Genomic DNA, 228,901 nt, shown 5'->3' with positions numbered 1-228,901 from the left:
TTGCGCAAGGCGATGCGGTTCAGCGCGCCGAGCGGATCACCCGCCGCGAGCGCACGCGCTGCTGCGGTGATCAGCGAATCCATGTGAACTGCGTCACGTGTGACCCCCACCGTCCGATGTTCGCTGATCAGTCTATCTCACGACTGCTCAGCCGCACGCCGATCTGCCAGGGGTACCGCTCACTCTCTGTAGCAGCTGCCGAGCCTGCGAGGCTGCGTTCGGCGGCGAAGCCGTCGCAAACCCTGTATACAAGGTTTTCCTGACACACCGCGATATCTGATTTCACGACTGCTGCGCAGCCGAACGCAGCCTCGCAGGCTCGGCAGCTGCTACTGAGAGTGCGTCCGTTACTCAGTAATCGACCCACACCCCACCCAGGTCCGCGGAATGGACGCAGCGCTCGACCCAACGCACGCCTTCGACACCGGCATTGATGTCTGGATAACGCAGCGTTGCCAGTTGTTCATGATCACCACGGTTGGCGGCGTCCATGGCCAAGGCGAAACGGTAATAGAGGTTGGCCCAGGCATCGAACAGCCCTTCCGGGTGCCCGGCACCGATCCGGTCATCAAGCAACGCATGGGGATGCAGATAACCCAACCCGCGCTCCAGCACCTGGGCTGGTTTACCCTGGACTTCGAATGACAGCTGGTTCGGCCGCTCATCCCACCATTCAAGGCTGGCCCTGGAGCCGATCACCCGAATTTTCTGGCCATGCATGGATCCGGCGTTCACCGCGCTCGACCACACACTGCCCATGGCCCCGCCTTCGTATTCCATCAGTGTGTAGGCGTTGTCCTCGAGTGGTGCGCGGCTTTTGACAAAGCTCTGGCGTGTGCACAACAGCCGTTTGATCTTGAGCTCGGGCAGCATGACTTCCGACAGGTACAGCGGATGAGTGCCAACGTCTCCCAACACATAACTGGGGCCGGCGAGGCGCGGATCGACCCGCCATTTGGTCGCCTCGCTCTGCGCCTCGACTGCCTCACAGTGGAAGCCATGGGCAAACTGCATGTGCACCATGCGCACCTCACCCAACTCACCCTGGGCGATCATTTCCCGCGCCTGCTCGATCAACTGGTGCCCGGCATAGCCGTAGGTCACCCCCACCACCCGGTTTCGCGACAACGCGATTTCGCGCAGGGTTTGCGCCTCCTCAAGGGTGAAGCACAGCGGCTTTTCACAGACCACATGCAGCCCCGCTTCCAGAGCGGCCTTGGTGATTTCAAAGTGAGTGCCATTGGGCGTCGCCACGGAAATGGCCTGGATACCATCCGCCCGCCCGGCTTCGCCCTCAATCAGGCTGCGATAGTCGCCGTAGCAACGCTCGGGGTCGACCCCCAGTTGCACACCGAAGTCGCGACCGCGTTGCGGGTCCAGGTCGAAGGCACCGGCCACCAGTGCAAACGACTGGTCACGCAGGGCCGCCGAACGATGGATGTAGCCGATCTGACTGTCACGCCCGCCGCCCACCATCGCCCAGCGGATTGGTTGAGGAATTCGCTTGCTGCCATTGATCATCGAAAAGTCCTTCGCATGAGAGAAATCAGAAACCCGCCCGGGACAGGTAGTCACGGCTGGCAGCCACGTCGCGCAGGCTGCCATGGGCGTTACGTGGATCACGTTCTTGCTCGACCGTGATGTAACCCTGGTAACCGATCTCGGTGATCAGCTCGCGCAAGGCGCCGTAGTCGATGACACCCTGGCCGATCGGGCACATCACGCCTCTTGCGCACGCGGCGAAGAAGGTGATGTGTTCGCCCAGCACTTGATCGAACACGGCCTGATCGATGTCTTTGAAGTGCAGGTAATCCACGCGGTCCGCGTACTGGCGCAGGGTCTGCACCGGGTCCATACCGGCGTAGTACAGATGGCCGGTGTCCAGGCACAGGCCGGCCACTTCGTAGGGGATGTCTTCGACCAGTCGGGCCAGCTCATCAGCGAACTCGATGTAGCCCCCGGCGTGCGGATGAATCACCGTACGCACACCGAATTCCGTCCACGCCAACTCGGCGATGGCGCGGATGTGGGCCATCATGCCCCGCCAGGCATCGGGCGCCAGGCGCGGCGCGCGGTCAGAGTGGCCAGCGGCGTAGTCACGCTCCTCATGCCCCCAATCGATGACCACCAGACACGGCATGGCGAAACGTTGCCCCGGCTCCAGGGGAATTGCCGGCAACTGCTTGAGCAATCCGCAGATATTGCGGGTTTGATGCAGCAGGCTGGGCAGGTTGGCGGGGTCGACCAGATTGTCGAATATCGTACCGGCCACCACGTGCAGGCCGTGTTTGACCAGCACCGAGCCCACCGCATCGGCGTCCAGTGGCAGGTAACCGTATGGCCCCAATTCGATGCCGCGATACCCCGCTTGCGCCGCTTCGCCAAGAACCTGTTGCCACGCCGGCAGATGAGGATTGTTGACGTCGTCGACGCCCCAGCAACAAGGCGCGGTGGAGATGTGGAGGGTCATGTCAGGCTCCGGTGATTATTGTTATGGGTAGCGATGTTTCGCTGGGAGAAATCCTAAGGCGGGCAGGTCCATGGCTGCTATAGTCGGTCGGCGATACCTGTCAAAACCCGTCAAAAGTTTCAGATAGGCTTTCATTTCATGTCAGAGCATTCTCTTTCAGAGCACTCTTCGCCAGAGCATCCCTCGTCAGAAGCCGGCAACCCGCTCGGTCGTCGTGCAACCATGGAAGACGTGGCCTTGGCCGCCGGGGTGAGCCTGTCCACTGTGGACCGGGTGATGAACCTGCGGGCCAACGTGCGCGCCGATACCGCGCAACGCATTGCCGAGGCCGCCGCCCGACTGGGCTTCTACGGGCGTAATGTGATCGAACAACGAGTGCTGCAGCAGCGCCCGACCGTGCGCTTGGGGTTTCTGCTGCAAAAGCGTGGAGTGGCGTTTTATCAAGGGCTGGCCAAGGCCCTGGCCGAGGCGGCGACGGCCAGCGTGCGGGCCCAGGTTCGGGTGCTGATCCACTACATCGACGACCTGGCCCCGGCCGCCACCGCAGAACGCATTCTCAAGTTGCAGGGCGAAGTCGATGCCCTGGGCGTGGTGGCCGCCGACCATCCGGCTGTGCGCGAGGCCATGGCGCAATTGCGAGCGGCCGGCATTCCTGTGGTCGCCCTGGTGTCCGAGCTGAGCGCCTCGGCCGGCGCCGGTTATGTCGGCGTCGACAACCGTGCCATGGGCCGCACCGCCGGCTGGTTCATCAAGCACCTGGCAGCGCAACCGGGGCCAGTGGCCGTGATGGTCGGCACCCAGCGCTTTCAGTGCCAGGAACTGTGTGAAATGAGTTTTCGCTCCTTCCTGTCGGAACAACCCCAGGACTGGGAATTGCTGGCTACGCGCCTGACTCTGGAGGACGAGGAATTCGCCTATGCCGGCACGCTCGACCTGCTCACCAGCCAACCCGACCTGGTCGGCCTGTATGTGGCGGGTGGCGGTATCGAGGGGGTCATCAACGCCTTGCGCGAACTGAAAGCCCAGCACATCGCGCTACCCGTCGTGGTGTGCCACGACCTGACCCCCATCACCGGGACCGCCCTGCGTGACGGCATCGTTCAAGCCGTGCTGTCACACCCTGTCGAGGCGCTGGCGCAAACGGCGGTCAGGGCCATGGTGAATGCCGCGATAGATCCAGCGTCGGACAGCGCAGCGAAGTTCATGCTTTCGTTGCAGATTGATGTGGCTGAAAGTGTTTAGTGGTCGGCAGCAGGCCTAGAACATTCCGAGGTGCTTTGTCAGGAGAAAAACAAAAAATGAGCATGACAAAAAACAGCATTATTTCGGCAATAAAAATTATTGTCATATTCACTACCCTGATAAGCGGATCGTATGCAGTTGTCATCCCGGCATTTGCACCCACCTATAAGACCTACTACATTCTAGTCATCGGAATCGCCACCTCTGCATTGCTTGGAGGTTTTATCGGCTATAAAGCCCTGACAGATGAAATACGCCTCATCAAAATCGGCTTTGGTCTTTGCTATGCCACAGTCACAGCTATTTTTGTATTAGCACTTTCACTATTTATAATTTTAAACACTCGTGGAGCATGACTTGGAGCCATGCGCTACTTATCAGTCGACCGTGTTTATTGAAGCAATAAGATGAGCGTGCATCATGAGCGATCCAGATGAAATCGTTCGTACATTTGCCTTACAGAGAATTGCGAACCTCTTCAACATTTCCGTGGACCTTCTTAATGAAGAAGACGTATTTGGGGAAGACTTGAAAGCCACCCGTTCTTCCGGTCTATTCACAAGAAATGAATATGATGCAATTGAAGGCGACATTCTTGATGTATGCGACAGAGAGACGTACAAGACCATAAGCTCTGGCAACCTGACCATTTACACCGTCGGCGATTATTGTGACCACATGGTTCGTTGTTATAAACGCAAGCCAAAAGACGTTATTGCGACATTGAAAATAACCTCGCTCAGCTGACTACGTTGGGCGGCTGCCATGCCGCGGGGAGCACCCGCCTGCTTGCCTTCCGAGTTTTCGAGCTGATTCACGAACGGTCCGACGACGAGGCTGTAAACTGGCCGCGCAAAAAAAGGCGCTGCATCATTGAATACCCCGGCGCCCCTTCACCCCCACAAACAAGAGATCCCCATGGCAAACCACGACATCACGTTCCTCCCCGATCCCGACGCGGAATCCATCTCCTCCGACGTCGCCGGTTTCGGCGGCCTGCTGGTCTCCACTCAAATTCCTACCCGCGCCGACGGCAGCCTGGAGCTGGGCGACATCACCCTGCAAAGCGAGTGCACTCTGCAGGCGCTCAAGGTAGCGCTGGAGAACGCCGGCAGTTCCATGGACCGGGTGCTGCATCTGACCATCTACCTCACCGACATGGCCGACCGCGCCGCGTTCAACGAGGTCTACCAGCGCTTCTTTGCCAAGCCCTGGCCGGTTCGCGCCGCCGTGGGCGTGGCCGCGTTGGCGGTCGAAGGCATGCGCGTGGAAGTCACCGCGATGGCGGCCAAGGGCTAAATCCGCGAACGTGCCCGGAGGGAGTGGCCATCGCCGGGCACGTTGGCGAGTGGATATCTGCGCGAAGCCGATTATGCTTCAAGAAACCATGCAGCAATGCGAGGCCGTCAGCCTGTTCCTCTGCTTCGCGCAATTGGTAATCCGACGACATCAGCCCTAGGGCCTGGGTGCGGCAAAATTGATGAGGTACTCCGGCCTTCAACAAGAGCAAGACGGAGAAGACTCATGGCCGCGATTGACACTACAGCCACGGGCAGCACGCCCAACCGAGGGATCACCAAGGAGGAACGCAAGGTTATTTTCGCCTCGTCCCTGGGCACCGTGTTCGAGTGGTATGACTTCTATCTTTACGGCTCCCTCGCGGCGATCATCGCCAAGCACTTCTTCGCGGGCGTCAATGAAACAACCTCCTTCATCTTTGCGCTGCTCGCGTTCGCCGCAGGCTTCGCCGTGCGCCCCTTCGGCGCCATCGTGTTCGGCCGACTGGGCGACATGATCGGGCGCAAGCACACCTTTCTCATCACCATTGTGATCATGGGTGTCTCCACCGCTGTCGTGGGTTTTCTACCCGGTTACGCGACCATCGGGGTGGCGGCACCGGTCATCCTGATCACCCTGCGTCTGCTGCAAGGTCTGGCCCTGGGCGGTGAATACGGCGGCGCGGCGACCTACGTGGCCGAGCATGCGCCGAAAGGCAAGCGCGGCTACTTCACTTCGTGGATTCAGACCACCGCGACCCTCGGTCTGTTTCTTTCGCTGCTGGTGATCCTCGCCTGCCGCACCCTCCTCGGCACCGAAGCCTTCGAGACCTGGGGCTGGCGGATTCCCTTCCTGGTGTCGATCCTGTTGCTGATTGTCTCGGTGTACATCCGCTTGCAACTCAGCGAGTCACCGGTGTTCTTGAAGATGAAGGAAGAAGGCAAGTCCTCCAAGGCGCCGCTGACCGAATCCTTCGCCCGCTGGGAAAACCTCAAGATAGTGATCATGGCTTTGCTCGGCGGCACCGCCGGCCAGGCCGTGGTCTGGTACACCGGGCAGTTCTATGCGCTGTTCTTCCTGCTGCAGACGCTGAAGATCGACCCGCAGACCGCCAACTTTTTGATTGCCGGCTCGCTGCTGATCGGCACGCCGTTTTTCGTCGTGTTCGGCAGCCTGTCCGACCGCATCGGCCGCAAGGGCATCATCATGGCCGGGTGCATCCTCGCCGCCGTGACCTACTTCCCGATCTTCCATGCGTTGACCGAGTTCGGTAACCCCGACGTGTTCGCCGCGCAGGCGAAGAATCCGGTCACGGTGGTCGCCGATCCCACCCAGTGTTCGTTCCAGTTCGACCCGGTGGGCAAGGCCAAATTCACCAGTTCCTGTGACCTCGCCAAGACTGTGCTGGCGAAGAAGGCCATCCCCTACAAAAACGAGAAAGCCGCGCCTGGCGCCGTCGCGCAGGTGCGCATCGGTGACAAGGTCATCCCGAGTTTCGAAGGCACCGGCATGCCGGCCGCTGACTTCAAGACCCGCAACGACGCCTTCGTCGCCACCCTCGGCACCGCCCTCAAGGACGCCGGCTACCCCGAGAAGGCCGACCCGGCCAAGACCAACTACCCGATGGTGCTGCTGCTCCTGACCATCCTGGTGATCTACGTGACCATGGTCTACGGCCCGATCGCCGCCTGGCTGGTGGAGCTCTTCCCGGCGCGCATCCGCTACACCTCGATGTCGCTGCCCTACCACATTGGCAATGGCTGGTTCGGGGGCTTCCTGCCCACGGTGGCGTTCGCCATGGTCGCGGCCACGGGTGATATCTACTACGGGCTGTGGTACCCGATCGTGATCGCGGTGATGACGGCCATCCTTGGTACTTTCTTCCTACCGGAAACCAAGGATCGGGAGATTCATCACACGTAAGCGTTCAGGGCATACACCAACGGTGTTTAAGCCGGGTGTTTAAAGACACCCGGTGTTACTTCATCAAGGCTACAGCGCCTTGCGTCGTTGCCTACGACTGCGCCAGAATCCGCCGGCTTGTGCGCTTTGGGCTCGGGTTTTATCGTTTCCCGGTCACTGAAAAACAGTGATCGGGTTTGGTAGCCCGGTGTTTCCAGGCGCATAGCGCCACCTTTTACAGAGGTTGTTTTTCATCTCTGTTTTTATGGTGGCCATGCGTAGGGCTCCTTCGGGCGCGCCGGGTTCCTGGACCGGTCTACCAACCTGTGCATGGCCGCCACCCTTCGTTTGGTAGCAAAGGGTGATGGCTCCTCAAATAGTTTTTCCAGGAGTTTCATCCATGTTCAAACCTACACCCAATCCGCCTGCCACGGACCCGACATCCCCCTACGAATCCCTCGATTCAAAAAAACTCCACGAAGCCGCCGAGCGCGCCCTCGACCACTACCTCAACCCCGCCGCCCAAATCATGGCCACCACCCACGAACCCGAGCCCATGTACTTCGCCAACCCGAAGTACAACACCGAAGCCCTGCTGGCCAACGCCAGCGAAACACTCGGCTCGGCCACCCTCATGCTCAACAATTTCGCAGCGTTGCTGGAGACCTCACATCGCAAGACCCTGCTGGGCATTGCGCAAGTGGTCATGCTCGGTGAACTGGCGGTGAACCAGGCACTGGATCACGTGGAACCGAAGGAATAATCGACAGGTTCTTTGGCGAGGCGGTAGCGCCTCGCCACATTCAACACCACCCCCGCCAAGACGTCAGCAACAGACAAACCTCACCAGCCTCCGCTCACCGAAACTTGCGCACAGCAACAGTAGGCTAAGCTTTCAGCAGCTTATTGCTCACGATGCTCGCGTCTGCAGGTTTGGATTTTTTCTGGAGAGCGTCTGCAACAGCTATTTCAGACAGGTCCAGATCATTCACGCAGGACTGACGCGATGACCGAGCCCCTCCTCAGCTTCGAAGCACTCAAACGCGCCGCTGCCGCCGGCGAGATCGATACCGTGCTGGTGTGCATGGTCGATATGCAGGGGCGACTGGTCGGCAAGCGCTTCCAGGTCGAATTTTTCATCGACAGCGGCCACGAAGAAACCCACTGCTGCAATTACCTGCTGGCCGACGACATCGACATGGAACCGGTGCCGGGTTACGCCGCTGCCAGTTGGAGCAAAGGCTATGGCGACTTTGTGCTCAAACCCGACATGTCCACGTTGCGGCGTGTGCCGTGGCTGGAATGCACGGCGCTGGTGCTCTGCGATGTGCTCGATCATCACCACAGAAAAGACCTGCCCCACAGCCCGCGAGCGATCCTGAAAAAACAGGTCGAGCGCCTGCGCGAGCGCGGCTATACCGGCATGTTCGCCTCTGAGCTGGAGTTCTATCTGTTCGACGAAAGTTACCAGGCGATCCACGAGCGCAATTACCACCAGCCGAAGACCGCCGGCCATTACATCGAGGATTACAACATCCTGCAGACCACCCGCGAGGAGCCAGTGCTGCGGGCGATTCGCAAGCACCTGCAGGCCTGCGGCATTCCCGTGGAAAACTCCAAGGGCGAATGGGGGCCGGGCCAGGAAGAAATCAACATCCGTTATGCCGATGCCATGACCATGGCCGACCACCACGTCATCATCAAGCACGCCTGCAAAGAGATCGCGCAACTGCAAGGCAAGGCGATTACGTTCATGGCCAAGTGGCGCTATGACGCGGCCGGTTCCAGCAGCCACATCCACAATTCGCTGTGGGACAAGAACGGCAAAAAGTCACTGTTCTTCGACTCCAAGGCCGAGTTCGGCATGTCGAAGCTGATGCGCTCGTGGGTCGCCGGGCAGCTCAAATACGCTAACGACATCACCTGTTTTCTGGCGCCCTACATCAACTCGTACAAGCGCTTTCAGGCCGGCACCTTCGCGCCGACGCGGGCGGTCTGGAGCCGGGACAATCGCACCGCCGGCTTTCGTTTGTGCGCCGAAGGCAGTAAAGCCATCCGCATCGAATGCCGCATCGGCGGGGCCGACCTCAACCCCTATCTGGCCTTCGCCGCGTTGATCGCCGCAGGCCTGGCCGGGATCGACGAAAAGCTCGAACTCGCGGCGCCGTTCGAGGGCGATGCCTATGTCGATGAGCATTTGCCTGAAGTGTCGAAAACCCTGCGCGAGGCCTGCGCCGCCCTCAAGGCGTCGAGCATGTTGCGCGAGGCGTTCGGTGATGAAGTGATCGACCACTACGTGCACACCGCCGACTGGGAACAGAAAGAGTACGACCGACGGATAACCGACTGGGAACTGCAGCGCGGCTTCGAGCGCTATTGAGCACGCCATGACTGAGACCGTTCAACTTATCTCCCCGGTCGATGGCCGGGTCTATGCCGAACGCCGCCGTGCCGATGCGGTACAGATCGAGCAAGCCCTGACGGCGGCCGAAACCGCCCAGGCGCAATGGAAACGCCGACCTCTGAGCGAGCGTGCCGCGTTTTGCAGCGCTGCCGTGGACGCGATGCTGGCGATGAAGGATGAGATCGTGCCGGAATTGGCCTGGCAGATGGGCCGCCCGATACGCTTCGGCGCTGGCGAACTGCGCGGTTTCGAAGAACGTGCCCGGCATATGATCGCCATTGCGCCTGAAGCGTTGGCAGCGATAGAGCCCACGCCTGTCGCGGGTTTTCGGCGCTATATCAAACGCGAGCCGCTGGGTACGGTGCTGGTCGTCGCGCCGTGGAATTATCCGTATTTGACGGCGGTGAATACGATCATCCCGGCGCTGATGGCGGGCAACAGCGTGATCCTCAAACACGCCACGCAAACGCTGCTGGTCGGGGAGCGTTTCGCCGAAGCCTTTCGCCGCGCCCATCTGCCCGAAGGGCTGTTCCATAACCTGTTGCTCAGTCATGTCTATGCCGCGGCGATCATTACCTCCGGACGGGTGCAGCAGGTGAACTTCACCGGTTCTGTCAGCGGCGGCGAGGCCATGGAACACGCGGCCGTCGGAGGTTTCCTCAGCGTGGGGTTGGAGCTTGGCGGCAAAGACCCGGCCTACGTCCGGGCAGATGCCAACCTTGAGCATGCGGTGGAAAACCTGGTGGACGGCAGCTTCTTCAACTCCGGGCAGAGCTGCTGTGCCGTCGAACGGATTTATGTCGATGAAAAAATCTACCCGGCCTTTGTCGAGCGCTTCGCTGCCCTGACCCGTCAATACGTGCTGGGCAACCCGCTGGACGAAGCCACCACCCTCGGGCCAATGGTCACACCGGGCGCCGCTGAGTTCGTTCGCAAGCAGATCGCCGATGCCCTGGCACAAGGGGCCAGGGCGCTGATCGATCCAAAGGACTTCGCCGCCGGCCCGCCGGGCAGCGCCTACCTCGCGCCGCAGGTGTTGGTGGACGTCACCCATCACATGTCGGTGATGCGCGAAGAAAGCTTCGGCCCGGTGGTGGGCATCATGCCGGTGGCCAGCGACGACGAAGCCATCGCCTTGATGAACGACAGCGAGTTTGGGCTCAGCGCCTCGATCTGGACGCAAGACCTGGCCGCCGCCGAACGCATCGGCAACGAGATTGCCACAGGCACCGTGTTCATGAACCGCTGCGATTACCTGGACCCGGCCCTGGCCTGGACCGGGGTGAAGAACAGCGGGCGCGGCGTAACGCTGTCGCGCCTGGGCTATGAACACCTGACCCGAGCCAAATCCTTCCACTTGCGCCACGAGATCTGAGCCATGAGCCTGACCGCGAACTGGAACTACCCCACGAGCATCCGCTTCGGTGTCGGCCGCATCGCCGAACTGGTGGAAGTCTGCCGCAGCCAAGGGATCCAGCGACCGTTGCTGGTCACCGACAGTGGCCTGGCGCGTGCGCCGATCACCACGGCGGCGCTGGAGTCCTTGCGCGCCGCCGGCCTCGGTGTCGCACTGTTCTGCGACCTCAAGCCCAACCCCGTTGAAGCCAACCTGGCCGGTGGGCTCGACGCCTGGCGCGCCGGCAACCATGACGGCGTGGTGGCGTTCGGCGGTGGCAGTGGCCTGGACATGGGCAAGCTCATCGCCTTCATGAGCGGCCAGACCCGACCGGTGTGGGATTTCGAAGACATCGGCGACTACTGGACACGCGCCGACGAAAGCCGCATCGCCCCGATCATCGCGGTGCCGACCACGGCGGGCACCGGTTCCGAGGTCGGTCGTGCGGCGGTGATCATCGACGAGCGCACGCACACCAAACGCATCATTTTCCATCCGAAGATGATGCCGAAGGTGGTCATCAGCGACCCGGCCCTCACCGTCGGTATGCCGGCCAAGGTCACCGCCGGCACCGGCATGGACGCGTTTTCCCATTGCCTGGAATCCTACTGCGCTCCCGGTTTTCATCCCATGGCCGAAGGCATCGCGGTGGAAGGCATGCGCCTGGTGGCCAATGCCCTGGTGCGGGCAGTGCACACCCCTTCCGACCTCGACGCGCGCGCACAAATGCTGGCGGCGGCGGCGATGGGCGCCACTGCGTTCCAGAAAGGCCTGGGAGGAATGCACGCGCTCTCGCATCCGGTGGGCGCCCTGTATGACACCCACCACGGCATGACCAATGCCACGTTCATGCCGTATGTGCTGAAGTTCAATCGCCCGGCCATCGAGGAACGCATCACCCGTCTGGCGGCGTATCTGCGCCTGCCCTCCCCGGGCTTCGACAGTTTTATGGCCTTCGTCCTCAAACTGCGCAAGGACATCGGCGTGCCGCATACGCTGGTGGAGCTGGGGGTGGATGATCAGCAGGCCGACCTGATCGCCGACATGGCGATTGTCGATCCCTGCGCCGGCGGCAATCCGCTGCCATTGACACGAAATGGCGCGGCAGAAATTTTCGAAGCGGCTTATCACGGCCGTCTTTAGAGCTCCGCCGTCAGTCAAACCGCGAAACCTGTGGGCTGGCATGTCGAAAAAATCTCGAACTCAGACCCTATCGCTGAATCCAATGTGTAGGCCAACGGAGGTAAGCGAAATGAACAACGATAACAGTGTTAACGACGTCGAATCAGAACCAACCTCGAACACCCCGCCCACCGCTACATCTGATAAACCCGCCGATGTGGTCAAAAGAGAGCTTGAGGACAGCGACAGTGACCTCGACGGTGAAGATCAGGCCACGACTAAAACCCAGGAGCAGGAGGCTGAAGAGCTCCGTCGAAAAATAGCCGAGATAGAACGCAAGGTGGCGGATGGCAACTAGGCAAATACCCTTCACGCAGCCTCATCGGTTTCAGAGCGCAGAGGTGTTCGGCGAATGACAGAGGGCCATGAGTTCTCCGATACTGTCGCGTAATGCAGTGCAACGAGAACCGATATGAACCCCCATTTTGAGAGAAATGATGTCTCTGAGCCCAAAATCCAGCGCGATGGAAAGATTCACAGCGCCCCCCATCAACAGCCGGTGGTAACAGCATGATCGAGGTCACCGAGGTTTCCATTGCCGAGCTGCGTGCTGCGCTCGAGTCCGGCCGGACCACGGCGGTTGAGCTTGTGCAGGCCTATCTGGCCCGGATCGACGCCTACGACGGCGCCAACACGCCCACCGCCCTCAACGCGGTGGTGGTTCGCAACCCCGATGCGCTCAAGGAAGCACAGGCGTCCGATGCCCGTCGGGCCAAAGGCGAGACGCTGGGGCCGCTCGATGGCATCCCCTATACAGCCAAGGACAGTTATCTGGTGAAGGGGCTGACCGCCGCCTCTGGAAGTCCCGCCTTCGCCAACCTGATTGCTTATCGCGATGCGTTCACCATCGAACGGCTTCGCGGTGCCGGGGCGATCTGCCTGGGCAAGACCAATATGCCACCCATGGCCAACGGCGGCATGCAGCGCGGCGTGTATGGCCGGGCCGAGAGTCCTTACAACGCCGACTACCTCACCGCCCCTTTTGCCTCGGGTTCATCGAACGGCGCAGGCACCGCAACCGCCGCCAGTTTCGCGGCCTTCGGTCTGGCGGAAGAAACCTGGTCGAGCGGACGTGGCCCTGCCTCGAACAACGGTTTGTGCGCCTATACGCCTTCGCGTGGGGTGATCTCGGTGCGGGGCAACTGGCCGTTGACGCCGACGATGGACGTGGTCGTGCCGTTTGCCCGGACGATGGCGGACCTGCTCGAAGTGCTCGATGTGGTGGTGGCCGATGATCCCGACACACGCGGCGATCTGTGGCGGATGCAACCCTGGGTGCCGATTCCGAGCGTCGCTTCGGTGCGCCCCGTTTCCTACGGATCGCTGGCCGCGAAAAGCGATGCGCTGAAAGGAAAGCGCTTCGGCGTGCCTCGCATGTACATCAACGCCGATCCCGACGCGGGCACCAGCGATGCGCCTGGTATCGGTGGGCCGACGGGCCAGCGCATCAACACCCGCCCCTCCGTGATCGGGCTCTGGGAGCAGGCGCGCAAGACACTCGAAGCGGCCGGCGCTGAAGTGCTCGAGGTCGATTTCCCGCTGGTTTCCAATTGCGAGGGCGATCGTCCTGGGGCACCGACGGTGTTTAACCGGGGCCTGGTGTCCAAAGAGTTCCTACACCATGAGTTGTGGGATCTGACGGCCTGGGCGTTCGATGATTTTCTGCGAGCCAACGGCGATCCAAAACTCAATCGCCTGATCGACGTGAACGGGCCGCTGATTTTCCCCCACGACCCGGGGACGCTGCCCAACCGCGAGGGCGACCTTGCCGCCGGCATGGACGAGTATGTGCGGATGGCCGAACGCGGCATTACGCCGTGGAACCAGATCGACACGCTGCCGGATGGACTGCGCGGGCTGGAACTGACCCGTCGAATCGATCTGGAGGAATGGATGGATCGGCTGGGGCTCGACGCGGTGATTTTCCCTACGGTAGCCGACGTTGGGCCGGCGAATGCCGATGTCGATCCGAAGTCTGCGGACATCGCGTGGAGTAACGGGGTATGGGTTGCCAACGGCAATCTCGCCATCCGCCACCTGGGCGTTCCCACGGTCACGGTGCCGATGGGCGTCATGCCGGACATCGGCATGCCCGTCGGGCTGACATTTGCCGGCCGCGCCTATGACGACTCGACGCTGCTTCGCCTGGCTTCGGCGTTCGAGTCGACGGGGACGAAACGCTTGATCCCGCCGCGCACCCCGCCCTTGTCGGGTAGCCCAAAATAGAAAAATCGCAGGTTCCTGCAGAGGTTGAGTACACCCGTACCCATACCCTGTAGGAGCCTGCGATCTTTGGGCTATTCATGCGAAATCCGGCAACAGTGTTTGTCCAGTCGGCCGCTATTTGAAAGAAGTTCAAACACCTAACATCGTCTCTACCCAGTGAGCCAATAGCGTCAGTATCCATTAGCTCACGAGGTAGTCACTCGAAAATCCGAGATGAGCTTTACGATCATCCCGGCCCCCGAGTAAACCTTGGACGATACGGTGAAGATAATGAAAACTTTAAAAATTGCGGTTCTTCTGGCACTTGCCGGTATAGGCGTACACGCCTTTGCAGACGATGGCCATTCAACTAACGCGACCAGCAAGACACCTGTTGAGATCTACACGTACGAAACGAAGCTCGACATTAAGAAAGTCATTAGCCTCACAGAGATTCCGGACGAGTGCAAACCGGTCCCGGTACAAATGACCTATGAAGACTCCCACGATCAACGGCATATCATGCAATATCAAGTGATGGGCACTGGATGTTCAAACGGTTGAGTACCGTGCGGACGATGGAGGGTCGACACTCCACGCCTGCGGCGCAACTCACTCAAAAACTGATGTTTTTCCTGAGCCTACGATTTTTTCATCGGAGGCCAACATGCCCGGGATGTGATGTTTAAGAAACTCCACCCAAGTCTTTGTCTTCGCATCCACGAATTTTCGTGATGGGTATATCGCAAATAGATTCAACTCTTCAAGCCGATACTCCGGCAACACGCGCACTAACGTGCCGGCCCTGAGGCCATTGACCGCAGAAGCAATCGGCTGAATACCGATGCCCATCCCGTTTGTTATAGCGACGGTCATTCCATCAGCGGTGTTGATGTGAAAGGGAGACAAGGGGACATTGATTGACTCCGCGCCTTCAGGCCCCTCAAATGTCCAGTTTTCAACCGGCATTACCGTATTAACAATCCTCAGACAATCATGTGAACAAAGAGAACCCGGAGAGTCCGGGATTCCGCGTTTCTTCAGATAGGCAGGCGAGGCGCAGAGAATGCTGTAAGTGATGCCGAGCCGCTGAGCAACAAACCCCGAATCGGGCAGATCCCGCGCTAAAACAATCGACATGTCATACCCTTCCTCGAGCAAGTCGGGTAGCCGATTGGTCAGTGTCAAATCAAACATGACCGAGGGATGGGTCTCTCTGTATTTGGCAATGGCATCGATCACATAATGATTGCCGATGGCTGACATGGCATGAATTTTCAGCCTGCCCACCGGCATGGTATGAGCGGTCCCGGCTTCCTCATCGGCTTCACGTACCTCGTCAAGAATCCTCTCGCATCGTTGCAAATAGCGCGCACCGGCTTCGGTGAGCGCCAGGCGTCGGGTAGTGCGGTTAATCAGACGGGTTTGAAGCCTGGTCTCGAGGCTGGAAACGGCTTTGGAGACGTTGGTTGTCGTGGTGTCCAATAGCTCGGCGGCCGCCGTAAAACTGCCGCTCTGAGCAACAGCCATGAAAAACCGCATGGTCTGGAAAACGTCCATCGTTTTCACCTCAAGGGCGTGTATTACAGAGGGCCGGCCTTACAGAAGACCGCCCTCCTCGTTATGTGTCACTTCTTCCGTGGAATAAATCCAGGCACACCGGTTTCCACGACCGAGTTGAATCGTACCCTGGTCGTAATATCTTCCTTGATCTCAAGCATCGCCCTATGCGGCAGGGTGGAAATATCCAGGTTTTCCTTGATATGACTTGGTGTAGCGGACGTGGTCAAAAAAGCAACGCCCCGTTGTACAGACCAGGCCAATGCCACTTGAGCCGGAGTCTTCTGCAAGCGCTTGGCGATCCCTGTAATCACCGAATCTTCCAACACTTTCGGCTCCATGCCATGGCCCAGTGGCGCGAACGCCAGGAGGACGATTCCATGCTGTTTGCAGAACTCAAGCAGTTCCCATTCCGGCAGATAAGGGTGGGACTCAACCTGCACCACGGCAGGTTTGATCCGGGCCACTGCCACAATCTCTTTTAACGTTTCCAACGTGATATCAGACAAGCCGATTGCCTTGCAGCGGCCTTCATCCACCAGGCGTTCAAGAGCCCTCCAGGTCTCGATCAGTGTTACGCCGGAATCGTAGATGACGCGACCCTGTTCGTCTCTCGGGTCCTGATTCTCACCGGGTTGAAAGGCAAACGGCGTATGGATCAGGTAGCAGTCGATAGAGTCCACTTGGAGGCGGCGGCAGCTGGCCTCGAAGGTAGGTTTGACTCGCTCGGGACGATGGTTGGTGTTCCACAGTTTAGTGGTAATGAACACGTCCTCCCGGCGGATCTTGCCCGCCTCCAGCACCTCTTTTATCGCAGCGCCGACACTCTCCTCATTGCGATAGCGCTCTGCACAATCGAAATGGCGAAAGCCCGCTTCCAAGGCGTCCTTGACCGCTTGTGTGGTGACGCTGAGATCACTGAACAGCGTGCCAAACCCAACGGCCGGCATTTCACCTGAGCCGTGGTTCAGCGCAAACCGGGTATCGCGAAGTGCATCGTGAAAAGCTTCGTAAGACATCTCTTGACTCCAATGTTCGGGGCCGTAGCCGTTATTGATACGAAGGGTTATGTGCTTCGCGACTGGCAATCCGTTGCTCAAACGCGCCGACGGAATTACCACCGAGGGCTACATACAGCTGCACCGTGTCGAGATACTGCGCGGTCTTCACCCGGATTTGCCCCAGCAACGCTTGCTCGTAGGCTCGTTCCGTTTCCAGTACCTGGAGAATGCTGTTCTCGCCTTGCGCATAGGCTTGCTGGTTCAACCGAAAACTGGTTTCTGCAGCGCGTAACGCGTCTTCCTGCGCCAGGTTTTGCTCGGTGTCATGGTTGATCGCCTGCAACGAGTCCGCGACCTGGCCGAACGACTGAATGACCGTCTGCTGATAACCGGCGAGCGTCGCCTTGTAGCCGTCGACGGCAGCCTGACGTTCAGCCTTGAGCGTTCCGCCGTCGAAGATCGGCCCCGCCAACCCTGCAGCCAAACCCCAGAGCGCGGCACCGCCATTGCCGGAAGCGGCCTGTACCAGCGAGGCGGACAGCGTTACATGGGGATAGAGGTTCGCAGTCGCGACACCGACTGCCGCGCTGGCCATGTGCAGTTCCGCCTCCGCTTGCAGGACGTCCGGTCGGCCGTGGGCCATTTCCGAAGGCACACTCACCGGCACGTTGGCCGGCAATACGAACTCGGCAAAATCGAAGTCCGGCGCGATCCAGTCGCCAGGGCCTTTGCCCGTGAGAATCGACAGCGCATGGCGCGCGGCATCACGCTGCTGAGCGAGGGGCGGCAGCAGTGTGCGGTCCTGAGCCAGCCGGGTCTCGGCCAGCGAAACGTCGATCTGCGTGGTGACGCCACTGGCGTGTGCCCTGCGCACCAGGTCGAGGTTCTTGGCGTCATTGGCGAGCAACTTTTCGACGGCTGCCATCTGCGCGTTGGCAGACGCCACCAACAATGCCTGGCTGGCGACATTCCCCGTCAGGGTCAGGTACGCCGCTTCGTATCGATGCTTCTGAAGATCGGCAAACGCTTGCTGCTGCTCGATCCGCCGCTTGTTACCGCCGAACGCATCAAGGTCAAAACCGACCCGCGGCCCGATCGCGTAGAAATTGGAGATCGAAGGTTCTTTCGCATTGTGTACCCGCTGACGACCCGCCTGAGCGCCAAAGTCGACCTGCGGATAAAGCGCCCCCTCCGCCGCCGCGACGGACGACGCCGCTTGCCGGATCGTTGCATCCGCCGCCACGAGCTCAAGATTGCCCTCGATGGCGCGACGCACAACCTGGTCGAGCTTCTGCGAATGGAAGGCCGTCCACCAGTCACCGCTGACCTTTTGGCCAAGGTTGATGTGTTGCCCGCCAGGCTGGTTGCCGCCCTGGCCGAGACGCTGCTCGGCCTGTTGGTCGTAGTGCTGCGACAGGCTCGGCGGCTGCATTTGATAGTCGGGGCCGACGGTGCAGGCCGTCAGGAACGCAAGAACCGACACCGCACCGAACGTGGTTTTGAACGTCTGTCTGTTGATGAAGCGCGCATTGGATTTCATTGGGCAAACTCCACGAAAACTAGTTGGTCGGAACGGGCTTGCGAAGAAAGACAACCAGTGGACTGACCACCAGCATCGCCACCATCAACAGCTTGAATTGGTCGATCACCGCGATAAAAGCCGCCTGGCCGGTGATCATTTCGTTGAGCCCCGCCAGTGCTTGCAGGGACATTGGCACGGCATGCGCAGCGGCGCGATAAGGCGTCAGATGGCTGACCAGTGCCAGGTGCATCGCTTGCGTATTGTTGAAGAAGAAAATCTGCACGATCGCAACGCCGAGGGTGCTCCCGTAAACACGCGACAGATTGAAAAAACCGGTGCCTTCAGGGCGTAACTTGGGATCGAGCGTGCTGAACGCGATCTTGGTGAGCGACGGCATCAAGATGCCGATGCCAATCCCCTGGATCGCCCCGGCAATCGCCACCGGCGACCAGTCCATCAACGGCGAATAACCGAGCATCAGCCAGTTGGCGTAAATCACCACGGCCACGCCAATCGCCACGAACCACCGACGGTCGAAACGCTCGGGAACACGACCCATCAGCAGGAAAGCCCCTACCAGCCCCACACCACGCGGTATCGTCAGCGAACCTGTCGTATCAGGCGGATAGCCGAGGATCTCGTCCAGCATCGGCGACGTCAGTGCCATGGTCGACAACAGCACGAAACCCACGGCGAAAAAGATAATCGTCGACAGTACGAAGTTGCGGTCCTTGAACAGACGCTTGTTGAGGAAATGCACCTTCTCGCTCAACAGATGCACGGCGAACAGATACAGCCCCAACGCGCAGCCCGCCGCTTCCAGCCAGATTTCGGTCGAGGCAAACCAGTCAAGGCGTTCGCCGCGGTCGAGCAACATTTGCAGGCTGATCAACGCCAGCGTGAAGCTGCCGAAGCCGAAGAAATCGAACGACGGACGTTGCTCGGCCTTCTTCTCGGCAAGCAAAAGCGCCATCACCAGGAAGATGAATGCCGACAACGGAAGGCTGATGTAGAAGATCGGGCGCCAGCCGAAATGCTCGCTGACCCAACCACCAATGCTCGGGCCGCTGACGATGCCCAAGAGCACGATTGCCGTCCACGTCGCGCCAAATTTCGCGCGCTTCTCCAGTGGTAACGTCTCCATTGAGATCGCCATCGACAGCGGCGCCAGCACGCCACTCGCCAGGCCCTGGATAATCCGCGCACCGACGAACTCCAGCGGAGTCGTCGCAACTGTGGCGAGCAGCAATCCAAGGACGAAGAAGGCCAGCGCGGCTTGATAAACCCGCTTCAAGCCAAAACGCCCGGCGAGCCACTGCGCAACCGGCATGGTGATGGCGCTCGCCGCGAGGTACGAGGTGAATACCCAGCCTGCCTGGTCGTCAGTCATCGACAGACTGCCTTGGATAAACCTGAGTACCGCATTCGGCAACGGCAGGTTCGCCGACTGCATATAGGTCGCGAGCAGCGCGGCGAACCTTAATGCTCCCGCACCTTGAGGTCCGACAGGGTTGGCGTTCATCAGAAGTTACCTGCAGTCAACAGCGCCTTGAGCGGATGCCACCACGGCGTGTGATACCCGGTATCGACCTTGACCGTGGCGCTGGTACCCGAATAAAGCGGAAACGCAGGGTCGGCCTCGTCGAGTTCAAGGCGCACCGGTACCCGCTGGACAACCTTGACCCAGTTGCCGGTGGCATTTTCAGGCGGCAGCAAGGCGAAGTCCGATCCGGCACCGGGGCTCATGCTGGTCACGTGGGCTTTGAAAACGTGATCGGGATAGGTGTCGATGCTGATGGTTGCTTCCTGGCCGGGGCGCATGTGGGTCACCTGCGTTTCGCGGAAGTTGGCCTCGACCCAAATCTGCCGATCGGACAGCAGCGCAAAAGCCGGTGCACCGTTGCTGACATAGTTGCCAACCTGCAAATCGTCGACCTTGGCCACGATGCCATCGTCTGGCGCATACACCGTCGTGTACGAGAGGTAGAGTTGCGCCTCGTCCAACTGCGCTTTGGCCTCGCGAACTGTCGGGTGGTTATCGGCTTCGATATCTGGATTACCGTTCAACGCGACAACCGTGCTGGCGATCTGTTGCTCGATCGACGCGATGCGTTGCCGGGCCACTTTAAGGTCGGTGTCGGCGCGCTCGTAAATCGCCCGCGAGACGAACTCGGTAGCGACCAGCGCTTTCTTGCGGGCGAACTCGCGTTGATCGAAATCGGCCGACTCTTTGGCCGATTGCAGTTCAGCCTGCTGCTGGCGATAACCGGCCTTGAGCCCATCGATGCGCAGCCGAGCCACGCTCAGCTGTGCTTGCGCACGGTCAACTGCGATCTGAAACGGTTTCGGGTCGATCCGAAACAGCATCTGGCCTTTGTGAACCGGTTGGTTGTCCTCGACGGCGATTTCGACGACTTGTCCGGAAATGCGCGCGTTGATCGACGCCTTCGCCACTCGGGCATAAGCGTTATCGGTCGAAATGAACGCCTCGCCTGCTTGATAGCGGGCATAGCCCAGCGCTGCGAAGAGCACCGGCAAACCGACAATCAACAAGGACCGAAATTTCTGCTTGAACGGTTTTTTGATGGGCGCGTCAGGCCTTGCTTGTTCGAAGGTCTGCGTAGCCGGGATGTCGAACTGTTTAGTCATGATCGAATACACCTTTAACCGGGAAATCGGGCCAGCACCTGCGAGAATCGCCTGCGGCCCTGATGGCAAAAATTGCTGTGAGAAAGCAAACCCGTGCACGGTCAGGGAGGATCGCTCCACCGCACCGGTTTCGTCGCCGCAACACCCAGTTCGAGCTCCGCTACAACAAACCTGAATTCAGGAACTTCTGGTTCCTTAATTTTGTGCGATGATGTAAGAATATAGGGCAGCCCATCCTCACACAAGGATTTTGTACGACATGGCACAAAAAAAGATTACAGAGGGCAAAGGCCGAGGCCGCCCCCGCGCATATGACCCGCAGACAGCGCTGCAACAGGCGCTTGGGGTTTTCTGGAACACCGGATATTCCGGCGCTTCCCTGGATAGCATCGCCACCGCGGCCGGCATGAATCGCCCCAGCCTCTATGCGGCATTCGGTGACAAGCACGCGCTCTACATCAAGGCGCTCGAGCAGTATTGGGAATCTGCCTCCGCGGCCATGCAGGAAGCGCTTATGGACAAAAACCTGACATTGAAGCAGGCGCTGATGGGCTTCTATGAGGGGCAGTTGTCGATCTACTTCTCGGGTGAGGGGCAACCGCGTGGCTGCTTTGCGATCGGCACGGCGACGACCGAAGCCGTCGAGGATTCTGCAATACGAGAGGTTCTTGCGGACCGGCTCAGCCGGCTCGATGCCGATCTCGAAACGCGTCTGCGCGCGGCAGTCAGCGCCGGTGAGTTGAAAGACGATGTCGACCCAGCCGCCCTCGCCGTACTTGCATCATCCCTGTTGCATAGCATTTCGATACGGGCGCGGGCGGGCACATCCCGCACGGAATTGACGGAGCTTGTGCGCAATGCGGTCAACGTAATGTGCGGTGTATGAGGTGCAGGGTGGCTGAAGGACTCGAAGACATTCTCACCGAACGACTTGCGGTGATTTTTTGTGGCATTAATCCGGGCGTGACTGCCGCCGCCCAAGGCCATCATTTTGCGGGTCGAGGCAATCGCTTCTGGCGCACACTCCATCTCGCCGGTTTTACGCCTACAGAGGTGCGCCCGGAAAACGACCGGACGATCTTGCAGTATCAATGTGGATTAACCGCAGTGGTTGAACGGCCGACAGCGCGAGCGGATCAGCTGTCCGTGCATGAATTCACCGCTGCCGCCGCGGATTTTGAACAAAAGATCGCGCGCTATGCGCCACGCTTTGTGGCGTTTCTCGGCAAAGCTGCGTACAGCGCGTTATCCGGTCAACGGGAAATTGCGTGGGGGCTTCAGTCCAAGGCCTTCGGCTATGCCTCGGTCTGGGTCCTGCCCAATCCCAGCGGGCGAAATCGCGCATTCACGCAAGCTCAATTGGTGGATGCGTATCGCCAACTCCATTTAGCGGCCCAGCAACCGGGCCAGGTCGAACAAAACACTGTTCGATAACCGTTGCGCCCCACTGCTGGCCCTCCTGCTCCTGTTCCAACTTGAAGCCAAAGTCTTCATACAGTTTGCGAGCCACATCCAGGCCTTTGAACGTCCACAACCGCGTCGCGCAAAAGCCCTGTTCGTCACAGAATTTCATGGCTTCAGCCAGCAAGCGTTTGCCTGCGCCCTTGCCTCGCGCCGAGTCATCCAGAATGAAACAGCGCAGAAACGCTTCGCCGCCCTCGCCTTCACCGTCGATCGCGATGGAACCGACAATTCGCTGGCCATCCAACACCACCCAAACCTCGTTGCGTGGATTGTGCAAACGCCCCATCAACTCCGCCATGTCCGATGCAACCAGGCTTTCGAACGGCTGGCCGAAATTCGAATGCCGTGCGTAGTAGTCGGCATGCATTTGCACCATGCGGCCGATGATTCCGGGCCGGTAGCCCCGAGCGATCTCCAGCTGCGCGGGGGGCTGCGGCGCTGTACCGAGTCGATGGGCTTGCAGGGCGCCGGCATAGTTGGCGATGCCCTCACTCACCGCTTGTTGTTGTTCATTCGTCAGATAAACCATGGCAGCGTCCACCTGTTGCCTGGCGAACGAATCAATGGCTCGCAGGGTTTTCTTGCCCTGTTCCGTGAGTCGCAGCTTCTTGGAGCGCGCATCCTCCTCGTGTGGAATTTCTTCGATCTCGCCGGCCTCAATGAGCTTGCGCACCATCCGGCTCACGGTGGATTTTTCCAGGCCGAGAAGCTCCACAAGCTCCCCTGCTGTCAGCGCCCCCCGATCCCCAATCTCCACGATCGTGTGAACAAACGAAGGCGAATAGTCCGTCGCCGCCAGCGTGGTTTGCATGAACCCCAACTCGCGCACCATGAGGCGCGACGCCGAACGGACTTGGTTGATCAGGTCTGACTGGGCACGGGTCACGGCAAGCACCTCGAACAGAATGTGTATTTAGTTGTATAGCACAACCAAATACCCGTCAAATCAAGGGTGCTCCATCAAGACATGAAACCAGGCAACTGCCCTACCCGTTCGGCCAGATACTGCATCAGTAAACGCGTGCGCAGCGGGCGATAGCGGCGCTCGGGATAGATCAGAAAAGCGTCGTTCGTTGGGCCGCTCCAGTCGGGCAGCACCCGGACCAACTGCCCGCTTTCAAGCAGGTCGCTGACCAGCCAGGCCGGCGTGATACACAGCCCCGCGCCCTGCAGAAGACCGTCGCGAATGGCCAATGAGCTGTTGGTTCGATAGCGCCCCTGAGTCGTGACACTGACCTGCTCACCATGAGGGCCGTTGAGCTCCAGACGGTCGCCCGCGGTCAACCACGCAAAACGCAGGAAATTGTGTTCGCTCAAGTCCGCCGGGCTTTTCAATGGGGAATGGTTGCGCAGGTATTCAGGTGCGGCCACCAGATAGCGCGGTGAAGTCGCTATGCGTCGGGCAACGGCGTTCGGCGGCAGGCTGCCCCCCAGGCGCAGGGCCAGGTCGACGTTTTCCTCAGTGAGATCGACGAAACGATCATTGAGGATCAGTTCAACTTCAATGGCCGGATACTGCTCCATGAACGACAACAGCAACGCATTCAACCGCAACACACCGAGGCTGACCGGAACGTTGACGCGCAGAAAACCTTCGGGGCGTTCGGTCAGACCACGCACATCCGCAACGGCCTCGCCGTACTCTTCCAGCACGCCTTTGGCACGCTCGTAGAAACGCTTTCCCTGTTCGGTAGGCGTCAACCCGGTGGTGCCACGAATCAACAAACGGGCTCCCAATTGCTTTTCCAGCGCCGCGACCAGTTTGCTGACGGTGGGCTGAGTGCTGCCCAACTCACGCGCGGCAGATGACAGGCTTCCGAGCTCAATGGCACGGACAAAACAGTGCATCGCTTTAAGACTGTCCATGGGCATTCGATTCTGGAATGGGCTGTATGCAGCTTCCCCTTCTACCACACGTATTTTGAATAGACCAATCTGGCCTTCTTGAATCATTACCGCCCAAGGAGATACCTGGATGAAAGCCTTTCACTCGAGAATACCGTTACCTCTTGCCTTGACTGCCCTGCTTGCCGCAAGCCCTGTCATGGCGGCGGAAAACTGGGTCACCACTTGGATGGCCAGCCCTCAACCCACCTGGGGCAACGAACTGCCACTGCCCACGCGAATTCCGGAAGCGCTGACCGACAGCACCCTTCACCAGAGGGTGCGCATCAGCAGCGGCGGAAGCCGGTTACGGGTGGTGGTTTCCAACGAATATGGCAAGCAACCGCTGGTCATCGGTGCCGCGCGTATCGCCTTCGTTGAGGGCGTCGATCAGATTCGCGCAGGCTCCGGGCACAGCCTGAAGTTCAACGATCAGGAACAGGTCACCCTCGCCGTGGGTGAGACGCGGGTCAGTGACCCGATAGAACTGGCAGTGCCGGCGCTCAGTGAGCTTGCGATCTCTCTTTATCTGCCGCAGCACACGCCGTTGACGACCTTCCACTGGGATGGCAAACAAACCGCATTTATCGCCCCTGGCAAACACGTCGATGCTCAGCGGCTGGAAGGCAGCGAGCAGGTGGAGGCGCGGCTGTTTCTCAGCGACATTCTGGTGGATGCACCGCTCGACACCCGTGCCCTGGTGGTGCTCGGCGACTCGATTACCGATGGCAATGGCTCGACCCTGGACAGCAATCGACGCTGGCCGGACTTCCTCGCTCAACGCTTGGCCACGCAGAAGCTCGCGGTGCTCAACGCTGGGATATCCGGGGCTCGTCTGCTCGAAGATGGCATGGGTGTCAGCGCACTGGCGCGTTTCAAGCGCGATGTACTGGACAAGCCCGGAGTAAAAACGGTGATTGTGATGCTCGGCATCAATGACATCAGTTGGCCGGGCTCCTCCTTCGCGCCGAACGAACGCCTGCCAGTCAAGGAACAGTTGATTGCGGGCTATCGGCAACTGATCGATCAAGCGCGCCTGAACAACATTCGCATCATTGGAACAACCCTGATGCCGGTCGAAGGCGCCCTGGAGGGAACGATCGTGAAGAATTATCACAGCGCCGAGAAAGAACAACTGCGCCAGGCCATTAATGACTGGATACGTAGCAGCCACGCATTCGATGCCGTGATCGACTTCGATCTAATGACCCGCGACCCAGAACACCCAAGTCGCTTACTGCCGCCTATCGACTCCGGCGACCACTTGCATCCCGGCGATACCGGCAACAAGGCGATGGCCGAGGATATCGACCTGAAAACGCTTATGCTGCGCCGGCGACCTCAACCCGGCGGATGATCCGCAAAATATAGTGCCCCTGATATGCCGCTGCCTCAATCAGAGGCCATCGCGAGGTCGCCCCCGGCAGTCACTCCAAACCTGACGCATCAATTCCTTAAGCATCAACGCCTCGGCCCAGCGATCAGTGATGTCGCGTCCGTCGGCCCCGGTGATGGCATAGGGTGGCGGGCCGAGTTCACAGGTGAAGGACAGGCTGGTGGGCGTGTCCGGTCGAGCCAGCCAGTCCTCGATCCCATAGCGCCACCAGCCCAGGAAACGTTCCAGCCAGGGTCGATGCTGGGCGAAACTCAAGGGCACCTGAACCTGTTCGCTGTTGGCGACACGGCCGTGAAAACCCCAACTGTGGCGCAGGATGGTCTGGATCTGTTCGTCGTCTTCGGCCTCGACCGGCTCCGGCAGTTCGCGGCCCACGACATAGTGGGACAAGTCGGCCAACAGTTTGAGATCGGGCATTTCAGCGAGAATGTCGAGGGTGAACAACAGGTCACTGGTGAGGCGATAACGATGGGTTTCCAGCAGGATCGGAAAGTCCACCTGCTCGGCCAGTCGCTGCCACCCCTCGATCAACTGGATGGCTTGCGCCAGCGTGCGCGGCCGGACATCGGCTTGCAGGGTGAGATGGTGGCAGCCGTAGCGGGACGCGACGTCGATCGCTGCCGCCAGATCATCCACGGTGCGGGGGAACACCTGACCTTCGATTTGCAGGCCCTGTGCCTTGGCGCCGGCATGCAAGCGTGCGGCATGGTTCGCCATCCAGAAATGGTCAGTGATTCCGTCGAAACCGGCGGCAGCGATTTTCTCCAGTTGCGCTTCCAACGCAAGTTCGCATTGGCCATGGTGATCTTGCATGGCCCAAAGGGACTGGAAGACCAGGAATTCACGCATGTCAGTTCCTCAGCAGTTGTTTGAGCGATACCTCGGCGTCGGCCAGAGCCTCTACCGAGAGGGGGTTATGCGAAGCGATCAGCCGTTCGCACAACTTGATGTCCTTGGCGACGCTATTGCCCTGGCCCCAGCCGCAAGCGCCTTGCAGACGTTGTTCGTCATCGAGGTAGAACAACAGGAAACCGCCACTGGGGGTTGTCCGGCTCGCCGTGGGTTCTGTGTTTGCGATCACACCCACGGTCTGCAATCCCCAGTCGTACTGGTCGGACCAGAAACCGGGAATGACCTCGAAAGGCAGCTCGCCGCCCAGCAGATTCAGGGCGGCGTGGCGGCCCTGGGTTTCGGCGTTGCGCCAGGTTTCCTGACGCTGGAAAACCCCTTGCGGGTGCAGCCGAAATTCACAGACATCCCCCGCCGCAAAGATGTCCGGCGCGCTGGTGCGCAGTTGCGCATCGACACGGATGCCCTGGCCGACCTCAAGCCCGGCGGCCATGGCCAACTCGGTGTTGGGTTGCATGCCGATGCCCACCACCACCAGATCACAGGGCAGTAGTTGGCCGTCGACCAGTTGCACGGATTCAACATGAGTAGTGCCCTGCACTGCTTCAATGGCCACGTTCAGTCGGACATCCACGCCCTGGCTGCGATGCAATTCCAACAGAACGCTGGACAACCGTTCCGGCAACACCCGTCCCGCCAGGCGCGGCCCGGCTTCGAGCAAGGTCACCGCGCAGCCCAAGGCTCGGGCGCTGGCTGCGACTTCGAGGCCGATGAAGCCGCCGCCGATGATCACCAGTCGGGTGTCGGGCCGCAACGAAGCGCGCAGTGCCAGCGCCTCGTCATGGCTACGCAGATAAAGCACATTGCGCAGATGCTCGGGCACACAGGCAAGCTTGCGCGAGCACCCTCCCGTCGCCAGTAACAGCCGGGCGTAACGCAGCCAGCTGCCGTCGGCCAATTGCAGACGATGCCGTTGCGGGTCCAGGCCTTTTACCGGGTTACCGGCCAGGTGTTCGATGCCCAGTTCAGCGAGCCGAGCGCTATTGCACAGGCTGTAGCCCGCCAGATCGACCGTGCCCTGCAGCAACCCTTTGGACAGCGGCGGACGTTCATAAGGCGGGTGAAACTCGTCGCCTATCAGGATCAGGCGACCGCTATAACCTTCGTCGCGCAGGGTCAGGGCCGCGCGGCCACCGGCATGCCCGGCGCCAACAATGACCAGTGGAGCATTGGCAGGACTCATGGCACAGACTCCGTGCAGTTAAACCGTGATGGCGAGCAACACACGCCCCGCCTCGACCCGGACTTCATAGGTCTTGAGGTTGACGCACACCGGTGCGCCGAGGGCTTTGCCGGAGCGGTAGTCGAAACGCCCGTTGTGCTTGGGGCACTCGATAACGTGCTCCATCACCAGGCCATCGGCCAGGTGGATGGACTCATGGGTGCACAGGCCCGCGGTGGCGAAAAACTCGCTGTCGGCGGAGCGGTACACGGCATAGGTGTGCTGGCCATGGTCGAAACGAATGACGTCTTCTTCGTTGATATCGCCCACGGCACATACATCGATCCATTGATCGGTCATGGCGTTTTCTCTGGTAGTGGTACAGACAGGAAGGTGTCAGGCCGGCGTTACTTCAGGCTCTGCCTGGACGGTGGCGGCCGATGCTGCGCGTTGTGGCAAAGGACGACAGACGAAATGGCTCGGGTCTTTGCGCTGCCTCCAGATAGTCGGGATGATTTCCTTGAAGGCCTCGGACAGGCTGCCGTAAGGCGGCGGGCAGTCGTGACGGATCTCTTCGTGAAGCTGCGCCAGTGCATGAAAAGGCACCATCGGATACATGTGATGTTCCAGGTGATAGTTCATATCGAGGTACAGGAAACGCAGCAGTCGGTTCATGTAAATCGTGCGGCAGTTGCTGCGGTGATCGAGTACGTCTTCCGCCAGGCCGACATGCTGCGAAAGGCCGAACAGGTAAGACAACCAACCGCCATAGAGAGTCGGAAGACCGATCAACATCAGCGGCAACCAGCTCTGCAGATACAGCGCAGTGCCCACGGTAAGCCCATAGATGACCAGCCAGACGCGTGCGTCTCGCGCCACTTTGGGCCATTCGGATTCGGGGATGAAGGTCTGCTCTTCTTCACCCATCCGCCCTACCGCATGCCGGCAAACTGACCCCATCGTCTTCAACGCGTAAGGCATTCTGAACAGGCTCAGCACCATCATGATCAGACTCGGTGGACGCGGCTCGACGATTTCCGGATCGCGACCGACGATGATGGTGTCGGTGTGATGCCGCGCATGGCTCCAGCGCCAGACCTGGGGTTCAAACATGAACATGAAGCTCGACAGCTGATAGACCGCATCATTCATCCAGCGGGTCTTGAACGCCGTACCGTGACCCGTTTCGTGCCAACGGGCATTGGACGCGGTGCCATAGAGCAGCCCATAGACGAAGAAGAACGGAACGCAGGCCCAGGAGCCCCAGAACCAGTAGCCACCGAAGCCGGTCACAGCCATCGCCGACAGCCAGATGGCGGTATCACGCAGGGCCGGGCCATCGCGACGCTGCATCAATTCTTTCATGCGTTTGCGGGAGATGGGCGATTGGTACCACGTTGCCGATACCAAACCTTTTTGCGCCGCTCGGGCGGCTTCGGGACCGGTCAATCGATAATCCCTTGGCACGGGTTTATCGGTTTTTTCAAAGGCTGCGTTGTGTTCGGGCATTTTATTGTTCTCCGCAAGCTTGATGGTTTAAGCACTTGCTTTCGATGCGGGATGGCATCGCTGGAGAAAATATAGAGAGCGCACAAACCACCCTCAATCCCTTGAATACATTCCCTATCAAGCTATCATCCAGGCCCATTGCAGCTTGATAGTTTTCTATCAAAGCGACTCAAGGGCCCACCATGAACAACAAAAAACGCCCCACTATCGCCACCGTTGCCGAGCACGCTCGCTTGAGTGTCGCCACCGTGGACCGGGTGCTCAACGCCCGGGCTCCGGTCAGCCCAGCCACCGCCGAGCAGGTGTTCCAGGCCGCCGAAGCCGTCGGTTATTTCGCCGCCCGGCTGATCGGCCAACGCATTCGCGAACGTCGTCCCAGCTATCGATTCGGCATCCTGTTACTCGGTACCGCCCAGGCGTTCTATGCCAACGTTGCCTCCGCCATCACCGAGGCAGCGCAGCGTCAGGCCGGCGCCAATCTGAGCTGCCAGTTCGAATACGTCTTCGATCGCACACCCAGCGCGATCATTGCCCAGATCGAACAACTGGCCGTGCAGTGTGATGGCCTGGCGGTGGTCAGCTTCGCTCACCCGCTGATCAATGCCGCCATCGCGCAGATCAGAGCCGCAGGCGTGCCGGTGATCGCCCTGCTGTCGGACATCCATGAGGCGGCAGAAGAACCTTACATCGGTCAGGATAATCATGAGGTCGGGCGCACCATGGGTTGGCTGCTGGCTCACACCTGCGGCGCACGCAAGGGCAGCGTCGGCGTATTGCTCGGCGGCCATCGTTTTCTCGGTCATCAGGCTCGGGTCGAGGGGCTGCGCAGTTACCTGGCGGAGCGCGCACCGGGGTTGCGGCTACTCGAAGCGGTGATCAACCTGGACAACTGCGATGTCACCGAAGAGGCGACGCTGGAACTCATCGCGCGCCATGCCGATTTGCGGGGGCTGTGCGTGGTCGGCGGTGGCGGCGACGGCATCATCCGGGCCCTGTCACAGCTGCCGAAACGGCCGTCGCTGTGTTGCATCCTGCAGGAGTCGACCGAGCTGTCGCGACAAGCCCTGGATCAAGGGTTGATCGATTTGGTCATCGACTCCCAGCCGCGATTGCTGGCGGCCGCGCTGGTCGACTTGCTGGTCGAGTTACAGACCACGCCGGACTTCGATCCGCTCCGGCATCGGGTGCATATTCCGTTGCAGATCATTACCTCAGAGAACGCTCGAGGCTGCGTTCGCTGGTAGCAGCTGTCGAGCCTGCGAGGCTGCGTTCGGCTGCGCAGCAGTCGTGAATCCAGCTGACGCGGTATGCCTGACACACCGCGAGTTCTGGTTTTACGACTGCTACGCAGCCGAACGCAGCCTCGCAAGCTCGGCAGCTGCTACAGATCGCATTACGGCTTAAGTGAACAGCATTACCCATCAGAGGTCGGTGCTCGCACGAAAAGCATCGGCGCTCAGCCCGAACCGATTCATCTTGTTGTACAAGCCGCCACGAGAAACGTTCAGTTGCCGGGCGGCCAGGCGGATGTTGCCTCGGGCATCCCTGAGGGCGGCGATGATCGCGTTCATTTCATGGGTGCCAAGGTCCAGCGCAGCCCGGGGTTCGGGCACACTTCCCGGCACCGATGGCCGCAGCCTTTGCTTGATTTCAAGTGGCAGATCACCCGGCTGAATCATCTCGGTCATCGCCAGATTCGTTGCGCGCTCGATGGTGTTTTCAAGTTCGCGAACATTACCCGGCCAGCTGTAGGCCGAAAGAATATCCAGCGCCTCTGGCGAGATGCCCTGCACCGATTTGCGCAATGACCGCGCGCAACGACCGAGAAAATGTCGCGCCAGCAAGGGCACATCTTCCCGGCGCATCCGCAGCGGCGGAACCGTCAGATTCAGGACGTTGAGCCGGTAGTAAAGATCCTCACGGAAAGCGCCATCGGCCACCGCCTGGCTCAGGTTGCGGTGGGTGGCGGCGATGATGCGCACATCCACCTGCTGCGATTTTTTCGCCCCCACGCGCGTCACCTCGCCTTCCTGCAAGACCCGTAGCAGACTGACCTGAGCATCGAAAGACATGTCACCGATTTCGTCGAGGAAGATCGTTCCGCCATCGGCCAACTCAAACTTCCCGGCAGATCCGCCACGGGCCGATCCGGTGAAGGCACCCTCGACATGACCAAACAGTTCGCTTTGCACCAGATCGCGCGGAATGGCTCCGCAATTGACCGCCACGAAAGGACCGTCGCAACGCTCGCTGGCGTTATGGATCGCCTGGGCGAACAGCTCCTTGCCGGTACCGCTCTCACCCAGAATCAGCGTGGTCGATTCACTGCGACTGGCGATCCGTCCCAGGCGCAAGGCGTCTTGTATCGCTCGCGAATTACCTTGAATGGTCTCGAAGGTGTAGCTGGCTTGAGTGCCGATGACCCGGCGCGTAATTTCGCGGATGCGCCGGTTCTCACGCAACGAAACAATCCGCCCACCCTGCTCCAGCGGGCACACCGACACCAGACACGCCAAATGGCTGCGATCATGCAGTTCAAACGTGCAATCCAGATCCCGTAGCCCTTCCCCGCCATGCAGCAGAATCTTATCGGTCAGTTCGCTTTGCCCCAGACGACGGAACGGGCTGCCGAGCAGATCCTGGCCCACGCGGAACAATTGCCGGGCATAACGGTTGAGCGCCTTGATGCAGCCCTGCTCATCCAGCACCACAAGCCCTTCGTTGAGCACTTCAAGCACGGTTTGTTGCTCTTCCAGCAGGGCTTGCAGCGCCATCTGCCGCGAGACCGCTTCGGCCGCGGCCTGGACGGTGCCCAGCGTATGGAAATGAAACCAGCCCGGCTCAGCGGTCAGGGTCAGCATGGCGAGCGTCCTGCCCTGCGCATCCCTGATCGGCGCGGCGGCGCAGTGCATGCGCCGTCGACGCAAGCCGCTGGCGAAGTTTTCCTCGGCCAGCACATACACCAAGCGATCTTCGGCAAGCGCCAGCCCCGTGCAGTTGGTGCCCTGCACCGACTCCAGCAATCGGCTGCCCACCGGTGTGAGGTCCAGACCACAGAAATACAGGGTCGTGCCTTGAGCATCGGTCAGGTTGATATGGCCCCTGGGGTTGTAGGCCAGCAATCCCCCCATGACCTGCGCCGCCGCTGCAATCAACGTGCGATTGGCCGCCAGCGTCGCGGCCAGAACGGCAGGAGCAACAAATCGATATTCGCCATCCTCAGGATCGAGGCCGGTGCCGACGCTGCGCCGCCAGGAATCCCAAATCACCTGCCTGACCCCTGCAGGTCGATCGGTGCGCCCGTTCAGACACGCCAGCCAGGCCTGTTCCAGCGCGGCGATCGAGCCTTCGTTCAACGACGCGGGGCCGAGAGCGGTGATGTAATCGAGGTCTTGCGCGCTGAAGGCTGTTACCTGTGGGTTGACCATCATCGACATCCGCTTCCATGTTCATGTTTTAGACATGTCAGTGTAGACATGTCCTGCGAATGAACACTTCTTTCAAAAAATATTGATTAACCCTTTGAATATCAATGACTTAAATACTGGCACAGCGCTTGCTCAAAGGCTTATGCCAGCCGAGGACATTCCTGCGGCCAAGTCATTGAACAACAATAAAAGGGAGTCAATTCATGAGTACGTCCAAGATCATCCGCCTGGGCCTCATCGGCGCCGGCCGCATGGGCAGTTTTCACGGCCAGACGGCCGCCCGGCACATCCCCGGCGCCTGCCTGGCCGCCATCGCCGACCCTACCCCCGGCCAGGCCGCTCGGTTGGCGGCAGAGTTGGGGGTGCAGAAGGTCTATACCGATCCACAGCAACTGCTCGATGACCCGGAAATTGACGGCGTCCTGATCGCCGCCCCCGCCCGCAGCCATGCCGAACTGGTGATCAGTGCGGCCCGGTCCGGCAAAGGTGTGTTTTGTGAAAAACCCATGGCCATTACCCTCGACGAGGCCGACCGCGCCATCGCCGCAGCCGCCGATTCCCGCGTGCCGCTGCAGGTTGGCTTCAATCGTCGTTTTGCCAAAAGCTTCCGCACCGCCCATCTGGACGTGGTCGCCGGCCGTATCGGCACGCCGCAACTGCTGCGCTCACTGACCCGCGATCCGGCGCTGAACAATCCGGCCGCTTCGCCGCAGTGGGTGATTTTTCTCGAAACCCTGATCCATGACTTCGATACCCTGCGCTACCTCAATCCCGGTGCCGAAGCGGTCGAAGTTTATGTCATGGCCGATGCGCTGATTGCACCGGACTACAAGAGCAAAGGGTTTCTGGACACCGCCGTGGTGACGATCCGCTTCGACAACGGCGCCATCGCCACCGCCGAGGCCAATTTCCAGGCCGTTTATGGCTACGATGTTCGGGGGGAAGTGTTCGGCAGCGCCGGCATGCTGACCATGGGCAGCGTCAATGACTCAGACCTGGTGCGCTACTTGGCTAATGGCATCCAGGCCGACACCCAACGCATGGACACCGACCTGTTGCGGGATGCCTATGTGGCCGAGCTCAATCACTTTGTCGACTGCCTGCGCACCGGTGAAAAACCACTGGCCAGCGGTGAAGATGCCCGAGCGGCACTGGCCATTGCCCGCGCGTGTATCGAGTCCGTCCAACAGGGCCAAGCAGTGCGCGTGCAAGGAGCCCGTTCATGAGTTTTATCCCGTTCAAACTGGCGATCAGTGCCGAGATGGTGTTCCTCGACCTGCCGTTCACCGAGCGCGTCAAACGGATTCACGCGCTGGGTTTCAGCGCCGAAATTTGGGACTGGACCAAAAAAGACATTGCGGCCCTGGTCGCCACCGGCGCTGACTTCACCTCCATGACCGGCTACATCTCGGGCAACCTGACCGACCCCGAAGGCATCCAGCACCTGCTCGACAGCGCACGGGAATCGCTGGCCGTCGCCGCACAACTGAATTGCCCGAGCCTCAACCTGCATGGCACTGGCTTGGGCGATAAAGGCTTGCCGGTCAAACCCGTGGCCCACACCACCGGACGCATGTGGTTGAGTGCCTGCAAGACCCTGGAAAAGATCGCCCGCCTGGGTGAAGACGCCGGCCGGGTATTCCTGCTGGAAAACCTCAATACCGAGGTGGACCACCCCGGCACGCCCTTCGCCCGCGCCGACGATACTCTGGCGCTGATCGAGGCCGTGGGCAGCCCGCATTTGAAGATGAACCTGGACCTTTATCACGCCCAGATCGGCGAAGGAAACCTGATCGAACTGATCCAGCGCGCCGGCAGCGCCATCGGCGAAATCCAGGTGGCCGATGTGCCCGGCCGCATGGAGCCCGGCACCGGTGAAATCCATTATCCGGCCATTGCCAAGGCCTTGTTCGGCATGGGATACACCGGGGTCGTCGGGCTCGAGGGCTGGGCCAGCGGTGACAGCGAAGTGGCACTTGAGCGTTTTCGGCAAGCCTTCACGCTTGATTGAAATGTCGCTCTCTTTGTAGCCGCTGCCGAGCCTGCGAGGCTGCGTTCGACGGCGAAGCCGTCGTGAATCCGGCTGACGCGGTCTGCCTGACGCACCGCGACTTCTGGTTTGACGACTGCTGCGCAGCCGAACGCAGCCTCGCTGGGGCTCGACAGCTGCTACAGCGTAACCAGCCCCTACGTTTTGGATCTCTCATAACAACAAAAGGAAAACCATCATGCGTCGCTGCACACTTCTATTCGCCACGCTGTTATTACTCGTCAGCCAATGGGCCGCCGCCGACTATCGCATCGGCGTCAGCATTGCCAGGGTTGACGACAACTTCATGACCTATGTGCGCAACGGCCTGGAAAATGCCGCCAGGAAGGAGAACGTCCAGATCCAGTTCGAGGATGCCCAGGGTGATGTGGTTCGCCAGCTCAATCAGATTCAGGGCTTTCTTGGTCAGAAGGTGGATGCCGTCATCGTCCTGCCCGTGGATACCGCCGCCACCGCCAACATGACCCGCGCAGCCGTCGAGGCGAAGATTCCTCTGGTCTACGTCAACCGCCACCCGGACGAACGCGTGCTGCCCAAAGGCGTGGTCACGGTGGCGTCCAATGACATCGAGGCCGGGCAACTGCAAATGCGCTACCTGGCCGACAAGCTGGGGGGCAAAGGCAACATCGCGATCATCATGGGCGACCTGGCACAGAACTCCACGCACGACCGCACCGAAGGGGTCAAACAGGTGCTCAAGGACTACCCCGGGATCAAAATCATCGAACAGCAAAGTGCCGAGTGGCAGCGCAACAAAGGGATGGACTTGACCAGCAATTGGCTGCTGGCTGGCACTGGCTTCGATGCCATCGTCGCCAACAACGACGAGATGGCCATCGGCGCGGCCATGGCACTGCAGCAAGCCGGCAAAGCCAAGGGCGAGATTGCGATTGTCGGCATTGATGGCCTGCCCGACGGCCTGGCGGCGATCAAGCGCGGGATGCTGGTCGCCTCCGTCTTTCAAGACCCCAAGGCCCAGGCGATCAGCGCGGTACAAGCGGCCATCAAGATGATCAAGGGCGAGCCGGTCGAAGCGGATGTCTGGGTACCCTTTCAGCTGATCAAGCCGGATCAGGTGGCGATGTTTGAGCAGCATTACAAATAGCGTCAAAAGCCGATCGATGGCTGCCCTGCGGGACGGGGCAGCAATCGGGCCGGAAGTCAGGTACGCAGAGGTGAAGGAAAGCCTTTATTTAACGAGCCGCTTTTCCTTGGAAGGTCTGTACCCGAAGTACGAGCTATAGCACTTGCTGAAATGGCTTGGCGACACGAAGCCACAAGCCACCAACACGTCGACCTGGGACAGTTCTGTGTGCTGGAGCAGTCGCCGCGCTTCAGTGATGCGCAGCTCCATGTAATACCGCTGCGGCGTTGTACCGAGTTGCTCCTTGAACAAGCGTTCCAGTTGCCGCCGGGAACGGCCGGCATAGGCCGCCAGTTGCTCCAGTTCCAGAGGCTCTTCGAGGTTGGCGTCCATCAGCTTGACCACCTCGCGCAAGGGCGCGCTCACACAGATATTTTCAGCCGGTTTGATGCGCCGATAGCGAGACTCCTCGAACGCCAGAATGTCCTCGATCCCCTCGACGAGGGCTTTATCGTGCAGGCCCTTGATCCAGTCCAGCGCCATATGAAATGCCCCCGAGGGGCTGGACGCGGTGAGGCGGTCGCGATCAATGACGTAGGGTTCACTGGTGACTTGCGTCGCCTTGGAGATTTCCGCGAGTGCGGGGCGATGTTCGGGGTGAATGGCGCAACGATACCCATCGAGCAAACCTGCGCTGCCCAGAAACCATGCGCCATTCCACAACCCGGCCAGGCAGACACCCTGGTTCGCCGCCATTCGCAACAGGCTGATGAACTCATCATCAGCCTTGAGCTCTGTCCTGTAGCCACCACAAATCACCAGCAGATCCAGGTCGTGAATGGCTGAAGCATCCAGACGTGCATCCGGCCGAATGACCAGGCCCAGATCGCTGATGACCTCGCCGTCGTTCAAACCGAACGTTCGCGAAGAGAACAGCCTGGGTCGTAGAAGATTCGCGGTGACAATGGTGTCCAGTGCCTGGGTGAACGCGGGCAGCGAAAAATGCTCGAGCAACACAAAGCCTGCCCGGGTCATACGAGCAGGCTCATCAGGGTTTTCATTCAGATAGCGGAGATTTTTCCCCTTCATGCCTCCGCTGAATTGGCGTCGTTCGATCAATGTTCGACCCACTCGGTTACTGCGTAGATAAAGCCTAATGCTAACTGTAGAAGCGCAGAAAGCCCTAGCACCATTATGCGACCGATCAAACCCGTTGAAAGCCGTGACGAAGCGGGTCTTTGTCATCGACAAAAATGGTGTTGTGGCCCGATCCGGCCGTCGGCATCGGTGCTGGCAACGGTTGTGACGCTCAAGTATTGGTGTGGCAGGACATGGCGGGATTGCGCACCGGACCTCTGCCCAGGTTCGTCAAGCAATATGCCGACCTGCGAGGCGTGCTGCTCGGGGCAGCGCGCGACTTCACCGGCGATGTGCAAGCAGGCGACTTTCCAGGGACCGAGCATTCTTTTTAGTCGAAGGAGAAGGCCCTTCAATGAAAAGCTTCAGACAGCGTGCAGCCGAAGGGATCCAGACAGGCGATAGCTTCACCCTCTCCCGCTGCTTCCCGCAGGAAGACATCCAGCGCTTTGCGCAGATCTCCGCGACTACAATCCGGTGCATTTCGATGCATCGACCAGTTGAATCCACAGTCGAAACCAGCCCTTCGCACCACACAACAATCGACCAATTGCACCCAGCATCGCTATCTCGCGCCCTGCTGGTATTCACGGGGCGTACATCCAAACTCGCGACGGAACACCGTGTGTAGATATTGTGCGGATTTGAAACCGCAATTACGGGCAACGTCCGCAATCGCTGTGTTGGTATTTTCCAGCCCGCTGGTGGCCGCCGCCAGTTTGAAGCGCAGAATCTCGTCGTGCACGCTGCAGCCTCGCGCAGTGCGAAAGTGCGACTCCAGCGATGAACGCGACACGCCAACATAAGCCGCTACCTGCGCTGTCTTGATGCCCTGGCAGGCATATTGGCGGATAAACAGCAGCGCTTGCATGACGTAGGGGTTGCCCAAAGGTTGGTGCAAACTCGACACCTGCACGTTGATCGCATCAGGCGGGATCAGGATGTGCGTGCCCGTGGACGGCTTGCCGTGCAGCATCTGGTGCAGCAGTTGTGCGGCGGTGCAGCCCATGGTTTCGGTGCCCTGGATGACCGAGCTCAGGGGGACCCGGGTCAGGCTGCGTGTCAGGGGGTCGTTGTCGATGCCGATCAACGCCACCTGCTCCGGTACGGCGATTCCGGCGGTCAGGCAGGCTTGCAGCAACTGCCGGGCGCGGGCGTCACTGACGGCGATGATGCCAATGGGCTTGGGCAGGCTCTGGAGCCAGGCGATCAGTTGTTCGACGGCGCTGTCCCAGAGCGGTGCGCTGGTACCCATGCCGCGATAGACCTCGGCGTGCAAGCCGTCACGTTGCATCAGTCGTCGAAAGGATTTTTCCCGCTCCTGAGCCCAACGATTTGCCTGCGCTTCAGGCAGGCTGAAGCAGGCAAAACGCTGCAGCCCTGCCTCGATCAAGTGCGCGTAAGCCAGTGTGATCAGTGCGTTATTGTCGGTAGCGACGTACGGGATCCCTTTGGGATAGGCCCGTTCATCCTGATAAGAACCACCCACCGCCACCACGGGCAGCTTGATGTCGGCCAACGCCTCGCCAATCAGCGGATCGTCGAAGTCGGCAATGATTCCGTCACCTTGCCAGCGCTCGATTCCTTTCAAGCGGCAGAGAAAGTCCTCCTCCAGGAACAGGTCCCAGGACGCGCGGGTGCTGCTCAGGTAGTTGCCGATGCCGCTGATGATGCCGCGGTCATAGATCTTGCTCCCGTTGAACAACAGTGCGATGCGGTGAACAGGCGGTACGGTTTTCATTGTTTTCAGGCTTGTTCCGGGCCCCTTGCCATAGAGGCGGTTTGCACAGACTAGGCGTGCAGAGGGCGAATCTCAATACGCAAAATCGCACCCGCTGTTGGTGATTTTCATAATCAGCAGGCTCGGGGCCGTTGTTAGTATCGAGACACGCCCAAGAACAACAAGGACATTGCCAATGCCGTACTTCCCCGATGTCGACCGGATCCGCTACGAAGGCCCTGCCAGTGATTCTCCCCTCGCCTTCCGTCACTACGACGCCGACAAAATCATCCTCGGCAAACCCATGCGCGAACACCTGCGCATGGCCGCCTGTTATTGGCACACTTTCGTCTGGCCGGGTTCGGATGTGTTCGGTGCAGGTACTTTCAAGCGCCCGTGGCTACACGCCGGCGACCCGATGGAGCTGGCCATTGGCAAGGCGGCAGCCGCGTTCGAGTTCTTCTCCAAATTGGGTATCGACTATTACTGCTTCCACGACACGGATGTCGCCCCGGAAGGCAATTCGCTGAAGGAGTACCGCAACCACTTCGCGCAAATGATTGATCACCTGGAGCGACACCAGGAAGAAAGCGGGATCAAGCTGCTGTGGGGAACCGCCAACTGCTTCAGCAACCCGCGCTTTGCCGCAGGCGCCGCCAGCAACCCTGACCCCGAAGTGTTCGCCTGCGCTGCCGCCCAGGTATTCAGTGCCATGAACGCGACCCAACGCCTGAATGGGTCCAACTACGTGTTGTGGGGCGGTCGCGAAGGCTACGAAACCCTGCTCAACACCGACTTGAAACGTGAACGCGAACAACTGGGCCGCTTCATGCGCATGGTGGTCGAGCACAAGCACAAGATCGGTTTCAAAGGCGACCTGCTGATCGAACCCAAGCCGCAGGAGCCGACCAAGCACCAATACGATTACGACAGCGCCACCGTGTTTGGCTTTCTCCAGCAGTTCGGCCTGGAAAAGGAAATCAAGGTCAACATCGAGGCCAACCACGCGACCCTGGCCGGTCATAGCTTTCATCACGAGATTGCGACGGCCGTCTCGCTGGGGATTTTCGGCAGCATCGACGCCAACCGCGGTGATCCGCAAAACGGCTGGGACACCGATCAATTCCCCAACAGCATCGAAGAAATGACCCTGGTCACCTATGAAATTCTCAAGGCCGGCGGGTTCAAGAATGGCGGGTTCAACTTCGACTCCAAGGTTCGCCGCCAGAGCCTCGATGAGATCGATCTGTTCCATGGTCACGTCGGCGCAATGGACGTCCTCGCCCAATCCCTGGAGCGGGCAGCCGCCATGGTGCAGAACGACCAGCTTCAGCTGTTCAAGGATCAACGCTACGCCGGCTGGCAGCAGCCGTTCGGGCAGGCGGTGCTGGCGGGTGAGTTCAACCTCCAGTCGTTAGCCGAACACGCATTCGCCAACGAGCTGAATCCGCAGGCCGTCAGCGGCAGGCAGGAGATGCTCGAAAACGTCGTCAACCGGTTTATCTATCGCTGATCGCCAACGGGGTCTGCGGGCGCAACAACGCTGTGACATTCGCACGACAAATCTGTGTCCGCTGCGTCTGCAGATTCTCTACAGTTCTACCAGCCCGATACTCATCGTCAGGCCGTGTCTTTCAAACAAAAATAAAAGGACGCACCACCATGAAGAACGTAAAACGCGCGCTATTTGCCAGCGCCCTGGCTCTGCTGTCGCTGCCGGTGATGGCCGATGCTGCCCATCCGAAAATCGGTTTCTCCATTGATGATCTGCGGTTGGAACGCTGGTCACGTGACCGCGATTACTTCGTTGCGGCGGCGGAGAAAATGGACGCCAAGGTCTTCGTACAGTCAGCCGATGCCAACGAGCAAAAGCAGATTTCGCAAATCGAAAACCTCATTTCCCGTGGCGTCGATGTCATCGTCATCGTGCCGTTCAACGCCACGGTCCTGACCAATGCAGTGGCCGAAGCGAAGAAAGCCGGAATCAAGGTCGTGTCCTATGACCGTCTGATACTCAACGCGGATATCGACGCCTACATTTCGTTCGATAACGAAAAGGTCGGCGAGATGCAGGCCAGCGGCGTGCTGCACGCAGCGCCCAAGGGCAATTACTTCCTGCTTGGTGGTGCGCCCACCGACAACAACGCAAAAGTCCTGCGCGAAGGGCAGATGAAAGTGCTGCAACCGGCCATCGACAAAGGTGATATCAAGATCGTCGGCCAACAATGGGTGAAGGAGTGGAACCCTACCGAAGCACTGAGCATTGTTGAAAACGCCTTGACCCGCAACGCCAACAAAATCGACGGCATCGTCGCCTCCAACGACGCCACGGCAGGCGGCGCCATCCAGGCCCTGGCCGCTCAGCAACTGGCCGGCAAGGTGCCGATTTCGGGGCAGGACGCGGACCTCGCAGCGGTCAAGCGAGTGATCGCCGGCACTCAAACCATGACCGTGTACAAGCCGCTGAAACTCATCGCCTCCGAAGCCGCCAAGCTCTCGGTGCAACTGGCGCGTAACGAGAAACCCGCCTACAGCTCGCAGTACGACAACGGCAGCAAAAAAGTCGACACCATCCTGCTCACCCCGACTCCGTTGACCAAGGACAACATCGACCTGCTGGAACAGGACGGGTTCTACACCAAGGCGCAGATTGCCGGAAAGTGATCATCACCCCGTAATCCCCCCCTGCAGGAGCTCGCTCCTGCGGGACCAGCCTCGTACCTGCCGCTTATGAGTCTCTGCCATGTCCGACTATCTGCTGCAAATGAACGGTATCGTCAAAACCTTCGGCGGTGTCAAAGCGCTCAACGGCATCGACATCAAGGTCAAGCCGGGTGAGTGCGTCGGGCTGTGCGGCGAGAATGGCGCCGGCAAGTCCACGCTGATGAAGATCCTTTCCGCGGTGTACCCCCATGGCACCTGGGACGGTGAAATCCTCTGGGACGGTCAACCGCTCAAGGCGCAATCGATCAGCGAAACGGAAGCCGCAGGTATCGTCATCATTCACCAGGAACTGACGCTGGTTCCCGACCTGTCGGTGGCCGAGAACATTTTCATGGGCCATGAACTGACGCTGCCGGGTGGGCGGATGAATTACCCGGCGATGATCCACCGCGCCGAAGCCCTGATGCGTGAGCTGAAAGTGCCGGACATGAACGTATCGCTGCCGGTTTCGCAGTACGGCGGCGGCTATCAGCAACTGGTGGAAATCGCCAAGGCACTGAACAAGCAGGCGCGCCTGCTGATCCTCGACGAGCCTTCATCGGCCCTGACCCGTTCGGAAATCGAGGTGTTGCTGGACATCATCCGCGACCTCAAGGCCAAGGGTGTTGCCTGTGTCTACATCTCCCACAAGCTCGATGAAGTGGCCGCCGTGTGCGACACCATTTCGGTAATCCGAGACGGCAAACACATCGCCACGACCGCCATGGCGGACATGGATATTCCACAGATCATCACCCAGATGGTCGGACGGGAAATGAGCAACCTCTACCCCACCGAGCCACACGACATTGGCGAGGTGATTTTCGAGGCCCGTCACATCACCTGCTACGACGTCGACAACCCCAGGCGCAAACGGGTCGACGATATTTCGTTCACCCTCAAGCGTGGGGAAATCCTCGGCATCGCCGGGCTGGTCGGTGCAGGCCGCACCGAATTGGTGACCGCGCTGTTCGGCGCCTACCCCGGCCGTCACGAAGGCGAAGTCTGGCTGGACGGCCAACTCATCGACACCCGCACGCCGCTCAAGTCAATCCGTGCCGGCCTGTGCCTGGTGCCCGAGGACCGCAAGCGCCAGGGCATCATTCCAGACTTGGGAGTCGGCCAGAACATCACCCTGGCCGTGCTGGACAGTTACTCGAAACTGACCCGCATCGATGCCGAAGCCGAACTGGGCAGCATCGATCGAGAAATTTCGCGCCTGCACCTCAAGACCGCGAGCCCGTTCCTGCCGATCACCAGTCTGTCCGGCGGCAATCAACAAAAAGCCGTATTGGCGAAGATGCTGCTGACCAAACCCCGGGTCCTGATTCTCGATGAGCCCACCCGAGGTGTCGATGTCGGCGCCAAGTACGAGATCTACAAGTTGATGGGGGCGCTGGCGGCCGAAGGCGTGTCGATCATCATGGTGTCTTCGGAGCTGGCCGAAGTGCTCGGCGTTTCCGACCGCGTACTGGTGATCGGCGAAGGCCGGTTGCAGGGCGACTTCATCAACCATGAACTCACTCAGGAACAGGTGCTCGCCGCCGCACTCAGCCAGCCTGACAGCCATAACAATAAAGATCGGAAATCCGCGTAAATGAATCAGGTCAAACAACTCTTCACCCGCTACAAGATGCTCGCGCTGGTGTTTGCCGTGGCGTTTATCTGGCTGTTCTTCAGCTGGCAGACCGAGGGCGGATTCCTGACACCGCGCAACCTCTCCAATCTGCTGCGCCAGATGTCCATTACCGGGATTCTCGCCTGCGGCATGGTGCTGGTCATCATCAGCGGCGAGATCGATTTGTCGGTCGGCTCATTGCTGGGCCTGCTCGGTGGCGTCGCGGCTATTCTCGACGTTATCTACCACATACCGCTGCTGGCGAACCTGAGCCTTGTCGCCCTGTGCGGACTGTTGATCGGCCTCGCCAACGGCTACATGGCCGCTTACCTGCGCATTCCGTCTTTCATCGTGGGGCTGGGGGGCATGCTGGCTTTCCGGGGCATTTTGCTGGGGATTACCGGCGGCACGACCATCGCCCCGGTGTCACCGGAGCTCGTCTACATTGGCCAGGGTTATTTGCCACACACGATCGGCACGGGCCTGGGCGTTCTGCTGTTCGCACTGACGCTGTTCCTGACCTGGAAACAACGGCGCAATCGCGCCCTTCACGGCCTGGCGGCGCATTCACTGGTGCGTGACGTCGTACGCGTGCTGTTGATCGGCGCGGTACTGGCCGGTTTCGTCCAGACCCTCAACAGTTATGACGGCATTCCCGTGCCGGTCCTGCTTCTGCTGATCCTGCTGGGCGGGTTCAGCTACGTGACCAGTCAGACCGTCTTCGGCCGACGCGTCTATTCCGTGGGCAGCAACATGGAAGCGACGCGCCTGTCCGGTATCAATGTACAGGCCGTGAAGCTCTGGATTTTCGGGATCATGGGCGTGATGTGCGCCCTCGCCGGCGTGGTCAACACCGCGCGCCTGGCTGCTGGTTCGCCGTCGGCCGGCAGCATGGGCGAACTCGACGCCATCGCCGCCTGCTTCATCGGCGGCACCTCCATGCGCGGTGGCTCCGGTACTGTCTACGGCGCCCTCCTCGGCGCGCTGGTCATCACCAGCCTGGACAACGGCATGTCCATGCTCGACGTCGACAGTTATTGGCAGATGATCGTCAAGGGCAGCATTCTGGTGTTGGCCGTGTGGGTAGATGTGAGCACCCGGACCGGACGACGCTGATCCGCTGCGGATGATGCCATAGGCGTTTGGGCTATTTGTCCGACATCCATGGGATCTGACCGGCAGCATTGGGTCGGTGCTGCTCTTCGTGACAGGCAGAAATTGGCCAAAATCAGTCGATGGACAGACTAGTGGCAAACAGGGGGGGCCCTGCTACCCTCTTTACCATAGTCGGGCTTGCCGTCGCCCCAGTCGCGTTTCCCCTCGATAGGTCTCGCACTTACCGCGACAAGAGACGCGACATGGCATGTCACCTAATAAGAGAGTCTCAGGATAGCGCCATGAAAGTTCGATGCCCTGACTGTGGTTATATCGCAGACAAACTTCCGCCAACCCATAAGTGCCCCAAATGCGACGATTTTTCCCACGACTGGTTGATTTATGATTGGGAAAGTTTTGCCTTAATCAATCGCCAACACATTAAATACAACTTTATAATCATTGGTATAGTTCTAATAAATTTACTTGCGGCGGTCACCTTGAAATCAACAGATGCATTTCAATGGCTATTCAACTTGTTATTTATCCCAGCAATGATCAGCTTGCTTTATTGTCGAAGGCAGCTTGGAAGAAAGTCGGAGTATAAAGGACATAAAGGCGGGGCTATGCTCCCCTGGTTTATCGGTTTCGGGGGACTCTAAAGCGGCTAAAAAATCATATATGGGCTTTCCCCACAAGTGATGAGTAATGCTTTTCCAATCCTGTCGTCAGGCGCCTTTTTCATTAGCCGTATCGGGCACTGTCCGATACTGAAAATCGGTAAGAAAATACTTGTCCTGCTGCGCCCACAACCATCCTCAGACATAACCCCACCTCATATATGCCGCTCGGTTCTGCCCTGTAGCGTAGATCAGGAATATGCGATCGCCTGCACTGCTAAAATCCACGTACCTGTCCCAACCCTGGAGAACCAAGATGATCAGCAAGAACACGATTTGTCTCTGGTATGACGGCACTGCGCTGGACGCTGCGACGTTCTACGCCGAGACGTTTCCGGACAGCGCCGTGGGAGCTGTCCTTCGTGCGCCTGGCGACTACCCGGCGGGTAAACAGGGCGATGTCTTGACGGTGGAGTTCACCGTGATGGGCATCCCTTGTCTTGGGCTGAACGGTGGGCCGGGGGTCAAGCACAACGAGGCTTTTTCGTTCCAGGTTGCGACTGACGACCAGACCGAAACCGACCGCTTGTGGAACGCGATTGTCGGCAACGGTGGTCAGGAAAATGTATGCGGCTGGTGCCAGGATAAGTGGGGACTGTCGTGGCAGATCACGCCACGCGTCCTCAGCGCCGCGATAGCCAATCCTGATCGAGCGGCGGCCAAGCGCGCGTTCGACGCCATGATGGGGATGGGCAAGATCGACATCGCTGCGATCGAAGCGGCTCTGGAGCGTTAACCAGCGTTGGGCGTTTGGATATGTCGATTCTGGCTGCTCCAGACGCCTCTCCCCGCGCAGTGAACAGCCGGCGCCCCTTATTCTGGCAGTCCCGCTTTGCGTAGACCGTCCACCAGCGTGGCGAGATTCTCCGGCCGGTGGATCGGTAGCCAATCAGAGATATTGCTCAGACGCAACGTAGGATCGAGCTTGCGCAAATGGTCCATCGCACGCTGCGCTTCGGCCATCCGTCCGGCAAGCGCATGGCTCGCTGCAAGGATGGCGACAGCCAATAGAAAACCTGGCAACTCCCGAAGTGCTTTCTCTGCCCATGACGACGCCGTATCGAAGCGCCCCACGAAGAGATTCGCAACCGCCATTCCGGCTTGCATTCTATACAGCTCCGGGTCGAGGGGGCTGAACAGCATGGCGTGCGTAAAGTACTCGATGGCTGCATCGGTTTCGCCGTGCCAGAGCCTGAGGAACGCGCCGAGGAACCACGCGGCGGCGAGGTTCGGATTAAGCACGAGTGCCTTGTCCAGCAATGCAATGCCACCCCGCAGGTCGCCGGCAAGATAGCCAAGCGTATGGCCGCTTCTGGTGAGAGCGACTGCATCGCCCTTGTCCAACTCCACTGCCCGGCGAGCGAGTCGGATACCCTCCGCGACCTCCCGTGGGTGATCAGTCATCCAGCGATTGGCTTTGCGCCAACTATGACACCAGGCCGCCATCGCATAGGCCGACGCAAAATCCGGGTCGAACTCTATGGCCCTATGGAAGAGCGGCAGCGCCTGGTCGATGGCCTCCCTGGTGCCATGATGAAGCTTGGCCATTGCGCGCAGATAGTAATCGTAGGCGTCGAGGCTTTCGGTGGGCGTGTGCCTCGCACGTTCGATCTCCGCCCGCTCAAGCTGTGGTGCGATAGCGCCGACCACGCTTTCGGTAATCTGGTCCTGCAGTTCGAAAATGTCTCCCAGCACACCTTCGAAACGACCCGCCCAATGGTGAGCCCCGGTTGTCGCGTCGATCAGTTGGGCCGTGATGCGCACGCGATTGTTGGCTTTGCGCCAACTGCCCTCCAGCACATAGCGAACGCCCAGTTCGCGACCGACTTGTTTCACGTCCACTGCACGGGTCTTGTAGGTAAAGCTCGAGTTGCGCGCGACGACAAACAGCCAGCGATACTGCGACAGCGCCGCGATGATGTCCCCTACCACGCCGTCGGCCAGGTAGTCCTGCTCTTCGTCCCCGCTCAAGTTCACGAACGGCAAGACGGCGATGGACGGTTTGGCCGGCAGCGCCGGCTCGGATGCAGAGGCTTGAACCGAGGGGGCGGATTCGGTGCCTGGAAGGCCAACGCAATCCAGCGACTTGACGTCGGCGACGAAGCGGAATCCCTTGCGGGCTACCGTTCGAATCACACGCTGCTGCTGACCGTTGTCACCGACTGCCTTGCGCACCGCATTGATGTGGCTGGCCAGGGTCGACTCGGAGACGATTCGGCCGGTCCATATCGCATTGATCAGGTCGTCCCGGCTAACGACGTGCTCGCGGTTCTGCGCCAGGTAAACCAGCAGGTCGAAAACCTGGGGCGCAGTGGCAACGACCTGGGAGGCCCGAAGGAGTTCTCGCCGGTCCAGGTCGAGCACGCAGTCATCAAACACCAATAGCATTCAGGGCTCCTGTCCCGTACTCACGCGCCGGGCACATGCCCGTGGTTACCGGCCGACGATTGGCGGCCAGGCGACGTGATTTATAACACGGGTTCCTGGACAAATAGCCAAGCCAAATTCAATGGAAACCCAAGGCTTCGACAAAGTATCGCGCCCGGCTGGCGAGCATGCTCCCTACATCGATCACTGCAACGAATTTGATCGACACCCAACCGAGGAGCGGGACATGAAAATTGTCGTTATTGGCGGTAGCGGACTGATCGGGTCGAACATTGTCAGCAGGCTACGTCTCTATGGACACGAGACGGTGGCGGCCTCGCCACGCACAGGCGTGAACACCCTCACTGGCGAGGGGCTGGCCGAAGCGCTTGCCGGTGCTCAGGTCGTCGTCGATGTGGCGAATTCTCCCTCATTTGAAGACCGGGCCGTCATGGAGTTCTTTCAAACGTCCGGTCGAAACCTGCTTGCAGCCGAAGCGGCCGCTGGCGTGGAGCACCATGTCGCGCTCTCTGTCGTAGGCCCCGATCGTCTTCCGCAAAGCGGTTACTTCCGGGCAAAAGTCGCCCAGGAAGAGCTGATCAAGGCGTCGAAGATCCCCTACACCATCCTGCGTTCGACGCAGTTCTTCGAGTTCATCGAAGGCATTGTCAATTCGGGTGCCGACGGCGACACGATTCACCTTTCGCCCGCCCTCATCCAGCCCATCGCCTCGGATGACGTCTCGGCGGTGCTGGCCGATCTCGCGGTCGGGGCACCGGTCAATGGCATGGTCGAGGTGGGCGGACCGGATCGTTTCCCTCTCGACGAACTGGCGCGCAAGTTTCTTGCCGCGCACCACGACAAGCGGCAGGTCATCGCCGACGTGCGTGCACGCTACTTCGGCGATGAGTTGAATGATCGATCCCTGGTCGCGGGCGACGACGCGCACATCGGTCCGACACGCTTCCTGAACTGGCTCAGCCGCACATCGGCTTAAGGATCGCGCCAGTCAGCTAGCCAGGCAGGCAGGCAGGACGCCATCGAGTCTCCACCTACGTATTTCTCACACAGAGGATTCACCATGACTCAGCGCATCGATTACCAGAAGCAATCCCCCGAGCTGTTCAAGAAGTTCGTCGAGTTCAGCCTTGCCTTCAAGCAATGCGCCATCGAGGAGTCGCTGCGCGATCTCGTGGATATCAGGGCATCGCAACTCAACGGCTGCGCCTTCTGCGTGGACATGCACGTGAAGGAAGCCACGATCCATGGCGAGCGGCCGCTCAGGATCCACCATGTCGCCATCTGGCGTGAGTCAACGCTGTTCAGCCCACGCGAACGCGCGGCCTTGGCATGGACCGAAATCCTCACCCAGATTCCCGCCCATGGCGTGCCTGATGAGCTCTATGAGCGTGTTCGTGCACAACTGTCCGAGAAAGAGCTATCGGACCTGACCTTCCTGATCATGTCGATCAATGCCTGGAATCGCATCAACGTGGGCTTCCAGGTCGTGCCCGGCTCGTACGATAAGGCATTCGGCGTAGACAAGTCCGGCCTGTCCTGACCGCGCACAGTGTGGGAGTGACCTGTGGCGAGGGGGCTTGCCCCCGTTGGGCTGCGAAGCAGACCCAAAATCTCTGACACACCAAAGATCTTGTGAGTGCTACGCACTCAAACGGGGCGATGCGGCGATCCGACAAGCCCCCTCGCCACAGTGACTGACCGACATTAACCCCTGACAGATCGACAACGAGGAACACGCCATGTCCATTTTCAGAACGTTCGCCATAGGGCTGCTGTTGACCACCGGCACCGCCGGCGCACAGGAGGCATTGCCACCGGCGCAGGTAACACCGCTGATGACCAAAGCACTGGCGGACTATCCCGGCAAGGAAGCAGTGATGATTACGGTGGAGTTTCCACCGGGTGGAGGCGATCCCGTGCATCGGCACAATGCACACGGATTCATCTATGTGCTGGAGGGTTCGATTGTGATGGGCGTGCGCGGCGGCGAATCCGTCACGCTGACACCGGGCCAGACCTTCTACGAAGGCCCGGACGACGTCCACACGGTCGGGCGCAACGCCAGTCTCACCAAACCCGCCAAGTTTCTGGTCGTCCTGTTGAAGGACAAGAGCAAGCCCATTTTTACTCCGGTGCACTGACAGCACCGCCCGCACACGCGGCCAGCTGCGTGCTCGGTGACGCCCTACTCGGCCGACATCATCCGTTCAACGATATCGGCCTGGGGCGATCCCTTCCTCGACAGGACGCTGCAATGACCTCACAACGGCTGCTTTCACAATTACGGCAGTGCGCAATCGCAACCCTAGGCGCAGTTTCGCTGGCCGGCTGCATGGTCGGCCCCGACTTCGTGAAGCCTGAGAACGAGCTTGGCGAAATGGTGCTGACGCCCAGACAGGACCACCCAAGCGCCCCCCTGACTTCCGACGCTGCAGTGCCCTCCCAGTGGTGGTTGTTGTTCAACGACGCCGTGCTCGCCGAGCTGCAATCACGTGCACAGGCTGATAACCTTGATCTGCTCATAGCCTCCGAACGCATTGAACAAAGCCGGGCGCAACTGGGCATCGCCTCCTCGCAGTTGCTGCCCAGCGTGGCGGCCAATGCCAGCTACACGCGTGAGGGGCTTAGCGAACATGGCAAGTTCGCCGCCCTGGGAGCGCCTACTGCCCCTGATAACTTCTGGCAGCTTGGATTCGATGCCAGTTGGGAGCTCGACCTGTGGGGCCGTGCCCAGCGCACGCGCGAAGGTGCTGCAGCGACCCTGGAAGCTACGGTGTATGACCGCGAAGCGGCACGGGTAGCTTTGTCCGCCGAAGTGGCGCGCACCTATTTGCAGTTGCGCGGAACGCAGGCACAACTGGACATTGCGCAGCAAAATCTGAGGATTGCCGAACGCACCCTCGGCCTGGCCGAAAGCCGCGAGCGTAACGGCGTCGCGACGCGCTTCGAAACCTCGTCCGCTCGCGCGCAATTGGCGACGATCAAAGCCTTGGTTCCCGAACTGACCCAGCGCCGCAACGCCCTGATGAATGCTCTGGCGTTGTTAATGGGAGAACAGCCACGCACACTCGATGCGCAACTGCGTCAAGCCATGCCCTTGCCTTCGCTGCCGACCCGCGTACCGGTCGGCGTCCCTTCGGAATTGGCTCACCGGCGACCCGACATCCTGCGCGCCGAAGCCCAGCTGCATGCCGCGACAGCCGCCATCGGTGTGGCCAAGGCTGATTTCTACCCGCGTATCGGCTTGAAAGGAAAAGTCGGCGTGGAAGCTTTTGAAAGCAGCGATCTCGCGAGTTGGGACTCGCGCTTCTTTTCCGTCGGCCCGACGGTTTACCTTCCGATCTTCCAAGGGGGACGGTTGACGCAGCGCCTGGCCCTGAACGAATCACGGCAAAAAACCGCCGCGCTGGCTTATCGGCAAACGGTATTGCGAGCCTGGCATGAAGTGGACAACGCCCTGGATGCCTGGGCGGCCCAACAACGCCGGCACGCTGAATTGCTGGATTCGTATGAACAGAACAAGCAGGCACTGCAGTCTGCCGAACGTGGCTATCAGCAAGGCGCTACGGACTATCTGAGCGTACTGACGGCGCAGCTCAATGTGCTTGCCAGCCAAACCAGTCTCAACGACAGCGCGACCAACGCCACGCTCACCGTGGTCAACCTCTACAAGTCGCTGGGTGGCGGTTGGGACCCGCAGGCTGGTATCGATCATTCAACGGCACCTCCATCGGTTGCCCTCGCGTCTCCGGTCGCTGCACCCTCGAAGGCCGACCAATGAACGGGATCGCATTGTCGCCAGCGGACGTCCCTGCTACCGCAACGCCCGGGGCCAAACCCTCGATACGCCCAATGGCAGGTCTCGTCGGGATTTTCATCGCAGCCATGATGGCGGGTTTGAACACCCGCGTCGGCGCATTGGCGTTGGCCGATGTACGCGGTGCACTCGGTTTTGGCCTCGACGATGCCTCCTGGCTGACCACCGCGTACAGCGCCGGGGAATTGATTGCCATGCCCTTTGCGGCGTGGTTTGCCATTACCCTTTCGCTGCGGCGCTTCGAGCTGTGGATGCTCGGCAGTTGTGCGCTGCTGGCGGTGATCCTGCCCTTCATCCACGATCTGAACCTGCTGCTGACCTTGCGCTTTGTGCAAGGCATTGCCTGCGGCACGACGATCCCGCTGCTGATGATGGCGGCGCTGAAATTCCTGCCAGCGCCCATCCGGCTGTATGGGCTGGCGCTGTATGCGATGACCGCGACCTTCGCGCCCAATCTCTCGATCTGGCTGGCCGGGTACTGGACGGATGGGCTGTTCGACTGGCGCTGGGTGTACTGGCAGATCATTCCCCTGACCCTCATCGCCGGATTGTTGGTCGGATGGGGATTGCCACGAGAGCCCATCCAGATCCCACGCTTTGGGCAGGCCAATTGGTCCGGCATGGCCTGCGGTGTGCCCGCGCTCGCCTTGATCACCGTCGCACTGGATCAAGGCGTGCGGCTGGACTGGTTTCATTCGCCCTTGATCACCTTATCCCTGGTGGCCGGGCTGGCCCTGCTGGCCGTCTACCTGCTGACCGAGTGGTATCACCCCTCACCGTTCATCAAATTGCAGATTCTCGGCCGCCGCAACCTGGGGCTGGGCTGCATTCTGTTCGTCTGCCTGCTGGTGGTGCTGATGTCCAGCTCACTCTTGCCGGCCAGTTATCTCGGCCCTTTGCAGAACTACCGGCCCCTGCAAATGGCATCGATCGGTTTGATCGTCGCCTTGCCGCAACTGGTCCTGGGGCCTGTCGTGGCGCTGCTGCTGTATCAGAAGCGGGTCGATGCGCGCATCGTGTTCACGTTGGGGTTGTTGTTGATCGCACTGGCATGCTTTTGCGGCGCGCAATTGACCTCCGACTGGAACCGCGAGCAGTTCGTCGTGGTGCAAACGCTGCAAGCGTTCGGCCAGCCAATGGCGGTGGTATCGATGCTGTTTCTGGTCACCAGCGTTGTGCAGCCCCCCGAAGGACCTTATGTGTCCGGCACCATCAACACCCTGCGCGCCTTCGGTTCACTGGCCGGTGCGGCAGTGGTCGGACAGCTGATGACCGTGCGCGGTCGTTTTCATGGGGAGATGCTGCTGAACCATGCGGCCCTGACAGATAACGCCCTGGCGTTTGAGCCGTCCCAACTGATGAGCATCATTGGCCAGCAGTCGCAGGTGCTGTCGATCGCCGACGCCTATCGCGTGCTGGGCATTCTGGCGCTGGTATTGATTCCTCTGGTGCTGCGGCTGACCTACATCCCCGCACCCGACGTGCGCGCGGCCTCACCCTCTACCTCTCCTTCATCTTCCTCACACGGATAACTCATCATGGCCTTGCCAAAGAAAGCCAGGATCGTCAGTGCGGTGCTACTGCTTGCAGTGGCGATCGGCGGTGTTCTCTATCTCAATCGCCTCGAATCCAGCTCATCGACCCAGTCCACGGACGATGCCTACGTCCTTGCCGACTTCACCACGGTTGCACCGCAGGTGTCGGGAACGGTCGACTCAGTGATGGTCGAAGACAACCAGCTGGTCAAGAAAGGCGATCTGCTTGCGATCATTGACGACCGTGATTTCGTTGCGGCCCTGAACGCAGCGAAGGCCGAGGTCGCCAGTGCCCGGGCCGGCATCGCCAGCCTGCAAGCTCACCTGATTCAGCAGGAAACCGCCATACGCCAGGCCCAAGCGGCCGTTGCCGCAGACGACGCTGCGCTCAAGCTGGCCAGCCTCAATCAGACCCGTTATCGCAACCTGGCCACCGACGGCTCGGGAACGGTGCAAGCGCGGCAACAGGCCGAAGCGCAACTGAGCATTCAACAGGCCCGTGGGGAAACGAGCCAGGCGGGTTTACAGGCCGCTCGGCAGCAAGTGGATATCCTGAAAGCTGATCTGGAGAAAGCCAGGGCGGCTCTTGCCCACGCGCAAGCCGCACAAGCCACCGCAGAGCTGAAACTTTCCTATACCCGCATCACTGCGCCGATCGGCGGCACGATCGGGCAGAAATCGGTACGTATCGGTGCCTTCGTCAATGCAGGGAAACCCTTGCTGGCGATTGTTCCGCTCGATGCCGTCTATGTCACGGCCAACTACAGGGAGACGCAACTGGCGCGCGTACAAAAGGGTCAAGCCGTGGATATCGAGGTGGATGCCTTGCCGGGCGAGACGCTGCAAGGAACGGTGGACAGCCTGGGACCGGCCAGCGGAGTCACCTACTCCGCCGTTGCGCCACACAACGCCACCGGCAACTTCACGAAGATCGTCCAGCGCTTGCCTGTACGCATTCGCATCGATCCCGATCAGCCCGCGGCGGCGAAGCTGCGAGTCGGCATGTCCGTGACGCCGAAAATCCTTATCCGGTAAATGACGTGCGGGACATGATGGGTAGTAGCGCAACCTGTGGGGGCAAGCCCCCTCACCACCCTACTCCTCAAGCGTCCCGTGGCATCACGATCACGCTCGTAGCGTCTGGTGAACGGAAACGGCAAAGAGGTCATCGAGAGTCATGGTGTTCACATCCGTAAGGTTTGATCCGAGTGTAGCGACGCCCCGTCCACCTGCGAGGGGCAAGTTGGACTATTGGCCGTAACGTACTGGATCACCTCTTCAAGCGTGTCTATGTCTGGAGCATTGCTCACTAACGCCTCCGGGCAGCACCATGGGTAATCCAGATGCGATAGCCACTCCATGATGCAGTGCAGATCAGTCGCTGGCAGGGTTTTCATGTGCTCGATGGTGATAGTGAGCCTCTGGACAAGTCCCGACTCGGGGCTGAACTGCCATTCATACAGACCGCAACCGACTCGGGCTTCACCGGAGTGCTTGTCGGACATGCCGACCAGCCATTTGCACTGGAATGTTTTGGCCTGCGGTTCAGGTGGGTGTCCCAGGCAGAAGGTATAGACGTTTTCGAAGGTCTGGCCGAATCGCCTGACCAGCACATCACCGATAGGTCCAAGGCCTTCGACGTGGGGTGGAAACGAGATGGATCCGGTGTGCACGACCATGTCCAGGATCGCGTCCGGCGCAAAGGCCTGGTCTAACAAATGTGGACGGTTGCCGTCCTTGGCTTTGATGTACTGTCGAATTGATAGTTGAGCAGTGTTCATTGTTTGTCCGTCGCATCCATTCTTGGTTGAAAGCCGCCTCATGCGCGGCTCACATGACTATTACACAGACCTCGTACGCCTTTATAAAGCGCTATTCCATAAATCCGTCACCAGCATGCAACCGGGCGCATGGGTGATGCACAGCGGCGGACGTGAAGCTTGCACCACTGATTGCGGGGTCACGCCGCAGGCCCAGAACACCGGGATTTCGTCGGCCTCGACCGGTACGGCATCGCCGTAGTCCGGGTTGCTTAGCGAATGGATGCCGATCAGCGCCGGATCACCGATGTGTACGGGCGCCCCATGGACATTGGGCATGCGTGCGGTGATCTGAATCGCCTGGATCGCTGCGGCGGCTTTCATCGGGCGCATGCTCACCACCATTTTGCCAGACAGGCGAGCGGTGGAGCGTGTGTCGATGTTGGTCCGGAACATCGCGACATTGCGCCCCAGATCTATGTGCCTGAGGCGGATACCAGCCTCAAGCAGGGGTTGTTCAAAAGAGAACGAGCAGCCGAGGGCAAAGGCAACCATATCGTCCTGCCACAAATGCTCGATATCCGACGGTTCTTCGCTCAACTCGCCATGGCGATAGACCCTGTATCGGGGCACGTCATGGCGGATATCAATGGCCGTCCCGAGATTACGAAAATGCGGATCACCCGGCTCGGTAACGTCGAGCACCGGACACGCCTGCCGATTGAGCGTGCAATACCGGAGAAATTCGTTAGCCCAATCATTGGGCAGAATCACGATATTGGCTTGCACCCGACCTTGGGCCAGACCGCTGGTGTGGTCCCGATATTGCCCGGCGGCGATGCTTTGGCGCAGGGCCAGAGGGGAACGCTGCTGCAATTGCTCAAAGGACAGGACTGACTGATTCATCACGGCATCTCTTCAGGTTCGATGACTCTTTTTAGAAAACCATGACGACGCCGTCCAACTAGGAATGTTGTTACCCCCGAACAACTAATAGTTATTCAAGGGGCTGTCGACTGTTGAGACCGGGCGTTGGAACCATTCGAAGCGGGCCGACATCCTCAGCGTATTGGCAAACCACTTGGCGGCTCATGTTTACGATGCTCTCGATCAATTCCAGGCCGACCCCGGCGCGCCACGAAGCCACGACATCCAATTGCGGCAAGCTTGTGCCCGGTTCCAGCTGAATCAGCTCGCCACTGGCCAAGGCCTTAGCCACTAATGCGGCCGGTAATGCGCCAATACCGAAGCCGTCTCGAATCAACCGGGTCATGGCCGAAACAGAGTTGACGCAACTGACTCGCGGCGTACTGATGCCATGGGCGTGCAGAAGGTTGAGTACATCCTGATGAGGTCGTGAGTTTTTAACGAAGGTGATGATGCGCTCACTGGCCAACTCGGCAAGGGAGGCAAAGGGTCGGGCATAGATCGAGTTGCTGGCGGCGATCCAGTGCATGGGATAGTGCGCCAGTTCGAGATTACGTACGCTTTCGTGGCGGATCAGGTCAGTCTGGAAAACGATGTCCAGATAGCCCTTTTGCAACTGGTCGCACAGGTTGCGCGCGGCGTCGGCGTTGATCTCGATTTCCACGGTGGGGAAAGTCTGCATCAAGGTCGACATGAACGGGCTGAGCCAGGTGTGGATCACCGTATCCATCACGCCGATACGCACCAGGCCCTGCTGCTGGCTGGTGTTGTCCAGCGAGTGCTTCAACGCTCGCTGAACCTCAAGCATCTGCTCGGCATAGTCGAGCACTTTCACACCTTCGGGTGTTAGCGACACCCCACGCGAATCACGCACGAACAAGCGCAGCCCCAACTCCTCTTCCAGCGAGGCAATGCGACTGGAGATAGCGGCCTGAGTGCTGAACATTTTCTCCGCGGTCAGGCTGAAGCTTTGCAGTCGGGCAACCCAGACGAAGGTTTCGAGAAATTTGAGGTTCATGGCGACTCTCGTGGCTTTCGCAGCTTTTGTATGTGGGAGTGCGGACACTGCTCTCCCACAGGGAAACATGTTCGGCACCCGGTAATTGTTACTCCAGAAGCCGTCGCGCAGGTATCAAATTTTCTTATGTGCAACCTCGCTTTTTTCCCGTTTGACGCCATTCTGCCGCGGCGCAAAGAATCCACGCCATGACGCAGCCACTGCGTCTGCCTCCCCACGACACCGCCTTCACAAAAAAATAACGAGGCGTGTCCGTCATCTTCGCTTGCTGCCGCAGGAACCCCTATGGAAAAGACCATAATTGACAGCGTGCCTTCAGGCACGGGCCGCGCCGGCCCGTTCAGTTGGTACGGCCCTCTGTCAAAAAATGAAAAACGCACATTCTGGAGCTGCAAAATCGGCTATGCCCTGGACGGCATGGACACTCAGATGCTGAGTTTCGTTATTCCTACGCTGATCGCCACCTGGGGCATCTCCAAGGGGGATGCCGGAATGATCGGCACCTGTACGCTGCTGGCCTCGGCGGCAGGCGGGTGGGTTGCCGGGATTTTGTCCGACCGCATCGGCCGGGTACGAACCCTGCAACTGACGGTCCTGTGGTTCGCGTTCTTCACCTTTTTGTGTGGGCTGGCGCAGAACTACGAGCAATTGCTGGTGGCCCGGACGTTGATGGGCTTTGGCTTCGGTGGTGAATGGACGGCGGGCGCGGTGCTGATCGGCGAAGTGATTCGCTCACAGGATAGGGGCAAAGCGGTAGGCATGGTGCAGGCCGGGTGGGCTCTGGGTTGGGGGCTGACGGCGTTGCTCTATGCCGGGTTGTTCAGCTTTCTACCGCCGGAAGAAGCCTGGCGGGCACTGTTCATGATCGGGTTGGTGCCGGCGTTGTTTGTGCTGGTGATTCGCCGGCTGGTCAAGGAATCGGACACCTTTGAGCACACCCGGCGTGAGCGCAAGGCCAAACCCGAGCAGGATTCGCCGTGGGCGTTCTTCGAAATCTTCGCACCACGGATGCTCAGCACCACCTTGCGTGCGTCGTTGCTGACCACCGGCGCGCTGGGCGGCTACTACGCGATCACCACCTGGTTGCCGACCTACCTGAAAACCGAACGGGGCCTGAGCGTGCTCGGCACCGGGGGATATCTGGCGATGGTTATCGTCGGTTCGTACATTGGTTATGTGACCAGTGCACTGCTGACCGATGCCATCGGTCGCAAGAAGAACTTCATCCTGTTCGCTGTCGGCTCCATGGCGATTGTCCTGGCCTACACCCAGCTGCCCATCGATAACAGCTTGATGCTCTGGCTCGGGTTCCCGCTGGGCTTTTTCGCCTCGGGCATCTTCGCCGGCATGGGGGCTTTTCTCACTGAGTTGTTTCCGACTCGCATGCGTGGTTCGGGCCAGGGCTTCTGCTACAACGCCGGACGCTCCATCGCCGCGCTGTTCCCGTTGTTCATCGGTGCGCTGAGCGACAAGCTGCCAATTGGTACGGGTATCGGAGTCTTCGCAGCAGGTGCTTATGGCGTGGTGATTCTGGCGGCGCTGAGTCTGCCGGAAACCCGCGGTCGACAACTCGAGTCCTGAGCCTCGACACGTCTGAGCAAGACGGCTCAGACGTCGCTGATCCACTTCTTATCGACAACATCGGTCGCGAGCGGCAACGCCCCCGAGAGGGTTCGCTCGCGCCTGCAAAAGGAGCATGGCATGAACGATTTCATTTCCACCCAGCGCGTGTACGTCCCGGTTGGCACATTGCTCGGCTTGAGCCTGTTCTGTGCACCGGCTGCCCAGGCGGATTTCATTGCCGACAGTAAAGGCAGCCTGGAAGCGCGCAACTTCTATTTCAATCGCGATTTCCGCCAGGCGGGTTCGCGGGACAAGGCCGAGGAATGGGCGCAGGGTTTCCTGTTGCGGATGGAGTCCGGTTACACCGCCGGCACTCTGGGCTTCGGCCTGGATGCCTTGGGCATGGCCGGTTTCAAACTGGACTCCGGTGGGGGGACAGCGGGCACCAATCTGTTGCCGGCGGATTTGTCCGGTGGCTCCCAGAATAGCTACAGCAAATTGGGCATGACCGCCAAAGTGCGCTTGTCCAACAGCACCCTGAAGCTTGGGACTTTGCAAATCAAGGACCCGGTAGTGAACTCCAATGACACTCGTTTGTTGCCGTCAACCTTCAAGGGCGGCATGGTCAATGTGCAGGAAATCGACCGTTTGAAGCTCACGGCCGGTCAACTCACACAGATCAATGTTGTTGACTCCACCAATTATCAGAACATGACCGCCAACCGCATCGGCGGACAAAGCGACAAGTTCCAGTTTGCCGGGGCTGACTATCAGTTCATGCCAAACCTGACTGCGCAGTACCGCTATGGCACGCTGGAGAATATCTACCAGCAGAACTACCTCGGGCTGGTGCACTTGCTGGACCTGGGCAAGGGCCAGTCGCTCAAGAGCGACGTGCGCTATGCGCGCAGTACCGAAGACGGCAGCTTCCGTGAGCTCGACAACAAGGCCTTTGGTGCACTGTTTACCTACAGCCTTGGTGGCCATGCTCTGGGCTTCGGCTACCAACGCATGAGCGGCGACGATCCGTTTCCGTATATTGGGCGCAGCGATCCATTCCTGGTCAACTTCGTGCAGATCGGCGACTTCGCCAACATCGACGAGCATTCCTGGCAAGCACGCTACGACTACAACTTTGCCGCACTCGGTGTGCCGGGGCTGAGTTTTATGACCCGCTACATCTCTGGCGACAATGTGCAACGCGCAGCGCCAGGTGAAGGCAAGGAATGGGAGCGCAACACCGATATCGCTTACGTGGTGCAGGACGGTACGCTGAAAGGGCTGGGCCTCAAATGGCGCAACGCGTCGGTGCGTTCGAACTTCGGTAATGATCTGGATGAGAACCGCTTGATCCTCAGCTACACCCTGGCGCTTTGGTAAATGCCAGTCAGTTAAGGCGCAGCTTCTTTTGCCGGCTAGCTTCAGGTCATGCCTATGAACCCTCGCTACCGCGGAATACACAAGGCCGAGATCAATCACAAGCCAATGCGGCTGAGACAACTCAAAAGCTTGCTCAAGGAGCACCAAAGCGGACGAGCGCAGCCTCGATAAATCGTCGGAGTTTGGCTGTTCTCTGACGATTAGCCGTGTAGAGCAAATGCATTTGTCGACTCGGTGCTTCGTAATCAGCTAACAGTCGAACCAACTCACCGCTGCGCAACGCGGGCTCAAGAAAGTCTTCGGGACCAAGGACAATCCCGAACCCGTCCAGCGCTGCCGACAGCAGTGCTTTGCTCTCATTGACCTGCAATCGACTGACGACTTGTACCCGTTCAACTGCGGGGCCTTTGCAGAATACCCATTCGCGGTCGGCCGGCCGGGACCAATAGGCATACCCCAGACACTCATGGTTCTTCAGATCATCCGGTATTTGTGGCACTCCGCGGTCGGCCAGGTAGCTCGGTGCTGCACAGGCTACCAACCGATAAGGTGCCAACGGCCTGGCGGTCAAACTGGACGCGGTCAACGGGCCAATTCTGAAAGTCACTTCATAACCCTCCTCCACCAGATCGACGAAGCGATCGGTCAAATGCAGATCGATTTCGACTTCCGGGTGTTGACGCAAAAACTCCGTCACAAAAGGCATGAGGCTATAGGAGCCGAACGTGACGGGAGCACTGATTTTCAGTTTGCCGCGCGGGGTGTCGTTCATGATCTGCGCAAGGGAGTCGGCAGCCTGAGCCTCGCTCAAAATGTGCTTACAGCGTTCGTAGTAAGCGCTGCCCAACTCAGTCAGGCTCTGGCGTCGGGTGGTACGGTTCAGTAGCCGCGCACCTAGCCGCTGCTCAAGCGCGGCAACATGCTTGGCCACCATCTGCGCCGACAGGCCCAATCGCTCGGCAGCACTGGCATAGGAGCCGGATTCCGCCGCCATCACAAACGCTCCCATGCTCGTCAGACGGTCCATCATTCAACACTCCTGGTAACGAGACTAAGTAGCCGATGATTATTTATCTGCCATTGGTTGGCAATCATCATGGTTTCTTCTTAGTTAACCAGCGGAGCAAGGACATGCGTATCGGCATTATTGGGGCAGGCTTCATCGGACGTGCAGTGGCGCAATTGGTCATCGCCGCGGGACACGAGGTGATGCTCAGCAATTCACGTGGGCCACAGACCATGAGCAGCGTGCGCAGTGGCATTCCTGGCAGTCAGGTCGGCACTATCGAGGACGCAGCACAATTTGGCGAAGTTGTACTCGTGGCAATTCCTTTTGAGCATTACCGAAGCGTGCCAGCCAAGTGGCTAGAGGGCAAAACCGTGCTGGATGCCAATAACTACTACCCGGAACGTGACGGTCACATTGCCGCTCTCGACCGATTCGAAACCACCACCAGCCGCTTGCTCGCCGAGCATTTGCCCCACTCCAGCGTGGTCAAGGTGTTCAATGCAATCCTCGCCCAAGACCTGGTGCAAGACGCGCGCCCGAAAGCAGCGCCCGACCGACGCGCACTGCCGATCGCGGCGGATGATCCGGCGGCGAAAGCGCTGGTGATCAAGTTACTGGACGAGATTGGATTCGACGCGGTAGATGCGGGCAGTCTTGATGAAAGCTGGCGATTCGAACGGGCTAAACCCGCCTACTGCATACCGCTGGATAAAGAGGGGTTGAAGGTTGCCTTGGCTGCGGCCCATCGGCAGGTCGAATTGCCCGAGGGATCGTGGCGCCGCTGAATAGCCCACAACCTGCTGGATCGAGAGGAGGCTTGGAGCTGACTGCGGATAGGGTCAGCTTTGGGTTGTGGATTCAACCGTTTGACGTAACAGGCAGCATTCGGCCAAAAACGGTCTGTGGGGCGCGCCTCGTAAATCCAGGGCCACTCACAATTTTGACTCGATACGACTGACTCACTCGGGCCGGTAGCGGTAACGACTTTCCGGCGCAGAATCATCATTCCCGCAGGTACAAGGCGAGTTGCACTGCGGCTCGCGGATGGCCGCCGGCCACCCGCGAGCCAGTGCCATCAAGCCAGCAGCTTAAGCTCGTCTTTACCGTACTTGAGCGATTTCTCGTCTGGAATCATCAGGCCAGTGTGCTCGTTGCGCCCCTGCAGGATGAAGCGGGCGTTCGGGGTGCCCAACTGGGTAGCGGCCTGCTGGCTGTCGGCGCCGATCTCACCCTTCTTCATGCGGTTGACGATCACCCCCACCGCCGTATCGTTGAAGTCGCGCAGCATCCAGGCATCGCCATCGCTGTCGCCAGCCACCAACACCGGGCCATAGCCCTTCTGTTTAACCAGCACGTTCTTGATGCCGACGGTCTTGCCCGGCCCGTAGTTGAAGTGCCAGTCCGGCTGATAGCGAGTGGTGTACTTGCCGCCTTCCATCGCCATGCGCAGGCCGATCACGTTCTCAGGCGGCACGTCGTATCCGTAATGAGGATTGCCCGCAAACACGCGTACCACATCGTCGATCGAGGCGGTGCTGACATAGACGTCGATGCCGTTGGCGCGCAGCGTGTGCATCAGGCCGCGGATTTCCTCATGGATGCGGATGCCATGAAAGTGCGTATCCGCCACCACCCCGGCCTTGCCCGGCAACGTGCGTGAGCTCTCGTACTTGACCTTGCGCAGTGCGTCGCCGATGGCGTAGTTGTTGGAAGCCTCGGCCATCGCCTGCAACTCAGCCGTGGTCATGTTCTTGTAGAAATACAGAATCCACTTATAGCCGATCTCCACCGGGTAACTGTCGCAGATCGCGTCGTACATGAAATAGAGCTTGGCGAGAAAATCCTTGTACTGCTCGCTGGCCTGAATCTCTTCCAGGCTCTTGTCGCCGGCGAGCCCCTTGTAGTTGGCGTGCAACCAGCGGTAATCCGCTTCTACGTCGCTGGCGATGTCTTCCATCTTGACCGGCTTGCCGTCCACCGTGGTGTAGTCCTTCATGAACGCGCCGTTCGGCACGTCCTGACGCACCACCTCAGCGAACTCATCGGGCGTCAGCTTGTACTGCAGATGATTGATCTGGTAGACCAGCAGCGCTTCTTCACAGTCGTTCATGATGCAGGTGTTGTCCCAGTCGAACACCGCGTACGGGCGCTGGTCAGGGCGGTAGGACGCGCTCTTGACGCCGTGCTCATCGATCACCGCCTGCAGACGCTTTTGGTTGAGCGGCGACCAGCGCGCCGGGTCCAGCGCACTTGGTGTGGCCGGGGGCGTGGCGGCTTGCGTTATGCGGGATGACAACAACAGCGGACTGACAACGGAAACGGTGGCGAGGGTGTTCAGAAACTGGCGACGCTGCATGGCATAGCTCCTACTTCTAAATGAGAGGTTACAACCGAGGCGATGGCGAAAGCGTGTTTCGAAATGCGGACGTGGGGAAGAAACCGTCCGGCCACGAGGCTAGCTCCAAATACACAAAAAAACAATAATGCCTCAATATCACACAAATATGACGCGCAGGCTGCGCAAGCCCAATGATCATGAGGCCGCGCCAAACTTGACAGCGACTGACGCCTCTCCACAATGCGTGCTCGGACAGCGACTCGAACAGCAGGGACACCCGGTATGTGGCAAGAAGAGCGTTACCAGCGGATCCGCGCACTACTATCGACTTTGCAGCGCGTCACCACCGACCGCATCGTCACGGAGCTGAACGTTTCACGCGAGACGGTGCGACGCGACTTGGTCGCTCTGGAAGAACAGGGGGAGTTGAAGCGGATACACGGCGGCGCCATCCGCGTTGAGGACGAAGCGCCCATCGCCGAGCGGGCGAACATCAACGTCAAATTCAAGCGTGACCTCGCGCGCGCAGCGGTCAGTCTGCTGTCGCACGGACAGACTGTGTTTATCGACGCGGGCACCACCACCGTCATCCTCGCCGAAGAGCTGGCCAAGCTGGGAGGGCTGACCGTGATCACCAACTCGTTCAACGTGGCGTTGCAATTGCGTAATCCCGCTGTGCCAGGCGGCCAGTACAACGAGGTGATCGTACTGGGCGGTTCGCTCGGCGACCGTGCTCCCGCTACGGTTGGCGGCACCACGGTGGCGGAAATTGGCCGCTATCGGGCCGACCTCGCGCTGTTATCGCCCGTCGGCATCGACGCCCAGCGCGGTGCCAGCAACTACGACCACCGCGAAGCCGAAGTGGCGCGCGCCATGGCCGACAATGCCGAAGGCGTGGTCATCCTCGCCGACTACAGCAAGATCGGCGTGGAGAGCCGCGTCGCTTTCTGCCCGCCAGAACGCATCGACGTGCTTATCACCAACCACAAGGCCAGTACCGAAGCGGCGTTCGCCGCACTGAACGCCAAGCTCAAACGTATTGTCCTGGTGTAGCAGTGGCTCGGCGGTTGCAACAGGCATTGACGCAGCGTGATGCTCTAGTGCGTCGACCGGTTGAATCCACAGCCGATTCGGGATCCTGCCAACGTCCGCATTGGGCTGTGGATTCAACCGGTCGATGCAACAGATTGGCTAAATCGTTCAGCGGGCGTTTCGTAGTTTAGTGTTTTCCGAGGACGGCTGTTCAGCTGCCTTGCCACTTCATTGAGCGTGGCTTGCGAGTGCTCCGACAGGTCGGTGCCTTTCGGGAAGTACTGCCTTAACAACCCGTTGGTGTTCTCATTCGATCCCCGTTGCCAGGGACGATGAGGGTCGCAGAAGTAGACCTTGATGTCGGTAGCCACCGTAAAACGCTTATGGTCGGCCATCTCTTTGCCGCGATCCCACGTCAGCGATTGGTAGAGTTCCTCGGGGAGTTCGCGGGCGTTTTCGATCAGGGCGCTGATGACCGTCTCGGTGTCCTTACCGGCCAACTTCACCAGCATTACGTAACGGGTATGACGCTCCACAAGAGTGGCAATTTGGCTGTTCCTGCTACCGCACAGCAGGTCACCCTCCCAGTGACCTGGCACCGCCCGATCCTCAGCCGTGGCCGGGCGTTCGCGGATCGATACCGCGTCTGTGATTCGACCGTGATTTTCTTTCTTCTGCGTGTGATGGCGCGAGCGACGCATGGCTCGCGTTCGCCGTAAATGCTCAAGCAACTCCTTCTTCAGAGCCCCGCGAGCCTGTATGAAGAGGGTGCGATAGATCGTCTCGTGTGACACCTGATAGCTCGTATCGTCCGGGTAGGTGCGCTTCAGCCAGCCGGCAATTTGTTCCGGTGACCACTGCAATTGAAGCTTGTCTGCAACAATTTGCGCCACCGCTCGGTTCTCAACAAGCTTGCAGACCTTGGGTCGATGGGCGCGATCCCAGGCAGCCTGATCCGCACGATTAGCCCGGTAGCCTCCTTGGCCACCGTTGCGTCTGATCTCACGACTGATCGTAGAGGCTGCTCGCCCTAGCAGCGCGGCTATGGAACGGATCGAGTTACCTGCCACCACTGCACGCGAAATCTCTTCGCGTTCAGCCAACGTCAGCGCCAATCTGGACCTGCGGCGTAGAGCGGGTCTGATCCCCCCGGTCTCCGCCAGAATGCGCTGTATCGATGAGTGGTTTCGATCAAATAGTTGGGCGATGTGCTGGAGAGAGTCGCCTTTCTGCCAGTGATCCCACATCAGTTTTTTCTGGCTTTCGGTGTAATAGATCCGAGGTCTCTGCTTCATCTGCAACACTCCTTCTGCTTACACAGAATTTAGTTGTGTTGCATCGACCGGTTGAATCCACAGGCGATTTCAGTCAGTCGTGACAGGCAATAAACGACCCATAGCAGACATTTCAGCTTCTTAATCATCAGGCAGCCCTCCGCAAATCCTAAAATCGAGACGGTGGCTCATTTCCGGCTTGGATGTGTGAAAAGACATGGTCTGGATCTGCCTGGCACCAATATCTGAACAGAAGGTGAGGCTCGGTATCCCTAAAATATTGACTGACGATGCTCTCAGCGGGGATGACCAATTTAGGTTCTGGCCATTGCTGCGCTAAAACACCTATTTGTTTGCCTGACGAACAAATAATCCACGTAGCCTTAGCTCCACTGATGCCTGGCAGGTAGCCCATACCTTGTATCGCGTCGAACAAGATGCGCAGCGTTACTGCTGGATCGAGCCTGATCGATGTCTTATGGCTTTCCAGATCATCCCCCGCATGCACGCTATCTCGATCAATTCCAATGACTAACATGAATGCTCCTTGTTAGCGTTGTGCAATTACTAGATTGACCAGCGTAGGGATATCAGCGGCTACCCGTCTACACTCCGCTTCTGGCCGATTGTGTCCGTTGCAAATACCTGCAGTAAGGCAGTTGAATTACCTTTAGAACGTCGCCGCATCGTTGATAGCTGCCTCATATGCATGCTTTTCAAATGTGAAGGGGCCAACTCCATCTATGATTTGAGGCTCTTCATAGCCGTTCTCGTAAGCAAAGGAATCCCACGTGAAACAATCATCGTTTTGGCGAACATACACTGAGTAGGCGCCACAACCGATGTCGCCGCACTCGGGGCAGATGTAAAGCAGGATACGACCACTTTCCGTTTCGGCGTGTTCGCGTAAAAGCAGACGAGAGTTAGATAGGCTGTTTGGCTCCGGGAAGCCCTTGACGAAACAGCCCATGAAATCTGAATGACCACCAGCTGCCATGGCGAGAGCATTGAGCAACGAACGTTCGTTTATCAGAAAGTCGATGGAGAGTCGTTCGGCCACGGTGTAGCCATTTGAGGAGCTTCCCGGACGAAACAACTGTTGAAATGTGAGGGAGCTGGTGTCCATTCCTGCGAACCATTTTATGCGCTGAATGTGCGTGGGATTACATACAACATCGAAAAGGGGTTACAAGGCAAATTTCATCGGTTGATTGACCGCTTTTGGCCGTTCTCTGCCGGTAACGAAGGGCCACAATCTGCCATTTTTGGATATTTAACTCTGCCTACTAAACACGTGAGTTACAGGCACGCGGTTAACCCCAGCATCCAAAAGAATCACTACTCGGCGGCCCCCAAAAAGTAATCTTCGCCCCTTCAGCAACATCCAACCATCTCTGTTGAGTCTAGGCTTCGAAGCTCCCATTATGTTGGTGGCGCCTCCCGAACAACTGGAAGTACGGCCACACGGCTCTAAGCTCTACCGAAAAGCAAATGAAAACAGCCAGATCCGATTGCGACTACCGCAATAGACAGGACATTGACAGTCGCCAAGTAGAGGATCTGCCTGCATCTCCAGCAACCTTCAACACCCCTCACACCGTCGACCTTGGCTGCAGAAAAGCCATCCTGACCGTCGCTTTCCAGACTCCCATTGGCGCGCTTTCAAACCCTGTACTACTGTCATCTCGTGCTGGATGCTCGGGATCGTGGACGTTCGATCTCCCCCAAGGTCATGGAATGAAGACCCCATCGTGAACACGCAAGTGTTCCAACCGCTGTGCATACGACGTGTACGACGAGCCCAATGTGGCTCCGGTTCACAGGGAGGTGCTTATGGTGGCTTCAGGTCTAAAGTCTCGGCAGCAAATGCTGAGCATTCGCCATTGTATTGATACGAAACACTCTGCTTCCCTCCCCTGGCATCCCGGCTCCCGATTTCAGCCCGCTAAGTACCAGTAACTGAACATGCGCAGCATGCATTGCCTGAGCATGTGCCTGGCGCTGTTGCCTGCCGGCACGGTTATGGCTGACTCTCTGCCCGGATTGTCGGCGACTTGTACAGAGCAAGCCGTAAATAACCTGCTGGGACTTCCGCCTGTACCAGATGCCTCGTCACCTGAGCATCTGGTGGAAAAAATCCAGCTTGGCAAAACGCTGTTCTTTGACAAGCGTCTGAGTGCTGACGGCTCGATCAGTTGTGCCTCTTGCCATAATCCCGAACGAGGCTTCATTGACGGTTTGCCGCGCGCCCAGGGTATCCATCGCCAGCTTGGAACACGCAACACCCCTACCCTCGTCAATGCGGCTTTTGCCGAGACTCAGTTCTGGGACGGGCGCCGTGACAGCCTCGAGTCGCAAGCTACGGATCCCCTCTTTAACCCGATCGAACACGCCGTGAATGATGAGGCGCAGCTACTCCATACCATTGGGCAGGACAGCCAGTATGTTGCGGCTTTCAAGAAGGTGTTTGCGGCCTCCCCCGAGACGTTAACAGCCACGCGAGTCGCACAAGCCATCGCTGCCTACGAACGCACCCTTGTGGCTGGTAACTCTGCATTTGATCGTTACCGCTATGGACACGACAAAACGGCTCTGGCGGCAGAGGCTTTGCGCGGCCTGGAGTTATTTCGTGGTCGTGCCCAGTGCGGGCAATGTCATGTCATCGGCGAGACCAGTGCGTTGTTCACCGATCAGCAGTTTCACACCTTGGGTGTTGGATTCAGGTATCTGGCGGATCGCTTGGCCCCAGAAGCGATTCGCTTTGCAAAACTGACTGCAACCGAACGGCAGACACTCGTGCAATCGGATCCTGCCTTAGCCGAACTGGGCCGTTTCAGCGTCACTCTCAATCCAGCTGATCTCGGTCGTTTTCGCACCCCAAGCCTACGTAATGTGGCCGAGACGGCGCCCTATATGCACGACGGCAGCGTCGCAACCCTCGAAGAAGCCGTAGATCTGGAAGTGTATTACCGCGGCATCCAAGCCAGTCGCCCTTTGGTTCTGACGCCCACGGAAAAAACCGATTTGGTGGCGTTTCTCAAAACCCTGACGAGCGCTCATTTCCAGCAAAAGGCTGCATGTGAATCAGCCCACACACAACAGAACCGAGGATAGGGATATGTCGCAGCAAGCGTCAGGCTGGTATCGGCTCGTTGTGATGACATGGTGGATGCTGAGCATGGCGTTTGCCGCCCAAGTCTCTGCCGCACCGACAGTGACGTTAACGGCACCGGCAAGTGGCGCATCATTTATCGTACCGGCAACAGTCAGCTTGGCTGCAACCGCCGCGACAAGCGTTGGGAACATTGCCAAAGTAGAGTTCTATCAGGGCAGCACACTGCTGAGCACGGTCACCATCCCGCCATTTGCTTTCAAGTGGGCCAACGTTCCACCTGGCACCTACAGCCTCACGGCCAAAGCCACAGACTCCCAGAACGTCGCCACGACCTCGTCCGCAGTCAGTATCACCATAGGCACTGGCTCCATTGGTTACAGCTACGACCTGGCCGGTCACCTCGCTGGCGTCACCAATAGCACGGCATCGGCCGAATACAATTACGATGTGGTAGGTAATATCACCGCCATCAAGGGCTATGCCACGGGTACTCCCAGCATCCTGGCCTTTTCACCCGCGCAAGGTCCGGCCGGCACGACGGTCACCATTGACGGTAATAACTTCAGCAGCACGGCGAATCAGAATACCGTTCAGTTCAATGGCGTAACCGCCAGCTCGGTGACCATCGACCCCAGTTATCCCAACCGCCTCACGGCGTTGGTACCGAGTGCCGCCACTACCGGACCGATCAGTGTGACCACGCCGGCGGGCAGTGCCACCTCAACGACAAACTTCACCATCGCAGCGAACCAAGCCCCCACCATTACCAGCTTTACGCCAACTATTGGGACAGCTGGCACCGCGGTGACCATTTCGGGAAGCAATTTCCAAACGGATAAAACGAAAGAAAAAATAGTTTTGAGTCTCCGCTCGCCCATCGTCACTTCAACGACCACGAGCAGCATCGCCACAAGTGTTCCCGCCAATACCATGGGCGGTAAGGTCAGCGTCACGACCCCCTATGGCACGGCAATCAGCACACAAGATTTGTTTATTCCACCTTCTCCCTTGTTGGCCACTGACATCCAGTACATGGATCGTCTTGCCTTCGCTGCAAGCAAGACGGTCAGCATTACAACCGGGGGTAAAAAGGCGCTGCTTCTGTTCGATGGCACACAGAACCAGCGCATCTATTTGAATATGGCAGGTGGGACTTTTTCAGCTTGCTATGCCCTGGTCTTCTACAACCCCAATGGCAGCGTCCTAACCAACTCTACCGAGTGTTCTTCCACCGGCTATGTCGATCCCATTACATTGCCTACGACCGGGACCTATACAATCCTGATCAACCCCGGCAGCAATGCCACCGGCAACGTTACCTTTACCCTGTATGACGTGCCACCTGACCCAGTCGGCCTCATCAGTATTGATGGTCCGGATGCCAGGGTGGCAACACCGTCCATTGGCCAGAACGGCAGCCTCACGTTCAGCGGCACCGCCGGCCAACGCATCTACCTCAGTGCGCCCAACTCCACATACTCCCAAACTGAATGGGTGTACATCTACAAGCCGGATGCCAACGGCAATGCCAGCACCAGCAGTGGCAACATTTATAGCAATGTTTGGTCGACCGGGTCCTATAGCGACACCCTGACACTCCCGACCACGGGCACCTACACCATCTACATCAATCCGAATCGCAGCGACACCGGCAGCATGACCTTTCACCTGATCAGCGTGCCGGCAGATGTCACGGGTACGATCAGCATCGACGGTGCCGATGCCACCCTGACCACCACCGCCATCGGCCAGAACGGCAGCCTCACGTTCAGCGGCACCGCCGGCCAACGTATCTACCTCAGTGCGCCCAATTCCACGTACCCCCAAACCGAATGGGTGTACATCTACAAGCCGGATGCCAGCGGCAATGCCAGTACCACCAGCGGCAACATTTATAGCAACGTCTGGTCGACCGGATCCTACAGCGACACCCTGACACTCCCGACCACGGGCACCTACACCATCTTTCTCAACCCGTTCCGCAGCGACACCGGCAGCATGACCTTTCACCTGATCAGCGTACCCGCGGATGTCACGGGTACGATCAGTATCGACGGTGCCGATGCCACCCTGACCACCACCATAGGCCAGAATGGCAGCCTCACGTTCAGCGGCACTGCCGGCCAACGTATCTACCTCAGTGCGCCCAATTCCACGTACCCCCAAACCGAATGGGTGTACATCTATAAGCCGGATGCCAGCGGCAATGCCAGTACCACCAGCGGCAACATTTATAGCAACGTCTGGTCGACCGGATCCTACAGCGACACCCTGACACTCCCGACCACGGGCACCTACACCATCTTTCTCAACCCGTTCCGCAGCGACACCGGCAGCATGACCTTTCACCTGATCAGCGTACCCGCGGATGTCACGGGTATGATCAGTATCGACGGTGCCGATGCCACCCTGACCACGACCGCCATCGGCCAGAACGGCAGCCTCACGTTCAGCGGCACTGCCGGCCAGCGCATCTACCTCAGTGCACCCGACTCTACGTATAGCCACAGCGAATTGGTCTACGTCTACAAGCCGGATGCCAATGGCAATGCCAGCACCAGTAACGGTTACATCTATTTCAACTCGTGGTCGACCGGGTCCTTCACGGATACCCTGACACTCCCGATCACGGGCACCTACACCATCTATCTCAACCCGGGCAGCGCTGACACGGGCAGCATGACCTTTCACCTGATCAGCGTGCCTGCAGATGTCACGGGTACGATCAGTATCAATGGTGCCGATGCCACCCTGACCACGACCGCCATCGGCCAGAACGGCAGCCTCACGTTCAGCGGCACCGGCGGCCAACGCATCTACCTCAGCGCACCCAACTCTACGTTTAGCCACGGCGAATTGGTCTACATCTACAAGCCAGATGCCAATGGCAATGCCAGCACCAGTAACGGTTATATCTATCTCAACTGGTGGTCGACAGGAGCCTACACGGACACCCTGACGCTCCCGGCCACGGGCACTTACACCATCTATCTCAACCCGGGAAGCTCTGACATCGGCAGCATGACCTTTCACCTGACCAGCGTGCCGGCAGATGTGACCGGCTCTGTCACGATCAATGGCTCCGCCTTGACCGTCACCACAACGGCTGCGGGTCAAAATGCGAGCATAACGTTCAGTGGAACTTCGGGTCAGTCAGCAACAGTTCATCTGACAAACAACAGCATGGGCTATGTGGCGGTTACTTTGAAAAAGCCCGACAACACGTCCCTTACATCGACCGCATCCAATAGCGCCAGCTTTAACCTGTCACCCCAGACGCTTCCCACCACCGGCACCTATACGATCTATGTCGATCCGTCAGCTGCCAATGTGGGCTCCATTAATGTCAGCGTGACCAATCCTTGAGGTAATGCGCCATGAAAGGGAATTATTCCGGTTGCGTTGCATCCTCTAACACTGAAGTCTGGTTACAGCGAGTGACGTATTGCTTGTTGCTGCTTATCGCCTGGCTTGCGCTATCCATGCTGAGCTCCCAGGCGATCGCCGCTTCAGCAATTGGCGGCGCTGCTGGTAGCGTGCCCATGCGTCACGCAGGTGAAGCTGCCACGTTGTTGCCTGATGGCCGCTGGTTGCTAAGCGGAGGTACAGAAAACGGCGTGACACTCGCGACACTGACCGTGGTTGATCCAGTGACAAACACTGATACGCACTTCGCGAGCAGCCTAAACATGCCACGCCAAGGCCATACGGCCACCTTGTTGCCGGATGGTACGGTGCTTATCGTTGGCGGCATTGGCGCGGACAGCCCCCCCCTCAACCAGGCAGAGCGTCTGAATATTCAGACACAGCAGTCCCATCTGGTTACTGATGCTGCGTTTATTGCACGCACTCAGCATACAGCCACCCTATTACTGGATGGTCGTGTTCTGTTGGTGGGTGGCTTATCGACGCAACACGTCGCGCTATCCAGTGCAGAGCTGTGGGATTCCCGGACCGGAACGGTAACTCAATTGCCCGCCGGCTTATTGAGTGCTCGTTATGGGCATACTGCGCAAACCTTGCCTGCGGATTCCGTCCTGATCCAGGGAGGCAAAGACCAAAGTGATCAACCGGTGACGCTTGGCGAACTTTATGACCCATCCCGGCAAATTTTCTCACTGCAGGGGGAGAACCAATCCGGCTTGCTAGCGACGTCAGCCTCTCTGCAAAGTCCACCGCAAGTGCAAGCCAGTCTGCCTGCTACAAATGCCAACACAGTTGCTGTCAGCAGTTGGATCAGCCTGCGCTTCTCCAAGCCGATGGCAGTGAAGTCACTGAACAGCAACACCGTGACGGTGATCGGCCCGACCGGTCAAATTACCGGCAGAGTAACTCCCGTGGAGAACGGGCAAGCGGTGTTCTTTGTCCCGACGCAGGAGTTATTGCCGGATACGCATTACAGCGTCTTTGTCAGCGGCGCCACGGACGCGAGTGGCACTCAACTCCCACTTACAGGGTACAACTTTACGACGCAGGCCCTGACCGCCAACACCGTATCAACCGGCACCAATTCCTCTGGCGCCCTCGATGATCAAACCAAGCCTCCGGCTACTCCTCCTAGCCCCGAAATGGCCAACACTGGCCCTGAAGACTGGATCCCGGGCCCAGAGCATCTCACCGGGGACTGGCGCGCCAATCGCCCGCCTTCCCCCTTACAAGCTTTACCACCCTTGCAAGCCCCCTCGGGGGTTACGGCCCTGGCGGGTCAGGTGCTGTTGATGAATGGAAAGGCAGCCGTAGGCGTGAAATTAAAAATGGGCGAAAAAATCGCCACTACGGACGCGACTGGTCGCTTTCTACTGAGTGGTATCAATACCGGAAATCAAACGCTGAGAATCGATGGTTCTGGTGCCAACAAGCCAGGTCGTCAATATGGATTTTTCGATGATCTGGTCGTCATTTTTCAGGATGGCAAAACGCAGTCCCTGCAATACACCATTTGGTTGCCCCGTACCGATACACAACATGCGGTGAGTCTGTCGTCGCCTACGACAAGTGAGGTGACGGTCACTACGCCTCATATTCCTGGTCTGGAATTGCACATCCCCAAAGGAACGGTAATTCGTGACATCGACGGCAAGGTTGTCACCTCAGTCAGTATCACGCCTATCCCTGTTGATCGGACGCCATTTCCACTGCCCACGCACGGCATCCCTGTTTACTTCACCATCCAGCCAGGCAGCGCGAATCTACAAGCCATCGACCCCAAAAGCTTTCAGGCAGCACAAATCATTTATCCCAATTACAACAGCCATCCGCCTGGCTCGACGATGGACTTCTGGACCTACGATCCCGTCTACAAAGGTTGGTATGTCTATGGTGAGGGATTAGTTTCCGCGAACGGCAAACAGGTCATTCCAGGTGATGGGGTTGGTATTTACGAGTTCACTGGAGCCATGGTCAGCTCGCCGTCCTTGGCGCCCGCCAAAAACCCTACAGCCGGAGGCGGCAATCAAGGGTTGGGGGTTGCTTCGAGCGACAAAGCCGAGCCGGTGGATACGTCTACGGGGTTGTTCACCTACCCACACACCGACCTGACGGTCGCCGATACGCTCCCGCTGACCTTGACTCGCACCTACCTCTCCGAAGACACGCGATCGCGCGCCTTCGGCGTCGGTACCAATCACGTCTATGACATCTTCATGGTTGGCGATATCTTTCCCTATACCTATCAGGATCTGATTCTCTCGGATGGCGAGCGTATTCACTTCAACCGGACCTCGACAGGTACGGGTTACATGGATGCGGTGTATCAACACAATGGCTCCCCATTGGATCGGTATCAGGGGGCGACCATCTCGTGGGTTGGCGGTGCTTCGCCGTGGCTGCTCAAGCTAAAAGATGGCTACCAAATGTGGTTCCCGGATGCACCAGGTAACACCGTGCCGGCAAAAGCAGCCATGACTCAAATCAAGGACCGTGTGGGTAATACGATCACGTTGACGCGAGCCTCCAACGGAAACTTGCAACAGGTGACATCGCCCAATGGGCGCTGGATAAGCTTTACCTACGACTCAAGCAATCGTATTACTCAGGCCACTGACAATATGGGACGTACGGTCAGCTACACCTACGACAGTAACGGGAATCTCTGGAAGGTCACCGACGCCAATGGCGGCGTGGAAACCTATACCTATGACAGCTCCCACCACATGCTGACCATTACTCGGCCCAACGGAAATGTACTCCTCAGCAACAGTTATGATGCTAACGGCCGGGTCTCCCAGCAAACCCTGGGATATGGCAGCACCGTGGCGGGCACCTATCAATTCGCCTACACCCTCAGTGGCAGCCAAGTCACCCAGACGGACATTACAGATCCTCGCGGCAATATCGAGCGTTTGGCATTTAATGGGGCGGGCTACGTCACAACAAACACCTATGGTCTCGGTCTGTCCGAGCAGCAGAGTTACAGCCTCCAGCGCGACGCCACCACCAATATCGTGACCTCCGTCACCGATGCCCTGGGGCGAGTGACCGGCTATACACACGACGGCATGGGAAATCTCACCAGCGTGACCCGACTGCAAGGGACATCGCAGGCCGTGACGGACAGCTATACCTACGACCCCTCCTTCAACCAACTGACCAGTCACACCGATGGTCTGAGCCATACCACCAACTACAGCTATGACAGTTTGGGGCGTCTGACACAGATTACCGATCCCTTGGGCAATGCTGTGAAATTCACATCGGATAGCCAAGGGCGGGTGACGCAGATCACCGACCCCATCGGAGCGAATACTGCTCTCAGCTATTCTCTTGGAGACCTCGCCAGCGTTATCGACCCAATAGGGCGAACCACCAGCTACTTCACCGATAACGTGGGACACGTCATGGCAATGACTGATGCCGTGGGGCGCCGCACCCTGATGGAGTACGACGTGCTGGATCGCAAAACCAAGATCACAGACCCGCTAGGAAGCGTGACCGGTTTTGCTTACGACACGAACAGTAATCTCCTGAGCGTCACCGACGCCAAGAACGGAGTGCATGCGTACACCTATGATGCTCGCGATCGCCGCATAACTTACACCGACCCGTTGAACGCGACGCAAAGCTATGGCCTCGACGGCCTGGGTAATGTGACACAGTGGACCGCCCGCAATGGCGTCATCGCCACCTACACCTATGACGCCTTGAATCGACGCACGCAATCGGCCTTCGGGCAGACCTTGATTGGCAGTGGCCCCTCGTTAACAGCACCGGATGCCACCGTTGGCTACACCTTCGATGGTGGTAACCGTCTGACGCAGATCGTGGATACTCAAGGCGGCACGATCACCCGCAGCTACGACAATCTGAATCACCTGCTTAGCGAGACCACGTCCCTCGGCACCGTTTCCTACACCTACGATGCCGCTGATCGTCGCACCAGTATGACGGTGACGGGCCAGCCCGCGGTGAATTACACCTATGACGCTGGCAGTCGCCTGACCAATCTCAGTAACGGCAGCCAGAGCGCGGCGTTCACCTATGATGCGGACAACCGTCGTGCCACCTTGACCCTGCCCAACGGGGTGACCGTCAGTTACGGTTACGATTACGCCGGCCAGTTGATCAACTTCAATTACGCCAAGGGCGGCACCAGCCTGGGTAATTTGAGCTACGGCTACGACACCGCCGGTCGGCGAGTGCAGCTTGGCGGCAGCTCGGCCCGCACCACCCTCCCTGGTGCCGTGAGCACCACCAGCTATAACACGGCCAACCAGTTGACGGCATGGAGCGGTGCCTCCTTGCTGTATGACGCCAACGGCAATCTGACCAGTGACGGCAGCAATACCTACACTTGGGATTCGCGCCAGCGCCTGAGCACGCTCACGGGCACCGTATCCGGGAGCTTCAGTTATGACGCAGCCAACAGACGCAGCCAGAAGACGATTGCCGGCCAGACCACCGGTTATGTCTTCGACGGTGTCAATCTGGTGCAAGAGCTGACCGGTACTGTCACCCCCACGGTACAGGCAAATCTCCTCACGGGCGGCGTCGATGAAGTATTCAGCCGCACTGAGGCCAGTGGTAGCACCTACAGCTACTTGGTTGATGCGCTGAGTTCAACCCAAGCACTTACCGACAGCACTGGCGCGCTCACCACGCAATACACCTATGGCCCTTATGGCCAGACCAGCAGCAGCGGCTCCGCCAGTACCAACAGCCAGCAGTACACCGGGCGGGAAAATGATGGCACGGGTGTCTATTATTATCGGGCACGGTATTACTCTCCAGGTTTTGGGCGGTTTATCTCGGGAGATCCGATTGGCCTTGCGGGTGGGATTAATGCGTATGGCTATGTCGGTGGGAATCCGCTGAGTTTCGTTGACCCACGAGGGTTGGACATTATGATTATTACGGGTGGTGTTCGGGATGGTAGCGCTAATTTCTTTGGGCATGTTGGGGCTGCGGTGCAAGGGTATGGTATGGCTAGCTATGGGAATGACACCGATCTAGGTAGTTCCGCCGCCGATTATATTTCCAGCCAGGGCCTCATACGTAGTCAGCTAATCACTATAATTCCGACTACACCATTACAGGATGCATTGGCGCGACAGTTCATCAAGGAGCATCCCAACAAGAACGACGTTGGTATATTTGATAACTGCGCAGTTCGAACAAATGAACTTCTGCATGCTGCAGGCATATCTACAAATGACATTCCATTTCCCGGAGGTACTGCTCGAGATGTACAGTCAATACCGGGCACAACCACCTTTTTCGTCCCCCAAGGCAGCCCGATTCCGGGACCTGTACTGAATGTACTCCCCAAGTACAGCGGGCAATGATGCGAGGAGAAAATGATGAGTACTATTAAAGGTAGCACACCAAAAACCACTATCAAAAAGATATTGCTTTGGGTGCTACTACTCGCCATTACATCATACATCACATCATGCATATTTATTTCAAAACAGAAGAGCATAGCTTTTGAAGCAATCAATATTGGCGATACACAGGGCGTTGTTATCGGCCGACTCGGGATGCCTTCTCATGTAGAAAAACCAAGCACTTTGTTTACTCGCTATGCATCGCACCATTGTCAACATCCTTGCGTTGAGCGACTATGGTTTGAAAACCGTTTATCCTTTGATATAGAAGCATGGTCGGTGGAACTGGATGAGGGTGGCCGAGTAGTTAAGAAAGCCTATTGGGCATCGCCATAGCTGGCCATGTACCGCTCCTTGAAGCGCGCACACTCTAACCAATCCTGCAATTTATGTTTTCGTGGCTTGGAATCAATTTAACTGAGCAAATAGTCAACACCATACCTCAAGTAACTATTCGCCACTAGATGTAATTGAATAAACATATATCAACCAGCTAGCTCTGGAGGCATCCATTATGGAGTTGACACTATTGGTTGAGGAGCAAGGCTCACAGGACGTAGACGGAAATGTCCGTGGAGCCCTATTCAACAATTGGTATAAACGCCGGCCACATCAAACAAGGCCTTGCTCAACTGAAAAGACTGGATATCGGTTAATCCCCGCATTGCTTTACGGCGAGGACGGCAGTCGTCAAATATACGCCCCCAAGCGACAGTCAGTTGCACTGGCAGCTAATGCACTCAACGTACGACGTCGTGGATTCCAGATGGTCAGACACCAAATCCCCCACCACTCCAAACCTGCATCGAAGTAGTCACTCCACAACTCACGTCCTGAGGCAACATTGCCATCATCGAGCACCCACTATTGCCCCCCTTGACCCAATTCAACGCAACCACATCGTCCCGATCTTCGACTCCCAGCAGTTCAAGCCACTCGCAAAAAAGCGCCTCAGCCTCCACCTCACCTCCCTCAAACTGGGTGAGATAGGGAGGCTCACGGAAATGACTATATAGAGCTAACGGCCCTAGCTGATAATCTTCGGTCAATGTCAGGTTGCGGACTTCTGCTCGACTCAATGGAGTGGCGATAGCCCTATCCAAAGCCCAAGTCATGCTCGGTTCGGGGTAATCGGCGCAGGGGAGCGTCCGGATCAGCTTACAATGCCAATCAAGCTGGCTGGCCATGATCTGTTCATACAATGCATTCAGAGCTAGTCGATGCATTGCTTCATCGATCAGTGAATTTTCCCCAGGAGACACAACCACAAACTCGAACACACACCCGGCGGCGTCCATCCGTTCACGCAGTAATTCTGTTCTTTCCTGATCGATAACCTTCAACCCGAGTAAGTGATCCATCACTTTTCCAATCCTTCTTTCCTGGCAAAGTCGGCGTACCGCACTCACTGAGCGGACGTCAAAATGAAGGCGATACGCTAACAAATACGCTGCAGGGAAAATGTAGGAGTATTCGGCAAGTAGGTGAAGATGTGGCGAAAATTGAGGGGGCTACGGCCCCAACCTTCAATCGACAGGCAGGAATGTCTTGGTCCGGGCAAGCCACTCCGAATCATCACGCGAACAGAACATCACGTGGGGAGCCACCGCTAGGACGGAATGAACAGAGAGCGCGCTGGCGCTGGTAAGCCATCAATCATCCAGATGCTCTGCCAAAAAGCCCACGAGATGAAGAGGACTTCGCGAATCGATAACCTTGTAAATGAGATCGCGTTTGCTCCTCGGCAACTTCTTCACCACGCTCTTGGCCGAAGCTCTGACAGCTTCGTCCGTTCCATGGATTCGAGCCGCTAGCAGTAGCACCAGCGTTGCATCAGAGAGGTTCATAATCAGCCCCTATAGTTATGTTTCTGAGTGTACCGATTTCAATTTTGTAAATGCACGACCAACAAGCAACGCGGCGCTGGCAGAAAAGCACTCCCAACACCGCGAAGCCACCATCTGCGCCATTACCTACCGACGGCTCAAATTATTCAAAGCCCGCGTGCCAATACCGCCCGCTCCCGCCCCAAGGCACCGCCAAGCTGAGGGCTTCCACCCGCAGATAGCTTCTTCAGGTACTCCGCAATCATATCCAACTCTCCTGAAAGATTCGGTGCAGGCGCCGCCACAATACCCTTCTCTCCTCGCTCCCAGCGATCAAGCTGGTCAGCCCAATCCTGCATCATTCGCTGACGCTGTTCGACGTACAGTGCATGATTGTAAGTGGCTCGGACTTTGTTGGGTTCGGCATGGGACAGTTGTGCATCGATCCATTTCTCTTCATAGCCAAGCTCGTTGAGCGCGGTAGAGAGCGTTGCGCGAATACCGTGGCCCATCAGCTGGGTTTCATAGCCCATGCGCTTGAGCGCTACGTTGAGGGTGTTCTCGCTGATCCGCTTTGATAGGTCACTGCGATGAGGCAGTAAATAGCGCTGTGCTGGACGCCTGAGCTTGAGCAACTCCCGGACAATCGCGATTGCCTGACGTGAAAGCGGAACCACATAAGGCGGAATCTTGTTGCTACCCTCCTTGCGCAATCGCACCTGCAACTGCTTAACAATCACCGCCGGTATAGTCCAAATTCCCCGATCCAAGTCAAACTGGTCAGGCTCAGCAAATCGCAATTCGCCTGTTCGCACGCCGGTTAGGAACAGCAAGCGCAAACCCAAAACAGTCAGTTTGCTACCACCGTAATGCCGCAACTTTTGCAGGAAAACAGGAAGATCTTCCATGAGTAGATAGGGGTTGTTTGTCACTGGCGGCTTTGGAATGGCGACAATATCGAGATCTGCTGAGGGATTGGTCATCAGTCCCTTTTCAACCATGGCATAGCGGAACAATTGGTTGAACCAGGTCCGGCATTTTTCCGCGGTAGTGAACGCCTGACGACTCTCAATTCTGCGCAGCAATTCGATCAAGTGCTGACGAGAAATCTCGGCAATAGGTAGAGGCCCAAGCAAAGGCAAAACGTCTTTGGCAAAAATGCGATCAATCTGAGAAAGCGAGGTTTGGCGTCCGAGCTTCAATGTAACCGCTTTGAAAGTTCGCCATGCTAGAAAGACTGCTGCAAAAGAATTCTCATCAGCAGCCAAGGCAGCGAGACGATCCTCTCTTCGAGCGGCTCGAGGATCGATCCCCTTCGCGACTTGGGTACGCGCATTGTCGCGAGCAAAACGAGCGTCTTTAAGGCTTAACTCCGGATACATTCCCAAGGAGATGCGAGCCGGCTTACCTAGCCAGGTGAAACGAAAATGCCAGCTCTTGGCACCCGTCGAACTGACGAATAGGTGCAAGCCGTCCATATCCTTGAGGCTGTAATTTCTTCCGAGGTTTTTTGCGTGGCGAACGGCCGTATCAGTCAAAGGCATATGTACATCTCCTCGTCTCGATCGATTGAGGAGAGATGTACGGGTTCCAGCAATGCATCATCTATCTGAAAACTGGCACGTCCTGGGCCCGGATTTCGATGTACGTTTTAATGTACAAAAAAAGCGTGGCTGGGGGTGGTTTTCAGTAGAAATCACTGGAACGAAAAAAGAGGCCGAAGCCTCTATTTTCAATGACTTACAGACTTCAGTAGACATCTGTAGATCAACATCTGGAGCGGGAAACGAGACTCGAACTCGCGACCCCGACCTTGGCAAGGTCGTGCTCTACCAACTGAGCTATTCCCGCGTCTTGGTGAGGCGCATTCTATAGAATCCAGATGCCCCGTCAACCCCTTGATTCAAAAAAGTTTTATTTCTTTTCCACATCCGTCTTCAGATGCGGCCAGGCGGCCCGCAAGTACTGGACCATGGACCATAAGGTCAGGCCAGCGGACACCATCAGCAAAGCGTAGCCCATCAGGACCCAGAAGCTGAAGTCCGACGGATTGGCCAGCAGGATCACCAGCGCCAGCATTTGCGCGGCGGTTTTCCATTTGCCCAGGTTCGATACCGCCACATGGGCACGGGCGCCGAGTTCGGCCATCCACTCGCGCAGTGCCGATACGACGATTTCGCGACCGATGATGACGGCGGCCGGCAGTGTGAGCCACAGGTTGCCGTGTTCTTGTACCAGCAGCACCAGCGCAACGGCGACCATCAGCTTGTCCGCAACAGGATCGAGGAAAGCCCCGAACGGTGTGCTTTGTTCCAGACGTCGGGCCAGATACCCGTCCAGCCAGTCGGTCGCGGCGGCAAAGGCAAAAACCGAAGCCGACGCCAGATAGCTCCAGTGGTAAGGCAAGTAAAACAGCAAAATGAAGATCGGGATGAGCAGGACGCGTAGAACGGTAATCAGATTAGGGATATTCATCGACACAACTGGCTACGAGGTGAGTTGGGCATTCTACTCGCTGTGCAGATTTGCATAAATCAACTCTGCGAGCTTTTTACTGATCCCGGGTGCTTTGGCGATCTCTTCGATGCTGGCACGAGACAGCTCCTGCAATCCACCAAAATGTTTCAACAAATCCCGTCGACGTGTCGGTCCTACACCGGCAACCCCCTCAAGCGTCGAGGTGCGGCGGGTTTTACCGCGCCGTGCACGGTGCCCGGTGATGGCAAAACGGTGAGCTTCGTCGCGGATCTGCTGGATCAAATGCAGCGCGGGGGAATCACCGCGCAAGGTGAATTCATGGGCCGCATCGTTGAGGTACAAGGTTTCGAAACCGGCCTTGCGCGTCGCCCCCTTGGCCACGCCCAGCAGAATCAGGTCGGGCACGGCCAGCTCATTGAGCACGTCACGGGCCATCGACAGCTGACCTTTACCGCCGTCGACCAGCAGAATGTCCGGCAGTTTGCCCTCCCCGTCCTTCAACTTGCTGAAGCGTCGGGTCAGGGCCTGGTGCATCGCAGCATAGTCGTCGCCTGGCGTGACGCCCTCGATGTTGTAGCGGCGGTAGTCGGACTTGATCGGGCCTTCCGGGCCGAACACCACGCACGACGCCACGGTGGCCTCGCCACTGGAATGACTGATGTCGTAGCACTCGAGACGTTGCGGCGGCTCGTCCAGGCTCAGCACTTCGGCCAGAGCATCGAAACGTGCCGCGACGTGTTGCCGGTTCGCCAGACGTGCGCCCAGCGCCTGCTCGGCATTGGTGACCGCCAATTGCTGCCAGCGCGCTCGGGTGCCCCGTACACGATGACTGATGGTCAGTTCACGACCGCGCAGCTCTTCAATGGCTGCAATCAGGGTCGGAAAGTCTTCGTGAACCACGTTGACGATCAGCTCGCTCGGCAAGTCGCGCTCGGGACTGCTGATGAAGTACTGGCCGAGAAACGCCGCCATGACTTCGGAAACGTCTTCTTCAATACCCACCTGCGGGAAGAAGTTCTTGCTCCCCAACACCCGGCCGCCGCGTACGCTGATCAAGTGCACACAGGCGCCACCCGGATTGACGAACGCTGCGATCACATCGACATCGCCCGTCCCGCCTTCCATGCTCTGCTGGTCCTGGACCCGGCGCAGCAATGAGATCTGGTCGCGCAATTCGGCGGCCCGTTCGAACTCCAGATTGACCGCCGCTTCCTCCATGGCCGCGGACAACTCGTCCGCCAACGCATTGCTGCGCCCCTCAAGAAACATCACCGAGTGGCGAACATCTTCGGCATACACCTCAGGCTCCACCAGGCCGACACACGGCGCCTTGCAGCGCTTGATCTGGTATTGCAGACAAGGTCGCGTGCGGTTCTTGTAATAGCTGTCTTCACACTGACGAACAAAAAAAGCCTTTTGTAGCAGGCTCAGGCTTTCGCGGATCGCTCCTGCGCTGGGGTAAGGGCCAAAATATTTGCCCTTGGCCTTTTTCGCTCCGCGATGGATGCTCAAGCGCGGGAACTGGCCATCCGAGAGAAAGACATAAGGGTAGGATTTGTCGTCGCGCAGCAGGATGTTGTACGGCGGGCGCCATTCCTTGATCAGCGTCTGCTCGAGCAGCAAGGCCTCGGTTTCGTTGGCCGTGATGGTGGTTTCGACCTGGGCGATACGGCCTACCAGCGCGGCGGTCTTGGGGGCCAGACCGGTTTTGCGGAAGTAGCTCGCCAAACGTTTCTTGAGATTCTTGGCTTTGCCGACATAAAGCAGACGGGCATCGCTGTCGAACATGCGATAGACACCCGGCCGCCCACTGACCGTCGACAGAAAAGCACTTGGATCGAAGGTTTCAGTCATTTTCAGAGGCTGGCATCAACCATGCCGTGACGAACCGCCAACAGCGTCAACTCGACATCGCTGCTGATCGAAAGCTTTTCGAAAATACGGTAACGGTAGGTATTCACTGTTTTTGGCGACAGGCACAGTTTGTCGGAGATGATCTGCACCTTCTGACAGCCGACAATCATCAACGCAATCTGGATTTCCCGTTCAGACAAGGCGTCGAACGGCGAATCGTTGGTTGGCTGGAACGACTTGATCGCCAGTTGCTGGGCAATTTGCGGGCTGATATAGCGCTGCCCGGCAAACACCAGGCGAATGGCCTGGACCATTTCCGGCAGTCCGGCGCCCTTGGTCAGGTAGCCCGCGGCACCTGCCTGTAACAGGCGGGTTGGAAACGGATCTTCTTCGCACACGGTGACCGCGACGACTTTGATGTCGGGATGACTGCGCAATAATTTGCGCGTGGCTTCAAGACCGCCGATCCCGGGCATCTTGACGTCCATCAGCACCACATCGGGTTTCAACTCACGCGCTTTGAGCAGGGATTCCTCTCCCGACTCGGCCTGACCGACTACTTGCAGGCCATCGATGTCAGCCAGCATTCGTGTAATGCCTGTACGAACGAGATCATGGTCATCGACTACTAGCACCCTAATCAAGCAGACACCTCGCGATTTGGTCTTATTGGGTTGCCGGACACCTTAGCAAAAAGCGACTGGCAGACCTAGCGGAAAGCAGCATATAAAAAGTGTCAATTCTTCTGGCGAGGCTTGCTGGCAGTGTGTTTCAGCGATGCAGTCCATTGATATCACGCTGCATTCTCAGGAAACACTGGTCCTTGCCGACCACCTTCAGTCCTTTTCTCTCGTAAAGTATTTTTGCCGGATTATTTTCAAATACGGTCAGACGCAATGCCGGGCGCCGTTCCTTGCAGGCCATGGCGAATACCTGATCGATCACCCAGGAGCCAGCGCCCTGCCCCCGGTACGCTTCAAGTAAATGCAATTCGCGGATATACAAGGCGCTGGCGTCACGGCTCAGGCTGACATACCCCATCAGTGTGTCATCACGCACAATCAGCCAGTTTTCGCGTCCCTCCCAAGCAACATCGAAAGCCTCGTCCTGCCACAACAGTTCATGTTGAATGTAGTAGCGCAGCATATTTCGACAAGTCAGGTCACGTGCGAAGTCCAGGTCACGAGACGTTGCCGGGCGCAATTCAAACCCCATTCAAGCCTCCGCGACCGCCACGATTTGCCCCTTCCAGCCGTCAGCATTGCGACGAGCAACCACCATGAGATTCCCCGTCCCCGGTGCCGCCGCAATCAACGAGCCGTCCGCCGCCCAGATTGCACTACGCCCTGCCGACTCCCAGCCACCCGTTGCGCCACCATGGTTGGCCATCAGTACCGCCATCGAGTGGGTGCGGGCATAACCTTGCAACAGTGCGGTATCTGGAGCGTAGCCGCTTTCTGTGATCAACACGCCCGCGGCATAAAGATCAGCGCCCTGCCGTGCCGCGGCGGCTGCATGACTGGCGTGAGAAAAATCGGCGCATACCGCCAACGCGACGGTGTCGGTGCCGATCTTCAATGTCGAACCGCCTGTTCCCGGGGCAAATGCCACCTCTTCCCCTGAGTGCAAATGCTGCTTGCTGTAGATATCGAGCGAACCATCGGCCCCCAACACCAGGGCACCGATCAACACCGGCGAATCGTCCGACAGACGAATCGGCATCCCGACGACACTGATCACACCGACTTCCCGCGCGAAATCGCGTAGAGGTTGCAGCACTCTGGCGTCTGGCGCGATGGCCAGCTCCGCTGCCAGACCGCGCTCGTAGCCGGTCAGCGACAGTTCTGGAAACACCAGCAATTGCACGCCCTGCTCCGCGGCAACCTGCATGAAGCGCAGATGCCGGGCAATATTGGCGGCAAGATCACCGGCGACAGAGATCGATTGTGCGGCGGCGATGGTCAGTGTCGTCATGGTTCGTCCTTGTGGGGTTGATGGTTTGGGCGCCGGTTACACGCCGCCCGCTGCGTAAAGTGTGTCACAACTCCCGACCTACCCAACCGATAGAAACGCCCCGTGATGCCCGATAGCATTTTCTGATTGAATCCGCGTACCGGCCTCTAGTAAGCTCGGCTTATTCATCGGAGACAGACCATGTTCAACGCCCTCTCACCGCTTCGTACCGCCAGCGCCTCGCGCTCGGTTGCGGCTGCCCGGGTGAATGACGTTTGTGCTTCGGTCAGCTTTTATTTTGGGTATTGGTTTAGCCACTGGCGCGCCTGATACCCACACGGCGCCCACTTTAAACGGGTCGCCACCAGAGAATTCTCAACCCCCGGTCGGCCTCCCGACCGGGGGTTTTGTTTTTTCAGCCCTGAACATTTTTTGCGTCACACCAGACAACTTGAGGATTTACGACATGAACTACGCCACTTATTACCGTTACGACACTTTTACCGCCTGGCGATTTACCAGCTTCCGCTCGGGACAGCCTGCCGCCTCCGATCGGTCACCCACAGGTGGCAAGCACACACACGTAGCCAATCCGGCCAATTGTCGAACACCCCACTAGGGCCGAGCGCGCGGGACGAACCCGCCGCCAGCCCAGGAAGCCCGAATATGAACTCGTCCGTCTCTGCTCTGCCGCTGTCCACCTTGAGCCCTGCCAATGAAGCGCTGACCTTGCGTCTGCCCAGCTCATTGCAACTCAAACAGCAACTGCCACTCAGCAATGCCCTGACCCAACAAGTCGACGCCCACCGCCAGGCCGTCCGCGCGATCCTCAACGGTGAAGACTCCCGTCTGCTGGTGATCGTCGGCCCCTGCTCGATTCACGACCCACGTTCAGCCCTCGAATACGCCGCCAACCTGGCCCGTCTGTCTGCACAAGTCAGCGACGAGATGCTGTTGGTGATGCGCGCCTACGTCGAAAAACCCCGCACCACGGTCGGCTGGAAAGGCCTGGCCTACGACCCACACCTGGATGGCAGCGATGACATGGCGGGCGGTTTGACCCTGTCCCGCGAATTGATGCGCGAAATGCTCCAACTGGGTCTGCCCGTTGCCACCGAGCTGCTGCAACCGATGGCCGCCGGTTACTTTGACGACCTGCTGAGCTGGGTCGCGATCGGCGCCCGTACCACCGAATCGCAGATCCATCGGGAAATGGCCAGTGGCCTGAGCATGCCGGTAGGGTTCAAGAACGGCACCGATGGTGGTGTGGCTGTCGCCAGCGACGCCATGCGCTCGGCCGCTCATCCACACCGCCATTTCGGTGTCGACAGCCAGGGCCATCCTGCGATTATCCAGACACCGGGCAACCCCGACACTCACCTGGTATTGCGCGGTGGCCATCGCGGGCCGAACTACGACCGCGACAGCATCGCCAAGGTGCACAGCGACTTGACCAGACTCAAGATTCCGGCGCGGATCATGGTCGACTGCAGCCACGCCAACAGCGGTAAAGATCCTTTGCGTCAGCCCGCCGTGTTCAACGACGTGCTTGAACAACGCCTGCACGGTGATCGCTCGCTGGTCGGCATGATGATTGAGAGTCATCTGTTCGAAGGCTGCCAACCATTGAGCCCGTCACTGCGTTACGGGGTGTCGGTAACGGACGGCTGTCTTGGCTGGGCCGGGACGGAACAATTGCTGCTGCAGGGAGCCGAGCGACTTCGTGCACTACGAAGCACTCAACAGCCAAAGTAGGCTGTGGCGCCGAGATCCGCGATGCAGGGCTATCGGGTCGGTTTACACGGAAAAATGACCTACCAGCGGTAGGTCATTGAAAGAAATATCTCGGCCATCGTTAAAAAGATGTCCGGATATTCCGACCAAGACCTCACGCTCATTCGAGTTTTCGTACCATTTCTATTCCGTTTTCATCAGGTTACAGCGGCTTTTTCATACATCGCCGAGCGGTGGGTGTGCTTTAGAGTGCCCCCTTGAGCACACACCTGACCTACTGCGAAAAAGGAAATGTACATGCTACGGAATGCAACCACTGACTATCCGATCCTGCTGGTCCACGGGCTCTTCGGCTTCGATCGCATCGGCAAACTGGAACTGTTCCATGACGTCAAACAGGCCCTCAGAAGCGCCGGTGCGAGGGTTTTCATCCCGCACCTGTCGGCGACCCACAGCAATGAAACCCGTGGCGAACAGTTGCTGGTGCAGATCGAACGGGTACTGCAAGGAACCGGTGCAAGCAAAGTCAACCTGATTGGTCACAGCCAGGGCGCACTGGCTGCACGATATGCGGGGGCGCTGGCGCCACAGGTGGTCGCTTCGGTGACATCGGTCAGCGGGCCGAACCACGGCTCGGAACTGGCCGACTTCCTGCGCAAGGCACTGACGCCCGGGCGCCTGCCGGAACAGGTCGCCGGGGCGGTGGCCACCCTGTTCGCCGACTTCCTGTCGTTGCTCAGCGGCAACCGGCACCTGCCGCAGAACGCCATCGCCGCACTCAACGCGCTGACCACCGAAGGCGTCGGCGCATTCAACGACAAGTTCCCTCAAGGGTTGCCGAAAACCTGGGGCGGCAAGGGTCGCGAACTGGTGAACGGCGTACGCTACTACTCCTGGAGCGGCACCCTGCAGGGAAACATCCTCGACGAAGGGCTCTATGCGCTCAACCCGCTGCACGGGTTCCTGCGGGCGTTCTCCCACTACTTCACCACCGAAGCCGAGCAGAATGACGGCATGGTCGGCCGGTTCAGCTCCCATCTGGGTAAAGTGATCCGTTCCGACTATCCGCTGGATCATCTGGACAGCCTCAGCCAGACCACAGGTCAAGTCCGCAAGGGCATCGACCCCATTGACCTGTATGTGCAGCATGCCGAACGCTTGAGAAATGCTGGCCTTTAGACAATGCCTTAAGCTGGACGGCATTTTGAGAAGAAATAGCCCTCTGAATCCGGTAGGCTCCGCACTTTACTGAACATTGAATGGAGTATTTTCCCATGGCCAAAGCCACCGCCCGCCACATCCTGGTTTCCAGCGAAGCCAAGTGCAACGAACTCAAGGCCCAGATCGAAGCCGGCGCCGATTTCGCCGAAGTCGCCAAAGCCAACTCCAGCTGCCCATCGAGCCGCCAGGGCGGTGACCTGGGTTCGTTCGGTCCAGGCCAGATGGTCAAGGAATTCGACACCGTGGTTTTCAGCGCGCCGATCAACGTGGTGCAAGGCCCGGTCAAGACCCAGTTCGGTTACCACCTGCTGGAAGTGACCAGCCGTCAGGACTGATCAACCCCTGAGTTTTCTCCACAACGGCCCGCCTTTTGGTGGGCCGTTGTGTTTTCGTTACGTGATACGGCTGGCGAGGGACGCGCCGCTAGCGTACAAATTGTGCTTATCGATCACCCGGCTCTAAGGCTGACAATGCGACTGGCTTTCCCCACTTTACTGTTCACTGCCGTGGCCCTGCTGTTGGGCGCCGCCGGTGTGAACGCTGAACCGCAACAGGCGTTGACCGTGTACGGTGAACCGGCGAAGTATCCCGCCGGTTTCAGTCATTTCGACTACACCAACCCGCAAGCGCCCAAGGGCGGCACGATGCGTCGCTCGGCGCTGGAAATCGGTCATTTCGACCACATCCTGCCGTACATCGACAAAGGGATTGGCGTCACACAAGTCGATGGCTTGATCTACTCGCCCCTGGCTGTGCGCTCACTGGACGAACCCTACACCGTGTACGGACTGGTAGCGCAGCAGATGGAGCGTTCCGACGATGGACTGTCCCTGCGTTTCTACCTGAACCCGAAGGCCCGTTTCGCCGATGGCAAGCCGATCACCGCCGAAGACGTGCGCTACACCTTCGACCTGTTGATGACCCAGGGCAGCCTGCGCTATCGCACGCAATTCGCCGACGTCAAAGGCGTCGAAGTGGAATCGCCACGAACCATTCGGTTCGACTTCAAGAGCAACGAGAACCGCACCCTGCCCCTCGACATCGCCACTTTGCCGGTGCTTCCCGAACACTGGTGGAAAACCCGCGACTTCGCCAACGGTGGCGGTTACGAGCCGCCGCTGGGCAGCGGGCCGTACCGCGTGAGCAAGGTCGACTCCGGGCGCAGCATCACCTTCGAGCGTAACGCCGACTGGTGGGCCAGGGATTTACCGGTCAGTCGCGGCCTCTACAACTTCGATCATTTCAGCATCGAGTACTTCGGCGACACCGACGTCGCCCGTCAGGTCCTGCGTGGCGGCGCCTATGACTACAACCGCGAATTCTCCGCCACCGCCTACTCCATTGGCTACGAGAGTCCGGCCCTGAGGGACGGTCGTCTGCAAAAAGCCCACTTGGCAACGCAGGCACCACAACCGTCCCAAGGCTTTGTGTTCAATCTGCAGAACCCGATATTCCAGGACCGCCGCGTGCGCCAGGCGCTGGCCATGCTCTGGGATTTCGAGTGGAGCAACCGGCAGATGATGCGCGACCTGTACATCCGCCAGCAGAGCTTCTTTTCCAACACCGACCTCGCCGCCCGACAACTGCCCGACGCGGGTGAGCGGGCGATTCTCGAACCGCTGCGCGGGCAGATCCCCGACGAAGTCTTCACTCAGGTCTTCGAAGCACCGAAAACCGATGGCAGCGGCGTGATTCGCGACAAACAGTTGCAAGCCCTGGACCTGCTCGAACAGGCCGGTTGGAAACCCGATGGCGATCAACTGGTCAACGCCGAAGGTCAACCGCTGAGCTTCACCTTCCTGATCAGCCAGAACGGCATGGACCGATTGCTGCTGCCTTACAAGCGCACCCTGAAACAAATCGGCATCGACCTGAACATTCGGCGCATCGATGCCTCCCAGTACGTCAACCGCCTGATGTCCCGGGACTACGACATGATCGTCACCGGCTACCCGGTCACCAACTCGCCGGGTAACGAGCTGTACAACTACTTTGGCTCGGCAGCGGCCAGCGATCCGGGCTCCAACAACTACATGGTGCTGAAGAACCCGGCGGTCGATACGTTGATCAACGGCCTGGTCCGCGCCAACACCCAGGCCGACATGCTGCGCTACGCCCATGCCCTGGACCGTGTCCTGCAATGGAACTTCTATTGGATTCCCAACTATTACCCGCCCGGCAGTTCGACCGTGTGGTGGAACCGCTTCGGCATTCCCTCTGTACAAGCAAGCAATGACGAAGCCATCGAGAGTTGGTGGGAAGTCAGCTCCACACCCCTGACCAACGAACAGATGACCGCCGAACTCATCAAGCGCGGCAAATCCGGAGGGTCGCACTGATGTGGGCTTACGTACTGCGGCGCTTGCTGCTGATCATCCCGACTTTAGTGATCATTCTTCTGGTCAACTTCGCCATCGTCCAGGCCGCGCCCGGTGGCCCGGTGGAACAGGCCATCGCACACCTGCAAGGCATCGGTGGCGCAAGTGTCGGCGGCGGTTCCAGTGAGACCATGCACGGCAGCTCTCGGGCCAGCCGTGGGCTCGATCCGCAGCTGATCAAGGAGATCGAAAAGCAATACGGCTTTGACAAGCCAGCACCGGAACGCTTGTGGCTGATGCTCAAGAGCTACGCCCACCTCGACTTCGGCAAGAGCTTTTTTCGCGGCGCCACGGTCACCGACCTGATCCTGGATAAAATGCCGGTGACCATTTCCCTCGGGCTCTGGGCGACGTTGATCACTTATTTGGTGTCGATTCCGCTGGGCATCCGCAAGGCCGTGCACCACGGCAGTCATTTCGATATCTGGAGCAGTACCGCGATCATCATCGGTTACGCAATGCCGGCGTTCCTGTTCGCAATGTTCCTGATCGTGGTCTTCGCCGGTGGCACCTCGTTGAACTGGTTTCCGGTGCGCGGCCTGGTCTCGGACAATTTCGAGTCGCTGTCGACGGTGGGCAAGATCGCCGATTACTTCTGGCACCTGGTACTGCCAGTAACGGCGTTGGTGGTCGGCGGCTTCGCGACCCTGACCATCCTCACCAAAAATTCCTTCCTCAATGAAATCACCCGCCAGTACGTGGTCACCGCCCGAGCCAAGGGCTTGAGCGAACGCCAGGTGCTTTACGGCCATGTGTTTCGCAACGCCATGCTGCTGGTGGTCTCGGGAATTCCCCAGGCCTTTATCAGCGTTTTCTTCGCCGGCTCGCTGCTGATCGAAGTGATTTTCTCCCTCGATGGCCTGGGTCGCATGAGTTACGAAGCGGCGGTATCGCGGGACTATCCGGTGGTATTCGGTTCGCTGTTCATCTTCACCTTGTTCGGCCTGCTGATAAAAATCATCGGTGACCTGTGCTACACCCTGGTCGACCCGCGTATCGACTTCGCCGCGAGGAACGCCTGATGTTCAAGCTTTCGCCGCTGGGCCGTCGCCGTTTCGAACGCTTCAAGAAAAACCGCCGGGGCTGGTGGTCGTTGTGGTTGTTTATCGGCCTGTTCCTGCTGACCCTGGGCGGCGAACTGATCGCCAATGACCAACCGCTGGTGGTCAGTTATCAGGGCTCGCTGTACTTCCCGGCGTTCAAACGCCACACCGAGCAAGAGTTCGGCGGCCAGCTGCCGTTTCAGGCCGATTTCCGCAGCGATTACGTGCAGAAGCTGATTCACAAGGGCGACGGCTGGATGCTGTTTGCGCCGATCCCGTTCAGCGACGACACGCCCAATTACGATCTCAATCAACCGGCGCCAAGTCCGCCGTCGAAGGTCAATTGGCTGGGCACCGACGATCAGGCCCGGGACGTGCTGGCGCGAGTGATTTTCGGGGCACGGGTGTCGATCCTGTTTGCGCTGATGCTGACGTTTATCAGCGCCTTGATCGGTATCGCCGCCGGTGCATTGCAGGGCTATTACGGCGGCTGGGTCGACTTGCTTGGTCAGCGCTTGCAGGAAGTCTGGTCGGGGCTGCCGGTGCTGTACCTTCTGATCATCCTGTCGGGCTTCGTCGAGCCGAATTTCTGGTGGCTGTTGGGGATCATGGCGCTGTTTTCCTGGCTGGCGCTGGTGGACGTAGTGCGCGCCGAGTTCCTGCGCGGCCGTAACCTGGAATACGTCAAGGCCGCCCGTGCGCTGGGCCTGACCGACCGCAAGGTGATCGTGCGGCACATTCTGCCCAATGCGATGAATGCGACCCTGAGCTATCTGCCGTTCATCCTGACCGGGGCGATTTCCACCCTCACGGCGCTGGATTTCCTCGGTTTCGGCATGCCGGCCGGCAGTGCGTCCCTGGGCGAATTGATCGGCCAAGGCAAGCAGAACCTGCAAGCGCCGTGGCTGGGGCTGACGGCGTTTTTCACCCTGGCGCTGATTCTTTCTTTGCTGGTGTTCATTGGCGAGGCGTTGCGTGATGCCTTTGACCCTCGTTCTTGAAGCGGACTGGTGATATGACTGACAACCTGATCGAAATCCGTGACCTCAATGTAGCCTTCAGTGGCCAGACCGTGGTGCGCAACCTGTGCCTGGACATCCACCCCGGCGAATGCCTGGCGCTGGTCGGCGAGTCCGGATCCGGCAAGTCGGTGACCGCCCACTCGATCCTGCAACTGCTGCCCGAAAACGGTACGCAAACCACCGGCAGCATTCGCTATCGCGGCCAGGAATTGATCGGCGCCGACGCTAACGTCTTGCGCGAACTGCGCGGTAACCGGATCGCGATCATATTCCAGGAGCCGATGACCTCCCTCAATCCGCTGCACAGCATCGAAAAACAGATCGGCGAAACCCTGCTGCTGCACAAAGGGCTGGGTGGCAAAGCGGCGCAAGCGCGGATTCTCGAATTGCTGCAACTGGTGGGCATCCAGAAGCCCGAAGAGCGGCTCAAGGCCTACCCTCATCAACTGTCCGGCGGCCAGCGACAACGGGTGATGATCGCCATGGCCCTGGCCTGCGAACCGGAATTGCTGATCGCCGACGAGCCGACCACCGCGCTGGATGTGACGGTGCAGCGCAAGATCCTGCGCCTGCTCAAATCCCTGCAACAGCAGCTTGGCATGTCGCTGCTGCTGATCAGCCACGACCTCAATCTGGTGCGCAGCATGGCCCAGCGGGTGTGCGTGATGCACGCCGGGGAAATCGTCGAGCAGGCACCTTGCGAAACGCTGTTCACCGAGCCGAAACACCCTTACAGCTGTGTGCTGCTGAACGCCGAGCCGGAAGGTGAAGCCCTGCCCCGGGACGAGCGTGAAAACGTGCTGGAAGTGGAGAATCTGCAAGTGCAGTTCACCCTCGGTGGCGGGCTGTTCCAGCGTAAGACGTACCTGCGCGCAGTGGACGGCATCAGCCTGAACGTTCAGCGCGGCAAGACCCTGGGCATCGTCGGTGAGTCCGGTTCAGGCAAGTCCACGCTCGGTCAGGCGATCCTGCGCTTGCTTGATTCCGAAGGCAGCATTCGCTTTCAGGGGCAGGCGCTGGATGGCCTGACGCAAAAGCAACTGCGACCATGGCGCAAGAAGATGCAGGTGGTGTTCCAGGACCCGTTCGGCAGCCTCAGCCCGCGAATGTCCGTGGCGCAGATCATCAGTGAAGGCCTTGAGGTCCATAGCCAGTCCACCCCTGCCCAATGCGAAGCCCAGGTAATCCGGGTGCTGGAAGAAGTCGGCCTCGATCCGCAAAGCCGTCATCGCTACCCGCACGAATTTTCCGGCGGGCAGCGCCAACGCATTGCCATTGCCCGCGCGCTGGTGCTCAAACCGGCGTTGATCCTGCTCGACGAACCGACCTCGGCGCTCGATCGCACGGTGCAAAAACAAGTGGTCGCCCTGCTCCGCCAGCTTCAGGAGAAATATGGCCTGACCTACCTGTTCATCAGCCACGACCTGGCGGTGGTGCGTGCCCTGGCCCACGACATGATCGTGATCAAGGACGGCAAAGTGGTGGAAAGCGGCGCCAGCCACACGGTGTTCGAATCACCGCAGCACCCGTACACCAAAGAGCTGTTGGCGGCGGCGCATCCGGGGTTGGCATAATCCCTGCGATCTTTTGATCTTGATTTCCAAAAATGGACACCCCGATGAACACCACCGAAAGCCTCAAGGACTACCAGCGCGTTCGCACCCTGGCGATCCGCTCGCTGTTCGAGATCATCGAGCAATCGAGCGAAGGCACGGTGATTGTCGACCGCGATGCGAACATTGTCTGGATGAACGAGCGCTATGCCCGGCGATTCGGCCTGGAGTCGGCCGCAGGTGCCATCGGCAGGGCCTGTGAAAGCGTGATCCCCGGCAGCCTGTTGCGCGAGGTGGTGCGCACCGGACGGCCGATCCTGCTGGACATGCAAGACACCCCCAAGGAACCGCTGGTGGTGATGCGCCTGCCAATTCACGACGATGCCGGCGCGGTGATCGGCGCCATCGGTTTTGCCCTGTTCGACGAATTGCGCAGCCTGTCGCCAATGCTCAAGCGCTACCTGAGCATGCAGGAAGAACTGGCGTCCACCCGCTCGCTGCTGCGGGCGCGACAGACCAAGTACAACTTCGCGCACTTCATCGGCACCAGCGCCGCCAGCCTCGAAGTCAAACGCCGCGCCCGACGCAGCGCCAGTGCAGAGTCGCCGGTGTTGTTGCTCGGTGAAACCGGCACCGGCAAGGAACTGCTGGCCCAGGCGATCCACGGCGCATCACCCCGGGCGCATAAAGCCTTCGTCAGCATCAACAGCGCAGCGATTCCCGAGTCGCTGCTGGAAGCCGAGTTCTTCGGCACCGCGCCCGGCGCGTTCACCGGCGCCGATCGCAAGGGCCGCGCCGGCAAGTTGCAAATCGCCCAGGGCGGCACGCTGTTTCTCGACGAAATCGGCGACATGCCGCTGCCGCTGCAAAGCAAGTTGCTACGGGTGTTGCAGGAGAAGGAATTCGAACCGGTGGGCTCCAACGAAGTGATTCAGAGTGATGTGCGAGTGATCGCCGCCACCTCCACCGATCTGGTGGCGGCAATCAAACGCGGCGAGTTTCGCGCCGATCTGTATTACCGCCTCAACGTGCTGCCGATCCAGGTCCCGCCCCTGCGTGATCGCCTCGACGATCTGCCGGCCCTCAGTGAAGCGATCCTTGAGGAGCTGCGCAGCCAGCACGAATTGAACCCCGAAGCCCTGGAATTGTTGGGGCAACACGCCTGGCCGGGGAACATTCGTGAACTGCGCAACGTGCTGGAACGGGCGGCGCTGCTCAGTGATGACTTGATGCTGAACGCGGCGGATATCCGCGCGGCGATTGGCAGCTTTACCCCGGTGGAGCGTGCGGCGCCTCTGCCCCTTGAGCCGATTACCCATGAAACCTTCAGTGAGGCTCGCGAACGGTTTGATCGGCAGTTGATTGAATCGACCCTCGCGCAATGCGGTGGGAAGGTGATCGAAGCGGCGGCGCGGTTGGGGCTGGGGCGGTCGACGTTGTACAAGAAGATGGCGGCGCTGGGAATTGCAGAGTCTCTGTAAAGAGACATCGATCTCCATTTAGAGATAGCTCCTCTTCGCCGGAAAGTTTCGCTCATACACGATCGTCTTGCCCGCGAAAGCGTCAGCACAATCGCCAAAAGTCTCAATACAGAGACAAAAATCAACAAAACTGGCTCACAAACGAATAATCCCCTTAAATTTCAATAACTTAGATATTTGGCACGAAACCCGCTATAGCCCTTCCACCAAGCTTCACCCTACAAAAATAACAATTCTGGAGAGACACACCATGAGTGTGATCATTGCCTTGGCAGCCCTCGCGCTGCTGATGGTGGCTGCTTACCGTGGCTACAGCGTTATCCTCTTTGCCCCGATCGCCGCCCTCGGCGCCGTCCTGTTCACCGACCCTTCCGCCGTTGCCCCCGTCTTCACCGGGGTGTTCATGGAAAAAATGGTCGGCTTCGTCAAACTGTATTTCCCGGTGTTCCTGCTCGGCGCGGTGTTCGGCAAGCTGATCGAGTTGTCGGGTTTCTCCCGCTCCATCGTCGCGGCGGCGATTCGCTTGCTCGGCACTCGCCAGGCGATGCTGGTGATCGTGCTGGTCTGCGCCCTGCTCACGTACGGCGGTGTGTCGCTGTTTGTGGTGGTGTTTGCGGTGTACCCGTTTGCCGCCGAGATGTTCCGCCAGAGCAGTATTCCCAAACGCCTGATCCCGGCGACCATCGCCCTCGGCGCGTTCTCGTTCACCATGGACGCCCTGCCTGGCACGCCGCAGATCCAGAACATCATCCCCAGCACCTTCTTCAACACTACTGCCTGGGCGGCGCCGTGGCTGGGTGTGATCGGCACGATTTTCGTGTTCTGTGCCGGCATGCTGTTTCTGCAGCGCCAGCGCAACAAGGCCCAGCGCACGGGTGAGGGTTACGGTTCAGAGCTGCGCAACGAGCCGGAAACCGCGCCGGACATCAAACTGCCCAACCCGTGGATCGCGCTGTCACCGCTGTTGATGGTGGGCCTGATGAACCTGCTGTTCACCCGCTGGATTCCACTGTGGTACGGCAAGACCCACAGCCTTTCGCTGCCGGGCATGGCCGCTCCCGTAACCACCGACATCGCCAAGCTGACGGCGATCTGGGCGGTCCAGGCAGCCTTGCTGGTGGGCATCGTCATGGTGCTGGTGTTCGGCTTTCAGGCTATTCGCGGCCGGTTGGCCGAAGGCAGTAAAAGTGCGGTCAGCGGCGCATTGCTGGCAGCGATGAATACTGCATCGGAATACGGTTTCGGGGCGGTGATCGCGTCGTTGCCAGGCTTCCTGGTGCTGGCCGACTGGCTCAAGAGCATTCCCAACCCGTTGGTCAACGAAGCGATCACCGTAACCTTGCTGGCCGGCATCACCGGCTCGGCGTCAGGCGGTATGAGCATCGCTTTGGCGGCGATGTCCGAGAGTTTCATCAGCGCTGCCCACGCCGCCAATATTCCGCTGGAAGTGCTGCACCGGGTCGCCGCGATGGCCAGTGGCGGCATGGACACTCTGCCGCACAACGGCGCGGTGATTACCTTGCTGGCGGTCACCGGGTTGACCCACCGCGAGGCCTACAAAGACATTTTCTGTATTACGCTGATCAAGACACTCGCTGTTTTTGTGGTGATCGGCACTTTCTACGCCACTGGCATTGTGTGAGGTATTCATGACGACTCTTTCGGGCAAGACCGCACTGGTCACCGGTTCCACCAGCGGCATCGGTCTGGGGATCGCCCTGAGCCTGGCCAAGGCTGGCGCCAACCTGATCCTCAACGGTTTCGGCGATGCGTCGACGGTGATCGCTGAGGTCGAACAATTCGGCGGCAAGGTCGGGCATCACCCGGCCGACGTCAGCGACCCGGCGCAGATCGCCGACATGATCGAGTACGCCGAGCGTGAGTTCGGCGGCGTGGATATCCTGGTCAACAACGCCGGCATCCAGCACGTGGCGGCGGTGGAAGATTTTCCGGTGGAGCGCTGGGACTCGATTATTGCGATCAATCTGTCGTCGGTGTTCCACAGCACCCGCTTGAGCCTGCCGGGCATGCGTACCAAGGGCTGGGGACGCATCATCAACATCGCTTCAGTGCACGGCCAGGTCGGTTCGGTGGGCAAAGCGGCGTATGTCGCGGCCAAGCATGGCGTGATCGGCCTGACCAAAGTGGTCGGCCTGGAAACTGCCACCACCAACGTTACCTGCAACGCCATTTGCCCAGGCTGGGTGCTGACGCCGCTGGTGCAGAAGCAGATTGATGATCGCGCCGCGACCGGGATCGATCCGCAGCAGGCGCAACACGACTTGCTGGCCGAGAAACAGCCCTCCCTGGAATTCGTGACGCCGCCGCAGCTGGGTGAGTTGGTGCTGTTTTTATGCAGCGAAGCCGGTAGCCAGGTGCGTGGCGCGGCGTGGAATATAGATGGTGGGTGGTTGGCGCAGTAGCCTGCCGCCCACCCCTGTGGCGAGGGAGTTCTGTGGCGAGGGGGCTTGCCCCCGTTCGGCTGCGAAGCAGTCGCCAGCGACTGACTGTGCATCGAAAGTGCGGCGTCTATCCGGGGGCCGCTTCGCGACCCAACGGGGGCAAGCCCCCTCGCCACAGTAGACTGTGTGTAGACATAAGAAAAAGAGGCCAAGCCATGTCCGACATCCTCTGGCAACCCGGCACCGAGCGCATCGGCAAGTCCCGCATGGAGGCCTTCCGGCGTTTCGTCAATCAGCGACACACCCTTGGGATCGCCGACTACCCTGCCCTGCACCAATGGAGCATCGACCAGCGGGAAGCCTTCTGGCAGGCCATCGTCGATTTCTTTGACATCCGTTTTCACGATCAGCCAGATGCGGTGCTGATCGAGGGCGCGCAAATGCCCAGCGCCCAGTGGTTCCCCGGCGCTACCTTGAACTTCGCCGAACACCTGCTGCGCCGTCGCGACGATGCCGTGGCAGTGGTCGCCATCGGTGAAAATGGCCAACGGGAACAACTGACCTGGGCCGAACTGGCAAGCCACGTCGCCGGTTTTCAAAATAGCCTGAAAGCCGCCGGTGTCGGCCTCGGCGACCGCGTGGCGGCGTGCATGCCGAACACCTGGCAAACCCTGGTGGCCATGCTCGCCACCACCAGCCTGGGCGCGATCTGGTCCTGTTCTTCACCAGATTTCGGCACCCACGGGGTGATCGATCGCTTCGGCCAGATCGAACCAAAAGTGCTGATCACCTGCGCCGGCTACCGCTACGCCGGCAAAGAGATCGACCAGACCACCAAGGTCAATGAAATCCTCGGACAGTTGCCGTCCTTGCAGCAATTGATTGTTGTGCCTTATGCGCGTCCTCAAGCGCGCATCGAGGATTTCCGCTGCCAGGCCAACGTGACGCTGTGGGACGATTTTTACGGCCCGGGCGGCGAGCCGCAATTCGTTCCCGTGCCTTTCGCCCATCCGCTGTACATCCTCTACTCCAGCGGCACCACCGGCGTACCGAAGTGCATTGTGCACGGCACCGGCGGCGTGCTGCTGCAACACGTCAAGGAACATGGCCTGCACACCGACCTCGGCGCCGGTGACCGTCTGTTCTACTACACCACCTGCGGCTGGATGATGTGGAATTGGCTGGTCTCGGCGCTGGCCGTCGGCAGCGCCGTGGTGCTGTACGACGGCTCGCCGTTTCATCCAGGGCCGGAGCGCTTGATCGACCTGATCGACGACGAACGCCTCAATGTCTTCGGCACCAGCCCGAAATTCCTCACAGCGCTGGAAAGCAATGGCTTGAAGCCGTGCGAAAGTCATGACCTGAGCAGCCTGAGAACCATCCTGTCCACCGGCTCGGCGCTGTCGCCGCAAAGCTTCGATTACGTCTACCGCGTATTCAAGTCCGACCTGTGCCTGTCTTCGATGTCCGGTGGTACTGATATCGTTTCGTGCTTTGTGATTGGCAACCCGGTCCTGCCGGTGCGCCGTGGTGAGATGCAATGCAAGAGCCTGGGCATGGCGGTCGAAGTGTGGAACGACGATGGCAAGCCTGTGATCGGTGAAAAAGGCGAACTGGTGTGCACCCGACATTTTCCGGCCATGCCCATCGGCTTGTGGAACGACCCGCAACAGGAAAAGCTGCGCGCCTCATATTTCAGCCTGTTCCCCGGTGTCTGGGCCCAGGGCGATTACGCCGAACAACTGCCCCATGGTGGCATGCTGATCCACGGCCGCTCCGACGCGGTGCTCAACCCCGGCGGCGTACGCATCGGCACGGCGGAAATCTACCGTCAGGTGGAGAAAGTCCCGCAGGTGCTGGACAGCGTCGCCATCGGTCAGCAATGGCAGGATGACGTGCGAGTGGTGCTGTTCGTGCGCTTGCGCGAAGGCGTCGAGCTGGACGAAGTGCTGCAACAACAGATCCGCCAGGTCATCCGCGCCAACACCACGCCACGGCATGTGCCGGCGAAGATTGTCGCGGTGACGGACATTCCGCGGACCATCAGCGGCAAGGTTGTCGAACTGGCGGTGCGCAACGTGGTGCATGGCCAGAAGGTGAAGAACACCGATGCACTGGCCAACCCCGAAGCCCTGGAGCAATTTCGAAACCGCCCCGAACTGAACGACTGACGCCGTCGATCTACTGTGGGAGCAAGCCCGCACATTTTTGATCAGCGTCGGCCCCTTCAGTCCATCAACCCCCATTCCCCCGGCGGTGAATGGGGACCGGGCGTGGCCTCGGCGTGCAATTTCAGGCGCAAGCGCAAGTTGTTCACCGAATCAGCATGTTTCAACGCCTCTGCCTCATCGATTGCGCCCTCGGCAAACAGCGCGAACAGCGCCCCGTCAAACGTCTGCATTCCCACCTCTGAAGACTTCTCCATGATCCCCTTGAGTTCGCCAAACTCATTGCGCCGGATCAGGTCGCCGATGGTTGGTGTGCCCAGCATCACCTCCACCGCCGCCCGGCGCTGCCCGTCGCGGGTACGCACCAGACGCTGGGACACAAACGCTTTGAGGTTGTTGCCCAGGTCGTTGAGCAACTGCCCCCGGCGCTCTTCGGGAAAGAAGTTAATCACGCGGTCCAGCGCCTGATTGGCGTTGTGCGCATGCAACGTGGAAATTACCAGATGACCGGTATCGGCAAACGCCAGCGCATGCTCCATAGTCTCGCGGTCACGGATTTCGCCGATCAACACCACGTCCGGCGCCTGGCGCAACGTGTTTTTCAGCGCGGCGTGGAAACTGCGGGTATCGACGCCGACCTCGCGCTGATTGACGATCGACTTTTTGTGCCGATGGATAAACTCGACGGGGTCTTCGATGGTGATGATATGGCCGCTACTATGGCGGTTGCGGTAGTCGACCAATGCCGCCAGCGAGGTCGACTTGCCGGAGCCGGTCGACCCGACGAACAGTATCAACCCCTGTTTGAGCATCACCGTTTCGAGCAGCACCGGCGGCAGCTTGAGGTCTTCGAAGCGTGGAATGTCGAGTTTGATGTTGCGCGCCACGATGGACACATCATTGCGCTGCTTGAAGATATTGAGCCGGAAACGCCCGACCCCGGCCAGGGAAAGCGCCAGGTTCATTTCCAGGTCCCGATCGAACTCCAGGCGTTGTTCGGCGTCCATGATGGACGCGGCAATGGCCGCCACTTCTCCCGGCTTGAACGGTTGATCGGTCAGGGCTTTGAGCACACCGTCAAATTTCGCGCTGGGTGGCGCGCCCGTGGACAGGTAAAGATCGGAGCCATGGCGGCTGGCCAGAATCTGCAGCAGTGCATCGATTTCCATGGCAAAAAGCACCCACGAAGCATTCAATGAAAAAAAATGACCCCATGCGGGTCATCCAGCGTCTACCGCCTTGCAAGGATAGTAGACGCCGCCACACTGACTCATGCGCAGGACATGTAGATGAACGCACCACCGACCGCCAGCGATGCCCAGGCCTTGATTGCCCGACTGGACTGGACAAACAACCCGCTGGGCGCCGCCGAAAACTGGCCGCAGAGCCTGCGCACCGCGGTGGACATCGTGATCCACTCGCCAATGCCGATGCTATTGCTGTGGGGCCCGCAGCTCACCCAGATCTACAACGACGGCTTCGCCTTCCTCGCCGGCAGCAAACACCCTCACGCTTTCGGACAACCGACGCACCAGATCTGGCCGGAACTCAAAGACTTTACCGACCCGATTTACAGCGCCGTCCTACAGGGTCAGGTGCGGACCTACAGCGAACAGCGCTTCACCTTGCAACGCGACGGTCGGGATTCTGACTTCTGGCTGGATTTGACCTACAGCCCCATTCGCAATGAAAGCGCCGAGGTTGCCGGGATTCTGGTCACGGCCATCGAAACCAACGAACGCCGCCGCATCGCCCTCGAACTGGAACAACGCTCCGCCGCCAGCCTCAAGGCCCAGCAAGACACCGAGCAGCGCCTGCAACTGGCACTGGCCGCCACCGATGCCGTCGGCACCTGGGACTGGGACATTGGCGAAGACCGTTTCATCGCCGATGCGCACTTCGCGCAATTGCATGGCGTCGATCCGGCCATGGCCAACCAGTTGCCGATCAGCGAATACCTCCACGGCGTGCACCCCGAAGACCGCGCCATGATCGCCCGCAGCATCAAGCACTGCATCACCCATGGCAGCGAGTACGCCGAGGAATATCGCTTGCTGCAAGCCGACGGCCAGTTGCGCTGGGTGTTTGCCCGGGGTCGTTGCTACAAGGACCACCATGGCCGGCCGATCCGTTTTCTCGGCGCCGCGCTGGACCTGACCGAACGCAAACACATCGAACAGGCCTTGCGCCAAAGCCAGACCGAGCTGCAATTGATCATCAACGCGATGCCGATCCTGATCAGTTATGTGGACCGCGAAGAGCGCTTTCGCCTGAACAACGCCGCCTATCTGGAATGGTATGGCCTGACGCCCCAGGAGCTTTACGGCCGCACCATTCGTGAAGTGCTCGGCGATGAAGCCTATGCCCTGCGCGCCGAATACATCGCCGAGGCGCTGAAAGGCAAGACCTGTTGTTTCAGCATCAGCGCCGACCACCGCGATGGCAGCACCCGCCAGGCCCTGATGAACTACCTGCCACGCCACGGCGCAGACGGCGCGGTGAATGGTTTCTACATCTTCGTGATCGACGAGACCGAGCGCAAACAGACTGAAGAGGCGCTGCGCAACCTCAACGAAACCCTGGAAGAACGCGTGAGCGCTCGCACCCAACAACTGGCCGAAGCCAACCAGCGGCTGCAGAACGAGATGTTCGAGCGTGAGCGCGCCGAAGACGCCTTGCGGCATGCACAGAAAATGGAAGCGGTCGGCCAGCTCACCGGCGGCATCGCCCATGACTTCAACAACATGCTCACCGGGATCATCGGCAGCCTCGATTTGATGCAGCGCTACATCGCCGATGGGCGCGCGGCCGAGATCGGTCGCTTCACCGAAGCGGCGGTGTCCTCGGCCCATCGCGCCGCCGCCCTGACCCATCGGTTGCTGGCATTCTCAAGGCGTCAGTCACTGGATCGCAGGCCACTGGACGCCAACCAGCTGGTGCATTCCCTGGAAGACTTGCTCAGCCGGACCAAGGGCGATCACATCGAGCTCAAACTAAAGCTGGCCGATGAGGTCTGGCCGGTCAGTACCGATGTCAGCCAACTGGAAAACGCCTTGCTCAACCTCGTGATCAATGCCCGGGATGCGATGCCCGATGGCGGCGAGTTGTTGATCGAAACCGCCAATGTTCACCTCGACGGCAGCGACGTCACTCCGCTGGAGCCAGTCAGGGCCGGGGATTACCTGATGATTGCCGTCAGCGACAACGGTGCCGGCATGACCCCATCAGTACTGGCCAAGGCCTTCGATCCGTTCTTCACCACCAAACCCATCGGCCAGGGCACCGGCCTTGGGTTGTCGATGATCTATGGTTTCGCCCAGCAGTCGGGCGGGCACGTCAGCCTGCACAGCCGGCCTGGCCAGGGCACCAGCGTTCGCCTGTATTTGCCACGGTTGCACGTCGCCCTGCCGGAACACGCTCAGCTGCCGGTCACCGGCGAAGCACCGCCAGCGGTTGCCGGTGAAACCGTGGTGTTGGTGGAAGACGATCCGGCGGTGCGCATGCTGGTGCTCGACCTGCTCAAAGAGTTGGGTTATCACGCCCATGAAGCCGAAGATGCGCAGAGCGCCCTGCCCTTGCTGGAGTCCGACCTGCGGGTCGATCTGCTGGTAACCGATGTCGGGCTGCCGGGCATGAATGGTCGGCAATTGGCGGAAATCGCTCGTCAGCACCGCCCGGAGCTCAAAGTACTGTTCATTACCGGTTATGCCGAGAAAGCCGCCGAACGCCAGGGCTTCCTGGAGGAAGGCATGGACATGGTAGCCAAACCCTTTTCCATGGACCTGTTGGCCAACAAGATTCGCACGATGATCGGCCAAGCCGGCTGAGTTAAGGCATAATCGCGCGCCCCACGCTGGCACCAACATAGCCACCACCGTTGCAAGGTACTGCCCATGAAAGCCCAAGCCCGCCATATTCTGGTGAAAACCTCGGAAGAAGCCGAGCAGCTCAAACAACGCATCGCCAAGGGCGAAGCCTTCGATGTGCTGGCCAAGAAATACTCCACCTGCCCGTCCGGTAAACGCGGCGGCGACCTTGGCGAAGTACGGCCCGGGCAGATGGTCGGGGCGATCGATGCGGTGATCTTCAAAAAACCGCTGCGGGTGGTGCATGGGCCGATCAAGAGCAAGTTCGGGTATCACCTGGTGCAGGTGTTTTACCGGGACTGATCGGCTGGCTCGATGTACAGGGTGAGGCTTGCCAAAAAAATCACAGCATCCCCAAAGATTGCATCTCAATCTTTGGGGATCAGTGCCCCCGGAATCTGAATCACCCGACTCGCCAAGCGATGCCCCGCTTCAGCAGCCTCGACCGGGCTCCCACCCTTGAGGCGGCAAGCCAGATACGCCGCGCTGAACGAATCCCCCGCCGCCGTGGTGTCCACCACCCGTTCGACCACCTGCGCCGGCACTTCGAACGACTCGCCGTCACAGCGAATCAGACACGCCTCGGCACCGCGCTTGAGCACCACTTCGGGCGTGCCCATCTGCTCGTAAGCAGCAAACACCGCCGCGTAATCAGAAAAGTGGAACAACGCCTGCTCGTCATCAACCGTCAGCAACGCCAGGTCGACATAAGGCAGCACACGGCGATAAGCCGCCCGCGCGTCCTCGACCGAGGCCCACAGACGTGGTCGATAATTATTGTCGAACACGATCCGCGCATCCCGCTGTCGGGCTTCGATCAGGGTGTCCAGCAGTTTCTCCCGGCCCTGCTCACCGAGCACCGCCAGGGTGATGCCGCTGAAATACAGCACGTCGTAATCCGGCAGTGCTGCCAGGATCGGCGCGGCCGCCGGGGTGGTAAAGCAATCGCGCACGGCCGCTTCATTGCGCCAGTAGAGAAAACGCCGCTCGCCGGCCGCATCGGTCTGGATGCAATACAGACCGGGCAAGCGACCGGGCAACCGCTGAACCATATCTAGCCCGATATGTTCGCTGGCCCAACTCTGGCACATCGCATCGCTGAAACTGTCGTCACCCAGGGCAGTGACGTAATCCACCGTGCCGCCATCGCCCAGTTCACGGGCCAGATAGACTGCGGTGTTCAGGGTATCGCCGCCGAAGCTTTGTTGCAGAGAGCCGTCGGCGCGCTGCTGCAGTTCGATCATGCACTCGCCGATCAGGGCGATGCGCGGGATGTTGGGGCCCAGGGGGCTGATGTTGTTCATGTTGTGGGGGCTCTTAGAAACAGGTTTCCATGGTTTCGATGACATTCAGCTGCTCATCCACCAGACACCCGATACGCCACTTGTCGAACGTCAAACACGGGTGCGAAGTCCCGAACGAAATGATATCGCCCACCCGCAACTCAACCCCCGGCGCCACGGTCATGAACGCGTGCTGGTCCATCACCGCCGTCACCTTGCAGGCACTCACATCATCGCCGGTCGCCGGCACCACGCCGGCCTTGTAACGCAGCAACGGCACCGGCAAACCGGCGTCGTAGGCCACGTCGCGCTTGCCCAGGGCGATCACTGCAAAACCCGGTTCGGGCAACGACTGCACATGCGCCCAGACTTCCAGCGCCGGGCGCAAACCTTCGTGCAGGTCGCTGCGACGGTCAAGCACGCAGCATTGTGCTTCTTTGTAGATGCCATGGTCGTGGGCCACGTAACTGCCGGGGCGCAGCACGCTGAGGAAACGCCCGCCGGCATTCTGCGCTTCGAACGACTCGGCGATCAGGTCATACCAGGCCGACCCCGACGCAGTGATGATCGGCTTGTCAATCGCGAACGCGCCGCTGTCCTGCAGTTGCACCGCCAAACGCACCAGGGAGGCGGCGAACTCGCGGATGCCGCTCACCGCATGATCACCGTGAATCACCCCTTCGTAGCCCTCGATGCCGGTCAGCGCCAACGCCGGTTGAGCGTTGATAGCCTTGGCCAGTGCCAGCACTTCGGCTTCGGTGCGGCAACCGCAACGACCGCCGACCACGCCGTACTCGATCATCACGTTCAGGCGCACGCCGCGCGAAGCGAAATACGCGCCGAGGTCGGCGACGTTATCCGGGTGATCGACCATGCAATAGAACTCGAAGGTCGGGTCTGCCAGCAGATCGGCGATCAGCGCCATGTTCGGCTTGCCAACCAGTTGATTGGCCATCAGCACCCGCCGCACACCATGGGCGTAAGCCGCGCGGGTTTGCGTGGCACTGGCCAGGGTGATGCCCCAGGCACCGGCGTCCAGTTGCCGACGAAACAGCGCCGGGGTCATGCTGGTTTTACCGTGGGGCGCCAGTTCCGCGCCGCTGTGGCTGACGAAGTCCTGCATCCAGCGAATGTTGTGTTCCAGCGCGTCGCGGTGCAGCACCAGGGCCGGCAGACTGACGTCCCGCACCAGGTTGGCGCCGGTCTGGGCGGCGCCCTTTTCCACGGCGGCGGTATTGATGGCAGTAGACATGGTCGATCTCCTCACACACGGCCGCAGGCAGCCGCTGTTATTCGTTGATACGCCGGGCGAGGCTGTTGGCGCTGTCGATCAGCACCCGGCGATAGTCGTTGTAATTGTTCTTCGCATCGGCCCGTGGGGCGACGATGCACAGGGTTGCGATGGCGACGCCGTTCGGGTCTTTGACCGGCGCCGCGAAGCAATGGGTAAAGGTGTCGGCGACGCTGTCGAAGGAAAAGAATCCGTCAATGGCGGCCTGGCGGATCTCCCGGAGAAACTGCTCCAGCGGCAGGCGTTCGCCGTCGGGCAGGATGAAGTCGTCGGGGTCGATCAAATCGACGATCTGCTGATCGCTCAGATGCGCCAGCAGCAGGCGCCCGGAAGCGGTCCAGGGGATCGGCGCGTTTTCGCCGATGTCCGAGGAAATGCGGAAATGCCGCTCACCCTCTTTCATCAATGCCACGGTGTATTTGCGCCCGTTGAGCAGGCACATCTGCGCGGTTTCGCGGGTCTGGCTGACGATTTCCTGCAAGGCCTGATCGGCCTCGCGGGACAGGTCGAAATGACGCAAATGCGCCTGTCCGAGGAAGTACAGCTGACGACCGAGGTAAACGTGACCTTCCTTGCCCACGGATTCGAGGATGCGCCGCTCCAATAAGGACGCAACCAGTTCGTAGACCGTGGATTTCGGGCTGCCGATGCCGCTGGCGATTTCGTTCGGGCGCAGGGGCTGGCCGATTTCCTTGAGGAAATCGAGGATGTCGAACGCCCGGTCCAGACCGCGAGCCCGGCGCTTGATGGTGTCTTCGGTCATTTCAGTGGTCCCATTCAAAGTGCCGGGAGTTTACCCAGAGTGCGGTGGCGACCGTTAGGCCGCCTTAATGATCGTTCCCACGCTCCGCGTGGGAACGATCGGTGCCAGAACTCAGGCCTTCTTCTTGTACGCGATGCAATCAATCTCGACCTTGCAATCGACCATCATGTTCGCCTGCACGCAGGCCCGGGCCGGGGCGTGTTCGCTTTTGAAGTACTCGGAAAACACCTTGTTGAAACTCCAGAAATCCCGCGGGTCTTCCAGCCACACGCCCGTGCGCACCACGTCTTCGAGCCCGTAACCGGCCTCTTCCAGAATCGCGATCAGGTTTTTCATGGTCTGGTGAGTCTGCTCGACAATCCCACCCACGATGATTTCACCATCCACCGCCGGCACTTGGCCGGACACGTGCAGCCAGCCATCGGCTTCGACGGCGCGGGCAAAAGGACGGGGCTGGCCGCCACCGGCGGTGCTGCCGGTGCCGTAACGAGTAATGCTCATGGATGTTTCTCCTGATTAAAAAATGAAGGCTTAAAAGCGGGTGCTCTTGAGAAATTCCGCCAGTCGCGGCGACTGCGGGCGCTCGAACAGTTCCTTGGGCGGCCCCTGCTCTTCGATCCGCCCCTGATTCATGAACACGATCTTGTCCGAGACCTCAAAGGCAAAGCGCATTTCGTGGGTCACCAGCAACATGGTCATGCCATCCTCGGCCAGGCCCTTGATCACGTTCAGCACTTCGCCCACCAGTTCCGGATCGAGGGCCGAGGTGACTTCGTCGAACAGCATCAGGCTGGGGTTCATGGCAATCGCCCGGGCGATCGCCACGCGCTGTTGCTGGCCGCCGGACAACTGACCGGGGTAATGATCGCGGCGCTCCAGCAGGCCGACCCGCTCCAGCCATTTTTCCGCCAGCGCTACCGCCTCGTCCTTGTGCAACTTTTTCACCTTGAGCAAACCGAGGGTGACGTTCTGCAACGCAGTGAGGTGCGGGAACAGATTGAATTGCTGGAAGGCCATGCCGGTCATGGCGCGATGGCGGGCGATGACTTTTTCCGGGTGGCGCACGCGCTTGCCGTTGACCTCGTCATAGCCGATGGATTCACCGTCGAGCAGAATCTGCCCGCCCTGGAACTCTTCGAGCATGTTCACGCAGCGCAGCAGCGTGGTCTTGCCCGAGCCGCTGGAGCCGATCAACGTGACCACATTGCCGCGCTGCATGGTCAGGTCGACACCCTTGAGCACTTCGAGCGGGCCGTATTGTTTGTGCAGGCCGCGAATCTCCAGCAGCGCCTGGTTCTGGGTCGAAACTTGAGCTTGTGTCATGGCAAGGCCACCCGCTTTTCAATGTGCCGGCCGAGTAATTCGATGGCGTAGTTGATGACGAAAAACAGCAATCCGGCGAACAGGTAAAACTCCAGGGTCATGAAGGTCCGGGCGATGATCTGTTGAGTGCTGAGCAGCAGCTCGGCGACGCCGATCACCGACAACAAGGTCGACGCCTTGACGATCTCGGTGGACGAGTTGACCCAGGTCGGCAAGATCTGCCGCAACGCCTGGGGCAACAACACATAACCCAGCGCCTGGTAAAACGTCAGGCCGATGGCCTTGCTCGCTTCCATCTGGCCACTGGGCAGCGCTTGCAACGCACCGCGCACGATCTCGGCGACATGGGAACCGCAAAACAGCGTCAGGCCCAAAGTGCCAGCCCCGAAAGCGCTGATCTGCCAGCCCAGTGCCGGCGCCATGTAGAAGCAGGCCAGTACCAATACAAACACCGGCGTGCCGCGAATGATGTCGACGTAAAACCGGAACGGCGCGCGCATCCAGAACGTGCCGTAGGTGAGTACCAGGCCGGCGACGATGCCGACCAGCGTACCCAGCAAAATCGCCAGGCCCGAGCACTGCACACTGGTCAGGAAGCCCTGCCACAGGACATCCCGGGCCACCCATAACTCATGCAACCAGCTGGGGGATTCGTACATGGGGCCTCCTATCGGCGAATCGCCAGACGCTGTTCGAGGTAACGCAGCATCATGGCAATGAGGTAACAGGCCGCAACATAGAGCGCCGTGGTCACCAGCCAGGTTTCAATCACCCGGTAGCTCTCGACATTGATCTTGCGCGCGTAATAGGTCAGCTCCGGCACGGCAATCGCCGCCGCCAGCGAGGTGTCCTTGAACAGCGAAATGAAGTTGTTCGACAGCGCCGGCAGCACATTGCGCAGCATCACCGGCACGGTGATGTACGCCTTGACCTGCCACTCGCCCAAGCCAATCGCCAACCCGGCTTCACGTAGCCCCTTGGGAATGCTCAGCAGCCCGCCACGAAACACTTCAGTCAGGTACGCCCCGGCATACAGCGACAGGGTGATGATGAACGACGGGATCTTGTCCAGGCGAATGCCCAGGCTCGGCAAGGCGAAGTAGATCAACAGAATCAACACCAGAATCGGCGTATTACGGATCACCGTCACATACACCGACGCCAGCCCCCGCAATGCGCGATGCTTCGACAGCAAAGCAAATGCCATCAGCAGGCCGATCACGCAGCCGATGGCGATCGACACCAGCGCCAGCTCAAGACCCAGACCGAGCCCCGCCAGCAAGGTGTCGAAATCGCGCCACACGGCGGCAAAATTCAACTGATAGTTCATGGTCAGCAGTACCTTGAGCGGGGCGATTTAAAACCGCCCCGCTCTCACGGGATCATTTGAATTCGACTGGGAAACCGATCGCAGGAGTCGGTAGATCCACACCGAACCACTGCTTGAACGACGCCGCGTAAGTCGGGAACTCAACACCGGTCATGCCCTCATGCAGCACGGTGTTGACGAAGTTCAGCCAATCCTGATCGCCGCGTTTGACCGCACAGGCGTAGGTCTGCGGGCTCCAGGCGTAGGTCGGGCTGCGATAACGGCCAGGGTTCTGCACCATCAGGTATTTCACCGACGACTGATCGGTGGCCGCCGCGTCGGCACGGCCGGAGTTCACCGCCTGATACATCAGATCCACGCTGTCGTACTGATCGACCTTGGCCTTGGGCAGCGCCTGATGCACCAGTTCTTCGGCGTACACGTTCTGCAGTACCGCCACGGTCACACCGTCGGCGGCGGCCCTGAGGTCCTCGATTTCCTTGTACTTGCTGTTGGCCGGCAGCAACAGGCCAACACCTTCGCGGTAGTACGGCAGCGTGAACGCGACCTGTTGGGCGCGGCTGGCGGTCACGGTGATGAACTGGCAACTCATGTCGACCTTGTCGGTCAGCAGATTCGGAATCCGCGCATCGGACGACTGCACCACGAACTCGACCTTGCTCGGGTCGTTGAACAACCCCTTGGCCACCATCCGCGCGATATCGATATCAAAACCCTGCAACTTGCCGTCCGCTCCCTGGAAGTGCCACGGCGCATTGGTACTGCCCGTGCCCACAATCAATTTCCCACGGGCCAGCACGCTGTCGAGCTTGCTGTCTGCCGCTTGAGCGACACCCACGGCAGCGGCCGAAGCCGCGAGAACGAAAACACACGCTTTAAACAAGGAAGGTCGGCGATGCATGGCAAGCACTCCAGGGCTGTGTTTATTCCGCTATACCGGAACTAGGTATGTAACAACGGAATAGACAGCAGAAAGTGTGCCACAGGATTGCTGGAAAATCCTGTTGCTTACTAAACGGTAATAAATTCAGAGAGATGGAAATTTCCCAATGCAGACTTGCGCAGCAACAACGGGTCAATGAGCGCTACCAAGGGCTACAGGGTTGGGTAGCAAGGCAACATTCGAGTGCGCGAGAGTCCAAAAAGAAGCAATTCGACAGGCGCGCCCATGCTCTGGGATCGCCCGCACGATTTACCACCCGTCGGATTAGAGCCCATACCTGTCAGATCTGACAGTTGTGGATCGCGGGTTGCGGGCGCTCAATCTGTGCAAGCCGTTCAAGCCTTCCATCATGCAACACTGGCCTGCGGACTTTTGACAAACACTTACAGGAGTTTCCACATGTCTGAACAATCCACAAAAGCTAATTTGGTACGTAATGGTGATTTCACACAGGAGGGCAAGGACTGGACTTCTGATACGCCGGAGAAAGTCCGCTATAAAGACGGTTATTGTGTCTTGCAGTTTCCAGGCCTGATCACTCAGGACGTAACGATCGACAGCGTGGGTGAGTTTCGATTTTCCGTGAAAATGAAAACGGAGAGGGGTTCTGCCTGCACAGCACAAGTCTTGATGCATCCTTCGTGGGAGATCCGCCGCCTCGGTATGGGAGGTGGAACGTCCTGGGAATTACAATACGTAGATTTCACACTACCTCTTGGTACCACCAAAGTGACGATCAAGCTGCAAGCAAACGATGGTCCGTCCGACGCTTTTGGATCATATTTCGATGACGTACGGCTTGAGCAACGTTGAAGTATGAGGACCTGGGGGATTTTTGCAGTTCTACCGCTCGCCTGCGCCCTTGCAGACATCCCCCCGTTCCCTTTTTCCCACCGCTATCACCGTCACCACCAGAACCTCATCCACAACCCGATAAACCAGTCGATACCCGGCACTACGCAGCTTGATCTTGTAAGCATTACCCAGCCCGCCCAGCCGATCCGCTGGAACGTGCGGATTAGCCAACCGCTCCTGAAGCTTCTTCTTGAACTGCTCCCTCAACGTTGCCCCAAGCTTCTGCCACTCCTTCCAGGCCTTTTCAGAAAACTCCAGCTCATAGGTCATCGATAGAAACCTTGATCGTAGGATCGTTTTCTCGTTCGCGGCAAAGGGCTACCAGCTCCATGTCTTCAAGCCGGTCCATCATCGCTTCGTATTCTTTGGCTGGGACGCAGTAGAAAGCGGGCTCATTACGGTTGAGGATTGCGACAGACAAACCACCACCGGCAGCGACCGTCCCCATGGGGTTTTTCTTTAGTTCGGAAATGCTCGCTACGACCTGTGAAAGCACAATGTGTGTCATTACGCTACTCCTTGAAGTGCTTTTAATGGCGCTAAAAATAGCACTCCGAACCAAGTCTGGCATCTATCCTTTACTCATAGAAATTGGAATTTGGACCACTGGCACCGAACCCCACCTGTAATTTCTGACAGTAGACCCACCCGCTCACCTCCTTTAACGTCAACTGGCCTTCGATAGTCTTTGAAAAGGAGATTTCAATGCGTTCGATTTCCACCCACCCACTGGATCCGGCCTACCGCAAAGCGCTCAACACCTGGCGCCCGGTGATTCTGTATTTCGGCAACGACCATTGTCCCGCCTGCGAATGGGCCGGACCGGTGTTCCGTGAAATTGCCGAGAAGTACAAAGATCACGCGTGCATCTATATGCTGGATACGAGCAAGTCCCCTCGGCATCAGGAAGTCGAAGGCACACCCACTGCGCTCTTTTACAAAAAGGGCAAGCTGCTGACGAAGCTCAAGGGCATAGGGACCCCGGAAACCCTGGAAGAACATTTCAAAAAGCACATCGGCAAGCTCAGACCCAAAAGAGTTGCCCGCAAACCTCGTCGCGACTTGCCGTGGCTACAGAAAACCCTCAGCACTTTATGCACTGCGCCTCGGGCACGGGAGCGATTGAATGCACGTTTGATGAGTAATGCAATGGGCAAATAACTGACCTGTAGCAACAGCCTCGCGCTGCTCGGCAGCTGCTACAAAAAGTACCCGCCGGTGTGTTTATCGTCCGGAAAAACGCAGCCGCGACAACATCCGCAGGTCACCTTCGCGGTAATAGTCATCGGTCCAGCTGTCATCCGCCGCCAACGGCCGGACCTGCTTGAGTTGCAGTTTCTTTGCGAAGTAGCGGAACCGGTAATGTTCGTAGAAGCGCAGCAGTTCCAGCCCGTAGCGATCGGCCAGGTCGGTGTTGCCACGGATGATCAGGTAGTTTTCGTCATTGCCGTTGCTGGCCGCGTCACTGAGGTTGTGGCTGCCGCTGATGATGGTTGGTGAATCGCTGGTGAAGTCGACGACGATGGCTTTGGTGTGCACCAGCAGGTTGCCCTTCTGGCCTTTCATGTTTTCCTTGAGCCAGCCTTCCAGGCCGGTGTTGAGCAGCGCGGTGGCAGCGAATTCGGCGGTGCGGTCGGCATGGAAACCGGTGATGCTGCTGACCGTATTTTGCAGGCCGTAACGCAAGATGTCGTCGTGGGGTTGGCCGAGCAGCGCGTTGAGTATTTTGTCCGGCAAGGTAAATGCGGTGACAAACAGCAGGTCTTTTTTGGCGGCGTTGATGATCTTGATGAACTCACTCAAGTCGCCCTCGCCCGAGCGCGGTGAAAAACCGGCGAACAGCAGCTGGTCAGGCTGCATCGGATTATGTTCCGTGAGCCAGTCCCGCGTGGCGCCGACGTCCGTCGGTGTGGCCCAGACCTGCTCGAAGGTTTGCAGGTAAGTGGCGCCGATCCGAGCGTCGTCCAGCACATGCACGACGTTGGCCTGACGGTAAACGCCGTTGGCAGTGAAGTTGGTGCTGCCGCAGAGTACTGCTTCGGGCTGATGCTGCCCCGCGGCATCGAGCCGGCTCAGGACCATGAACTTGTCGTGAAAGATATTGTGGGTGACTCGCCCGCGTTTGTTCGCCGCCGGGATTTTTTCCAGGCTGGCTTCGTTCAGCGCCGTGGTGTCTTCGCCAGGCTGGGCGTGGTACAGGACCCGAACCTTTACGCCACGCTCGAAGGCGGCGTTCACCGCATCGACGATCGCCTGCAACTGGTATTCATAGATCGCGATGTCCAGCGCCCACTGGCCATCCACGGCACGTTCGATAAACCCGAGCAGGCGTGCGAGCAGACCATTTTCCAGCCATTGCCGCGGCGCGTCCGGCCATTCTTCGATGGGCATTTTCTTGTTGACGCTGAGCAGCGCATCGAGGTCGGCGAATTTGCGCTGGAACGCCTGACTGGCAGCCACTGCCCGGTTGAAAATCACGTTCTGCCCCTTGGGCAGGCCATTGTCCGTGGTGACCGTCACTTCCAGGCTTTCACCCAACTGTGGCGCATCGGCAGTGCCATAGGCCAGGTGAACCCGATAATGGATCGTCACACCCGGATTGACCGCGTAATCGGCCCAGCGAAATTTCTGCAAAGGCGCGGCATCGCTGGGGGTGGCGTGAAACTGGGGGAACGTATGATCCTTGCCGGGAAAGGTCAGGCTGTTGAACAGAAACAGCCAGGGTTTGTCGCCTTGCTGTTTTTCGATGGCAAACCCCAGCAGGCCTTTGCGGCGGGGCTCGGCCAGGTCGATGGCCAGCAGCACACCGTTGGTGCCTGCGTAGGCTTTGACGCGGAAATCGTCCTGATCGTTGCGGGCTAGAACGCGCATGGGTCACTCCTGTGATGGGTTTGCTTACAGAGCATAGGGCAGCGATGCGATGGGGCCAGCACTGTCAGCACAAAACTCAACCTGAAATCAGCTCATCGATATGTCGATAATCAACCTGTAACTGCGCTGCCAATACCTTTGCCCGCCCGAGCCGAATCGGCCCGCGCTCGATGTCGATCAGCAACCCCGGACAATCCAGCTCCGGCAATGTCGACCATTCCTTCAACCGTCCATCCGTCACTAGCATCAGCCGCTGCTGTTCGGCCGGAAAACGCTTTTGCCGTGCCGCCAGCCAGCGCCCCGCCTCGCCCAGCGCCGCCAGCATCGGCGTCCCGCCGCCGGCGCCCAATCCCTCAAGCCAATCGCGTAAGCCCGCAGAGGCTTTCAAGCCTTGCACCTGCCACTTCGGCAGGTGACCGCTGGCGGTCAACAACGCCAGGCGTGCACGCTGGCGATAGGCATCGTCGAACAGTTGCGCCAGCAAGCCCTTGGCATCGCTCAACGCCTGATGGCGCCGGGTCGAAGCCGAGGCATCGACGATCACCAGCCACAGTTCATGCGGGGTGCGGGTCCGCAGATGGAACAATAGGTCATCGTGTTGACGCGGTCGGCCGTTGAGCAAAGTGCCGGGCCAGTTGACCGATCCGCTACGGGCGGCGTGACGCTTGCCCTGTTTACCTTGATCCAGCCGGCCTGCGCGGGGTCTGGCATTCGCCCCCGCGTCTGATCGAGGGCGAATGCCTAGGGCTTTTTTGGCCAGCTCGGCACTTCACGTCGAGCACCGACCGGCAGCGCCTGGGCGGGCATTTCGCCCCACTGGCCCTGACCTTCGTTCGGGTTGGTGGCTTGCGCATGGGATTGCTGTGGCGCTTGGGAGTGTTGCGGCGCAGAGGTCGAATGCTCCCGACGACGATGACGCAAGGCAAATTCGGCGACCGCGTCGATATCCTCTTCGGCAATGGCGTTCGCACCGCGCCAGGCCGCATGTGCCCGCGCCGCGCGCAGCCAGACCAGATCGGCCCGCAAGCCATCGACGCCGGCAGCAAAGCAGCGCTCGGTGATCTGCGCCAGTGCGGCATCGTCGAGCGGGATACTCGCCAGGGCCGCACGCGCCTTCTGGCAACGCTCGCGCAGGGCGTGTTGCTGACTTTCCCACTCGGCGCAGAAGCCTTGCGGATCGCTGTCGAAATCCAGTCGACGACGGATGATCTGGCCGCGCTCGGCGGGTGCGGTATGGCCTCTGAGGGCGACGTTCAGGCCAAAGCGGTCGAGCAGTTGCGGACGCAGTTCGCCCTCTTCCGGGTTCATGGTACCGATCAGCACAAACTTCGCCGAATGCCGATGGGAAATCCCGTCGCGCTCGATCAGGTTGGTGCCGCTGGCGGCCACGTCGAGCAGCAGGTCCACGAGGTGATCGGGCAGCAAGTTCACTTCATCGACGTAGAGCACGCCGCCGTCGGCCTTGGCCAATACACCCGGAGAAAACTGTGCGCGCCCTTCGCTCAAGGCCGCGTCGAGATCGAGGGTGCCGACCAGCCGTTCTTCGGTGGCGCCCAGGGGCAAGGTGACGAATTGACCACTGGCCAGCAGGTCCGCCAGGCCTCGGGCCAGGGTCGACTTGGCCATGCCGCGCGGGCCTTCGATCAGCACGCCACCGATTTTCGGGTCGATGGCGGTCAGGTACAGAGCGAGCTTCAAGTCATCGGCGCCGACCACGGCGGAGAGCGGGAAATGGGGGGTGTCGGTCATGTAGGGTTACTCATTGTGGTCGGTGGTGTGATCGTTCCCACGCTCTGCGTGGGAATGCCTCTGCGGACGCTCCGCGTTCGGCTCTTGGGACGCAGAGCGTCCCGGGCTGCATTCCCACGCAGAGCGTGGGAACGATCCGGCGATCCGGCTAACTGTCTTCTTCTATATCCAGCAACAAATTCTCCAGCGCCTCGCGGTACTCACCCGGCTCCTGCCACATCCCCCGCTGCTGTGCTTCGAGCAGGCGTTCGGTCATGTCGCGCAAAGCGTGGGGATTGTGTTCGCGGACAAACTCCCGGGTCGCCGGATCAAGCAAATAGGCGTCCGCCAGCAACGCATACTGGTGATCGTCGATCAGCTGCGTAGTGGCGTCGAAGGCAAACAGGTTATCGACCGTCGCCGCCAGTTCGAACGCGCCTTTATAGCCATGACGCTTCACCCCGTCGATCCATTTCGGATTGACCGCCCGGGAACGGATCACCCGGTTCAGCTCTTCCTTCAATGTGCGGATCTTCGGCAAGTCCGGCTGACTGTGGTCGCCGTGGTAACTCGCTGCGGCTGCGCCGCTGAGGCTCTCCACGGCCGCCAGCATGCCGCCCTGGAACTGGTAATAGTCGTTGGAATCGAGCAAGTCATGCTCGCGGTTGTCCTGGTTTTGCAGCACGGCCTGCACCTGGCTCAGACGCTGGGCGAATTGTTCACGGGCGGCGGTGCCTTCATCGGAGCCGCCGTAAGCGTAGCCGCCCCAGTTCAGGTAAACCTCGGCCAGGTCTTCGCGGCTTTGCCACAAGCGACCGTCGATGGCGCCCTGCACGCCCGCACCGTAAGCACCCGGCTTGGCCCCGAAGATCCGCCAGCCGGCCTGCCGCCTGGCCGCCTCTTCATCCAGACCGGACGTCAGCAGCGCTTCGCGCTCGGCACGAACCTTGGCGGCCAGCGGGTTGAGATCGTCCGGCTCATCCAGCGCGGCGACCGCTTGCACGGCGGCGTCGAACAGCCGGATCAGGTTGGCAAAGGCATCGCGGAAGAATCCGGAGACGCGCAAGGTCACGTCCACCCGCGGCCGGTCCAGCAGGCTCAACGGCAGAATCTCGAAGTCATCGACCCGCTGACTGCCCGTCGCCCACACCGGCCGCACGCCCATCAAGGCCATGGCCTGGGCAATGTCGTCGCCGCCGGTGCGCATGGTCGCGGTGCCCCAGACCGACAGACCGAGCTGACGCAAATGATCGCCGTGATCCTGCAAGTGCCGCTCAAGAATCAGGTTCGCGGATTGAAAACCGATGCGCCACGCCGTGGTGGTCGGCAGGTTGCGCACGTCCACCGAATAGAAATTGCGCCCGGTGGGCAACACGTCCAGCCGTCCACGGCTGGGCGCACCACTCGGCCCGGCCGGGACGAATCGACCGCTGAGGGCATCCAGCAGGCCGCGCATCTCTGCCGGGCCGCAGGCGTCCAGGCGCGGGGCGACGACCTCGCGCAAACTGTCGATGATCGCGCTCACGTCAGACCAGCCTGGCTCGCTCAACAGAGCAATTTCAGCGCTCAAGGCTTGCTCGATCAACTGCGCGGCGAACAGTTCCAGACGCTCGCGGGTATCTCCCGCCGTGCGCCACAGCTCATCACTGACCGCCTGCAAGGCATCCGGCCGAGGACCGTTCCACGGCTCGGCCAACACGCATTCCAGTGGATCGAAGCCCAATTCGAGCGCTTTGACCAGTGCCCGCAACAGACTCGATTGCGCACCACGGCCGTCGCCGCGAGGAATGCGCAGCAAGGCCAATAAAGTGTCGATGCGCAATCGCCCGGTCGGCGACTCGCCAAACACGTGCAGGCCATCGCGGATCTGCGATTCCTTCAAGTCACACAGGTAGGTGTCCAGGCGCGGCAACCAGATCGCCGCATCGGCATCGCTGTCGAGCTTCTCGTCCAGTTGCAGTTCGCGGTCGATGTGCGTATCGCGCACCAGTTGCAGAATGTCGCGTTGCAGTTCCCGGGCACGGCGTGGATCGAGCAACTGCGCTTCGTAATATTCGTCGGCGAGCAATTCGAGATTACGCAGCGGACCGTAGGTTTCGGCGCGGGTCAGCGGTGGCATCAGGTGATCGATGATCACCGCTTGCGTACGGCGCTTGGCCTGGGCGCCCTCGCCCGGGTCGTTGACGATGAACGGATAGATGTTCGGCAGCGGTCCGAGCAGCGCGTCGGGCCAGCAGTTTTCAGACAGCCCGACGCCCTTGCCCGGCAGCCATTCGAGGTTGCCGTGCTTGCCGACGTGGATCACGCCGTGGGCGCCGTAGGTGTTGCGCAACCAGAAGTAGAACGCCAGATAACCGTGGGGCGGCACCAGGTCCGGGTCGTGATAGACCGCGCTCGGGTCAACCTGATAACCCCGGGCCGGTTGAATGCCGACGAAGGTCAGGCCGAAGCGCAACCCGGCAATCATCATTCGCCCGCCACGGAACATCGGATCGTTTTCAGGCGAGCCCCAACGTTGCAGCACCGCCTCGCGATTGGCTTCGGGCAGCGCGTTGAACATCAAAAAGTAATCGTCCAGCGCCAGGCTTTGCTGACATGGACGTTGATCGAGCGTGTCCAGGTCATTGCTGACGCCACCGAGCAGTTGCTGGATCAGCGCGGTGCCGCTGTCCGGCAACTCGGCCGGTAGTGGATAACCTTCTTGATGCAGTGCACGCAGGATGTTCAGCGCCGCGGCGGGTGTGTCGAGACCGACGCCATTGCCGATGCGTCCATCGCGAGTCGGGTAGTTGGCGAGGATCAGGGCAATGCGTTTTTCACCGTTGGGCACTCGCGCCAGATCGATCCAGCGCCGTGCCAGTTCAGCGACAAAATCCATCCGTTCCGGTTGTGGTCGATAGCAAACCACATCGGACTGACTGCGCTCGCTGCGCCACGCCAGATCCTTGAAGCTGATTGGCCGACTGATGATTCGCCCGTCCAGCTCCGGCAGCGCGATGTGCATCGCCAAGTCACGGGGACCGAGGCCTTGCTCGCTGGCACGCCAACCGGGCTCGTTGTCCTGGGCGCAGATCGCCTGAATCACCGGGATGTTGCGACGAAACGGCCGCAGATGCGGCGCTTCAGGGCTGGACTGGGCGAAACCGGTGGTGTTGAGAATCACCCCCGCCTCGACTTCATCCAGCAAGTCCTCGACCACCATCAGGCAGCCGGATTCTTTCAGACTGGCCACGGCAATCGGCAACGGGTTAAGCCCCGCCGCCTGCAAACGCTGGCAGAAAATATCGATGAAACCGGTGTTCGCCGCCTGCAAGTGCGAGCGGTAAAACAGCACCGCCGCCACCGGCTGATCGGCCTGCCAATCGGCTTGCCAATCCTGAAGGTGCGCGGGGCTTTTTTTTGGGTGGTAGATCGCGGTGCGTGGCAGGGTTTGCGGCTCGGACCATGGATAGTCGCGACCCAGCCAGCGACTGGCGAGGCAGCGAAACAGGTCGAGCGCATTGGCCATGCCGCCCTGACGCAGGAAGTGCCAGAGCCGGTCGCGGTCTTCGGGGATCACGGTGCTCAGATCGCTGAGTTCCGGGTCCGGGCGATCGTCGCCCGGCACCAGAATCAACTGCACACCGCGCTGGGACAATTCCACCAGACGCTCGATGCCGTAACGCCAATAGGCGATACCGCCATGCAGCGAGATCAGAATCACCTTGGCGTGGCGCAGCACTTCGTCGACATAAAGATCGACCGAGGCGTGATTCTGCACCTGCATCGGGTTGGCCAGGCGCAGGCTCGGGTAATCATCGGGCAACTGCTGCGCCGCCTCGGCGAGCAACGCCAGACTGGAATCGCCGCTGCACAGGATCACCAGCTCGGCGGGGGTTTGTCCAAGGTCGGCAATGTTGTCATCCGACACGAAACCGCCGGGCTGGGTCCTGAGCAGGTGCATGGGTTAAACGCTGAGCGCAGCGCGCAATTGCGCTTCGAGTTGAACGGCGTCCAGCGCCTGACCGATCAACACCAGACGGGTGGTGCGCGCTTCCTCGGCACCCCACTGACGGTCAAAGTGCTTGTCGAAACGCGTGCCCACGCCCTGAATCAGCAGGCGCATCGGCTTGTTCGGCACCGCCGCGAAACCCTTGACCCGCAGAATGCCGTGCCGCACCACCAGTTGCGTCAGCGCGTCCATCAGCAGGCTTTCGTCGGCTTGTGGCAGCTCGATCGAAATGGAGTCGAACGCGTCATGGTCGTGATCGTGGTCGTCTTCACCTTCGTGGTGGTGATCGTGATGGCTGTGACGGCTGTCGATGTGTTCTTCGGAACCGGCGCCGAGGCCAATCAGCACGTCCAGTGGCAGGCGACCGCTGCTGGCTTCGATGACTTTTACCGCTGGAGGCAGCTCTTCGGCGACTTCCAGGCGCACGCGGGCCAGGTCTGTGGCGCTGATCAGGTCAGCCTTGTTGAGGATTACCAGGTCGGCGCTGGCCAGTTGGTCGGCGAACAGCTCGTGCAGCGGCGATTCGTGGTCCAGGTTCGGGTCTAGTTTGCGCTGGGCATCCACTTGATCCGGGAACGCCGCGAAGGTGCCGGCGGCCACGGCTGGGCTGTCGACCACGGTGATGACAGCGTCAACGGTGCAGGCACTGCGGATTTCCGGCCACTGGAAGGCTTGAACCAAAGGCTTTGGCAGGGCCAGGCCCGAGGTTTCGATGAGGATGTGGTCGAGGTCGCCGCGACGCGCGACGAGTTCGCGCATCACCGGGAAGAATTCTTCCTGGACGGTGCAGCACAGGCAGCCGTTGGCCAGTTCGTAGACGCGACCGCTGGCCTCTTCTTCGGTGCAGCCGATGGAGCACTGCTTGAGGATCTCGCCATCGATGCCCAGTTCGCCGAACTCGTTGACGATCACCGCGATGCGACGGCCCTGGGCGTTGTCGAGCATGTGCCGCAACAAGGTGGTTTTGCCCGAGCCGAGGAAGCCGGTGACGATGGTGACGGGGAGTTTGGCCAGTGTTTTCATCGGATGCCCTTTGGCAAGGTGGCGGGCATACGGGACGACGACCGGCAACGCGGGGGCGCGTGCCTGAAGAGTTCGCCACCGGATCACCCCGCCCGGTTGAAAGTGAGAATCTGTGTCGAGGCAGGTCTCCTGGCTGACGGTGTGCCAATCGTTGGACTGGCGTTTGCTGCGCCTTCCCGCGAGCCTGATGGATCAGGGTTTGCAGTGGCGTGGCAGCGAACATCACCGTTCACAGTTGCGGGGGCAGCCGCGGCATCGACCGCGTTCCCTTCTTAGCTTCGGCAAACGCCGAAGAACCTCGAAAGCGCAAGGCTACGCATCGTGTGGGGGCGGGTCAATCACTGCGCACGCCACCCGCACTTACAAAGAGCCAATCATTTTGGTATCCAAGTGAGAACCCCTGCCAATTGACTCCCCGCCCTCGCCCATGCTCTCCTACACGCCTTGTTACGGGTGCCCTTCACAGGGTGAAACGGGAAACCGGTGAATCATGTGCTTTACTCTAAAGCCATGTCAGTCCGGTGCTGCCCCCGCAACGGTAAGCGAGTGAAGCGTCAGATCCACTGTGCCGATCATCCGGCATGGGAAGGTGATGCTAGCAGGTTCAGGCGCAAGCCCAGCCCCTCGCGAGCCCGGAGACCGGCCCGCAACACAAAGTGACTTTTACGTTCACTGAATAACAAACCCGCGGTGGGCGGGCGCTGTTCGAAATCTCTGCGAGCCCTTGGTGTGCGGAGGTTTTCATGCGCTCTATTCACCCGCTGACAGACCAGAGGGAAGCGCCATGACGATCATCAGCAGCACCGCCAGCAACACCGACAAGAGCATCGCCAGCACCACCACGACCTTGACTCAACGCCTGACCGCCGCCGTGTGTGCGTCGATCCTTGGCGCCAGCCTTGTGTATTTCGCCGGTTTCTCGCACATCGAAGCGGTGCACAACGCCGCGCACGATACCCGTCACAGCTCCGCCTTTCCGTGCCATTGAGACCTGCTGAGATGATCAAGCGTATTGCGCAAACCGCAGGTTTCACCGGGCTGCTGGCCGCCCTGCTATTGACCCTGCTGCAAAGCTTCTGGGTCTCCCCGCTGATTTTGCAGGCCGAGACCTACGAAAAATCCGAGCCGGCCGCTGTTGAAATCCACGAGCACGCCGCAGGCGCAGTCGCTCATACCCACGATGCCGAAGCCTGGGAACCGGAAGACGGCTGGCAGCGCGTACTGTCCACTACCGGCGGCAACCTGGTGGTGGCCGTCGGTTTCGCCCTGATGCTCGCCGGTCTTTACACCCTGCGCGCACCGACCAAAACCTCTCAGGGCCTGCTCTGGGGCCTGGCCGGTTATGCGACGTTCGTGCTGGCTCCGACTCTCGGCCTGCCGCCTGAGCTGCCGGGCACTGCCGCGGCTGATCTGGCGCAACGGCAGATCTGGTGGATCGGCACTGCCGCGTCTACGGCGGTCGGCATCGCGTTGATCGTGTTCAGCCGTCACTGGCTGATGAAAGCGCTCGGCGTGGCGATCCTGGCCGTGCCGCATGTGATTGGCGCACCACAACCGGAAGTCCATTCGATGCTGGCGCCGGAAGCTCTGGAAACGCAATTCAAGATCGCTTCGCAGCTGACCAACGTGGCGTTCTGGCTGGCCCTGGGCCTGATCAGCGCCTGGTTGTTCCGCCGCAAAAGCGATGGACATTACAGCGCATGACTGAAAACGGCACAGTGCCGACCCTGGTGGTCGGCCTGGGCTGCCAGCGCGGCTGCCCCGTCAGCACGCTGCGGGCGCTGCTCGATCAGGCGTTACAGGCCCATCAAATCGAGCTTCGTGAGATCAAGGCCCTGGCCAGCATCGACCTCAAGCGCGATGAACCTGGCCTGATCCAACTGGCCGAACAGCTGGCATTGCCGTTGATGTATTTCAGCAGCGAACAATTGGCCGGTTATGAACCGCAACTCAGCCACCACTCGGACATCGCGTTTGAACGCACCGGTTGCTACGGCGTGGCGGAAAGCGCCGCGTTGGCCCTGGCCGAACAATTGGCCCAGGCCCCGGCAAAGTTGCTGATTCCACGACAAAAATACGCCCAGGCCACCTTGGCATTGGCCAGCGCCGCGTAAAATCCCCGATAATCCCCGCCTTCGATCATGAGCATTCTTCATCTGAAGCATGCCCAGCACCTATTTCTGACAGGAAACGACGATGACCGTCTATTTCATTGGCGCCGGCCCCGGCGACCCGGAACTGATCACCGTCAAAGGCCAGCGGCTGATTCGTAGCTGCCCGGTCATCATCTATGCCGGCTCCCTGGTCCCCGCCGCCGTGCTGGAAGGCCACCGGGCCGAACAGGTGGTTAACAGCGCTGAACTGCACCTGGAACAGATCGTCGAGCTGATCAAGACCGCCCATGCCAACGGCCAGGACGTGGCCCGGGTGCATTCCGGCGACCCGAGCCTGTACGGCGCGATCGGCGAGCAGATTCGCTACTTGCGTGAACTCGACATCCCTTTCGAAATCGTTCCCGGCGTCACCGCCACCGCCGCCTGCGCGGCCCTTTTGGGTGCCGAACTGACCCTGCCGGACGTGTCACAGAGCGTGATTCTGACCCGTTACGCCGACAAGACCGCCATGCCCGCTGGCGAAGAGCTGGGCAGCCTGGCGCAACACGGGGCGACCATGGCGATCCACCTGGGGGTCAATCATCTGGAGAAGATCCTTGCCCAATTGCTGCCGCACTACGGCGCCGACTGCCCGATCGCGGTGATTCACCGGGCGACCTGGCCGGATCAGGATTGGGTGGTGGGAACGCTTGCGGACATTGCGCAGAAGGTACAAGCCAAGGGCTTTCGCCGGACGGCGCTGATTCTGGTGGGTCGAGTGCTGGGCAGCGATCACTTCAGTGAATCGTCGCTGTATCGCGCGGGGCATGCTCACCTCTACAGACCCTGAGATGATCGTTCCCACGCAGAGCGTGGGAACGATCAAAAAAAACGGCACTCACGGGTGCCGTTTTTTCGTTTCTGCAGCGAACACCTTAGTAGTAGGCGTTTTCTTTCTGCGTGTGGTCAGTCACGTCACGTACACCCTTGAGCTCGGGAATGCGCTCGAGCAAGGTGCGCTCGATGCCTTCCTTCAGGGTGACGTCTGCCTGGCCGCAGCCCTGGCAACCGCCGCCGAACTTCAGCACGGCGATGCCGTCTTCGACCACATCGATCAAGCTGACCTGACCGCCGTGGCTGGCCAGCCCCGGGTTGATCTCGGTTTGCAGGTAGTAGTTGATGCGTTCGTTGACCGGGCTGTCGGCGTTGACCATCGGGACTTTGGCGTTTGGCGCCTTGATGGTCAGTTGGCCACCCATGCGGTCGGTGGCGTAGTCGACTACCGCATCGTCCAGAAACGCTTCGCTGAACGAGTCGATATAGGCGGTGAAGCTTTTGAGCCCCAGCGCTGTATCTTCAGGTTTTTCTTCGCCCGGCTTGCAGTAGGCAATGCAGGTTTCGGCGTACTGGGTGCCAGGCTGGGTGATAAAGACGCGGATGCCGATACCCGGGGTGTTCTGCTTGGAGAGCAGATCGGCCAGGTAATCATGGGCGGCGTCGGTAATGGTAATAGCGGTCATGGAAACTCCTCGCAGGCTTGGACGCAGTTTACGCCAATCGACGCGCCGCACAAAGTCCTAGTATTTTTGTCGGGAAAGCGGTCATCAAAGATTCTCGTAGCGATTCATATCCAACACACCCTCTTCCACCGGGTCGGTGTCGTGGATGTACCGGCTCAGATCATGGAAATACTGCCAGAATTGCGGATGACTGCGACGAATGCCCCAGCGTTCGACGATTTTTTCGAAACTGGCGGCGTCTTTGGCGTTTTCCATCTCGTCGACAAACGCCGGCACTTGCCCGGCCGGAATGTTGAACATGAAGTTCGGGTAGCTGCTCAGAACACCCGGATAGATCGTCAACGTGTCGAGCCCCGGCTGATAACGCAGCGACTCCCCGAGCAGGAACGCCACGTTGCTGTGGGCGCGGTTGCGCAGCAGGCTGTAGACCTCTCGCTTGCCGCTTGGGGTTTCGATACGCAACATCGTGGCTTCCGGCAACTGATCGATGACTTTCAAACCGGCGGCCGGGCGCGACGTCAGGCGGCTCAGGGCCTGCTCGGCGTTCTGCAACGCCGGATCGATGTTCGGCCGCGAGCAGTAAGCGCCGTCGCAGCGGTTGATCGGATCGGGCCTGGCATTGAGTTCGCCGTAACGGGACAGCAGCTGCAAGGCGAAATCGCGTTTCGGGTCGTTTTCGTCCAGCGTCAGCGCCGTCGGCTTGTCGTTGTCGATGTCCTCGTAATCCAGCCACATCTTGAACTTGCCGCTGTTCTGGTACCAATCGTCGAGATAGCCGTCCCGTGAGTTGGCAGGCATCAGGCGCAGGAAGTTCTGCTCGGCGCCGTTGCGGATCAAGTCGAAGTACAGCCGGGTCTGGGCCTGATGGGACACGTTGCCGAACACATCGAAGTTGACCGCCAACTGGTAATACGTGCGTTCCAGCAATGGATAATCGAACAGCCACATCGTCTGCGGCACATCGCCGATCAGGCCCTTGGTCACCGAGGCGCTGTCGAAATGCCGAAAGATACTCAGCAGTGCGTTGTCATTGCCGGCCCACAGGGTCGACCAGCTCGGCGCCGGCAAGTCGGCATAGCTGTCCCGGCGCAGGGCTTCGTATTCGTTGCGTTTGTTGCGGTAGTCGTGCCACAGGCTCAGGACACTGCCGACATCATCGTTCTGCCCCGGCATCGCCAGCAACGGCGTGGCTTGGCCGCGATATTTCGGGTCGGTGATGTAAAGGTCATGTTCCGGGGCCTGGAACAGTGCCCAGAAGTTGTCGCGAATCACGTCGGTGGCGATCTGGCCCCGGCAGACCGGGCCGCGAATAAAGGTACGCACGAAGTATTCGGCGTTATCGAGCATGAACTGGTAACGCGCCTGGGCCGGGATCGCTTCGAACGTGGCAAACGGATTGGCCCGCCGCTCCGGCCCGTAGCCCGGTAACGCGTTGACCTGCCAGTTACCGTTGTAAAACAGGCTCTTGATCCGCGCCATCTTCGCCGCGCTCAGCGGGTAGGTGATGTGGGTCTTGTGCACGATCACGCCTTGCACCGGCCACAGACGGTAATAGACCTGAGTGCCCGGATCATCATTCGGACGGCGGGTGTTGATCAGGTCGATGGGCTGCCCCGTCGGCGTGCGCGAACGTACCCACTGAAAGAAATGCCCCGGCTCGCCGTCCTTGAAATAGATATGGGCCAAGAACCAGTGCTCGAACAGCCAGCGCCCGACCAGGCTCTCCCGGGCGCCCGGCGCATTGAGCAGGTTTTCCCACTGCACCACTTCCAAGGCTTCCCTGGCGCTGGGCACCAGGCCCTGCTGATCGATCGGCGCGCCGGAGGCCAGCCAGCGCTGCAGCGTCTGGTATTGCTGATCGGTAAGACCGGTGACCGCTAGCGGCATGCCCTCTTTCGGATGAGAGTTGGCGTAATCGCTGAACTCTGCCGGCATGGCGCACTGGTTTTCCCGGTTCAGGCCCAGGACGATGTCTTCCGGCAGTTTGGCGTTGGGTTGCAACGGGGTTTTGTGCCCCAGCTCAAGCATCCGCGCCATCAGCGCCGCCTGACTGCCTTGGGCGTCGAGCACCGAATAGAAGCCCTTTTGCTGCCAGGCACGCTTGCCGAAGGCGTCATAAAACAACCGGGTCGGCGCGGCTGCCTTGCTACGTTCGCCGTCATAGACTGGCGCCTTCGTCGCACCTCGGGACGCCCCTTCGCCACTGCCCAGATTGAGCTGACAGGCGGAGTCGTAGCAGGCATGGCAGGCCACGCACTTTTCGGTGAAGATCGGTTGAATGTCGCGAACGTAGGAAATGTCCGGACCTTGCGCAGCGGCGCCCCCGCTTAAAAACAGCATCAATAGGCTGGTGACGACGCGATACGACATATCCCTGGTCCTGATCATGAGAAAACGCCGCGATTCTACCGGTCCGGCCTGCGCACCAACATGAACGATATTCATGCAAAACCGGCATATGCTCCAAAAGCACACAGGTTTGTTATTATCCCGGCCCTTCGTCATGGCCTTACCGAGTAGTCCAAATGTCCGATCGCAGCGTTCGCCTTCAAGCTCTCAAGCACGCCCTCAAAGAGCGCATCCTGATTCTCGACGGCGGCATGGGGACAATGATCCAGAGCTACAAGCTCGAGGAACAGGATTACCGTGGCAAACGCTTCGCCGATTGGCCGAGCGATGTCAAAGGCAACAACGACCTGTTGGTGTTGACCCGTCCGGATGTGATTGGCTCTATTGAAAAAGCCTACCTGGATGCCGGCGCCGACATTCTGGAAACCAACACCTTCAACGCCACCCAGGTGTCCCAGGCCGACTACGGCATGCAAGGCCTGGCGTACGAACTCAACGTAGAAGGCGCACGCCTGGCGCGCAAGGTGGCGGACGCCAAGACCCTGGAAACCCCGGACAAGCCGCGTTTCGTCGCCGGTGTGCTCGGTCCTACAAGTCGTACCTGCTCGCTGTCGCCCGACGTGAACAACCCCGGCTACCGCAACGTGACCTTCGATGAACTGGTGGAGAACTACACCGAGGCCACCAAAGGCCTGATCGAAGGCGGCGCCGACCTGATCCTGATCGAAACCATTTTCGACACCCTCAATGCCAAAGCGGCGATCTTCGCCGTGCAAGGGGTTTACGAAGAGCTGGGCGTCGAGCTGCCGATCATGATTTCCGGCACCATCACCGATGCCTCTGGCCGCACCCTCTCCGGCCAGACCACCGAAGCGTTCTGGAACTCCGTGGCCCACGCCAAGCCGATTTCCGTCGGCCTGAACTGCGCCCTAGGCGCCCGTGAATTGCGCCCATACCTGGAAGAGCTGTCGAACAAGGCCAGCACCCACGTGTCGGCGCACCCGAACGCCGGCCTGCCGAACGAATTCGGCGAGTACGACGAACTGCCGGCCCAAACCGCCAAGGTCATCGAAGAGTTCGCCCAAAGCGGCTTTCTGAACATCGTCGGCGGCTGCTGCGGCACCACGCCGGGCCACATCGAAGCCATCGCCAAAGCGGTCGCCGGTTACGCCCCGCGTGAAATTCCGGACATCCCCAAGGCCTGCCGCCTGTCGGGTCTGGAACCGTTCACCATCGATCGCAGCTCGTTGTTCGTCAACGTCGGCGAACGGACCAACATCACCGGTTCCGCCAAGTTCGCCCGCCTGATCCGTGAAGACAACTACACCGAGGCCCTGGAAGTCGCCCTGCAGCAGGTCGAAGCCGGCGCCCAAGTGATCGACATCAACATGGATGAAGGGATGCTCGATTCGAAGAAGGCCATGGTGACCTTCCTCAATCTGATTGCCGGCGAACCGGACATCTCCCGCGTACCGATCATGATCGACTCCTCCAAGTGGGAAGTGATCGAAGCCGGCCTCAAGTGCATCCAGGGCAAGGGCATCGTCAACTCCATCAGCATGAAGGAAGGTGTCGAGCAGTTCATTCATCACGCCAAACTGTGCAAACGCTACGGCGCCGCGGTGGTGGTGATGGCCTTCGATGAAGCCGGCCAGGCCGACACCGAAGCGCGCAAGAAAGAAATCTGCAAACGCTCCTACGACATTCTGGTCAACGAAGTCGGCTTCCCGCCGGAAGACATCATCTTCGACCCGAACATCTTCGCCGTGGCCACCGGTATCGAAGAACACAACAACTACGCTGTGGACTTCATCAACGCCTGTGCCTACATCCGCGACGAACTGCCGTACGCCCTGAGCTCCGGCGGCGTGTCCAACGTGTCGTTCTCGTTCCGTGGCAACAACCCGGTGCGCGAGGCGATTCACTCGGTGTTCCTGCTGTATGCGATCCGCAACGGCCTGACCATGGGTATCGTCAACGCCGGCCAACTGGAGATCTACGACCAGATCCCGGCGGAACTGCGCGACGCCGTTGAAGACGTGATCCTCAACCGTACTCCGGAAGGCACCGACGCCCTCCTCGCCATCGCCGACAAGTACAAGGGCGACGGCAGCGTCAAGGAAGCCGAGACCGAAGAGTGGCGCAACTGGGACGTCAACAAGCGTCTGGAGCATGCGCTGGTCAAGGGCATCACCACCCACATCGTGGAAGACACCGAAGAATCGCGCCTGTCGTTCGCGCGTCCGATCGAAGTCATCGAAGGCCCGTTGATGGCCGGCATGAACATCGTCGGCGACCTGTTCGGCGCCGGCAAAATGTTCCTGCCGCAAGTGGTGAAGTCCGCCCGCGTGATGAAGCAGGCCGTGGCTCACTTGATTCCGTTCATCGAGCTGGAAAAAGGCGACAAGCCGGAAGCCAAGGGCAAGATCCTCATGGCCACGGTCAAGGGCGACGTGCACGACATTGGCAAGAACATTGTCGGCGTGGTGCTGGGCTGTAACGGCTACGACATCGTCGACCTCGGCGTGATGGTGCCGGCGGAGAAGATCCTGCAAGTCGCCAAGGACGAGAAATGCGACATCATCGGCCTGTCCGGCCTGATCACGCCTTCGCTGGACGAAATGGTTCACGTGGCCCGCGAGATGCAGCGTCAGGACTTCTATCTGCCGCTGATGATCGGTGGCGCGACCACCTCCAAAGCGCACACGGCGGTGAAGATCGAGCCCAAGTACAGCAACGACGCGGTGATCTACGTTACCGACGCCTCCCGCGCCGTGGGCGTGGCGACGCAGTTGTTGTCCAAGGAACTGAAAGCCGGTTTCGTCGAGAAGACCCGCCTGGAATACATCGACGTTCGCGAGCGCACCGCCAACCGCAGCGCCCGCACCGAGCGCCTGAGCTACCCGGCGGCCATCGCCAAGAAACCGCAGTTCGACTGGGCCAACTATGAGCCGGTCAAACCGACGTTCACCGGCGCCAAGGTGCTGGACAACATCGACCTGAAGGTTTTGGCCGAATACATCGACTGGACACCGTTCTTCATCTCCTGGGACCTGGCCGGCAAGTTCCCGCGCATCCTGCAGGATGAAGTGGTCGGTGAAGCCGCCACCGCGCTGTACGCCGATGCCCAGGAAATGCTTGCCAAGTTGATCGACGAGAAGCTGATCAGCGCCCGTGCGGTGTTCGGTTTCTGGCCGGCCAACCAGGTGCGCGACGACGACATCGAAGTCTACGGCGATGACGGCAAGCCATTGGCCAAGCTGCATCACTTGCGCCAGCAGATCATCAAGACTGACGGTAAGCCGAACTTCTCCCTGGCCGACTTCGTCGCGCCGAAGGACAGCGGCGTGACCGACTACGTGGGTGGTTTCATCACCACCGCCGGGATTGGCGCCGAAGAAGTGGCCAAGGCCTATCAGGAAGCGGGCGACGACTACAACTCGATCATGGTCAAGGCGTTGGCCGACCGTCTGGCCGAGGCGTGCGCCGAGTGGCTGCACCAGCAAGTGCGTAAAGACTACTGGGGCTATGCCAAGGACGAGACGCTGGACAACGAGGCGCTGATCAAAGAGCAATACACCGGCATCCGCCCTGCTCCGGGCTACCCGGCGTGCCCGGATCACACCGAGAAAGCCACGCTGTTCAAGCTGCTGGATCCGGAGGCAGAAGAGCTCAAGGCCGGTCGCAGCGGCGTGTTCCTCACCGAGCACTACGCGATGTTCCCGGCGGCGGCGGTCAGCGGCTGGTACTTCGCTCACCCGCAGGCGCAGTATTTCGCCGTGGGCAAGATCGACAAGGATCAGGTGCAGAGCTACACCTCGCGCAAAGGCCAGGAGTTGAGCGTGACCGAGCGCTGGCTGGCGCCTAACCTGGGTTACGACAACTAACCCCCTTCCCCTGTGGGAGCGAGCCTTTGTGGCGAGGGAGCTTGCTCCCTCGCCACAAAGGCTCCCACAGAGTTCGAGTCTGTTGTCTATGCTTGCCTCATACACATTCGTGACGGGGGATTTATGGACGATCCAGTCGACAACAATAACCACAACAAACCGCCGACCTTCTGGCAGATGCTGCACAGCGTCATGGCGGCGGCGTTCGGGGTGCAGAGCGGGAAAAACCGGGCCCGGGACTTCACCCATGGCAAGCCCAGTCATTTTGTGATTCTGGGGATTCTGTTCACGGTGGTGTTCGCGTTGACGCTATTTGGCATCGTCAAACTGGTGTTGCACCTGGCCGGGATCTGAACCGGCTCAGTGCATCAGGGTTTGCAAGTTGAACGGGTAGCGATACGACGTCGGTCGCCCTTTGGCCGAGAGTTTTTTAAAATCCACGCTGTAATCCTGAGTAGCACTCTTGGCCAACAGTCGCCGGGCTTGCGCGTGGTCGATCAGCTGCAACAACGGAATCTGCCGGTCGCGCCCGCCGTACTGGCTGACATCCACCCCCTGGTCGTAGTCATGCAACTGCACAAGAGCCCAGCCGCCCAGAGTGAAGTGCCCGCCCAACAACACGCTTAGCCGCCCCTCCAACAACGCCTGCAACGCGGCCGGTGAATTGTTGATTGCGCTAAACAGCACATCCTTGCCGGGTTGACCTCCGGTTTCGGCGCACGCCTGCATGGCGCCGAAAGCCATTTCATCGTTGGCCGACCAGACCAGCGATGTTTGCGGGTAACGCTTGAACAATAACCTGGCCTGTTCATAGGCGCGCTCGCGGGTCCAGCCGCCATACACCAACTGGCGCAACCGCACTTCGGGGTGTTCGGCCAATGCCCGCATCATGCCCTGCTCACGCTGTTGCGCGGCCGGCGTGATTTTCAGGCCGGAAAAGGCCACCAGTTCGATGACCTCACCGGGTGCGACCGGGCCATGCAGGCGAATCAGTTCCTTGAGCATCAGGTAGCCGCCCTCCTCATTGTTGGGCACCAGGCTACCCAGCCAGTCGGGATACTTGTCCGGCTGGGCGCCGAGCAGGCGCATCTGGTCGGCGGTCAGGCCGTTGTTGACCAAAAACAGCTTCACGCCACTGCCTTGAGCCAGGCGCAGGATTTCGGGGGCGACATACAGTTCGTTGGAGAACACCAGATAGTCCGGCCGACTCGGCCCTTGCAGCGCTTCGCGGGCCTGTTTGAGTGTGGTCTCGGCGTTTCGCTCGGCATATTGGATATGCAAATCCATGCCCAGGTCCTTGCCCGCGGCCTGCATGAACTGCGAGTAACTGACCCAGAATGTCTCTTGGCTGGTCCCGGGATTGAGGAACAATACGGACGCCGCCTGGGCACACGGTCCCAGGACCGCGCCAAGCGCCAGCACTACACCATAGAAGAACTTCAACATTGATCGTCCGAGCCCCCGAAAATCCGCGGCGCATTATAGCCAGCGAAGTCCCTTGAAACGGCGCTTATTCCGGCTTTTAGTCCGACAATTGTCGGCGCCGGGCCCGGACGGGGTCGTTTATTGATGGCTGACCCAGAATACCGCCGTACCCACGACCAGGATGATCAGGAACAGAATCGCCCAAGCATCGACCGTGCTATCGCTTTTCCTTGCTTTGGTTGGGTTGCTCATTGCATCGCCTCTTGTCGGTTTTATCGGTGATTGCATAAAGACTCGAGCACAGTTAAGACGATGATTGCCCGCACGACAAATGAGGGTTTTATCTCAACGATTTTCATTAGTCGTTTTGGTTCTTTGCATATACTCAAACATCACTTTTGCGCATAACTGCAAACTGGTATCTTGCGTCGGCTCCGTTGGGAGTGCGCGGCCGTGCGCGCAGAATTGCCGAGGCAGAATCGGATGAAAGCTTGCGAAAACGCAGCTGTATCCGACCGGCCCAAGCCTGAGAACAGGACTTATATGTACGTATACGACGAGTACGATCAGCGGATCATCGAGGACCGCGTCAAGCAGTTCCGTGATCAGACCCGACGCTATCTGGCAGGCGAGCTGAGCGAAGAAGAATTCCGCCCCCTGCGCCTGCAAAATGGCCTTTATATCCAGCGCTTTGCCCCGATGCTGCGGGTGGCGGTGCCTTACGGCCAACTCACTTCGCGCCAGACGCGAATGATGGCCAAGATTGCCCGCGACTATGACAAGGGCTACGCCCACATCAGTACCCGGCAGAACGTGCAGTTCAACTGGCCGGCCGTGGAAGACATCCCGGACATCCTGGCTGAGCTGGCGACCGTGCAGATGCACGCGATCCAGACCAGCGGCAACTGCCTGCGCAACGTCACCACCGACCAGTTCGCCGGTGTCGCCGCCGACGAGTTGATCGACCCGCGGCCATGGTGCGAAATCGTCCGTCAGTGGACCACGTTCCACCCGGAATTCGCTTACCTGCCGCGTAAATTCAAAATTGCCATCAACGGTTCGACGTCCGACCGTGCGGCCATCGAAGTCCATGACATCGGCCTTGAGCCGGTGCACAACGCCGCGGGCGAACTGGGCTTCCGTGTGCTGGTCGGTGGCGGCCTGGGCCGTACGCCGGTGGTGGGCGCGTTCATCAACGAATTCCTGCCGTGGCAGGACCTGTTGAGCTACCTCGACGCCATTCTGCGGGTCTACAACCGCTACGGCCGTCGCGACAACAAGTACAAGGCGCGGATCAAGATTCTGGTCAAGGCCCTGACGCCTGAAGTGTTCGCACAAAAAGTCGATGCGGAAATGGAACACCTTCGCGGTGGCCAGACCACGCTGACCGAGGCCGAAGTGCATCGCGTGGCCAAGCACTTTGTCGATCCGGACTACAAGGCTCTGGAAAACCAGACGGCCGAACTGGCCGAGCTCGACAAACAGCACCCGGGCTTCGCCCGCTGGCGCGCCCGCAACACCCTGGCCCACAAGAAGCCGGGTTATGTGGCAGTCACCCTGTCCCTGAAACCGACCGGCGTTGCACCGGGCGACATCACCGACAAGCAGCTCGATGCCGTTGCCGACCTCGCCGACCGTTACAGCTTCGGTCAGCTGCGCACCTCCCACGAGCAGAACATTATTCTGGCCGATGTCGAGCAGAGCCAGTTGTTCGCCATGTGGGGCGAGTTGCGCGAGCAAGGTTTCGCCACGCCGAACATCGGTTTGCTGACCGACATCATCTGCTGCCCTGGCGGCGACTTCTGCTCCCTGGCCAACGCCAAGTCGATTCCGATCGCCGAATCGATCCAGCGCCGTTTCGACGACCTGGACTACCTGTTCGACATCGGTGAGCTGGACCTGAATATCTCCGGCTGCATGAACGCCTGTGGTCACCACCACGTCGGCCACATCGGTATTCTCGGAGTGGACAAGAAAGGCGAAGAGTTCTATCAGGTGTCCCTGGGTGGCAGCGCCAGCCGCGATGCGAGCCTGGGCAAGATCCTCGGCCCATCCTTCGCCCAGGAAGCCATGCCTGATGTGATCGAGAAGCTGATCGACGTGTACATCGAACAACGTACCGAAGACGAGCGCTTCATCGACACTTATCAGCGTATCGGCATCGACCTCTTCAAGGAGCGCGTCTATGCAGCGAATAATTAAGAACAACGAAGTCGTCGACGAAACCTGGCACTTGCTGCCGAAAGATTTCAACATCGACGAGATCAGCAACTGCGACGACCTGATCGTCCCGTTGCACATGTGGCGCGAACACAGCCGCATGCTCATGGCCCGCGATGGCGGCCTGGGTGTATGGCTGGATGCCGACGAAGAAGCTGAAGAAATCGGTGATGACGTGGCGAACTTCCAGGTCATCGCCCTGAACTTCCCGGCCTTCACCGATGGTCGCAACTACTCCAACGCCCGTCTGCTGCGTGACCGCTATGGTTTCAAAGGCGAACTGCGGGCAATTGGCGATGTGTTGCGCGACCAGCTGTTCTACATGCACCGCTGCGGTTTCGATGCGTTTGCCATTCGCGCCGATAAAGACCCCTACGAAGCCCTTGAAGGTCTCAAGGACTTCTCGGTGACCTATCAGGCCGCCACCGACGAACCGCTACCGCTGTTCCGTCGCCGTTGATCGTCACACCTTGAACCCCTTGCGGGGTTCAAGGTTTTTCCCTTATTGCGTGCCTATCGGAAACGGTCGTCCCATGGCCTCCCAGTTCCGATAAAACCGGGCACGGTCCTCAAGTGCCGTGAACAGCGCAAACGGGTTTTCAGGATCGACCTCGGCCGATTCAATATCCTGGACCAGTCTTTCCCAAAGCGCTTGCGAAGCATCGGCTTCACCGAGCAGTCGCCACACCCTCGCCTGAAGCGGCATATAATCGACCCGGAAGTCCGCCGTCAGGCTCAGTCCATCCATTACCCTCAAGAACTGGGCGCCAAGGGGCCTGGCTGCCAGCCTCTGCCAGATCAATCGTCGCGTCGCTTGCAACTCCCCATCGCCTTCGCGCAACCACTCGATGACATTCCCGTAATTAACCCCAGGATCACTTAACCACAGGTTGATACCCGTTCGCCGCCGATGATCGACAATGCGCAACAAGGTGTCCTCATCCGTCAATGGATTGCCCTGCAGCAGCACACGGTCCCTCGAGATAGCCTGGTTCAGCACTGCTGGCGGCACTCGGGTTATCTGGTTATTACGCAGGTCCAATGACGTCAGATAGGGCTGCTCCATGATTCCGACTGGGCAACCAGTGATCCCGGTGTTGCTCAGGTTCAGACAGCGCAAGTCGTTCATTCCGAGCACCAAAGGCGGGACGCCCAGCGGGTTGTTGCTCAGGTCCAGCGTCTGCAAGTGTGTCAACCCGGACAATTGAGAAGCGGCGCGCTCATTGAACGTCAGATTCGTCGACCTCAGATTCAGCGAAGAGAGACGCGTCATCTGGTTGATCGAAGGAGGCAATGCACACTCCGCAAGGCCGCCATGGTTGAAGTGACTCAGGTCGACATTTTCCAGGTTCAGCACTTCAAGATTTGGAAAACACTCGAGAAATCCGTTCAAACTTTCTTCTTCAGTCAGGTGAAAGCCGCGCATCGATAACTCGAGAATATTATTGAACCGGACATTCAACGTGGGTAACCGGTGATAATTCTCGAAGTCGAGATCCAGCCTGACGCCGCGTATCTGATCAGCAGGCAGTAACGGATCCTGCGGCGCCCTGCGTCGTTGCCAGATGGAGACCAGCTCCTCGGCCAACTCATTTCGAATCGCTCGCTCCTGTTGCATTTCGGTCTGCACCAACTGAACGTTATAGGCCTCGATTTGTGCAGCGCTCAATCCCGCTGCTTCGGGATCATTCGGGGCCAGGAAATCGATAGCCATGTCATGAATGTCATCCGCCACCTGATCTACCCAGGCGGTCAGGTCGATGTCGAGTTGCTGCAGCTGTTGCTTCAACCACTCAATGTGCGCCTGCGCGTTTACACCTTCGCGTTGAAGAACCGCATCTGCCTGGGCATCGGTGAAGTCTGGATAGACCTCTTTGAGTTGCAGCCTCATCATCTGGTGCGTCAGCGCCTCGGCCTGGGGCGTTCCCGGAAATCCGCCGCCACTGAGCCCGTGGGCATCGAACGGCAACCCACCGTCCATTCTTTGCAGCCCGAGGATCACTTGTGACCGGGGCAACGCCTGGTCGCTGATGGCCAGTCGTAGCTCGTCGACTGAACCAGGCGACGTCAGGTGCAGCGCTGAACGGTCGTCGTCCGTCAACACACCGAGAAGCACCGTATAAAAGTCTGTCGGCGAGCCCTGATGCAGATAGTGCTGTCCGATTCTGACCAGGCGCCGGACATCCGAGGCATCCTGCGCGCCGATGCGGTCCAGCACTCGCCCCGCGACGGACTGATCAAGAACATCGATCCGCAGGTTCCGCGGCCAGCCCGGCAGGTTTTGCAGCGAGTGCAAGGCCAGGATGTCCGAGTCCGGGCTCGCCACCGAACGCAAATAAAGACCTTCATAAGCGCGATTGAGCCGCACATGCTGCTGGTACTGCCGCGCCTTGCTGTCCAGACGCGTGAACACTTGCCTGACCTCGGTCACATCGGGGGCTTGCTGGATATCCACGCCATAGCGGTCGAGCATTTGTTCGATGGCACCTTTGGGCAGCATCGGGTATTGCTGCTGAAACAGCCGCACCCACTCATGTTCCGACTGTTGAAGTGCGGCGTAACGCCTGTTGAATTGCTCAGGCGTGCCGGCCGCCCCCAGATCCTGATCGATCTTGAAACGACTGATCGTATCCGCCAGTAAAGGCGTTGGTGGACGCCCCGTCTGCATCAGTCGCAGCATGTCATCGTCAATCACACTGACCTTGCCGATCTGTGCCAGGACTTCATCGCTGAAAGACGCCACAGTCGGGCCGATTCCGCGGATCAGCTCCACGCGGGAGGACAGCACGGAAACCGGTGGCTCGGGCGTCGGGGCAACGGTGATTTGCGAAGACGGACGTACTGACTCGACGGCCGCTTCATCCTTCAGCGCCGCCTGTGCGCCGATCGGCAGCGCATTAAGCAAACCGAACACGGTGCGCGACACGCCCTCCGACCGCTCACGTGGTGTTTCACCGTTTACTGCCTGATCAAGACCGTAACCGGCGTCAATAAGCCCGGCCAGCGCCAATATGCCTTCGCCTCCCGGGACGAACAACGCCAATGGCCCGAACCGGTTGATCCATTGCACCACCGGTTCGACCACCGCACTTAAATTGTCACGATTGACCTGTGCATCGGTACGAATGCTTTCGATACTGGCGTGGGTGGCCTGCTTCATCGTCAGCACCAGTTGTGCAAACGGATCGGTCGCCGATGGCGGATTGTCGTAGCCAATGTAATCGGCGGGGTCCCAATAGCCGTCGTTATTGAAAAAACCGGCATTGTTGGTCAGCCGATGCATCGCGGGGTACTGCGCCATGCCGTCCAATGCCGTCAGCACCCCCGCATGAAACGTACCGTCCTGGCGATCATCTTCGGCAAAATGGGCGGCCAACGCCTGTTTTGTCTCGCTGAGCTTGCCCTGTGCGACGACCCATTGGTGCAGTTGAGTGGCATCGGTGAATTCGTGCAGCGGGGAAGAGTTGCCTGGGATGTACAGCAGCACTCGGGTACTGGCAGTGTCACGGAACGCCCAGATATCTGTTGCGGTGTAACGGTATAGCTTCAAACGGCCGGCCCTGACGGACAAAGGGGTGCGCGTCGCCGCTTGCAGTTGTTCGATGGTCAGCGTTTCCCATGCCTGACCGGGCGGCAAGCCAGCCGCCTCCATCGCGAGCTCAAGTCCTTTTTGCGACAGGCAGCGCTCCTTGAACTGCAACCAGGCCGTCATCACAAACGCTGCTTTGACCGATGTCCTCAAGGCGTACGGGCTGGACGCAGTGAGCACCTCGTCAGAGGGCCAGACCTTTTCAAGATAGGTCTCGTACACGTGCTTGAAGTCCAGCTCCCAGACCCATTTCTTGAAATCGGCCGGCCTCAGCTTCAGTTGTGAGGCGGGACCGTAAGTCTGCGGCGCCGTTTGCCGATAGATGCCTTCGTAGGTGTCGTGATTGCCGCTGCCGTAATCAGCGAACTCGTCGACATGCTCGACAATCCGCACCGCCGGGCCGACGTCCGGCGGTGTGTACAGACCAAAGGCGGTTTCCGCAAAACGTCCATCCCCAACCGTCTGGTAATTTGAAAGCAGCGCTTGCAACAGCGACCGCGAGTTCGCCACCTGGCCCTGCTGGAAACCATTCTCTTCAGGGTGGCCCTTGTAGTGGTAATCGAGGGTGACCATCAAGGTCGTCTGCGGGTCGATGTCCTGCCCCCATTTTTCCTTGATCAGACGTTCGCCCAACTGGCCGGGGGTTTGGGGGAGAGCGATGTCCAGTGCAGCTTTCAGTTCGTCGCGCATTCGCAGCGATGGGGCCGGATGTGGGGCGGCAACGTGGTGAAGGAGCTCATTCATGGTGCAATCCATTGCAGTCAATTCAGGCCAGTCACCCTACCCCACCTGACTCCACACGAAAGCGCGACCGATCGACAATGGCATTAGGAAAATTCGTTATTTCTTGAGGGCGAGTGGGCACCTTCTGAAGGTCAAAAAAAACCGTGGGCAATCCACGGTTTTTTTACTGACGGTGATGCCTGGTACGGTTACCAGAAGCGTTGCTGGGTCAACCGGCTCCACCAGCTCAGCAATACGCGATCGATCGAACCGCTGGCCGCCATGCCGATGCGCTCCTGCAGGGTTTTACGTTCGGCGTAATGCAAATGATAGAGCTCGGACTGTTTAGCGCGTTCAGCGAGGTATTCGTCGCTGGTCTTGAGCTCGTCCACCAGTTGCTTGTCGAGTGCCGAAACACCGAGCCAGATTTCCCCGGTGGCCACTTCGTCGATAGCCAGTTGCGGGCGATAGCGCGAAACGAAGTTTTTGAACAGCTGATGGGTGATGTCCAGCTCTTCCTGGAATTTCTCCCGGCCCTTCTCGGTGTTTTCGCCAAACACTGTCAGGGTGCGCTTGTACTCACCGGCCGTGAGCACTTCGAAGTCGATGTCATGCTTTTTCAGCAGGCGATTGACGTTGGGCAACTGCGCCACCACGCCGATCGAGCCGAGAATCGCGAACGGTGCGCTGATAATTTTCTCGCCGATGCACGCCATCATGTAGCCGCCGCTGGCCGCGACCTTGTCGATGCACACGGTCAACGGCACGCCGGCCTCGCGAATGCGCGCCAGTTGCGAAGATGCCAGGCCATAGCTGTGAACCATGCCTCCGCCACTTTCCAGGCGCAGCACCACTTCATCCTTTGGCGTGGCGAGGGTCAGCAGCGCGGTGATTTCGTGGCGCAGGCTTTCAGTGGCCGACGCCTTGATGTCGCCGTCGAAATCCAGCACGAACACCCGCGGCTTGGCCTCGGGTTTCTTCTTTTGCTTTTTCTCGGTTTTAGCCTGGGATTTGCGCAAAGCCTTGAGCTGGTCCTTGTCGAGCAAGGTTTGCTCCAGGCGTTCGCGCAGACCTTTATAGAAATCATTGAGTTTGCTGACTTGCAATTGGCCGGTCGACTTGCGTCGACCTTTGCTGCGCAACGCCGCAAAACTGGCCAGGACCACCAGAATGGCGATCACCAGTGTCACGGTTTTAGCCAGGAAACTGGCGTACTCGGACAAAAACTCCACAGAGACTCCTTCAACACGATGCGCGGCATGAACACGCGCGGGATACCTCCAGCATACCCATGAGCCGGCCCGGCGACCAGTCGTGAAACCTCGAGTGTCCTGTCTCACAAATACTGTTCCTTTTTGACGGCGTCCGTTGCCGTCATGCTGCGTTGCCGCTCCTCGCCTGACGACAACAGCCACTCGTCAAAAGAGGAACGTATTTGTAAGACAGGACACTAGCAACAGGCCTGTAACGGGCATTTCAAACAAGCGTATGTTTTTTCATTGACAGCTCACCGTCATCCTCATAACCTCGCCAAACCTTCAACGTACCGGGATGACGCGGACGTGGGCAGCATCTATTTGATTCGACATGGCCAGGCCTCCTTTGGTGCAGACGACTATGACGTTCTGTCGCCGACCGGTGTTCGCCAGGCAGAAGTCCTTGGCCGGCACCTGGCCGAGCTCGGTGTCAGCTTCGATCGCTGCCTGTCGGGCGACTTGCGCCGTCAGCAACACACGGCCACCAGCGCGCTGGAACAGTACGCCACCGTCGGTTTGCCGGTGCCGCCCCTGGAAATCGATTCGGCCTTCAACGAGTTCGACGCCGACGCGGTGATCCGCGCCCTGCTGCCGGCCATGCTGGAAGACGAGCCCGAGGCACTGGAGACCCTGCGCAACGCCGCGCAAAACCGTGCCGAGTTCCAGCGTATCTTCGCCCTGATCATCGAGCGCTGGCTCGCCGGCACCTATGACACACCGGGCCTGGAAAGCTGGCTGGGCTTCGTCGATCGTGTGCAGGCTGGCCTGCAGCGGCTGCTCGAAAATGCCGACAACACCCAGAAAATCGCCGTGTTCACCTCCGGCGGCACCATCACTGCCCTGCTCCACCTTATTACGCAAATGCCTGCCCGGCAGGCCTTTGAGCTGAACTGGCAAATCGTCAACACCTCGCTCAACCTGCTCAAGTTTCGTGGTCGCGAGGTGGCCCTGGCTTCCTTCAACAGTCATACGCACCTGCAACTGCTGAAGGCCCCGGAACTCATCACGTTTCGCTGATTCCGGACTATTGTGACCCTGGCTGTATTCACCCAGCTCTTATTACCCAAGAAAGGATCGAACCATGACCTCCGTAGCTGATGCCGTACAAGCAATGAAAGCCAAGTTCAACCCAGCCGCTGCTGCCGGTCTGGACCTGGTATTCGGTTTCCGCATCGACGACACCAAGAACTTCTCGTTGATCGTCAAAGACGGCACCTGCGAGCTGCAAGAAGGCGAAAACCCGGACGCCCAGGTGACTCTGGTGATGGACGGCGAAACCCTGGAAGGCATCGTCGACGGTTCGACCGACGGCATGCAAGCGTTCATGGGCGGCAAGCTGCGCGCTGAAGGCGACATGATGCTGGCCATGAAACTGTCCGAGCTGTTCCCAGGCTAAGACGACGGCTCCCGCTACCAGGAGCCTCTCTGGCTGCATGCGAATCCCGCCCCTCGTGGCGGGATTTGTCGTTTTTCACCCTCGGAAAACGGCTATCTGTGGATATGCCGTCTATATTCCTTCTGGCCGCATGCGTCAGACATCGGCTGTTTGCCCTCGCTTCTTTTATGAAGAACTGTGTGGAGAGCACTGCCATGAGCCCACCTGACGAGCACAATGACTTCAGTCGCCGCCGTGTACTGCAAGGTCTTTCGGCAGGCGCCATCGGTGCCTGGATCAGTCCGCTAACCGCAGGGAGTAAAACCATGCCCGACACCCCCGCCGATCTGATTCTGTACAACGGACGCCTGCACACCGTCGACCGCAAGAAACCCCAGGCCAGCGCCGTCGCGATCAAGGACGGGCGCTTTGTGGTGGTCGGCAGCGATGCCCAGGCCATGGCCCTGCAAGGCCCCGGCACGCAAATCGTTGACCTGCATGGGCGTACGGTGATTCCCGGCCTCAACGACTCCCACTTGCACCTGATTCGTGGCGGCCTCAATTACAACCTCGAACTGCGCTGGGAAGGCGTGCCGTCCCTGGCCGATGCCTTGCGCATGCTCAAGGATCAGGCCGACCGCACCCCTACCCCGCAATGGGTGCGGGTGGTCGGTGGCTGGAATGAATTCCAGTTTGCCGAAAAACGCATGCCGACCCTTGAAGATCTGAACAAAGCCGCGCCGGACACTCCGGTATTCGTCCTGCATCTCTACGACCGCGCCCTGCTCAACCGTGCCGCACTGAAAGTGGTCGGCTACACCCGTGACACGCCGAACCCGCCGGGCGGCGAGATCCAGCGCGATGCCAATGGCGACCCCACCGGCATGCTGATCGCCCGCCCGAATGCGATGATCCTCTACTCAACCCTGGCCAAAGGGCCGAAGCTGCCGCTGGAGTATCAGGTCAACTCGACCCGCCAGTTCATGCGCGAACTCAATCGACTGGGTGTCACCAGCGCCATCGATGCCGGCGGCGGTTATCAGAATTACCCGGACGACTATCAAGTCATCCAGCAACTGGCCAAAGATCAACAGCTCACGGTGCGCATTGCCTACAACCTGTTCACCCAGAAACCCAAGGAAGAACTGACCGACTTCAAGAACTGGACCAGCACTTCCCATTACGGCCAGGGCGATGACTTCCTGCGGCACAACGGCGCCGGCGAGATGCTGGTGTTCTCGGCAGCGGATTTCGAAGACTTCCTCGAACCACGCCCCGACCTGCCGAAAACCATGGAGCAGGAACTGGAACCGGTGGTGCGCCATCTGGTGGAACAGCGCTGGCCCTTCCGTTTGCACGCCACCTACAACGAATCTATCAGCCGCATGCTCGACGTGTTCGAGAAGGTCAACCGGGATATTCCGTTCAACGGTTTGCCGTGGTTCTTCGATCACGCCGAAACCATCACCCCCCGTAACATCGAACGGGTCAAGGCCCTGGGCGGTGGCATCGCCATTCAGGACCGCATGGCGTTCCAGGGCGAATACTTCGTCGACCGCTACGGTGCCAAAGCGGCCGAAGCGACACCCCCCATCGCGCGCATGCTCGCCGAGGGCGTTCCAGTGGGCGCCGGCACCGATGCCACACGCGTCTCCAGCTACAACCCCTGGACATCGCTGTACTGGCTGGTCAGCGGCCGTACCGTCGGCGGATTAGCCCTGTACCCACAAGGCTTGAGCCGCGATACGGCGCTGGAACTCTTCACCCACGGCAGCGCCTGGTTCTCCTCCGAACAGGGCAAGAAAGGCCAGATCAAAGTCGGGCAACTGGCGGACCTGATTGCGCTGTCGGCAGACTACTTTCACATCGAAGACGAAGCCATTAAGTGGATAGAGTCGGTGCTGACCATTGTCGACGGCAAGATCGTCCACGGCAGCGTCGAGTTCGAAAAACTGGGGCCACCGCCAATCCCGGTAGTGCCTGAGTGGTCGCCGGTGGTGAATGTACCCGGGCACTGGAAACCCCTGGCACCGCTGACCGCGCAAGTGCACCAGTGTGTGGGCGCTTGCGCGGTGCATGCCCACAGCCATGAACGGGCGCGGTTGTCGTCGGCGCCGGTCAGTGACTTTCAAGGGTTCTGGGGGGCGTTTGGCTGTTCGTGTTTTGCGTTTTGAAAAGAGAAAAGATCGTCCGAAGGCGCGGGCCGCGTTCGGACGATCTTTTGATTTTGAGCCTCTGCAACACTCGCTGACACAAGCTTGATCTCGATCAGTTGCCCTCCCCCCCACACTCTCTACTATCGCTCTTCCATCGAAGGCCAAGGACGGCTCATCGGGAGCCTGCGGCCGATCATTCTCAAGGAAGAGTCAATCATGCGGTCATTGAAGATCATTCTGCTGGCATCGGCATTCAACGGCTTGACCCAGCGGGCCTGGCTGGATTTGCGTCAGGCCGGTCACTCGCCCAGCGTGGTGCTGTTCACCGATGAAGACGCAGTGTGCGAGCAGATCGAACACTCCGGCGCCGACCTGGTGATCTGCCCGTTTCTCAAGGATCGGGTACCGCAGCAACTGTGGAGCAACCTCAAGCGTCCTGTGGTGATCATTCATCCGGGCATCGTCGGCGACCGTGGCGCCAGTGCGCTGGACTGGGCGATCACCCGTGAGCTCAGCCGCTGGGGCGTGACCGCGCTGCAAGCGGTGGAGGAAATGGACGCCGGGCCGGTCTGGGCCACTTGTGAATTCAACCTGCCTCAGGGTCTGCGCAAGTCCGAGTTGTACAACGGGCGCGTCAGCGACGCGGCAATCGCCTGCATCCGCGAAGTCGTGGAAAAGTTTATCGACGGTTTCGAGCCAGTGCCTTTGGACTACAGCCAACGCCATGTGATTGGCCGCTTGCAGCCGAACATGAAGCAAGCTGACCGGATCTTCAGCTGGCACAACAGCGCACACTTCATCAAACGCAGCATCGACGCCGCCGACGGTCAGCCCGGCGTATTGGCCAGCCTGGCCGGCGGTCAGTATTACCTGTATGACGCTCATCTGGATTCGCGCAGCGGCACGCCGGGAGAGATTCTCGCGGTGCACGACGATGCGGTGCTAGTCGCGACTGCTGATCACAGCCTGTGGATCGGTTCGCTGCGACGCAAACCCCGGTCCGACGAAGAAACCTTCAAGCGCCCGGCCCGGCATGTGCTCGCTGAACAGCTTGCGCACGTCCCGACCCTTGATTGGTCGATTGCCTCTCAGCCATTTAACAACGAAAGCTATCAACCGATCCGCTATCGCGAGTCGGGGCATGTCGGCGAGCTGACCTTCGAGTTTTACAACGGCGCCATGAGCACCGAACAGTGCCAACGACTGGTGGAGGCCCTGCGCTGGGCCAAGTCCCGGGACACCCAAGTGCTGCTGATCAAGGGTGGACGCGGCAGTTTCTCCAACGGCGTGCACCTCAATGTTATCCAGGCCGCAGCGGTTCCGGGGCTGGAAGCCTGGGCCAATATTCAGGCGATCGACGACGTCTGCCAGGAACTGCTCGGCGCCCGGCAACTGGTAGTCAGCGGCCTGACCGGCAATGCCGGGGCCGGTGGCGTGATACTGGCGCTGGCTGCCGATATTGTTTTCGCCCGCTCCGACATCGTGCTCAACCCCCATTACAAAACCATGGGCCTGTACGGCTCCGAATACTGGACCTACAGCCTGCCCCGCGCCGTCGGCCCGGCGATGGCGGAAAAACTCACCGAAGACTGTCTGCCGATCAGCGCCGTCCAGGCCTTGCAGTTAGGCATGGTCCAGGAAATCGGTCCGCGCTGCCCGGACGAGTTTGGCCTGTGGCTGTTGCAGCGCGCCAATGGAGCGTTGAGTGATCCGGCGTACCAGGCGGTGCGGGAGCGTAAAAGCCGGTTCGATACTCAATTGATGCAGCACTGCCGCAATGCCGAGCTGGAAGAAATGCACCAGGACATGGTGCAAAACCGTAAACAGTTCGCCGAGAAGTGCAGAAATTTTGTGCTTAAGCGCAGGGCGTGTGGCACGCCGCAGCGGTTGGTGGCCGATTGGGCGGTGGTGAGGGCGGTTGAGGTGGCGGACTAATTGTTTGGCACGAGGTGATCAGGCCGGACAGTGAACTCTGTGGCGAGGGAGCTTGGGGCCGCTTCGCGCCCCGGCGGGAGCAAGCGCCCTCACCACAGACGGTATCGGAAGACCATGGCTGCTCTTACAATGCCCGCACCTCCCACATCGGCCTGCCCATGGACATCGACCTCGCCCGTACCTTTCTGGAAATCGTCCGCCACGGCAGCCTGGCCGCGGCGGCTGAAAAGCTGCACGTTACCCAGACCGCAATCACCGCCCGGGTGCAAAAGCTCGAAAGTCAGCTGGGCAGCACGCTGTTCGTGCGCAATCGCGCCGGCGCGCGCCTGACGCCGAACGGCGAGGCCTTTGTGGTTTACGCCAATCAACTGGTGCAGACCTGGGAAGCCGCTCGTCGCGACTTGCCGCTGCCCGAGGGCTACCGCGACGTGCTGCACATCGGTGGCGAGGTCAGCCTGTGCAACCCGTTGATGCTCAGTTGGGCCGGGGAACTGCGCGAGAAGATTCCCAGCCATGCCCTGCGCATGGAAATCCGCGATGGCGAAAACCTGCTGCGCCAACTGGAGTTGGGGGTGCTGGATGCGGCGCTGGTCTATCAGCCCGAGTACTGGCCACGCCTGCAAGTCGAGCAGGTGCTGGAAGAAAAACTGATCCTGGTGCGCCTGGCCGGACGGCCCGATCCTTACGTGTATATCGACTGGGGCCCTGACTTCCGTCGTCAGCACGATGCCGCGCTGCCGGAAAAAGCCAAGGCGGCCTTGAGTTTCAACCTCGGCCCGCTGGCCTTGCAATACATCCTGGAAAACGGCGGCAGCGGCTATTTCCGCACTCGGGTGGTCCAGAGTTACCTGGAAAACGGCTTGTTGGAACAGGTGCCCAAAGCTCCGGAGTTCAGCTACCCGACCTATCTGGTTTACTCCCGGGACCGCGATTCGGCGACCCTGCAACGGGCGTTCGACTTGCTGCGTGAAGTGATCAAGACCGATGACGACTGGTCCCAGCGCTGGAACCCGCTGACCTGACACCATACGGGCGTCTCGCACCGGAGCATGGCGCTTGTGTCCTCAAGGTTCGGCCTGCCTGTGCGGCGGGATCGGCTAATCTGCTGGTTATAACAATAACCACAGGTGAACTCAGTGAGGCAGACCACCGAAGCGTTCCGCGCGCGCTACCGTGCCGACATTCATCCGCTCTACAACCCTTGGTTACACGGCGCCTTTGTGTTGCTGTTCGGGTTGCTGGCCATCGGCGGATTCTGGCGCACGGTGCATCAGGTGCAACCGCTGGAATGGATGGCGGTGCCGCTGACCCTGTTGTTTTTCAACTTCGGCGTGTACGTCGTGCATCGGTATCTGGGGCATCATAAAAAGCGCCTGGCGCGGATGTTCTATGCCCGTCACGCCGGTGACCATCACAGCTTTTTCACCCCCGGCCACATGACCTACGACAGCGCCCGCGACTGGCGGGTGATTCTGTTTCCGGCCTGGCTGATCGTGTTGCACACCGTTGTCATCACGGGGCCTGCCTGGTGGTTGCTGGCTCAGCTCAATAGCAACGTCGCGGGGCTGTTTGGCGGCTGCATGGTGCTCGGTTACCTGACCTATGAAGTGTTCCATGCCTGTGAACATCTACCGCCCGGCAACCCGGTGACGCGTTTGCCGTGGATCCGCCAGATGCGCCGTCTGCATGAGCTACATCACCGTCGTGAGCTGATGCAGGAGCGCAATTTCAATATCGTGTTGCCCCTGATGGACTACCTGTTCGACACCCTCTACTGGGAACCGGAGCAAGCGCCCCCGCACCTGACGAGCACGTCCATGACCCGTATGCAGCATGTGATCGACATCGCTGGAAACCCAGTGGCTGTGCTCGCCTACGCCAGCACCGCGACCCATTGGCCGCAGTGGCATCCGTCCTCCCTCAAGGTCGACGGCCAGAGCGGCCCGCTGTATGCCGGGGAGCGATTCGAGGAAGACATTCGGGCCGGCGGGCGTGAGGGGCATTTGAGCTGGGAAGTCGACGAATACCTGCCCGGACGCCGCTGGAGGGCTCGAGCCCGGGGCGATGATGGTCTGTCGTTGGTGGTGACTTACGAGTGTGAGGTTGAGGGCGATGACACGCGGTTTGTCCGTACTCTGGAATACAGCTTCAGCGGCCTGGCAATGCGCATTGCCAATCGTCTGGTGCTCAAGCGGCGCATCGAGCGCGAATCGGCGGAGTCGATGCTGGCGTTACGCGAGATGGCGCAAAAACATCTGGCCCTGGCAGGAGTCAGCGCATGAAAAGACCTCTCAAGTTTCGGCATTGGTTGCTGCTGCTGATCATCGTGATCAGCGCCTTGCTGTTTTTATTGCCGACCAAGGTTCAACCGGTAGCCTGGACACCGCCGACGGCGCCCTCCCTCGTCGATGGCATCTACGCCGACAATCAGCGACTCAAAGGCGTGAAACGTGTCGGTGCTGCTGACATCGACGGCCCTGAGGCGTTGCTGCTGGAGAAAGACGTCCTTATCACCGGCCTGCATGACGGCCGGTTGATTCGCACCAGCCTCGACGGCAAAACCACCCAGGTGCTGGCCGATACCGGCGGCAGGCCGCTGGGCCTGGCGCGGCACCCCAATGGTTTGTTGGTGATCGCCGACGGGGTCAAAGGTTTGCTGTCGCTCGACGCTCAGGGCCGGTTGATTCCATTGACCACCACGGCCAACAACCTGCCCTTCGGATTTACCAATGACGTGGCCATCGACAAGCCCGGGCATTACGCCTACTTCAGCGACTCCTCCAGCCGTTGGGGCTACGGCAAGGACGGAGAGGCGATCATCGAGCACGGTGGCGACGGCCGTTTGCTGCGTTATAACTTCCAGACCGGCAATACGGCGGTCCTGCTGGACAAACTGGAGTTCGCCAACGGCGTGACTCTGGGGCCTGACGACGCGTTTGTGCTGGTCAATGAAACTGGCGCCTATCGCATCAGCCGCTATTGGCTGACCGGGCCGAAAGCCGGCACCCACGATCTGTTCATCGACAATTTGCCGGGGCTACCGGACAACCTGGCATTCAATGGCCGCGACCGTTTCTGGGTGGCGCTGTATGCACCGCGCAATGCACTGCTCGACACCACCGCGCCCTACCCTCTGGTACGCAAAATGATCGTGCGGGCGATGACTATCCTGCCCAAACCGCTGGAGAAACGCGCCTTCGTCCTGGGACTGGACCTCGACGGCAAAGTGATTGCCAATCTGCAAGACGCCAGCAGCGGCAACTACTCACCCATCACCACCGTGCGCGAATATGGGGACTGGTTGTATCTGGGGTCGCTGAAAGCGCGGCACATGGCGCGGTTGCCGTTGAGTGCAGCGTTGAAATAGAGGGTGTAGCCAAAAGATCGTCCGAAGGTTCGGACCGCGTTCGGACGATCTTTTGATTTTGAATCAACGCAGATCTCGTATTGATCCCCGTTCCAATTGTTCAGTCACCGGTCGTCGATGATTCTGCACAGCGTCCTCAGGACGGCGTCTTAAGTCGCTCAGCGATCTTGTCCTTGACCTGCACACGCTTCTCCTTGAGCTTCTTCAGTACCTCATCGCTAGGCGCATCCGATTGTGCGGACTCGGCCTTCACCACCTCTGCGTCCGCCTGGGTGTACTTGTTGAGCAGTGAATCCAGTAACTTATCCTTGGTGCGTTTTTGCTGGAGCTCTTCCTTCGTACAGCGCAAGTCCTGATAAAGGTCATGGGTCACCGGCATGGAACACCTCCGTTTGTTAATCGGTGGCAAACGTGATCGATGGCGTTCGCCAATTATCAGAATGGCCTTGCTTACCCGGTTCTGTCGACCGTCTATCAGACCAGCGGTGTCCGTTCGTCGTCCTGTCGCAAACGCGATAAAACCTTTGTTCGAACGCCTGCCTCCATTGAATATCGATCACCTGGATCGCCCATGTAAACCTGTATGGAGAATGTCCATGGACATATTCACCCTGCGCCACCTCGCTCTGGCCGTCGCTTTGAGCACCGGTATGGGCACGGCTTTTGCCGCCAGCTCCAACGACTTTGTCGATGACGCAGCCGCAGGCGGCATTGCGGAAGTCGAGACCAGCAAACTGGCCCTGGAAAAAAGCTCATCGGCCGACATCAAGGCGTTTGCCAAGATGATGATCACCGATCACTCCAAGGCCAACGAGGAACTGGCGGCATTGGCGAAAAAACATGACATCGAGGTGCCGGATTCGACGACGCTGGTCAAACAGGCCAAGGAGAAAATTCTCGACCTGCGCGAAGAGTCCTTTGACAAAGCCTATGCCAACAATCAGGTGAAGGCCCACGAAGAAGCCATTGAGCGGTTCAAGAAAGAAGCCAACACGGTGACCGACGACAGAACTAAAGGCGCCACCGAACTCAAGGCGTTCGCGCAAAAAATGTTGCCGACCCTGGAAAACCACTTGGCGTTGGCGAAAAAACTTCAGGCAGCTCATCCCGATAAATAACCCCAAGCCTTGATGTCAGTCAGTCAAGGTGCGGAATTCTGTGGGAGCGGGCTTGCTCGCTCCCACATGGGCTGCATCCCTCGCCACAATAGAATCAACCACCCAGCACGCTGCGGATCATGCTTAATAGCGCCTCGGGACCATAAGGTTTGCTCAGCAGATAAGTGTCAGAGCTGAGTTGGTGATCGCGCGAAATGATGTCGCGGGTGTGTCCGGAGGTAAACAACACCGCTACCGGAGGGTTTTGCACCTTGGCCCAGGCGGCCAGGTCCGAGCTTTTGATCAAGCCGGGCATGACCACGTCGGTAAAGATCAGGTCCACTGTCGCACCGTCGAGCAACATCTGCATCGCCAGGTCACCGTTGGCCGCGGTCAGGACCTGATAGCCCTCTTCGCACAACAAGTCCACGGCCGAACTGCGCACCGCTTCGTTGTCCTCGACCACCAGAATGGTTTCATGCCCGCCCCGGTGCTGCGGAGCATGGCGCATTGTTTCGTCAGGCAACGGGCGCAAGCTGCGAGGGAAATACAGCTGCACCCGAGTGCCCCGCCCGACGACGCTGGAAATCTCGATATGCCCGCCGCTCTGTTTGACGAACCCGAACACCATACTCAAACCCAGGCCGGTGCCTTGACCATCAGCCTTGGTGGTGAAAAACGGCTCAAAGGCCTGTGCAAGCACTTGCGGCGGCATGCCGACGCCCCAGTCCGCCACCGTCACGCAGACATAATCGCCAGCGACGATGCCCTTGCCGGCGCAAAACTTGCGGTCGAGGACGATGTTCTCGGCGCTCAGGGCAATGGTCCCCTCGCCGTTCATGGCATCTCGGGCGTTGATCGCAAGGTTGAGAATGGCGTTTTCAAGTTGATTGCAGTCCACGTAGAAGTGCCATGGATCGTCAGGTGCGGACACCTTGATCTGGATCGTCTCTCCCAGCGCTCGCTGCAATAATTCACCGAGGTCTTCGAAGATCTGCCGTGGGTCGCATACGGCCGGTGACAACGGCTGACGTCGGGCAAAAGCGAGTAATTGCGAAGACAATTTGGCCCCGCGCTCGACTGCGGCAATCGAGGCGCCGACCCGGCGCTGCACGTTGGCGTTGTCCGGCTCGTGACGCGCCAGCAAGTGCAGGTTGCCGGCGATCACCTGCAACAGGTTGTTGAAGTCATGGGCCACCCCACCGGTGAGACCACCAATGGCTTCGAGCTTCTGTGATTGACGCAGTTGCTCTTCGGCCGCCAGCCGCGCCTCGACTTCTTCAGCGACTCGTTGCTCCAGGTTGCGGGTGAACTTGAGCAAGGACTCTTCGGCAATCTTGCGTTCGTGGATGTCGATCAACACCCCGGGAAAGCGCAACGCTTCATCTTGCTCATTGAACTCGCAGCACCCGCTGGCGAGCACCCACAGGTAACTGCCATCGGGACGCAGAACCCGATATTCGGCGTTATAGGGCACGCCGGTTTCCACCGACTGATTCATCCGCTCCCGGGCCCAGTTGCGATCATCGGGATGAATCTGCATTTGGGCGATGGCCGGTGGCAAGTTGGCCAGGTCCTGGCCTGGCGGATAGGAAAACGTGCGGGCGAATCGCTCGTCGCCCGATAGCACATCAGCCTTGATGTCCCAGACAAACGAGCCGAGCAAAGCCCCGGCATTGAGGGCCAGGCGAACCCTTTCATTATCGGCACGATAGGCGTTTTCGGCTTCCTGGCGTCGGCGTTCGGAAATCACATGGTCAGTGGTTTCAACCACCATTGCCATGACCCCGGCGGGACACCCGTCATCATTGGAGACAGGGCTGTAGTAAAGGTCCATCCAGATGTCTTCGGGAACGCCGTCGCGCAGCAATACCAGGGCTTTGTTGTGATAGGACAAGGTGCCGCCCGCAAGGCAGGTGTCCACCACTTGCCGATTGAATTCGGCGACCTCCGGCCAGCCCAACTCCACCGGGGAGCCCAGCAGGTAAGGATGGCGGCCACCGGCAAATCTTGAGTAGGCGTCGTTATAGATCATGTAACCGGGGCGGCCCCACAGCATCACCATCGGCAGCGGTGAAGCAAGCAGTAACTGCACCGCGCTGCACAGACTTCCGGGCCAGGTGTCGATACGTCCGAGTTCGGTCAGGCTCCAGTCGAACGCACGAATGCGTTCGGCCATTTCGCCGCTCCAACCGGTACATCCGTGGCTATTGTCTAGAAACTGCATCGACTGGCCTATGTCTTGTGAATGACATGTTTTCAGGCAGTGCAACAGCATGAGGAGACGGTGCCTGCCCGTTTGTTTCGAGCACTGCCGGCGCCAATGGTTTCATTGAGGTATAGCTGATTCTCGACCGGCCCCTGCGACAAGCTGCTCCTGCACAGGTGACATATCCACCACCAAGGCTCAGTGGAAATCCCGACTGCGCACATGGATACCGTCGAGCAATGAACTCAGGTCGCTCAAGCGTCCGGCAATCAGGTGCCGCACCTCGCCCACCTTTTCCCAGCGCCCGTCGACCTTGAGCAATTGCGAGCCGACCAATACCTGCCGTTGCCGTTCGGCCAGGTCGCGCCAGACCACCACGTTGACGTTGCCAAATTCGTCTTCAAGGGTCACGAAGGTCACACCACTGGCGGTCCCCGGGCGCTGCCGACCGGTGACCAACCCGGCAACGCTGACCGGGCGTCCATGCTCGACCATCAGCAATTCCCTGGAGCTGCGACAGCGCCGGGCCTTGAGTTCCCCCCGCAGCAACGCCAGCGGATGCGGGCCGAGGGTGGTGCCGACACTGGCGTAATCGGCTTGCAAGTCCTCGCCCACGGTGGGTTTAGGCAGATCCACCGCTGGCTCTTCCTGACTCGGCAGACCGGCAAACAAACCGAGCTGCTTCTGCACCCCCGCCACCTCCCAGCGCGCCCGATGCCGATCACCGGCCAGCCCGCGCAGTGCACCGGCATCGGCCAGTTGTTCCTGGGCGCGAGCATCGAGTCGTGCCCGTTCGCCAAGGTCGGCGATGTCGGCAAACGCCCCCTTCGCCCTTGCCACCTCGATGCGCCGGGCATCGTCTTCGCGAAAGCCCTTGATCATCCGCAGCCCCATGCGAATGGCCGGCTGTGCGCCGGTGATCGGTTCCAGGCTGCAATCCCAATCACTGGCCCGCACGTCGACCGGGCGAATCTGCAAATGATGGCGGCGGGCGTCCTGGAGAATCTGGTCCGGGCTGTAGAACCCCATCGGCCAGCTGTTGATCAGCGCACAGGCGAAAGCCGCCGGCTCGTGGCATTTCAACCAGCAACTGGCGTAGGTCAGCAAGGCGAAACTGGCGGCGTGGGATTCGGGAAAACCGTAATCGCCGAAGCCTTTGATCTGCTCGAAGATCTGCGCGGCGAACTCCGCCGTGTAGCCGTTTTTCTTCATACCGTCCGCCAGGCGTTCCTTGTGCGGTTCCAGTCCGCCATGGCGTTTCCAGGCCGCCATGGAGCGGCGCAATTGATCGGCCTCGCCGGGGCTGTAGTCGGCGGCGACAATCGCGATCTGCATCACCTGCTCCTGAAACAGCGGCACGCCCAGCGTACGTTTCAGCACCGCTTCAAGTTCTTTCGACGGGTATTTCACCTCTTCTTCGCCCTTACGCCGCCGCAGGTAGGGATGCACCATCCCGCCCTGAATCGGCCCCGGACGAACGATCGCCACCTCGATCACCAGATCGTAGAAGTTCTTGGGCTTGAGCCTGGGCAGCATCGACATCTGTGCCCGGGACTCGATCTGGAACACCCCGATGGTGTCCGCATGGCCAATCATCTCGTAGGTTTGCGGGTCTTCGGCCGGCACCGTCGCCAGGCTCAGGTCGCGGCCTCGGTGCCGACGCAGCAGATCGAAACAACGGCGAATCGCGCTGAGCATGCCCAGCGCCAGAATATCGACCTTGAGCAGCCCGACCGCATCCAGATCGTCCTTATCCCACTGGATGATGGTGCGCTCGGCCATGGCGGCGTTTTCCACCGGCACCAGGCTGTCCAGAGGCTGCTCGGAAATCACGAAACCGCCGGGGTGCTGGGACAGGTGCCGGGGAAAACCGATCAGCTGTTGGGTCAGGCTCAGCACTCGGCGCAACACCGGGCTATCGGGATCGAAACCACCCTCACGCAGACGCTCGACGGGCGGCGCCTGATGACTCCAGTGGCCGCAACAGTCGGCCAGGGCGTTGACCTGATCCGGAGGCAAACCCAACGCCTTGGCCACGTCGCGGATTGCACCGGCACCGTGGTAAGTGCTGACCACCGCCGTCAGCGCCGCACGAGCCCGGCCATAACGCTGAAACACATACTGCAGGACTTCTTCGCGCCGCTCGTGCTCGAAATCCACGTCGATGTCCGGCGGTTCGTTGCGCTCCCTGGAGAGAAAGCGCTCGAACAGCAGCGTGCTGCGATCCGGGTCGATCTCCGTGATCCCCAGCACGAAGCACACCGCCGAGTTGGCGGCAGAACCGCGGCCCTGACAAAGGATGTGTTGCTGGCGGGCGAAATTCACAATGTCGTGAACCGTCAGGAAATAACTCTCGTACCCCAGCTCGGCAATCAGCTCCAGTTCCTTGTCGATCTGCGCCAACACCTCGGCCTTGGGGCTTTTTTCCCAGCGCCAGCGAATCCCCTTTTCTGCCAGCACCCGCAGCCAGGACGTGGCCGTGTACCCCTCGGGCACCAGTTCCCGGGGATATTGATAACGCAACTGACCGAGGTCGAAAGTACAGCGCCGGGCGATGTTCAGCGTCTCGTCGAGCAGCGCCTGCGGGTAGAGATCGCGCAAGTCGTCGAGGCTACGCAAATGCCGTTCGCCATTGGGGTGCAGACGCAACCCGGCCTCGGCCACGGGAACGTGATGGCGGATTGCGATCATAGTGTCCTGCAAGGCGCGCCGGCCACGGGCGTGCATATGCACATCGCCGCTGGCCACCGCCGGGATTCGCAGTTCCCGCGCCAGGGTCAGCAGTGCCGCCAGTCGCCGGGTGTCGTCCTGCCCGCGATGTAACTGAACGCTCAGCCACAGGCGCTCGGCGAAGCTCTGCTTCAGCCAATGGCCCTGCGCAAAATCATCGACGGCGTCCGGCGCCCACAACGCCAACAGCCCTGGCAACGGCTCGCTGAAATCTTCCCGCAGCACCTGATACTGGCCTTTCTGCGTGCGGCGTCTGGCGCGGGTAATCAGTCGGCACAGGGCTTGATAACCCTCGAGGTTTTCCACCAGCAGCACCAGTTTCGGGCCGCCTTCGATGCGCATTTCGCTGCCGATGATCAGCGGCAGCTCCACGGTCTTGGCCGCCTGCCAGGCACGGACGATACCCGCCAGCGTGCATTCGTCGGTGATTGCCAGCGCTTGATAGCCCTGCTTTTTCGCCCGTTGAAAAAGCTCAAGCGCACTGGAGGCACCGCGCTGGAAACTGAAGTTCGACAGGCAGTGCAGCTCGGCATAGTCGACGCTCATGCGAACCAGCCTTGCAGCCACAACGGACCGTCTTCGCCCACCGCCCGATAGGCCCAGCCCTGCTGACCGGAACGGGTTTCGATCAGGTAGTAATCGCGGCGCACGTCGTCGCCGTCCCACCAGCCGGACTCGATGCGCTCCGGCCCCATGAGGATGCGCGTCGAGTTTTCGTGTACCGCCTGCGGCTCAGTCAGCAACCAGCCCGGGCGTTGCACAGCAGGCAGCCCTCCGCAGGCCTGGCTGTCGACAGTGGTCTGCCACGCGCATTCCGGCCGGTGATCAGCCTGGAAGCGCAAGCCCTGCACCGCGTCATCCCCCAGCCGTGCGCGCAAGCGTTCACGCAGTTGCTCCCAGGGCAAGGACTGCTGCGGACGGTCGTCGAACAGCTCCTGACGCTGGGGCACGAAGGCCGGCAGATCTTCGGCGCGCAGACGAAAACCGCGCACCGGCGCCTCGACCTGAACCTGTTCCAGCCGCCCCCGGGCCAGTTCGAACAGCATCGCCGGATCGCGCTCGGCGCTGAGCAGGCCGACTTTGATCACGGTGTCCGGCAAGCCGGCGTGTTCCAGGTGCAAGTCGAAACGTTGCACGCCGCTGTCCCGGCCGCAGAGGAACGCCGACAGATCGCCGGTCAATCGTCTTAAAGGAAACAACAATGCCTGATGGGATTGCACATCGAAATTGAGTTCGATGCGCACATCGAAACGGTCCGGCGGCAGGTAAAACGCCAGTGCCAGCCGCCGCTCACCGAACAGGCTGTCCAGATGCTTGAGCACCTGGGCCTCGAAACGCCGGGCCAGACTATGCCGGGGCAGCGCCTGCACCTGACTCAAGGTGCGCAGCCCCATGCGCGATAACGCCGTAGCAACGCTGGGCTCCAGGGCAATGCGATCGACGGGCAGTTGCCCGAGGTGATGCTGCAAGGCTTGGCTGTCCGGCACCACCAGACCGTCATAAACGTTGGCCAGCACCCGCGCCGCCACCGGGTTGGGCGCGGCGACAATCCGGTGGCGAAACCCCAGCTCAGCGAGCTCGGTGCGCAGCCGTGCTTCGAACTGCGGCCAGGGCCCGAACAAGCCCAGGCTGGATTCGATTTCAAACACCACGGCGCGCGGGTAATGCACGCTGACCTGGGAGCTGAACCGATAGGCCCAGGCGGCCAGGAACTGCTGCCAGTGTTCGATTTCGGCGGCATCGTATTCGGCGGTGACGAACCCTTTGCTCAGCGCCTGGGCGGCGGTCATCGACTGACCGGGTCGCAAACCCAGCGCCCGTGCCGCACCGTTGACCGCTTGCAGCACCCGCCGCTGGGCCGGGCCGGTCAGCAGCGCCAACGGCTCATCGGGGTCGGGGCGCTGACGCAGTACCGCGTCCAGCGCCAATTGCGGGAAGACAATGCACACCCAGCGCATGGCAACCTCAATGCCCCACGGCAAAGGCAATCGGCGCCGAACGGGCCAGCCCGCCCCGGCACTTGAGCACCCGCAACTGAGCAGGCTTGGCGTCGATGGCGATGCGCAGGGCCGCTGGCGACGGATTGACGGCTTCACTGAGCGAGCGATAGGCGAACGCCAGGGTCTGCCCGGTTTCGGCCGCCACCTGCAAACGTCGCAACGCCCGGTCATCGGCCTTGTGCGGCCAGCACAACACCGCCCCGCAACTGCCCGAGCGCAGGCATTGTTCCGCCGCCCACAGCGCATCGCGCTCGCTGGCCTGGATGATCGACAACTGGCGCAGATCGACCCCGGCGTTCTGCCAGGCCTGGGGATACGGCACATAAGGCGGCGCCACCAGCACAATGCGCTCGCCCGCCGCCGACAACCGCGCCAGCGTCGGCCACACCAGTTGCAACTCACCCACGCCCTGCCCGGCCAGGAGGATTTCGCTCAGCGCCGCTTCCGGCCAGCCACCGCTCGGCAACGCCGCATCCAGCGCCGCATGCCCTGTAGGTTGCGGGCTGACGGCCGGTGGCGCAGGTCGGCCCTTCCAGACCTGGCCGCCATTGAATAGCGTATCCAGCGCAACGACGGCGCCCATCACCCTTGCCTCACCAGACCACAGAACACGCCTTCGATGGCCAGGTCCTGATCGGCTCGAACAATGATCGGCTGGTAAGCCGGATTGCGCGGTAACAGGCGAACAGAATCGCCGACCCGCTCGAAACGCTTGATGGTGACTTCGCCGTCAAGCCGCGCCACCACGATCTGGCCGTTGACCGCCTCGGGATTGCGCCGCACGCCCACCAGATCGCCATCGAGAATGCCGTCCTCGATCATCGAATCACCCTGGACCCGCAGCATGTAATCCGGCACCCGCGAGAAGATCGACGGATCGAGCAGCAAGCGGCTGTGGACCTCGGCATCGGCACCGATCGGCGCACCGGCCGCCACGCGGCCCAGTACCGGAACGTCCAGCAGCTCGGGCCGCGGCGGCTGGTTCAACAAGCGGATGCCGCGCGCCTGATGCGGATTGACCTCGATGAAACCCGCCTCGGTCAGCGCCAGCACGTGCTTGCGCGCCACGCTACGGGAGGCGAAACCGAAGGCCTCGCTGATTTCAGCAAGGCTCGGGGGCTGACCGTGTTCGGCGATGCGATCGCGGATGAAGGTCAGGATGGCGGTACGGCGGGGAGTTAAAGTCGTCATGGAGTACATTTGTACTCTTTCGGCTTTTTCCTGGCAAGGACCGCCAGTCAGCTCAGCCCGCGAGAGGCCAGAAACCCTGCGATGTAATCGATAAAAGCCACGACTTTGGCGGTCGCTCGCCGATGGCTCGGGTACACCGCCAGAATGTGCGGGCCAAAGCTGTCGGGATCGATGTCGTAGTCCGCCATCACCCGCACCAGTCGACCGTCGGCCAGATACGGCGCAGCGCTCCATAGCGGCGTGTGCAACAACCCGCGTCCGGCCAGCGCATTGGCCAGCAGCAAGTCGTAATTGTCGCTGCGCAGCCGTGGCGCCTGGGGTTGCGGCAGGCTCAAGCGCTGCCCATCGCGATCGGCCCACCAGAATTCGCGGCTGAGCAAGGGATGGCGATACAGCAACCATTCGTGCTCATCGAGGGTTTGCGGGGTGACCGGCAACACCTTGCGCGCCAGATAGGCCGGGCTGCCACACAGCGCCAGACGATTGCTGCCAACGACGCGGGCGATCAGCCCCGGCAGGTCGTCATGGCCTTCGCGCAGGGCCAGGTCATAGCCGCTTTCCAGCAGATTGACGAACTCATCGCACAGGTCCACTTGCAGATTGATCTGCGGGTACTGCTCCAGAAAACCGCCACACACCTGATCGAGAAAGGCTTGTCCATAGGCCAGTGGCGCGGTGATTTTCAGATTGCCGCGCAGGCCATGCTGCAACTGCTCGATTTCCTCGCCGGCCTCGTCCAGCCGCTGCAACACCTGACGCGCGGTTTCCAGGTAGAGCCGCCCCACTTCCGTCAGCAGAATCCGCCGGGTGCTGCGCTCGAACAGCCGGGCACCGAGCTCGGCCTCCAGGTGATTGACCGCTTTGGTCAGGGCCGACGGGGTCTTGCCCAGTTGCTCGGCGGCGCGGCTGAAACTGCCCAGTTGCGCCGTGACCACGAACATTTTCAACGCACCCAGCTTGTCCATTCTTTTTCCATTCCGGCAAAAACGTTTTTCGTGAGTAAGGCGTTCTGCTAAGCGTGAGCAGCCACTAATCTGGGCCATCAGACGCAATAACAAGGAAACTTTCAATGAAAAGATTCATCCCGAATCTATTGATGGCCGCTGTGGCTTTTGCCTCGATGGAAGCCATGGCAGCGACCGATCTGGTGCTGCTCAACGGCAAGATATTCACCGCCGACCGCAACCAGCCCAAGGTGCAGGCCCTGGCGGTGCAGGACGGCAAAGTGCTGCAAGTTGGCAGCGATGCACAGATAAAAGCCTTGATTGAATCGCAAACGAAAGTGATCGACCTCGGCGGCAAGACATTGATGCCCGGCCTGATCGACAGCCATTCCCACGCGATTTTCGGCGGCCTGGAAATGGCCTCGGCCAATATGGAAGATGAGGTGGTCGACCTCGATGAGCTGGAAAAACGCCTGCGCGGATGGCGTGATGACGGCAAGGCGAAACACGGCGATGTGCTGAGCGTGGCCGGCATGAGTTCGGCGTATTGGGCCCAGGCCGAGGCCCTCGGCAAAAAATTCAACAGCGGCGAATGGGCCAAGGTGCCCGTGGTATTCACCGGCAGCGACCACCACACCGCCTGGGCCAACAACGTCATGCTCGAACGCGCGGGCATCGACGCCGCCCTGCTGCAAAACCTGCCGGCCGCCGAACTCGACACCATTGGCAAGCTTGCCGACGGTAGCCTCAACGGTTTTCTGGTGGACGCCGGTTGGGATCGGGTTGCGTTAAAAATGCCCGCGCCCAGTACCGCCGACATGCTGCGCGCCGCGCAAACCGCCGTGCGCTACAACAACAGCCTGGGCATTACGGCCTGGATGGACCCCGCTGCCAACGCCGCCCCCGGCGAGCCGGTGTTTGCCCTTAAACCCACGGAGAAAACCGTCGGCGTACTGCCAGTGTACAAAGCGCTGTCGCAAAGCGGTGGCATGACCGCCCACGTCGCGGCCCTGCTGGTGGCCAATCCGAAAAGCGTACCGGCCGATCTAGACACGCTGGACAAGGTCCGCCAGCAATTCCAGGGCATCCCCAACCTGACCCTGCCCGGTATCAAGATCTTTGCCGACGGCGTGATCGAATACCCGGCCCAGAGCGCGGCGATGATTGATCCTTACACCAACTCGCAAAAACAGGGCGAGTTGCTGATCGATCCGAAGCACTTCGGCGAACTGGTCAGTGCCATCGATCAACGCGGCTGGCGGGTGCACATCCACGCCATCGGCGACCGCGCGGTACGCGAATCCCTGAACGGCATCGCCCAGGCGCGCAAGGATCGCCAGAGCGGCGTGACTCACTCGATCACCCACTTGCAAATGGTCAACCCAAAAGAGTTTGCGCGGTTCAAACCGCTCAACGTCATCGCCTCCATGCAGTTGCTCTGGGCCTCCGCCGACGATTACACCCTGGACATGATCAAGCCTTACGTGAGCGCCCTCGCCTTCCGCTATCAGTACCCGGCGCACTCGCTGCTCAAACAGGGCGCGACGATCGCCGGAGCCAGCGACTGGCCGGTGTCTTCGCCCAATCCATGGAACGCCATGGCCCAGGCGATCACCCGAAACGGCCCGTTGGGTGTGTTGAACGCCGACGAACGCATCGACCGGGAAACGATGTTCTACGCCTACACCCTCAACGCCGCCCGCACTATCGGTCTAGAGAAGCAAATCGGCTCGTTGAGCCCCGGCAAGCAAGCTGATTTCATCGTGCTGGACCGCGACGTGTTCAGCGTCGATGAGAAAGCCCTGCACGACACCCAAGTGCTGCAAACCTGGTTCGCCGGTCGCGAAGTCTACGCCCCGACACTCTGAGAAAAATCGCCTGTACACGCTGCCCAACTCCGCGTTCATCGCTGGGGTCTGGAGCAGCTTTGTCTCAAATCTGCCCATAACAATCACAACAAAGGCACTGCACCATGAAAGCGTTCACCCTGTTCGCCCTCGCATCCTTCAGCCTGTTGCCCCTGGGCAGCCAGGCCCTGCCCTTGAATGACGACTTCGCCGTGCTGGTCGACCTGACCCTGGCCAGCGACTATCGCACTCGCGGCATCTCGCAAACCCAGAACGACCCCGCCGTGCAAGCCGGTGTGACCCTGGCCCACAGCAGCGGCCTGTACCTGGGCGCCTGGAGTTCGAACGTCGATTTCGGCGGTGGCCTGAAAACCCGCCAGGAAGTCGACTACTACGGTGGTTGGCTGTGGCAGGCGACCGACGCCATCAGCCTGGATGTCGGCTATCTCAAATACGCGTATCCAAAAGAGAGCCAGTTCAATCAGAGCGAGGTCTACGGGATTCTCGACGTCTTTGGCGTGAAACTCGCGGCCTATTACTCCGCCGATGCACCGGGCATCGACAGCAAACAGAGCACGTTGTACCGCTACGTTGGCTACGAAACCGAAATGCCCTATGGGCTGGGGCTGAAAATGCGCTACGGCGAAATGGACTTCAAAGACCCGCGCCTGTATTCGGCCTCGGGGCATGGCGAGGAGGCTTACCACGAGTGGGAGGCGAAGCTGACCCGCGAAGTGGCCGGGGTGCTGCTGGGGTTGAGTTACATCGACACCGATTTGTCGAAAAGCCAATGCATCAGCAACTGGGGGTTCGACGATGTGTGCAGCGCGACCCTGGTGGCGAGTGTCAGCAAATCCTTTTGATGGTTTTTTGTAGGAGCGAGGCTTGCCCGCGAAAGCGTTTTACCTGACACACCGCCTTCGCGGGCAAGCCTCGCTCCTACAGGTGTACGCGATCCGCTATTTAGCCGACACGCAATGCGCGCAGATCGAGGCGACCGTCCTTGAGCGGCGGGCACCAGTAGTAGCCGCCAGTGATCGGTCGGCTGATGCGGTACAAACCGTCGGTGATGCCGTCCTCCAGACCGCTCATGCGTCGCAGTTGGGCTTCGAATGCATCGAGGGAAAAACCGAATGCCAGGAACATCAGGCCGGCGTGATCGCCTTCGATCCACGGCATCGAGCGACGGACCACGAAGGCTTCCGGTGCGAAGCTTTCCTGGGCGGTGCGTTTGACGTGGGCAGAGATCGGCGCGTCGTCGAGTTCTTCGTTGTCGCTCAGGCGCCGGCCCATGATGTTGTCCTTCTCGTGGGACGGCATCGCGTGGAAGCCTTTCAAGTCATGCTGCCATTGCTGGATCGCGGCGAAGCTGCCACCGACCAGCCCCTCAGCGCCCTCGCCCAGCAGCGCGGCGGCGACAGCGGCTTCGTCGTGAGGGTTTTCGGTGCCGTCTTCGTAACCGGTCAGGTCATGGCCAGTCATGTGGCGGAAGGTTTCGTTCATCTGCACCAGACGCAGGGCCGGTGCCAGCGCGGCTTCGATCGCGTGGCTGCGATTGAGCAACTCGCCACGGTCAACACCGTGCAACCAGCACCAGAGCGCGTGTTGGGTCGACGGGTTGTCGACGCCGACACCGACCAGCGCAGGAAAGGCGCGCAAGCCGTCGATCTGCGCGTGCAGCGCCTTGACCAGGGACTCGCCGAAACCCACCACCGCCGATTTTCCGTCCACCAGGCGCGTCAGGTTATCCAGCGCTGCCGGCAGTGCCTCGGCTGATTCGAGGGCGAAGAACATATGACGAGCTTGAGGCGGAACTGGGGTGGCGAGGATGCCCGGCTGGTAGTAACTCATATGAACTCCTTTAGAAAGAGCGTGAAGTTTAACCGGGGGATCATTACTTGTGTGTTCTCAAGGGGAAAAGATCGGCTTTCATGAGCGGATGAGCCGACAGATTCGCGATCCACAACGCCGAGCCCAAAAAACCCTAAGATGAATCATGACAAGCCAGGCCGAGGTCTGCTAAAACGATTCATCAGTGCATCACCCAATCCAGACGGGGTAGCGACATGACCACAGCATCGATCCTTGGCAACCTGTTTCCCACCGCCGACGGCATCCCGGAAAAGTATCGCCTCAACGGCCAGACCGAACAGCGCGAATACCTGGTCGACGGTGAACTGAAAACCTGGTCCGGCCCCCTCGCCCAGGTGCGCAGCCCGGTATACCTGAGCGGCGCGAATGGCGACGAACAAGTAATCCTTGGCAGCACGCCGCTGCTCGATGCCGCCACCGCACTGACCGCGCTCGACGCGGCTGTCCGTGCCTATGACCGGGGCCAGGGTTTGTGGCCGACCATGCGCGTGGCCGAGCGTATCCAGCATGTCGAGACCTTCCTCGGTCGCATGCGCGAACAGCGCGAGGCGGTGGTCAAGTTGCTGATGTGGGAGATCGGCAAGAACCTCAAGGACTCGGAGAAAGAGTTCGACCGCACCTGCGACTACATCGTCGACACCATCAACGCCCTCAAGGAACTCGACCGCCGCTCCAGCCGCTTCGAACTGGAACAGGACACCCTCGGCCAGATCCGCCGCGTTCCGATGGGCGTGGCGTTGTGCATGGGGCCTTACAACTATCCGCTGAACGAGACCTTCACCACGCTGATTCCGGCGCTGATCATGGGCAACACCGTGGTGTTCAAGCCGGCCAAGCTTGGGGTGCTGTTGATTCGTCCGCTGCTGGAAGCCTTTCGCGACAGCTTCCCGGCCGGGGTAATCAACGTCATTTACGGCAGTGGCCGCGAGACCGTCAGCGCACTGATGGCCAGCGGCAAGATCGATATCTTTGCGTTTATCGGCACCAACAAGGCTGCCAGCGACCTGAAAAAGCTCCACCCGCGGCCTCACCGCTTGCGTGCGGCACTGGGCCTGGATGCAAAGAACCCCGGCATTGTGTTGCCTGAGGTGGATCTGGACAACGCGGTCAGCGAAGCCGTCACCGGCTCCCTGTCGTTCAACGGTCAGCGCTGCACCGCGCTGAAAATCCTCTTCGTCCATGAAGACGTGGTCGAAGCGTTCATCGAGAAATTCAACGCCAGGCTCGCCACACTGAAACCCGGCATGCCGTGGGACGGCGGCGTGGCCCTGACACCGCTGCCGGAGGCGAGCAAAGTCGATTATCTGCATTCGCTGGTGGCGGACTCGGTCAGCAAAGGCGCCGCCGTGGTCAACCCCAACGGCGGTGAAGCCCGCGCCTCGTTCTTCTACCCGGCCGTGTTGTACCCGGTGACACCGCAAATGCGCGTCTATCAGGAGGAACAGTTCGGCCCGGTCGTGCCGATCGTGCCTTACCGTCATCTGGACACCGTGATCGACTACGTCCTGGAATCCGACTTCGGCCAGCAACTGAGCATCTTCGGCACCAACCCGGTGGCAGTCGGCAGGCTGGTGGACACCTTCGCCAACCAGGTCGGCCGGATCAACCTCAACGCCCAGTGCCAACGCGGCCCGGACACCTACCCGTTCAACGGCCGCAAGAACTCCGCCGAGGGCACGTTGTCGGTGCATGATGCGCTGCGGGTATTTTCGATCCGGACCCTGGTGGCGACCAAGTTCCAGGAAAGCAGCAAAGAGCTTCTCAGCGAGATCATCAGCGGCCGGAACTCGAGCTTCCTGACCACCGACTATATTTTCTGAGGACACCAAAATTTTCTGAGGACACCAAACCTGAGCATCATCAAAGGCCTTCGACTGCCACCGCTGTTGCGCCGAATACTGCGTCCATTGCTGGACCCGTACCGGCGCTACCGCCACGCCAAACTGATCCATGCGGTGCGGGTTTCGTTAGGGTTGCTGGCGACGATTCTGCTGACCACCGGCATCCATCTGCCCCACGGCGAATGGGCGTCGGTGACCATGCTGGTGGTGATCGGCGGCTTGCAGCACCACGGTAACATCGGCAAAAAAGCCGCCGAGCGAGCCATCGGCACCTTGATCGGGGCCGGTGTCGGCTTGTTGCTGGTGGCGCAACAGGCCTGGCTCGGGATGCCGTGGCTGACCTATTTCGCAATGTCGGTGGTGTGCGGATTTTTCTCGTACCACGCCATCGGCAAGGGTGGGTATACGGCGCTGCTGTCGGCGATCACCGTGTTTATCGTTGCGGGGCACGGTGACAACCCGGTCACCGATGGCCTGTGGCGCGGGGTGGATATTCTGATCGGCATCGCCCTGGCACTGGCATTCTCCTTCGCCCTGCCGCTGTACGCGGTGTACTCCTGGCGCTACAACCTGGCCGATGCCTTGCGCGACTGCGCGGCAATCTACGGCCGTATCATCAACGGCGAGTCCGTCGCCGCTGACGAGCACCTGAAACTCATGAATCGCTTGAACGCAGTCATGGTGCAACTGCGCTCACTGATGCCCTCGGTGTCCAAGGAAGTGCGGGTTTCCATGACCGAACTCGATGCGATTCAGCGCAATCTGCGGATGTGCGTCAGCATCCTGGAGATCCTCGGCAATAGCCGGCCGAATGCCGATGACTCTGAGGCAATGGCCCATCTGCAATCGGCATTGAAAACCGAGCACCGACAGATCCGGGTGCAACTGATCGGTATGGCTCGGGCATTGAAATCGGGCGCTTCACAACGGCTCAGCCGGCCAGCCGAACCGCCATTGGACTCTACACTTGATATGCCGGTCTACAGTCCGCTGGATGGCTACCGATTGCTGACCCGACAATTGGCCGCGAACATCGGCGAGATGCGCCAGCGTCTGGCGAAAACCGCACCGCGCTGGAACATCTGAGAGGCCGTTTATTGTGTAGCCACCCGCCGAAGCTTCAAGCCCCAACCCTGTTGCATCCCGGCGGCGGCCAGCAGAATCGCGGCGACACCGATCCATTGCAGCGGCTCCAGGTGATGACCGAAGGCAAACCAGTCCACGAAAATCGCCGCAATCGGATAGATGAACGATAACGCGCCGGTCAGGGCGGTCGGCAGCTTTTGAATTGCCCCGTAGAGCAGCACATACATCAAGCCGGTATGCACGATACCCAGGGTCACCAGGCTGGCCCAGGCACTGGGCGTTTGTGGCATCGCCGAGAAGTGCGCAAAGGGCGCGAGCAACAGCACGCCGGTGCAGACCTGGATCAACGCGATCAGATGCGGTGGCGTGCCGGTCAGGCGTTTGATGATCAACGCGGCAATCGCGTACAGGAAGGCAGCACCCAGCGCCAGAGCGATCCCCATCAGGTAATCGTTGCCACCCTCGCCTTGCTCGCCATGGGCGCTGACAATCGCGAGCATCCCGAGAAACGAAATGCCCAGCCAGAACAGCTTTTGCAGGGTGATTTTCTCCCCGAGAAACAGCGCGGCCAGCCCCACCAACATGAACGGCTGGACGTTATAAACCGCCGTGCCGATCGCAATCGAGGCGCGCGAATAGGACGCGAACAACAGCACCCAGTTACCCACAATCGCCACACCACTCAGTACGGCCAACAAGAAAGTGGTGGACGTCAAAATGCCCGGGCGCAGAAAGCCGAACGCCGCGCAGATCAGCAACAGCGTGACGGCACCGAACACGCAGCGCCAGAACACCACGTCCAGCACCGGTTGCCCGGACACCAGCACGAACCAGCCAATGGTTCCGGAAATCAGCATGGCGGCGGTCATCTCGAATGAGCCGCGACGTAGTGTTCTGTCCATCATCAACCTCCTGTGTTTGAGGCCAAAGTATGCCAATCCGCCGGGGGGCTTCTCCAGCGCAAAAAGCAGGCTAAACTCGGCATCTGCCTTTTTTATCAAGGCTTATCCAGCCAATTGCCTAACAGGGGATTCGCCATGACCGACGACATCGACCAAGTGCTGATCAGCGCGTTGATGGAAGACTCCCGCCGCTCGCTCAAAGCCCTGGCACAGATCAGCGGCCTGTCCTCGCCCAGCGTTGCCGAGCGCCTGCGCCGCCTCGAAGAACGCGGCGTACTCAAGGGCTATACCGTCGAAATCGACCCTAAATGCTTCGGCTATCAACTCCAGGCCATTGTCCGCATCCGCCCGTTGCCGGGGCAATTGCAGGAAGTGGAACGGCAGATTCAGGCGATTCCCGAATTCACCGAGTGCGACAAAGTCACCGGTGACGACTGCTTCATCGCCCGCTTGCATGTGCGCTCGATGGAACAACTGGACACCCTCCTCGACCGCCTCAACACCCACGCTGAAACCAACACCGCCATCGTCAAGAAAACCCCGATCAAGCGCCGGCTGCCACCGATGGCGTGAGTGCTGTTTTGTTCGCAGAAGCGTAGATTGGTGTTTTTCCGGCGAAGGATTGGCGGTATGAAAACTCAGGCCATGTTACTGGCGGCGGTGATGCTTGCAGGCTGCGGTACGTTCCAGACAGTGGTGCGCAGCGACGAAGCAGCGGCAAAAAGCCTCAAGGAACAGAAAACCTACTGCGGTGCGGTTCCACGGATCTATAGCGGCGTGACTTATGACTTTTGCCGCCTGCATGCGACTCCAGGCCCAGGCATCGATGAGTACAAGTACGACAATGGCACGCCTTTTGTGCTGATCGACGTAGTGATTTCCGGCGCTCTCGACACCATGCTCCTGCCCTACACCATTTATCGGCAGCAGGCCGATGGCAGTATTGTCATTACCGAATAGCCTTGGGCGCCCTGATTCCCAGACAAAAAAAACCCGCCGAAGCGGGTAATGCCGATCAGTTAAGCCTTCTCGCTTGACCTTTGGCCGCAAGAAATCAAAATCCGATGCCTGTACTGGCATCGGATTTTTTTATGCGTCTCGCTCGGGCACTGAAACTGACCCACAACATCGTCTCTACCCCCAACGCCATCGAGGGATTGGATGCCTTGCTCGATCCATCTTTGGTCGAACAGGCGCTTGAACAAGCCGGTGTGGCGACGCTGCGCAAGCGTCGTTTGCCGCTGGAAATGATGCTCTGGTGCGTGATCTCCATGGCGTTCTTCCGGCGCATGTCTGCCTGGGATGTGGTCAGTCGCATGAATATCATGTTGCCGGGCCAGCGCCCGTTGGTGGCCCCCAGCGCTGTAGTCCAGGCCCGTCAGAGATTGGGCAGCGAAGCTGTACGACAAGTCTTCGATTTGACCCAGAAAAGTTGGCATGAGGCGGCCGGTCATCCGACTTGGGCCGGTCTGCGTTTGTTGGGCGTCGATGGTGTTGTCTGGCGCACGCCCGACACGCCGGAAAATCGGGCGCGCTATGACTCCGCCAGCAACCAGCATGGCGACACCGGTTTTCCTCAGGTGCGCATGGTCTGCCAAATGGAATTGACCAGCCATTTGCTGATTGGAAGTGCGTTTGACGGCTACCGCAGCAACGAAATGAAACTGGCCGAGCAACTGATCGAAACCACCCCCGATCACTCGCTGACGCTGTTTGATCGTGGTTTTTACTCATTAGGTTTACTGCATCAATGGCAGCAAGCAGGCGTCGAACGCCACTGGCTGATGCCGCTGAAAAAAGGCTCGCAGTACGAGGTGATCCAGCGTTTGGGGCGCCAGGATGCGATTGTTTCGCTGAGCACTTCGCCGCAGGCCCGCAAGCAATGGCCTGGGTTGCCGGAGCGGCTGACCGCGCGACTGCTGAGCAAAACCGTCAAGGGCAAGGTGTGTCATATTCTGACCTCGATGGCTGACCCGCTGCGCTTCCCGTCCGACGAAATCGTCGATCTGTACAGTCAGCGCTGGGAGATCGAACTCGGGTTTCGAGAAATGAAACAGACCCTGCTCAACAGCAGTTACACGTTGCGCAGCAAGACGCCAGAGATGATCGAGCAAGAGTTGTGGGGCGTGTTGTTGGGCTACAACTTGTTGCGCTATCAGATGGTGGAAATGAGTCGCCACTGTCCTGGCATTTACCCGTGCGAAATGAGCTTTACCGCCTGCACTTGGGCGATTCTCGGGTTTATCAACAGCGTCTCCGCCGACCGTTCCGGGAACATTCCCAAGTATTTGGCCGAGCTTCATGCTTCAGCGCCGCACTACGTGCTGCCGCATCGACGTGAGGAGCGCATTTATCCTCGGGCGATTCGGCTGAAATCACCGAAGTATCCGATCAAAAATAAAAATGCCAGTCAGCTTAACTGACTGGCATTACGCCGAAGCGGGTTTTTTACTCAAGGCTGGCGATCAATCATCGCGGCCCATGATGCCGAACAGTTGCAGCAAGCTGACGAACAGGTTGTAGATCGATACATACAGGCTGATGGTCGCCATGATGTAGTTACGCTCGCCGCCGTGAATGATGGCGCTGGTTTGGAACAAGATGCATACAGAGGAAAACAGCACGAAACCTGCGCTGATCGCCAGTTGCAGACCGCTGATCTTGAAGAAGAAGCTCGCCAGCGTCGCACCCAGCAGCACGAAGAAACCGGCCGTGATGAAACCACCCAGGAAGCTCATGTCCTTACGGGTAATCAGCACATAAGCCGACAGGCCGCCGAACACCAGCGCGGTCATCGCGAAGGCCGAGCTGACCACTTCCGCGCCGCCCTGCATGCCCAGGTAACGGTTGAGGATCGGGCCGAGCAGGAAACCCATGAAGCCGGTCAGCGCGAACGCAGAAACCAGGCCCCACGCCGAGTCACGGAGTTTGTTGGTGAGGAAGAAAAGGCCGTAGAAGCCGATCAGCACCACGAAGACGTTCGGGTAACCGACACGCATCTGCTGTGCGACAAACGCCATCACGCCGCTGAATGCGAGGGTGAGGGCCAGTAGGCCGTAAGTGTTGCGCAGGACGCGGCTAACCTCTAGCTGCTCAGCCTGCACGCTGTTATTAACTGCGTAATCCTGTTCGCGCATGGCGACACTCCTGTTGGTTTGAAACGTTCAGTCGCAAAGATCATAACAGACGCTCTGTAACAAGCCATGCAGAGAGTTTGACAGTGTGTTTCATTCAGGTATTATGGCGCCCGCAACGCAAACGGAGGTGTGGCCGAGTGGTTTAAGGCAACGGTCTTGAAAACCGTCGACTGTAACAGGTCCATGAGTTCGAATCCCATCGCCTCCGCCATCTTATGTACGACAAAGCCCTGATTATTCAGGGCTTTGTCGTTTCTGGGGTTTGGTGAAAATCTCGGCTCTCGGCATGTGTTCCATAACTATTATGGACGTGTTCCAGAACTCAGCGGCTGAACCCCCTCCTCCGGCGTCCTGCTGATCGTTAAAAATCCTTCACGTAAGGTGATGCTACGCTGTCCTTAAAACCGAGGATTTGCGATGCCACATTCGGACCTTCCCCCTCCCTGCTGTACAAGATCAACGAAAACCAACTCGCGCTCGAAGCCGCCATCATGGAGCTTTCCAACTGGGTCGAAGCCCGCGGCTCAGCCGACGTCGCCGACAACGTGCGCGGCGCCTTGGACACCATCGACAAGAACGAAGAGTTCATCAAGATGACCCTCGCGGCACTGATGACGCCGGAGTGAATTAGCACTGCATCTTGTCGCTGCCCCGCTACCACCTCGCCTCAAATACTGTTTACCAAGACAGTACTATTGAGGCGAAACCGTGGATCCGTACGAAATCGAAGACACCCGCAACTGGCTGGAATGTCCTTAATCCTCCCTATCAAAACCAACGTACGTTCGATCTTTTTTAAAGATTTTATGATTGCTGAAACGTACCATCACCGAAATTAGCCGGTTTTAACCGAAATACACTCTGCATTGCACTGCGCCATCTCCGCTGACCTAGGAATTTCTCTATTTCGAGCCAGCTAGCGGAAGAGCAATACATCCAAAGAAACATCCTCACTTAGATGAATATCGATACGCCCCCCTCCAGACGACCCTCCGCTTTCGAGGCGCACGCCCCCGTTGAAAAGAGTATGTTCAACGCAATACGCGCACAAAGTTCAAATGCATGGATGCTAGTCGAGCCTCTGCGATTACTTACTAACAATGAAAAAACTATCAATCTAACCAAGATGGAGTACGCAGTACTCGACTTGTTAATAAGCAGCACAGAACGGATAGTAAGTAATGATGCCATTGCCAAAAAACTAAACAAAAACCTTGACCACTATAAGGGACTGGTGATGTGCCTCAGCAGGCTACAAGCGAAGTTCAAGAGGTCCGCTAGAGGAGATAACCTTTTCCGCTCGGTGAGAAATCGCGGCTACTGCATCGTCCAAACAATACACATTGAGAAGGACTTATCTAACAGGCATACCGCATGCGATGAAAAAACCTGGAAGCGCTGCTCGCCCCCCCCCCCCCGCCACAGCATCTACTTGCTAGCCGATGCATCTGCCTATTGGGTTGACGTATGTAGCGGCTCTGGCACGGAGGAGGTGCCGAGCTTCCATGAAGTGCGGGCGCTGTCGCTGCACCTGTAGAAGAACGCCGGAAACGATGGACAGAAGATCGCAGGGCACGCGAGCGAGGGCATGACCAAAAACTACCAGCGGGACCACGAGAAAATCGTCCGGCCTGAGGCGATACCGGACCTGAATATCAGCGAAATCACTGGGTAGTTTTGCGTAGACCTGAAACGAGAAAGGGGACCAAGCCACTAAGCGCTTGATCTCCTCACGAAATATGGTCGGGACGGAGTGATTCGAACACTCGCCCCCTAGCACCTCATGCCGGGGACTGTAACGACCTAAGCTATTGTTTTAGAACGAATATGACCACCTTTAAGAGTGGCAAAACATTCGATTTTTTGTGCTTATGCAAACGGAAACACGCGGCCTCCAGAGGAGGTTTTGCGCAAGCCACCGTAGGAGAATGACGAGGTGACATTGCGAAACTTCCTGCATCCTGTCTGCCCGTCACCTCGAGGAAGGGACATGGCTGTAATCACGAAGAGTGACTTGGTGTACAAGTACACTTGGTCGGCAGATCAAGGCGACAACCCGCATTACACTGGGTTGCTGGATCGCGACAAGGTAGACCGGGACGAGGGACACGAGGTTGTACATTTTCCGACAGTAGTGCCCTCCCTTCCAGGCGTTCTGCCGACCTGAACCCCAAGCCCCTAGTTTGCCCCTGCCCTTACGCACCAGCCAAAAAACCGAGTAATCAGCGTGTTTTTTCCTCCTAAAGACCAAGCGCCGGATATGTATTAACCCTGATATATGAAAGGTTATTATTTGACGCTTTTCTAACAGAGGCACATTGCTATGATCCCGGCAAACTCCACTGCTAGAGGCTCTGAAGTGAAATTAACACCTGCCGAAAAGACCAAGTCTCGGGGTTGGGAATGGGCCTATAAAAAAATCCGGAGTTTTGGTTGCTCTCGAAGAACGGCCCTCTACAGGGCAAGCCTCTATGCTCTTCGAGGTGACTCGGGAGGTTTCTCAAGCGAGCGGAGCTTGCAAAGATTCCGACTACGGCGTTAACCAAGCTGGTCATCACCGGTACGCCATGGCTCGACCCGATCCCCCTTCGGGCTGCGGGGCTGCGGCCACAAAGACAACCCTGACTACAAGACCGGCGCCGGCAAGATCACCATCAACTGCTGGGACAAGCGTTGGAACTCCTTCTCGGGGCGGCATGGGGCCGCGTACGGTGGCCGAGTAGGTCCCTTGATCTCCCCCGACGGTCTCACGCTGGCGTCACACATTCCGCCGCCGACGATGACACCCCGCCCGAACCAATGACATGCATGACCGACTCGACCTGCCAAAGTCTGTTCGCGCTGGCGCGATGGTTGCGCACATCGATCCGCCCCTCGGCGACCATTCCAGGCGTCAGCGGCCGGGTGATGGACATGGTCGACTTGCCGCGTTGCAGCTTCTTCAGTTGCGCCGTTGCAGCTTCCTGGGCGCTCTTCTGATCCGTAAGTGTCTTGCGGATGATGTAGCGCGGACCCGCCTGACTGTCGGCGTCCTCGTTGGCCTCACCGGCATTGTCCGGGACATTGCCGTACACCGACACCGCCCCGGCGACTATGCCCGCGACTGCCGGCACCTTGCGCTGCTCGGCTTCGTTGAACCAATACGCGACCACCGACTGATAGTCGTTGCGCTCTTGGATCGTGACCCGGCCGCTACTGTTTTCCGGATCACTAATCACGACGGTCGGCCGCGCCGCGCCGCGCCGGTTACGGTCTGAGCCACGCCCTTGGGCACCACCACCAGGCGACCGCCGACCGGCTTCGCCACGGCGCCCAGTTCACGTGCCAAACGCGTCAGTAGGTTCATATCGGATTCGGCGCGCTGGTCGATATGGCTGAAAACATGCTTTGCCAGCTCCGGCGCTACGGCCGCAATGTAGCCATGCTCCTTGGCCATCTTGGCGACCAGAGCGCCCAGCGTTTTGGATCGGGCCTCCCTCCGGAAAATCAAGGAGCCAACTGATAGGTTGACTGCACTAGACCGGAAGGAAAACACCGGCTATTTACTAGCTTCAATTCAATGTCCTGCGTAAGGCCCCCGAACAATGGTCTTCCCGACCCAATCAGCACGGGAACAGTGGTGATCACCATATCGGCGACTAACCCGTCACGCAGGAATGACTGCACCAATTGCCCGCCATCGACATAGACTCGATGCACACCTTGCCTCGCCAGTTCCGCCAGCAGGTCTGAAGGAGTGAGGTTGGAAAAACGTACTTTTCCCTCTAGCGCATTAGGCACCTGTGAATCGGCCAACTGTTGAGACAACACGATTACTGGCAGGTCGTAGAACCAAGTGTCGAAGGTCAGCACTTTCTCATAGCTCCCCCTCCCCATCACGATAGCATCCTTATCGGCGATGAAGCCCAGGTAGCCGTGATCCTCACTCTGATCATCGCGCTGCAATAGCCAGTCAATGTCACCGTCGGATCTGGCGATATAGCCATCTAGACTGATGGCGATGAAAACATGTGCAGTAGTCATAGAAGTTTCCTTATTCAGACGACGCATGACTGACCGCAAAGAGGATAGCAAAACTAATATATAGCTAAATTTCTTAGCTGGTTTTCTACAAATCCCGCTCAAATCAAATTGGTCAAAAAAACTGTGTAGCGTATTTTGATCGCGCGAATAGGCCGTTCACGCTTTGAATTAATCTTCCTTCAACACCGGTTCAACTTCATCGACCGGCAACGAAGCCAACATTTCAGCGCGACAAACCTCAAGGATCTCATCCGCGAGTGCAGAATCATCCGGGCAGGCACGCGACAAAATAATCGCGCCGACAGCACGAGACAGCAGGTCGATCATTTTCTTTCTCCCCTCTCCCGCCTCGGCATCCGGTCCCGTCGGATATTTCTCTCCCAGCGTTTGCAGGGTGTGTTCAATGCCTTCGGCAAATGTCGTTTTCACATCATCCGATTGACGCGCCGCGTCGCTGCACAACGCGGCCATGGTGCAACCGCTGCCACGTCCGTCCCGATGTTCTCGGGTCACATAGACGTTGATGAAGCCCGGAACATCGAGCGCTTGGGCGCCTGTCAGCGATTTGGCAAGACTGCAGGCCGAGGCTTCGGCCATCAGGTCGGCCTTCGACCCGAAGTGCTTGTAGAAGCCTCCATGGGTGAAACCGGCAGCCGCCATGAGATCCGCCACACCGACGCCATCAAAGCCGCGCTCACGGAACAGCTCTGAGGCCGTTTCAACGATGTGCTCTCGATTGGCCTGCGCCTGGGCCTTGGTCACTCTCACGTGCAATACCTCGTGTTTACCGGGAAATCATGCGTCCAATCATACATAGATGCTGGTCGTAATCAAAACCGTTGACAGTTTAGATTTCGATCATCATCCTAATTGCACACAACACCGCTCTCCATCAACGGGCACGGAAGAAATACCAGATGACCAATCAGAATCTGTTCACCCCTTACACCCTTGGCAGCCTAACGCTGTCGAACCGGGTAGTCCTTGCGCCGCTGACACGTAACCGCGCAGGCCAGGGCTTCGTCCCCAGCGAGTTCGCGGCCACCTATTACAGCCAACGCGCCAGCGCCGGCCTGCTGATCAGCGAAGCCACGCAGATTTCCCGACAGGGCCAGGGCTATCAGGACACCCCCGGGATCTACACGCAGGCGCAGATAGACGGCTGGCGCACCGTGACCGATGCCGTCCATGCCAAGGGCGGAAAAATCTTTCTGCAACTGTGGCATGTCGGTCGTGTGTCGCATGTTGATCTGCAAGAAAACGGCGCCGCTCCTGTGGCCCCTTCTGCACTGCGCGCCGCCACCAAAGTGTTCGTCAACAACCGTTTTGAAGACGTCTCCGAGCCGCGCGCACTGGACATCAGCGAACTGCCGGGGATCGTCTCCGATTTCCGCCAGGCCGCGGCAAACGCGGTCGCCGCCGGGTTCGATGGTGTGGAGATTCACGGTGCAAACGGCTATTTGCTGGATCAATTCCTCAAGGACAGCGCCAATCTGCGTACCGATGCTTACGGCGGTTCGACTGAAAATCGTGCACGTCTGTTGCTCGAAGTGACGACGGCCGTCATCAATGAAATCGGCGCGGATCGCACCGGTGTGCGCCTGTCACCGGTGTCGCCGGCCAATGGCGTATCCAGCAGCGATCCGCAGGCGCAATTCGATTACGTCGTCGAGCAACTCGACGCCCTCGGCGTGGTTTATCTACACGTGGTCGAAGGCGCGACCGGTGGCCCGCGTGACGTGGCGCCCTTCGATTTCGGTGCCCTGCGCCAGCGCTTCAAAAACACCTACATCGCTAACAACGGCTATGACCTGGACCTGGCGACTTCGAAGCTCGCTGAAGACCAGGCCGACCTGATCGCCTTCGGTCGCCCGTTCATTGGCAATCCGGATCTGGTGGAGCGCCTCAAACGTGGCGCGCCGTTGTCCGCGTTCAATCCCGCCACCCTCTATGGCGGCGATGCGGCTGGCTACATCGACTACCCGACATTGGCTGAATCGAGCGCCACCGCAAGCTGAGCCATCAGTGATCGCGCTTTCTGTTTCACACATCCTGAAAGAGAGATACCCCATGAGCACTCGCCCTACTGTTCTCATCACTGGCGCCTCCACCGGCATTGGCGCGGTCTACGCCGAGCGCTTCGCGCAACGCGGCCACGATCTGGTACTGGTCGCCCGCGATCAGGCGCGCCTGGACGCGCTTGCAGCGCGCTTGCGCAGCGAACACGACGTCGCCGTCGATGTCATTGCGGCGGACCTGACCCAACTCAGCGATCTGACAACCGTTGAAAGCCGCCTGCGCGACGACGCCCGCATCGGCATCCTCGTCAATAACGCCGGCGCCGCGCTGTCCGGTAACTTCATCGACCAAAGCACCGACAGCGTTGCGCAACTGGTCGCCCTCAACACCACGGCGCTGGTGCGACTCGCCAGCGCCATCGCCCCACGCCTGGCCAAGGCAGGCGACGGCGCGATCATCAACATCGGTTCGGTGGTGGGCCTCGCGCCGGAGTTCGGCATGACGGTCTACGGTGCGACCAAGGCATTTGTGCTGTTCCTTTCCCAGGGCCTGAGCCTGGAACTTTCGCCTCAGGGCGTCTACGTGCAGGCCGTGCTGCCCGCCGCCACCCGCACGGAGATCTGGGATCGCTCCGGCGTCGACATCAACACCTTGAGCGAAATCATGGAAGTGGGCGATCTGGTGGATGCCGCCCTGGTCGGTTTTGATCGTCGTGAACCGGTGACCATCCCGCCGCTGCACGAAGCGGAACGCTGGGATGAGCTGCAGAGCGCACGTCAGGGCCTGCTGGGGCAAATCCGCCAGTCTACGGTTGCCCAGCGCTACCAAACCCCACGGTGATTGTTTGGTTGCGAGCATTCGCGCCGGACTCGATGCAGGTGCAAGGCACTGCATCGAATCCGACCCGCTGTCCGGAGTAGCAATGAAATCAACGCAGACAAGTACGCCCTCGGGTTCACAGACGTCGTTCGTCAACGCGACGAACCAGTCGATCACGGTCAACGGCATTCCCTTTGCCTATCGTGATACCGGCCCCGCAACCGGTGTGCCCCTAGTACTGTTCAACCATTGGGGCGCGGTGCTGGACAACTTCGACCCCGCGATCATCGATGGCCTTGCACAAACCAGACGCGTCATTACCACCGACTATCGCGGCATCGGCGGCTCTGGTGGAAGCGCACCACTGACCGTCGGCGAAATGGCTGACGATGCCATCCAGCTGATCCATGCGCTGGGGTTGGAAACCGTTGATGTGCTCGGTTTCTCCCTCGGCGGCTTCGTCGCTCAGGACATCGCCCTGAAGGCACCTGATTTGGTGCGGCGTTTGATTCTGACCGGCACCGGACCAGCCGGCGGCAGCGGTATCGACAAGGTCGGCTCGGTGACATGGCCATTGATGCTCAAAGGCTTGCTGACCTGGCGCGATCCGAAGTTCTACCTGTTTTTTACTTCGACGCCCAATGGCCGTCGATCCGCCTCGCAGTATTTACAGCGCCTGAAAGCACGCAAAAAAAATCGCGACAAGGGCCCGACGCCCAGCGCTTTCCTGCGGCAGTTGAAAGCCATCACCGCGTGGGGCAAACAGCCTCCGCAAGACCTCGGGCGCTTGCGGACGCCGACGCTGATCGTCAACGGCGACAACGACATCATGGTGCCCAGCGTTAACTCGAGTGCACTGGCAAAACGTATCCCCAACGCACAACTGATGATTTATGAGGATGCCGGGCACGGCGGTATTTTCCAACACCACGCTGACTTTGTGGCCAAGGCGCAGGCGTTCCTCGATGCCTGACAACGCGGCGCAGCAACGCAGCAACGCACCGGCTACCCTCCTTACAACCGACAAGAGCCGCACCACGATGAAAGCATTTCTAATTGATCGCTATGGCAAGAATCCCGGGCGGATTGGCGAAGCTCCCGCCCCAGCAGTGGGTGCCCACGACGTTTTGATCGAGGTACACGCCAGCAGTGTCAACGTGCTGGATTCGAAGATCAGCAAAGGCGAATTCAAGCTGATCCTGCCCTACTCATTTCCGTTGATCCTGGGTAACGATCTGGCAGGCGTCGTGATTGAGGTGGGCTCGAAGGTGACACGCTTCAAACCGGGAGACGAAGTGTACGCTCGCCCACCGGAAGCGCGGATCGGCACGTTCGCCGAATTGATCGCCGTGAACGAGAACGCGATCGCCCTGAAACCTGCCAATACCAGCATGGCACAAGCCGCGTCCCTCCCCTTGGTTGCACTGACCGCCTGGCAAGTACTGGTCGAAACCGCCCAACTGAAAAAGGGTCAGAAAGTGCTGATTCACGCCGGCTCCGGCGGCGTCGGCACCCTCGCCATCCAGCTCGCCAAACACCTCGGTGCCTTTGTCGCTACAACCACCAGCACTGCGAATGTCGAATGGGTGAAGGCATTGGGGGCCGATCTGGTGATCGACTACAAACAGCAGAACTTCGAAAGTGTCTTGCACGACTACGACGTAGTGTTGAACAGTCTCGGCGCCGATGTCCTGGAGAAGTCACTCAAGGTGCTCAAGCCAGGTGGCCAGCTCATTTCCATCTCTGGGCCACCCACTGCGCAGTTCGCACAGGAGCAAGATTTGTCCTGGCCATTGAAGCAAATCATGCGCCTGCTGAGCCTCGGTATTCGGCGCAAGGCCCGCAAGCAAGACGTCAGCTACAGGTTTGTATTCATGCGGGCCAACGGCGCCCAACTGCAACAAATAACCGCGCTCATTGAGGCCGGCATCATCAAACCGGTGATTGACCGCGCCTTCCCCTTTGAATCAACGGCAGAGGCGTTGAAGTATGTCGAGCAGGGACGAGCCAAAGGCAAGGTCGTTGTTTCGATCAAATGACTAAGCCGCCTATCGATGAGTCGACCGAAGAGCCCGACAAACTTTTAGCACGCCAGCATTCTTCATCCGGGCTGAGCGAGTTGACTACACTAGAGTTGCCGAAACCGGAAGCGCAGCAAACGGACGTCGTGCCTGTAGCACCAACTGTGATCCTATGGCGCAGTTTGATGCTTAAGCAGTAGATCTCGGCCTCGCCACAGCCACCGTACAAAGCACATTCATAATCAGTTTGGCGACTCTCTCCGTAGCACAATTGACGAACCCGAGGATGAATATACGTTCATCAAAAACATTGTTCTATGCGTCTAGCCTGTGGGTTCCGACATAGTGAATACAGGAGTAACCCACCATGTTCTCGCACGAAAGCATCCCGCTGATCATCATTTTCATCATCCTGCTGCTTGGCGTGCTTACCGCCGTCCTCCATCCGGTACATGCGTTCTATAGCTGGCTTCAGAGGCGCAGGGAAAAATCATCCGTCGAGATCGCGAAAGAGGTGGATTCGCGCTGAAGTTTTTTTAACGAGCCCGGCTAAGTCCGGGCTTTTTTTGCCTGTTTGGATCCGCGGAAACGAAAAAGCCCAGTGCGGGACTGGGCTCATGCTGCCGCGGCAGATCTACTTTCGATAGAAACGCTGAAAAACCGATTTTTTCGTCATACAGTCGCTTACAGATTTTTCGAGATGCAAGCACGCACAGCAGAAAAATAGCGCCAAAGACGACCCAGAGCACTATCGAGTTAGTCGTGATGAAGGTAAGAAACAGCTTGGCTCCCCACCACCCTCTCGTGAGATTGGTAGAGCGGTTGGGTGAGAACCGGCTTGCTCAATCTGAACCTGAGCCAAGCCGACCGTCAGCTTTGGGTTGTGGATTCAACCGGTCGACGCAACAGATTGGCTAAATCGTTCAGCGGGCAAGGAGCGCTTTTAATCCAATTACCGCCTGGGAAACCGAGCACCACTTAACTCGTTGTCCCGTTCGTTCCTGTAACATGCCAGCCCCCACCACCACGAGCTTTGAAAATGGATTCTCACTCGATTCTGACGTTTACCTTGGTCGCCGCGATTGCCATTGCCAGCCCAGGGCCTGCGACCTTGATGGCGATCAACAATAGCCTGGCCCATGGGCAGCGCAGCGCCATATGGTCATCGCTCGGCAACGCCAGTGGCCTGTTCTGCCTTTCGTCCGCTGCCATGCTGGGGCTGGGGGCGCTGCTTGCCAGTTCCGAATGGTTGTTCAACGCAGTGAAGTTCATCGGTGCCGGTTATTTGTTCTACCTGGGCATCAGACAATTGTTCAAAAAGGGCCCAATGCTCCCGGACGGGGTTCAGGACGACTTGAAGGAAAGCCGGCCGACTCGTTCCAAACTCTACAAAGCCGCCTTCCTGACGGCGGTGACCAACCCCAAGGCGACGATGTTTTTCACAGCGTTGTTCCCGCAGTTCATTGATCAGAGTGCGGCATTGCTACCGCAATTTCTGATCCTCACCTCGATCTTCATGGCATTGTCGGTGTCGTCCCTGAGCCTCTATGCCGCGCTCGCCTCGCGGGCCAAGGGTGTGCTAACCCGACCTGCGCTATCCCGTTGGGTCAGCCGGGTGGTGGGGTCGACATTCATCGGTTTCGGTGCTGCTATCCTGACCATGCGGCGGCAGGCGGCGTAGGGGCGTCGGGCTTGTAACTCCGGTAACAGGGAAGGCTGATAGGGACTGCCTGATTCTGGGTTTCCAAATTGAATACGAAAGGCCTGAAGACAAATTCACTTTCCTGTCCTTTCAAGGGAGCCAATTGATGCTGGAGCAGGATGACTTGGAGGTGTCTCCATGGCGTGTTGGCCCTCTATTTTCACCCTATGGCCAAGGGATGAATCTTTCGATTCAGTGCTCTGATACCAAAGCTTTGGCTAAGGCTCTCGAAGACGCTGGTATTGAATTGCGCAGACCCATTGAAGAGTGCTGGTACCGAGCTTGGCGTAAATTCCAGGTTCATGTAGTGCGCTGTATTTCTGATCGATTTTGGACGCCGACACCTTTTGTTCTTGGTGTATCGGCTGGGCGCTTCACCCCGTACACGCTTGAATACCGTTGCGAATTCACTTGAACTGCTATACCCCAACTCTATTGCGAGCTGCGTAACTGACTCACCGCTTCCAAATCGAGCAACAGAAGGCTTGTTGTCTCCATTCGATATAGCTGATGCAAGCTTGCAGTCAAACTGAAGGATAAAGGTGCGGCGGCTCATTCTATGTCGAGCAAACAGCGTCTGCCTCTGTCCTAGCCTTGAAGACAGCATGCTTGCTAGCTGAGCCTCCTTCGACGAGATCAACAACCATGAATCGCTTATTGCCATCTTCCAGCCCGGTGGGCTCGATGATCCTGGCACGGCGAACAAGCGGTTGAATCTCTCTGATCGTTAGCTTCTACCAATGGGCTAGCCGCGCGGGGAATGCTAGTGCTTCGGAGCGCGGGCATACCAACCGTAGATTGCGATGCCGGCATAACAGGTCGCTGGCACGCTCAATGCCATCGCGAGCGTCGAGAGGTCGGCCGCATACCCTGTCAAAGGCGGAATAAATGCCCCGCCAACAATGGCGCAACAGAACAGGCCCGAACCTTCCGCCGCGCGATGACCGAGCCCTGCGGTCGCAAGGGTAAAGATCGTCGGGAACATGATGGAGTTGAACAGCCCGACGGCCAGCAGCGACCATCCGGCAACAACGCCTTGTGTGGTGGCAGAGATCGTCAACAGCACAATGACTGCCGTGGCGGCAAAGGCCAGCAGTTTCCCGGGCGCGAAAGTGCGCATCAGCGCCGAGCCGATAAAGCGGCCAACCAGGGCGCCACCCCAATAGAAGGCAACATGCTTGCCTGCGGCTTCGGCGGGAAGGGCCAGGGTTGTCGGCAGCATGAGGTAGTCGGTGATGAGGCTGCCAATCGTGACTTCGGCGCCGACATAGAGAAATATGCAAACGGTGCCGAGTGCAAAGCGCGGCTGCTTTAGAAGGTCGAGCGCAGCGAGTGGATTGAGACGTTCAGGTCTTGTTGACGGTTGCAGCTCATTTCTTTTCAGCCAGACGATCAAGGCGACCATGCAGATGAAGAGCGTGATGCTTGCATAGGTGTTGCTGATCACGCTGGCTTCCTGCGACAGGAAGGACGTCAGTTCTGCTGGCGACAATGCGGAGGTATCTACCGCATTGAGGGAGCCCAGGATCAGTATGGCACCCAGGTAGGGTGCGACCGTGGTTCCCAGCGAATTGAACGCATGGCCGAGGGTGAGGCGGCTAGGGGCCATTGCGGCGGTTCCGAGTAGTGAAAGCAGCGGGTTTGCAACGACCTGAACGGTCGTCACGCCAATCGCAAGCACAAAGAGGGCGCCGAGGAAGGCTGGAAACAATGCGGACTGGGTGGCAGGAATGAAGAGCAGGCATCCACCAGCCATCAGCAGCAACCCGAGGACGGCCGCTCTCATGTAGCCGATTCGCGAAATGAGCAGGCCTGCGGGAATGGCGAAAATGAAATAGGCAAAAAAGAATGACGACTGCACAAGCATGGCCTCGGTATAGCTGAGGCTGAAGAGGTGCTTGAGTTTTGGCACCAGGACATCGTTAAGGCTGGTGATGCTGCCGAGGATGAAAAACAGCGCGAACACGTAGGTGCTCATCCGTTGGGCGTGGGGTGTTGCCAAACTGTTGGTGACAGTCGCGCTAGCACTAGCATTCGTCATCACGGGCTTCCTTTCTTGTGATTGTTACTTTCAAGGAAAGCTCTATCGAGCCTCGGGCACCTTGATAGTGAGACAGCGCTATCTTTTTGCGGTGAAGTACTCGCCAAAGGAGGGTGCGCTGCCATCTGATTTTTTGTCTGTAACCGCTACCGCTCACCCAAAGTCCGGGGCCAGTCGTTAGAGGGCGCTACCTTAGTGCCTGACTTTTCGTTTGGCAAGCCGCAGGATCTCTTGGGGGGATGCAGAGATATGGGGTAAATTCGCTCATTTGGGCTGCAGCAGGGCCGTGGGCACTTGGGCGCTCGAACTGGTTGTTTGCCGGGTCGCTACGCAGTGGTAAGCGAACAGCGGCAATCATGGGTCTGATCCAGTCAACACGTATGAATGGGCATGATCCGTATGCCTACCTCAAAGATGTGCTGACGCGGCTGCCGACGCAGCGGGCGAATGCGATTGAGCAGCTGCTGCCGCACCGGTGGCAAGGTTTCCCCCTTCTTGCCCACAGCCGGCCTATTGCCTAATTCGTTTGCTCGCATAGCAATTTTCTGCCACTCCGTTTGGCTAGAACCATGAGCGTCAGCCCCACGAGAATAGGCGGAATGCTCAACAGTTGGCCAACGTTTAGTGGCAGGGAATAGTCATAGCTGGCTTGGTGCATCTTGGTGAATTCAAGCAGGAATCTCGCCGAGAAGACTGTTGACAAAAACAACCCGCTCAGGAACCCCGGTTCCAGGGTGGTGCGGCGTTTCTGGTACAGCAAGAACATCAGCAAAAACATTCCTAGATAGACGCATGCTTCATAGAGTTGTGTAGGGTGCCTAGGTAGCGTATCAATTCGGGGGAATACAATTGCCCACGGAACATCGGTCGGAACACCGGCGATCTCAGAATTGAAGAAATTGCCCACTCTGATCAGGCAGCCGCCCAAAAGAGCTACTATGGCAATCCTGTCCAGCAGCCAGAGATAGCCTATGTCGGAACGACGTCGGCAGAATAGATAGAGGCTAAGGGCGAGTCCAATAGCGCCGCCGTGGCTTGCTAGCCCGCCTTTCCAGATGGCTAGGATTTCCGCAGGATTGCTGAAGTAAAACGCTGGATCGTAAAACAGCACGTGCCCAAGCCGGGCGCCGAGCACTGTACCCAAGCCGAGATAGATCAGCAGAGCGTCCAGGTCACCCTCAGGCTTACCTTCTCGTCTGAAGATAAACCTCATGATCACCATACCGAAGCCAAACGCGGCTGCGAACAGGACGCCGTACCAGTGGATATCGAGCACTCCGAACCGCATCAGTGAATCGCCCCGGATTCTCTAGACACCTTGCAAGCTTATTGCGTAACGCTTTTCAAACTCTACCGGTGACAGCTGATTGTTGAAACCATGGCGGCGTTTTACGTTGTAGAACATCTCGATGTAATCGAACACATCACTCCGAGCATCTTCCCGCGTGGTGTAGATTTTTCGCTTGATCCGTTCCCGTTTCAGAAGCTGGAAAAAGCTCTCGGCCACGGCGTTGTCATGACAGTTGCCTCGGCGACTCATACTGGCAACCAAATTGTTTGCCTTTAAAAAGCTGCGCCAATCGGAGCTGCTGTATTGGCTGCCTTGGTCGGAATGAACCATCACCTCTTGCTTAGGTTTACGCCTCCAAACCGCCATCAACAAAGCGTCAATAGCCAAATCACTGGTCATCTGCGCTTTCATTGACCAGCCAACGACCTGACGAGAAAACAGATCAAGCACCACCGCCAAATACAACCAGCCTTCATACGTACGAATGTAGGTGATGTCGGTGACCCAAACCTTGTTGGGTTCCACGACATCGAACTGGCGCTTCAGCAAATTGGGTGAGGCGACCGCTGGCTTACCGCCGTACTTTCCAGGGCGGCGTCGATAACCTGTCTGAGAACGCAGACCTTCAAGACGCATCAGCCTCGCCACACGATGACGACCACAATCCTCACCGACCTCGCGCAGATCGTCATGGATTTTGCGATAGCCATAAACGCCGCCGCTCTCCAACCAGGAATGCTTGATCAAACCCAGTAATCGCTGATCGTCTTTAGCGCGTGCAGATTGCGGCTCAGACAACCAAGCGTAATAACCACTGGGATGGACTTTCAGCGTCAGGCAAAGCCGTCGAATGGAATAGTCGCCCGCTCGCTGCTTGATAAAGGCGTACTTCAACCGCACTCCTTGGCAAAGTACGCGGCGGCCTTTTTTAAGATGTCTCGCTCTTCGGTGACCCGCTTGAGTTCGGCTCGCAGACGACGCAGTTCAGCGTGCTGATCATCGTCTTGCTGCCGTTCTGCCTGAGGTTTGCTGTAGCGCTTTATCCAGGCATAGAGGCTATGCGTCGACACGCCAAGACGCGCCGCCACATCAGCGACGGGTAGCTTCTTTTCGGTCACTTGATTGACCGCTTGGATTTTGAATTCTTCGGGGTAATGCGGGTTGCTCATGGCACCTCCTAATTGGCCTCAGTTTAAGGCAAAGAGGTGTCTACGAAACCCGGGGCGATTCACAGTACAGGGTCGGTGTTCCATACAAAATACTGCTCCATCGCGCAATCTCTCCCTGGCTAGCAGACGCTTCCACTTGCAGTTATCCCGTTCCCTGTAAATCAATGCGCTACAGATGAAGCCTCGTGGGCCGCAGGCTCTGTCACAGGAATCAGTTCGCAACCATACCAGTTCATCGGCCATGGAGCACTTAGCCGCTGGGATCAGGGCAAATGGCATTGAGGTGATTGATAGCTGCCTGAGTCACACAATGTGAGTTGGGCGGACGCTTACGCAGAGAGTCAAGGAGGGGCATGACAACTGAACGTTTAGGTTTCTCTTGGCCCAGCTGATACTCCACCGTATCAAGCACCTCTAGCGCTTCCGTCTTGGTCACTGAGGATAAATCCAGGCTCGCAATCTCCCTCCGCAGGATCTCAATTTGCTCACCAACTGCATGCTCATTTGTGATGTTTGTGGAATTATTCCTTCACTGGCAGTAAGCCCACTGCGTAATCAACAGCTTCGAGCAATGCCTCTCTTGATACGCCATCACGCGCTTGGACAGAAATCCCATGCAAAAATGTTGCATAGAAATTTCCTAGTGCCTGAACATTTGCCATGCTGCTCAACTGCCCATCTCTGCTAGCTGCTTCCAGACGAAGGATGATCGATTCCGTCCGCTGGCGCCGATGCTCCGAGAGCCAAGCGAGTACCGGCGTATTTTCGGGTGCTACGCTATTGGCCGCGCTGACCACAAGACACCCCCAAGGCCTACGCTGGGAGGTGTAGGTGTTGACGGCGTCACACAGCATTTGCCGGATCGACTGGCCAATATCAGCTAGCTCCAGGGCGCGCTCTGCAAATCCTCCCTCTCCAGCCTCATAAAGCTCGACAGCCTCTTCAAACAGCCGTTGCTTGCTACCGAATGCCGCATAAATGCGGGCAGACGCAATGCCTAACGCATCGACAAGCGCTGACATGGAGGTACCTTCGTAGCCGTGCTCCCAAAAAAGGAGCATGGCCTTTGTCAACGCCTGTTCTTTGTCGAATTCCCGTGGTCGCCCTGCCATATCGTTATGCCCAAAAATCCAGATGGAGCATTTTAGCGCAAATCAACTTGACCGATATCGCTCAGCAAACCTATTCTTTGTCGATCAACAAAGAATAGGTTTACATGATGAAAACACTAAAAGGCCCAAGTCTACATCTGGCTCAGTTCAGCACCTCCCAAGCCCCATTCGATAGCTTGGCCCATATCAGCAAGTGGGCAGCAGGCCATGGGTTTAAAGCATTGCAGATTCCTGCTTGGGATGAGCGTTTGTTTGATGTCGCCCAAGCTGCACAAAGTCAGGCCTACTGTGATCAGATCAAGGGCACACTCGCAGAGCACGGATTACAGATCAGCGAGTTGACGACCCATATCTATGGTCAACTTGTCGCGGTGCATCCAGCCTATGATGCTATGTGGGATGCCTTTACACCGGCCCGCCTGCATGGTCGCCCCCAAGCTCGCACCGAGTGGGCGGTAGAGAAAATGAAGTTGGCTGCACGCGCATCTGCTCGTCTTGGCTTGAGCGAGATGGGTACGTTTTCCGGGTCGTTGGCCTGGCCGTATCTGTTCCCGTTCCCGCAGCGTCCAGAGGGATTAATAGACGCCGCTTTCAGCCAGCTTGCAAAGCGCTGGCGCCCTATCTTGAATCTGTGCGATGAGCTGGGCATCAATCTCTGCTACGAAATTCATCCCGCCGAAGATCTGCATGACGGTACCAGCTTCGAACGTTTCTACACGCTGGTGGATGAACATCCACGGTGCAACATCCTGTTTGACCCCAGTCACTTCGTACTCCAGCAACTCGATTACCTGAGCTACCTGGACATCTACCACGAGCGCATCCGCATGTTCCATGTCAAGGATGCCGAGTTCAATCCAACGGGACGCCAGGGTATTTACGGCGGCTACAGCAACTGGAACGAACGTGCAGGCAGATTTCGCTCCGTGGGCGATGGCCAGGTGGACTTCAAAGGGATTTTTTCCAAGCTTGCCCAGTTTGACTATCCGGGGTGGGCGACTCTTGAATGGGAGTGCTGCCTCAAGAATCAGGAAGACGGTGCACGAGAAGGCGTAGCATTTATCAATCAACACATCATCCAAGTGACCGACCGCGTGTTCGATGACTTCGCTGGTGCCCCCGTCAACTTTCAGCAAATTCAGTCAATGCTAGGTATGGCCACTGCACCCATGGAAGGAATAGCGTAAATGAACAAGGCCGTCGATCTCCCCTCCCCCATTGAAGCTCACTTCACTCACCGCTATGTGCGAATTCAGGGGATCCGTATTCATTGCGTAGTTGCTGGAACCGGTGATCCTGTTCTGTTGGTGCCTGGTTGGCCACAAACCTGGTATGCGTGGCGTCATGTGATGCAGGCATTAGCCACTCAAGGGTATATGGCGATCGCCGTGGATCCGCCTGGACTGGGTGATTCCGACCGCCCCGAACAGGGGTATGACACCGGCAGCGTGGCGCAAATACTGCACCAAACGATGGAACAATTGGGGTTCGGTCGTTACCACTTGGTCGGGCATGATGTCGGCATGTGGATTGCGTATGCCCTTGCCAGTGACTACCCGGAGGCGGTACGGACATTAGCGTTAACGGAAGCCGTCATACCCGGGCTAGCCGAAGCCCCGCCTATCTTCGTGGCCCCGGAGGAAAACATCTTTCTGTGGCATTTTCTGTTCAATCAGGTCAGGGATTTGCCCGAGCTGTTGATCACAGGAAGGGAGGCCGCCTATCTTAACTTCATGTTTGATCGCTGGGCGTTCAAGCGCAATGCGGTCGCCTCCGAAATATACATTCAGGCCTACTCTTCCCCTGGCGGGCTGCGGGGAGGGTTTGCTTATTACCGTGCGATCCCCGAAACAATTCGCCAGAACAAGCAACGCTCCCTACGACCGCTGACGATGCCGGTGCTGGCGATAGGTGCCGAGTATGCCACGAAGGATGCCCCATTGCTCACGCTCAAAGATCATGCTGGCAACTTGCGTGGCGCGATTATCGCCGATTGCGGCCACTTCATAATGGAGGAAGCATCTGATGATTTTATCCACCATCTAATGACGTTTCTTGAAGACCATGTCGCAATATAAACTTTCGCAGTGAATAGGAACAAACCGCGTCCATATAGTGAGGTTCCTGACCTTGAAAACTATTATCAGCTGGCACAAAGGATAGATATATCCCATTGACTGATTGAGATTCCGAACTGCGGCCTTAGCATGTAGGTCTCGGAATCTCAGAAGCCGTCTTTTCTCGTATCGATCTCGTTTGGTGTCCTACCGTCCTTAGCGCAACCCATCGTCAGTTGCGCCAGCATGTCAGCTGGCAACTCAGGAAAATCATTTTTTTGTGACGTCACAACCTCTCAAACAATCGTTTTTTTGAACCGAATCCATTTGATACGCATCAATCCGCGAGCGGTCTTTATAGAGAGATCAAAAATTTTCCGGTTGCGTGACTGCGCCAGAGGGCTCGGCCATAGCGGTTGGACGGGAATAATTGAGCTTGGAGGTGACCATGGACTCCCAGCGCACCAATGCTCATCTCACCGCTTGTCGCCGCTTGGCGATGGAACCGAATAAAAAACATTTCGAAGAGGCGAATACCCTCAATCGAACAGCAATCAACTTGCTGCTGTTGTCGAAACGGGAACAATACGCGGTCTCTCGGGCGCACCCCGACTGCATTTATTGACCCAAAGCGCTATTAATTTTTTCACGGCCAACGGATACGAACTGCTTGATAGGGGTACAGCGCCCATCGCAATTACCCAGACAGCTCAGTTCAAGCATTTGTGCCCTTCGTCAGCAAGCTACCTGCAGAAAATTTTAAGCAGATCCCCTCTTCGCTGAGTGAGCCATCGAAATGCTTCTGGGTCATTGCTAGTGCGGGTAGCCAACGCCCGCTTTTGGCCGATTCCGTTGAAAAAGTCGGTCCTTCCAGACTGCCCGCATACTGACCGCTGAAAACGCCTTTGTATCGCGCCGCTACGCGAAATCTGAGCCCGGAATCCTAGTTCGCATCACTGACCGTGCTCGGCTAAAGTAGCGATTAAAACTTAATCTTCATATTTATGAAGTTATATGCAAGCCAGAGGAGTAGCTTCCATAACAAGAAATCACTTCATTCAGTCATGTGCGATTTCAATGCACTGAATGCTTATATAATAAAAAAACACAAAACATCACAAATGGATAGCAATCCAATTAAAAGCTAATAAATTATTTTTATTTCAAATTTGCCATTCGTCGTCATACCGAAAAAAAATTCGACTTTTTCAAAAGCTGAGGACTCCCACTAGTACACCCATCGAGACGGTGTGTAACATTTTTGATTGATTGGCGATAGGAGATAGTAATGAACTACGTAGATCGAGATACCTATGGCATATACAAAACCAACCTCCTGCGAGATACCAGCTCCGAGGAACAGGGGCCTGGCCCCGACCTGATGGGGGCAGACACACTCATTGGAAATGATGTTTATAACCATAATGACGAAGACTTGGGGGATATTAAGGAAATCATGCTAGATGTTCGCAGCGGAAGAGTGAGTTATGCGGTTCTCTCCTTTGGTGGATTCCTTGGAATGGGAGAAAAACTGTTTGCAGTACCCTGGAATGCATTAACACTGGATACAGTAAACAAGCGCTTCGTACTCAACGTAGAGAAAGAGCGCTTGGAAAATGCACCAGGTTTTGACAAGGACAGCTGGCCTAATATGGCTGACGAGTCTTGGGCCACAGAAATCCATTCTTTCTATGGAACTAAACCCTTCGATTACAATGGCTAGCTGCCCATATCCGAAACGAAGAGTGATGCGCGCCGAGTAACAACGACATGTTGTCGTTGGGGGCAAACCCTAAGGCGCGCATTGCGTTTAGAAAAGGTTCTGTCGGCAGCGACAAGGGTTGAGAATGGATTCAGCTGACGGCCGCCGAATCCAAGGCTAGGTCCCAGCCGTATCGTACCCACAGTGCGGCATCTGAATTCGCCCATATCAGAATAGCCAAACTGTGTTTCTGCTACAGCAGAAGGCCAGCTCCCGGCTGGGGTTGCAGCTGTAACTCTGGGTATGAGGCAGAGAACGGCCAGAAGCAATCAGTCGCTCAAAACACTTAAAAACCACTAATTGCTAAAGTAATCAGGATCCGAAAATAGCTCACTCGGTCGAAGGGACGGATGCTTTGCTGCCCAAGCGGATCAGTTCATTGGAAAAACACAGGCCGAGGATGATCAGTGCCGCCCCTGCGTACAAGCTTTCGCGCGGTACTTCATTGAGCGCCACAAACGCCAGCAGCGCGGAGAACAACGGCTCGGTCAGCTCCAGCGCCTGCACTTGGGATGGCTTGAGATACTCGATGGCCTTGGTGGTGCAGAAGAAGCCCAGGATTGTCGGCAGCGCGGCCAGCGCCAGCAGTGCGGCGATTGCCAGCGGCGACAGCTCGCCGATCGCGAAACCATCGGCCGCAGCCGGCATCAGCAGGTACAGGCTGCCAAAGAACAACAATTGCCGCGTGAAGTGTAGCCCCCCCGACACACCCATCCGCTTCATGGCAACCGAAAAGGCCCCGTAGCCGCAGCCTGCCATGGAGGCTAGCGCAGCACCTTGCAGGGTAAAGCCCTGCTGCAGGTCGGCTCCGAAGATCACCGAGATCCCAGCGATAGCCAGTGCGGCGCCCACGGTCGCGTTCGCGGTGATGGCATCCTTGAGGAAAATGCGCCCCAGAATGATCGAGGAAATTGAGGCACTGGCCATCAGCACCACCACCACACCTGCCGCAGCGTAGTGCCGATAGGCGGACGTTTCGAAATGGAACAGCACAAAGATGCCAAGGAATGCGCAGATAGCCGCATGAGTCCATTTGGTCGACGCCGCCGGGCGCTTGAGGAAAAGCAGCAAGATCGAGAGAAACACACAACCCAGTACGGTCTTGATGACAGCGACACTGCTGGCGGTGAAGCCATTACTCATGAGTACTTTGCTGAGTACACCGATCGTTGCGTTCAGTGCCGCGGCGGAGAGGGCAAATATGACGCCTTTGCTGAAAGTAGATTGCATTGATGACGATCCCTGTCGCTGAATTGTCGTTCGATAGAATGCCGCCCTACATCGACGGCGCAAAGTTTGAGGGGACGAAGATCCCGCAAACACCAGTATTTATTATGACATAAGGGGCTAGCGACTTTGTCGCCCCCAAGGGTGAAGTCAGAGAGCCTAGCCTTTGGCTATGCAATATGAGTTGACGAACGTTGCAGTGTGCTGCAAAGACTGGCGTATATCCGGTTTGGCTATTCCATGCCCCTTGGCAAATTGCTCGACCGCTGCTGTATCAAAACGAGTGGTCTGGATAAAGTCCAAGGCTTCGGGTTTTGTATTCAAAAACCGCGCGACGGGAGGAATAATCAGTAGCAACTTCAGCAATCGGAGTGAAATGTAATGCTTGGGAGACTTTAAGCCCAAAGGTTGTGCCACCTGTACCAGGAGTTCTCGCAAGTTGGGAGTTTGGTCATCAAGCGCCAGCAATTCCTGGCCCACCATGGCAGGATCAAAAGCACAAACCGCCACCAGCTCAACCAGGTAATCCACGGTGACCAGTGGCAGCCAGTGCTCGGCGGTACCGGGCACTGCAGTCAGCTTTCCCTGCACAAGGTTGCGTATCAGCTCCACCAGCGGCTGACCGTCAAGGATATGCCCCGTGCGGCTGTGGCCACAGACCGTCGCAGGGTGGACAACGGTCATCTCCCCGCCCTTGGCGGACATCACCTCCAGGGTCGCAAAATGCGCCTCCAGCTTGCTCCCCTCGTAACCACCCACATGTCGGTAGACGGCAGGCCAATTCGTCAGCTCCGGATAACGAGGATCAATTCCGATGCGTTGCAGATGTTCATGATTTTTCAGCATGTAGCCGCCGATCATCACTAAACGGCTTTTTTGCTCAGCCGCCAACAGCGCCACGCGCTTCGCCCCTTCCACATTCACCGCACGAGAATGCTCCACTGACAGCCCCCATGCGAAGTGGGCACCCAGGTGAAATATGACTCTGGCGTGCCTTAGCACTTCTCGGTCAGCAAGACTCAGCCCGAGGTTGTCCCGTTCCAGATCGCCAGCTACGGCAAATACCCGGGTTGCGCACCCTCCCAAATTGTCGACTTGCTCCCGCAGTGCAGCTAGTCGCTCCGGGCGACGCATCAACACCCGAATGGTGTGACCTTTTGCACTCAGGTGCGCCACCAAATGTTGACCGACGAAGCCGGTACCCCCCGTGACAAAGCACTCCACGCTCATTTCCCTGTTCCTTGTTTAAGGTGAGAAATCAAGCGTAAACTATCGACCCAACTCTACAGTCAAGCGGTGTTTTCATGAAAATCGGCGAACTCGAGGCCCGCAGCGGCGCCAGCCGCCATACGCTGCGTTACTACGAGCAAATCGGCCTGATCTCATCGCTGCGGCAAACTAACAACTATCGCGTTTACACAGCGCAAACTCTGCAGGATCTGGACTTTATCCAGCGCGCGCAAAGCATGGGGTTTTCCTTGGGGGAAATAGGCGAGATTCTGGATGCGCAGCGGAACAAGCTGATCGATTGTGCTGACGGCGCTAAGCTAATTGAAAAGAAGATGGCAGAAATCAAACAGAAAATCGCCAGCTTCCAAAGCATTTATCGGTATCTGGATGAAGAGCGTGCAAACCTCGAAGCCAGTGCTGCCAAGCAACTTGAGCTTCAGCAGCTGAACAACGCTTCCAACTGAACTGTCAGCATCTGGGAAACGGAAGCCGCAGCCTGCTTCCAGTTTCAAGTCCATCGCTTACGCATTTTCTAAACCCTTTGCCCATCTATGCGGCAGCAATTCGATAATCTCGCTCGGCCGCTGCATCGGCAGTCGCGTGAGCACGCCCTTTAAATACGCATACGGATCATGACCGTTAAGCCGTGCCGACTGAGCTCAAACTCATAATCGCAGCCGCACGTTTACCTGCGTAAGGAGCCCGCGAATAGCCAGTTTGAACGCGCGAAAGCCCATGGCCGGATTTGATTTCCACATCAGCGAATTGCTCCGGATTTGCTATACGCATGATGTTTGCTTGGGTCGTTTTCTACCCTTCGCGACAGACAGAAATCGGCCGATTCTGTTGAAAACAGTCGGCCATGGTTCCCACGGCAGAAAAGTACGCGCTTGAGATTGAAATCTTTACTTTGAGCAGGGGATATCAGGCTCAGATTTCGCTCGGCAGCGCGCAAAAAAGGCGTTTTCACCGGTCAGTATGCCACGCTACGGCGTGAACTATCGCAGGACAAAGAACTTGAGAGCAGTCCAACTCTTGCTTGGTCACGACCGCAGCCGACTGCTGCTTGATGCGAAGAGCCACCCGAGCTTGTATTAATCGGAGATTGTTCATTAGCTATGTGCCCGCGCGAGGTCGACTGACTCACCGGCATTGCCCCACAAGCCCTCAAACCTGAAATGGCTTTTAAGTTACTGTACCTACCTCTCATTTCAAAAATCATCGACTTTTTGAAATCACACCACCCATGTATTGATTTAAATCGCGCAGATCTTTAATCCTCCAAGCGTACGGCGATAGCTTTACACCATTCTCTCGCAACGTTCTTGGAATCAAGTCTCCATTTGGACGAAGTATTATCGATGATACAATTACACCCGGATAATCATTTAATCGCTTTTTGAAAGCGGATGTTGTTAGATCAGGTGTAGGAGGATTGCTTTTATTAGCCAATGGTCCTGTTGCCTTGATATCTACTCCGTGGCACATGCTGCATCGCTGTAAATAGAGATTTTTTCCATTAACATTATCCGCGAAGGATAGTGATGTTTGAATTAGCGATGCAATTCCTAGCGAAGCGATGAATAACACTTTCATTGTTTCTATCTTCCTTGATGGGATCAGCGTCGACTGGACGCGATTTGGTGCGCAGGAAAGATATCAGCCATCGTGTCCGCACGCACCGTCATTTCTGATGCCCATTGAATCAACTCGTTTTCCAGGCGCATCCCGCTGACCCTTCTGGCCGTTCTCTGCCGAACATGGTTGCAAAGCGTGCTGCTCGAACCCGATGCAATCGGTGGTCAGAACGAATGCAAATGACTGGTCAGGTCGATGCAAACGGGTGTTCAAGTGGCGTGCAATTTCGCATTCTCCACTGGGCGCCTTTATACAAGGCATCCAAGCCTATAAAGTAGCCCCCTCCAAACAAGGAGGATGGAACAGTGCTCACCAAAATTGAGCGGCTGGACGAACTGCTTCAGCGCTATGCCGGAAACCTCGGCAATGACTTCACCGGATACCGAAATCATGTGTACCGAGTCATCAACTTTTGTTGCTCGCTCAGTACGCTGGACGCTGTGAATCTAGAAAAGATAGTTTTGGCCGGGGTATTTCATGATCTTGGTATATGGACGGCCAAGACGTTTGATTATTTGCCCCCGTCAGAGCAATTGGCAGAAGACTTCCTTCAGGAAATCGACAAGCTGGATTGGGCGCAAGAAATTATCTTGATCATTCGCAACCACCATAAAATAACTCGGTCCCATCGCGATCCACAGAACCTTGCAGAGATATTTCGCAAAGCCGATTGGATCGACGTCTCCCGTGGTGCGGTTACTTTTGGACTCTCACGACAGAAGCGACGTGAGATATTCTCGGCTTTTCCTGATGCAGGATTTCACATTCGCTTAGTTCAGCTTTCGCTCAAACGACTGCTAACGAACCCACTGAGCCCACTGCCAATGATGCGGCTCTGAATTTAGTGAGCCCGCCCTGACTGTGGCGATCACAATGCTACCGGACTTGTGGTCGTTGCACGGCGCGCATTGCTTCCAGACATTGAGCGCTTTTTTGGGGTAGGCGCCCATACGGGAACGCCCATACCACATGATTATAGGAATACCGATTTGCAAGAGTATGGGAGCGCCCGTAATACTTCGCGAATGGAATTTAAAGAACGACTCAAAATCGCCCGTCGCCATGCCGGTCTAAACCAGACCGAGCTTGCTGAGCGCGCCGGCCTCACACAGACATCAATATCCGACCTTGAGCGCGGCAAATCGAAGGCGACAGCCTTTGCTGCTCAGATTGCTTCGGTCTGTGGTGTCTCCCCTATGTGGCTCGCTGAAGGCAGTGGCGACATGCTTAAAGGTGTTGCAGTAGCCGCTGAGCGCACTCAACCAAACGTGGCAATGTCAGACATTGAGACATGGGATGACGAAACCCCGCTCGATGACGACGAGGTTTACGTGCCATTTCTCCAGGAAGTGGAGTTAGCAGCGGGCTCCGGCCGATTCGCGATTGCCGAAAGCGCCAGCGCCAGGCTGCGCTTCTTCAAGAAAGACCTTCGCCAAAACAACGTTCAGTTCAGCAACGCGAAGTGCGTGGCGGTGAGTGGCAACAGCATGCTGCCGGTGCTGCGCGACGGCGCCACGGTTGGCGTGAATGTCGGCAAGAATACATTGAGCGATATCGTCGACGGCGAGATGTACGCAATCAACCACCACGGCCAGCTAAGGGTCAAGCAGGTGTACCGCACACCCACCGGAATTCGCCTGAGAAGCTTCAACCGAGACGAACATCCGGACGAGGACTATACGTTCCAGCAAATCCAGGAGCAGCAGATTTCAATTCTGGGGCATGTGTTCTGGTGGGCGATGTATTCGCGTTGAAGGGCTGAGTTGGCTCCAACGGTTGCAGCCTGACAGAACAGATACACGCTCTGCTGGACGCCACTCCTCAATGCCTGGACGAGCTTGAGGCGTTCGTCGTACTGCGCGTGGCCGCACTCCCAAGATGAATTTCAGCGCATCCAATCTCACCAAATGCAGACCCCCCTCTCACCATAAGAATGTGGGAGCGGCCGAATTATGGGAATACCCATTGACACAAATTACGGGAATACCTATATTTCGGTGCAGGCCAACGCATCACTGGCCCAGCAGCACCAAACGTAAGGCTCAACTGAGCAAAGGGTGACATCAAATGAAATAGGGAAATGACCATGACCGTAGACATCAGCAACTACACAATCGCTACACCGCTCCCAATCTCCGACACCAACCCGATCGCGCTTGAATTGATCGGCTGGCGGGCACTGCTCGAATGCCCGGAAGTTGTTTCGATGCTTCCAGATGGCTCGCTGCAAATGACGGCGCCGACGCTCGGTGCTTCGAGCAAGAGCACCCTGCGGACGCGCTGCGAGTGGAAAGAGCCAGGCTATTGGTTGTTCACCAGCGCTGCTGACCACTGGAACCGACAAGAAATGCGAGTCACGAAGGTCAACTCGCTGCAGAAGGTTGTGATCAGCCAGATTCATGTTCAGGGTTCGGAAAGGCCACCTGTAAAAGTGTTTTGGAACAAAGGCCGAATCACGATGGGATTTCGGTCGAGCTATCTCCAGGAAGACCCGGTGAACACGACGATTCTGGAAGACGTGCCACTCGGTGCACTTTTCAAAATCAACATTCACGCCAATTCGAGCGGCGCTGTATCCGTCTCGGCGAGCTGTAATGGCGTCAAATCTACCTCCGCAATCATGCGCCTCGACAACACCTGGGACACGAAAACTCTCGCCTTCCACGGCGGTGTGTACAACCAGATCGATTACACCGACACCACTGACCCGCAAGACGGTTCGGTCTGCATCATCAGCGACCTTTCCATCACACACCTCTGAAATCGCGCATTTCGTGCGAGCAAGACAACCAGCGTCACGTCAGCCTGACGATAACTGCCCGCCCCTCTCATTGAGAGCGCATCGGAGTGTGATCTGTAGCAAAGCAGGCACCTGACTGTTAATCAGGCCAGCCACTGAGTACGCCGGGCAGAGACCGGCGTACTCAGTGGCTGGCCAGAGGTGACGACCTCGCGTAGATCACCCCCGATGCGCACGGCACGGATGAGCGCAGCCGAGTGGTTCTGGATCAGTTCACGACCTGAATGCACCACTGGAAAAGCGGAGCGCAATGCTCAACACGTCTCGAACTAAACAGACCACAAAAAGACTTCCCGGATGGGTCAATCATCACGACCTTGAAACCGCAAACGGTATTGCCCCGGGCTCTCCCCCGTCCATTTCTTGAAGGCACGGTGAAACGCACTCGGCTCCTGAAACCCCAACTGTTCGGCAATATCGCTGATGTTCGCCTTACTCTGTCGCAACCGTTCAAACGCCACCCCGCGCCGCACTTCATCCTTGATTTCCTGATACGAACAGCCTTCACGTCCCAGTTTCCGGCGAAAGGTACTGGGGCTCAGATGCTGTTCCAGGGCGAAGTCCTGCAAGGTCGGCCATTCGCTGTAATGACTATGGCGCAGGCGCTGATGAACCTGCGATGCCAGCCCATGCTGGTTGCGGAAGCGGATCACCAGCCATTGCGGTGCGGTGCGCAAAAACACTTTCAGCGAGGCAAGGTCCTGAACCACCGGCAGCCGCAAGTAGTGACTGGCGAACTCGATTTCGGTGTGTTCGGTGCCAAAGGTCAGGTTGGGCCCCCAGAGCAAGGCGTCATCACGCAGCAACAAACGCTGATGACGAAAGTCCGCACGATCGATGGGAATTCGCCGCCCGCCCAGCCAACACAGCAGACTGATCATCAACACCAGAAACGTTTCTTCGCCCAGCCGGCTGACCTCGCTGTTCTGCGAGCGGGTCTGCAAGCTGATGACCGCACGCTTGCCACGCACACTCAACGTGCCGCGAAAATCACGCAGGAACAAGGCGAAATTGGCCAGGCACTGACGCATGGCTTTTTCCAGTGTCGGCTCCTGAATCAATGCCCGACAAATCAAGGCAAAACCGCCCGGCGGCATACCATGGGAATCCAACTGGAAAAATTCATCGTCCAACTCACGAATCTGCGCCAGCCACAACGCGGCGAAAGCCGTGGCCGGCACCCGTGCTGTCGGCTGATCCATCAGTGCCGGATCAATTCCCACCTGTTCAAGGAGTGACCGCAGACGCTGCGGCTTCTCACGCAACGCATGGATCATGGGATACATGAAGTAAACCGCCACCGAATCCGTTTCCCGCATTTGAATGCCTCTCTCCTCACATCTGAACATGGCAAAAAACGCCATCACCCTTGAACAGTTTTGGCATAGGCCAGTGGCGCTGCTGATTCTAGACTCGTGCTCAACAAAAAAGACCTGTTCAAGAGAGCCAACATGAACCATTCCGATATTTTTGTAGTGAGCGCCGTCCGCTCTGCCATCGGCAGCTTTGGCGGTTCACTCAAGGATGTACCGCCCATTCAGTTGGCAACCGATGTTTGCCGCGCCGCTATCGAACGATCGGGCCTGGCGCCCGAGCACATCGGTCATGCGGTGATGGGACATGTGATCCCGACCGAGGCACGCGATGCCTACATCTCCCGGGTCGTAGCGATGAATGCCGGCCTGACGAAAGAGACTCCCGCCTTCAACGTCAACCGCCTTTGCGGTTCGGGTTTGCAGGCGATTGTCAGTGCCGCGCAAAGTTTGATGCTGGGGGATGCGGGCGCTGCGCTGGCAGGTGGCGTCGAGTCCATGAGCCGAGGCGCGTACCTGTTGCCGCAAGCGCGCTGGGGCGCACGAATGGGCGACATGCAGGCCGTCGACTACATGCTTGGCGCACTGCAAGACCCGTTTGCCGGTTTCCATATGGGGATCACCGCTGAAAATATCGCCGAGCACTATGGCATCACACGTCAGGTCCAGGATGAGCTGGCGCTGCTCAGCCAACAGCGTGCTGCCCGGGCGATTGCCGAGGGGCGTTTTTCCGGGCAGATCGTGCCGATCGAAGTCGCGACCCGCAAAGGGACGGTTTCGTTTGCGACGGATGAGCATGTACGGGCTGAGGTCAACGTCGAGCAATTGAGCCGCATGAAACCGGCGTTCAAAAAGGACGGTACCGTCACCGCCGGCAACGCGTCTGGTCTCAATGATGGTGCCGGCGCACTGATCATGGCCACCGGTCAAACTGTTCAGGAACAGGGCCTCAAGCCCATGGCTCGACTGGTGGGTTATGCCCACGCAGGCGTTGAGCCCTCAATGATGGGGCTGGGACCGATTCCCGCCACCCGTTTGGTGCTCAAGCGTGCCGGTCTGACCGTTGCCGACCTTGACGTGATCGAGTCCAACGAAGCCTTCGCCGCCCAGGCCTGTGCCGTAGCGCAAGAGCTGGGTTTCGATCCGCAGAAGGTCAACCCCAACGGTTCGGGCATCTCGCTGGGCCATCCGGTGGGCGCCACTGGCGCGATCATCGCCACCAAAGCCATTCATGAACTGCACCGCTGTCAGGGCCGTTATGCCCTGGCGACCATGTGCATCGGTGGCGGCCAAGGCATCGCCGTGTTGTTCGAGCGGGTTTGATCACAAGGACATACGCATGAACCTACAGAACATTGGCGTTATCGGCGCCGGCACCATGGGCAATGGCATCGCGCAAGTCTGCGCCCTGGCCGGCTTCAACGTAACCTTGATCGATATTTCCGAGAGTGCTCTGCAAAGGGCAATCGCGACCGTCGATAAAAACCTTGATCGGCAGGTCGCCAAGGACGCGCTGACGCAGGAACAAAAGCTCGCCGCCCTCGACAAGATTCGCACCAGCACTGATTACGGCAGCCTGCTGAACGCGCAACTGGTGATCGAAGCCGCCACCGAAAACCTCGATCTGAAACTGCGCGTGTTGCAACAGATCGCCGCTCAGGTCAGCGCCGAGTGCGTGATCGCTTCCAACACCTCGTCGCTGTCCATCACCCAACTCGCCGCCAGCGTGAGCCAGCCTGAGCGTTTCATCGGCCTGCACTTTTTCAACCCGGTGCCGGTGATGGGCCTGATCGAAGTGATTCGTGGCCTGCAAACCAGCGATGCCACCCACGCCCTGGCGTTGGACATGGCAAAGACCCTCGGCAAGACCGCGATCACCGCGGGCAACCGTCCGGGCTTCGTGGTCAACCGGATTCTGGTGCCGATGATCAATGAAGCGATCCTGGTGTTTCAGGAGGGCCTGGCCAGCGCCGAAGACATCGACGCCGGCATGCGCCTGGGTTGCAACCAGCCGATCGGGCCGCTGGCTCTGGCGGATCTGATCGGTCTGGACACGGTGCTGGCCATTCTTGAAGCGTTTTACGACGGCTTCAATGACAGCAAATATCGCCCTGCACCGCTGCTCAAGGAAATGGTCGCCGCTGGTTACCTGGGGCGCAAAACGGGACGTGGCTTCCATGCCTATGCCTGAGCGTTGCTCACGGTTTGCCGAGTACCGGGGCAAGGTGCTGGAGCTGTTTGCCAGCAAGGGTTTCGGTCAGGTCGGCATGCGTGAGCTGGCGACGAGCCTGGGGCTCACTCCAGGTTCGTTGTATCACCATTACCCCAGCAAACAGCACTTGCTGCTCGACTTGATCGAGGAGTTCTACGAGGAGCTGTTGGCAACCTTGGGGCGCCTTGAGCAACAGGCGCCGGCAAAACGCGACAGGCTCAACAGCCTGATCCGCGCCCACCAGAATCTGCACCAGGAAATGCCCTGGCATTTTCGACTGGCGGAGCGCGACAGTGGCTGCCTCAACGAGGAGCAGCAGGAACAGGTTCGCCACTTGCGCGAGCAATACGAACGCAAATTGCTGCTGATGCTCGGAGCCAAACCCCGCGTGAGCGAACCGGCGCAACAGGCCTCAGGTCGAGCCATTGCAGCCTTGCTCAACAGCGCGCCCAGTTGGCTGATGCACTATTCGCTGGATGAACAAGAGCGCGATAATTTGATGGAAAACATGGTGAGTGGCGCCATCGAGCGATTATTGGCGCCAAAGACGCGTAATTGGGTGACGACTGCCAACGCGGGCGACAGTACGAAGCAGCCAACTACGAAATAACAAGCCTATGCGGCTCTTCCTCGAACTGCGTCGTCAGCAGATTCCGTACGACAAAGCCCCGATTATTCGGGGCTTTGTCATTTCTGGGGATACCTGCTGGTTGAGCCGGCAGACGTCGGAACAGTCGAAGGCTGCGGTCTTTTGACCTTCCAGCGCCCTTTGTTTACTGGGTGACCACAATCTTCCCGATCATCTGCGGGTGCAGCGCACAAAAATACTCGAACTCTCCCGGTGTATTGAACACCCAGGAAAAACTGTCATTCGTATCCAGCGCCCCCGAGCGAAACACCTTGTGGGTTTCTGCCACCGTGTGCGGAATCTGGTCGTCATTCACCCACGTCACTTTGGTGCCCACGGCCACGGTCAAATCCTTGGGTGCAAACATGAACTCCTTGATATCGATCTTCACCTCCTGAGCCCACGCCGGCATCGACAGCATCAGGCACACCACCGCCAACAGTCGCGTTTTCATCTGACCGCCCTCCCCTAGACCAGTGTCGAATCAATCAGCGCCAGCGGATGATCGCCCTGTGTCGCTCGCACATCGGTGATCCCCAGGTAATTGCGCAATTGATCGGCGGCCACCGTCATCGGCCCCGGTGCCGGCGCCGCACCCGGTGCAGGTTGTGGGTAAGCCGTGCCACGGGCGGTGTGGAAGGTGATGTTGCCTTCGACCTTCTGGATGACTTGATGAATGTGCCCGTTCAATACCGTCACTGAACCGTACTTACGCAGCATCGCAATCGCCTGATCACCATCCTCGGTGCCCCAGCCCCACGGCTGATAAATCGTCCACAGCGGAATGTGGGTAAACACGACGATGGGTGTACTGGACTTCACTGCCCGCAAATCATCGGCCAGCCAGGCCAGTTGATCGGCGCCAAGGGTGGCTTCATGGCCGGCCTGGAAGTTGAAGACGTTTACCAGTGCGATGAAATGCACACCGTGGTCATCGAAGCTGTACCAGCCATTGCCTTTGGTGCCCTTGCCGTATCGCTCCAGGTAAAGCTTGCCGCCGCCCTCGTCGAGGGTGTCGTGTTCACCTGGCACGTAATGCACGGTGGACGGCAGGCCCTTGAGCAATTGTGCCGCCGTGTCGAACTCCTCAGGCTTGGACAGGTGCGTGATGTCGCCGGTATGCAGGATCAGCGACGGCCGCTTTGGCAGCGCGATGACCTTGTCGATCGCCACCTGCAATGTCTTTGCCGGCTCCGGGTTGGCTTCCTTGTTGAAGCCGATGTGCGAGTCGCTGATCTGCACGAAGTGAAACGTGCTGGCCAGTGCCTTGGGGTCGGCGACGTTGCCTGCCTCATCCAGCGCAAAGGCCCGGGGAATGCCGCCGCTCAGGGCCCAGATAACCCCTGCCCCGGCCCACGCCGAGCACTTGAGCAGCGTTCGGCGGTCAGGGTTCAGCAAGTCGTCGGTGCGCAATGGGTGTTTTGATTGAATGTCCATCGGTATGTCCTCGCTGGCGGACTACAGTGATGTAGCCGACACGAGGTAAACCTTGCGGGACGAGCGTTTATTCCGGGCTGGAAAACAAATTCTTTTCAGGGAATAAAAGACCACACTTCACGGTTATAGGGGTGTGACGGTGCGGAAGCCACTATGAAGCGATTTGAGGACCTGATTGCGCCCCATCTGGACGCCGCTTACAACCTCGCGCGCTGGCTCACTGGCAACGACGCCGCCGCACGCGATGTCGTGCAGGAAAGCGCCCTGCGCGCCTTCAGGTTTTTGCAGCGTTTCGCCGATGGCAACGCCAAGGCCTGGTTTCTGACCATCGTGCGCAATGAAAGCTACACCTGGCTCAAAGCCTCGGCCGGGCGCCATTGGGTTGCTTTCGATGACGACATCGGCGATGACGAAGGCGCACTGAGCCACAGCCAGACCCCGGAATTGCTGGCTATTCACACGGAAAACGCGGCGCTGATCCAGCAAGCGCTGTGCGCCCTGCCGCCGGTGTTTCGTGAGGTGATTGTGCTGAAAGAACTCGAAGACATGCCTTACAAGGACATCGCGTTGGTGGTCGATATCCCCATCGGCACCGTCATGTCGAGACTGGCCCGGGGGCGCGCGATGCTCAAGCTCGAATTACTGAAGTTGCACGACCATGAATGAACTCGACTGCACGGTTTGCCAGACACGGCTGCATGGTTATCTGGATCAGGAACTCGATCCTGCGACGGCTGCGGATGTAGCTGCGCATCTGGCCGCATGCCCCGAGTGCGCGCGACTGCATGATGAAGTGAAACTGCTGAAGGTCAGTGTGAAGCGCCAGGCGCCGTATTACCCGGCGCCGGCATCGTTAGCGGCCAGCGCGTTTGCCACAGGTACTCCCGCGACTCGCGCCGTCGAGCGCTGGCAGAAATGGTTCGCACCGACGTTTTCCGCGGCGGCACTGGCCTTGGCGGCAGTGCTTTATGTGATGACGCCGGGCAGCGAGCAACCGCTGATGGACGAGGCTGTCTCCAGCCATGTCCGCTCGTTGATGGGCGAGCATCTGAACGATGTGGTGTCCTCCGACCGTCACACCGTGAAGCCCTGGTTCACCGGCAAACTCGACTTCTCGCCGCCGGTATTCGATTACTCGGCGCAGGGATTTCCATTACTGGGCGGGCGGCTGGATTATCTGCAACACCAGACCACGGCAGCCCTGAGTTACGGGAGGGCCAAACACATCATCAATGTGTTTATCCTGCCGGTGCCGGAGGCAGACAAGCCGCGGCAGACCCAGACGATTCGTGGCTTTAACGTGGTGTCCTGGCAAACCAATCACATGCGCTTCGTGCTGGTTTCCGATGTGGAAAAAAGTGAGCTGGAGGCGTTCAGCCAGTTGCTCAGGGACGGTGCCTGAAGGGAGCATGGTTTCGCGTGCGCCGTCATTCTCTCTGTCGAGAACAATCAAAAATGGGTGCTCGCCCAACCAAGGCCTAGCACTCCGTGCCTGGTAAAGAACCGAAGCTGGGTGAGCGGTGAGAACTCTATCCAGAGTTGCGCCCTGCGTCCCGAACACAATTCTGAATAAACCTGAACAGCCTGCGTCCGGCATAATCAGGTTTTACTCACTGCCAGTGCGCGACCACTCATCATCCATGGCGCCTGCTGTGCTGGCGACTATCCACGCCACTGCACAAGCCACTAACGAGAACACGGCAAAAGCACCCATCACATGCAAGTAAGGCAGCACGTGATTCCACGCTCGAGCCACCCCCAGGAATGCGGCAAATAACCAGCCACTCATAGAGAGAGCGCCCAACAGTGCAAGGCGAGTCCGGGCGCAGCTGTGTAACAAAACAAAGGGAGCCTTCTGCAGCAGCGGAAAACCGATTCGATGCAACAAAGCGCCGTTGAGGCTAAGCAGCGCAACAACACTCACCTTGGCCCAGAGCTTTTGATTGAGCAGATACGTGGTCCCCTCATAGAGGTAACCCTGGAGCACCAGCAGCAAGCCACTTCCCCAAAGAGCCAATAGCGCGAGCGCGACGATTTTTTGAGTCTCGTCGAGATACTCACGTTGCACCTGGCTCAACACATCCTTGCGCCAGCTCCATAGCTTTTGATCTGCCTGCAGCACCCTCCCCAGAGCAATACAGGTGGCAATCAGATGACCGTACACGAGTAGCATTTTGAGCATTACCTGAACCTTATTTTTATGTGGGTAATGCACTCCCTCGCACCCTTGATTTGAAACTAAATGATACAGATTCATATTTGTATCGAGCAAGTTACAAACTCAACCATCCATCCGAAGCCGCCTGCCCTCTCGCACGTTTGCGGTGTTGCGCTGTTCCTTGAGCAACGCCCGAATACGAAAACGCCGCTCAATGAGCGGCGCTGGAGAATCCCGGTTCATCACGATGACGAGCGGAGACAAAACATTCTGAACCCTGTACATCCCCTCCAAGTCGAAAAATAGACAGTCAGTAATCACTGAAGCATCCCTTTAAAAGGAGTCTTTTTCATGAAGATCTCGGAAGTTATGACGAAAGATGTTTTAACAGCCAAACCAAGCCAGACGATCCAGGAGGCTGCAAGCATGATGGCCAGGATCGATAGCGGCGCCATTATGGTTGAAGAGCAAGAGCGCCTGATTGGCATGATCACGGACCGGGACATCGCCATCAGAGCAGTCGCCGAAGGACTCACCGGAACAACCCCTATCAGTAAAATAATGAGTGGCGGCATCCGCTATTGCTATGAGGATGAAGACATCGAGCATGTCGCTAGAAACATGGCGGACGTCCACCTCCGTCGCCTGCCCGTGCTTAACCGAGACAAGCGTCTGGTTGGCGTCGTATCGCTGGGAAACATTGCCAGCACACGATCTCAGTCCGCCGCCGCGACTGTTTTGTGCGGCGTGGCCCAGGCTCATTAACCGATTGGATAATGAGCCGTTCAAGTGTTCATCAGGATTAAAGCCCCATGGATCCGACACGCTCGCCTGACCTGGAATCCGTTGGAAATTCGGCTCCAAGGCCAGGCGAGTCCTTCTATAAATAGTCGCTGCGCCTTCCCCCACGCAACGCACCCTTCGCTGAACTGCATTCGCTTTGCGCGACACATTAGCCCGGCTCAATGAGTAGGTCTTTGTCTTCCGGGCCTAGCGCCGGCTCTTGATCCTCCAATTTGCCGGTTTCACGCTTCTTCTTCAGGCGGGCTCGAGCGAGCTCGGTGTCATAAGACTTTCCTTCAGCCAAGGCATGCAGGGTCGATGAAATTCGATAGAAACCACCACACGGTTCGCAATGAATGCGCAATCCGCCCCCGAACGAACGATCTTCCAGCGCATTGGTATTACCACACAGCGGACAGTTCATAACCACCTCCTGAACATTCAGCTATAGCCGCTTTCAGCCCGCCATAAACGCTGACAACCTGGGCAGGTGTGATGACGAATCGCGCGGATATGTTGATATCGACACGGGCGATCCAAGGAGGTTGCTTGTTTTTACATGACGGTCGAACGTTAGGCGTCGCTCGGCAGCTGCTGCATCTCTTGATCGTTCAGGAGCCGCTGAAGATCAAAAGATCGCAGCCTTCGGAAGGTGGTGTTACAACCGGTCGAAAATCTAATCCGACGTCAGCGGCTGCCTGGAGCGACTCGGCGCGATGACCGACTTCTCCCCGGTGTCGCGATGCAACAAGGCAACGTTGTAGTCATAGCGGGATATCAACGGCACCGGCTCGTCATTGCGGGACATCTTGAGCCATTGTCTTGTGCGCTCGATGTCAAAGGATTCGTTCCTGCCCTTCATGCTTTTAATCAGGTTGGCCGAGACCCTGAAGCGTCCACAGCCAGCCGAGCATGCAACTTCTGACCAGTCTTCAGCCACATGAACAGTGTTAGAGACAGCGTGACAAATTAAGCACTTCATGTTCGATCTCCGTATCCATGAATTACCAACTGTAGACGATCCACGAACAAAGAACTCAGCGCCCAAAAAAACCGGATCAGTCCATCGCGCCGCCAAGTGACAGCCTGGCCAGGTGACCTGTCAAAGGGGCGATAAGTGAAGAGCCCGGCGCAATGGCCGGGCTCCGTTTTATCTTCTGTTTTCAAGCATCTTGTCGGCAAGCGCTTTGGCCCTTTGAATCAGCATGTTTTGCCTGTCTTCGTGGGTGGTTTCTCCTACCACCGGTGCCGTCAGATGGCTTTCGGCAATCAGCGCAGCACAGAAATATTGGTCCCAAACAGTGCTTTGCTCCGACGCCTGTCTAATCGTTTGGTCGGCGATCATATGCGGCTCCTTTTGATGAGGTAGCCTTTTCAGTTTACGCCCGAATCACCAACTACCTTCATTGCGCAGGACAATCGGCACTGCCAATCGCTGGCGACAAATCGTTTCCTCGACTAGGATTTTTATCTCACAGGACTTCGCCCACTGTGTTGTCGGGCGACTCACAAGGGAGAGATAGATGACGCCTACTCGTATTACCGAGCAAACCTATCGTGGCTGGTCCAGCCCCATCTTGCTTGAACTCAAGGAGAGAGAACATCAACTGGATCCTTCGGCACGCCAGGCCCTGCGAAATGTCCTGGTCGAGAGGAGGCTTATAAACACTGGCAATCCTTCTGGCAGTGATCGGCGCAAGGCTGATCCGGCCGGGTAACAACAGGCAGCAATAGCGCTTACCCACCTCATCACCAACGCTGCTGGCGCTCTGCCGGCAGCGTGCTTGTAAGCCATCCCTAAATGCCAGACAAAAAAAAGCCCAGGCAGCTGATGGACGCCTGGGCTTTAAAAATGCATAAACCGTGGTGGTGAACGCGGGGCAATATTACCCAATCAATTGATCTGTAACAAGATATTTTGATTCACCATTCGGTTACTAAATCTCGTAACCCATTAAATATCCACACTATTTTTGAGCCATCTACTGAAAAAGCCGTTACAGACAATCCCGGACAGCCTGGCGCAACGCTCCTGACTTGGCCCATGGCGGTCCTTGGTAAAGCGATACCCGGCTGCCATCCTTCGACTTCACGATATCCAGAATTTCGTCAGCTGTGATGACGCTCGGCGCAGTAATCCGATAGCCATTGGAAATCGCGGTTTGCGTTGTTCCCGCAATCTCCTGACGCCACAACGGCAATACACACCCGGCATATTCCTTGGGTGCCTTATCGCTGTATTTGCTGACATTGGGCTCACCGGGCACCAGGGATGCGGGCAATGAACAGCCCGCCAACGCAGCCACCGTTACTCCCGCTATCAACATCCGCATGATGCTTCTCTATCCTGAAAAACGGGAAATGTAGCCTGTACTTGCGCAGACATCCAGCAAACGCTGGGGCTACGCCGGCATAAAGGGGCTTTTTATATAGAGGCTTCTATACTGAGGCCTCGCCCTGCCCCGGATCGACCCCCGAGCCGGAATCGGTATACGAACTCGCATTCAGATACTTCATCCACCGCTCGTACGCTTCATGCTGCCATTTCGTGACCCGTTCCCATTCCGGCCCACTGAGCTGATGGGCTGAAATCAGCTTCATCATTTCCGTGGTGGCCGCATCCAGGTCCACGATCAGTTCATGCGCATGGTGTTTGAAATCATCAGTCGCCGTCATTTGAGATACCTCGCCCCAGCGAATGGATCACTACCTCCATACGACAGCAGAGCTGCCCACTCCCGTTGATTTTCCCGACCAGCGGAACACTTCCCATCCCTACCCCTTCACGCACACCACCTGTCGTAACGTGTGCAGCACTTCCACCAGATCACGCTGGGCGAGCATGACTTTGTCGATGTCCTTGTAGGCCATCGGGATCTCATCGATGACCGCCGCATCCTTGCGGCATTCCACATGGGCGGTCGCGCGGATCTGGTCGGCGACGGTGAAGGTGTTCCTGGCTTTGGTGCGGCTCATGGTGCGACCGGCGCCGTGGCTGCAGGAACAGAACGATTGCTCGTTGCCGAGGCCGCGAACGATGAAGCTTTTGGCCCCCATGGAACCGGGAATGATCCCCAACTCGCCCTTCTTCGCCGACACCGCGCCTTTGCGGGTGACCAGGATGTCCTCGCCGAAATGCCGCTCTTTTTGCACGTAATTGTGGTGGCAGTTCACAGCCTCCAGCGCAACCTCGAAAGGTTTGCGGATCACCTGCCGCGCCGCGTGAATCACCGCTTGCATCATCAAGGCACGGTTCTGCCGGGCGAAGTCCTGAGCCCAGCCCACCGCTTCGACGTAGTCATCGAAGTGCCGGCTGCCCTCCTTGAAGTAGGCCAGGTCACGGTCCGGCAGATTGGCGATGTGCTGGCGCATGTCCGCCTGGGCCAATTGAATGAACAGCGTACCGATGGCATTGCCAACGCCGCGAGAACCGCTGTGCAGCATGAACCAGACGCGATTGGCCTCGTCCAGGCAGACCTCGATGAAGTGGTTGCCGGTGCCGAGGGTCCCCAGGTGCTGGCGGTTGTTGGTGCTGGCGAGTTTCGGGTACTTGTCGGTGATCGCCCTGAACCGAGGGTTCAGCGCCGCCCAGGCCTGATCGGCCTGCTGCGGAACGCGCTCCCAGGCGCCTTCATCACGGCGGCCATGGCTCAACGTGCGGCCATGGGGCACGGCCTTTTCAATGGCAGTGCGCAGACCATGCAGGTTGTCCGGCAAATCGGCAGCGCTCAGCGAGGTGCGCGCGGCAATCATGCCGCAGCCGATGTCCACGCCCACGGCCGCCGGAATGATCGCACCCACGGTGGGGATCACGCTGCCGATGGTGGAGCCTTTGCCCAGGTGCACGTCCGGCATCACCGCCAGGTGCTTGAAGATGAACGGCATCTTCGCGGTATTGATCAGTTGCTGCCGGGCTTCGCTTTCAACCGGCACGCCTTCGGTCCAGAGTTTGATCGGCTTGCCGTGGGCGACTTCCAGCAGTTGGTAGGCAGGTTGTTGCATGATTTCGACTCTCTTCGGATCAGACGAACATAACGCTCCATCGAGGTAAATGGGATTACTATTTCGTAGCGGGGAATTGCAGGAGGTCATCATGTGGCTTAACGAATATGAACAGCAACTTCGGCGCGACCTGCAAGGCGTGGCGTCGGATCTGAGGTGGTCGGCGGTAGAACTTTTGCGCATCGCGGAGCAATTGCGCCTGGCCGGCAATGATGTGGACGCCGAGGCGACGCTCAAGCTGTGCTCCTTGTTCCAGGGCGATGAAGAGCGGCTGGCGGGCTATGCTGAAGAGGTGAAAGCAAAGACCATCACTCGAACGAAAGCTCACTAGAGAGCGCGGCCATGAACAAGCCTCTATGCGCGCTGATCGCCGTGCTGGCGGCGACAAGTGGCTGTAACACGGAATCGCATATCTACCGGGACCAACCGCTGGTCGCCAAGGTCGAAGCCGGCATGACCAAGGACCAGGTCGAGCAGATTGGCGGCAAGCCGCTATCGATCACCGATCGCACGGTGGAGCCTGGCACTTGCTTTGATTACAAGCTGACCCAGGCCGGCCGTCAGCAGCCGTATAGCGTCAGTTTTGATGGCAGGGGCCAGGTCGACCATAAAGCCTTCATGACCTGCGCCGAGTGGAGTCGTGTCCAACGAAAAGCCAGAGAGTATTCCCCGTCCACGGGCGGGATGGGTGGTGGTTACTGAGCCCACGACTTTATAACGAAAAGCCCCGGCGTACCGGGGCTTCAGGCGCACTATTTGTCTGATTTGTGGCTACGCGATGATCTGCCCGACCGGGCTCTGTAGGCGGGAAGCGCAGCCGCATAGGCCAGTGCTTCTTCTCGGCTGCCAAAGGATCCAAGCCGGTCACCTTTGGTGCACACCCGCCACGGGCCACTGTTCACGCTGAGTACGTCATAGCCGTTCATGTGCATTTTGGTCAGCATAGGAACGCTCATTAGTCACCTCCATTTCGGCAGTGATAGTCCAGGGTCCACTCAACTACCTTACACCCGACCTTCACTGAAGTGCCGACCAGACGTCGCGTCAGGATTCCGGCATTCCATTGCACTTTCAACCGCCCTGGCGACTCCAACCCTTGAAGCAGACACGTTTGCGGATTGCGGTCTGAATATTGCATTTTTATGACTGTTTTATGACAACCGGCAATCAGGTAATCCATGAAAGTACGCGCAACCGTCATTTGCGAGCAGGACCGGCACATTCTCCTGGTGCGCAAACCCAGGGGGCGCTGGACCCTGCCGGGTGGAAAAATCGAGCCTGGCGAAACCATCGCGGGCGCGGCCACAAGAGAGCTTTATGAAGAAACCGGGCTTGGGGTCGACAGCCTGCTGTATCTGATGGAGCTGGAAACGATCAGCACCCGGCATCATGTCTATGAGGCATCGGTCGTAAACATGGCCGAGGCGCGGCCACAGAATGAAATCTTCGACTGCATCTGGTACCCGCTGGACGCCGTCCAGAACCTGAACACAAGCGACGCCACACTCAGAATCATCAGAGCGTTTCAGCGTCGCTTGTAGCTCATCGCAGCCGACGCCCCCCCTGAAAGGTCAGCCCAGATCGCCACCACCGACCGGCATGACCATGCCGGTGATGTAGGAGGCTTCGTCGCTGGCCAGAAACAGAATAGCGCTGGCCTGTTCATCCAGTGTGCCGTAGCGCTTCATCAAACTGCTGTCGAGGGTCTGGTCGATGATCTGCTGATACCACAGCTTCTCCTGAGCGCTTTGTTCCGCGGTGTTGCGCGGAATCAGCCGCGGCGGCGCTTCGGTGCCACCGGGGGCCGTCGCATTGACCCGCACGCCACGGCCGGCGGTTTCGAACGCCAGGCACGCGGTCAGCGCATTGACCCCGCCCTTCGCCGCACCGTACGGCACGCGATTGACGCTGCGGGTGGCGATGGATGAAACGTTGACGATGGCGCCGCTGCCTTGTTCAAGCATGAATGGCAGCGCGGCATGGCAACACCACAGCGTCGGAAACAACGAACGGCGCACTTCGGCTTCGATCTGCGACTCTTCATAGTGCTCGAAAGGCTTGGCCCAGATCGTGCCGCCGACATTGTTGACCAACACATCGAGGCGCCCGAAGCGCTCGACGGCGGTACGCATCACCCGGCTGCATTCGCTGTATTGCTCAAGGTCGGCGGTCAAGGCGAGCACCTGGCTGTCCCGCCCCAGTTCCTTCTGCAACTCGAACACCAGATCGGAGCGGTCGACCAGAATCAACCGCGCACCTTCGGCGGCCATGCGTTCCGCCACACGCCGGCCGATGCCTTGGGCTGCACCGGTAATCAGCGCGATTTTTTCGTGGAATCTGTTCATGTATCTCTCCCACAACAGCGCGGCTCAGGCCGCGCTGGCGGCAAATTTCTCGTAGTAGAAGTTCGAAGGCGCGATGCCTTGCTCGCGAATGAACTGGCTGACCGCTTCGACCATCGGCGGCGGGCCGCACAGGTAGACATCGACGTCGCCATCGTTCAAATGCCGTGGCTCGATGTGCTGGGTCACGTAGCCCTTGAGCGGATGCCGGCTGTCGGGGTTGGCCACGCAGGCGCTGAAGCTGAAGTTCGGGATTCGTGCGGCGAAGGCTTCCAGTCGATCGATTTCCACCAGGTCGAAATCGTTGGTCACGCCGTAGATCAAATGCAGCGGATGCTCGCAGCCCTGCTCGGCGATTTTTTCCAGCATCGCGGTAAACGGCGCCAGGCCGGTGCCACCGGCCAGCAGCAACAACGGCCGGCGAATATCGCGCAGATAGAAACTGCCCAGCGGTCCGGCCAGGCTCATGCTGTCGCCGGCCTTGGCCATGCCGGTGAGGAAACTGCTCATCAAACCGCCGGGCACGTTGCGAATCAGGAAACTGACTTCGCCGTCACGCTGCAACGAGCTGAATGAATACGCGCGGGTCTGCTCGCTGCCGGGAACGCCGAGGTTCACATACTGCCCCGGCAAAAACGCCAGTTTGCTCAGGGCTTCGCCCTTGATCGACAGAGCGATGGTGCTGTCGGACAGCTGACGCACGGCGCTGATGGTCGCGTCGTAACTGGCCTGACGAGTACGGCAGACATCCGATGAAACCGGCACCCGCACCACGCAATCACTCTGCGCACGCATCTGGCAAGTCAGGACAAAACCCTGCTGCGCTTCGTCAGCGCTGAGGGCGTCTTCGATGTAGTCCTCGCCCAAGTCGTAGCGCCCGGCTTCGGCGAAACACTTGCAGGTGCCGCAGGCGCCGTCGCGGCAGTCCAGCGGAATATTGATGCCCTGGCGGTACGCGGCATCGGCCACGGTTTCGCCGGCGTTGGCGTCGATGAACCGGGTGACGCCATCTTCGAAATTGAACGCAATGGAATGAGTCATGACGGCCGCCTCAGAGGTGGTAAACATCGATGACCTGGCGAACGTAGTCGTTCTTCAGGATCACTTTCTTGGCCAAGATCAGCGGGTTCTCGCCGCGCACATCCAGGGTGTAGAAACTGCTGCCGAAATAGCTGTCGACGGTCTTGTAGCGAAAGCTCAGGGTGTGCCAGTTGAAACGCACCTTGCACAAGCCGTCGGCCTGTTCGATCAGCTCGATGTTGCTGAGGTTGTGCGAGGTGCGGGTGTCCGGCATGCTGGCACTGGAACGCTCGGTCTTGATGCGGAAGATGCGATCTTCCAGGCCCGTGCGGTTGCCGTACCAGATCAGCGAGATTTCCCGCTGCGGATCGATGGTCAGCTCGTCGTTGTCGTCCCAGGACGGCATCCAGAAAGTGGCGTCCGGCGCGTACAACTCCAGCCAGTCATCCCATTGCTTGTCGTCGAGGTAGCGCGCTTCGCGGTAGAGAAAATCGCGAACCACGTCATAGGTGATGGTCATTGCACGGCCTCCACTGCAATCAGTTCGGACTGTTCGGCGGCCAGGGCCTTGAGCATGGTTTGCTGCCAATATTTGTGTTGCAGCACGAACAGGCCTTCGTCTTCGGTACGCACCCCGCTGAGCAACGGGTGCAGGTCGATTTCCTTGGCCGCGTCATCGGCGCCTTCAATCCAGTGTTCGGCACCACGGGACATGTCGTTCCAGGTGGTGACGCTGCCCTGGTAACCGGTCTGGCAGGAGCGAAACTCTTCCAGATCGTCTGGAGTGGCCATGCCACTGACGTTGAAAAAGTCCTCGTACTGCCGAATGCGGCTCGAACGGGCGTGGTCGCTTTCACCTTTGGGGGCGATGCAGTAAATGGTGATTTCGGTGCGGTTGACCGAGATCGGCCGGGCGATGCGAATCTGCGAGCTGAACTGGTCCATCAGGTACACGTTCGGGTACAGGCACAGGTTGCGCGAGTTCTCGATCATCCAGTCGGCGCGAGCCTGGCCGAAGTCCCGGGCCAACTCGTCGCGACGCTCGTACAGCGGACGGTCCTCGGGGTTGGACCAACGGGTCCAGAGCAGCATGTGGCCCTTGTCGAAGGAATAGAAACCACCGCCCTGCTTGGCCCAGGTGCCGGCGCTCATGGTGCGGATGTCTTCGCCGGCTTCGCGCTGTTTGCGCTGGTTCTGGGTGGCGGCGTAGTTCCAGTGCACGGAGCTGACGTGATAGCCGTCGGCGCCGTTCTCGGCGGTGAGTTTCCAGTTGCCTTCGTAGATGTAACTGGAGGAACCACGCAGCACTTCCAGGCCATCGGCGGACTGGTCGACGATCATGTCGATGATCTTCGCCGACTCGCCCAGGTGCTCCACCAACGGCACCACATCGGCCTTGAGGCTGCCGAACAGGAAGCCGCGATAGGACTCGAAACGCGCGACTTTGGTCAGGTCGTGGGAGCCTTCGCAATTGAAGCTCGCCGGGTAGCCGGCCGCCGCCGGGTCCTTGACCTTGAGCAACTTGCCGGAGTTGTTGAAAGTCCAGCCGTGGAACGGGCAGGTGTACGAACTCTTGTTGCCGGTCTTGTGCCGGCAGAGCATCGCCCCGCGGTGGCTGCACGCATTGATAAAGGCGTTCAACTCACCGTCCTTGTTGCGCGCGATGAAGATCGACTGGCGCCCCATGGTGGTGGCGTAGAAATCGTTATTGTTGGGGATCTGGCTTTCGTGCGCCAGGTACAGCCAGTTGCCTTCGAAGATGTGTTCCATCTCGAGGTCGAACAGCCGCGGGTCAGTGAACATCTCGCGCTTGCAGCGATAGATACCCTGTTCAGGGTCTTCTTCAAGCAGGGAGTGAAGGTATTCGGGTCGCAGGGACATGGCCGCCGCCTCCATTGTTTTTATTCAGGCAGGGCCATGCTAGGACGTGGGGATGGGGCGGACTATCCGCGGGGTGCAGACCTGTATCCGTTTTGTGCAAAGGGCGGTCGGTGGTTGATGACTTGATCGTTCCCACGCTCTGCGTGGGAATGCAGCCCGGGACGCTCTGCGTCCAAAAAGCGGACGCGGAGCGTCCGTTGAGGCGTTCCCACGCGGGAGCGTGGGAACGATCAACAGGCTCATTGATCTCAGTGACGGCGCTTGAGGGTGTCGGAAGGCAATTCGCCGAACTGTTTGCGGTAGCTGTCGGAGAACCGGCCCAGGTGCAGGAAGCCGTAATCCATGGCCACTTCCGTGACGTTGCGCACGTTGCAGGTCGGATCGCTCAGGTTGGCGTGAATGCGCTCGAGCTTCTTCTGCCGGATGTAGTTTTTCGGCGTGTCCCTCGCATTGCGTTCGAACAGCCCATACAGCGAACGCAGGCTCATCCGCGCCTGGCGCGCCAGCTCTTCGCTGTCGATGTCTTGCTTGAGGTTGCGGGCGATGTAATCGACCAGCGCCTCGAACGTGGCCGAGGCTGAGCCAGGGTCGGTGCGCATGACGTTGGTTTTCATCAGGCCCAGCATCTTGCTGACCACGATTTGCGCATAGTGCTCCTGCACGCGAGGAATCGGCTCGGAAGCCTCGGCTTCCTGGCAAATCATCGCCAGCAGGCTGACGAAACCTTCCAGTTCATTGAGCTGATAACGGTTTTCCAGAAACCGCACGCCCTGCCCCGGATACCGCCAGCGCTGCTCCTCGCACACCGACGCCAACAGCCGGGTGGGGACTTTCAGGATGAATTTTTCGCAATCACTGGAATAGGTCAGATCCACCGGATCGTCCGGGTTGATCAGCAGCAACTCCCCGGGCGCGAAGTAATGTTCCTGACCGTGGCCACGCCACAGGCAATTGCCGCGCAGCAACACCTGCAAGTGATAGATGCTGTCCAGCGCGCCAGAGGTCACCCGCACGCTGGCGCCATAACTGATGCGGCACAGATCAAGGCTGGCAAACTTGCGATGATCGAGGCTGGCCAGCGGTCGTCCGACCCTGGGCATCTGCAGGCAATGGTTGCCGACATGCTGATTAACGTAGCCCGACACCGCATACGGGTCGGCATGGTCGAAGATTCTGCTGCGATGACTCAACCATTGCGCTTGCATCATCGGATCACTCTCATTGTTGTTATCGGTGGCGCCGCCATTCTAGGGTACTGCCCGAAACACAGAAGGCCACGAGATAAACGGTTGGTTATCTCGTGGCCCGATTTGGCTGGTCGAGGGGTATCAGTCCTCGAGCGCACGCACCCGCTCGTGGCGTTGCTGCTCCTCAGGCTGGGCGGACGACTGCAGGGTGAAGTCGAAATCGATTTCGGCAAAACGACCGCTTACGCCATGGGCCGCTGCACGCTGCGGATCGTCGCTGAAGGTGATCTTGGCGATCAGTTCGTCACGGGTGGCGTAGGCGAAGTCGTCATGCAGGTACTGATCGCCATCGAGGTTGACCTGGGTGGTCAGGTGACGATGATCCGGTGCCGAAATGAAGAAGTGAATGTGCGCCGGCCGCTGGCCATGACGACCCAGTTGATTGAGCAGTTGCTGAGTCGGACCATCCGGCGGGCAGCCGTAGCCCGACGGCACGATGCTACGGAAGCGATAACGGCCCTCGGCATCGGTGACGATCCGGCGACGCAGGTTGAACTCGGACTGGGTGGTGTCGAAGTACGAATAGGTGCCGCCGGTGTTGGCGTGCCAGACATCCACCACCGCCCCGGCCAGCGGTTCGCCGGCGGTGTTGAACACCCGGCCCTGCATGAACAGAATCACACCCGGATCGACGCCGTCATCGAGACGCGCTTCGCCTTGCGACAGCGGCGCACCCGCCACATACAGCGGCCCCTCGATGGTCCGCGGGGTGCCGCCGGATTTGCCGGCCTGCTCGTCTTCGGCATCCATCAACAGGTCGAGGTAATGCTCAAGACCGAGCCCGGCAACCAACAGACCGGCCTCCTGCCGCGCGCCCAGCACGTTGAGGTAATTGACGGCTTTCCAGAATTCTTCCGGGGTCACGGCCAAGTCTTCGATGATGTTCACCGAATCACGCAGGATGCGGTAAACCAGCGCTTTGACCCGCGAATCGCCGGCCTCGTTGAGCAGGCCGCTGGCCTCTTCGAGGAACTTCTGGACACTGGCGGTGTGGGAAATCTTGACGTTCATGGTGGATCCTCATCTTGTAATTATTAGCGTAGCGAACTGAACAGGCTGGGTTCAGCGGTCATCCTCGCGAATGGAAGAAGGATGCCGGCACAGCGCGTTGACCTCGATGGCCATGTACGGGTACAGCGGCAATTGCATCAGTAGGTCGTGCAGTTCCTGAACGCTGTCGACATCGAACACGCTGTAATTGGCATAGAGCCCGGCGATGCGCCACAGATGACGCCATTTGCCTTGCTCTTGCAGGCGTTGGGCCAGGGCTTTCTCGTCGGCCTTGAGCTGAGCGGCGCGCTCCGGGTTCATGTCGACCGGTAGATTCACGGTCATTTTTACGTGAAACAGCATGATGCCCTCCTCAGGCTTGATGAACGACAGTGGAACTTTTGTCCCGACGGAAAAACGCCAGGCGTTCTTCATCCAGAACCAGCCCCAGCCCCGGTGTTGACGGGACGTGCAGTTGGAAATCGCGGTAGACCAATGGCTCGCTGAGGATGTCTTCGGTCAGCAGCAGCGGGCCGAACAATTCGGTATCCCAGCTCAATGTATTCAGGGTGACAAAGGCATGGGCCGAGGCCAGCGTGCCGATACCGCCTTCGAGCATGGTGCCACCGTACAGGCCGATACCGGCCGCCTCGGCAATCGCGGCGGTTCGCAGCACGGCGCGCGGGCCGCCGTTCTTGGCGATTTTCAGAGCGAACACCGAAGCGGCGCCTTCCCGTGCCAGGTTAAAGGCATCTTCCACGCATTCGATGGATTCATCGGCCATGATCGGCGCCGGGCTCATGGCATTCAGGCGCACCATGCCGGCGCGGTTATTGCGCGAGATCGGTTGTTCGATCAGGTCGATGCCGTTGGTGCCGAGGATCCGGCAGGCCCGCAGAGCGACTGCTTCGTCCCAGGCCTGATTGACATCGACCCGCACGCTGGCGCGATCGCCCAAGGCCTTTTTGATCGCAATGACGTGAGCCAGGTCGCGGTTGACCTCGCCGGCGCCGATTTTCAGCTTGAAGATCCGGTGGCGGCGCAGGTCGAGCATTTTTTCCGCTTCGGCAATGTCCTTGGCGGTGTCGCCGCTGGCCAGGGTCCAGGCCACCGGCAACGCATCGCGAACCCGTCCGCCCAACAGTTCGCTGACCGACAGGCCAAGGCGCTTGCCTTGGGCGTCGAGCAAGGCGCTTTCGATACCCGATTTGGCGAAGGTGTTGCCACGAATGCTGCGCTCCAGGCGCAACATCGCGGCATTCACATTGCCGCTGTCCTGGCCGATCAGCAGTGGCGCGAAGTGTTTGTCGATGTTGGTCTTGATGCTGTCCGGGCTTTCGTTGCCGTAGGCCAGGCCGCCAATGGTGGTCGACTCACCGATACCCTCAATGCCATCGGCACAGCGCACCCGAATGATCACCAAGGTCTGGTTCTGCATGGTGTGCATCGCCAGCTTGTGTGGGCGAATGGTCGGCAGATCGACGATGATCGTCTCGATCGATTCAATGACTGTTGCAAGCATGTCGCGATACCCGTCAGGTTCTTAAAGTTCTGGAACCGATTCTGGTACGGCTTTTTTCGGGAAGCCAATATAGAATTGGTCTGACTCGATACCTTAAAGGTATTTAACAGATCGACGTCTGGAGGCCCCATGGAACTGCGTCACCTGCGATATTTTCAGGTGTTGGCTCAAACCCTCAACTTCACCCGCGCCGCCGAACTGCTGCACATCGCCCAACCGCCGCTGAGCCGGCAGATCCAGCAGCTGGAAGACGAACTCGGGGTACTGCTGCTGGAGCGCGGCCGACCGTTGAAGCTGACCGACGCCGGGCGTTTTTTCCATGAACACTCCACCGCCCTGCTCGAACAACTGAGCAAGGTCTGCGACAACACGCGGCGGATCGGCCTGGGCGAAAAGACCTGGCTGGGCATCGGCTTTGCGCCCTCGACCCTCTATGGCGTGCTGCCGGAACTGATTCGCCGGTTGCGCAGCGGCGAGCCTCTGGCGCTGGAGTTGGGGCTCTCGGAAATGACCACGTTGCAACAGGTGCAGGCGCTCAAGGCCGGGCGTATCGATATCGGCTTCGGGCGCATCCGCATCGACGACCCGGCCATTCTGCAGACCGTGCTCACCGAAGACCGACTGGTGGCCGCCCTGCCCGCCGGCCACCCGCTCCTCGCCAGGCCCATCAACCTTCGGGAACTGGCCAAGGAACCCTTTGTGCTCTATCCCGGCAACCCGCGTCCGAGTTACGCCGACCACGTGATCGCATTGTTCGAAGCCAGTGGCGTGCACATCAAGGTGGCGCAATGGACCAACGAGCTGCAAACGGCGATTGGTCTGGTGGGGGCGGGAATCGGGGTAACGCTGGTACCGGCCTCGGTGCAGTTGCTTCACCGAGACGACATTGGCTTTACCCCGGTGCTGGAAGACAACGCGACCTCGCCGATCATCCTCAGCAGGCGCGTGGGCGATGTGTCGCCGGGGTTGAATCATTGCTTGCAGATGATCGATGAACTGCTGCCGCGCGACAGACCTGCAGACTAGGCCACGACACCGGCGAACGCTCGGCGACCGGCACGCATTTCTGTGCGAAGTTCGCCGATCAGCTTGGAAATATCGCGAACACTGATCAGTTTGTCGGGGGATACGCCGGTGATCAACAACTCAATCCGCCCGGTGCTCTGATCGAAAACCTTGATCCGCAAGGTTTCATCATGGTTCACGGTGCATTCGCAGGAGAGCGGCTTGAAACCGGACTCGACAATCTGGCAAAGCTGCTCAATTGAAACCATGACAGACGCCCCTCCATGGACGGTTTTCAGATTGGATCCACTGAGATTAGTTCAGCTTGCGCAATGCGCCAGTGAGCTTCGTAGGAGCTGGCGAGCCCGCGTTCGCCGTAGCAGCTGTCGAGCTTGCGAGGCTGCGAGGCTGCGTTCGGCTGCGCAGCAGTCGTCAAACCAGAACTTGCGGTGCATCAGGCAAACCCCGCCAGCCGGATTCACGACTGCTGCGCAGCCGAACGCAGCCTCGCAGGCTCGACAGCTGCTACACAGTCAATCACCCCCGACGTCGTTCAGTGAGCATCCCCATCCCATATCCAATTCCAGATCCCCGGCAAACGAACAGGCTCGGAACTCTGCTTGACGGTGCGCGCCATGGCCGCCCGCTGTAGCGCTGCAGTGACGTCGTAAAACGGTTTCTGCGCCGTGGCCAGACCGGTGGCGTTGGCACTGTCGAGGAGGATTTGCAGGTATTCACGAGCATGCCGGGCGGTGTAGCGGTTGAGGTCGTGAAAGGTCACCACCACCGGAATCACCCCGTCCACCGTCGGCAACTGGCCAAGGGCGATGCGCTCGCGCACTTCGGACAGCTGCCGCAGCATATTGGCCCGCCGCCGAGGGCTGGCATTGAAGCCCCAGATCTTGCCGTCATTGGCGCTCAGGTCGGTCAGCAGTACATGCATGCCGTGCTGCTGATAGGCCGCGAAAGTGCGCTTGTCATAATTCCAGAACGGCGGACGCACCAGGATCGGCGAGGCGCCAGTGATCGCGGCGATGTCTGCGCTGCCGTTGGTCAGCGACTGTTCCAGTTGTTCCGGCTCCAGGGAGCGATGGTTGGTGTGATGGGGAGTGGCCGTGTGGAAGCCCAGCAGATGCCCTTCGGCCTGCTCGCGCCGCATGAGCTGGCGGCCCACGTCACTGCCGCCGGCGCCCGAGGCGCGTGTCTGCACGAAGAACACGGCTTTGATGTCCGGTTGCAGCGGATTGCGCGCCAGGCTGTCGAGTACAGTGGCGGTCGGGTTGTAAAAACCGGACGCGCTGGGCCCGTCGTCGAAGGTCAGCAGAAAGCGGATCGGCGCCTGCGCTTGCAGACGCTGTTGCGTCTGCGGCGTCATTTCAATGGGCGCGGCGATGCAGCCAAACAGGCCGACAGCGATGGCGAATACGGATAGAACCTTGATCAACTGCTTCATGTTTTGCCTTGGGCCAGACCTTGCGACCGTCACGTTTAATGGCAAAAGCCCCTCGCCCATTCATCCTTCGACCGGCCCGCCAATCGCTGCGAGCCGAGGTTGGATAAGGGTACACAGTGTTTGGTTCCAGCGCCTGCTCCCCAGGTGATTGCATTTCAAACTACAAAAACTAAAAAGCCCTGCCATCAATTGGCGGGGCTTTGGGGATGTGCAAACCGATCAGGGCTTCAGCGGGTATTCCTGGTCGCGGTCCGACAGCTCCTTGCCGTCGTCGGGGTGCTTCCAGTCCGGCGTCGAACGCTTCTGCCGCTCGATTTCTTCCTCCGTCGGTTCATCGGGCTCATCATCCAGGTCCGGACGCTTTGGTTCAGTGGCCATGTCCACCTCCCGTCCTCAAGGGATCATCCGTTAAGCGTAGAACAGTTTCGCGCCGGACGATTCAGAGCCACCAGCGCAGTAAAAAGAAAAAGCCCATGCTCAACAACATGCTGAGCAGAGTATTGCGGGTGTAAAGCACCAGGCCCACAGCCACCAGCGAACTGATCAGGTAGGGGTTGTCCCACTGCAGGTTCAGCTGTTTGTCGGGCATGAACACAATCGGCCCGCAGATCGCGGTGAGCATGCCCGGCACCGCGAAACCGAGGAACTGCCGGGCATTGCTGCTCAAGCGCACCGGCAGCCGAGGTTCGAGAAAGACGTAGCGGTTCAGGAACACCAGCAGGCCCATCCCGATAATCACAGCCCAGACCATCATGTGCGCCCCATGTAGAGTTTGTTGCAGATAAAGCCCGCCGTCATGCCCGCCAACCCCGACAGCACCAGCGCCGAGCCCCATTGCCAATAGCTGAACAGCACCGAACAGAACAGCGAGACCGCCACGCAGACTACCGTCGGAACGTTGCGCACCACCGGCGTGATCAAGGCGATAAACGTCGCCGCGATGGAGAAATCCAGCCCCAGGTGTTCGAGGCCCGGAATGCTGCTGCCCAGCACAATGCCCGCCAGGGTGAAGAGGTTCCATGCGATGTAAAACGTCAGGCCCACGCCGAGGGCGTACCAGCGGTTGAACTGCTGTTTGTCGTGCTGGCTGGTCAGGGCGAACAACTCGTCGGTGAGCAAAAAACCCAGCCCGATACGCCAGCGGCCCGGCAACGGCGAAATCACCGAACGCATGCTCATCCCGTACAGCAAATGCTGGGAGGTCAGCAGCAACGTGGTCAACAGAATCGAAAAGACCCCGGCGCCGCCCTTGAGCATGCCGATGGCGACCAATTGCGCCGCGCCGGCAAACACGATGCTCGACAGCCCCTGGCCTTGCAGGGGCGTGAGGTTGGCCTCGATGGCCATGGAACCGGCCAGCAATCCCCAGGGCGCGGTCGCCAGGGACAACGGCATGATGGCCGCTGCGCCACGAAGGAATGCAGTGCGCGGCATGAATGAGTTGGACATAACGCTCTACAACCAGGAAAAGACTTCAGACTGTGCCAGCAGTCATGGCCGATGGCTTGAACAATCTTGCGCACTTGCAACGACTTCACGATTGACAAATACCCCGTCGGCTTTTAAAACTGGGCGCCTCATTCAGGGTGTAAGCAACCATGTCCGCAACCTTCAACCTCAACACTGTCGTCATTGGCTTGATTGCCAAGGCGCAAGGTTGCGTTGCGCACGCCCCTAAATCGAAGAAACAGTCGCTCATGTGACCGGGGCGCGCTGTCCCGTCAGATGAGCTGACAGGACATTGAGCGCGACGGACACCCCTCCTCTTGCTGACTTCCTTCTACGCTTCTGACGGTGACGAAATCGGTCAACCTTCAGGAGAAAGTGCATGTCGTCGTTTCAAGGTATCTGGGTTCCCATCGTTACGCCGTTTCACAATGGTGCGATCGACTTCGCCGGATTGCGGCGGCTGGTCAGTCGTCTGCTGGAAAAAGGCGTCGATGGCATAGTGGTCTGCGGCACCACCGGGGAAGCCGCGGCGCTGGGCAAACACGAGCAACTGGCGGTGCTCGATGCGGTGCTGGAACAGGTTCCACCAGAACGCGTGGTCATGGGCCTGGCTGGCAACAACCTCACCGAGTTGCTGCAATTTCAAAGCGAAATCCTGAAACGTCCCCTGGCGGGCCTGCTGGTTCCGCCGCCGTACTACATCCGCCCTTCCCAGGCCGGCCTCGAAGCCTTTTTCAAGACCGTCGCCGATGCGTCCAGCGCCCCGATTATTCTCTACGACATCCCCTATCGCACCGGCATAGCCTTCGAGCAGGCGACCCTGCTCCGGATCGTCGCCCATGAGCGGATCGTCGCGATCAAGGACTGCGGCGGCAACCCAGCCAACACCTTCGCATTGCTCTCCAGCGGTAACGTTGACGTGCTGTGCGGCGAAGATAATCAGATCTTCGGCGCGCTATGCCTGGGTGCCAAAGGCGCGATTGCCGCCTCGGCCCATATTCATCCCGAACTGTTCGTGACGCTGTATCAACAGATTCGCGACAACCGCTTAGCGGCCGGCCGAACGACCTTCTTCCAGTTGCTGCCGCTGATCCACAGCCTGTTCATCGAGCCCAATCCCGCCCCGGTGAAAACTGCCCTGGCCCTTGAAGGATTGATCCGCGACGAGCTGCGAGCGCCGATGCAACGCAGCAGTGAAAGCACGACGGTGCGTTTGAAAGAAGTACTGGCAGCGCTTGAAGGCGGCAATCGATAGAGCACAAGCGTCCAGCCCGAGTACCATGGAGCGATTCACATAACGCGTCAGGGAATCGACATGTTTTACCGAATCGCCGCCGACGGGCTGGTGCTGTCTCACTTGCTGTTCATTCTGTTCGTGCTGTTCGGCGGGCTGCTGGTGCTAAAATGGCGCCACCTGATCTGGTGGCACCTGCCCGCCGCTGCATGGGGTGTGATCGTGGAAGTCTTCCACCTGGCATGCCCACTCACCGAATGGGAAAACCGCATGCGCCACGCGGCCGGGCAAACCGGTTACGGCGGCGGTTTTATCGAACATTACGTGTGGCCGATCATTTATCCGGCCGGGCTGACGCCCACGATTCAACTGGCACTGGGCAGCGTGGTGTTGGCGCTCAACGTGCTGATCTATACGCGGCTGTTCCGGCAATGGAAGCATCCGACCCGTTCAGGCAGTAACCACCGGCCCGGTTGAGCTCAGTTGGCAATGACGCTCATGTTCCGGCCGCTGGCCTTGGCCACATACAGCGCCTTGTCCGCGGCGCCGACCATGTCATCGGGCTGGGCTTGCGCAGCCGGGTCGTAGGCGCAGACACCCACGCTGACCGTGACCACGCCCTCCACACCTTCAACGTGTTTGATGCCGGCCTGCTGAACGGCGCGACGAATCTTTTCCGCTATCAGAAACGCCCCCACATAGTCGGTACCGGGCAGCACCACCGTAAACTCCTCACCACCGAAGCGAGCCGCGAGATCGCCGGGGCGCTTGATGTTATCGGTGATGATGGCGCTGATTTTGCACAGACACTGATCGCCCGCCAAATGACCGTAGTGGTCATTGAAGCTCTTGAAGTGGTCGACATCGATCATCAGCAGCGCAAGATGGGCCTGGCTACGCCTGGCGCGGCCCATTTCCGCGAGAATGAACAGGTCGAATTGACGCCGGTTGGAAAGCCCCGTCAGTGCATCCTCCAGTGCCAACAACTCCAGGCTGCGGTTGACCTCAATGAGTTTGTCCTGAGTCTCCAACAGATTGTTCTGAATATGATTCTGCTGCTTCATGAGGCGGATCAGGCGATAACCGAGAGCCCCCAGAAACCCCAGCAGCAACAGGACGATGCCCGCACTGAATATTGATTCCTGCCGCCAACTGGCCAGGACTTCATCCTTGTCGAGCCCGGCAAAGACGACAAGCGGATACCCCTCGACCCGTCGAAACCCCACGACCCGCACCACCCCGTCGACAAAGGACCTGACCGTTGCCGTACCGGAATCGCCTTTGGGCAGCAGCTGGGTAAACAGCGGCCCTTTGGCGACACTGGTGCCGATATCGGCTTCGTTGAACGGGCGCCGAACGACGATGGTGGCGTCATCGGAGATCAGGTTGATCACGCCGTTATTGCCCATGTCGATGCTGTTGTACAAATCCAGGAAATGCTTGAGGTAGATCGAAGCCACCACCACGCCGGCAAACCGGCCATCAGGGTGATTGATCCGGCGTGACACGGTCATGATCCACTCACCGGTCGAGCGACTTTTTATCGACGGACCGATATGCGGACCGCGGTCGGGATGATCACGGTGGTAGATGAAATATTCACGGTCGGAATTATTGGCATTGGGCGGTATGACGTTAATGGCATTGGCGAGCCAGCGTCCTTCTTCGTCGAAAACGAACAGCCCATGGATCTGTACCAACTCACTGCGCTGAGCCTGGAGCAAACGTTGCAGTCGGGGAAATTTATCCGGTTGCATGCCGTCGTTTTCGAGGCGATCCACCAGGGCAAACAGCAGCGTGTCGGCTTGCTTGATCGATGCCTGCGCCTGCGATGCCAGGGTTTGCGCCAGGTTGGACATTGCCACTTCGCTGTCACGCAGATGGTACTGACGCGAGTTCCAGCTTTCCCCGATCACAATGGCCATCAAAGACAGGCACACCGCAATCAGCAGAGAAACCGCGTATCGAACCTTGAGCGTTGTCTCAACCGGCTCGGGCACCCAAGGCGTGGCGAACCGAGTGTGTTCAATACGATCTTTGACGGACGGATGCCCCATGACGCTCCCTGAATCCCTTATGACATGGCGAATTTTCCCGTTCGCCCTTTTAGCGCCAGCCAGCCGTGACCGGCGCTCAAACCATTACAACCCGCTACCGATACGATAGGTGATTTGCACAAAAACGCTCATTGCCAGCGATCGTAATCGCTACATCGGCGTCTGTTTGATCGCCTCAAACCAGGCCGGATTCAATCGCGTCTGTTCGGTATCGATGCCCAACGCTTCCATCCGCGCCTTGTGTTGATCCATCTCGCGGGCCAGCTGACTATGATCGCTGGAGTTGCCGTCCAACTGGTGCATCTGGCTCAGCCCCAAGTGATAAAAGCGCAGCAGCTTCATGGCGGCAGGGTCGCCCTGCTCCACTGCCGCCGTCACCTGGTGCATGACGTTGGTGACGCTCATCAGGCTGCGCTTGAGCTGCCAACCATAGACCGCTGGCGCCATCCACTCCTGGCTCCAGAACTTGCCGCGCATCAGCGCCACCGTCAGCAACAACGCGGCAAACACCCCGCCCACGTTGAACCGCAGATTATCGCCGCCGGGTTCACCGAACAACGTCACCGCCGCCGTCGACAGCACCATCGCCAGCGCCAGGAACATCAGGGCGATGATCACCGTGCTGCGCCGCGTCTGGCGTCGATAGGTTTCGGCATTCATTGGCTGGATTTCGAACATCGCGACGGGGTTCCTTGCATCGATGGTAAAAGGCGCTGTGACAAAAAGACTGCGAGGCATTATCGCCTCCCCGAAGGATTTAGCTATGCTGGAGCTCCTTTTCATCTTTTCATCGTCAAACGGGAGCATGGCGATACAGCGCAGTTCGTGCCATCTTCATCATGGATACACACTATTCGGATGCCATGCGCCGTTGCTGGCGGGTGACATCGTTTTAAGGATCATTGAATGACCCAACGACATGTAATCAACGCCTCGGTCAGCCCTAAAGGCAGCCTGGAAACGCTCTCCCAGCGTGAAGTGCAGCAACTGAGCGAAGCATCATCCGGCATCACCTACACCCTCTTCCGCCAGTGCGCCCTGGCCATCCTCAATACCGGCGCCCACGTTGATAACGCCAAGACCATTCTGGAAGCCTACAAAGACTTCGAAATCCGCATTCACCAGCAAGACCGTGGCGTACGCCTGGAACTGCTGAACGCCCCCGCCGACGCTTTCGTCGATGGCGAAATGATCGCCAGCACCCGCGAAATGCTCTTCAGCGCCCTGCGCGACATCGTCTACACCGAAAACGAACTCGACGCCTTGAGCATCGACCTGAGCACCTCCCAGGGCATCAGCGACTACGTCTTCCACCTGCTGCGCAACGCCCGCACCCTGCGCCCCGGCGTCGAGCCGAAAATCGTGGTGTGCTGGGGCGGCCACTCGATCAACACCGAAGAATACAAATACACCAAGAAAGTCGGCCACGAACTCGGCCTGCGCAGCCTGGACATCTGCACCGGTTGCGGCCCTGGCGTGATGAAAGGCCCGATGAAAGGCGCGACCATCGCCCATGCCAAGCAACGCATCCACGGCGGTCGCTACCTCGGTTTGACTGAACCTGGGATCATCGCCGCCGAGGCGCCGAACCCGATCGTCAACGAACTGGTGATCCTGCCGGACATCGAGAAACGCCTGGAAGCGTTCGTGCGGGTCGGCCACGGCATCATCATTTTCCCAGGTGGCGCGGGCACGGCCGAAGAGTTCTTGTACCTGCTCGGCATCCTGATGCACCCGGACAACCAGGACCTGCCGTTCCCGGTGGTCCTTACCGGGCCGAAAAGCGCCGCGCCGTATCTGGAGCAACTGCACGCCTTCGTCGGCGCAACCCTCGGTGAAGAAGCGCAGCAGCACTACGAGATCATCATCGACGACCCGGCTGAAGTGGCGCGGCAGATGACTCAGGGCCTCAAAGCGGTCAAACAGTTCCGCCGCGAGCGCAACGACGCGTTCCATTTCAACTGGCTGCTGAAGATCGACGAAGGCTTCCAGCGCCCGTTCGACCCGACCCACGCCAACATGGCCAACCTGCAACTGAGCCGCAACCTGCCGTCCCACGAACTGGCCGCCAACCTGCGCCGCGCGTTCTCCGGCATCGTCGCCGGCAACGTCAAGGACAAGGGCATCCGCCTGATCGAAGAACACGGGCCGTACCAGATTCGCGGTGATGCCGAGGTCTTGCAGCCGCTGGACCATTTGCTCAAAGCCTTCGTTGCCCAGCACCGGATGAAACTGCCGGGCGGCGCGGCGTATGTGCCGTGTTACCAAGTAGTGGCTTGATACGCAAAACCCTGTGGAAGCGGGCGTGAGTTGCCGTTTAAACCACCGGAAACAAGAAACCCCGCGTGATGCGGGGTTTCTTGCATTTAAGGGGCTCAGTCAGGAACCCATTGTGGCGAGGGGGCTTGCCCCCGTTGGGTTGCGAAGCGCCCCCAAAACCTGCAACTGCATGTTTTCAGATACACCGCATATACCGGTTTTGCGACGGCTGCGCCGCCGAACGGGGGCAAGCCCCCTCGCCACAACAAGCCCCTTTTGCCAAAGATCCTAGCTAGTCTTGTGGATCGAAATTATCCAGCACCCGGTTCACCGCCAACTCCCCAAGCATGACCACCGATTGAATCCCCAACATCACATTGCGATGTGGCATGTCCATCAGTCCGGCGAACTCACTGAGCATCATGCTCGCTGACGCCAGGGATTCGCAGGCGTTAACCAACAGGGTTTCGTTATCGACCTTCTCACCCACATGGTAAATGGTGCTGGGTTTGCGCTGGGTGGCTTTGGGGATGGGTGGTTTGAGGTAGTGGTCGAGGGCGCGGTCGGCGGCTTCGTGGAGTTTTTTGGAATCGAGGGATTCGTAGGGGGATGTTGGATCGGTTTCTGGTGGATTCGGTGTTGGTTTGAACATGTGAAGCTCCTTGATGAGTGAAGCTACCGCCGTTCGCGGTCAAACGAACAAGGTGGCAGCTGTACGCGGGTTGACCGACCGGACATCAAGGAATCCGGCACACCGAAGTGTCCCACGCACAGCCACCGCGACACGATATTTCAGGCAATGCCTGAAAAGGTCTTGGACGCTGGCGCGCCTTGATTTGTTCGGACGGTCAAATCCGATCGCTGATTGGTCAGCGACCCGGAAACGATAGAACCCGGCCTCAAGGCGCACAAGCCGGCGGATTCTGGCGTAGTCGTAGGCAGCGGCGCAAGAATGTGTAGCCTGAGTGAGTATCTGGAAGTGTCGTTTAAACAATGCTTGTTTAGCGGTCTGATACCCAGCCTTGTGATGGCTGTACCGGCCTCATCGCGGGCAAGCCCGCTCCCACAGGTGTCTGCTTTGACCAAAGGATTTGTGAACGACAGCGATCACTGTGGGAGCAGAAAACAAAGGAAAACAAAGGGGACAGATTTATTTTCTGACCACTACGCCCGAAGCAAACATCTGGCCGGCGTCCCCTTTCCCACGTTTTTGCTCACCCATCAAAAAAGAATCGTGGT

207 protein-coding genes, 2 tRNA genes, 8 pseudogenes and 2 riboswitches (1 of these 219 running past the window's edge) are annotated in these 228,901 nt (G+C 58.9%); of the genes and pseudogenes, 112 read left to right on the top strand and 105 right to left on the bottom strand.

Features of this window, described 5'->3' with window-relative positions; genetic code table 11:
- The 3 genes from PSH69_RS12610 to PSH69_RS12600 all read right to left on the bottom strand — a co-directional run.
- On the bottom strand, nt 1-83 hold the start of the coding sequence (locus tag PSH69_RS12610) for a helix-turn-helix domain-containing protein (RefSeq protein WP_305412289.1). 1,138 nt of this gene lie to the left of the window's left edge; 83 of the gene's 1,221 nt are visible here — the first part of the coding sequence; its start codon is at nt 81-83; its stop codon lies off the left edge, out of view.
- A 268-nt stretch (nt 84-351) separates the two neighbouring features.
- Complete coding sequence (locus PSH69_RS12605) at nt 352-1,521, bottom strand: Gfo/Idh/MocA family protein (protein ID WP_305412287.1); 1,170 nt, start codon at nt 1,519-1,521, stop codon at nt 352-354.
- Between the two features lie 25 nt (nt 1,522-1,546).
- Nucleotides 1,547-2,470: a TIM barrel protein gene (locus PSH69_RS12600; protein ID WP_305412285.1), complete on the bottom strand. Its 924-nt coding sequence runs from the start codon at nt 2,468-2,470 to the stop codon at nt 1,547-1,549.
- 222 nt (nt 2,471-2,692) lie between these two features.
- Here PSH69_RS12600 and PSH69_RS12595 point away from each other — a divergent pair, with 222 nt between their 5' ends.
- From PSH69_RS12595 to PSH69_RS12540, 12 genes are all read left to right on the top strand, one after another.
- Nucleotides 2,693-3,712 (top strand): LacI family DNA-binding transcriptional regulator, encoded by a 1,020-nt coding sequence (locus PSH69_RS12595; protein ID WP_305412823.1) that lies wholly within the window; start codon nt 2,693-2,695, stop codon nt 3,710-3,712.
- 56 nt (nt 3,713-3,768) lie between these two features.
- A complete protein-coding gene (locus PSH69_RS12590; RefSeq protein ID WP_305412283.1) occupies nt 3,769-4,068 on the top strand; it encodes a hypothetical protein in 300 nt (99 codons plus the stop codon).
- Between the two features lie 64 nt (nt 4,069-4,132).
- On the top strand, nt 4,133-4,459 hold the full coding sequence (locus PSH69_RS12585; protein WP_111455092.1) for a hypothetical protein: 327 nt from the start codon (nt 4,133-4,135) through the stop codon (nt 4,457-4,459).
- Nucleotides 4,460-4,630: 171 nt separating this feature from the next.
- Entirely contained in the window at nt 4,631-5,011 is a 381-nt protein-coding gene (locus tag PSH69_RS12580; RefSeq protein ID WP_019580252.1) for a RidA family protein, read from the top strand.
- 225 nt (nt 5,012-5,236) lie between these two features.
- Nucleotides 5,237-6,913 carry an MFS transporter gene (locus tag PSH69_RS12575; RefSeq protein ID WP_111455093.1) on the top strand — a complete coding sequence of 559 codons (1,677 nt, stop codon included), beginning with the start codon at nt 5,237-5,239 and terminating at the stop codon, nt 6,911-6,913.
- Between the two features lie 379 nt (nt 6,914-7,292).
- Complete coding sequence (locus tag PSH69_RS12570; RefSeq protein ID WP_111455094.1) at nt 7,293-7,655, top strand: hypothetical protein; 363 nt, start codon at nt 7,293-7,295, stop codon at nt 7,653-7,655.
- 243 nt (nt 7,656-7,898) lie between these two features.
- The gene (locus tag PSH69_RS12565) at nt 7,899-9,272 is read left to right on the top strand and encodes a glutamine synthetase family protein (RefSeq protein ID WP_305412281.1); all 1,374 of its coding nucleotides are present in this window, start codon (nt 7,899-7,901) and stop codon (nt 9,270-9,272) included.
- Between the two features lie 7 nt (nt 9,273-9,279).
- Nucleotides 9,280-10,671, top strand: a complete 1,392-nt coding sequence (locus tag PSH69_RS12560; protein ID WP_305412280.1) for an aldehyde dehydrogenase family protein — start codon at nt 9,280-9,282, stop codon at nt 10,669-10,671.
- Nucleotides 10,672-10,674: 3 nt separating this feature from the next.
- Nucleotides 10,675-11,835: an iron-containing alcohol dehydrogenase gene (locus tag PSH69_RS12555; protein WP_305412279.1), complete on the top strand. Its 1,161-nt coding sequence runs from the start codon at nt 10,675-10,677 to the stop codon at nt 11,833-11,835.
- A 109-nt stretch (nt 11,836-11,944) separates the two neighbouring features.
- A complete protein-coding gene (locus PSH69_RS12550) occupies nt 11,945-12,172 on the top strand; it encodes a hypothetical protein (RefSeq protein ID WP_305412278.1) in 228 nt (75 codons plus the stop codon).
- Nucleotides 12,173-12,384: 212 nt separating this feature from the next.
- On the top strand, nt 12,385-14,100 hold the full coding sequence (locus tag PSH69_RS12545; protein WP_305412277.1) for an amidase: 1,716 nt from the start codon (nt 12,385-12,387) through the stop codon (nt 14,098-14,100).
- Nucleotides 14,101-14,370: 270 nt separating this feature from the next.
- Complete coding sequence (locus tag PSH69_RS12540) at nt 14,371-14,643, top strand: DUF2790 domain-containing protein (protein WP_305412274.1); 273 nt, start codon at nt 14,371-14,373, stop codon at nt 14,641-14,643.
- Between the two features lie 48 nt (nt 14,644-14,691).
- On the opposite strand, the gene PSH69_RS12535 is transcribed toward PSH69_RS12540, so the two are convergent.
- The 5 genes from PSH69_RS12535 to PSH69_RS12515 form a co-directional block, all read right to left on the bottom strand.
- Nucleotides 14,692-15,639 (bottom strand): LysR family transcriptional regulator, encoded by a 948-nt coding sequence (locus tag PSH69_RS12535; RefSeq protein WP_305412273.1) that lies wholly within the window; start codon nt 15,637-15,639, stop codon nt 14,692-14,694.
- Between the two features lie 68 nt (nt 15,640-15,707).
- Nucleotides 15,708-16,658 carry an aldo/keto reductase gene (locus tag PSH69_RS12530; RefSeq protein ID WP_305412271.1) on the bottom strand — a complete coding sequence of 317 codons (951 nt, stop codon included), beginning with the start codon at nt 16,656-16,658 and terminating at the stop codon, nt 15,708-15,710.
- Between the two features lie 31 nt (nt 16,659-16,689).
- Complete coding sequence (locus tag PSH69_RS12525; RefSeq protein WP_305412269.1) at nt 16,690-18,180, bottom strand: efflux transporter outer membrane subunit; 1,491 nt, start codon at nt 18,178-18,180, stop codon at nt 16,690-16,692.
- A gap of 19 nt (nt 18,181-18,199) precedes the next feature.
- On the bottom strand, nt 18,200-19,684 hold the full coding sequence (locus PSH69_RS12520) for a DHA2 family efflux MFS transporter permease subunit (RefSeq protein ID WP_305412268.1): 1,485 nt from the start codon (nt 19,682-19,684) through the stop codon (nt 18,200-18,202).
- A complete protein-coding gene (locus PSH69_RS12515; RefSeq protein ID WP_305412266.1) occupies nt 19,684-20,811 on the bottom strand; it encodes an HlyD family secretion protein in 1,128 nt (375 codons plus the stop codon). Before PSH69_RS12515 ends, PSH69_RS12520 begins: the two co-directional genes overlap by 1 nt.
- A 259-nt stretch (nt 20,812-21,070) precedes the next feature.
- On the opposite strand from PSH69_RS12515, the gene PSH69_RS12510 reads away from it, so the two are divergent.
- Both PSH69_RS12510 and mug read left to right on the top strand, forming a co-directional pair.
- On the top strand, nt 21,071-21,697 hold the full coding sequence (locus tag PSH69_RS12510) for a TetR/AcrR family transcriptional regulator (protein ID WP_305412265.1): 627 nt from the start codon (nt 21,071-21,073) through the stop codon (nt 21,695-21,697).
- Between the two features lie 8 nt (nt 21,698-21,705).
- A complete protein-coding gene (gene mug / locus PSH69_RS12505; RefSeq protein ID WP_305412264.1) occupies nt 21,706-22,245 on the top strand; it encodes a G/U mismatch-specific DNA glycosylase in 540 nt (179 codons plus the stop codon).
- Here the strand turns inward: mug and PSH69_RS12500 are convergent.
- Nucleotides 22,157-23,107: a helix-turn-helix domain-containing GNAT family N-acetyltransferase gene (locus PSH69_RS12500; protein ID WP_305412822.1), complete on the bottom strand. Its 951-nt coding sequence runs from the start codon at nt 23,105-23,107 to the stop codon at nt 22,157-22,159. The genes mug and PSH69_RS12500 overlap by 89 nt on opposite strands.
- A 128-nt stretch (nt 23,108-23,235) precedes the next feature.
- A complete protein-coding gene (locus PSH69_RS12495; protein ID WP_305412263.1) occupies nt 23,236-24,141 on the bottom strand; it encodes a LysR family transcriptional regulator in 906 nt (301 codons plus the stop codon).
- 109 nt (nt 24,142-24,250) lie between these two features.
- Here PSH69_RS12495 and PSH69_RS12490 point away from each other — a divergent pair, with 109 nt between their 5' ends.
- On the top strand, nt 24,251-25,516 hold the full coding sequence (locus PSH69_RS12490; RefSeq protein WP_305412262.1) for an SGNH/GDSL hydrolase family protein: 1,266 nt from the start codon (nt 24,251-24,253) through the stop codon (nt 25,514-25,516).
- A gap of 39 nt (nt 25,517-25,555) precedes the next feature.
- Here the strand turns inward: PSH69_RS12490 and PSH69_RS12485 are convergent, their stop codons facing one another.
- Genes PSH69_RS12485 through PSH69_RS12470 form a run of 4 tightly spaced genes read right to left on the bottom strand, consistent with a single transcriptional unit; the run spans nt 25,556 to nt 29,135 of the window.
- Nucleotides 25,556-26,404: a sugar phosphate isomerase/epimerase gene (locus PSH69_RS12485; protein WP_305412261.1), complete on the bottom strand. Its 849-nt coding sequence runs from the start codon at nt 26,402-26,404 to the stop codon at nt 25,556-25,558.
- A gap of 1 nt (nt 26,405) precedes the next feature.
- Complete coding sequence (locus PSH69_RS12480) at nt 26,406-27,647, bottom strand: NAD(P)/FAD-dependent oxidoreductase (RefSeq protein WP_305412259.1); 1,242 nt, start codon at nt 27,645-27,647, stop codon at nt 26,406-26,408.
- Between the two features lie 18 nt (nt 27,648-27,665).
- A complete protein-coding gene (locus PSH69_RS12475) occupies nt 27,666-27,986 on the bottom strand; it encodes a MocE family 2Fe-2S type ferredoxin (RefSeq protein ID WP_081361822.1) in 321 nt (106 codons plus the stop codon).
- Between the two features lie 36 nt (nt 27,987-28,022).
- Entirely contained in the window at nt 28,023-29,135 is a 1,113-nt protein-coding gene (locus PSH69_RS12470; RefSeq protein WP_305412255.1) for a fatty acid desaturase family protein, read from the bottom strand.
- A 182-nt stretch (nt 29,136-29,317) separates the two neighbouring features.
- On the opposite strand from PSH69_RS12470, the gene PSH69_RS12465 reads away from it, so the two are divergent.
- Complete coding sequence (locus PSH69_RS12465; RefSeq protein WP_305412254.1) at nt 29,318-30,379, top strand: substrate-binding domain-containing protein; 1,062 nt, start codon at nt 29,318-29,320, stop codon at nt 30,377-30,379.
- 177 nt (nt 30,380-30,556) lie between these two features.
- Here the strand turns inward: PSH69_RS12465 and PSH69_RS12460 are convergent, their stop codons facing one another.
- A complete protein-coding gene (locus PSH69_RS12460) occupies nt 30,557-32,572 on the bottom strand; it encodes a sigma-54-dependent Fis family transcriptional regulator (protein ID WP_305412253.1) in 2,016 nt (671 codons plus the stop codon).
- Between the two features lie 194 nt (nt 32,573-32,766).
- On the opposite strand from PSH69_RS12460, the gene PSH69_RS12455 reads away from it, so the two are divergent.
- The 3 genes from PSH69_RS12455 (at nt 32,767) to PSH69_RS12445 (ending at nt 35,718) form a co-directional block, all read left to right on the top strand.
- Nucleotides 32,767-33,789, top strand: a complete 1,023-nt coding sequence (locus PSH69_RS12455) for a Gfo/Idh/MocA family oxidoreductase (RefSeq protein WP_305412252.1) — start codon at nt 32,767-32,769, stop codon at nt 33,787-33,789.
- Nucleotides 33,786-34,574, top strand: coding sequence for a TIM barrel protein (locus tag PSH69_RS12450; protein WP_305412250.1), 789 nt, complete (start codon nt 33,786-33,788; stop codon nt 34,572-34,574). The genes PSH69_RS12455 and PSH69_RS12450 overlap by 4 nt, the downstream gene beginning before the upstream one ends.
- 217 nt (nt 34,575-34,791) lie before the next feature.
- Complete coding sequence (locus PSH69_RS12445) at nt 34,792-35,718, top strand: sugar ABC transporter substrate-binding protein (RefSeq protein ID WP_305412248.1); 927 nt, start codon at nt 34,792-34,794, stop codon at nt 35,716-35,718.
- 84 nt (nt 35,719-35,802) lie between these two features.
- Here PSH69_RS12445 and PSH69_RS12440 read toward each other — a convergent pair whose 3' ends face one another.
- Nucleotides 35,803-36,786: a GlxA family transcriptional regulator gene (locus PSH69_RS12440; RefSeq protein ID WP_026331794.1), complete on the bottom strand. Its 984-nt coding sequence runs from the start codon at nt 36,784-36,786 to the stop codon at nt 35,803-35,805.
- A gap of 182 nt (nt 36,787-36,968) precedes the next feature.
- On the opposite strand from PSH69_RS12440, the pseudogene PSH69_RS12435 reads away from it, so the two are divergent.
- Nucleotides 36,969-37,169: pseudogene (locus PSH69_RS12435) on the top strand (3-methyl-2-oxobutanoate hydroxymethyltransferase); the annotation flags it as partial.
- A gap of 20 nt (nt 37,170-37,189) precedes the next feature.
- Nucleotides 37,190-37,323, top strand: a pseudogene (locus PSH69_RS12430) (acyl dehydratase); the annotation flags it as partial.
- A 76-nt stretch (nt 37,324-37,399) separates the two neighbouring features.
- Here the strand turns inward: PSH69_RS12430 and PSH69_RS12425 are convergent.
- Nucleotides 37,400-38,575 (bottom strand): XylR family transcriptional regulator, encoded by a 1,176-nt coding sequence (locus tag PSH69_RS12425; RefSeq protein ID WP_305412247.1) that lies wholly within the window; start codon nt 38,573-38,575, stop codon nt 37,400-37,402.
- A 175-nt stretch (nt 38,576-38,750) separates the two neighbouring features.
- Between PSH69_RS12425 and xylA the strand changes: the two genes are divergently transcribed.
- From xylA to PSH69_RS12400, 5 genes are all read left to right on the top strand, one after another.
- Nucleotides 38,751-40,067, top strand: a complete 1,317-nt coding sequence (xylA, locus tag PSH69_RS12420) for a xylose isomerase (protein ID WP_305412245.1) — start codon at nt 38,751-38,753, stop codon at nt 40,065-40,067.
- A gap of 149 nt (nt 40,068-40,216) precedes the next feature.
- On the top strand, nt 40,217-41,218 hold the full coding sequence (gene xylF / locus PSH69_RS12415) for a D-xylose ABC transporter substrate-binding protein (protein WP_019648608.1): 1,002 nt from the start codon (nt 40,217-40,219) through the stop codon (nt 41,216-41,218).
- Between the two features lie 79 nt (nt 41,219-41,297).
- Nucleotides 41,298-42,854: a D-xylose ABC transporter ATP-binding protein gene (xylG, locus tag PSH69_RS12410; RefSeq protein ID WP_258612311.1), complete on the top strand. Its 1,557-nt coding sequence runs from the start codon at nt 41,298-41,300 to the stop codon at nt 42,852-42,854.
- Nucleotides 42,855-43,991 carry a sugar ABC transporter permease gene (locus tag PSH69_RS12405; protein ID WP_305412242.1) on the top strand — a complete coding sequence of 379 codons (1,137 nt, stop codon included), beginning with the start codon at nt 42,855-42,857 and terminating at the stop codon, nt 43,989-43,991.
- A gap of 915 nt (nt 43,992-44,906) precedes the next feature.
- On the top strand, nt 44,907-45,386 hold the full coding sequence (locus PSH69_RS12400; protein ID WP_305412241.1) for a VOC family protein: 480 nt from the start codon (nt 44,907-44,909) through the stop codon (nt 45,384-45,386).
- Between the two features lie 77 nt (nt 45,387-45,463).
- On the opposite strand, the gene PSH69_RS12395 is transcribed toward PSH69_RS12400, so the two are convergent.
- Complete coding sequence (locus PSH69_RS12395; protein ID WP_305412240.1) at nt 45,464-47,038, bottom strand: winged helix-turn-helix domain-containing protein; 1,575 nt, start codon at nt 47,036-47,038, stop codon at nt 45,464-45,466.
- 226 nt (nt 47,039-47,264) lie between these two features.
- Between PSH69_RS12395 and PSH69_RS12390 the strand changes: the two genes are divergently transcribed.
- The 6 genes from PSH69_RS12390 (at nt 47,265) to PSH69_RS12365 (ending at nt 53,425) form a co-directional block, all read left to right on the top strand.
- Nucleotides 47,265-48,014 carry an SDR family oxidoreductase gene (locus PSH69_RS12390; protein WP_305412239.1) on the top strand — a complete coding sequence of 250 codons (750 nt, stop codon included), beginning with the start codon at nt 47,265-47,267 and terminating at the stop codon, nt 48,012-48,014.
- 84 nt (nt 48,015-48,098) lie between these two features.
- Entirely contained in the window at nt 48,099-48,578 is a 480-nt protein-coding gene (locus PSH69_RS12385; RefSeq protein ID WP_305412237.1) for a carboxymuconolactone decarboxylase family protein, read from the top strand.
- A 199-nt stretch (nt 48,579-48,777) separates the two neighbouring features.
- Nucleotides 48,778-49,179, top strand: coding sequence for a cupin domain-containing protein (locus PSH69_RS12380; RefSeq protein WP_019580213.1), 402 nt, complete (start codon nt 48,778-48,780; stop codon nt 49,177-49,179).
- A 113-nt stretch (nt 49,180-49,292) separates the two neighbouring features.
- The gene (locus PSH69_RS12375) at nt 49,293-50,819 is read left to right on the top strand and encodes an efflux transporter outer membrane subunit (RefSeq protein WP_305412236.1); all 1,527 of its coding nucleotides are present in this window, start codon (nt 49,293-49,295) and stop codon (nt 50,817-50,819) included.
- A gap of 71 nt (nt 50,820-50,890) precedes the next feature.
- On the top strand, nt 50,891-52,387 hold the full coding sequence (locus PSH69_RS12370; RefSeq protein ID WP_305412235.1) for an MFS transporter: 1,497 nt from the start codon (nt 50,891-50,893) through the stop codon (nt 52,385-52,387).
- Nucleotides 52,388-52,393: 6 nt separating this feature from the next.
- A complete protein-coding gene (locus tag PSH69_RS12365) occupies nt 52,394-53,425 on the top strand; it encodes an HlyD family secretion protein (RefSeq protein ID WP_305412234.1) in 1,032 nt (343 codons plus the stop codon).
- A gap of 149 nt (nt 53,426-53,574) precedes the next feature.
- Here the strand turns inward: PSH69_RS12365 and PSH69_RS12360 are convergent, their stop codons facing one another.
- The 3 genes from PSH69_RS12360 to PSH69_RS12350 all read right to left on the bottom strand — a co-directional run bounded on the left by PSH69_RS12360 (nt 53,575) and on the right by PSH69_RS12350 (nt 56,095).
- Nucleotides 53,575-54,171 carry a hypothetical protein gene (locus PSH69_RS12360; RefSeq protein WP_305412233.1) on the bottom strand — a complete coding sequence of 199 codons (597 nt, stop codon included), beginning with the start codon at nt 54,169-54,171 and terminating at the stop codon, nt 53,575-53,577.
- 81 nt (nt 54,172-54,252) lie between these two features.
- Nucleotides 54,253-55,056 (bottom strand): putative hydro-lyase, encoded by an 804-nt coding sequence (locus PSH69_RS12355; protein ID WP_305412232.1) that lies wholly within the window; start codon nt 55,054-55,056, stop codon nt 54,253-54,255.
- A 91-nt stretch (nt 55,057-55,147) separates the two neighbouring features.
- On the bottom strand, nt 55,148-56,095 hold the full coding sequence (locus PSH69_RS12350) for a LysR family transcriptional regulator (protein ID WP_305412231.1): 948 nt from the start codon (nt 56,093-56,095) through the stop codon (nt 55,148-55,150).
- A gap of 285 nt (nt 56,096-56,380) precedes the next feature.
- Here PSH69_RS12350 and PSH69_RS12345 point away from each other — a divergent pair, with 285 nt between their 5' ends.
- Together PSH69_RS12345 and PSH69_RS12340 are read left to right on the top strand one after the other, a co-directional pair.
- A complete protein-coding gene (locus tag PSH69_RS12345; RefSeq protein ID WP_096479966.1) occupies nt 56,381-57,676 on the top strand; it encodes an MFS transporter in 1,296 nt (431 codons plus the stop codon).
- Between the two features lie 120 nt (nt 57,677-57,796).
- Nucleotides 57,797-59,038: an OprD family porin gene (locus PSH69_RS12340; protein ID WP_096479965.1), complete on the top strand. Its 1,242-nt coding sequence runs from the start codon at nt 57,797-57,799 to the stop codon at nt 59,036-59,038.
- 133 nt (nt 59,039-59,171) lie between these two features.
- Here the strand turns inward: PSH69_RS12340 and PSH69_RS12335 are convergent, their stop codons facing one another.
- Entirely contained in the window at nt 59,172-60,068 is an 897-nt protein-coding gene (locus PSH69_RS12335; RefSeq protein WP_305412230.1) for a LysR family transcriptional regulator, read from the bottom strand.
- A 101-nt stretch (nt 60,069-60,169) separates the two neighbouring features.
- Here PSH69_RS12335 and PSH69_RS12330 point away from each other — a divergent pair, with 101 nt between their 5' ends.
- Complete coding sequence (locus PSH69_RS12330) at nt 60,170-60,832, top strand: NADPH-dependent F420 reductase (protein ID WP_305412821.1); 663 nt, start codon at nt 60,170-60,172, stop codon at nt 60,830-60,832.
- A 290-nt stretch (nt 60,833-61,122) separates the two neighbouring features.
- On the opposite strand, the gene PSH69_RS12325 is transcribed toward PSH69_RS12330, so the two are convergent.
- A complete protein-coding gene (locus tag PSH69_RS12325; protein ID WP_018925648.1) occupies nt 61,123-62,403 on the bottom strand; it encodes an HAD family hydrolase in 1,281 nt (426 codons plus the stop codon).
- Between the two features lie 264 nt (nt 62,404-62,667).
- Between PSH69_RS12325 and PSH69_RS12320 the strand changes: the two genes are divergently transcribed.
- Entirely contained in the window at nt 62,668-63,438 is a 771-nt protein-coding gene (locus tag PSH69_RS12320; protein WP_064618592.1) for a DeoR/GlpR family DNA-binding transcription regulator, read from the top strand.
- A gap of 113 nt (nt 63,439-63,551) precedes the next feature.
- Here the strand turns inward: PSH69_RS12320 and PSH69_RS12315 are convergent, their stop codons facing one another.
- From PSH69_RS12315 to PSH69_RS12305, 3 genes are all read right to left on the bottom strand, one after another.
- Complete coding sequence (locus PSH69_RS12315) at nt 63,552-64,712, bottom strand: IS30 family transposase (protein WP_305409304.1); 1,161 nt, start codon at nt 64,710-64,712, stop codon at nt 63,552-63,554.
- A gap of 148 nt (nt 64,713-64,860) precedes the next feature.
- The gene (locus PSH69_RS12310) at nt 64,861-65,229 is read right to left on the bottom strand and encodes a hypothetical protein (RefSeq protein ID WP_305412228.1); all 369 of its coding nucleotides are present in this window, start codon (nt 65,227-65,229) and stop codon (nt 64,861-64,863) included.
- Between the two features lie 132 nt (nt 65,230-65,361).
- The gene (locus PSH69_RS12305; RefSeq protein WP_305412227.1) at nt 65,362-65,817 is read right to left on the bottom strand and encodes a hypothetical protein; all 456 of its coding nucleotides are present in this window, start codon (nt 65,815-65,817) and stop codon (nt 65,362-65,364) included.
- A gap of 839 nt (nt 65,818-66,656) precedes the next feature.
- Between PSH69_RS12305 and PSH69_RS12300 the strand changes: the two genes are divergently transcribed.
- The 4 genes from PSH69_RS12300 (at nt 66,657) to PSH69_RS12285 (ending at nt 76,964) form a co-directional block, all read left to right on the top strand.
- Nucleotides 66,657-67,805 carry a cytochrome-c peroxidase gene (locus PSH69_RS12300; protein WP_305412226.1) on the top strand — a complete coding sequence of 383 codons (1,149 nt, stop codon included), beginning with the start codon at nt 66,657-66,659 and terminating at the stop codon, nt 67,803-67,805.
- A gap of 4 nt (nt 67,806-67,809) precedes the next feature.
- Nucleotides 67,810-71,172 carry an Ig-like domain-containing protein gene (locus PSH69_RS12295; RefSeq protein WP_305412225.1) on the top strand — a complete coding sequence of 1,121 codons (3,363 nt, stop codon included), beginning with the start codon at nt 67,810-67,812 and terminating at the stop codon, nt 71,170-71,172.
- A gap of 83 nt (nt 71,173-71,255) precedes the next feature.
- Complete coding sequence (locus PSH69_RS12290; protein ID WP_305412224.1) at nt 71,256-76,586, top strand: RHS repeat-associated core domain-containing protein; 5,331 nt, start codon at nt 71,256-71,258, stop codon at nt 76,584-76,586.
- Nucleotides 76,587-76,601: 15 nt separating this feature from the next.
- The gene (locus PSH69_RS12285; RefSeq protein WP_305412223.1) at nt 76,602-76,964 is read left to right on the top strand and encodes a hypothetical protein; all 363 of its coding nucleotides are present in this window, start codon (nt 76,602-76,604) and stop codon (nt 76,962-76,964) included.
- 434 nt (nt 76,965-77,398) lie between these two features.
- On the opposite strand, the gene PSH69_RS12280 is transcribed toward PSH69_RS12285, so the two are convergent.
- The 9 genes from PSH69_RS12280 to PSH69_RS12240 all read right to left on the bottom strand — a co-directional run bounded on the left by PSH69_RS12280 (nt 77,399) and on the right by PSH69_RS12240 (nt 84,760).
- The gene (locus PSH69_RS12280) at nt 77,399-77,989 is read right to left on the bottom strand and encodes a hypothetical protein (protein WP_305412222.1); all 591 of its coding nucleotides are present in this window, start codon (nt 77,987-77,989) and stop codon (nt 77,399-77,401) included.
- A gap of 291 nt (nt 77,990-78,280) precedes the next feature.
- Nucleotides 78,281-78,475 (bottom strand): hypothetical protein, encoded by a 195-nt coding sequence (locus PSH69_RS12275; RefSeq protein ID WP_253422315.1) that lies wholly within the window; start codon nt 78,473-78,475, stop codon nt 78,281-78,283.
- Between the two features lie 146 nt (nt 78,476-78,621).
- A complete protein-coding gene (locus PSH69_RS12270; RefSeq protein ID WP_305412221.1) occupies nt 78,622-79,998 on the bottom strand; it encodes an integrase arm-type DNA-binding domain-containing protein in 1,377 nt (458 codons plus the stop codon).
- Between the two features lie 231 nt (nt 79,999-80,229).
- Nucleotides 80,230-80,305: transfer RNA gene (locus PSH69_RS12265), tRNA-Gly, on the bottom strand.
- Nucleotides 80,306-80,368: 63 nt separating this feature from the next.
- Nucleotides 80,369-80,929 carry a CDP-diacylglycerol--glycerol-3-phosphate 3-phosphatidyltransferase gene (pgsA, locus tag PSH69_RS12260; RefSeq protein ID WP_007933765.1) on the bottom strand — a complete coding sequence of 187 codons (561 nt, stop codon included), beginning with the start codon at nt 80,927-80,929 and terminating at the stop codon, nt 80,369-80,371.
- 33 nt (nt 80,930-80,962) lie between these two features.
- Nucleotides 80,963-82,786 carry an excinuclease ABC subunit UvrC gene (gene uvrC / locus PSH69_RS12255; protein ID WP_007933764.1) on the bottom strand — a complete coding sequence of 608 codons (1,824 nt, stop codon included), beginning with the start codon at nt 82,784-82,786 and terminating at the stop codon, nt 80,963-80,965.
- Between the two features lie 2 nt (nt 82,787-82,788).
- Nucleotides 82,789-83,430: a UvrY/SirA/GacA family response regulator transcription factor gene (gene uvrY, locus PSH69_RS12250; protein WP_008015884.1), complete on the bottom strand. Its 642-nt coding sequence runs from the start codon at nt 83,428-83,430 to the stop codon at nt 82,789-82,791.
- Nucleotides 83,431-83,557: 127 nt separating this feature from the next.
- On the bottom strand, nt 83,558-84,001 hold the full coding sequence (locus PSH69_RS12245; RefSeq protein ID WP_028940931.1) for a GNAT family N-acetyltransferase: 444 nt from the start codon (nt 83,999-84,001) through the stop codon (nt 83,558-83,560).
- Nucleotides 84,002-84,760, bottom strand: coding sequence for a carbon-nitrogen hydrolase family protein (locus PSH69_RS12240; protein ID WP_305412219.1), 759 nt, complete (start codon nt 84,758-84,760; stop codon nt 84,002-84,004).
- A 645-nt stretch (nt 84,761-85,405) separates the two neighbouring features.
- Here PSH69_RS12240 and PSH69_RS12235 point away from each other — a divergent pair.
- From PSH69_RS12235 to PSH69_RS12185, 11 genes are all read left to right on the top strand, one after another.
- Nucleotides 85,406-86,494, top strand: a complete 1,089-nt coding sequence (locus tag PSH69_RS12235; RefSeq protein ID WP_305412217.1) for a 3-deoxy-7-phosphoheptulonate synthase — start codon at nt 85,406-85,408, stop codon at nt 86,492-86,494.
- A 276-nt stretch (nt 86,495-86,770) separates the two neighbouring features.
- Nucleotides 86,771-87,652, top strand: a complete 882-nt coding sequence (locus PSH69_RS12230) for a triacylglycerol lipase (protein ID WP_305412215.1) — start codon at nt 86,771-86,773, stop codon at nt 87,650-87,652.
- Nucleotides 87,653-87,747: 95 nt separating this feature from the next.
- Nucleotides 87,748-88,029: a peptidylprolyl isomerase gene (locus tag PSH69_RS12225; protein ID WP_007933754.1), complete on the top strand. Its 282-nt coding sequence runs from the start codon at nt 87,748-87,750 to the stop codon at nt 88,027-88,029.
- A 135-nt stretch (nt 88,030-88,164) separates the two neighbouring features.
- Nucleotides 88,165-90,033: an extracellular solute-binding protein gene (locus tag PSH69_RS12220; RefSeq protein ID WP_305412213.1), complete on the top strand. Its 1,869-nt coding sequence runs from the start codon at nt 88,165-88,167 to the stop codon at nt 90,031-90,033.
- Nucleotides 90,033-91,094 carry a microcin C ABC transporter permease YejB gene (locus tag PSH69_RS12215; RefSeq protein ID WP_096480592.1) on the top strand — a complete coding sequence of 354 codons (1,062 nt, stop codon included), beginning with the start codon at nt 90,033-90,035 and terminating at the stop codon, nt 91,092-91,094. The genes PSH69_RS12220 and PSH69_RS12215 overlap by 1 nt, the downstream gene beginning before the upstream one ends.
- A complete protein-coding gene (locus PSH69_RS12210; protein WP_305412210.1) occupies nt 91,094-92,116 on the top strand; it encodes an ABC transporter permease in 1,023 nt (340 codons plus the stop codon). Before PSH69_RS12215 ends, PSH69_RS12210 begins: the two co-directional genes overlap by 1 nt.
- Before the next feature lie 14 nt (nt 92,117-92,130).
- On the top strand, nt 92,131-93,711 hold the full coding sequence (locus tag PSH69_RS12205) for an ABC transporter ATP-binding protein (protein ID WP_064617098.1): 1,581 nt from the start codon (nt 92,131-92,133) through the stop codon (nt 93,709-93,711).
- Nucleotides 93,712-93,755: 44 nt separating this feature from the next.
- The gene (locus PSH69_RS12200) at nt 93,756-95,171 is read left to right on the top strand and encodes a sigma-54-dependent Fis family transcriptional regulator (protein WP_305412208.1); all 1,416 of its coding nucleotides are present in this window, start codon (nt 93,756-93,758) and stop codon (nt 95,169-95,171) included.
- Nucleotides 95,172-95,421: 250 nt separating this feature from the next.
- Nucleotides 95,422-96,813 (top strand): GntP family permease, encoded by a 1,392-nt coding sequence (locus tag PSH69_RS12195; RefSeq protein WP_305412206.1) that lies wholly within the window; start codon nt 95,422-95,424, stop codon nt 96,811-96,813.
- A gap of 7 nt (nt 96,814-96,820) precedes the next feature.
- A complete protein-coding gene (gene hbdH / locus PSH69_RS12190; RefSeq protein ID WP_018927665.1) occupies nt 96,821-97,594 on the top strand; it encodes a 3-hydroxybutyrate dehydrogenase in 774 nt (257 codons plus the stop codon).
- Nucleotides 97,595-97,788: 194 nt separating this feature from the next.
- Complete coding sequence (locus tag PSH69_RS12185) at nt 97,789-99,744, top strand: acetoacetate--CoA ligase (RefSeq protein ID WP_305412202.1); 1,956 nt, start codon at nt 97,789-97,791, stop codon at nt 99,742-99,744.
- Nucleotides 99,745-99,800: 56 nt separating this feature from the next.
- Here PSH69_RS12185 and PSH69_RS12180 read toward each other — a convergent pair whose 3' ends face one another.
- Nucleotides 99,801-100,910 (bottom strand): PilT/PilU family type 4a pilus ATPase, encoded by a 1,110-nt coding sequence (locus PSH69_RS12180; RefSeq protein ID WP_305412200.1) that lies wholly within the window; start codon nt 100,908-100,910, stop codon nt 99,801-99,803.
- 120 nt (nt 100,911-101,030) lie between these two features.
- On the opposite strand from PSH69_RS12180, the gene PSH69_RS12175 reads away from it, so the two are divergent.
- On the top strand, nt 101,031-103,568 hold the full coding sequence (locus PSH69_RS12175; protein WP_305412199.1) for a PAS domain S-box protein: 2,538 nt from the start codon (nt 101,031-101,033) through the stop codon (nt 103,566-103,568).
- A gap of 66 nt (nt 103,569-103,634) precedes the next feature.
- The gene (locus tag PSH69_RS12170; protein WP_007933743.1) at nt 103,635-103,910 is read left to right on the top strand and encodes a peptidylprolyl isomerase; all 276 of its coding nucleotides are present in this window, start codon (nt 103,635-103,637) and stop codon (nt 103,908-103,910) included.
- Between the two features lie 65 nt (nt 103,911-103,975).
- Here the strand turns inward: PSH69_RS12170 and PSH69_RS12165 are convergent, their stop codons facing one another.
- The 8 genes from PSH69_RS12165 to PSH69_RS12130 form a co-directional block, all read right to left on the bottom strand.
- Nucleotides 103,976-104,911 (bottom strand): sugar kinase, encoded by a 936-nt coding sequence (locus PSH69_RS12165; RefSeq protein WP_305412198.1) that lies wholly within the window; start codon nt 104,909-104,911, stop codon nt 103,976-103,978.
- A gap of 13 nt (nt 104,912-104,924) precedes the next feature.
- Nucleotides 104,925-106,142: an amino acid deaminase gene (locus tag PSH69_RS12160; protein WP_305412197.1), complete on the bottom strand. Its 1,218-nt coding sequence runs from the start codon at nt 106,140-106,142 to the stop codon at nt 104,925-104,927.
- Nucleotides 106,143-106,179: 37 nt separating this feature from the next.
- Nucleotides 106,180-106,944, bottom strand: a complete 765-nt coding sequence (locus PSH69_RS12155; protein ID WP_305412196.1) for an IclR family transcriptional regulator — start codon at nt 106,942-106,944, stop codon at nt 106,180-106,182.
- A 111-nt stretch (nt 106,945-107,055) separates the two neighbouring features.
- Nucleotides 107,056-107,445: a RidA family protein gene (locus PSH69_RS12150; protein ID WP_018927658.1), complete on the bottom strand. Its 390-nt coding sequence runs from the start codon at nt 107,443-107,445 to the stop codon at nt 107,056-107,058.
- 30 nt (nt 107,446-107,475) lie between these two features.
- Nucleotides 107,476-108,267 (bottom strand): amino acid ABC transporter ATP-binding protein, encoded by a 792-nt coding sequence (locus PSH69_RS12145; RefSeq protein ID WP_305412194.1) that lies wholly within the window; start codon nt 108,265-108,267, stop codon nt 107,476-107,478.
- Entirely contained in the window at nt 108,264-108,926 is a 663-nt protein-coding gene (locus PSH69_RS12140; RefSeq protein WP_018927656.1) for an amino acid ABC transporter permease, read from the bottom strand. Before PSH69_RS12140 ends, PSH69_RS12145 begins: the two co-directional genes overlap by 4 nt.
- Nucleotides 108,927-108,934: 8 nt before the next feature.
- Nucleotides 108,935-109,597 carry an amino acid ABC transporter permease gene (locus tag PSH69_RS12135; RefSeq protein ID WP_018927655.1) on the bottom strand — a complete coding sequence of 221 codons (663 nt, stop codon included), beginning with the start codon at nt 109,595-109,597 and terminating at the stop codon, nt 108,935-108,937.
- Nucleotides 109,598-109,649: 52 nt separating this feature from the next.
- Nucleotides 109,650-110,498, bottom strand: coding sequence for a transporter substrate-binding domain-containing protein (locus PSH69_RS12130; RefSeq protein ID WP_019578493.1), 849 nt, complete (start codon nt 110,496-110,498; stop codon nt 109,650-109,652).
- A gap of 441 nt (nt 110,499-110,939) precedes the next feature.
- Here PSH69_RS12130 and PSH69_RS12125 point away from each other — a divergent pair, with 441 nt between their 5' ends.
- On the top strand, nt 110,940-111,353 hold the full coding sequence (locus tag PSH69_RS12125; protein WP_019578492.1) for a hypothetical protein: 414 nt from the start codon (nt 110,940-110,942) through the stop codon (nt 111,351-111,353).
- 30 nt (nt 111,354-111,383) lie between these two features.
- Here the strand turns inward: PSH69_RS12125 and PSH69_RS12120 are convergent, their stop codons facing one another.
- The gene (locus PSH69_RS12120) at nt 111,384-111,665 is read right to left on the bottom strand and encodes a type II toxin-antitoxin system RelE/ParE family toxin (RefSeq protein WP_305412193.1); all 282 of its coding nucleotides are present in this window, start codon (nt 111,663-111,665) and stop codon (nt 111,384-111,386) included.
- Nucleotides 111,655-111,903 (bottom strand): type II toxin-antitoxin system Phd/YefM family antitoxin, encoded by a 249-nt coding sequence (locus PSH69_RS12115; protein WP_305412191.1) that lies wholly within the window; start codon nt 111,901-111,903, stop codon nt 111,655-111,657. The genes PSH69_RS12120 and PSH69_RS12115 overlap by 11 nt, the downstream gene beginning before the upstream one ends.
- Before the next feature lie 197 nt (nt 111,904-112,100).
- Here PSH69_RS12115 and PSH69_RS12110 point away from each other — a divergent pair, with 197 nt between their 5' ends.
- Complete coding sequence (locus PSH69_RS12110; protein WP_305412189.1) at nt 112,101-112,556, top strand: thioredoxin family protein; 456 nt, start codon at nt 112,101-112,103, stop codon at nt 112,554-112,556.
- A gap of 63 nt (nt 112,557-112,619) precedes the next feature.
- On the opposite strand, the gene PSH69_RS12105 is transcribed toward PSH69_RS12110, so the two are convergent.
- From PSH69_RS12105 to cobW, 5 genes are all read right to left on the bottom strand, one after another.
- A complete protein-coding gene (locus PSH69_RS12105; protein WP_305412188.1) occupies nt 112,620-114,266 on the bottom strand; it encodes a phospholipase D-like domain-containing protein in 1,647 nt (548 codons plus the stop codon).
- 76 nt (nt 114,267-114,342) lie between these two features.
- Entirely contained in the window at nt 114,343-114,888 is a 546-nt protein-coding gene (locus PSH69_RS12100) for a VWA domain-containing protein (protein ID WP_370695241.1), read from the bottom strand.
- A 119-nt stretch (nt 114,889-115,007) separates the two neighbouring features.
- Complete coding sequence (locus PSH69_RS12095; RefSeq protein ID WP_305412187.1) at nt 115,008-116,015, bottom strand: ATP-binding protein; 1,008 nt, start codon at nt 116,013-116,015, stop codon at nt 115,008-115,010.
- 148 nt (nt 116,016-116,163) lie between these two features.
- Nucleotides 116,164-119,937 (bottom strand): cobaltochelatase subunit CobN, encoded by a 3,774-nt coding sequence (cobN, locus tag PSH69_RS12090; protein ID WP_305412186.1) that lies wholly within the window; start codon nt 119,935-119,937, stop codon nt 116,164-116,166.
- 3 nt (nt 119,938-119,940) lie between these two features.
- Entirely contained in the window at nt 119,941-121,008 is a 1,068-nt protein-coding gene (gene cobW / locus PSH69_RS12085; RefSeq protein WP_305412185.1) for a cobalamin biosynthesis protein CobW, read from the bottom strand.
- Between the two features lie 101 nt (nt 121,009-121,109).
- Nucleotides 121,110-121,324, bottom strand: a riboswitch (cobalamin riboswitch).
- Nucleotides 121,325-121,442: 118 nt separating this feature from the next.
- Nucleotides 121,443-121,671: riboswitch (cobalamin riboswitch) on the top strand.
- 121 nt (nt 121,672-121,792) lie between these two features.
- Here cobW and PSH69_RS12080 point away from each other — a divergent pair.
- From PSH69_RS12080 to cobM, 4 genes are all read left to right on the top strand, one after another.
- A complete protein-coding gene (locus PSH69_RS12080; RefSeq protein ID WP_018927647.1) occupies nt 121,793-121,996 on the top strand; it encodes a CbtB domain-containing protein in 204 nt (67 codons plus the stop codon).
- 11 nt (nt 121,997-122,007) lie between these two features.
- Nucleotides 122,008-122,712 (top strand): CbtA family protein, encoded by a 705-nt coding sequence (locus tag PSH69_RS12075; protein ID WP_305412183.1) that lies wholly within the window; start codon nt 122,008-122,010, stop codon nt 122,710-122,712.
- A complete protein-coding gene (locus tag PSH69_RS12070; protein WP_305412181.1) occupies nt 122,709-123,122 on the top strand; it encodes a cobalamin biosynthesis protein in 414 nt (137 codons plus the stop codon). Before PSH69_RS12075 ends, PSH69_RS12070 begins: the two co-directional genes overlap by 4 nt.
- Before the next feature lie 82 nt (nt 123,123-123,204).
- Nucleotides 123,205-123,951, top strand: coding sequence for a precorrin-4 C(11)-methyltransferase (cobM, locus tag PSH69_RS12065; RefSeq protein ID WP_305412179.1), 747 nt, complete (start codon nt 123,205-123,207; stop codon nt 123,949-123,951).
- 85 nt (nt 123,952-124,036) lie between these two features.
- On the opposite strand, the gene nfuA is transcribed toward cobM, so the two are convergent.
- Together nfuA and PSH69_RS12055 are read right to left on the bottom strand one after the other, a co-directional pair.
- Complete coding sequence (gene nfuA / locus PSH69_RS12060) at nt 124,037-124,621, bottom strand: Fe-S biogenesis protein NfuA (RefSeq protein WP_007946504.1); 585 nt, start codon at nt 124,619-124,621, stop codon at nt 124,037-124,039.
- Nucleotides 124,622-124,705: 84 nt separating this feature from the next.
- Entirely contained in the window at nt 124,706-126,991 is a 2,286-nt protein-coding gene (locus PSH69_RS12055) for a fatty acid cis/trans isomerase (protein WP_305412177.1), read from the bottom strand.
- Nucleotides 126,992-127,146: 155 nt separating this feature from the next.
- Here PSH69_RS12055 and metH point away from each other — a divergent pair, with 155 nt between their 5' ends.
- Both metH and PSH69_RS12045 read left to right on the top strand, forming a co-directional pair.
- The gene (gene metH, locus PSH69_RS12050) at nt 127,147-130,857 is read left to right on the top strand and encodes a methionine synthase (protein ID WP_305412175.1); all 3,711 of its coding nucleotides are present in this window, start codon (nt 127,147-127,149) and stop codon (nt 130,855-130,857) included.
- Nucleotides 130,858-130,980: 123 nt separating this feature from the next.
- Nucleotides 130,981-131,211 (top strand): DUF2970 domain-containing protein, encoded by a 231-nt coding sequence (locus tag PSH69_RS12045; protein ID WP_018927642.1) that lies wholly within the window; start codon nt 130,981-130,983, stop codon nt 131,209-131,211.
- Between the two features lie 6 nt (nt 131,212-131,217).
- On the opposite strand, the gene PSH69_RS12040 is transcribed toward PSH69_RS12045, so the two are convergent.
- Nucleotides 131,218-132,303, bottom strand: a complete 1,086-nt coding sequence (locus tag PSH69_RS12040; RefSeq protein ID WP_305412173.1) for an ABC transporter substrate-binding protein — start codon at nt 132,301-132,303, stop codon at nt 131,218-131,220.
- A gap of 522 nt (nt 132,304-132,825) precedes the next feature.
- On the opposite strand from PSH69_RS12040, the gene PSH69_RS12035 reads away from it, so the two are divergent.
- A complete protein-coding gene (locus PSH69_RS12035) occupies nt 132,826-134,484 on the top strand; it encodes a nitrite/sulfite reductase (protein WP_305412172.1) in 1,659 nt (552 codons plus the stop codon).
- Complete coding sequence (locus tag PSH69_RS12030; protein WP_018927639.1) at nt 134,468-134,962, top strand: DUF934 domain-containing protein; 495 nt, start codon at nt 134,468-134,470, stop codon at nt 134,960-134,962. The genes PSH69_RS12035 and PSH69_RS12030 overlap by 17 nt, the downstream gene beginning before the upstream one ends.
- A gap of 42 nt (nt 134,963-135,004) precedes the next feature.
- On the opposite strand, the gene PSH69_RS12025 is transcribed toward PSH69_RS12030, so the two are convergent.
- Entirely contained in the window at nt 135,005-138,835 is a 3,831-nt protein-coding gene (locus PSH69_RS12025) for a leucine-rich repeat domain-containing protein (RefSeq protein ID WP_305412171.1), read from the bottom strand.
- A gap of 188 nt (nt 138,836-139,023) precedes the next feature.
- Entirely contained in the window at nt 139,024-140,046 is a 1,023-nt protein-coding gene (gene sohB, locus PSH69_RS12020) for a protease SohB (RefSeq protein WP_018927637.1), read from the bottom strand.
- A 330-nt stretch (nt 140,047-140,376) separates the two neighbouring features.
- On the opposite strand from sohB, the gene PSH69_RS12015 reads away from it, so the two are divergent.
- The 7 genes from PSH69_RS12015 to PSH69_RS11985 all read left to right on the top strand — a co-directional run bounded on the left by PSH69_RS12015 (nt 140,377) and on the right by PSH69_RS11985 (nt 148,903).
- Entirely contained in the window at nt 140,377-141,087 is a 711-nt protein-coding gene (locus tag PSH69_RS12015; RefSeq protein WP_305412170.1) for a histidine phosphatase family protein, read from the top strand.
- A gap of 64 nt (nt 141,088-141,151) precedes the next feature.
- Nucleotides 141,152-141,466, top strand: a complete 315-nt coding sequence (locus PSH69_RS12010; RefSeq protein ID WP_007941766.1) for an SCP2 sterol-binding domain-containing protein — start codon at nt 141,152-141,154, stop codon at nt 141,464-141,466.
- Between the two features lie 305 nt (nt 141,467-141,771).
- A complete protein-coding gene (locus tag PSH69_RS12005) occupies nt 141,772-143,619 on the top strand; it encodes an amidohydrolase (protein WP_305412819.1) in 1,848 nt (615 codons plus the stop codon).
- A gap of 198 nt (nt 143,620-143,817) precedes the next feature.
- The gene (locus PSH69_RS12000; RefSeq protein WP_305412169.1) at nt 143,818-145,536 is read left to right on the top strand and encodes a hydrogenase maturation protein; all 1,719 of its coding nucleotides are present in this window, start codon (nt 143,818-143,820) and stop codon (nt 145,534-145,536) included.
- 158 nt (nt 145,537-145,694) lie between these two features.
- Nucleotides 145,695-146,558 carry a LysR family transcriptional regulator gene (locus PSH69_RS11995; RefSeq protein WP_064617081.1) on the top strand — a complete coding sequence of 288 codons (864 nt, stop codon included), beginning with the start codon at nt 145,695-145,697 and terminating at the stop codon, nt 146,556-146,558.
- 114 nt (nt 146,559-146,672) lie between these two features.
- On the top strand, nt 146,673-147,818 hold the full coding sequence (locus PSH69_RS11990) for an SRPBCC family protein (RefSeq protein WP_305412168.1): 1,146 nt from the start codon (nt 146,673-146,675) through the stop codon (nt 147,816-147,818).
- A complete protein-coding gene (locus tag PSH69_RS11985) occupies nt 147,815-148,903 on the top strand; it encodes an SMP-30/gluconolactonase/LRE family protein (RefSeq protein ID WP_028940964.1) in 1,089 nt (362 codons plus the stop codon). The genes PSH69_RS11990 and PSH69_RS11985 overlap by 4 nt, the downstream gene beginning before the upstream one ends.
- Nucleotides 148,904-149,039: 136 nt before the next feature.
- Here the strand turns inward: PSH69_RS11985 and PSH69_RS11980 are convergent, their stop codons facing one another.
- Nucleotides 149,040-149,282, bottom strand: coding sequence for a DUF465 domain-containing protein (locus PSH69_RS11980; RefSeq protein ID WP_138867264.1), 243 nt, complete (start codon nt 149,280-149,282; stop codon nt 149,040-149,042).
- A 217-nt stretch (nt 149,283-149,499) separates the two neighbouring features.
- On the opposite strand from PSH69_RS11980, the gene PSH69_RS11975 reads away from it, so the two are divergent.
- The gene (locus tag PSH69_RS11975) at nt 149,500-150,021 is read left to right on the top strand and encodes a DUF4142 domain-containing protein (RefSeq protein WP_305412167.1); all 522 of its coding nucleotides are present in this window, start codon (nt 149,500-149,502) and stop codon (nt 150,019-150,021) included.
- Between the two features lie 94 nt (nt 150,022-150,115).
- Here the strand turns inward: PSH69_RS11975 and PSH69_RS11970 are convergent, their stop codons facing one another.
- The 6 genes from PSH69_RS11970 to PSH69_RS11945 form a co-directional block, all read right to left on the bottom strand.
- Nucleotides 150,116-152,227 (bottom strand): ATP-binding protein, encoded by a 2,112-nt coding sequence (locus tag PSH69_RS11970; protein ID WP_305412166.1) that lies wholly within the window; start codon nt 152,225-152,227, stop codon nt 150,116-150,118.
- Between the two features lie 180 nt (nt 152,228-152,407).
- Complete coding sequence (locus PSH69_RS11965; RefSeq protein ID WP_370695240.1) at nt 152,408-155,506, bottom strand: error-prone DNA polymerase; 3,099 nt, start codon at nt 155,504-155,506, stop codon at nt 152,408-152,410.
- Nucleotides 155,482-156,897 (bottom strand): DNA polymerase Y family protein, encoded by a 1,416-nt coding sequence (locus PSH69_RS11960; protein WP_305412163.1) that lies wholly within the window; start codon nt 156,895-156,897, stop codon nt 155,482-155,484. Before PSH69_RS11960 ends, PSH69_RS11965 begins: the two co-directional genes overlap by 25 nt.
- Nucleotides 156,898-156,904: 7 nt before the next feature.
- Nucleotides 156,905-157,522 carry a translesion DNA synthesis-associated protein ImuA gene (gene imuA, locus PSH69_RS11955; protein ID WP_305412162.1) on the bottom strand — a complete coding sequence of 206 codons (618 nt, stop codon included), beginning with the start codon at nt 157,520-157,522 and terminating at the stop codon, nt 156,905-156,907.
- The gene (gene lexA, locus PSH69_RS11950; RefSeq protein WP_305412160.1) at nt 157,522-158,139 is read right to left on the bottom strand and encodes a transcriptional repressor LexA; all 618 of its coding nucleotides are present in this window, start codon (nt 158,137-158,139) and stop codon (nt 157,522-157,524) included. Before lexA ends, imuA begins: the two co-directional genes overlap by 1 nt.
- Before the next feature lie 38 nt (nt 158,140-158,177).
- Nucleotides 158,178-159,095, bottom strand: coding sequence for a LysR family transcriptional regulator (locus tag PSH69_RS11945; RefSeq protein WP_305412159.1), 918 nt, complete (start codon nt 159,093-159,095; stop codon nt 158,178-158,180).
- Between the two features lie 104 nt (nt 159,096-159,199).
- Here PSH69_RS11945 and PSH69_RS11940 point away from each other — a divergent pair, with 104 nt between their 5' ends.
- Together PSH69_RS11940 and PSH69_RS11935 are read left to right on the top strand one after the other, a co-directional pair.
- Nucleotides 159,200-160,942: an amidohydrolase gene (locus PSH69_RS11940; protein WP_305412157.1), complete on the top strand. Its 1,743-nt coding sequence runs from the start codon at nt 159,200-159,202 to the stop codon at nt 160,940-160,942.
- A gap of 104 nt (nt 160,943-161,046) precedes the next feature.
- Nucleotides 161,047-161,784 carry a TorF family putative porin gene (locus PSH69_RS11935; protein WP_305412156.1) on the top strand — a complete coding sequence of 246 codons (738 nt, stop codon included), beginning with the start codon at nt 161,047-161,049 and terminating at the stop codon, nt 161,782-161,784.
- Between the two features lie 100 nt (nt 161,785-161,884).
- On the opposite strand, the gene PSH69_RS11930 is transcribed toward PSH69_RS11935, so the two are convergent.
- Nucleotides 161,885-162,772 carry a Dyp-type peroxidase gene (locus PSH69_RS11930; protein WP_305412154.1) on the bottom strand — a complete coding sequence of 296 codons (888 nt, stop codon included), beginning with the start codon at nt 162,770-162,772 and terminating at the stop codon, nt 161,885-161,887.
- 215 nt (nt 162,773-162,987) lie between these two features.
- On the opposite strand from PSH69_RS11930, the gene PSH69_RS11925 reads away from it, so the two are divergent.
- Nucleotides 162,988-164,613: an NADP-dependent glyceraldehyde-3-phosphate dehydrogenase gene (locus PSH69_RS11925; protein ID WP_305412153.1), complete on the top strand. Its 1,626-nt coding sequence runs from the start codon at nt 162,988-162,990 to the stop codon at nt 164,611-164,613.
- Between the two features lie 87 nt (nt 164,614-164,700).
- The gene (locus PSH69_RS11920; RefSeq protein ID WP_019578458.1) at nt 164,701-165,720 is read left to right on the top strand and encodes an FUSC family protein; all 1,020 of its coding nucleotides are present in this window, start codon (nt 164,701-164,703) and stop codon (nt 165,718-165,720) included.
- An 8-nt stretch (nt 165,721-165,728) separates the two neighbouring features.
- On the opposite strand, the gene PSH69_RS11915 is transcribed toward PSH69_RS11920, so the two are convergent.
- Nucleotides 165,729-166,622, bottom strand: a complete 894-nt coding sequence (locus PSH69_RS11915; RefSeq protein ID WP_305412151.1) for a DMT family transporter — start codon at nt 166,620-166,622, stop codon at nt 165,729-165,731.
- Nucleotides 166,623-166,757: 135 nt separating this feature from the next.
- Here PSH69_RS11915 and PSH69_RS11910 point away from each other — a divergent pair, with 135 nt between their 5' ends.
- From PSH69_RS11910 to PSH69_RS11900, 3 genes are all read left to right on the top strand, one after another.
- Nucleotides 166,758-167,195, top strand: a complete 438-nt coding sequence (locus PSH69_RS11910; protein WP_007941786.1) for an Lrp/AsnC family transcriptional regulator — start codon at nt 166,758-166,760, stop codon at nt 167,193-167,195.
- Nucleotides 167,196-167,252: 57 nt separating this feature from the next.
- The gene (locus PSH69_RS11905) at nt 167,253-167,582 is read left to right on the top strand and encodes a YceK/YidQ family lipoprotein (protein ID WP_019578456.1); all 330 of its coding nucleotides are present in this window, start codon (nt 167,253-167,255) and stop codon (nt 167,580-167,582) included.
- Between the two features lie 131 nt (nt 167,583-167,713).
- On the top strand, nt 167,714-169,045 hold the full coding sequence (locus tag PSH69_RS11900) for an IS4 family transposase (RefSeq protein ID WP_305411786.1): 1,332 nt from the start codon (nt 167,714-167,716) through the stop codon (nt 169,043-169,045).
- Nucleotides 169,046-169,087: 42 nt separating this feature from the next.
- Here the strand turns inward: PSH69_RS11900 and PSH69_RS11895 are convergent, their stop codons facing one another.
- Nucleotides 169,088-169,759 carry a Bax inhibitor-1/YccA family protein gene (locus PSH69_RS11895; RefSeq protein ID WP_007941789.1) on the bottom strand — a complete coding sequence of 224 codons (672 nt, stop codon included), beginning with the start codon at nt 169,757-169,759 and terminating at the stop codon, nt 169,088-169,090.
- A gap of 123 nt (nt 169,760-169,882) precedes the next feature.
- On the opposite strand from PSH69_RS11895, the gene PSH69_RS11890 reads away from it, so the two are divergent.
- From PSH69_RS11890 to PSH69_RS11880, 4 genes and pseudogenes are all read left to right on the top strand, one after another.
- Nucleotides 169,883-169,970: transfer RNA gene (locus PSH69_RS11890), tRNA-Ser, on the top strand.
- A gap of 206 nt (nt 169,971-170,176) precedes the next feature.
- Nucleotides 170,177-170,385 (top strand): annotated as a pseudogene (locus tag PSH69_RS11885) (hypothetical protein).
- A gap of 332 nt (nt 170,386-170,717) precedes the next feature.
- Nucleotides 170,718-171,023, top strand: a pseudogene (locus tag PSH69_RS30250) (hypothetical protein); the annotation flags it as partial.
- A gap of 222 nt (nt 171,024-171,245) precedes the next feature.
- Nucleotides 171,246-171,434 (top strand): annotated as a pseudogene (locus tag PSH69_RS11880) (integrase); the annotation flags it as partial.
- A 1,072-nt stretch (nt 171,435-172,506) separates the two neighbouring features.
- Here PSH69_RS11880 and PSH69_RS11875 read toward each other — a convergent pair.
- The 4 genes from PSH69_RS11875 to PSH69_RS11860 all read right to left on the bottom strand — a co-directional run bounded on the left by PSH69_RS11875 (nt 172,507) and on the right by PSH69_RS11860 (nt 174,550).
- Nucleotides 172,507-172,977 carry a hypothetical protein gene (locus tag PSH69_RS11875; protein ID WP_305412147.1) on the bottom strand — a complete coding sequence of 157 codons (471 nt, stop codon included), beginning with the start codon at nt 172,975-172,977 and terminating at the stop codon, nt 172,507-172,509.
- Nucleotides 172,974-173,105, bottom strand: a complete 132-nt coding sequence (locus PSH69_RS11870; protein ID WP_305412146.1) for a hypothetical protein — start codon at nt 173,103-173,105, stop codon at nt 172,974-172,976. Before PSH69_RS11870 ends, PSH69_RS11875 begins: the two co-directional genes overlap by 4 nt.
- 140 nt (nt 173,106-173,245) lie before the next feature.
- The gene (locus PSH69_RS11865) at nt 173,246-173,782 is read right to left on the bottom strand and encodes a dihydrofolate reductase family protein (RefSeq protein ID WP_305412144.1); all 537 of its coding nucleotides are present in this window, start codon (nt 173,780-173,782) and stop codon (nt 173,246-173,248) included.
- Nucleotides 173,783-173,950: 168 nt separating this feature from the next.
- Nucleotides 173,951-174,550 carry a TetR/AcrR family transcriptional regulator gene (locus PSH69_RS11860; RefSeq protein ID WP_026331592.1) on the bottom strand — a complete coding sequence of 200 codons (600 nt, stop codon included), beginning with the start codon at nt 174,548-174,550 and terminating at the stop codon, nt 173,951-173,953.
- Between the two features lie 149 nt (nt 174,551-174,699).
- Between PSH69_RS11860 and PSH69_RS11855 the strand changes: the two genes are divergently transcribed.
- From PSH69_RS11855 to PSH69_RS11825, 7 genes and pseudogenes are all read left to right on the top strand, one after another.
- Entirely contained in the window at nt 174,700-175,800 is a 1,101-nt protein-coding gene (locus PSH69_RS11855; RefSeq protein ID WP_305412141.1) for an alkene reductase, read from the top strand.
- 52 nt (nt 175,801-175,852) lie between these two features.
- On the top strand, nt 175,853-176,641 hold the full coding sequence (locus tag PSH69_RS11850; RefSeq protein WP_305412139.1) for an SDR family oxidoreductase: 789 nt from the start codon (nt 175,853-175,855) through the stop codon (nt 176,639-176,641).
- Between the two features lie 82 nt (nt 176,642-176,723).
- Complete coding sequence (locus PSH69_RS11845; RefSeq protein ID WP_305412138.1) at nt 176,724-177,593, top strand: alpha/beta fold hydrolase; 870 nt, start codon at nt 176,724-176,726, stop codon at nt 177,591-177,593.
- A gap of 67 nt (nt 177,594-177,660) precedes the next feature.
- A complete protein-coding gene (locus PSH69_RS11840) occupies nt 177,661-178,659 on the top strand; it encodes an NADP-dependent oxidoreductase (protein ID WP_305412817.1) in 999 nt (332 codons plus the stop codon).
- 349 nt (nt 178,660-179,008) lie between these two features.
- Nucleotides 179,009-179,170 carry a hypothetical protein gene (locus tag PSH69_RS11835; RefSeq protein ID WP_018927603.1) on the top strand — a complete coding sequence of 54 codons (162 nt, stop codon included), beginning with the start codon at nt 179,009-179,011 and terminating at the stop codon, nt 179,168-179,170.
- A gap of 510 nt (nt 179,171-179,680) precedes the next feature.
- The gene (locus tag PSH69_RS11830; protein WP_305412137.1) at nt 179,681-180,322 is read left to right on the top strand and encodes a LysE family translocator; all 642 of its coding nucleotides are present in this window, start codon (nt 179,681-179,683) and stop codon (nt 180,320-180,322) included.
- Between the two features lie 49 nt (nt 180,323-180,371).
- Nucleotides 180,372-180,623: pseudogene (locus tag PSH69_RS11825) on the top strand (VOC family protein); the annotation flags it as partial.
- Nucleotides 180,624-181,106: 483 nt separating this feature from the next.
- On the opposite strand, the gene PSH69_RS11815 reads toward PSH69_RS11825, so the two are convergent.
- Complete coding sequence (locus tag PSH69_RS11815; protein WP_305412136.1) at nt 181,107-182,321, bottom strand: sugar MFS transporter; 1,215 nt, start codon at nt 182,319-182,321, stop codon at nt 181,107-181,109.
- A 347-nt stretch (nt 182,322-182,668) separates the two neighbouring features.
- On the opposite strand from PSH69_RS11815, the pseudogene PSH69_RS11810 reads away from it, so the two are divergent.
- A pseudogene (locus PSH69_RS11810) lies at nt 182,669-182,905 on the top strand (transposase domain-containing protein); the annotation flags it as partial.
- Here the strand turns inward: PSH69_RS11810 and lgt are convergent.
- The 3 genes from lgt to PSH69_RS11795 all read right to left on the bottom strand — a co-directional run bounded on the left by lgt (nt 182,902) and on the right by PSH69_RS11795 (nt 185,866).
- Complete coding sequence (lgt, locus tag PSH69_RS11805; protein WP_305412135.1) at nt 182,902-183,660, bottom strand: prolipoprotein diacylglyceryl transferase; 759 nt, start codon at nt 183,658-183,660, stop codon at nt 182,902-182,904. The pseudogene PSH69_RS11810 and the gene lgt sit on opposite strands and share 4 nt — an antisense overlap.
- 33 nt (nt 183,661-183,693) lie before the next feature.
- Nucleotides 183,694-184,844 (bottom strand): IS3 family transposase gene (locus PSH69_RS11800; RefSeq protein WP_305409271.1). Its coding sequence is split into 2 segments (ribosomal slippage): nt 183,694-184,610 and nt 184,610-184,844, totalling 1,152 coding nucleotides; the frame shifts between segments, so codons are not numbered across the junction.
- Between the two features lie 521 nt (nt 184,845-185,365).
- A complete protein-coding gene (locus PSH69_RS11795; protein ID WP_305412134.1) occupies nt 185,366-185,866 on the bottom strand; it encodes a TetR/AcrR family transcriptional regulator in 501 nt (166 codons plus the stop codon).
- Nucleotides 185,867-186,063: 197 nt separating this feature from the next.
- Here PSH69_RS11795 and PSH69_RS11790 point away from each other — a divergent pair, with 197 nt between their 5' ends.
- From PSH69_RS11790 to PSH69_RS11775, 4 genes are all read left to right on the top strand, one after another.
- On the top strand, nt 186,064-187,143 hold the full coding sequence (locus PSH69_RS11790) for a sugar phosphate isomerase/epimerase (protein ID WP_305412133.1): 1,080 nt from the start codon (nt 186,064-186,066) through the stop codon (nt 187,141-187,143).
- Nucleotides 187,144-188,034 (top strand): alpha/beta fold hydrolase, encoded by an 891-nt coding sequence (locus PSH69_RS11785; protein ID WP_305412132.1) that lies wholly within the window; start codon nt 187,144-187,146, stop codon nt 188,032-188,034.
- A 427-nt stretch (nt 188,035-188,461) separates the two neighbouring features.
- The gene (locus PSH69_RS11780) at nt 188,462-188,638 is read left to right on the top strand and encodes a hypothetical protein (protein WP_305412131.1); all 177 of its coding nucleotides are present in this window, start codon (nt 188,462-188,464) and stop codon (nt 188,636-188,638) included.
- Nucleotides 188,639-189,301: 663 nt separating this feature from the next.
- A complete protein-coding gene (locus tag PSH69_RS11775) occupies nt 189,302-189,736 on the top strand; it encodes a PRC-barrel domain-containing protein (protein WP_305412130.1) in 435 nt (144 codons plus the stop codon).
- Nucleotides 189,737-190,105: 369 nt separating this feature from the next.
- Here PSH69_RS11775 and PSH69_RS11770 read toward each other — a convergent pair whose 3' ends face one another.
- Together PSH69_RS11770 and PSH69_RS11765 are read right to left on the bottom strand one after the other, a co-directional pair.
- Nucleotides 190,106-191,005, bottom strand: coding sequence for a DMT family transporter (locus PSH69_RS11770; RefSeq protein WP_305412129.1), 900 nt, complete (start codon nt 191,003-191,005; stop codon nt 190,106-190,108).
- A gap of 156 nt (nt 191,006-191,161) precedes the next feature.
- Nucleotides 191,162-192,232, bottom strand: coding sequence for an SDR family oxidoreductase (locus PSH69_RS11765; RefSeq protein WP_305412128.1), 1,071 nt, complete (start codon nt 192,230-192,232; stop codon nt 191,162-191,164).
- Between the two features lie 74 nt (nt 192,233-192,306).
- Between PSH69_RS11765 and PSH69_RS11760 the strand changes: the two genes are divergently transcribed.
- Nucleotides 192,307-192,696: a MerR family transcriptional regulator gene (locus tag PSH69_RS11760; RefSeq protein WP_305412127.1), complete on the top strand. Its 390-nt coding sequence runs from the start codon at nt 192,307-192,309 to the stop codon at nt 192,694-192,696.
- 57 nt (nt 192,697-192,753) lie between these two features.
- On the opposite strand, the pseudogene PSH69_RS11755 reads toward PSH69_RS11760, so the two are convergent.
- Together PSH69_RS11755 and PSH69_RS11750 are read right to left on the bottom strand one after the other, a co-directional pair.
- A pseudogene (locus PSH69_RS11755) lies at nt 192,754-192,983 on the bottom strand (transposase domain-containing protein); the annotation flags it as partial.
- 467 nt (nt 192,984-193,450) lie between these two features.
- Nucleotides 193,451-193,828, bottom strand: a complete 378-nt coding sequence (locus PSH69_RS11750) for a c-type cytochrome (RefSeq protein ID WP_305412125.1) — start codon at nt 193,826-193,828, stop codon at nt 193,451-193,453.
- 347 nt (nt 193,829-194,175) lie between these two features.
- On the opposite strand from PSH69_RS11750, the gene PSH69_RS11745 reads away from it, so the two are divergent.
- The 3 genes from PSH69_RS11745 (at nt 194,176) to PSH69_RS11735 (ending at nt 196,631) form a co-directional block, all read left to right on the top strand.
- A complete protein-coding gene (locus PSH69_RS11745) occupies nt 194,176-194,709 on the top strand; it encodes an HD domain-containing protein (protein ID WP_305412123.1) in 534 nt (177 codons plus the stop codon).
- Between the two features lie 186 nt (nt 194,710-194,895).
- Nucleotides 194,896-195,624 carry a helix-turn-helix transcriptional regulator gene (locus tag PSH69_RS11740; RefSeq protein WP_305412122.1) on the top strand — a complete coding sequence of 243 codons (729 nt, stop codon included), beginning with the start codon at nt 194,896-194,898 and terminating at the stop codon, nt 195,622-195,624.
- Nucleotides 195,625-195,956: 332 nt separating this feature from the next.
- A complete protein-coding gene (locus PSH69_RS11735; protein ID WP_305412121.1) occupies nt 195,957-196,631 on the top strand; it encodes a polysaccharide lyase family 7 protein in 675 nt (224 codons plus the stop codon).
- Nucleotides 196,632-196,972: 341 nt separating this feature from the next.
- On the opposite strand, the gene PSH69_RS11730 is transcribed toward PSH69_RS11735, so the two are convergent.
- A complete protein-coding gene (locus PSH69_RS11730; RefSeq protein WP_305412119.1) occupies nt 196,973-197,989 on the bottom strand; it encodes an AraC family transcriptional regulator in 1,017 nt (338 codons plus the stop codon).
- Between the two features lie 132 nt (nt 197,990-198,121).
- Here PSH69_RS11730 and PSH69_RS11725 point away from each other — a divergent pair, with 132 nt between their 5' ends.
- The 3 genes from PSH69_RS11725 to PSH69_RS11715 are packed head-to-tail and all read left to right on the top strand — an operon-like array spanning nt 198,122 to nt 200,805.
- Nucleotides 198,122-199,306, top strand: a complete 1,185-nt coding sequence (locus PSH69_RS11725) for an acetyl-CoA C-acyltransferase family protein (protein WP_305412118.1) — start codon at nt 198,122-198,124, stop codon at nt 199,304-199,306.
- A gap of 16 nt (nt 199,307-199,322) precedes the next feature.
- Nucleotides 199,323-200,174 carry a 3-hydroxybutyryl-CoA dehydrogenase gene (locus PSH69_RS11720; RefSeq protein ID WP_305412117.1) on the top strand — a complete coding sequence of 284 codons (852 nt, stop codon included), beginning with the start codon at nt 199,323-199,325 and terminating at the stop codon, nt 200,172-200,174.
- Nucleotides 200,161-200,805: a TetR/AcrR family transcriptional regulator gene (locus tag PSH69_RS11715; RefSeq protein WP_305412116.1), complete on the top strand. Its 645-nt coding sequence runs from the start codon at nt 200,161-200,163 to the stop codon at nt 200,803-200,805. The genes PSH69_RS11720 and PSH69_RS11715 overlap by 14 nt, the downstream gene beginning before the upstream one ends.
- A 163-nt stretch (nt 200,806-200,968) precedes the next feature.
- Here the strand turns inward: PSH69_RS11715 and PSH69_RS11710 are convergent, their stop codons facing one another.
- Nucleotides 200,969-201,277 (bottom strand): cupredoxin family copper-binding protein, encoded by a 309-nt coding sequence (locus tag PSH69_RS11710; RefSeq protein WP_007941931.1) that lies wholly within the window; start codon nt 201,275-201,277, stop codon nt 200,969-200,971.
- Between the two features lie 14 nt (nt 201,278-201,291).
- On the bottom strand, nt 201,292-202,260 hold the full coding sequence (locus PSH69_RS11705; protein ID WP_305412113.1) for a metallophosphoesterase: 969 nt from the start codon (nt 202,258-202,260) through the stop codon (nt 201,292-201,294).
- A gap of 153 nt (nt 202,261-202,413) precedes the next feature.
- On the opposite strand from PSH69_RS11705, the gene PSH69_RS11700 reads away from it, so the two are divergent.
- Together PSH69_RS11700 and PSH69_RS11695 are read left to right on the top strand one after the other, a co-directional pair.
- Nucleotides 202,414-202,926 (top strand): sigma-70 family RNA polymerase sigma factor, encoded by a 513-nt coding sequence (locus tag PSH69_RS11700; protein ID WP_007941935.1) that lies wholly within the window; start codon nt 202,414-202,416, stop codon nt 202,924-202,926.
- Nucleotides 202,919-203,662 carry an anti-sigma factor gene (locus PSH69_RS11695; RefSeq protein ID WP_305412110.1) on the top strand — a complete coding sequence of 248 codons (744 nt, stop codon included), beginning with the start codon at nt 202,919-202,921 and terminating at the stop codon, nt 203,660-203,662. The genes PSH69_RS11700 and PSH69_RS11695 overlap by 8 nt, the downstream gene beginning before the upstream one ends.
- 204 nt (nt 203,663-203,866) lie before the next feature.
- Here PSH69_RS11695 and PSH69_RS11690 read toward each other — a convergent pair whose 3' ends face one another.
- Entirely contained in the window at nt 203,867-204,442 is a 576-nt protein-coding gene (locus tag PSH69_RS11690) for a hypothetical protein (protein ID WP_305412108.1), read from the bottom strand.
- Between the two features lie 327 nt (nt 204,443-204,769).
- On the opposite strand from PSH69_RS11690, the gene PSH69_RS11685 reads away from it, so the two are divergent.
- Nucleotides 204,770-205,183: a CBS domain-containing protein gene (locus PSH69_RS11685; protein WP_018927979.1), complete on the top strand. Its 414-nt coding sequence runs from the start codon at nt 204,770-204,772 to the stop codon at nt 205,181-205,183.
- Between the two features lie 187 nt (nt 205,184-205,370).
- Here the strand turns inward: PSH69_RS11685 and PSH69_RS11680 are convergent, their stop codons facing one another.
- From PSH69_RS11680 to PSH69_RS11670, 3 genes are all read right to left on the bottom strand, one after another.
- Entirely contained in the window at nt 205,371-205,625 is a 255-nt protein-coding gene (locus PSH69_RS11680; RefSeq protein WP_305412106.1) for a hypothetical protein, read from the bottom strand.
- 252 nt (nt 205,626-205,877) lie between these two features.
- Entirely contained in the window at nt 205,878-206,063 is a 186-nt protein-coding gene (locus tag PSH69_RS11675) for a hypothetical protein (protein WP_172901198.1), read from the bottom strand.
- 288 nt (nt 206,064-206,351) lie between these two features.
- On the bottom strand, nt 206,352-206,546 hold the full coding sequence (locus PSH69_RS11670) for a hypothetical protein (RefSeq protein ID WP_018927982.1): 195 nt from the start codon (nt 206,544-206,546) through the stop codon (nt 206,352-206,354).
- 178 nt (nt 206,547-206,724) lie between these two features.
- Between PSH69_RS11670 and PSH69_RS11665 the strand changes: the two genes are divergently transcribed.
- Nucleotides 206,725-206,919, top strand: a complete 195-nt coding sequence (locus PSH69_RS11665; protein ID WP_081625797.1) for a hypothetical protein — start codon at nt 206,725-206,727, stop codon at nt 206,917-206,919.
- 279 nt (nt 206,920-207,198) lie between these two features.
- Here the strand turns inward: PSH69_RS11665 and PSH69_RS11660 are convergent, their stop codons facing one another.
- The 3 genes from PSH69_RS11660 to PSH69_RS11650 all read right to left on the bottom strand — a co-directional run bounded on the left by PSH69_RS11660 (nt 207,199) and on the right by PSH69_RS11650 (nt 209,203).
- The gene (locus tag PSH69_RS11660) at nt 207,199-207,534 is read right to left on the bottom strand and encodes a hypothetical protein (protein WP_019649234.1); all 336 of its coding nucleotides are present in this window, start codon (nt 207,532-207,534) and stop codon (nt 207,199-207,201) included.
- 106 nt (nt 207,535-207,640) lie between these two features.
- On the bottom strand, nt 207,641-207,877 hold the full coding sequence (locus PSH69_RS11655; RefSeq protein ID WP_305412103.1) for a hypothetical protein: 237 nt from the start codon (nt 207,875-207,877) through the stop codon (nt 207,641-207,643).
- Between the two features lie 99 nt (nt 207,878-207,976).
- Nucleotides 207,977-209,203 (bottom strand): RtcB family protein, encoded by a 1,227-nt coding sequence (locus PSH69_RS11650; protein ID WP_305412101.1) that lies wholly within the window; start codon nt 209,201-209,203, stop codon nt 207,977-207,979.
- Between the two features lie 91 nt (nt 209,204-209,294).
- Between PSH69_RS11650 and PSH69_RS11645 the strand changes: the two genes are divergently transcribed.
- Nucleotides 209,295-209,534, top strand: coding sequence for a hypothetical protein (locus tag PSH69_RS11645; RefSeq protein ID WP_305412100.1), 240 nt, complete (start codon nt 209,295-209,297; stop codon nt 209,532-209,534).
- 11 nt (nt 209,535-209,545) lie between these two features.
- Nucleotides 209,546-209,905, top strand: a complete 360-nt coding sequence (gene osmE / locus PSH69_RS11640; protein ID WP_305412099.1) for an osmotically-inducible lipoprotein OsmE — start codon at nt 209,546-209,548, stop codon at nt 209,903-209,905.
- A 50-nt stretch (nt 209,906-209,955) separates the two neighbouring features.
- Here the strand turns inward: osmE and PSH69_RS11635 are convergent, their stop codons facing one another.
- Complete coding sequence (locus PSH69_RS11635; protein WP_007941550.1) at nt 209,956-210,159, bottom strand: hypothetical protein; 204 nt, start codon at nt 210,157-210,159, stop codon at nt 209,956-209,958.
- 222 nt (nt 210,160-210,381) lie between these two features.
- On the opposite strand from PSH69_RS11635, the gene PSH69_RS11630 reads away from it, so the two are divergent.
- A complete protein-coding gene (locus PSH69_RS11630; RefSeq protein WP_305412097.1) occupies nt 210,382-210,744 on the top strand; it encodes an NUDIX hydrolase in 363 nt (120 codons plus the stop codon).
- A 30-nt stretch (nt 210,745-210,774) separates the two neighbouring features.
- Here the strand turns inward: PSH69_RS11630 and PSH69_RS11625 are convergent, their stop codons facing one another.
- From PSH69_RS11625 to PSH69_RS11590, 8 genes are all read right to left on the bottom strand, one after another.
- On the bottom strand, nt 210,775-211,548 hold the full coding sequence (locus tag PSH69_RS11625; protein WP_305412096.1) for a 1,6-dihydroxycyclohexa-2,4-diene-1-carboxylate dehydrogenase: 774 nt from the start codon (nt 211,546-211,548) through the stop codon (nt 210,775-210,777).
- A 24-nt stretch (nt 211,549-211,572) separates the two neighbouring features.
- The gene (benC, locus tag PSH69_RS11620) at nt 211,573-212,586 is read right to left on the bottom strand and encodes a benzoate 1,2-dioxygenase electron transfer component BenC (protein ID WP_305412095.1); all 1,014 of its coding nucleotides are present in this window, start codon (nt 212,584-212,586) and stop codon (nt 211,573-211,575) included.
- A gap of 10 nt (nt 212,587-212,596) precedes the next feature.
- The gene (benB, locus tag PSH69_RS11615) at nt 212,597-213,085 is read right to left on the bottom strand and encodes a benzoate 1,2-dioxygenase small subunit (protein ID WP_230172038.1); all 489 of its coding nucleotides are present in this window, start codon (nt 213,083-213,085) and stop codon (nt 212,597-212,599) included.
- Nucleotides 213,082-214,446: a benzoate 1,2-dioxygenase large subunit gene (benA, locus tag PSH69_RS11610; RefSeq protein ID WP_305412093.1), complete on the bottom strand. Its 1,365-nt coding sequence runs from the start codon at nt 214,444-214,446 to the stop codon at nt 213,082-213,084. The genes benB and benA overlap by 4 nt, the downstream gene beginning before the upstream one ends.
- 248 nt (nt 214,447-214,694) lie before the next feature.
- Entirely contained in the window at nt 214,695-215,654 is a 960-nt protein-coding gene (locus PSH69_RS11605; RefSeq protein ID WP_305412091.1) for an AraC family transcriptional regulator, read from the bottom strand.
- A gap of 120 nt (nt 215,655-215,774) precedes the next feature.
- Nucleotides 215,775-216,704: a catechol 1,2-dioxygenase gene (gene catA, locus PSH69_RS11600; RefSeq protein ID WP_305412090.1), complete on the bottom strand. Its 930-nt coding sequence runs from the start codon at nt 216,702-216,704 to the stop codon at nt 215,775-215,777.
- Between the two features lie 51 nt (nt 216,705-216,755).
- Nucleotides 216,756-217,046 (bottom strand): muconolactone Delta-isomerase, encoded by a 291-nt coding sequence (catC, locus tag PSH69_RS11595; RefSeq protein WP_007936026.1) that lies wholly within the window; start codon nt 217,044-217,046, stop codon nt 216,756-216,758.
- A gap of 10 nt (nt 217,047-217,056) precedes the next feature.
- A complete protein-coding gene (locus tag PSH69_RS11590) occupies nt 217,057-218,205 on the bottom strand; it encodes a muconate cycloisomerase family protein (protein WP_305412088.1) in 1,149 nt (382 codons plus the stop codon).
- A 129-nt stretch (nt 218,206-218,334) separates the two neighbouring features.
- Here PSH69_RS11590 and PSH69_RS11585 point away from each other — a divergent pair, with 129 nt between their 5' ends.
- On the top strand, nt 218,335-219,231 hold the full coding sequence (locus tag PSH69_RS11585; protein ID WP_305412086.1) for a LysR family transcriptional regulator: 897 nt from the start codon (nt 218,335-218,337) through the stop codon (nt 219,229-219,231).
- Here the strand turns inward: PSH69_RS11585 and PSH69_RS11580 are convergent.
- The 5 genes from PSH69_RS11580 to PSH69_RS11560 all read right to left on the bottom strand — a co-directional run bounded on the left by PSH69_RS11580 (nt 219,228) and on the right by PSH69_RS11560 (nt 222,112).
- Complete coding sequence (locus tag PSH69_RS11580) at nt 219,228-219,479, bottom strand: DUF1652 domain-containing protein (RefSeq protein ID WP_305412084.1); 252 nt, start codon at nt 219,477-219,479, stop codon at nt 219,228-219,230. The two genes, PSH69_RS11585 and PSH69_RS11580, sit on opposite strands and share 4 nt — an antisense overlap.
- Nucleotides 219,480-219,763: 284 nt before the next feature.
- Nucleotides 219,764-220,663: a polysaccharide deacetylase family protein gene (locus PSH69_RS11575; protein WP_305412083.1), complete on the bottom strand. Its 900-nt coding sequence runs from the start codon at nt 220,661-220,663 to the stop codon at nt 219,764-219,766.
- Between the two features lie 219 nt (nt 220,664-220,882).
- Nucleotides 220,883-221,041, bottom strand: coding sequence for a hypothetical protein (locus PSH69_RS11570; protein ID WP_305412081.1), 159 nt, complete (start codon nt 221,039-221,041; stop codon nt 220,883-220,885).
- 61 nt (nt 221,042-221,102) lie between these two features.
- On the bottom strand, nt 221,103-221,414 hold the full coding sequence (locus tag PSH69_RS11565) for an AzlD domain-containing protein (RefSeq protein WP_162830927.1): 312 nt from the start codon (nt 221,412-221,414) through the stop codon (nt 221,103-221,105).
- Nucleotides 221,414-222,112: an AzlC family ABC transporter permease gene (locus PSH69_RS11560; RefSeq protein ID WP_305412080.1), complete on the bottom strand. Its 699-nt coding sequence runs from the start codon at nt 222,110-222,112 to the stop codon at nt 221,414-221,416. Before PSH69_RS11560 ends, PSH69_RS11565 begins: the two co-directional genes overlap by 1 nt.
- 379 nt (nt 222,113-222,491) lie before the next feature.
- Between PSH69_RS11560 and dapA the strand changes: the two genes are divergently transcribed.
- Nucleotides 222,492-223,367, top strand: coding sequence for a 4-hydroxy-tetrahydrodipicolinate synthase (gene dapA, locus PSH69_RS11555; RefSeq protein WP_305412078.1), 876 nt, complete (start codon nt 222,492-222,494; stop codon nt 223,365-223,367).
- A gap of 60 nt (nt 223,368-223,427) precedes the next feature.
- A complete protein-coding gene (locus tag PSH69_RS11550; protein WP_305412076.1) occupies nt 223,428-223,823 on the top strand; it encodes a DUF2784 domain-containing protein in 396 nt (131 codons plus the stop codon).
- Nucleotides 223,824-223,825: 2 nt separating this feature from the next.
- Here the strand turns inward: PSH69_RS11550 and PSH69_RS11545 are convergent, their stop codons facing one another.
- Entirely contained in the window at nt 223,826-225,403 is a 1,578-nt protein-coding gene (locus PSH69_RS11545; protein WP_305412075.1) for a sensor domain-containing diguanylate cyclase, read from the bottom strand.
- Nucleotides 225,404-225,553: 150 nt separating this feature from the next.
- Nucleotides 225,554-226,081 (bottom strand): DUF3087 domain-containing protein, encoded by a 528-nt coding sequence (locus tag PSH69_RS11540; RefSeq protein ID WP_305412074.1) that lies wholly within the window; start codon nt 226,079-226,081, stop codon nt 225,554-225,556.
- Between the two features lie 228 nt (nt 226,082-226,309).
- Here PSH69_RS11540 and ppnN point away from each other — a divergent pair, with 228 nt between their 5' ends.
- Nucleotides 226,310-227,683 carry a nucleotide 5'-monophosphate nucleosidase PpnN gene (gene ppnN, locus PSH69_RS11535; protein ID WP_096480647.1) on the top strand — a complete coding sequence of 458 codons (1,374 nt, stop codon included), beginning with the start codon at nt 226,310-226,312 and terminating at the stop codon, nt 227,681-227,683.
- Nucleotides 227,684-227,954: 271 nt separating this feature from the next.
- Here ppnN and PSH69_RS11530 read toward each other — a convergent pair whose 3' ends face one another.
- On the bottom strand, nt 227,955-228,314 hold the full coding sequence (locus PSH69_RS11530; RefSeq protein WP_305412072.1) for a DUF6124 family protein: 360 nt from the start codon (nt 228,312-228,314) through the stop codon (nt 227,955-227,957).
- Nucleotides 228,315-228,901: the final 587 nt, after the last annotated feature.

Origin of the sequence: Pseudomonas sp. FP1740 (assembly GCF_030687165.1) — a bacterium.
Classification (GTDB): Bacteria; Pseudomonadota; Gammaproteobacteria; order Pseudomonadales; family Pseudomonadaceae; genus Aquipseudomonas.
The sequence above is the reverse complement of the archived record's forward strand: the minus strand, read 5'-3'. Positions and strand labels throughout refer to the sequence as shown.

Excerpts from the sequence above, each read along its gene's own strand:
- PSH69_RS12605 (WP_305412287.1), bottom strand. The coding sequence starts at position 1,521 with ATGATCAATGGCAGCAAGCGAATTCCTCAACCAATCCGCTGGGCGATG.
- PSH69_RS12600 (WP_305412285.1), bottom strand. The coding sequence starts at position 2,470 with ATGACCCTCCACATCTCCACCGCGCCTTGTTGCTGGGGCGTCGACGAC.
- PSH69_RS12595 (WP_305412823.1), top strand. The coding sequence starts at position 2,693 with ATGGAAGACGTGGCCTTGGCCGCCGGGGTGAGCCTGTCCACTGTGGAC.
- PSH69_RS12590 (WP_305412283.1), top strand. The coding sequence starts at position 3,769 with ATGAGCATGACAAAAAACAGCATTATTTCGGCAATAAAAATTATTGTC.
- PSH69_RS12585 (WP_111455092.1), top strand. The coding sequence starts at position 4,133 with ATGAGCGATCCAGATGAAATCGTTCGTACATTTGCCTTACAGAGAATT.
- PSH69_RS12580 (WP_019580252.1), top strand. The coding sequence starts at position 4,631 with ATGGCAAACCACGACATCACGTTCCTCCCCGATCCCGACGCGGAATCC.
- PSH69_RS12575 (WP_111455093.1), top strand. The coding sequence starts at position 5,237 with ATGGCCGCGATTGACACTACAGCCACGGGCAGCACGCCCAACCGAGGG.
- PSH69_RS12570 (WP_111455094.1), top strand. The coding sequence starts at position 7,293 with ATGTTCAAACCTACACCCAATCCGCCTGCCACGGACCCGACATCCCCC.
- PSH69_RS12565 (WP_305412281.1), top strand. The coding sequence starts at position 7,899 with ATGACCGAGCCCCTCCTCAGCTTCGAAGCACTCAAACGCGCCGCTGCC.
- PSH69_RS12560 (WP_305412280.1), top strand. The coding sequence starts at position 9,280 with ATGACTGAGACCGTTCAACTTATCTCCCCGGTCGATGGCCGGGTCTAT.
- PSH69_RS12555 (WP_305412279.1), top strand. The coding sequence starts at position 10,675 with ATGAGCCTGACCGCGAACTGGAACTACCCCACGAGCATCCGCTTCGGT.
- PSH69_RS12550 (WP_305412278.1), top strand. The coding sequence starts at position 11,945 with ATGAACAACGATAACAGTGTTAACGACGTCGAATCAGAACCAACCTCG.
- PSH69_RS12545 (WP_305412277.1), top strand. The coding sequence starts at position 12,385 with ATGATCGAGGTCACCGAGGTTTCCATTGCCGAGCTGCGTGCTGCGCTC.
- PSH69_RS12540 (WP_305412274.1), top strand. The coding sequence starts at position 14,371 with ATGAAAACTTTAAAAATTGCGGTTCTTCTGGCACTTGCCGGTATAGGC.
- PSH69_RS12535 (WP_305412273.1), bottom strand. The coding sequence starts at position 15,639 with ATGGACGTTTTCCAGACCATGCGGTTTTTCATGGCTGTTGCTCAGAGC.
- PSH69_RS12530 (WP_305412271.1), bottom strand. The coding sequence starts at position 16,658 with ATGTCTTACGAAGCTTTTCACGATGCACTTCGCGATACCCGGTTTGCG.
- PSH69_RS12525 (WP_305412269.1), bottom strand. The coding sequence starts at position 18,180 with ATGAAATCCAATGCGCGCTTCATCAACAGACAGACGTTCAAAACCACG.
- PSH69_RS12520 (WP_305412268.1), bottom strand. The coding sequence starts at position 19,684 with ATGAACGCCAACCCTGTCGGACCTCAAGGTGCGGGAGCATTAAGGTTC.
- PSH69_RS12515 (WP_305412266.1), bottom strand. The coding sequence starts at position 20,811 with ATGACTAAACAGTTCGACATCCCGGCTACGCAGACCTTCGAACAAGCA.
- PSH69_RS12510 (WP_305412265.1), top strand. The coding sequence starts at position 21,071 with ATGGCACAAAAAAAGATTACAGAGGGCAAAGGCCGAGGCCGCCCCCGC.
- PSH69_RS12500 (WP_305412822.1), bottom strand. The coding sequence starts at position 23,107 with ATGGTGCGCGAGTTGGGGTTCATGCAAACCACGCTGGCGGCGACGGAC.
- PSH69_RS12495 (WP_305412263.1), bottom strand. The coding sequence starts at position 24,141 with ATGGACAGTCTTAAAGCGATGCACTGTTTTGTCCGTGCCATTGAGCTC.
- PSH69_RS12490 (WP_305412262.1), top strand. The coding sequence starts at position 24,251 with ATGAAAGCCTTTCACTCGAGAATACCGTTACCTCTTGCCTTGACTGCC.
- PSH69_RS12485 (WP_305412261.1), bottom strand. The coding sequence starts at position 26,404 with ATGCGTGAATTCCTGGTCTTCCAGTCCCTTTGGGCCATGCAAGATCAC.
- PSH69_RS12480 (WP_305412259.1), bottom strand. The coding sequence starts at position 27,647 with ATGAGTCCTGCCAATGCTCCACTGGTCATTGTTGGCGCCGGGCATGCC.
- PSH69_RS12475 (WP_081361822.1), bottom strand. The coding sequence starts at position 27,986 with ATGACCGATCAATGGATCGATGTATGTGCCGTGGGCGATATCAACGAA.
- PSH69_RS12470 (WP_305412255.1), bottom strand. The coding sequence starts at position 29,135 with ATGCCCGAACACAACGCAGCCTTTGAAAAAACCGATAAACCCGTGCCA.
- PSH69_RS12465 (WP_305412254.1), top strand. The coding sequence starts at position 29,318 with ATGAACAACAAAAAACGCCCCACTATCGCCACCGTTGCCGAGCACGCT.
- PSH69_RS12460 (WP_305412253.1), bottom strand. The coding sequence starts at position 32,572 with ATGTCGATGATGGTCAACCCACAGGTAACAGCCTTCAGCGCGCAAGAC.
- PSH69_RS12455 (WP_305412252.1), top strand. The coding sequence starts at position 32,767 with ATGAGTACGTCCAAGATCATCCGCCTGGGCCTCATCGGCGCCGGCCGC.
- PSH69_RS12450 (WP_305412250.1), top strand. The coding sequence starts at position 33,786 with ATGAGTTTTATCCCGTTCAAACTGGCGATCAGTGCCGAGATGGTGTTC.
- PSH69_RS12445 (WP_305412248.1), top strand. The coding sequence starts at position 34,792 with ATGCGTCGCTGCACACTTCTATTCGCCACGCTGTTATTACTCGTCAGC.
- PSH69_RS12440 (WP_026331794.1), bottom strand. The coding sequence starts at position 36,786 with ATGAAGGGGAAAAATCTCCGCTATCTGAATGAAAACCCTGATGAGCCT.
- PSH69_RS12425 (WP_305412247.1), bottom strand. The coding sequence starts at position 38,575 with ATGAAAACCGTACCGCCTGTTCACCGCATCGCACTGTTGTTCAACGGG.
- xylA (WP_305412245.1), top strand. The coding sequence starts at position 38,751 with ATGCCGTACTTCCCCGATGTCGACCGGATCCGCTACGAAGGCCCTGCC.
- xylF (WP_019648608.1), top strand. The coding sequence starts at position 40,217 with ATGAAGAACGTAAAACGCGCGCTATTTGCCAGCGCCCTGGCTCTGCTG.
- xylG (WP_258612311.1), top strand. The coding sequence starts at position 41,298 with ATGTCCGACTATCTGCTGCAAATGAACGGTATCGTCAAAACCTTCGGC.
- PSH69_RS12405 (WP_305412242.1), top strand. The coding sequence starts at position 42,855 with ATGAATCAGGTCAAACAACTCTTCACCCGCTACAAGATGCTCGCGCTG.
- PSH69_RS12400 (WP_305412241.1), top strand. The coding sequence starts at position 44,907 with ATGATCAGCAAGAACACGATTTGTCTCTGGTATGACGGCACTGCGCTG.
- PSH69_RS12395 (WP_305412240.1), bottom strand. The coding sequence starts at position 47,038 with ATGCTATTGGTGTTTGATGACTGCGTGCTCGACCTGGACCGGCGAGAA.
- PSH69_RS12390 (WP_305412239.1), top strand. The coding sequence starts at position 47,265 with ATGAAAATTGTCGTTATTGGCGGTAGCGGACTGATCGGGTCGAACATT.
- PSH69_RS12385 (WP_305412237.1), top strand. The coding sequence starts at position 48,099 with ATGACTCAGCGCATCGATTACCAGAAGCAATCCCCCGAGCTGTTCAAG.
- PSH69_RS12380 (WP_019580213.1), top strand. The coding sequence starts at position 48,778 with ATGTCCATTTTCAGAACGTTCGCCATAGGGCTGCTGTTGACCACCGGC.
- PSH69_RS12375 (WP_305412236.1), top strand. The coding sequence starts at position 49,293 with ATGACCTCACAACGGCTGCTTTCACAATTACGGCAGTGCGCAATCGCA.
- PSH69_RS12370 (WP_305412235.1), top strand. The coding sequence starts at position 50,891 with ATGGCAGGTCTCGTCGGGATTTTCATCGCAGCCATGATGGCGGGTTTG.
- PSH69_RS12365 (WP_305412234.1), top strand. The coding sequence starts at position 52,394 with ATGGCCTTGCCAAAGAAAGCCAGGATCGTCAGTGCGGTGCTACTGCTT.
- PSH69_RS12360 (WP_305412233.1), bottom strand. The coding sequence starts at position 54,171 with ATGAACACTGCTCAACTATCAATTCGACAGTACATCAAAGCCAAGGAC.
- PSH69_RS12355 (WP_305412232.1), bottom strand. The coding sequence starts at position 55,056 with ATGAATCAGTCAGTCCTGTCCTTTGAGCAATTGCAGCAGCGTTCCCCT.
- PSH69_RS12350 (WP_305412231.1), bottom strand. The coding sequence starts at position 56,095 with ATGAACCTCAAATTTCTCGAAACCTTCGTCTGGGTTGCCCGACTGCAA.
- PSH69_RS12345 (WP_096479966.1), top strand. The coding sequence starts at position 56,381 with ATGGAAAAGACCATAATTGACAGCGTGCCTTCAGGCACGGGCCGCGCC.
- PSH69_RS12340 (WP_096479965.1), top strand. The coding sequence starts at position 57,797 with ATGAACGATTTCATTTCCACCCAGCGCGTGTACGTCCCGGTTGGCACA.
- PSH69_RS12335 (WP_305412230.1), bottom strand. The coding sequence starts at position 60,068 with ATGATGGACCGTCTGACGAGCATGGGAGCGTTTGTGATGGCGGCGGAA.
- PSH69_RS12330 (WP_305412821.1), top strand. The coding sequence starts at position 60,170 with ATGCGTATCGGCATTATTGGGGCAGGCTTCATCGGACGTGCAGTGGCG.
- PSH69_RS12325 (WP_018925648.1), bottom strand. The coding sequence starts at position 62,403 with ATGCAGCGTCGCCAGTTTCTGAACACCCTCGCCACCGTTTCCGTTGTC.
- PSH69_RS12320 (WP_064618592.1), top strand. The coding sequence starts at position 62,668 with ATGTGGCAAGAAGAGCGTTACCAGCGGATCCGCGCACTACTATCGACT.
- PSH69_RS12315 (WP_305409304.1), bottom strand. The coding sequence starts at position 64,712 with ATGAAGCAGAGACCTCGGATCTATTACACCGAAAGCCAGAAAAAACTG.
- PSH69_RS12310 (WP_305412228.1), bottom strand. The coding sequence starts at position 65,229 with ATGTTAGTCATTGGAATTGATCGAGATAGCGTGCATGCGGGGGATGAT.
- PSH69_RS12305 (WP_305412227.1), bottom strand. The coding sequence starts at position 65,817 with ATGGACACCAGCTCCCTCACATTTCAACAGTTGTTTCGTCCGGGAAGC.
- PSH69_RS12300 (WP_305412226.1), top strand. The coding sequence starts at position 66,657 with ATGCGCAGCATGCATTGCCTGAGCATGTGCCTGGCGCTGTTGCCTGCC.
- PSH69_RS12295 (WP_305412225.1), top strand. The coding sequence starts at position 67,810 with ATGTCGCAGCAAGCGTCAGGCTGGTATCGGCTCGTTGTGATGACATGG.
- PSH69_RS12285 (WP_305412223.1), top strand. The coding sequence starts at position 76,602 with ATGAGTACTATTAAAGGTAGCACACCAAAAACCACTATCAAAAAGATA.
- PSH69_RS12280 (WP_305412222.1), bottom strand. The coding sequence starts at position 77,989 with ATGGATCACTTACTCGGGTTGAAGGTTATCGATCAGGAAAGAACAGAA.
- PSH69_RS12275 (WP_253422315.1), bottom strand. The coding sequence starts at position 78,475 with ATGAACCTCTCTGATGCAACGCTGGTGCTACTGCTAGCGGCTCGAATC.
- PSH69_RS12270 (WP_305412221.1), bottom strand. The coding sequence starts at position 79,998 with ATGCCTTTGACTGATACGGCCGTTCGCCACGCAAAAAACCTCGGAAGA.
- pgsA (WP_007933765.1), bottom strand. The coding sequence starts at position 80,929 with ATGAATATCCCTAATCTGATTACCGTTCTACGCGTCCTGCTCATCCCG.
- uvrC (WP_007933764.1), bottom strand. The coding sequence starts at position 82,786 with ATGACTGAAACCTTCGATCCAAGTGCTTTTCTGTCGACGGTCAGTGGG.
- PSH69_RS12245 (WP_028940931.1), bottom strand. The coding sequence starts at position 84,001 with ATGGGGTTTGAATTGCGCCCGGCAACGTCTCGTGACCTGGACTTCGCA.
- PSH69_RS12240 (WP_305412219.1), bottom strand. The coding sequence starts at position 84,760 with ATGACGACACTGACCATCGCCGCCGCACAATCGATCTCTGTCGCCGGT.
- PSH69_RS12235 (WP_305412217.1), top strand. The coding sequence starts at position 85,406 with ATGAACTCGTCCGTCTCTGCTCTGCCGCTGTCCACCTTGAGCCCTGCC.
- PSH69_RS12230 (WP_305412215.1), top strand. The coding sequence starts at position 86,771 with ATGCTACGGAATGCAACCACTGACTATCCGATCCTGCTGGTCCACGGG.
- PSH69_RS12225 (WP_007933754.1), top strand. The coding sequence starts at position 87,748 with ATGGCCAAAGCCACCGCCCGCCACATCCTGGTTTCCAGCGAAGCCAAG.
- PSH69_RS12220 (WP_305412213.1), top strand. The coding sequence starts at position 88,165 with ATGCGACTGGCTTTCCCCACTTTACTGTTCACTGCCGTGGCCCTGCTG.
- PSH69_RS12215 (WP_096480592.1), top strand. The coding sequence starts at position 90,033 with ATGTGGGCTTACGTACTGCGGCGCTTGCTGCTGATCATCCCGACTTTA.
- PSH69_RS12210 (WP_305412210.1), top strand. The coding sequence starts at position 91,094 with ATGTTCAAGCTTTCGCCGCTGGGCCGTCGCCGTTTCGAACGCTTCAAG.
- PSH69_RS12205 (WP_064617098.1), top strand. The coding sequence starts at position 92,131 with ATGACTGACAACCTGATCGAAATCCGTGACCTCAATGTAGCCTTCAGT.
- PSH69_RS12200 (WP_305412208.1), top strand. The coding sequence starts at position 93,756 with ATGAACACCACCGAAAGCCTCAAGGACTACCAGCGCGTTCGCACCCTG.
- PSH69_RS12195 (WP_305412206.1), top strand. The coding sequence starts at position 95,422 with ATGAGTGTGATCATTGCCTTGGCAGCCCTCGCGCTGCTGATGGTGGCT.
- hbdH (WP_018927665.1), top strand. The coding sequence starts at position 96,821 with ATGACGACTCTTTCGGGCAAGACCGCACTGGTCACCGGTTCCACCAGC.
- PSH69_RS12185 (WP_305412202.1), top strand. The coding sequence starts at position 97,789 with ATGTCCGACATCCTCTGGCAACCCGGCACCGAGCGCATCGGCAAGTCC.
- PSH69_RS12180 (WP_305412200.1), bottom strand. The coding sequence starts at position 100,910 with ATGGAAATCGATGCACTGCTGCAGATTCTGGCCAGCCGCCATGGCTCC.
- PSH69_RS12175 (WP_305412199.1), top strand. The coding sequence starts at position 101,031 with ATGAACGCACCACCGACCGCCAGCGATGCCCAGGCCTTGATTGCCCGA.
- PSH69_RS12170 (WP_007933743.1), top strand. The coding sequence starts at position 103,635 with ATGAAAGCCCAAGCCCGCCATATTCTGGTGAAAACCTCGGAAGAAGCC.
- PSH69_RS12165 (WP_305412198.1), bottom strand. The coding sequence starts at position 104,911 with ATGAACAACATCAGCCCCCTGGGCCCCAACATCCCGCGCATCGCCCTG.
- PSH69_RS12160 (WP_305412197.1), bottom strand. The coding sequence starts at position 106,142 with ATGTCTACTGCCATCAATACCGCCGCCGTGGAAAAGGGCGCCGCCCAG.
- PSH69_RS12155 (WP_305412196.1), bottom strand. The coding sequence starts at position 106,944 with ATGACCGAAGACACCATCAAGCGCCGGGCTCGCGGTCTGGACCGGGCG.
- PSH69_RS12150 (WP_018927658.1), bottom strand. The coding sequence starts at position 107,445 with ATGAGCATTACTCGTTACGGCACCGGCAGCACCGCCGGTGGCGGCCAG.
- PSH69_RS12145 (WP_305412194.1), bottom strand. The coding sequence starts at position 108,267 with ATGACACAAGCTCAAGTTTCGACCCAGAACCAGGCGCTGCTGGAGATT.
- PSH69_RS12140 (WP_018927656.1), bottom strand. The coding sequence starts at position 108,926 with ATGTACGAATCCCCCAGCTGGTTGCATGAGTTATGGGTGGCCCGGGAT.
- PSH69_RS12135 (WP_018927655.1), bottom strand. The coding sequence starts at position 109,597 with ATGAACTATCAGTTGAATTTTGCCGCCGTGTGGCGCGATTTCGACACC.
- PSH69_RS12130 (WP_019578493.1), bottom strand. The coding sequence starts at position 110,498 with ATGCATCGCCGACCTTCCTTGTTTAAAGCGTGTGTTTTCGTTCTCGCG.
- PSH69_RS12125 (WP_019578492.1), top strand. The coding sequence starts at position 110,940 with ATGTCTGAACAATCCACAAAAGCTAATTTGGTACGTAATGGTGATTTC.
- PSH69_RS12120 (WP_305412193.1), bottom strand. The coding sequence starts at position 111,665 with ATGACCTATGAGCTGGAGTTTTCTGAAAAGGCCTGGAAGGAGTGGCAG.
- PSH69_RS12115 (WP_305412191.1), bottom strand. The coding sequence starts at position 111,903 with ATGACACACATTGTGCTTTCACAGGTCGTAGCGAGCATTTCCGAACTA.
- PSH69_RS12110 (WP_305412189.1), top strand. The coding sequence starts at position 112,101 with ATGCGTTCGATTTCCACCCACCCACTGGATCCGGCCTACCGCAAAGCG.
- PSH69_RS12105 (WP_305412188.1), bottom strand. The coding sequence starts at position 114,266 with ATGCGCGTTCTAGCCCGCAACGATCAGGACGATTTCCGCGTCAAAGCC.
- PSH69_RS12095 (WP_305412187.1), bottom strand. The coding sequence starts at position 116,015 with ATGACCGACACCCCCCATTTCCCGCTCTCCGCCGTGGTCGGCGCCGAT.
- cobN (WP_305412186.1), bottom strand. The coding sequence starts at position 119,937 with ATGCACCTGCTCAGGACCCAGCCCGGCGGTTTCGTGTCGGATGACAAC.
- cobW (WP_305412185.1), bottom strand. The coding sequence starts at position 121,008 with ATGAAAACACTGGCCAAACTCCCCGTCACCATCGTCACCGGCTTCCTC.
- PSH69_RS12080 (WP_018927647.1), top strand. The coding sequence starts at position 121,793 with ATGACGATCATCAGCAGCACCGCCAGCAACACCGACAAGAGCATCGCC.
- PSH69_RS12075 (WP_305412183.1), top strand. The coding sequence starts at position 122,008 with ATGATCAAGCGTATTGCGCAAACCGCAGGTTTCACCGGGCTGCTGGCC.
- PSH69_RS12070 (WP_305412181.1), top strand. The coding sequence starts at position 122,709 with ATGACTGAAAACGGCACAGTGCCGACCCTGGTGGTCGGCCTGGGCTGC.
- cobM (WP_305412179.1), top strand. The coding sequence starts at position 123,205 with ATGACCGTCTATTTCATTGGCGCCGGCCCCGGCGACCCGGAACTGATC.
- nfuA (WP_007946504.1), bottom strand. The coding sequence starts at position 124,621 with ATGACCGCTATTACCATTACCGACGCCGCCCATGATTACCTGGCCGAT.
- PSH69_RS12055 (WP_305412177.1), bottom strand. The coding sequence starts at position 126,991 with ATGTCGTATCGCGTCGTCACCAGCCTATTGATGCTGTTTTTAAGCGGG.
- metH (WP_305412175.1), top strand. The coding sequence starts at position 127,147 with ATGTCCGATCGCAGCGTTCGCCTTCAAGCTCTCAAGCACGCCCTCAAA.
- PSH69_RS12045 (WP_018927642.1), top strand. The coding sequence starts at position 130,981 with ATGGACGATCCAGTCGACAACAATAACCACAACAAACCGCCGACCTTC.
- PSH69_RS12040 (WP_305412173.1), bottom strand. The coding sequence starts at position 132,303 with ATGTTGAAGTTCTTCTATGGTGTAGTGCTGGCGCTTGGCGCGGTCCTG.
- PSH69_RS12035 (WP_305412172.1), top strand. The coding sequence starts at position 132,826 with ATGTACGTATACGACGAGTACGATCAGCGGATCATCGAGGACCGCGTC.
- PSH69_RS12030 (WP_018927639.1), top strand. The coding sequence starts at position 134,468 with ATGCAGCGAATAATTAAGAACAACGAAGTCGTCGACGAAACCTGGCAC.
- PSH69_RS12025 (WP_305412171.1), bottom strand. The coding sequence starts at position 138,835 with ATGAATGAGCTCCTTCACCACGTTGCCGCCCCACATCCGGCCCCATCG.
- PSH69_RS12010 (WP_007941766.1), top strand. The coding sequence starts at position 141,152 with ATGACCTCCGTAGCTGATGCCGTACAAGCAATGAAAGCCAAGTTCAAC.
- PSH69_RS12005 (WP_305412819.1), top strand. The coding sequence starts at position 141,772 with ATGCCCGACACCCCCGCCGATCTGATTCTGTACAACGGACGCCTGCAC.
- PSH69_RS12000 (WP_305412169.1), top strand. The coding sequence starts at position 143,818 with ATGCGGTCATTGAAGATCATTCTGCTGGCATCGGCATTCAACGGCTTG.
- PSH69_RS11995 (WP_064617081.1), top strand. The coding sequence starts at position 145,695 with ATGGACATCGACCTCGCCCGTACCTTTCTGGAAATCGTCCGCCACGGC.
- PSH69_RS11985 (WP_028940964.1), top strand. The coding sequence starts at position 147,815 with ATGAAAAGACCTCTCAAGTTTCGGCATTGGTTGCTGCTGCTGATCATC.
- PSH69_RS11980 (WP_138867264.1), bottom strand. The coding sequence starts at position 149,282 with ATGCCGGTGACCCATGACCTTTATCAGGACTTGCGCTGTACGAAGGAA.
- PSH69_RS11975 (WP_305412167.1), top strand. The coding sequence starts at position 149,500 with ATGGACATATTCACCCTGCGCCACCTCGCTCTGGCCGTCGCTTTGAGC.
- PSH69_RS11970 (WP_305412166.1), bottom strand. The coding sequence starts at position 152,227 with ATGCAGTTTCTAGACAATAGCCACGGATGTACCGGTTGGAGCGGCGAA.
- PSH69_RS11960 (WP_305412163.1), bottom strand. The coding sequence starts at position 156,897 with ATGCGCTGGGTGTGCATTGTCTTCCCGCAATTGGCGCTGGACGCGGTA.
- imuA (WP_305412162.1), bottom strand. The coding sequence starts at position 157,522 with ATGGGCGCCGTCGTTGCGCTGGATACGCTATTCAATGGCGGCCAGGTC.
- lexA (WP_305412160.1), bottom strand. The coding sequence starts at position 158,139 with ATGTACTCCATGACGACTTTAACTCCCCGCCGTACCGCCATCCTGACC.
- PSH69_RS11945 (WP_305412159.1), bottom strand. The coding sequence starts at position 159,095 with ATGGACAAGCTGGGTGCGTTGAAAATGTTCGTGGTCACGGCGCAACTG.
- PSH69_RS11940 (WP_305412157.1), top strand. The coding sequence starts at position 159,200 with ATGAAAAGATTCATCCCGAATCTATTGATGGCCGCTGTGGCTTTTGCC.
- PSH69_RS11935 (WP_305412156.1), top strand. The coding sequence starts at position 161,047 with ATGAAAGCGTTCACCCTGTTCGCCCTCGCATCCTTCAGCCTGTTGCCC.
- PSH69_RS11930 (WP_305412154.1), bottom strand. The coding sequence starts at position 162,772 with ATGAGTTACTACCAGCCGGGCATCCTCGCCACCCCAGTTCCGCCTCAA.
- PSH69_RS11925 (WP_305412153.1), top strand. The coding sequence starts at position 162,988 with ATGACCACAGCATCGATCCTTGGCAACCTGTTTCCCACCGCCGACGGC.
- PSH69_RS11915 (WP_305412151.1), bottom strand. The coding sequence starts at position 166,622 with ATGGACAGAACACTACGTCGCGGCTCATTCGAGATGACCGCCGCCATG.
- PSH69_RS11910 (WP_007941786.1), top strand. The coding sequence starts at position 166,758 with ATGACCGACGACATCGACCAAGTGCTGATCAGCGCGTTGATGGAAGAC.
- PSH69_RS11905 (WP_019578456.1), top strand. The coding sequence starts at position 167,253 with ATGAAAACTCAGGCCATGTTACTGGCGGCGGTGATGCTTGCAGGCTGC.
- PSH69_RS11900 (WP_305411786.1), top strand. The coding sequence starts at position 167,714 with ATGCGTCTCGCTCGGGCACTGAAACTGACCCACAACATCGTCTCTACC.
- PSH69_RS11895 (WP_007941789.1), bottom strand. The coding sequence starts at position 169,759 with ATGCGCGAACAGGATTACGCAGTTAATAACAGCGTGCAGGCTGAGCAG.
- PSH69_RS11870 (WP_305412146.1), bottom strand. The coding sequence starts at position 173,105 with ATGAACCTACTGACGCGTTTGGCACGTGAACTGGGCGCCGTGGCGAAG.
- PSH69_RS11865 (WP_305412144.1), bottom strand. The coding sequence starts at position 173,782 with ATGACTACTGCACATGTTTTCATCGCCATCAGTCTAGATGGCTATATC.
- PSH69_RS11855 (WP_305412141.1), top strand. The coding sequence starts at position 174,700 with ATGACCAATCAGAATCTGTTCACCCCTTACACCCTTGGCAGCCTAACG.
- PSH69_RS11850 (WP_305412139.1), top strand. The coding sequence starts at position 175,853 with ATGAGCACTCGCCCTACTGTTCTCATCACTGGCGCCTCCACCGGCATT.
- PSH69_RS11845 (WP_305412138.1), top strand. The coding sequence starts at position 176,724 with ATGAAATCAACGCAGACAAGTACGCCCTCGGGTTCACAGACGTCGTTC.
- PSH69_RS11840 (WP_305412817.1), top strand. The coding sequence starts at position 177,661 with ATGAAAGCATTTCTAATTGATCGCTATGGCAAGAATCCCGGGCGGATT.
- PSH69_RS11835 (WP_018927603.1), top strand. The coding sequence starts at position 179,009 with ATGTTCTCGCACGAAAGCATCCCGCTGATCATCATTTTCATCATCCTG.
- PSH69_RS11830 (WP_305412137.1), top strand. The coding sequence starts at position 179,681 with ATGGATTCTCACTCGATTCTGACGTTTACCTTGGTCGCCGCGATTGCC.
- PSH69_RS11815 (WP_305412136.1), bottom strand. The coding sequence starts at position 182,321 with ATGAGCACCTACGTGTTCGCGCTGTTTTTCATCCTCGGCAGCATCACC.
- PSH69_RS11795 (WP_305412134.1), bottom strand. The coding sequence starts at position 185,866 with ATGTCAGCGCTTGTCGATGCGTTAGGCATTGCGTCTGCCCGCATTTAT.
- PSH69_RS11790 (WP_305412133.1), top strand. The coding sequence starts at position 186,064 with ATGAAAACACTAAAAGGCCCAAGTCTACATCTGGCTCAGTTCAGCACC.
- PSH69_RS11785 (WP_305412132.1), top strand. The coding sequence starts at position 187,144 with ATGAACAAGGCCGTCGATCTCCCCTCCCCCATTGAAGCTCACTTCACT.
- PSH69_RS11780 (WP_305412131.1), top strand. The coding sequence starts at position 188,462 with ATGGACTCCCAGCGCACCAATGCTCATCTCACCGCTTGTCGCCGCTTG.
- PSH69_RS11775 (WP_305412130.1), top strand. The coding sequence starts at position 189,302 with ATGAACTACGTAGATCGAGATACCTATGGCATATACAAAACCAACCTC.
- PSH69_RS11770 (WP_305412129.1), bottom strand. The coding sequence starts at position 191,005 with ATGCAATCTACTTTCAGCAAAGGCGTCATATTTGCCCTCTCCGCCGCG.
- PSH69_RS11765 (WP_305412128.1), bottom strand. The coding sequence starts at position 192,232 with ATGAGCGTGGAGTGCTTTGTCACGGGGGGTACCGGCTTCGTCGGTCAA.
- PSH69_RS11760 (WP_305412127.1), top strand. The coding sequence starts at position 192,307 with ATGAAAATCGGCGAACTCGAGGCCCGCAGCGGCGCCAGCCGCCATACG.
- PSH69_RS11750 (WP_305412125.1), bottom strand. The coding sequence starts at position 193,828 with ATGAAAGTGTTATTCATCGCTTCGCTAGGAATTGCATCGCTAATTCAA.
- PSH69_RS11740 (WP_305412122.1), top strand. The coding sequence starts at position 194,896 with ATGGAATTTAAAGAACGACTCAAAATCGCCCGTCGCCATGCCGGTCTA.
- PSH69_RS11735 (WP_305412121.1), top strand. The coding sequence starts at position 195,957 with ATGACCGTAGACATCAGCAACTACACAATCGCTACACCGCTCCCAATC.
- PSH69_RS11730 (WP_305412119.1), bottom strand. The coding sequence starts at position 197,989 with ATGCGGGAAACGGATTCGGTGGCGGTTTACTTCATGTATCCCATGATC.
- PSH69_RS11725 (WP_305412118.1), top strand. The coding sequence starts at position 198,122 with ATGAACCATTCCGATATTTTTGTAGTGAGCGCCGTCCGCTCTGCCATC.
- PSH69_RS11720 (WP_305412117.1), top strand. The coding sequence starts at position 199,323 with ATGAACCTACAGAACATTGGCGTTATCGGCGCCGGCACCATGGGCAAT.
- PSH69_RS11715 (WP_305412116.1), top strand. The coding sequence starts at position 200,161 with ATGCCTATGCCTGAGCGTTGCTCACGGTTTGCCGAGTACCGGGGCAAG.
- PSH69_RS11710 (WP_007941931.1), bottom strand. The coding sequence starts at position 201,277 with ATGAAAACGCGACTGTTGGCGGTGGTGTGCCTGATGCTGTCGATGCCG.
- PSH69_RS11705 (WP_305412113.1), bottom strand. The coding sequence starts at position 202,260 with ATGGACATTCAATCAAAACACCCATTGCGCACCGACGACTTGCTGAAC.
- PSH69_RS11700 (WP_007941935.1), top strand. The coding sequence starts at position 202,414 with ATGAAGCGATTTGAGGACCTGATTGCGCCCCATCTGGACGCCGCTTAC.
- PSH69_RS11695 (WP_305412110.1), top strand. The coding sequence starts at position 202,919 with ATGAATGAACTCGACTGCACGGTTTGCCAGACACGGCTGCATGGTTAT.
- PSH69_RS11690 (WP_305412108.1), bottom strand. The coding sequence starts at position 204,442 with ATGCTCAAAATGCTACTCGTGTACGGTCATCTGATTGCCACCTGTATT.
- PSH69_RS11685 (WP_018927979.1), top strand. The coding sequence starts at position 204,770 with ATGAAGATCTCGGAAGTTATGACGAAAGATGTTTTAACAGCCAAACCA.
- PSH69_RS11680 (WP_305412106.1), bottom strand. The coding sequence starts at position 205,625 with ATGAACTGTCCGCTGTGTGGTAATACCAATGCGCTGGAAGATCGTTCG.
- PSH69_RS11675 (WP_172901198.1), bottom strand. The coding sequence starts at position 206,063 with ATGAAGGGCAGGAACGAATCCTTTGACATCGAGCGCACAAGACAATGG.
- PSH69_RS11670 (WP_018927982.1), bottom strand. The coding sequence starts at position 206,546 with ATGATCGCCGACCAAACGATTAGACAGGCGTCGGAGCAAAGCACTGTT.
- PSH69_RS11665 (WP_081625797.1), top strand. The coding sequence starts at position 206,725 with ATGACGCCTACTCGTATTACCGAGCAAACCTATCGTGGCTGGTCCAGC.
- PSH69_RS11660 (WP_019649234.1), bottom strand. The coding sequence starts at position 207,534 with ATGCGGATGTTGATAGCGGGAGTAACGGTGGCTGCGTTGGCGGGCTGT.
- PSH69_RS11655 (WP_305412103.1), bottom strand. The coding sequence starts at position 207,877 with ATGACGGCGACTGATGATTTCAAACACCATGCGCATGAACTGATCGTG.
- PSH69_RS11650 (WP_305412101.1), bottom strand. The coding sequence starts at position 209,203 with ATGCAACAACCTGCCTACCAACTGCTGGAAGTCGCCCACGGCAAGCCG.
- PSH69_RS11645 (WP_305412100.1), top strand. The coding sequence starts at position 209,295 with ATGTGGCTTAACGAATATGAACAGCAACTTCGGCGCGACCTGCAAGGC.
- osmE (WP_305412099.1), top strand. The coding sequence starts at position 209,546 with ATGAACAAGCCTCTATGCGCGCTGATCGCCGTGCTGGCGGCGACAAGT.
- PSH69_RS11635 (WP_007941550.1), bottom strand. The coding sequence starts at position 210,159 with ATGAGCGTTCCTATGCTGACCAAAATGCACATGAACGGCTATGACGTA.
- PSH69_RS11630 (WP_305412097.1), top strand. The coding sequence starts at position 210,382 with ATGAAAGTACGCGCAACCGTCATTTGCGAGCAGGACCGGCACATTCTC.
- PSH69_RS11625 (WP_305412096.1), bottom strand. The coding sequence starts at position 211,548 with ATGAACAGATTCCACGAAAAAATCGCGCTGATTACCGGTGCAGCCCAA.
- benC (WP_305412095.1), bottom strand. The coding sequence starts at position 212,586 with ATGACTCATTCCATTGCGTTCAATTTCGAAGATGGCGTCACCCGGTTC.
- benB (WP_230172038.1), bottom strand. The coding sequence starts at position 213,085 with ATGACCATCACCTATGACGTGGTTCGCGATTTTCTCTACCGCGAAGCG.
- benA (WP_305412093.1), bottom strand. The coding sequence starts at position 214,446 with ATGTCCCTGCGACCCGAATACCTTCACTCCCTGCTTGAAGAAGACCCT.
- PSH69_RS11605 (WP_305412091.1), bottom strand. The coding sequence starts at position 215,654 with ATGATGCAAGCGCAATGGTTGAGTCATCGCAGCAGAATCTTCGACCAT.
- catA (WP_305412090.1), bottom strand. The coding sequence starts at position 216,704 with ATGAACGTCAAGATTTCCCACACCGCCAGTGTCCAGAAGTTCCTCGAA.
- catC (WP_007936026.1), bottom strand. The coding sequence starts at position 217,046 with ATGCTGTTTCACGTAAAAATGACCGTGAATCTACCGGTCGACATGAAC.
- PSH69_RS11590 (WP_305412088.1), bottom strand. The coding sequence starts at position 218,205 with ATGCTTGCAACAGTCATTGAATCGATCGAGACGATCATCGTCGATCTG.
- PSH69_RS11585 (WP_305412086.1), top strand. The coding sequence starts at position 218,335 with ATGGAACTGCGTCACCTGCGATATTTTCAGGTGTTGGCTCAAACCCTC.
- PSH69_RS11580 (WP_305412084.1), bottom strand. The coding sequence starts at position 219,479 with ATGGTTTCAATTGAGCAGCTTTGCCAGATTGTCGAGTCCGGTTTCAAG.
- PSH69_RS11575 (WP_305412083.1), bottom strand. The coding sequence starts at position 220,663 with ATGAAGCAGTTGATCAAGGTTCTATCCGTATTCGCCATCGCTGTCGGC.
- PSH69_RS11570 (WP_305412081.1), bottom strand. The coding sequence starts at position 221,041 with ATGGCCACTGAACCAAAGCGTCCGGACCTGGATGATGAGCCCGATGAA.
- PSH69_RS11565 (WP_162830927.1), bottom strand. The coding sequence starts at position 221,414 with ATGGTCTGGGCTGTGATTATCGGGATGGGCCTGCTGGTGTTCCTGAAC.
- PSH69_RS11560 (WP_305412080.1), bottom strand. The coding sequence starts at position 222,112 with ATGTCCAACTCATTCATGCCGCGCACTGCATTCCTTCGTGGCGCAGCG.
- dapA (WP_305412078.1), top strand. The coding sequence starts at position 222,492 with ATGTCGTCGTTTCAAGGTATCTGGGTTCCCATCGTTACGCCGTTTCAC.
- PSH69_RS11550 (WP_305412076.1), top strand. The coding sequence starts at position 223,428 with ATGTTTTACCGAATCGCCGCCGACGGGCTGGTGCTGTCTCACTTGCTG.
- PSH69_RS11545 (WP_305412075.1), bottom strand. The coding sequence starts at position 225,403 with ATGGGGCATCCGTCCGTCAAAGATCGTATTGAACACACTCGGTTCGCC.
- PSH69_RS11540 (WP_305412074.1), bottom strand. The coding sequence starts at position 226,081 with ATGTTCGAAATCCAGCCAATGAATGCCGAAACCTATCGACGCCAGACG.
- ppnN (WP_096480647.1), top strand. The coding sequence starts at position 226,310 with ATGACCCAACGACATGTAATCAACGCCTCGGTCAGCCCTAAAGGCAGC.
- PSH69_RS11530 (WP_305412072.1), bottom strand. The coding sequence starts at position 228,314 with ATGTTCAAACCAACACCGAATCCACCAGAAACCGATCCAACATCCCCC.